This is a genomic window from Thalassolituus maritimus (genome assembly GCF_900156675.1).
Taxonomy (GTDB): domain Bacteria; phylum Pseudomonadota; class Gammaproteobacteria; order Pseudomonadales; family Oceanobacteraceae; genus Thalassolituus; species Thalassolituus maritimus.
On record NZ_FTOH01000003.1, the window covers coordinates 173,015 to 403,700 of the forward strand.

198 protein-coding genes, 2 tRNA genes and 1 other RNA gene (2 of these 201 cut by a window edge) are annotated in these 230,686 nt (G+C 51.2%); 149 read left to right on the forward strand and 52 right to left on the reverse strand.

Features of this window, described 5'->3' with window-relative positions:
* From BW941_RS05730 to BW941_RS05740, 3 genes are all read right to left on the reverse strand, one after another.
* On the reverse strand, positions 1-218 hold the 5' portion of the coding sequence (locus BW941_RS05730; protein WP_076514685.1) for an ABC transporter ATP-binding protein. It extends 652 nt beyond the left edge of the window; 218 of the gene's 870 nt are visible here — the first part of the coding sequence; its start codon is at positions 216-218; its stop codon lies off the left edge, out of view.
* 27 nt (positions 219-245) lie between these two features.
* Positions 246-1,250, reverse strand: coding sequence for an ABC transporter permease (locus BW941_RS05735; RefSeq protein WP_084188676.1), 1,005 nt, complete (start codon positions 1,248-1,250; stop codon positions 246-248).
* A 100-nt stretch (positions 1,251-1,350) separates the two neighbouring features.
* Complete coding sequence (locus BW941_RS05740; RefSeq protein ID WP_245820062.1) at positions 1,351-2,670, reverse strand: CmpA/NrtA family ABC transporter substrate-binding protein; 1,320 nt, start codon at positions 2,668-2,670, stop codon at positions 1,351-1,353.
* A 439-nt stretch (positions 2,671-3,109) separates the two neighbouring features.
* On the opposite strand from BW941_RS05740, the gene BW941_RS05750 reads away from it, so the two are divergent.
* The 4 genes from BW941_RS05750 to BW941_RS05765 all read left to right on the forward strand — a co-directional run bounded on the left by BW941_RS05750 (position 3,110) and on the right by BW941_RS05765 (position 8,664).
* Positions 3,110-3,646 carry a hydrolase gene (locus tag BW941_RS05750; protein ID WP_076514688.1) on the forward strand — a complete coding sequence of 179 codons (537 nt, stop codon included), beginning with the start codon at positions 3,110-3,112 and terminating at the stop codon, positions 3,644-3,646.
* A gap of 178 nt (positions 3,647-3,824) precedes the next feature.
* Complete coding sequence (locus BW941_RS05755; protein WP_076514689.1) at positions 3,825-6,038, forward strand: YgiQ family radical SAM protein; 2,214 nt, start codon at positions 3,825-3,827, stop codon at positions 6,036-6,038.
* 41 nt (positions 6,039-6,079) lie between these two features.
* Positions 6,080-8,011 (forward strand): acetyl-CoA hydrolase/transferase C-terminal domain-containing protein, encoded by a 1,932-nt coding sequence (locus BW941_RS05760; protein WP_076514876.1) that lies wholly within the window; start codon positions 6,080-6,082, stop codon positions 8,009-8,011.
* A gap of 68 nt (positions 8,012-8,079) precedes the next feature.
* Positions 8,080-8,664 (forward strand): exopolysaccharide biosynthesis protein, encoded by a 585-nt coding sequence (locus BW941_RS05765; RefSeq protein ID WP_076514690.1) that lies wholly within the window; start codon positions 8,080-8,082, stop codon positions 8,662-8,664.
* Positions 8,665-8,672: 8 nt separating this feature from the next.
* Here the strand turns inward: BW941_RS05765 and BW941_RS05770 are convergent, their stop codons facing one another.
* The 3 genes from BW941_RS05770 to BW941_RS05780 are packed head-to-tail and all read right to left on the reverse strand — an operon-like array spanning position 8,673 to position 10,991.
* Positions 8,673-8,975 (reverse strand): DUF3325 family protein, encoded by a 303-nt coding sequence (locus BW941_RS05770; protein WP_068437715.1) that lies wholly within the window; start codon positions 8,973-8,975, stop codon positions 8,673-8,675.
* A complete protein-coding gene (locus BW941_RS05775) occupies positions 8,968-10,680 on the reverse strand; it encodes a PepSY-associated TM helix domain-containing protein (RefSeq protein WP_076514691.1) in 1,713 nt (570 codons plus the stop codon). The genes BW941_RS05770 and BW941_RS05775 overlap by 8 nt, the downstream gene beginning before the upstream one ends.
* 2 nt (positions 10,681-10,682) lie before the next feature.
* Complete coding sequence (locus BW941_RS05780; protein WP_076514692.1) at positions 10,683-10,991, reverse strand: hypothetical protein; 309 nt, start codon at positions 10,989-10,991, stop codon at positions 10,683-10,685.
* A 215-nt stretch (positions 10,992-11,206) separates the two neighbouring features.
* Here BW941_RS05780 and ald point away from each other — a divergent pair, with 215 nt between their 5' ends.
* The 8 genes from ald to BW941_RS05820 all read left to right on the forward strand — a co-directional run bounded on the left by ald (position 11,207) and on the right by BW941_RS05820 (position 26,641).
* Positions 11,207-12,328: an alanine dehydrogenase gene (ald, locus tag BW941_RS05785; protein ID WP_076514693.1), complete on the forward strand. Its 1,122-nt coding sequence runs from the start codon at positions 11,207-11,209 to the stop codon at positions 12,326-12,328.
* 107 nt (positions 12,329-12,435) lie between these two features.
* Positions 12,436-12,771 (forward strand): hypothetical protein, encoded by a 336-nt coding sequence (locus BW941_RS05790; protein WP_084188678.1) that lies wholly within the window; start codon positions 12,436-12,438, stop codon positions 12,769-12,771.
* A gap of 206 nt (positions 12,772-12,977) precedes the next feature.
* Positions 12,978-14,864 (forward strand): hypothetical protein, encoded by a 1,887-nt coding sequence (locus BW941_RS05795; protein ID WP_076514694.1) that lies wholly within the window; start codon positions 12,978-12,980, stop codon positions 14,862-14,864.
* A 115-nt stretch (positions 14,865-14,979) separates the two neighbouring features.
* Positions 14,980-18,354 carry an exodeoxyribonuclease V subunit gamma gene (gene recC, locus BW941_RS05800; protein ID WP_076514695.1) on the forward strand — a complete coding sequence of 1,125 codons (3,375 nt, stop codon included), beginning with the start codon at positions 14,980-14,982 and terminating at the stop codon, positions 18,352-18,354.
* On the forward strand, positions 18,351-21,971 hold the full coding sequence (gene recB / locus BW941_RS05805) for an exodeoxyribonuclease V subunit beta (RefSeq protein WP_076514696.1): 3,621 nt from the start codon (positions 18,351-18,353) through the stop codon (positions 21,969-21,971). Before recC ends, recB begins: the two co-directional genes overlap by 4 nt.
* Entirely contained in the window at positions 21,968-23,803 is a 1,836-nt protein-coding gene (gene recD, locus BW941_RS05810) for an exodeoxyribonuclease V subunit alpha (protein ID WP_076514697.1), read from the forward strand. Before recB ends, recD begins: the two co-directional genes overlap by 4 nt.
* Complete coding sequence (locus BW941_RS05815) at positions 23,800-26,460, forward strand: DUF748 domain-containing protein (RefSeq protein ID WP_076514698.1); 2,661 nt, start codon at positions 23,800-23,802, stop codon at positions 26,458-26,460. Before recD ends, BW941_RS05815 begins: the two co-directional genes overlap by 4 nt.
* A 104-nt stretch (positions 26,461-26,564) precedes the next feature.
* Positions 26,565-26,641: transfer RNA gene (locus tag BW941_RS05820), tRNA-Val, on the forward strand.
* A gap of 103 nt (positions 26,642-26,744) precedes the next feature.
* On the opposite strand, the gene BW941_RS05825 is transcribed toward BW941_RS05820, so the two are convergent.
* On the reverse strand, positions 26,745-27,311 hold the full coding sequence (locus BW941_RS05825) for a hypothetical protein (RefSeq protein ID WP_068437741.1): 567 nt from the start codon (positions 27,309-27,311) through the stop codon (positions 26,745-26,747).
* Between the two features lie 162 nt (positions 27,312-27,473).
* Complete coding sequence (locus tag BW941_RS05830; protein WP_076514700.1) at positions 27,474-27,899, reverse strand: Hsp20/alpha crystallin family protein; 426 nt, start codon at positions 27,897-27,899, stop codon at positions 27,474-27,476.
* A gap of 299 nt (positions 27,900-28,198) precedes the next feature.
* On the opposite strand from BW941_RS05830, the gene BW941_RS05835 reads away from it, so the two are divergent.
* The 18 genes from BW941_RS05835 (at position 28,199) to BW941_RS05920 (ending at position 49,688) form a co-directional block, all read left to right on the forward strand.
* A complete protein-coding gene (locus BW941_RS05835; protein WP_076514701.1) occupies positions 28,199-30,172 on the forward strand; it encodes a bifunctional metallophosphatase/5'-nucleotidase in 1,974 nt (657 codons plus the stop codon).
* A gap of 860 nt (positions 30,173-31,032) precedes the next feature.
* The gene (locus BW941_RS05840; protein WP_076514702.1) at positions 31,033-32,583 is read left to right on the forward strand and encodes a type I restriction-modification system subunit M; all 1,551 of its coding nucleotides are present in this window, start codon (positions 31,033-31,035) and stop codon (positions 32,581-32,583) included.
* Positions 32,573-33,847, forward strand: a complete 1,275-nt coding sequence (locus tag BW941_RS05845; protein WP_076514703.1) for a restriction endonuclease subunit S — start codon at positions 32,573-32,575, stop codon at positions 33,845-33,847. The genes BW941_RS05840 and BW941_RS05845 overlap by 11 nt, the downstream gene beginning before the upstream one ends.
* 17 nt (positions 33,848-33,864) lie before the next feature.
* Positions 33,865-35,157 (forward strand): nucleotide-binding domain-containing protein, encoded by a 1,293-nt coding sequence (locus tag BW941_RS05850; RefSeq protein ID WP_076514704.1) that lies wholly within the window; start codon positions 33,865-33,867, stop codon positions 35,155-35,157.
* Positions 35,158-35,164: 7 nt separating this feature from the next.
* Complete coding sequence (locus tag BW941_RS05855; protein ID WP_076514705.1) at positions 35,165-35,791, forward strand: SLATT domain-containing protein; 627 nt, start codon at positions 35,165-35,167, stop codon at positions 35,789-35,791.
* 451 nt (positions 35,792-36,242) lie between these two features.
* Positions 36,243-36,389, forward strand: a complete 147-nt coding sequence (locus BW941_RS17730; protein ID WP_175607870.1) for a hypothetical protein — start codon at positions 36,243-36,245, stop codon at positions 36,387-36,389.
* Positions 36,390-36,401: 12 nt separating this feature from the next.
* Positions 36,402-37,433, forward strand: a complete 1,032-nt coding sequence (locus tag BW941_RS05865; RefSeq protein ID WP_076514706.1) for a virulence RhuM family protein — start codon at positions 36,402-36,404, stop codon at positions 37,431-37,433.
* Between the two features lie 9 nt (positions 37,434-37,442).
* Positions 37,443-40,781 carry a type I restriction endonuclease subunit R gene (locus BW941_RS05870; RefSeq protein WP_076514707.1) on the forward strand — a complete coding sequence of 1,113 codons (3,339 nt, stop codon included), beginning with the start codon at positions 37,443-37,445 and terminating at the stop codon, positions 40,779-40,781.
* Between the two features lie 36 nt (positions 40,782-40,817).
* The gene (locus tag BW941_RS05875; protein WP_217693571.1) at positions 40,818-41,534 is read left to right on the forward strand and encodes a M48 family metallopeptidase; all 717 of its coding nucleotides are present in this window, start codon (positions 40,818-40,820) and stop codon (positions 41,532-41,534) included.
* A gap of 103 nt (positions 41,535-41,637) precedes the next feature.
* On the forward strand, positions 41,638-42,198 hold the full coding sequence (locus BW941_RS05880) for an imm11 family protein (protein WP_068437766.1): 561 nt from the start codon (positions 41,638-41,640) through the stop codon (positions 42,196-42,198).
* 1 nt (position 42,199) lies between these two features.
* Entirely contained in the window at positions 42,200-42,592 is a 393-nt protein-coding gene (locus BW941_RS05885) for a hypothetical protein (protein WP_139325760.1), read from the forward strand.
* A 474-nt stretch (positions 42,593-43,066) separates the two neighbouring features.
* Positions 43,067-44,116, forward strand: a complete 1,050-nt coding sequence (gene selD, locus BW941_RS05890; RefSeq protein WP_366370540.1) for a selenide, water dikinase SelD — start codon at positions 43,067-43,069, stop codon at positions 44,114-44,116.
* A 2-nt stretch (positions 44,117-44,118) separates the two neighbouring features.
* Complete coding sequence (mnmH, locus tag BW941_RS05895) at positions 44,119-45,231, forward strand: tRNA 2-selenouridine(34) synthase MnmH (RefSeq protein WP_076514710.1); 1,113 nt, start codon at positions 44,119-44,121, stop codon at positions 45,229-45,231.
* A 3-nt stretch (positions 45,232-45,234) separates the two neighbouring features.
* Complete coding sequence (locus BW941_RS05900; RefSeq protein ID WP_076514711.1) at positions 45,235-46,092, forward strand: putative selenate ABC transporter substrate-binding protein; 858 nt, start codon at positions 45,235-45,237, stop codon at positions 46,090-46,092.
* Positions 46,093-46,094: 2 nt separating this feature from the next.
* On the forward strand, positions 46,095-46,763 hold the full coding sequence (locus tag BW941_RS05905) for an ATP-binding cassette domain-containing protein (RefSeq protein ID WP_076514712.1): 669 nt from the start codon (positions 46,095-46,097) through the stop codon (positions 46,761-46,763).
* A 1-nt stretch (position 46,764) separates the two neighbouring features.
* Positions 46,765-48,294, forward strand: coding sequence for a PhnE/PtxC family ABC transporter permease (locus BW941_RS05910; protein ID WP_245820053.1), 1,530 nt, complete (start codon positions 46,765-46,767; stop codon positions 48,292-48,294).
* A 1-nt stretch (position 48,295) separates the two neighbouring features.
* Positions 48,296-49,129: an EamA family transporter gene (locus BW941_RS05915; RefSeq protein ID WP_076514713.1), complete on the forward strand. Its 834-nt coding sequence runs from the start codon at positions 48,296-48,298 to the stop codon at positions 49,127-49,129.
* 1 nt (position 49,130) lies between these two features.
* Entirely contained in the window at positions 49,131-49,688 is a 558-nt protein-coding gene (locus BW941_RS05920) for a DJ-1 family glyoxalase III (protein ID WP_076514714.1), read from the forward strand.
* Between the two features lie 62 nt (positions 49,689-49,750).
* On the opposite strand, the gene BW941_RS05925 is transcribed toward BW941_RS05920, so the two are convergent.
* Positions 49,751-51,016, reverse strand: coding sequence for a glycerophosphodiester phosphodiesterase family protein (locus tag BW941_RS05925; protein ID WP_076514715.1), 1,266 nt, complete (start codon positions 51,014-51,016; stop codon positions 49,751-49,753).
* A gap of 155 nt (positions 51,017-51,171) precedes the next feature.
* Positions 51,172-52,044, reverse strand: a complete 873-nt coding sequence (locus BW941_RS05930) for a sterol desaturase family protein (protein ID WP_076514716.1) — start codon at positions 52,042-52,044, stop codon at positions 51,172-51,174.
* 163 nt (positions 52,045-52,207) lie between these two features.
* Between BW941_RS05930 and BW941_RS05935 the strand changes: the two genes are divergently transcribed.
* From BW941_RS05935 to BW941_RS06015, 17 genes are all read left to right on the forward strand, one after another.
* Complete coding sequence (locus BW941_RS05935; protein WP_084188684.1) at positions 52,208-53,215, forward strand: AraC family transcriptional regulator; 1,008 nt, start codon at positions 52,208-52,210, stop codon at positions 53,213-53,215.
* A gap of 169 nt (positions 53,216-53,384) precedes the next feature.
* Entirely contained in the window at positions 53,385-54,551 is a 1,167-nt protein-coding gene (locus BW941_RS05940) for a hypothetical protein (RefSeq protein WP_139325761.1), read from the forward strand.
* Between the two features lie 5 nt (positions 54,552-54,556).
* Entirely contained in the window at positions 54,557-55,636 is a 1,080-nt protein-coding gene (locus BW941_RS05945; protein ID WP_076514719.1) for a hypothetical protein, read from the forward strand.
* Between the two features lie 367 nt (positions 55,637-56,003).
* Positions 56,004-56,780: a hypothetical protein gene (locus tag BW941_RS05950; protein WP_139325762.1), complete on the forward strand. Its 777-nt coding sequence runs from the start codon at positions 56,004-56,006 to the stop codon at positions 56,778-56,780.
* Positions 56,781-56,888: 108 nt separating this feature from the next.
* On the forward strand, positions 56,889-58,820 hold the full coding sequence (thrS, locus tag BW941_RS05955; protein ID WP_076514721.1) for a threonine--tRNA ligase: 1,932 nt from the start codon (positions 56,889-56,891) through the stop codon (positions 58,818-58,820).
* A gap of 47 nt (positions 58,821-58,867) precedes the next feature.
* Positions 58,868-59,362, forward strand: coding sequence for a translation initiation factor IF-3 (gene infC / locus BW941_RS05960; protein ID WP_436286952.1), 495 nt, complete (start codon positions 58,868-58,870; stop codon positions 59,360-59,362).
* Positions 59,363-59,517: 155 nt separating this feature from the next.
* Positions 59,518-59,712: a 50S ribosomal protein L35 gene (gene rpmI, locus BW941_RS05965; RefSeq protein ID WP_068441519.1), complete on the forward strand. Its 195-nt coding sequence runs from the start codon at positions 59,518-59,520 to the stop codon at positions 59,710-59,712.
* A gap of 21 nt (positions 59,713-59,733) precedes the next feature.
* Positions 59,734-60,087 (forward strand): 50S ribosomal protein L20, encoded by a 354-nt coding sequence (rplT, locus tag BW941_RS05970; RefSeq protein WP_068435564.1) that lies wholly within the window; start codon positions 59,734-59,736, stop codon positions 60,085-60,087.
* 208 nt (positions 60,088-60,295) lie between these two features.
* Positions 60,296-61,300, forward strand: a complete 1,005-nt coding sequence (gene pheS / locus BW941_RS05975; protein WP_068441522.1) for a phenylalanine--tRNA ligase subunit alpha — start codon at positions 60,296-60,298, stop codon at positions 61,298-61,300.
* Between the two features lie 18 nt (positions 61,301-61,318).
* Positions 61,319-63,706, forward strand: coding sequence for a phenylalanine--tRNA ligase subunit beta (gene pheT / locus BW941_RS05980; protein WP_076514723.1), 2,388 nt, complete (start codon positions 61,319-61,321; stop codon positions 63,704-63,706).
* Between the two features lies 1 nt (position 63,707).
* On the forward strand, positions 63,708-64,013 hold the full coding sequence (ihfA, locus tag BW941_RS05985; protein WP_068440580.1) for an integration host factor subunit alpha: 306 nt from the start codon (positions 63,708-63,710) through the stop codon (positions 64,011-64,013).
* Positions 63,991-64,359: a MerR family transcriptional regulator gene (locus BW941_RS05990; RefSeq protein WP_076514724.1), complete on the forward strand. Its 369-nt coding sequence runs from the start codon at positions 63,991-63,993 to the stop codon at positions 64,357-64,359. The genes ihfA and BW941_RS05990 overlap by 23 nt, the downstream gene beginning before the upstream one ends.
* Before the next feature lie 82 nt (positions 64,360-64,441).
* A tRNA-Pro gene (locus BW941_RS05995) sits at positions 64,442-64,518 on the forward strand.
* 257 nt (positions 64,519-64,775) lie between these two features.
* The gene (locus tag BW941_RS06000) at positions 64,776-65,834 is read left to right on the forward strand and encodes a YheT family hydrolase (protein WP_217693572.1); all 1,059 of its coding nucleotides are present in this window, start codon (positions 64,776-64,778) and stop codon (positions 65,832-65,834) included.
* A 133-nt stretch (positions 65,835-65,967) separates the two neighbouring features.
* On the forward strand, positions 65,968-66,342 hold the full coding sequence (locus BW941_RS06005; RefSeq protein ID WP_076514725.1) for a hypothetical protein: 375 nt from the start codon (positions 65,968-65,970) through the stop codon (positions 66,340-66,342).
* Positions 66,343-66,782: 440 nt separating this feature from the next.
* Positions 66,783-68,102, forward strand: coding sequence for an outer membrane protein transport protein (locus tag BW941_RS06010; protein WP_076514726.1), 1,320 nt, complete (start codon positions 66,783-66,785; stop codon positions 68,100-68,102).
* 10 nt (positions 68,103-68,112) lie between these two features.
* Positions 68,113-71,475, forward strand: a complete 3,363-nt coding sequence (locus BW941_RS06015) for an Ig-like domain-containing domain (RefSeq protein WP_076514727.1) — start codon at positions 68,113-68,115, stop codon at positions 71,473-71,475.
* A 17-nt stretch (positions 71,476-71,492) separates the two neighbouring features.
* Here BW941_RS06015 and BW941_RS06020 read toward each other — a convergent pair whose 3' ends face one another.
* Positions 71,493-71,930: a CBS domain-containing protein gene (locus tag BW941_RS06020; RefSeq protein ID WP_076514728.1), complete on the reverse strand. Its 438-nt coding sequence runs from the start codon at positions 71,928-71,930 to the stop codon at positions 71,493-71,495.
* Between the two features lie 197 nt (positions 71,931-72,127).
* Between BW941_RS06020 and BW941_RS06025 the strand changes: the two genes are divergently transcribed.
* Positions 72,128-73,156, forward strand: coding sequence for a metallophosphoesterase (locus tag BW941_RS06025; protein WP_076514729.1), 1,029 nt, complete (start codon positions 72,128-72,130; stop codon positions 73,154-73,156).
* 335 nt (positions 73,157-73,491) lie between these two features.
* Here BW941_RS06025 and BW941_RS06030 read toward each other — a convergent pair whose 3' ends face one another.
* From BW941_RS06030 to BW941_RS06045, 4 genes are read right to left on the reverse strand one after another with little or no spacing between them, the layout of a single operon-like run.
* Positions 73,492-74,691, reverse strand: a complete 1,200-nt coding sequence (locus BW941_RS06030) for an ABC transporter permease (RefSeq protein WP_139325764.1) — start codon at positions 74,689-74,691, stop codon at positions 73,492-73,494.
* A 32-nt stretch (positions 74,692-74,723) separates the two neighbouring features.
* On the reverse strand, positions 74,724-75,941 hold the full coding sequence (locus tag BW941_RS06035) for an ABC transporter permease (RefSeq protein ID WP_076514730.1): 1,218 nt from the start codon (positions 75,939-75,941) through the stop codon (positions 74,724-74,726).
* A complete protein-coding gene (locus BW941_RS06040; RefSeq protein WP_245820054.1) occupies positions 75,938-76,666 on the reverse strand; it encodes an ABC transporter ATP-binding protein in 729 nt (242 codons plus the stop codon). The genes BW941_RS06035 and BW941_RS06040 overlap by 4 nt, the downstream gene beginning before the upstream one ends.
* Positions 76,659-77,810 (reverse strand): efflux RND transporter periplasmic adaptor subunit, encoded by a 1,152-nt coding sequence (locus BW941_RS06045; protein WP_076514731.1) that lies wholly within the window; start codon positions 77,808-77,810, stop codon positions 76,659-76,661. Before BW941_RS06045 ends, BW941_RS06040 begins: the two co-directional genes overlap by 8 nt.
* 671 nt (positions 77,811-78,481) lie before the next feature.
* Between BW941_RS06045 and BW941_RS06055 the strand changes: the two genes are divergently transcribed.
* The 8 genes from BW941_RS06055 to BW941_RS06095 all read left to right on the forward strand — a co-directional run bounded on the left by BW941_RS06055 (position 78,482) and on the right by BW941_RS06095 (position 84,395).
* A complete protein-coding gene (locus BW941_RS06055) occupies positions 78,482-79,213 on the forward strand; it encodes a DUF2806 domain-containing protein (RefSeq protein ID WP_084188688.1) in 732 nt (243 codons plus the stop codon).
* Between the two features lie 49 nt (positions 79,214-79,262).
* Positions 79,263-80,060, forward strand: a complete 798-nt coding sequence (locus BW941_RS06060) for a hypothetical protein (protein ID WP_076514734.1) — start codon at positions 79,263-79,265, stop codon at positions 80,058-80,060.
* A 1,076-nt stretch (positions 80,061-81,136) separates the two neighbouring features.
* Positions 81,137-82,057: a GDSL-type esterase/lipase family protein gene (locus tag BW941_RS06070; RefSeq protein WP_076514736.1), complete on the forward strand. Its 921-nt coding sequence runs from the start codon at positions 81,137-81,139 to the stop codon at positions 82,055-82,057.
* 49 nt (positions 82,058-82,106) lie between these two features.
* Positions 82,107-82,613, forward strand: coding sequence for a GNAT family N-acetyltransferase (locus BW941_RS06075; RefSeq protein WP_076514737.1), 507 nt, complete (start codon positions 82,107-82,109; stop codon positions 82,611-82,613).
* Positions 82,614-82,630: 17 nt separating this feature from the next.
* Entirely contained in the window at positions 82,631-82,894 is a 264-nt protein-coding gene (locus tag BW941_RS06080; RefSeq protein WP_076514738.1) for a VF530 family protein, read from the forward strand.
* A 100-nt stretch (positions 82,895-82,994) separates the two neighbouring features.
* Positions 82,995-83,207: a hypothetical protein gene (locus tag BW941_RS06085; RefSeq protein ID WP_139325765.1), complete on the forward strand. Its 213-nt coding sequence runs from the start codon at positions 82,995-82,997 to the stop codon at positions 83,205-83,207.
* A gap of 327 nt (positions 83,208-83,534) precedes the next feature.
* The gene (locus tag BW941_RS06090) at positions 83,535-83,930 is read left to right on the forward strand and encodes a hypothetical protein (RefSeq protein ID WP_076514740.1); all 396 of its coding nucleotides are present in this window, start codon (positions 83,535-83,537) and stop codon (positions 83,928-83,930) included.
* Positions 83,931-83,963: 33 nt separating this feature from the next.
* On the forward strand, positions 83,964-84,395 hold the full coding sequence (locus tag BW941_RS06095) for a hypothetical protein (protein WP_076514741.1): 432 nt from the start codon (positions 83,964-83,966) through the stop codon (positions 84,393-84,395).
* Between the two features lie 145 nt (positions 84,396-84,540).
* On the opposite strand, the gene BW941_RS06100 is transcribed toward BW941_RS06095, so the two are convergent.
* From BW941_RS06100 to BW941_RS06125, 6 genes are all read right to left on the reverse strand, one after another.
* A complete protein-coding gene (locus BW941_RS06100; protein WP_076514742.1) occupies positions 84,541-85,083 on the reverse strand; it encodes a DUF2058 domain-containing protein in 543 nt (180 codons plus the stop codon).
* 22 nt (positions 85,084-85,105) lie between these two features.
* Positions 85,106-86,182 carry a 5-(carboxyamino)imidazole ribonucleotide synthase gene (locus BW941_RS06105; protein ID WP_076514743.1) on the reverse strand — a complete coding sequence of 359 codons (1,077 nt, stop codon included), beginning with the start codon at positions 86,180-86,182 and terminating at the stop codon, positions 85,106-85,108.
* Positions 86,183-86,201: 19 nt separating this feature from the next.
* A complete protein-coding gene (gene purE / locus BW941_RS06110; RefSeq protein WP_068437450.1) occupies positions 86,202-86,696 on the reverse strand; it encodes a 5-(carboxyamino)imidazole ribonucleotide mutase in 495 nt (164 codons plus the stop codon).
* A 160-nt stretch (positions 86,697-86,856) separates the two neighbouring features.
* On the reverse strand, positions 86,857-88,686 hold the full coding sequence (locus BW941_RS06115; protein WP_076514744.1) for a long-chain-acyl-CoA synthetase: 1,830 nt from the start codon (positions 88,684-88,686) through the stop codon (positions 86,857-86,859).
* Positions 88,687-88,793: 107 nt separating this feature from the next.
* Positions 88,794-90,005, reverse strand: a complete 1,212-nt coding sequence (locus BW941_RS06120) for an acyl-CoA dehydrogenase family protein (RefSeq protein ID WP_217693573.1) — start codon at positions 90,003-90,005, stop codon at positions 88,794-88,796.
* Between the two features lie 12 nt (positions 90,006-90,017).
* Entirely contained in the window at positions 90,018-91,319 is a 1,302-nt protein-coding gene (locus tag BW941_RS06125; RefSeq protein WP_076514745.1) for an acyl-CoA dehydrogenase family protein, read from the reverse strand.
* A 205-nt stretch (positions 91,320-91,524) separates the two neighbouring features.
* Here BW941_RS06125 and yaaA point away from each other — a divergent pair, with 205 nt between their 5' ends.
* Positions 91,525-92,313 carry a peroxide stress protein YaaA gene (gene yaaA, locus BW941_RS06130; protein WP_076514746.1) on the forward strand — a complete coding sequence of 263 codons (789 nt, stop codon included), beginning with the start codon at positions 91,525-91,527 and terminating at the stop codon, positions 92,311-92,313.
* Entirely contained in the window at positions 92,306-92,902 is a 597-nt protein-coding gene (locus tag BW941_RS06135; protein ID WP_076514747.1) for a YajG family lipoprotein, read from the forward strand. The genes yaaA and BW941_RS06135 overlap by 8 nt, the downstream gene beginning before the upstream one ends.
* A gap of 88 nt (positions 92,903-92,990) precedes the next feature.
* Here the strand turns inward: BW941_RS06135 and BW941_RS06140 are convergent, their stop codons facing one another.
* Positions 92,991-94,172, reverse strand: coding sequence for a pyridoxal phosphate-dependent aminotransferase (locus BW941_RS06140; protein ID WP_068437466.1), 1,182 nt, complete (start codon positions 94,170-94,172; stop codon positions 92,991-92,993).
* A 111-nt stretch (positions 94,173-94,283) separates the two neighbouring features.
* Here BW941_RS06140 and uvrB point away from each other — a divergent pair, with 111 nt between their 5' ends.
* On the forward strand, positions 94,284-96,317 hold the full coding sequence (gene uvrB, locus BW941_RS06145; protein ID WP_076514748.1) for an excinuclease ABC subunit UvrB: 2,034 nt from the start codon (positions 94,284-94,286) through the stop codon (positions 96,315-96,317).
* An 83-nt stretch (positions 96,318-96,400) separates the two neighbouring features.
* Here the strand turns inward: uvrB and BW941_RS06150 are convergent, their stop codons facing one another.
* Entirely contained in the window at positions 96,401-96,796 is a 396-nt protein-coding gene (locus tag BW941_RS06150; RefSeq protein WP_076514749.1) for an MAPEG family protein, read from the reverse strand.
* 166 nt (positions 96,797-96,962) lie between these two features.
* Between BW941_RS06150 and BW941_RS06155 the strand changes: the two genes are divergently transcribed.
* Positions 96,963-97,514, forward strand: coding sequence for an RNA polymerase sigma factor (locus BW941_RS06155; protein ID WP_076514750.1), 552 nt, complete (start codon positions 96,963-96,965; stop codon positions 97,512-97,514).
* Between the two features lie 74 nt (positions 97,515-97,588).
* Here BW941_RS06155 and BW941_RS06160 read toward each other — a convergent pair whose 3' ends face one another.
* From BW941_RS06160 to BW941_RS06185, 6 genes are all read right to left on the reverse strand, one after another.
* Positions 97,589-102,481: an ATP-binding protein gene (locus BW941_RS06160; RefSeq protein ID WP_076514751.1), complete on the reverse strand. Its 4,893-nt coding sequence runs from the start codon at positions 102,479-102,481 to the stop codon at positions 97,589-97,591.
* A 140-nt stretch (positions 102,482-102,621) separates the two neighbouring features.
* The gene (gene fabB / locus BW941_RS06165; protein ID WP_076514752.1) at positions 102,622-103,833 is read right to left on the reverse strand and encodes a beta-ketoacyl-ACP synthase I; all 1,212 of its coding nucleotides are present in this window, start codon (positions 103,831-103,833) and stop codon (positions 102,622-102,624) included.
* A gap of 151 nt (positions 103,834-103,984) precedes the next feature.
* Positions 103,985-104,743, reverse strand: coding sequence for a phosphatase PAP2 family protein (locus BW941_RS06170; RefSeq protein WP_068441671.1), 759 nt, complete (start codon positions 104,741-104,743; stop codon positions 103,985-103,987).
* Positions 104,740-106,302, reverse strand: a complete 1,563-nt coding sequence (locus BW941_RS06175; protein WP_068441674.1) for an ArnT family glycosyltransferase — start codon at positions 106,300-106,302, stop codon at positions 104,740-104,742. Before BW941_RS06175 ends, BW941_RS06170 begins: the two co-directional genes overlap by 4 nt.
* 7 nt (positions 106,303-106,309) lie before the next feature.
* Positions 106,310-107,380 carry a glycosyltransferase family 2 protein gene (locus tag BW941_RS06180; RefSeq protein ID WP_245820056.1) on the reverse strand — a complete coding sequence of 357 codons (1,071 nt, stop codon included), beginning with the start codon at positions 107,378-107,380 and terminating at the stop codon, positions 106,310-106,312.
* Between the two features lie 95 nt (positions 107,381-107,475).
* A complete protein-coding gene (locus BW941_RS06185) occupies positions 107,476-108,390 on the reverse strand; it encodes a lysylphosphatidylglycerol synthase transmembrane domain-containing protein (protein WP_217693574.1) in 915 nt (304 codons plus the stop codon).
* 181 nt (positions 108,391-108,571) lie between these two features.
* Between BW941_RS06185 and waaC the strand changes: the two genes are divergently transcribed.
* The gene (waaC, locus tag BW941_RS06190; RefSeq protein WP_076514753.1) at positions 108,572-109,594 is read left to right on the forward strand and encodes a lipopolysaccharide heptosyltransferase I; all 1,023 of its coding nucleotides are present in this window, start codon (positions 108,572-108,574) and stop codon (positions 109,592-109,594) included.
* 41 nt (positions 109,595-109,635) lie between these two features.
* Here the strand turns inward: waaC and BW941_RS06195 are convergent, their stop codons facing one another.
* The gene (locus BW941_RS06195; RefSeq protein ID WP_175607871.1) at positions 109,636-110,712 is read right to left on the reverse strand and encodes an AraC family transcriptional regulator; all 1,077 of its coding nucleotides are present in this window, start codon (positions 110,710-110,712) and stop codon (positions 109,636-109,638) included.
* A 207-nt stretch (positions 110,713-110,919) separates the two neighbouring features.
* On the opposite strand from BW941_RS06195, the gene BW941_RS06200 reads away from it, so the two are divergent.
* Positions 110,920-112,557: a glycerol-3-phosphate dehydrogenase/oxidase gene (locus BW941_RS06200; protein ID WP_076514755.1), complete on the forward strand. Its 1,638-nt coding sequence runs from the start codon at positions 110,920-110,922 to the stop codon at positions 112,555-112,557.
* Here BW941_RS06200 and BW941_RS06205 read toward each other — a convergent pair.
* Complete coding sequence (locus tag BW941_RS06205; RefSeq protein WP_076514756.1) at positions 112,537-113,754, reverse strand: EAL and HDOD domain-containing protein; 1,218 nt, start codon at positions 113,752-113,754, stop codon at positions 112,537-112,539. The two genes, BW941_RS06200 and BW941_RS06205, sit on opposite strands and share 21 nt — an antisense overlap.
* Positions 113,755-113,908: 154 nt before the next feature.
* On the opposite strand from BW941_RS06205, the gene BW941_RS06210 reads away from it, so the two are divergent.
* Positions 113,909-114,856 (forward strand): chemotaxis protein CheV, encoded by a 948-nt coding sequence (locus BW941_RS06210; RefSeq protein WP_076514757.1) that lies wholly within the window; start codon positions 113,909-113,911, stop codon positions 114,854-114,856.
* Between the two features lie 55 nt (positions 114,857-114,911).
* On the forward strand, positions 114,912-115,706 hold the full coding sequence (locus BW941_RS06215; protein ID WP_076514758.1) for an MOSC domain-containing protein: 795 nt from the start codon (positions 114,912-114,914) through the stop codon (positions 115,704-115,706).
* Here the strand turns inward: BW941_RS06215 and BW941_RS06220 are convergent.
* From BW941_RS06220 to gltA, 3 genes are all read right to left on the reverse strand, one after another.
* Positions 115,698-116,273 (reverse strand): hypothetical protein, encoded by a 576-nt coding sequence (locus BW941_RS06220; RefSeq protein ID WP_076514759.1) that lies wholly within the window; start codon positions 116,271-116,273, stop codon positions 115,698-115,700. The genes BW941_RS06215 and BW941_RS06220 overlap by 9 nt on opposite strands.
* A gap of 115 nt (positions 116,274-116,388) precedes the next feature.
* Positions 116,389-117,255, reverse strand: a complete 867-nt coding sequence (locus BW941_RS06225; protein ID WP_076514760.1) for an NAD(P)-dependent oxidoreductase — start codon at positions 117,253-117,255, stop codon at positions 116,389-116,391.
* 72 nt (positions 117,256-117,327) lie between these two features.
* Entirely contained in the window at positions 117,328-118,605 is a 1,278-nt protein-coding gene (gltA, locus tag BW941_RS06230) for a citrate synthase (RefSeq protein WP_068441699.1), read from the reverse strand.
* Between the two features lie 565 nt (positions 118,606-119,170).
* Here gltA and sdhC point away from each other — a divergent pair.
* The 10 genes from sdhC (at position 119,171) to BW941_RS06280 (ending at position 132,565) form a co-directional block, all read left to right on the forward strand.
* Positions 119,171-119,545 carry a succinate dehydrogenase, cytochrome b556 subunit gene (sdhC, locus tag BW941_RS06235; RefSeq protein WP_076514761.1) on the forward strand — a complete coding sequence of 125 codons (375 nt, stop codon included), beginning with the start codon at positions 119,171-119,173 and terminating at the stop codon, positions 119,543-119,545.
* Positions 119,539-119,889, forward strand: coding sequence for a succinate dehydrogenase, hydrophobic membrane anchor protein (gene sdhD, locus BW941_RS06240; RefSeq protein ID WP_068441705.1), 351 nt, complete (start codon positions 119,539-119,541; stop codon positions 119,887-119,889). The genes sdhC and sdhD overlap by 7 nt, the downstream gene beginning before the upstream one ends.
* A 3-nt stretch (positions 119,890-119,892) precedes the next feature.
* Positions 119,893-121,668, forward strand: coding sequence for a succinate dehydrogenase flavoprotein subunit (sdhA, locus tag BW941_RS06245; protein WP_076514762.1), 1,776 nt, complete (start codon positions 119,893-119,895; stop codon positions 121,666-121,668).
* Positions 121,669-121,683: 15 nt separating this feature from the next.
* Complete coding sequence (locus tag BW941_RS06250) at positions 121,684-122,394, forward strand: succinate dehydrogenase iron-sulfur subunit (RefSeq protein WP_068441712.1); 711 nt, start codon at positions 121,684-121,686, stop codon at positions 122,392-122,394.
* 267 nt (positions 122,395-122,661) lie between these two features.
* Entirely contained in the window at positions 122,662-125,499 is a 2,838-nt protein-coding gene (locus BW941_RS06255) for a 2-oxoglutarate dehydrogenase E1 component (protein WP_076514763.1), read from the forward strand.
* A gap of 29 nt (positions 125,500-125,528) precedes the next feature.
* A complete protein-coding gene (gene odhB, locus BW941_RS06260) occupies positions 125,529-126,776 on the forward strand; it encodes a 2-oxoglutarate dehydrogenase complex dihydrolipoyllysine-residue succinyltransferase (protein WP_076514764.1) in 1,248 nt (415 codons plus the stop codon).
* A 28-nt stretch (positions 126,777-126,804) separates the two neighbouring features.
* Positions 126,805-128,247 (forward strand): dihydrolipoyl dehydrogenase, encoded by a 1,443-nt coding sequence (lpdA, locus tag BW941_RS06265; RefSeq protein WP_076514765.1) that lies wholly within the window; start codon positions 126,805-126,807, stop codon positions 128,245-128,247.
* Between the two features lie 241 nt (positions 128,248-128,488).
* Entirely contained in the window at positions 128,489-129,655 is a 1,167-nt protein-coding gene (gene sucC, locus BW941_RS06270; RefSeq protein WP_068441725.1) for an ADP-forming succinate--CoA ligase subunit beta, read from the forward strand.
* Entirely contained in the window at positions 129,655-130,527 is an 873-nt protein-coding gene (sucD, locus tag BW941_RS06275) for a succinate--CoA ligase subunit alpha (protein WP_068436618.1), read from the forward strand. Before sucC ends, sucD begins: the two co-directional genes overlap by 1 nt.
* A 148-nt stretch (positions 130,528-130,675) precedes the next feature.
* Positions 130,676-132,565, forward strand: a complete 1,890-nt coding sequence (locus tag BW941_RS06280; protein ID WP_076514766.1) for a propionyl-CoA synthetase — start codon at positions 130,676-130,678, stop codon at positions 132,563-132,565.
* A 114-nt stretch (positions 132,566-132,679) separates the two neighbouring features.
* Here the strand turns inward: BW941_RS06280 and BW941_RS06285 are convergent, their stop codons facing one another.
* The 3 genes from BW941_RS06285 to BW941_RS06295 all read right to left on the reverse strand — a co-directional run bounded on the left by BW941_RS06285 (position 132,680) and on the right by BW941_RS06295 (position 135,153).
* Positions 132,680-133,159 carry a flavodoxin family protein gene (locus tag BW941_RS06285; protein WP_076514767.1) on the reverse strand — a complete coding sequence of 160 codons (480 nt, stop codon included), beginning with the start codon at positions 133,157-133,159 and terminating at the stop codon, positions 132,680-132,682.
* Between the two features lie 35 nt (positions 133,160-133,194).
* Positions 133,195-134,121 carry a universal stress protein UspE gene (gene uspE / locus BW941_RS06290; protein WP_076514768.1) on the reverse strand — a complete coding sequence of 309 codons (927 nt, stop codon included), beginning with the start codon at positions 134,119-134,121 and terminating at the stop codon, positions 133,195-133,197.
* A 153-nt stretch (positions 134,122-134,274) separates the two neighbouring features.
* Positions 134,275-135,153 carry a LysR family transcriptional regulator gene (locus BW941_RS06295; protein WP_076514769.1) on the reverse strand — a complete coding sequence of 293 codons (879 nt, stop codon included), beginning with the start codon at positions 135,151-135,153 and terminating at the stop codon, positions 134,275-134,277.
* 156 nt (positions 135,154-135,309) lie between these two features.
* On the opposite strand from BW941_RS06295, the gene leuC reads away from it, so the two are divergent.
* The 15 genes from leuC (at position 135,310) to BW941_RS06370 (ending at position 153,015) form a co-directional block, all read left to right on the forward strand.
* A complete protein-coding gene (leuC, locus tag BW941_RS06300) occupies positions 135,310-136,728 on the forward strand; it encodes a 3-isopropylmalate dehydratase large subunit (RefSeq protein ID WP_076514883.1) in 1,419 nt (472 codons plus the stop codon).
* Between the two features lie 14 nt (positions 136,729-136,742).
* On the forward strand, positions 136,743-137,384 hold the full coding sequence (gene leuD, locus BW941_RS06305; RefSeq protein WP_076514770.1) for a 3-isopropylmalate dehydratase small subunit: 642 nt from the start codon (positions 136,743-136,745) through the stop codon (positions 137,382-137,384).
* Positions 137,385-137,708: 324 nt separating this feature from the next.
* A complete protein-coding gene (leuB, locus tag BW941_RS06310) occupies positions 137,709-138,794 on the forward strand; it encodes a 3-isopropylmalate dehydrogenase (protein ID WP_076514771.1) in 1,086 nt (361 codons plus the stop codon).
* A gap of 4 nt (positions 138,795-138,798) precedes the next feature.
* Positions 138,799-139,920 carry an aspartate-semialdehyde dehydrogenase gene (gene asd / locus BW941_RS06315; protein ID WP_068441747.1) on the forward strand — a complete coding sequence of 374 codons (1,122 nt, stop codon included), beginning with the start codon at positions 138,799-138,801 and terminating at the stop codon, positions 139,918-139,920.
* Between the two features lie 248 nt (positions 139,921-140,168).
* Positions 140,169-143,471, forward strand: a complete 3,303-nt coding sequence (locus tag BW941_RS06320) for a FimV/HubP family polar landmark protein (RefSeq protein WP_076514772.1) — start codon at positions 140,169-140,171, stop codon at positions 143,469-143,471.
* Positions 143,472-143,475: 4 nt separating this feature from the next.
* Positions 143,476-144,303: a tRNA pseudouridine(38-40) synthase TruA gene (gene truA, locus BW941_RS06325; RefSeq protein ID WP_076514773.1), complete on the forward strand. Its 828-nt coding sequence runs from the start codon at positions 143,476-143,478 to the stop codon at positions 144,301-144,303.
* Between the two features lie 50 nt (positions 144,304-144,353).
* Complete coding sequence (locus BW941_RS06330) at positions 144,354-144,839, forward strand: protease complex subunit PrcB family protein (RefSeq protein ID WP_245820063.1); 486 nt, start codon at positions 144,354-144,356, stop codon at positions 144,837-144,839.
* Positions 144,840-144,909: 70 nt separating this feature from the next.
* A complete protein-coding gene (locus BW941_RS06335; RefSeq protein ID WP_076514775.1) occupies positions 144,910-145,557 on the forward strand; it encodes a phosphoribosylanthranilate isomerase in 648 nt (215 codons plus the stop codon).
* Positions 145,558-145,570: 13 nt separating this feature from the next.
* Positions 145,571-146,755 carry a tryptophan synthase subunit beta gene (trpB, locus tag BW941_RS06340; RefSeq protein ID WP_076514884.1) on the forward strand — a complete coding sequence of 395 codons (1,185 nt, stop codon included), beginning with the start codon at positions 145,571-145,573 and terminating at the stop codon, positions 146,753-146,755.
* A 291-nt stretch (positions 146,756-147,046) separates the two neighbouring features.
* On the forward strand, positions 147,047-147,868 hold the full coding sequence (trpA, locus tag BW941_RS06345) for a tryptophan synthase subunit alpha (RefSeq protein ID WP_076514776.1): 822 nt from the start codon (positions 147,047-147,049) through the stop codon (positions 147,866-147,868).
* Between the two features lie 18 nt (positions 147,869-147,886).
* Positions 147,887-149,137 (forward strand): bifunctional tetrahydrofolate synthase/dihydrofolate synthase, encoded by a 1,251-nt coding sequence (folC, locus tag BW941_RS06350; protein ID WP_076514777.1) that lies wholly within the window; start codon positions 147,887-147,889, stop codon positions 149,135-149,137.
* On the forward strand, positions 149,122-149,676 hold the full coding sequence (locus BW941_RS06355) for an SPOR domain-containing protein (RefSeq protein ID WP_068435914.1): 555 nt from the start codon (positions 149,122-149,124) through the stop codon (positions 149,674-149,676). Before folC ends, BW941_RS06355 begins: the two co-directional genes overlap by 16 nt.
* Before the next feature lie 79 nt (positions 149,677-149,755).
* Positions 149,756-150,247, forward strand: coding sequence for a CvpA family protein (locus tag BW941_RS06360; protein WP_076514778.1), 492 nt, complete (start codon positions 149,756-149,758; stop codon positions 150,245-150,247).
* Positions 150,248-150,277: 30 nt separating this feature from the next.
* A complete protein-coding gene (gene purF / locus BW941_RS06365; RefSeq protein ID WP_068435910.1) occupies positions 150,278-151,795 on the forward strand; it encodes an amidophosphoribosyltransferase in 1,518 nt (505 codons plus the stop codon).
* A 5-nt stretch (positions 151,796-151,800) separates the two neighbouring features.
* Positions 151,801-153,015: an O-succinylhomoserine sulfhydrylase gene (locus BW941_RS06370; protein WP_076514779.1), complete on the forward strand. Its 1,215-nt coding sequence runs from the start codon at positions 151,801-151,803 to the stop codon at positions 153,013-153,015.
* A 72-nt stretch (positions 153,016-153,087) separates the two neighbouring features.
* On the opposite strand, the gene BW941_RS06375 is transcribed toward BW941_RS06370, so the two are convergent.
* Entirely contained in the window at positions 153,088-154,215 is a 1,128-nt protein-coding gene (locus tag BW941_RS06375; protein ID WP_076514780.1) for a putative solute-binding protein, read from the reverse strand.
* A 288-nt stretch (positions 154,216-154,503) separates the two neighbouring features.
* Here BW941_RS06375 and BW941_RS06380 point away from each other — a divergent pair, with 288 nt between their 5' ends.
* The 3 genes from BW941_RS06380 to BW941_RS06390 all read left to right on the forward strand — a co-directional run bounded on the left by BW941_RS06380 (position 154,504) and on the right by BW941_RS06390 (position 158,418).
* Positions 154,504-155,403 (forward strand): AAA family ATPase, encoded by a 900-nt coding sequence (locus BW941_RS06380; RefSeq protein WP_076514781.1) that lies wholly within the window; start codon positions 154,504-154,506, stop codon positions 155,401-155,403.
* An 82-nt stretch (positions 155,404-155,485) separates the two neighbouring features.
* On the forward strand, positions 155,486-156,382 hold the full coding sequence (locus BW941_RS06385) for a DUF58 domain-containing protein (protein ID WP_175607873.1): 897 nt from the start codon (positions 155,486-155,488) through the stop codon (positions 156,380-156,382).
* A complete protein-coding gene (locus tag BW941_RS06390) occupies positions 156,379-158,418 on the forward strand; it encodes a transglutaminase TgpA family protein (RefSeq protein ID WP_076514783.1) in 2,040 nt (679 codons plus the stop codon). Before BW941_RS06385 ends, BW941_RS06390 begins: the two co-directional genes overlap by 4 nt.
* Here BW941_RS06390 and BW941_RS06395 read toward each other — a convergent pair.
* Complete coding sequence (locus BW941_RS06395) at positions 158,338-159,015, reverse strand: DUF6436 domain-containing protein (protein ID WP_076514784.1); 678 nt, start codon at positions 159,013-159,015, stop codon at positions 158,338-158,340. The two genes, BW941_RS06390 and BW941_RS06395, sit on opposite strands and share 81 nt — an antisense overlap.
* A 108-nt stretch (positions 159,016-159,123) precedes the next feature.
* On the opposite strand from BW941_RS06395, the gene BW941_RS06400 reads away from it, so the two are divergent.
* Positions 159,124-159,783, forward strand: coding sequence for a thioredoxin family protein (locus BW941_RS06400; protein ID WP_076514785.1), 660 nt, complete (start codon positions 159,124-159,126; stop codon positions 159,781-159,783).
* 153 nt (positions 159,784-159,936) lie between these two features.
* On the forward strand, positions 159,937-161,547 hold the full coding sequence (locus BW941_RS06405) for a methyl-accepting chemotaxis protein (RefSeq protein WP_076514786.1): 1,611 nt from the start codon (positions 159,937-159,939) through the stop codon (positions 161,545-161,547).
* 64 nt (positions 161,548-161,611) lie between these two features.
* On the opposite strand, the gene BW941_RS06410 is transcribed toward BW941_RS06405, so the two are convergent.
* Both BW941_RS06410 and BW941_RS06415 read right to left on the reverse strand, forming a co-directional pair.
* Positions 161,612-163,213 carry an aldehyde dehydrogenase family protein gene (locus tag BW941_RS06410; protein ID WP_076514787.1) on the reverse strand — a complete coding sequence of 534 codons (1,602 nt, stop codon included), beginning with the start codon at positions 163,211-163,213 and terminating at the stop codon, positions 161,612-161,614.
* A 123-nt stretch (positions 163,214-163,336) separates the two neighbouring features.
* Positions 163,337-164,737: an MATE family efflux transporter gene (locus tag BW941_RS06415; RefSeq protein WP_076514788.1), complete on the reverse strand. Its 1,401-nt coding sequence runs from the start codon at positions 164,735-164,737 to the stop codon at positions 163,337-163,339.
* 78 nt (positions 164,738-164,815) lie between these two features.
* Here BW941_RS06415 and BW941_RS06420 point away from each other — a divergent pair, with 78 nt between their 5' ends.
* Genes BW941_RS06420 through BW941_RS06430 form a run of 3 tightly spaced genes read left to right on the forward strand, consistent with a single transcriptional unit; the run spans position 164,816 to position 167,275 of the window.
* The gene (locus tag BW941_RS06420) at positions 164,816-165,391 is read left to right on the forward strand and encodes an elongation factor P hydroxylase (protein ID WP_076514789.1); all 576 of its coding nucleotides are present in this window, start codon (positions 164,816-164,818) and stop codon (positions 165,389-165,391) included.
* 12 nt (positions 165,392-165,403) lie between these two features.
* Positions 165,404-166,774, forward strand: a complete 1,371-nt coding sequence (gene rhlB / locus BW941_RS06425) for an ATP-dependent RNA helicase RhlB (protein ID WP_436286950.1) — start codon at positions 165,404-165,406, stop codon at positions 166,772-166,774.
* A gap of 15 nt (positions 166,775-166,789) precedes the next feature.
* A complete protein-coding gene (locus tag BW941_RS06430; protein WP_076514791.1) occupies positions 166,790-167,275 on the forward strand; it encodes a hypothetical protein in 486 nt (161 codons plus the stop codon).
* Here BW941_RS06430 and BW941_RS06435 read toward each other — a convergent pair.
* Genes BW941_RS06435 through BW941_RS06445 form a run of 3 tightly spaced genes read right to left on the reverse strand, consistent with a single transcriptional unit; the run spans position 167,240 to position 169,851 of the window.
* A complete protein-coding gene (locus BW941_RS06435) occupies positions 167,240-167,992 on the reverse strand; it encodes an alpha/beta fold hydrolase (RefSeq protein WP_076514792.1) in 753 nt (250 codons plus the stop codon). The two genes, BW941_RS06430 and BW941_RS06435, sit on opposite strands and share 36 nt — an antisense overlap.
* Positions 167,993-168,004: 12 nt before the next feature.
* Positions 168,005-168,721 carry a TorF family putative porin gene (locus tag BW941_RS06440; RefSeq protein WP_076514793.1) on the reverse strand — a complete coding sequence of 239 codons (717 nt, stop codon included), beginning with the start codon at positions 168,719-168,721 and terminating at the stop codon, positions 168,005-168,007.
* A 59-nt stretch (positions 168,722-168,780) separates the two neighbouring features.
* On the reverse strand, positions 168,781-169,851 hold the full coding sequence (locus BW941_RS06445) for a DUF2817 domain-containing protein (protein ID WP_076514794.1): 1,071 nt from the start codon (positions 169,849-169,851) through the stop codon (positions 168,781-168,783).
* A gap of 89 nt (positions 169,852-169,940) precedes the next feature.
* On the opposite strand from BW941_RS06445, the gene BW941_RS06450 reads away from it, so the two are divergent.
* The 4 genes from BW941_RS06450 to BW941_RS06465 are packed head-to-tail and all read left to right on the forward strand — an operon-like array spanning position 169,941 to position 173,551.
* Positions 169,941-171,713 carry an ABCB family ABC transporter ATP-binding protein/permease gene (locus tag BW941_RS06450; RefSeq protein ID WP_245820058.1) on the forward strand — a complete coding sequence of 591 codons (1,773 nt, stop codon included), beginning with the start codon at positions 169,941-169,943 and terminating at the stop codon, positions 171,711-171,713.
* A complete protein-coding gene (locus BW941_RS06455) occupies positions 171,713-172,474 on the forward strand; it encodes a 5'-3' exonuclease H3TH domain-containing protein (protein ID WP_084188701.1) in 762 nt (253 codons plus the stop codon). The genes BW941_RS06450 and BW941_RS06455 overlap by 1 nt, the downstream gene beginning before the upstream one ends.
* A gap of 46 nt (positions 172,475-172,520) precedes the next feature.
* Entirely contained in the window at positions 172,521-172,937 is a 417-nt protein-coding gene (locus BW941_RS06460) for an acyl-CoA thioesterase (RefSeq protein WP_076514797.1), read from the forward strand.
* A complete protein-coding gene (locus tag BW941_RS06465) occupies positions 172,934-173,551 on the forward strand; it encodes a MiaE family protein (protein ID WP_076514798.1) in 618 nt (205 codons plus the stop codon). The genes BW941_RS06460 and BW941_RS06465 overlap by 4 nt, the downstream gene beginning before the upstream one ends.
* On the opposite strand, the gene BW941_RS06470 is transcribed toward BW941_RS06465, so the two are convergent.
* A complete protein-coding gene (locus BW941_RS06470; RefSeq protein WP_068438634.1) occupies positions 173,548-173,727 on the reverse strand; it encodes a hypothetical protein in 180 nt (59 codons plus the stop codon). The two genes, BW941_RS06465 and BW941_RS06470, sit on opposite strands and share 4 nt — an antisense overlap.
* Before the next feature lie 123 nt (positions 173,728-173,850).
* Here BW941_RS06470 and BW941_RS06475 point away from each other — a divergent pair, with 123 nt between their 5' ends.
* The 4 genes from BW941_RS06475 to BW941_RS06490 all read left to right on the forward strand — a co-directional run bounded on the left by BW941_RS06475 (position 173,851) and on the right by BW941_RS06490 (position 177,681).
* Entirely contained in the window at positions 173,851-174,762 is a 912-nt protein-coding gene (locus BW941_RS06475; RefSeq protein ID WP_076514799.1) for an alpha/beta fold hydrolase, read from the forward strand.
* 77 nt (positions 174,763-174,839) lie between these two features.
* Positions 174,840-175,304, forward strand: coding sequence for a DMP19 family protein (locus BW941_RS06480; protein ID WP_084188703.1), 465 nt, complete (start codon positions 174,840-174,842; stop codon positions 175,302-175,304).
* A 125-nt stretch (positions 175,305-175,429) separates the two neighbouring features.
* On the forward strand, positions 175,430-176,005 hold the full coding sequence (locus BW941_RS06485; RefSeq protein WP_084188705.1) for a chalcone isomerase family protein: 576 nt from the start codon (positions 175,430-175,432) through the stop codon (positions 176,003-176,005).
* Between the two features lie 47 nt (positions 176,006-176,052).
* On the forward strand, positions 176,053-177,681 hold the full coding sequence (locus BW941_RS06490; protein WP_076514800.1) for an ATP-binding response regulator: 1,629 nt from the start codon (positions 176,053-176,055) through the stop codon (positions 177,679-177,681).
* 96 nt (positions 177,682-177,777) lie between these two features.
* Here the strand turns inward: BW941_RS06490 and BW941_RS06495 are convergent, their stop codons facing one another.
* Complete coding sequence (locus BW941_RS06495) at positions 177,778-180,201, reverse strand: Lon protease family protein (protein WP_076514801.1); 2,424 nt, start codon at positions 180,199-180,201, stop codon at positions 177,778-177,780.
* Between the two features lie 207 nt (positions 180,202-180,408).
* On the opposite strand from BW941_RS06495, the gene ybfE reads away from it, so the two are divergent.
* The 31 genes from ybfE to BW941_RS06650 all read left to right on the forward strand — a co-directional run bounded on the left by ybfE (position 180,409) and on the right by BW941_RS06650 (position 211,256).
* The gene (gene ybfE, locus BW941_RS06500) at positions 180,409-180,678 is read left to right on the forward strand and encodes a LexA regulated protein (RefSeq protein ID WP_076514802.1); all 270 of its coding nucleotides are present in this window, start codon (positions 180,409-180,411) and stop codon (positions 180,676-180,678) included.
* A gap of 90 nt (positions 180,679-180,768) precedes the next feature.
* An RNA gene (gene ffs, locus BW941_RS06505) (signal recognition particle sRNA small type) lies at positions 180,769-180,865 on the forward strand.
* A gap of 111 nt (positions 180,866-180,976) precedes the next feature.
* Entirely contained in the window at positions 180,977-183,040 is a 2,064-nt protein-coding gene (gene dnaX / locus BW941_RS06510; protein WP_076514803.1) for a DNA polymerase III subunit gamma/tau, read from the forward strand.
* A 43-nt stretch (positions 183,041-183,083) separates the two neighbouring features.
* Complete coding sequence (locus tag BW941_RS06515) at positions 183,084-183,410, forward strand: YbaB/EbfC family nucleoid-associated protein (RefSeq protein WP_068442809.1); 327 nt, start codon at positions 183,084-183,086, stop codon at positions 183,408-183,410.
* A 3-nt stretch (positions 183,411-183,413) separates the two neighbouring features.
* Complete coding sequence (locus BW941_RS06520; protein WP_076514804.1) at positions 183,414-183,941, forward strand: toprim domain-containing protein; 528 nt, start codon at positions 183,414-183,416, stop codon at positions 183,939-183,941.
* Entirely contained in the window at positions 183,938-185,080 is a 1,143-nt protein-coding gene (gene rnd / locus BW941_RS06525; RefSeq protein WP_084188707.1) for a ribonuclease D, read from the forward strand. Before BW941_RS06520 ends, rnd begins: the two co-directional genes overlap by 4 nt.
* A gap of 3 nt (positions 185,081-185,083) precedes the next feature.
* Positions 185,084-185,377 (forward strand): YcgL domain-containing protein, encoded by a 294-nt coding sequence (locus BW941_RS06530; RefSeq protein ID WP_068443098.1) that lies wholly within the window; start codon positions 185,084-185,086, stop codon positions 185,375-185,377.
* Complete coding sequence (locus tag BW941_RS06535; RefSeq protein ID WP_076514805.1) at positions 185,374-185,817, forward strand: YcgN family cysteine cluster protein; 444 nt, start codon at positions 185,374-185,376, stop codon at positions 185,815-185,817. The genes BW941_RS06530 and BW941_RS06535 overlap by 4 nt, the downstream gene beginning before the upstream one ends.
* Positions 185,805-186,224, forward strand: coding sequence for a hypothetical protein (locus BW941_RS06540; RefSeq protein WP_076514806.1), 420 nt, complete (start codon positions 185,805-185,807; stop codon positions 186,222-186,224). The genes BW941_RS06535 and BW941_RS06540 overlap by 13 nt, the downstream gene beginning before the upstream one ends.
* A 265-nt stretch (positions 186,225-186,489) precedes the next feature.
* Positions 186,490-187,158, forward strand: a complete 669-nt coding sequence (locus tag BW941_RS06545; protein WP_068443108.1) for a YEATS-associated helix-containing protein — start codon at positions 186,490-186,492, stop codon at positions 187,156-187,158.
* A gap of 60 nt (positions 187,159-187,218) precedes the next feature.
* Positions 187,219-189,414 carry a VWA domain-containing protein gene (locus BW941_RS06550; protein ID WP_076514807.1) on the forward strand — a complete coding sequence of 732 codons (2,196 nt, stop codon included), beginning with the start codon at positions 187,219-187,221 and terminating at the stop codon, positions 189,412-189,414.
* Between the two features lie 160 nt (positions 189,415-189,574).
* Positions 189,575-190,417, forward strand: a complete 843-nt coding sequence (locus tag BW941_RS06555; RefSeq protein WP_076514808.1) for an AAA family ATPase — start codon at positions 189,575-189,577, stop codon at positions 190,415-190,417.
* Between the two features lie 2 nt (positions 190,418-190,419).
* Complete coding sequence (locus BW941_RS06560) at positions 190,420-191,601, forward strand: vWA domain-containing protein (protein WP_068443118.1); 1,182 nt, start codon at positions 190,420-190,422, stop codon at positions 191,599-191,601.
* A gap of 78 nt (positions 191,602-191,679) precedes the next feature.
* Positions 191,680-192,390, forward strand: coding sequence for an SH3 domain-containing protein (locus BW941_RS06565; protein ID WP_076514809.1), 711 nt, complete (start codon positions 191,680-191,682; stop codon positions 192,388-192,390).
* Positions 192,387-192,995, forward strand: coding sequence for a hypothetical protein (locus BW941_RS06570; protein WP_076514810.1), 609 nt, complete (start codon positions 192,387-192,389; stop codon positions 192,993-192,995). The genes BW941_RS06565 and BW941_RS06570 overlap by 4 nt, the downstream gene beginning before the upstream one ends.
* Positions 192,965-193,459, forward strand: coding sequence for a hypothetical protein (locus BW941_RS06575; RefSeq protein ID WP_076514811.1), 495 nt, complete (start codon positions 192,965-192,967; stop codon positions 193,457-193,459). Before BW941_RS06570 ends, BW941_RS06575 begins: the two co-directional genes overlap by 31 nt.
* Before the next feature lie 3 nt (positions 193,460-193,462).
* Positions 193,463-193,960: a hypothetical protein gene (locus BW941_RS06580; protein WP_084188709.1), complete on the forward strand. Its 498-nt coding sequence runs from the start codon at positions 193,463-193,465 to the stop codon at positions 193,958-193,960.
* 4 nt (positions 193,961-193,964) lie between these two features.
* On the forward strand, positions 193,965-195,932 hold the full coding sequence (locus BW941_RS06585; RefSeq protein WP_076514812.1) for a hypothetical protein: 1,968 nt from the start codon (positions 193,965-193,967) through the stop codon (positions 195,930-195,932).
* A complete protein-coding gene (locus BW941_RS06590) occupies positions 195,932-198,739 on the forward strand; it encodes a tetratricopeptide repeat protein (RefSeq protein WP_076514813.1) in 2,808 nt (935 codons plus the stop codon). The genes BW941_RS06585 and BW941_RS06590 overlap by 1 nt, the downstream gene beginning before the upstream one ends.
* Positions 198,720-199,562, forward strand: a complete 843-nt coding sequence (locus BW941_RS06595) for a tetratricopeptide repeat protein (protein ID WP_076514814.1) — start codon at positions 198,720-198,722, stop codon at positions 199,560-199,562. The genes BW941_RS06590 and BW941_RS06595 overlap by 20 nt, the downstream gene beginning before the upstream one ends.
* 8 nt (positions 199,563-199,570) lie before the next feature.
* Complete coding sequence (locus BW941_RS06600; protein WP_139325766.1) at positions 199,571-199,885, forward strand: hypothetical protein; 315 nt, start codon at positions 199,571-199,573, stop codon at positions 199,883-199,885.
* 102 nt (positions 199,886-199,987) lie between these two features.
* Positions 199,988-200,644, forward strand: a complete 657-nt coding sequence (locus tag BW941_RS06605; RefSeq protein WP_076514816.1) for a MotA/TolQ/ExbB proton channel family protein — start codon at positions 199,988-199,990, stop codon at positions 200,642-200,644.
* A 14-nt stretch (positions 200,645-200,658) separates the two neighbouring features.
* Positions 200,659-201,168: an ExbD/TolR family protein gene (locus BW941_RS06610; protein WP_076514817.1), complete on the forward strand. Its 510-nt coding sequence runs from the start codon at positions 200,659-200,661 to the stop codon at positions 201,166-201,168.
* Positions 201,165-201,659: an ExbD/TolR family protein gene (locus tag BW941_RS06615; RefSeq protein ID WP_076514818.1), complete on the forward strand. Its 495-nt coding sequence runs from the start codon at positions 201,165-201,167 to the stop codon at positions 201,657-201,659. Before BW941_RS06610 ends, BW941_RS06615 begins: the two co-directional genes overlap by 4 nt.
* Positions 201,659-202,624, forward strand: a complete 966-nt coding sequence (locus BW941_RS17820; RefSeq protein ID WP_175607874.1) for an AgmX/PglI C-terminal domain-containing protein — start codon at positions 201,659-201,661, stop codon at positions 202,622-202,624. Before BW941_RS06615 ends, BW941_RS17820 begins: the two co-directional genes overlap by 1 nt.
* Before the next feature lie 133 nt (positions 202,625-202,757).
* A complete protein-coding gene (locus BW941_RS06625) occupies positions 202,758-204,437 on the forward strand; it encodes an AMP-binding protein (RefSeq protein WP_076514820.1) in 1,680 nt (559 codons plus the stop codon).
* A gap of 68 nt (positions 204,438-204,505) precedes the next feature.
* The gene (hrpA, locus tag BW941_RS06630) at positions 204,506-208,405 is read left to right on the forward strand and encodes an ATP-dependent RNA helicase HrpA (RefSeq protein ID WP_076514821.1); all 3,900 of its coding nucleotides are present in this window, start codon (positions 204,506-204,508) and stop codon (positions 208,403-208,405) included.
* 137 nt (positions 208,406-208,542) lie between these two features.
* A complete protein-coding gene (locus tag BW941_RS06635) occupies positions 208,543-208,878 on the forward strand; it encodes an HvfA family oxazolone/thioamide-modified RiPP metallophore (protein WP_076514822.1) in 336 nt (111 codons plus the stop codon).
* 8 nt (positions 208,879-208,886) lie between these two features.
* Entirely contained in the window at positions 208,887-209,753 is an 867-nt protein-coding gene (locus BW941_RS06640; RefSeq protein ID WP_076514823.1) for an HvfB family MNIO-type RiPP peptide maturase, read from the forward strand.
* Entirely contained in the window at positions 209,746-210,468 is a 723-nt protein-coding gene (locus BW941_RS06645) for an HvfC family RiPP maturation protein (RefSeq protein ID WP_076514824.1), read from the forward strand. Before BW941_RS06640 ends, BW941_RS06645 begins: the two co-directional genes overlap by 8 nt.
* A 68-nt stretch (positions 210,469-210,536) precedes the next feature.
* Positions 210,537-211,256, forward strand: coding sequence for an MlaA family lipoprotein (locus BW941_RS06650; RefSeq protein ID WP_139325768.1), 720 nt, complete (start codon positions 210,537-210,539; stop codon positions 211,254-211,256).
* A 53-nt stretch (positions 211,257-211,309) separates the two neighbouring features.
* Here BW941_RS06650 and BW941_RS06655 read toward each other — a convergent pair whose 3' ends face one another.
* The 3 genes from BW941_RS06655 to BW941_RS06665 form a co-directional block, all read right to left on the reverse strand.
* Positions 211,310-212,617 carry a 3-deoxy-7-phosphoheptulonate synthase gene (locus BW941_RS06655; protein ID WP_076514825.1) on the reverse strand — a complete coding sequence of 436 codons (1,308 nt, stop codon included), beginning with the start codon at positions 212,615-212,617 and terminating at the stop codon, positions 211,310-211,312.
* A 70-nt stretch (positions 212,618-212,687) separates the two neighbouring features.
* Complete coding sequence (locus tag BW941_RS06660; protein WP_076514826.1) at positions 212,688-212,867, reverse strand: helix-turn-helix domain-containing protein; 180 nt, start codon at positions 212,865-212,867, stop codon at positions 212,688-212,690.
* A gap of 135 nt (positions 212,868-213,002) precedes the next feature.
* Entirely contained in the window at positions 213,003-213,776 is a 774-nt protein-coding gene (locus BW941_RS06665; RefSeq protein WP_076514827.1) for a sulfite exporter TauE/SafE family protein, read from the reverse strand.
* Positions 213,777-213,904: 128 nt separating this feature from the next.
* Between BW941_RS06665 and cysB the strand changes: the two genes are divergently transcribed.
* Positions 213,905-214,879 carry an HTH-type transcriptional regulator CysB gene (cysB, locus tag BW941_RS06670; RefSeq protein WP_076514828.1) on the forward strand — a complete coding sequence of 325 codons (975 nt, stop codon included), beginning with the start codon at positions 213,905-213,907 and terminating at the stop codon, positions 214,877-214,879.
* Positions 214,880-214,913: 34 nt separating this feature from the next.
* Here cysB and BW941_RS06675 read toward each other — a convergent pair whose 3' ends face one another.
* A complete protein-coding gene (locus BW941_RS06675; RefSeq protein ID WP_068439645.1) occupies positions 214,914-215,642 on the reverse strand; it encodes a phosphoadenylyl-sulfate reductase in 729 nt (242 codons plus the stop codon).
* Between the two features lie 168 nt (positions 215,643-215,810).
* Here BW941_RS06675 and thrH point away from each other — a divergent pair, with 168 nt between their 5' ends.
* The gene (thrH, locus tag BW941_RS06680; RefSeq protein ID WP_068435655.1) at positions 215,811-216,428 is read left to right on the forward strand and encodes a bifunctional phosphoserine phosphatase/homoserine phosphotransferase ThrH; all 618 of its coding nucleotides are present in this window, start codon (positions 215,811-215,813) and stop codon (positions 216,426-216,428) included.
* A 7-nt stretch (positions 216,429-216,435) separates the two neighbouring features.
* Here the strand turns inward: thrH and BW941_RS06685 are convergent, their stop codons facing one another.
* Positions 216,436-217,707: an anthranilate synthase component I family protein gene (locus tag BW941_RS06685; protein WP_175607875.1), complete on the reverse strand. Its 1,272-nt coding sequence runs from the start codon at positions 217,705-217,707 to the stop codon at positions 216,436-216,438.
* Between the two features lie 344 nt (positions 217,708-218,051).
* On the opposite strand from BW941_RS06685, the gene BW941_RS06690 reads away from it, so the two are divergent.
* The 6 genes from BW941_RS06690 (at position 218,052) to BW941_RS06715 (ending at position 224,351) form a co-directional block, all read left to right on the forward strand.
* Positions 218,052-218,846, forward strand: coding sequence for a DUF6160 family protein (locus BW941_RS06690; RefSeq protein WP_076514830.1), 795 nt, complete (start codon positions 218,052-218,054; stop codon positions 218,844-218,846).
* A 225-nt stretch (positions 218,847-219,071) separates the two neighbouring features.
* The gene (locus BW941_RS06695; protein WP_076514889.1) at positions 219,072-219,974 is read left to right on the forward strand and encodes a C39 family peptidase; all 903 of its coding nucleotides are present in this window, start codon (positions 219,072-219,074) and stop codon (positions 219,972-219,974) included.
* Between the two features lie 18 nt (positions 219,975-219,992).
* Positions 219,993-221,024: a flagellar protein FilC gene (locus tag BW941_RS06700; RefSeq protein WP_076514831.1), complete on the forward strand. Its 1,032-nt coding sequence runs from the start codon at positions 219,993-219,995 to the stop codon at positions 221,022-221,024.
* 51 nt (positions 221,025-221,075) lie between these two features.
* On the forward strand, positions 221,076-222,722 hold the full coding sequence (locus BW941_RS06705; protein ID WP_084188715.1) for an OmpP1/FadL family transporter: 1,647 nt from the start codon (positions 221,076-221,078) through the stop codon (positions 222,720-222,722).
* A 35-nt stretch (positions 222,723-222,757) separates the two neighbouring features.
* Complete coding sequence (locus BW941_RS06710; RefSeq protein ID WP_076514832.1) at positions 222,758-223,528, forward strand: hypothetical protein; 771 nt, start codon at positions 222,758-222,760, stop codon at positions 223,526-223,528.
* Complete coding sequence (locus tag BW941_RS06715) at positions 223,506-224,351, forward strand: alpha/beta fold hydrolase (protein ID WP_076514833.1); 846 nt, start codon at positions 223,506-223,508, stop codon at positions 224,349-224,351. The genes BW941_RS06710 and BW941_RS06715 overlap by 23 nt, the downstream gene beginning before the upstream one ends.
* A 3-nt stretch (positions 224,352-224,354) precedes the next feature.
* Here the strand turns inward: BW941_RS06715 and ppsR are convergent, their stop codons facing one another.
* Positions 224,355-225,173 carry a posphoenolpyruvate synthetase regulatory kinase/phosphorylase PpsR gene (gene ppsR / locus BW941_RS06720; RefSeq protein WP_068439635.1) on the reverse strand — a complete coding sequence of 273 codons (819 nt, stop codon included), beginning with the start codon at positions 225,171-225,173 and terminating at the stop codon, positions 224,355-224,357.
* A gap of 129 nt (positions 225,174-225,302) precedes the next feature.
* On the opposite strand from ppsR, the gene ppsA reads away from it, so the two are divergent.
* The 5 genes from ppsA to BW941_RS06745 all read left to right on the forward strand — a co-directional run.
* Complete coding sequence (ppsA, locus tag BW941_RS06725; protein WP_076514834.1) at positions 225,303-227,672, forward strand: phosphoenolpyruvate synthase; 2,370 nt, start codon at positions 225,303-225,305, stop codon at positions 227,670-227,672.
* Between the two features lie 27 nt (positions 227,673-227,699).
* Positions 227,700-228,653, forward strand: coding sequence for an alpha/beta fold hydrolase (locus BW941_RS06730; RefSeq protein ID WP_076514835.1), 954 nt, complete (start codon positions 227,700-227,702; stop codon positions 228,651-228,653).
* Positions 228,643-229,359 carry an NAD-dependent epimerase/dehydratase family protein gene (locus tag BW941_RS06735; RefSeq protein ID WP_076514836.1) on the forward strand — a complete coding sequence of 239 codons (717 nt, stop codon included), beginning with the start codon at positions 228,643-228,645 and terminating at the stop codon, positions 229,357-229,359. The genes BW941_RS06730 and BW941_RS06735 overlap by 11 nt, the downstream gene beginning before the upstream one ends.
* Complete coding sequence (gene rraA / locus BW941_RS06740) at positions 229,356-229,850, forward strand: ribonuclease E activity regulator RraA (RefSeq protein WP_076514837.1); 495 nt, start codon at positions 229,356-229,358, stop codon at positions 229,848-229,850. The genes BW941_RS06735 and rraA overlap by 4 nt, the downstream gene beginning before the upstream one ends.
* 198 nt (positions 229,851-230,048) lie before the next feature.
* A protein-coding gene (locus tag BW941_RS06745) for a GntR family transcriptional regulator (protein WP_076514838.1) crosses the window boundary here: on the forward strand, positions 230,049-230,686 show its 5' portion. Its footprint extends 28 nt past the window's final position; 638 of the gene's 666 nt are visible here — the first part of the coding sequence; its start codon is at positions 230,049-230,051; its stop codon lies beyond the right edge, outside the window.

Below are 230,686 nucleotides of genomic sequence, written 5' to 3' on the forward strand. Positions count from 1 at the left end.
TTCACTTCTTTTCCGCTCAGGACGACGCCGCCCTGAGTCGCCTGATACAGACCAGCCACGATATTCAGTACCGTAGACTTACCGCAGCCTGAGTGACCAATCAGCGAAATGAATTCGCCTTTCTTAATTTTCAGGTTCACATTCTGAAGGGCACAGAAAGGACCTTTCGGTGTTGGAAATTCGATACCAACATCTGATAGTTCGAGTAATGGGTTCATAATGAAACTCCTCTGTCCTTTGTGTACTTATCGTGTAGCTGCTGACTTATCCCACGACACTTTGCGCTGAATCATCAGCATGACGCGGTCAAGTAAGAAGCCAATCAAACCAATGGTGATAACGGCGACCATAATCCGGCCTAAGGAGTCAGAAGAGCCGTTCTGGAATTCGTCCCAGACGAATTTTCCAAGGCCTGGATTCTGCGCGAGCATTTCCGCCGCGATCAGTACCATCCAGGCAATACCCAGAGAGAGACGTAGACCGGTAAATACCATAGGGATGGATGAAGGAAGTACGATCTTACGAACGTGTTCCATATAGCTCAGGCGCAAGACCTGTGACACATTCACGAGATCTTTAGGAATAGATGCGACACCCACCGCGGTATTAATTACCGTTGGCCAAAGGCAGCACAGCATGACTGTGATCATGGAAGTCACGAATGATTTCGGCACCATCGGATCGTCTGATACATAGAGAGCAGATACCACCATAGTGACGATAGGGAGCCAGGCTAAAGGTGATACTGGCTTGAAAATCTGGATAACAGGATTGAATGCGCTGTAAAGGTTGGCACTCAGTCCAATAACGATACCGAATGGGATAGCAATCAGTGAGGCCAGGACAAAACCACTTAATACGGTTACCAGGCTGGTCCCAATCTGATCAATGTAGGTTGGTTTACCTGTGTAGTCCCGGGTTTTCGGAACGTAAGTTGGGTCTTGTTTAACGCGGGCAGCGTTACGCTTTTCCTGTCGCTCGTAAAACGCTTCGGCTTTTTCACGTTCAGTGAAGTGTTCAGATAGCAGACCTTTGGTCTGGGTAACAACGTCACCTGGTCCGGGGAACTGCCCCAGAGAGGTATTGATATTACTGGCGGCGGCTTGCCAGATCATCAGAAAAACCAATAAGCCGGCCAGTGGCAGACCAATAGTTTTAATAATCGTCTGGATATTTCCAGAAACATCTTCACCTTTCGCAATACTCACAAAGGGTGAAATCCAGGCAATATTCGACAGCGCAGTAGTCATAAAAACTCCTTCGGTCCGGACCATTGAGTCCGTTGACCCTTTTTAATGGGTGGGTGAGGAAAGCCTCACCCACTTTGTTGCATCCGATCGGATATTCAGATCAGATTTTCTCGGCGCCTTTCAGGCCGATTTCGAACTTCTTGAGGTACTCATTAGGCTTGCTACCGTCGTATACGATATTGTCGATGAAGCCTTTCTGAGCGGGTTTGAAGCCGGTTTCTGTTGCGAAATCCGGAAAGTCTTTCGCATCAAGCTTGCCTTCTTTGATCAGCTCTTTGGCTGCAGAAGCGTAGATATCTGGGCGATAAACTTTCTTCGCTGTTTCCATGAACCAGTCATCTGATTTTTCTTCAGAAATCTGACCCCAGCGACGCATTTGAGTGAGGTACCAGATGGCATCCGAGTAGTATGGGTAGGTTGCGTTGTAACGGAAGAACACGTTGAAGTCCGGTACTTCGCGCTTATCGCCTTTCTCGTATTCGAAGGTGCCTGTCATTGAGTTAGCAATAACGTCATAGTCAGCGCCTACGTACTGGGATTTAGACAGAATTTTTACTGCTTCAGGGCGGTTCGCGTTGTTATCAGCATCCAGCCAGGCTGCTGCACGAATCATCGCCTTAACAACTTTCTTATGAGTGATTGGGTATTTGTCTGCCCACTCTTTGCTTACACCAAACACTTTTTCTGGGTTGTTTTTCCAGATTTCGTAGTCGGTAATAACGGGTACACCAATGCCTTTAAATACGGCTTGCTGGTTCCATGGTTCACCTACGCAGTAACCGTAAATGGTGCCGGCTTCCATCGTTGCAGGCATTTGCGGTGGTGGAGTTACAGAAAGCAGCGCATCGGCATCAATCTGACCCGAGGTATCACCCTTATGCGGTGCGTAGTAGCCAGGGTGAATACCGCCCGCAGCCAACCAGTAACGCAGTTCATAGTTGTGTGTTGAAACCGGGAATACCATGCCCATGTTGAATGGCTTACCGTCGGCTTTATATTTCTCAACGACTGGTTTAAGTGCATCTGCTTTAATCGGGTGAACTGGCTTGCCATTTTCGTGCGGGATATGTTCTTTCATCTGGCTCCAGATATCGTTTGATACCGTGATGCCATTACCGTTGAGGTCCATGCTGAAAGCAGTGATGATGTGTGCCTGTGTACCGAAGCCAATGGTTGCGCCTAGCGGCTGACCTGCCAGCATGTGGGCACCGTCGAGCTGACCATCGATAACTCGGTCAAGCAGGACTTTCCAGTTGGCCTGTGCTTCGAGGGTGACGTACAGACCTTCTTCTTCGAAGTAGCCCTTTTCATAGGCAACTGCCAGAGGAGCCATGTCGGTCAGCTTGATAAAGCCAAATTTCAGCTCTTCTTTTTCTGCCCATTCTTCGGCAGATGCCAGAGGCGCTGACATGGTTGCCATACCTGCGGCCAATACCAGTGCGCTTTTCACAAACGTGCGGCGCAGAGTTTTGATTCCTCGCATTTCCTTCCCCTTTTTAAAGCAACAAAAAAAGGCGCTACGACAGCACTGCTATGAGCAGGAGTCGAAAGCGCCTTTGCTTTGTAAATCTTGATTTGAAAATTGCGAACTTCGCCATTGAAGTTCTGGAATGCTTAATACAAACACTGTGCCAATTTTTAATTTACACACCCAAATATATTTACGAGCCCACGATTTATGCGGCTTTCCGGGATTTTAAAAATAAAGTACAGCTAATGTTTAAATCGGAATTGAGAATTGTTATTGAAATGTCGCTTCTACCTCCGGCTTGTTTTGGTGCGGAGCGCTGATGTTTGGTGATACTCTGGTGCAGCTCGTATCGTAATCACTATAACCATTTGTGAAATAAGGAATTTTTATGCTCAACCGCAAGCGCACCGGCCTGATCATTGTGGATGTTCAGGGTAAGTTAGCCCGATTGATGCACGATTCCGAGGCAATGCACGCCTCTCTGAGAACACTGATTTCCGGCATAAAGGCGATTGATCTGCCGATTATCTGGCTTGAGCAGAACCCGGAAAAGCTGGGCGAGACATCACCTGAGTTAACGGAGCTTCTTTCTGGAGAACCCATCTCTAAGTACACCTTCAGTGCGTGTGGTGAACCGCGTTTCGTCGACGCTATTGAAGCGAGTGATGTACATACCTGGCTGGTCGCGGGCATCGAATCGCATATCTGTGTGTATCAGACCGTACGGGATCTGATTGAGCTTGGGCGCAAGGTTGAGGTCGTGACTGACTGCGTTTCATCGCGGACACCGGCAAACCGTCAGCTAGGAATTGATCGCATGCTGGATGCCGGAGCTCGCCCAACCAGCGTCGAAATGTGCCTGTTCGAGCTGGTGGGCAGTTGCAAGGTACCGGAGTTTAAAGCCGTATTGGATCAGATTAAGTAATCTCTACCGTAATATGGGCGAGGCCAGACACCTCGCTCAGCCAGCGCTTCACAGTTTATTACATGTCAGGTGTGAGAAAGCACCAACCATAGAAGCCATAAAGCCGGTGTGCACATTGGCTCTGGGCTCTGATTTTGAGACAATAGCTGACCATACTCCTCGGTCTTTGCGGTTATCCATGAATCAGCCTTCCAGCCAGACGAACAAGCACTTGTTCTCCAACTATCCATACTGGGCAGAGTGCTTTGGCACCGCGCCGTTTCTGCCTATGTCCAGGGAAGAGATGGATCAGCTTGGCTGGGATTCATGTGACGTTATCCTGGTAACCGGGGACGCGTACGTTGATCACCCCAGTTTTGGTATGGCGGTCATGGGGCGGATGCTGGAATCTCAGGGGTTTCGTGTCGGCATCATTGCTCAGCCTGACTGGAACAACCCCGAAGACTTTACCAGGTTAGGTAAGCCGAATTTCTATTTCGGCATCACCGCGGGCAACATGGACTCCATGATTAACCGCTACACGGCCGACCTGAAAGTCCGCTCAGATGATGCCTACACACCGCATGGCGAGCCGGGTAAGCGACCAGATCGCGCGGTGATCGTCTATTCGCAGAAATGCCGGGAAGCGTACAAAGATGTCCCTATCGTGATTGGTGGCATTGAGGCATCCCTTCGCCGAATCGCTCAGTACGACTACTGGACTGATCAGGTACGTCGCTCGGTGTTGATTGATTCTGGTGCAGACATCCTTTTATACGGCAACGCAGAACGCGCGATTGTCGACCTGACGCATGCGTTAGCTCAGGGGCGGGAAGTCAAAGATCTGACCGATCTCCGGGGTACGACCATCGTCCGTGAAGCAACTCCGGAAGGCTGGGCAGAAGTCGACTCCACACGAATCGACTGGCCAGGGCGTATCGACGAGATACCGAATCCCTATGAGATGAAAGATACAGAGACCATGTCCTGTAGTACCAACGGAGACGGGGAAGAACAGGAAGGCAGCGCAGAAGACAATGATGTGATGCCGGTTAAGATTGTGCCTATGCCACTGCATCGAAAGGCGGATCTTGATCCTGAGACAACGGTCATTCGTCTACCGTCCTTCGAGAAAGTCCGTAACGACAGCGCGCTGTATGCGCATGCATCACGGGTGCTTCATCAGGAGTCGAACCCCTATAACGCGCGACCACTGGTGCAGAAACATGGCACACGCGAAATCTGGGTCAATCCGCCACCGATCCCCCTCGAAACCGACGAGATGGACAGCGTGTTCGGCTTCCAGTACCAGCGTGTTCCTCACCCTTCGTATGGTGATGCCAAAATTCCTGCGTACGAAATGATCCGCTTTTCAGTCAATATCATGCGTGGTTGCTTTGGTGGTTGTACCTTCTGCTCAATTACCGAGCACGAGGGGCGGATTATTCAGAGCCGTTCTCAGGAATCTGTGATTAATGAGATTGAAGAAATCCGCGATAAAGTTCCGGGCTTTACCGGTACTATTTCGGATCTCGGCGGCCCGACCGCAAATATGTATCACCTGAACTGTAAGAGCCCAGAAATTCTGAAAAACTGTCGCCGCCTGAGCTGTGTTTTCCCGGGTATCTGCAAAAACCTGAAAACCGACCACAGTGCAACGACTCAGCTTTACCGTGCCGCCCGTGCACTGCCGGGAATCAAGCGTATTGCGATTGCCTCTGGCCTTCGTTACGACCTCGCAGTCAAAGATCCCGAGTACGTTCGTGAACTGGTGACGCACCACGTTGGTGGCTATCTGAAGATCGCGCCTGAGCACACAGAGATGAACGTGCTTAACAAAATGATGAAGCCGGGCATGGGAACATACGATGCCTTTAAGCGCATGTTCGATAAATTCTCGAAAGAGGCGGGTAAAGAGCAGTACCTGATTCCTTACTTTATTGCGGCGCATCCGGGTACTGAAACCAAAGACATGATGAATCTGGCGCTGTGGCTGAAACGCAACAAGTTCCGGGTCGATCAGGTACAGACTTTCTATCCGTCACCAATGGCACTGGCAACCGCCATGTATCATTCCGAGCGTGATCCGTTGCACCGGATGAGCTACAAATCGAAGAAGATGCATATACCTCGCAAGCTTGAGGAGCGTCGTCTGCAAAAGGCTTTCCTTCGTTATCACGATTCAAGAGGCTGGCCTGCCTTGCGTGAGGAGCTGAAACGCATCGGGCGTACCGATCTTATTGGTAGTGGCCCGAATGCATTGATTCCCGCAGAGGATGAAGTACCTTCCAAGCGTCATCAACGCCCGGGTTTCAAACCAAAGGCGGCTGCCGCGAAACGGAAAGGTGGAGCGCCGGCGAGTTCAGCTAAACCCGGTACTGCAAAGAAGGCTGGCCCACGTAAGCGCCGCTGAACTCTGGTGGCTTGCTGACGTCCAACCTGGATATGGACAATATGACACAGCAGTTTACTTCTTACGACGATATGGTCGCGCAGGTTATTGAGACCTGCGGGCCGGACATTCGTCTGGCTACTATTCTGGGGCTAGGCAAACCCAACCGTTTAATCAACGCGCTGTACGATACGGTGAAAGATCGCAGTGATTTATCACTGACTATTTTCACCGCACTTTCTCTTAACCCTCCTGAGCCTGCCTCCGATCTTGAATCCCGATTTCTGACTCCCTTTGTCGAAAGGTTGTATGGCAAGGATTTCCCGCGGCTGAAGTACGCTGACGATATGAAGGCCGGTAAGTTGCCTGGGAACATTCACGTTGAGGAGTTTTACACTCAGCCCGGCAGCTATGTGAAATCCGCGCAAGGGCAACAGAATTACAACAGCCTTAATTACACAGAAGTGGCGGATGCTTTATCGACCAAAGGGATAAACGTTGTTTTTCAGCGAGTATCAGCTAACGACAGTGGAGAATATTCGCTCTCGTCGAATACAGATTTGACACAGGACGTGCTTGATAGAATACAGCAGGCAGGGCAACCCCGACCTTTCTGTGTCGGTGAAGTTGATCACAACCTTCCGTGGGTCGGTGGCAAGGCCGTCATGCCTTCTCAGTTTTTCGACGCTATCGTCAATGTTACAAGTACCAATGACCAGTTGTTTGCTTTGCCTCGTCAGCCGGTCAGTGACAGTGATTTTGCCATAGGCTTTTATGCGTCATTACTGGTAAAAGACGGAGGTACCCTACAGGTGGGGATTGGGGCATTAGCCGATGCCCTTTGCTACGCACTGGTCCTCCGACATACGGACAATGCACTTTATCGTAAGATTATTAACGCGCTGAACCCGGATGTTCTGGCGTCTGATCTGGTGCGGGAGTACGGGGGATACGAGCCTTTCGAAACCGGAGTATACGGTTGTAGCGAAATGGTGAACGAAGGGTTCAGGGTGCTCGTCGAGCAAGGCATTATGAAGCGGCGCGTGGTTGATGACCTGGCTCTGATGCGCAAACTTAATGCTGGGCAACTGTCCGCAGCGGAGCAGGAAACTGTTGAGTCTGAAGGTAAATACCTTCGTGGTGGATTTTATCTTGGCTCGCCGGAGTTTTATCAATGGATTGAAGAACAGGGCGCGCAACCGAATACATTAGAGATGGATCGCATTGGCCGCATTAACTCTGTCACCGGGCCGGACTATGAGCTTGAGGTTGAACAGAGGCGTCATGCGCGATTTATGAATATTTGTATGATGGCAACGCCGCTCGGTGGAGCTGCTTCTGAGACATTGCCTGATGGTCGCGTCGTCTCAGGCGTTGGCGGACAATATAACTTCGTATCCATGGCAGCGGATTTACCCGAAGCGCGTTCAGTGCTGATGTTACATGCTGCTCGCGGCGATAAGCAGGAAAGTAATGTCCGCTGGAACTTATCCAACCTGACGATACCTCGCCATCTTCGCGATATTTATGTGACCGAATACGGCATTGCCGATCTGCGTTTTGCGTCCGACGAAGAATGTATTCAGCGAATGCTCAGCGTATCGGCGTCGGGCTCAGTCACGAGTCTGAAAGAGCAGGCTGTTGCCGCCGGTAAATTGAAGGCTTCTTTTGATATCAGTACGATTAAACAGAAAAATTCACCGGAAATTCTGGGAAAAAGACTCGCAGAGTTTCGTCGCAATGGTAGCCTGATCGACTACCCACTTGGCAGTGACTTTACCCCGGTCGAGCAGAAACTGGTCACAGCCTTGCAGATATTGAGGCGAAGCACGTCGACCACAGCCGGTAAGTTACAGCTGATATATCGAGCCCTGACAACTCAGCTCCCGGATTACGAAGAAGAAGTATCGCGAATGTCGCTCAGTGAGGCTACGTCGCTCAAGGAAAAACTAACCGCCAGGTTGTTACGTTATGCATTATTCTCAATCGAGTAACAACAATATAAATGTCATCTGTGCAATGCATCATTGCATGAAGATAGGGCAGCCTCAGGAGACGGCGAGTGGCGGATAATCTCGATATAACCTCAGTACTGACGACACTGCGTGAGGATACCGACGATGAGCGTATTTCGCTGGGGGATATTGTCAGTTCGCTGGAAGGGCGGGGCTTTGGTCCGCTACTGATGGCTCCGGCACTGATCGCATTTTTACCCAGTGGTGCCATACCCGGTATACCGAGTTTATGTGGGATTCTTATTGCCCTTATTGCAGTACAGAAAGTATTTGGGAAAAGTCATCCCTGGATTCCATCCCGTTTACGCAAAGCAGACTTCGACCGGGAACGCTTCAGTGAGGGCGTTGATCAGATCATCCCAGTGACTAAGCGAATTGACCGCTTGTTCAAGCCACGGCTGACGTTTTTATTCGGCCCTGTCATCAGTCGCTTAATTGCAGCTTTGTGCGTTATTTTTGGCTTGTTAATGATTCCGCTGGAGCTCATCCCGATGGCTGCAGCAATCCCGGCACTTGCGATTATTTTCGCTGCCATTGGCTTGAGTACCCGCGATGGGGTTATGCTGGTTCTTGCCCTGATTCTTTTCTCTGTTGCCGGTTATTGGGCCGGTACTGAATTTGGCTTTCTTTGAGTCTGGCTCTAAGCTCGGAACAGCGCGAGAGGTCTGAGTAGAGTCGGGCGATAACTTAATACCTGGCCAACGATAAAAGCAGCAGTTGCGCTTAGCATGGCCCAGACAAGCACTGCCATTGAGGCGTGGTCAGCCTGAAGGCACGCCAGACCAGACAGCATGACGCAAAACCAGCCCAGGCTTCTGAGAATACGCGAGGCGGGCTTTCCGTCCGTCACCTGCTTCCAGTGTGACTTGAGAGACAGCGCGAACCAGCTCATTGCCAGCAGCATCAGTACAAAGGCGATTGTTAACCATGCTGCCTCATTCATAAGCGGTTTCTCCTGTAGCTATCTCTTCTTGTCCGGCTTCCTGTTTGCTTTGTGTTTCATTCATTGCGGACATCTTTTTTACTGTCAGTAGAGCGATGAGGCTTCCCGCTAGCAGGCTGAGGTCGACACCCGCGACTGCCCAGTAGGGATCTGTAAAGATTGTTTTAATTAAATGGTCTCCGGTACTGATCCAGTTCGCGATGACCGCGACAACCCCCAGGAGGGCAATTAGCATCGTCTGCTCTTTCCAGGCGGGATTACTTTTCGCCAGAGCAACAGGAGCACTACGCCATGCTGCGTGCAGGAACGACAGCGCCCACACAGACCAGAAGACAATTTTCTCTATCTCACCTTTGCCTTCCGTTGCTGCAGGAATAAAGCGGTTGGCGATCAGCATTGCGATGGCGGCGATGACCATGCCGGTCACTGTGGTCACTGCAAATGCGTCGACAACTCTGCTTCCCTGAGAACCTGCTTTGGCATGCTGCTGCTTGCGCTTTTCGACAAAGAACATAAACCCAGTAGCAATACATGCACAGCCGAGCAGGCCTCCAATAACGTAGAGCCAGCGTAGGAACCAGTGCTCAAAATGCTGGAGGTGCAGGCCGGCGAGAAAATCGCCAATTGATTCGGCAAGACTGTGAGGGGGATCTTCGCGGAGCACTTCCCCCGTAACCCCATTAAAGTGGATACCTTCACCTACGAGTGCAACGCGATCGCTACCCGCGCGATAAATGCTTACATAGGCATTCCGGTCGCCGACATGGTGCATCTGCAAGAAGCCGACTTCGCCAGCCATGTCTCTTGCTGCCCAGCGACGTTTCGCTTCAGCGACCATCGCATCGACAGAGGCCATGGGTGCAGCAATGCCAGCGCGTTCATGAGGTAACCCCATTTCTTGCGCTTCAATTTCCTGCTGAGCGCTGTGCAAGGGTTCCAGCATGGTGTTGGTGACGGGCATATAGTAAAAGGCGACGAAGATAATCAGGCCGGTAAACGCAAAAAAGAAGTGGAACGGCAGTGCGACCACACCTGTCATATTGTGCATATCGAGAATGCTGCGCTGCTTACTTTTATGGCGGCGGAAGGTAAACAGTTCACGGAAAATCTTACGGTGTATCCATACGCCGGAAATAAGAGCAACCAGCATAAAGAAACCGGCAATGCCCACAATGAAAAAGCCGAGGAAGTTCCAGTTAATATTCAGGCTGTAATGCAGCGGATAGAACCATTCACTCCCGATTTTAAGGTGATGATCCGGGACACTGGCACCAGTACGAGGATCGATCGTGGTATTGCCGTGAATATGGTTGTGACCTTCAGTGTCGGCAGGAAAGGGAACCCGGAAACCCGCGCCCATACGTAAGACAGGGTCGCGATGGGTGGTGTAAGCCCAATACTCATCCGCCGGTAGTTCCAGTCGGGGCGTCATCTCGCCAGCGCTGGCATCATGGTATTTCGGCATCATGCGATTGTATTCTGCTTCATCCGGTTCGATGCGCTCGAACACACCCATCAGCAGGTTGTCGAAAGACGGCATTGGTTGCGGATCAAAGCGGGTCTCAGGGATCGCCCAGCGATCAATCTCCCGATCGAACACAGACAGTGCTCCGAAGAAGAAACAGACCATCAGGACGAAGCCCAGAATCAGGCCGAGCCAGGTATGCAGCCAGGCCATGCCCTGGCGAGTGCTATTGAATTGCATGCTCAACCTCCCTGAGTCAGTAGAACGGATTGCAACCAGATTGATATGCCTGTCATAGCAACGCCTCCGCCATAGGCAATGGCATGCGTCAGCAAGGTTTTCCGGCTCAGAAACAGCCAGAAGAACACGAGCAGGAAGACAGGGAAGGCCAGAAGAAATGCAGTGTGCTCTGCGGTATGAAAGCCCCAGCCAAGGGCGACCGTTGCGGTGACCGTCAGGGCAACGAAGCCCCAGGTGAACAGGTAGCCACCAATGAAGGCAATAAGAACCGGGCCAAGCGACCTGCGGGTGAAACTTAAAAGAGTCGACATAAATCCTACACGATTGTGGGTATGGTATTTCGCTTGTGATAGTACAAGAGATAATGGTTCGCATTCAATTGTTATCGTGAAACTCATCGGCCAGTAGTAAGGTCATTGTCAGGTGTTGTGTTTTTGCAACGGGGAGTGTGGTATTTGTGGCCTGAAAGAACATATCGGGCAGGGGTGCTGCTATTCTGAGGAATAAGTCGACAGGAGACGTATTTATGCGAGTTGGCGTACCAAAAGAAATAAAGAATCACGAGTATCGGGCAGGGTTGACGCCCGACAGCGTCAGAGAGCTGGTACATCGGGGACATGATGTCTTTGTTGAAACGGGCACCGGAGAGGCGATAGGTTTCACCGACGATCTCTACCTGAACAGTGGCGCTGAAGTAGTCAGCAGTGCTGCCGAATTATTCGATGTTGCTGAACTCATCATTAAGGTGAAAGAGCCGCAGGCGTCTGAAGTAGAATTACTTACGTCCAAGCACACTTTATTCACATATCTCCATCTGGCACCTGACCATGACTTAACTGACTCGCTTATTGCGTCTGGCGCTACCTGTATCGCATACGAGACAGTCACAGACGAGCAAGGGCGATTACCTCTGTTAGCACCTATGTCCGAGATAGCCGGGCGTATGGCTGTTCAGGCAGGGGCTCATAGCCTTGAGATGGCCGCTGGTGGGCGGGGAGTGCTGCTGTCAGGTGCTGCTGGGGTGCCAGCGGCTGAAGTGATTATTCTGGGTGGCGGCGTGGTCGGGAGCAATGCGCTTGCCGTCGCTGTGGGTATGGGGGCTCGTGTCACAGTGCTTGATACATCGATGAATCGGTTGCGTGAACTCGACTCTCACTATGGCAACAGAATAAATACCGTGTACTCAACGAGAACAGCGCTGGACGAACACCTGGCCCGAGCAGATCTTGTGGTCGGTGCGGTTCTTCTTCCCGGGGCTTCAGCCCCCAAGTTGATTAAGCACAGTCATTTGCATTCCATGAAGCGAGGCTCCGTCATCGTAGACGTGGCGATTGATCAGGGGGGGTGCGCTGAAACATCGCACCCTACAACTCATGAGTCACCAGTATTTACCGAAGAGAATATCGTCCATTACTGTGTGGCAAATATGCCTGGTGCCGTTGCGCGCACGTCTACGCTGGCGCTGAATAACGCAACGCTGCCGTTTATTCTTGCATTGGCCAATCATGGTGTGAAAGAGGCGCTGGTTGCAGATACTAACCTTTTAAATGGCTTGAATGTTTATCGAGGAGAGCTTGTCAGCCCTGAGGTTGCGGCGAGTCAGAATCGATCTTTCACAGATCGCCTGAGACTACTGTCGAGAAGTTGAGAGTAATTGATCTAATGATTTTTGAAAAATTACAGATGTCGGAACTTTGCAGCCTCGCCTTGGTCATTTAATGTAAGCTCAATAAATAAAAGCTTATGGAGATGATTATGAAACGTATTACATTCGCAATGCTCACTCTGATGTTTGGTCTGGTACTGGCAGGGTGTGAACAGGCCAAAGAAACGGCGGATACAGCCAAAGCCGAAGCCGAAGAAATGGCCGAAGCGGCAGGTGACAAAGCGGAAGACGCGATGCGCGCGGCGGAGGATGCTGCAGAAGAAGCCGCTGCTGCAGTCGAAAATACCTTTACCGATAAATCAGCTGCCGAAAAAGCAGCGGATAAAGTCTCTTCTGCCGCAGAGGATGCTGGTGAAGCAACGGAAGATGCTGCTGAAGATGTAGCAGATGAGATTGACGATGCTGCGACCGCAGCTGCTGAGTAACAGTTTCGATGCGGTGAAGTGAAGCGATTACGATAAAATAGCAGTTAGTTTTGCTTCACAGAAAAGGCCACTCTTCGGAGTGGCTTTTTTCGGCTAGGACGTTTTATACCTTTTCTTTTGTTTCCTTCTTTTTGGCCATATTTAACCAGCCCTTTCAGATCTGATCTCCTATACCTGACTGACCATTTTCAGCCCAGGATAAAAACATGACAACAGGACTTCGATCATACCGGCCACGCTACCTCACACTTGCCACAGCAATCGTATCTGCGGCACTCAGTGCGAATACTTATGCCTGGTATTCCCCCAAAGGAGCCGTGCCCGAAGAAAAACTCGAGCGAGTGGCTCGCGACTGGACTCGAGAGCAGGTTGATACTGCGGTTGTATCGAGTTTTATGAAAATTCCATCAACAAATCCAGCTGTGAATGCGACCGTTAGTGAAGGGTGTGCGTCTATACAGTTCGTGCGTCATAAATTACGCAGTGGCCCTGACAACGCTGCTGAGGCGGATGCAGCCTTGTTGATGATGCCCGGTGTAATCGAAGGTGCAAACGGATTCCACTACATTGCGCGCAATATGATTTATAAGGCGGCTATGCAACATGGCATTAGCCTTGAGGTGTGGGCAGTCGATCGTCGCTCAAATTGTCTGGAAGACCTGACGGGCGTTAATGCGGCTGAAGGTCTGACTGACGTCAGTGAAGCGGAAGACGTCATGATTGGTTATTACTACGAGGGCAAAGAAGTCGACGGCAAGATATTTGAAGGATTCAAGACGTCCCGCGATCTTGAGGAAGTCGTCGATTACGGCCTCGCCATGGCCACTGACGATATGTTCGCTGTGATGGAATATATGATTCCGGATCAGGCTACGCGTAAAGAAAAAGTCTTTGTCGGTGGTCACTCATTGGGTGGCCTGCACACCTCGACCTTCCTTGCCTGGGATCGGGACGGCGACAGAAGCACTCTCGATGATGCAGGTTATATGAATACGGCAGGGGCATTTGGTTTCGATACCTCGTTGCGTCCAGTGTATGCCAGCACTGAAGAGGATATGGTCGAATCAACCACCATGATCAGTTTGTCGGACTGGCTGGGAATTCAGCAGGAGGACGACGAAGCGGATCAGGCTGAGAGTTACGCAAACACGGTCAACCTTCTGCGTGACAACTATCTGCCACGTACATTAGCTGTCGAGGGTGCCTTTAACGCAGAGATTCTTGCCCTGCCAGAAGCCATGGCCCTACTTGCTGGTATAGCCCCAGAAGAAGAGAGCATGGCTCTTCAGCGGTTGCCACGTTCGCTGACGTTGAGAACACTTTTGGCTCTGGTACACAGTCGGGATATCAACGATTTCTTTTATAAGCCAAGCATTGATGACTTTCGCTACACCAACGAGGCCCTGGTCGGTCTGATCTTTGATGATAACTCAACCGTTCTGCCATTTATCAGCACCTCCCTTGGGTTCTTCGAAGGCGGTGGTATGGAAGAGCGCAAGGGCATTGCTGATCTGGTGGGGTCGATCGTACCAATTCTGGGTACCGGCGGCGGTGACGTTATTCCAACGCCTTATATCGCGACAGATGCTGGACCTTATCGCTGGCGTACGGGGGAAGGGCCGCTGTACGGCTGGGCCGACTTCGATGAGGTCGCGAGTAATTCAGACACCGAACATCAGGACGAGAACGGCGAGATTACCTTCACGAGCCGTCGTTCAGAAACCTCAGATATGGATGACTTCGTAGAGGCGCTCTACGCCGGTGAAACCAACCTGACTGAATGGTATTTCCCGACGCGTTTGTTGCTGGACCTGACTATGGCGGCACCTTATGACTTTGCCGAGAATTATGGCATGTATCTCTATCACCGTGATGGGGCAGCTAACGTTCCAAAAATTGAGTTTATCGCTGAAGAGGGCATCGGTGCCGACCCAGTTGGTGGTCAAGGTACGGACGACCCGATCGTTCTTGAGGGAATGAACCATCTGGACCCGATGTTCGCAGTGGCAAATGCGAGCGCGACGCACCCCAATCCGGTCATCGACAGCCTGCTGGATTTTGTCGAAAGCAACCTGAACTCATCTCGTCGATAATCGACCAAAGCGACACGTCCCGTAGGTGAAAACGGGGCGTGTCGCCACACAAAACCCTGTTACAATGAACGTCCTCAGTTCAGTCACGCCCAACGACCAGACAGACAAGGACGCCATGTTTCGCTTATACCATTCCAACGATCTTGAAGTCCTGAAAGAGCTCCTGCTCAACGAGATCCGTCAAAACCCACCCGGTGTTTTTGATTCAGAGCAGATACTCGTTCAGTCACAGGGCATGGCACACTGGCTCAAGCTTCAATTGGCCGACGGCCTCGGAGTAGCGGCTCAGGTCGATTTTCCTCTGCCATCGGCCTACGTCTGGAAGGTATTCAATACGCTCAAACCTGAGCTGCCCGAGCGTTCGCACTTTGAGAAACAGGCCATGGCATGGAAGTTAATGCGCCTTCTACCGGGGCTGAAAGATGAACCTGAGTGTGAAGGTATTGCCCGTTACCTCAAGAACGACCCTGATGGCCTGCGCTGCTATGAACTTGCTCATAAAATAGCCGACGTTTTTGACCAGTATCTGGTGTATCGCCCCGACTGGCTGCTTAACTGGGAAAAGGGCATAGACGGGATCGATGACAGTGATGTATCGGTTCATCCCTGGCAGCCGCGGGTCTGGCGAGCGCTGGTGGCTGACAGTCGGGCGTTGGGGAATAGCCTCGAGCACCGCGCCCGGCTGACGACCTCATTAGCGTCCATCGTTGCTGAAAATGGGCATCGCTTAAACGCTATGCCACAACGCTTATTTGTATTTGGTATCGCAGCTTTACCCGGTGGTTACTGGGATGTTCTTAATGCGATTTCTGGTCATATCGATGTGCATTTCTTCCTGTTGAATCCTTGTCGTAATTTCTGGGGAGATATTGTCAGTGACCGACAGAAAGCCTGGATTCTGAAGACCAACCCAGATGCGGAGAATTACCTAGAGCGTGGTAACCCGTTACTGGCCAGCTGGGGGCGTCTTGGTAAAGATTTTCTGACGCTTGTGCACGAAACCTCAGATGAAGGTCAGTTACAGGACGTTGAAGCGTTTACAGAGATTGAGCGAACAAGCCTACTGAAGCATATTCAGGCAGATCTGTTAGACCTCCGGGATGGTCAATCAGCGGCCTATCAACCAGCAGCTTTAAAAAGTAGCCGCTTCAAATCATCAATATCTAAGAACGATGAGAGTCTGAGGGTAGTCTCGGGGCACAGCCCGTTGCGGGAAGTTCAACGCCTGCATGACCAGCTCCTGTTCTGGTTCAACGACAACCCATCGCTTAAACCTCGCGACGTTGTGGTGATGGTGCCCGATATCGACCAGTACGCCCCCTATATCGATGCTGTATTCGCCAGCGCGCCCGAAGGTCATCGTGTTCCGTGGGCGATTGCAGATCAGTCGCAGGTTCAGGAGAACCCGCTACTCGATAGCGTCGTGTCTCTGATGAGTTTATTTGATAGCCGGTTGCAACTGACCGATGTGCTTGATTGGTTGGACGTGCCCGCCATACGTCGTCGGTTCAGCATTGAAGAGGGCGATCTCGAGGGCGTGCGTGCATGGCTTGATAACGCAGGTGTTCGCTGGGGGTTAGACAGTGATCACCGCAGTGACCTTGGTTTTCCTGCCTTTGGTCAGAACAGCTGGCGCAAAGGTTTGCGTCAGTTATTGTTAGGGTTAATGCTGCCCACCGCTGCTACAGCGCATCAGGGCGAAGATTGGCCAGTGTTTGGCGTAGAAGGTGGAGCAGCTGAGCTTCTTGGCCAGCTGATCCAGTTAATCGAAACTCTTGATCATTGGCGCGGCTATCAGTCTGAAACGCATACGGTAGAAGAATGGATGACCGCCATTCCTGAATTACTGGATGATTTTTATGAACCCGACCTTGATGAAGGTGTTCAGCTTCAGCGGGTCCGCGATGCTATTCAGCGCTGGGCAGAAGAACTCAGTGATGCAGCGTACGACCAAGCCTTATCACCTCAGGTGGTGCGCAGCTGGTTTCAGGAACATCTCGGTCAACAAGGTGGCTGGCAGCGTTTTCTGGCGGGTCCGGTAAACTTCTGTACCTTAATGCCGATGCGATCGATTCCGTTCAAAGCAGTCTGCCTGTTGGGAATGAATGATCAGGATTATCCGCGTCAGGTGACTCCGGTCGGTTTTGATTTAATGGTGCAGGGGCGAGCGCGTCGGGGAGATCGTTCCCGACGTGAAGACGACCGTTACCTCGTTCTTGAGGCACTGTGTTCTGCGCAGGAGAATTTCTACATCAGTTACCGCGGACGCGATGCCCGGGAAAACCACGAGTTGCAACCCTCGGTTCTGATCAGCGAACTTCTTGATTACATCGGTGATGCATATTGCCTTGAAGGTGATGAAAAACTACCTGCACGAGAGAGCCGGGAGCGACTGCGCAGCTGGTTAACCGAAGAACTTCCATTGCAGCCGTTTAATCGGCGCACCTATGAGCCTGAGCACATAAATGCCGTAGCTGGCTATCACAAATTATGGGCAGACGTGGCCAACACAGACCACAGTGATTCTGAATTCAGGCCATTCTATTCAGCCCCCGTGGCGATACCAGAAGGCTTCAGTCGTAAACAAGTACTGTGGAGTGATGTAAAAGAATCTCTGTTGAAACCCGCGAGCTTTTTTGTAAAACGCCGACTCCGATTGCAACCCGATCTCCATATGACGCAATCGCGCAATGAAGAGATATTCCAACCGGACGCACTGGAAAACAGTCTTCTGAAACAACGCTGGATACAGGATCAATTAGCCACTTCCGAACCCTCAGATATTCCTGACTTCACATACAGAGAACAGGCACTGGGCAGCCTACCGGTCAATGCGCTGGGAGACATCTACGTAAGCCGGATTGAAAATGAATTAGCGCCGTTACTTGATGGCGTTAAACATTTTATCTCCGGCGAACCAGACAGCGGCGCTCTGACCTTGCTGGTGAATGACCCTGGTATAACCGATGAGAATACGTCGACGGTTGAAATCAGTGGAGAGTATGCACAGTGCTGGAATCGCCAGCTGGTGTACTGGAGAGCCGGAGATTTACGTGGTGAGCATTTGCTGAACTTATGGCTCGACCTGGTGTTCGCGGCGGCCGCACAGCCGGGGCTGGTGGATATGGCGGTGATTGTCGGCGGTAAAAAGAAAACTGAAGAATTTATATTTGACGCACCCTCACAGGATGAAGCCATTCAGTACGTACGTCACTGCCTCGATCACTACTTTGCCAGCTGGACTGCGCCGCAGGACGCTGTCCCCGGGGTACAGTGGACGCTATTACACACCGATGATGCAAAGAAAATGGATACGCTGAAAAAACAGGCGGATAACGAATTTTCGGCATTTAACCGAACAGCAATGCAGCGCTGTTATCCAAACCTGGCAGAGACTCTCCTATCTGGTGGCCTGGAAGACTGGCTGGAAACACACCGTTGGATCTGGGCGCTTCCCGAACAATGTTTGCAGCAGGAGGCCGAAGCGTGAATAAACTCGACCTTCATACGTTTCCTCTTTTGGGGCGGTCGCTGATTGAAGCGAGCGCGGGCACAGGTAAAACCTACACGATTAATCAGTTATATCGTCGTGCCGTACTGGGGCATGGAATTAACCAGAAGCTTGATTGCACTCAGATTCTGGTGGTGACCTTTACTAATGCCGCTGCGGAAGAATTACGCGGCCGGATTCGTGCTGGCTTACGTGATGCCTTTGAGAATTTATTGGCTGCAGAGCAGGGGGTAATGCCTGACCCTGACATTCAGCGTTGGGTTAACGAACTACAAACCGATAAGGTCTCTTCTGAAGCACTTATAAAAGAGCTTCAGACCTGGTTGCAGCTAAACCTCGCCCAGATGGACGAGTCCTCTATCTGTACCATCCATAAATTCTGCGCGCAGATGTTGAAACGCTACGCGTTCGACAGTGGTGTGGCGTTTAACCAGGCATTAGAAGTAGAAGGTGAAGAATATCTTCGCCGCGCCTGTGAAGATATATGGCGTCAGCTGTGCTATCCGCAGAATCGGGACGTGCTTGAGTTTCTGACATCAGATTTCTCTGATCCGGATTCCCTGTTCAGGTATTTCCGCAGCTGGATGAATAAACCAGGTGTGCGTACTAAGCCGGATATCAAAGAAGACTTTGACGCGCTCTGGGGGCGTTTAAAGCAAACGTTCGAAGATGCTAAAAACCTATGGTTTCTTCTTGGACACGACAACATCGTCAAAGAGATCACTTCGGCCGATATCGATAAACGCAGTTACAGCAGTAAGAATTTTCCTAATTGGTTGCAGCAGGCCGGAGATTACTTCGCAGCAGGGCAGGCTTTGCCTATTCCGGCCAACCTGAACCGTTTCGGTTCAGTTATGCTCAGTGAAAAAACGAAAACGGGTGAGCCGCCACGTCATAAGCTATTTGAAAAAATTGATGAGCTGATCGAACTTGAAAGAACACTCAGGCAGTCTCAGGAGCTGACCTGGTTTCGTTCTATTTACGACCGTTACATTGACCTTCTAGAGCAAGCGGCGGTCGTCACCAGTAATGATCTTCAACGCCTTCTTGATAGTGCTCTGCAGTCTGAGCAGGGCGAAGAACTGGCAGCCCAGATCCGAAGATTGCACCCGATTGCAATGATCGATGAATTTCAGGACACCGATCCGGTTCAGTATCGAATCTTCAGTCGTATATATCAGTCTTCTGAGGTCAATGAGTCGGCTGCCGTAAATAACACGGATGATCAGCATGGCCTGATTATGATCGGTGATCCTAAGCAGGCGATTTATGGGTTTCGTGGTGGTGACATCTTTACCTATATGGCCGCCAGTAAACGAGTCGATGAGAATCGGCGATTTACACTGGATACGAACTATCGCAGTGATAGTCACCTGATTCATGCGGTAAATGCACTCTGGCAGAATCACGACAAGCCTTTCGTCTTTGATGACGCAATTCAGTTTTACCCGGTACAGGCCGGCGGTCATCACGATAAAAAGGCTCCCCTCTGGCAGCAGAATATTCCGACGGAAGCGTTACAGCTGTGGGTGGGTGATGATCCGGAAGAATCGAAACCAGAAGCCCAGCAACGAATAGCCTATGAGTGTGCTTCTCAGATTGGCGCTCTAATGTCGGGTGCCGCCAGTTTCCCGGTTAATGGTAAAAAGAATGCGAAAGGAAAGCCGGTTGAGGCCGGTGATATTGCCGTATTGGTTTTCTCCCGGTCACAGGCAAAGATTATTCGGGATGCGTTGACCCGAGTAGGTATTGGCAGTGTTTATCTGACGCGCGACAGCGTACTTGATTCTGTAGAAGCCTGGGACCTGTTAGCAATGCTTGAAGCCATTGCTCATCCCGGCAATGAAACCAGTGTGCGTCGGGCAATAGCTACCTCAATCTGGGGAGCAACAGCCGATGATCTGGTGCAGATGCAGGATGATGAAAATATCTGGGAATCTCAGCTTGCCAGCATGCACGAGTATCACCAGATATGGCAACGCCGGGGTGTCATGGCCATGCTGATGCAATGGCTCGAAGATGATGAGCGTGCCGTGCGTCTGCGCAAAATGGAAAACGGTGAGCGTGCTCTCACCAATATTCTCCACCTCGGGGAAATGCTCCAGGCACAAAGTCGTAAACTTCGTGGCCATCAGGCTTTGATTCGCTGGTTCAGTGAGCGTATAGACCCGGATTCTGATCGTGGTGAAGAAGCTCAGCTACGCCTTGAAACCGACTCACGCCTGGTCAATATTGTCACCATTCATAAATCGAAGGGGCTTGAATATCCTTTTGTATTTCTTCCGTACCTCTGGGCCGACAGTGCCAGGCCCAGACGCCAGAATACAGAAACGATTTACTTTAATGGTCGTGAGCTGGTACGCGATCTTGCACCGGATGATAAAGCAAAAGAATTGCAGGCTCGCGATACGTTAGCCGAGCAGATGCGGCTCTTATACGTTGCTTTAACACGGGCGAAATTCGGCTGTTATATGTGGCTGGCGAATGTGCAGACAGGCGCCAAAAATAAACGTGCGCCGATCTGGCTCGATTCTGCATTGGGTGAGTTATTAAGCAATGGTGGACGTATTGCTGGTATCGCTGACGTAGATATTGACGGCATGTTTATCGGTGAGCTGCCAGAGTGGCGGGTAGCCGGTCAGGCCGAACTTAATGTCCCACCTCCGCCGGTTGTTCCGGCAATCAATAAAGCGCGTTGGCGCGACCACTGGCGGGTGGGAAGTTACAGCCAGCTGGCTGCCCACTCTGCAAATTCTGCCGCCCACAGTGTTGAAGCGGCAGCGGCAGATTTAGGGCATTACTTTGACTGGGAGGCAGGTGTCACAGATGTCTCTTCAGTATCCGATGGCGAATTGCCGCTGGCTTTGCGTTTCCCGAAAGGTGCCAATCCGGGGACCTGTTTGCACGCAATTTTTGAACACTGGGATTTCCACGATAAAGAGGCTCTGCTTGATGTGTGCAAAGAGCAGCTGAATCTCTATGGCCTGCAGGAGCAGCCCGTCGACGAGGTGTCAGACTGGATTGAAAGTATCGTGAGTCAACCATTGGCACTTTACGATACGACTCTCACACTGAAAGACATTGAGCCATCGTCACGGTTGGATGAAATGGAATTTTATCTACCCGTGGGCCAGCTATCGGCGTCGGATATTGATGCTTTGTTAGGAGGTGATCAACGCTTCAGCTTTGAACCTTTAACCGGCTATCTGAAAGGTTTTATCGATCTTATTTTTGAGTGGCAGGGCCGTTATTACGTCGCCGACTATAAATCGAACCATCTGGGTGATCATTGGCGTAACTATGTGCCCTCGGCATTGCGCGATTCAATGCGTGACCACAGATACGATCTGCAGTCCTGGATTTATATGTTGGCACTTGATCAATTGCTCAGCCGTCGATTGCCTGATTATCAGCCGCAAAAGCACTTAGGTGGCAGTGTGTATTTCTACCTCCGTGGTATGGGAAGTCATTTCCGTAAAAGCGATCACAATACAGACCCTGATGCCGGCGTCTGCTTCACGCCCGTGAGTGTTGAATCTCTGCGCCAGTGGCGAAAAGCGATATTGCCAGAGCAAGCGCAGGAGGTTGCCCCATGAGTTGCCCAGTGAGCACCGATTACTTAAAGCTCTGGTCAGAAAGCGATCTTATCCGTGCGATTGATTATCAGCTGGCTCGTCAGGCAGTGGAGTGGGAGTCCAGATACGGTACAACCTCTCCACAAGACCAGCAGGCCTTAATATTGACGGCCTGTGCCGTAAGTTATGTCCTCGGCCGCGGACAGGTGTGTCTCGAATTATCAGCTTGGCCAAAAGCATTGGCTGTATCGCCTGAGCATCTACCGACGACTGACCAGCTGACGCGCTGTCAGACTGTTTCTATCGCAACGTCAGAAGCAGATACATCAGCACTGTTTGTCGTTCAGGGTGAGCGGGTCTACCTGAACCGGTATTTCCGATATGAGCAGTCGGTGCTGGAGCAGATACGTCAGCGCGTCAGCCCGGAAGGCATGCCGGCCAGTAAGGCGCTGGCGACGACGTTGCGAAAACTGTTTCCAGCCCCGGAAGCGGATATCGACTGGCAGGCTATTGCAGCCGCAACGGCCTGTGTTCAGCCGCTGTGTGTGATTACTGGAGGCCCCGGCACAGGAAAAACGACCACGGTGACTCGTTTGCTGAGTGCCTTGTTGAGTGAAAACCCGGATCTACGGGTTGCCCTGGCCGCGCCGACCGGTAAAGCTGCGGCACGCATGACAGAATCCATCCGCCAGGCCCGTGAGCGCGGTGGACTGCCGCATGCCGATGGTATTCCCTCGGTTAGTTTTACTCTGCATCGTCTGCTTGGCTGGAGCCCGCGAGGCTTTCGCTACCACCATGAACGTTACCTTCCGTATGACTGCATCGTGGTCGATGAAGCGTCCATGATTGATTTGCCAATGATGGCTCATCTGCTGAGTGCACTGGCTCCAAAGACACGTCTTATTTTTCTGGGGGACCGTGACCAGCTCGCATCGGTTGAGGCTGGGAGTGTGCTTGCCGATTTGTGCGACGCCGGTACAGAACACGGTATTACCGACGCTTTTGCCGCGCGACTGGGGGCGTTAACGGGTTACGACATGAGCGCCGTTATCGAAGCAGAATGTTCAATTATGCAGAATGCGATGGTCCAGTTGCGTAAATCCCATCGATTTGGTGAACACAGCGGTATTGGCGCTCTGGCGCGTGCGGTGAATCAGGGGGCCGTTCAACAGGCTGATCAGGTGTTAGAGGACCCGGCTTTTGCTGATGCAGTGCGCTTAGCGGTAGATTCTGAAGAGTGGCAGGCGCACGTTGTTGAGGGTTATCGTCAGTATTGTCGCCTGATAGAAGACGGCGCCTCGCCAGAGTGGATTCTTGATGCCTTCGACCAGTTTCAGGTTTTGGTGGCATTGCGCAGTGGACCAGTCGGGGTTGAAGAAACTAATCGACGAATTGAACGTCTGCTTAACAGAGCTGGTTTATTGTCAGACACCAGCCAGCTTTGGTATCCGGGGCGCGCAATCATGATTACCCGCAATGATTATGATGTCGGCCTGTACAATGGGGACATCGGTATTATGCTCAGGCACGAAGGGCAGGAGCGTGTTGTCTTCCGCGACGCGGAGGGTGGTTTGCGTTTCCTGTCGCCGGGCCGCCTGCCTAATCACGAGACGGCATTTGCCATGACGGTACACAAAAGCCAGGGGTCTGAGTTTTCTGCTGTGATGCTTCTTTTACCCGAAAAATGGCAGCAGGTGATTACGCGGGAGTTGGTCTATACGGCCATTACCCGAGCAAAAAAACAATTCTGGTGTCAGGTAGGGAACGCCTGCTGGCAACAGGCTTTGAATTCCAGAACAGAAAGAGCAAGCGGCCTTAGAGACGCGCTCTGGAGCAATAACGACGCACTATGAATGACAGTCGAAAAACAGAAGATAATGCGCAACAGAACGCATTAACAGGATCGCAGAAAAAAGCGCAGAAAAAGGCGCAGAAAAAGTATCCCAAGTATGTTCGTCATCGGGCTAAAACTCCCTTGTGGCTGAAGCTGCCGCTGATACTCGTTGCGGTTCTGGTCAGTATTTACCTGCTGGTGTTTGTTGCCGCTCCTTTCTTTGCGCTGCGCTACGTCGAGCAATGGTATGCCGAGCAGGGAGAAGGGCAGTCGCTTCTTATTGGTGGTTGGACGCTGTCACCCTTCACCGGCGAAGTCGAGCTGCGGGACGTCAGTGCGGTCTATCCCGTTAAGGATTCAGAGGCAGAGGTCGGCGCTGATTTTATCGGTATTAACGTCAACCTCTCTGCGTTGCTCGATCAGACAATCCATATTCAATCCGTGGGTGTGAGCGGATTAAAGTTTCGCGGAAAGCAATCCGAGGAGGGGCTCTCCCTGGCGGGTATCACTCTGCCGGGCTCTGACCAGGCTGAAGAAGCAACGCCTGACAACGGTGAAGTAGCCAATGAGTCGGGCGATCAGGAGAGTGAGCAGGCGAGCGATCAGACAGGCAGCTCCGGGCCTCTTCCTGAAGGCTGGTCACTCCGGGTCGACGATATATCGCTCACAGATGACTTGATTCAGTGGCAGCAAGCCGGGCTGGCAGTCACCGTTGAATTAAGTGAGTTATCGACGGGCTTGTTCAATTCGGCAACCGACGATGCAACGCCTCTCACTTTAGATGTCACTCTGCGCGAGCTGAGTGTTGCCATCGGCGAGGAATCTCTGGTATTGCGTTCCCCAGTCACGCTCCGCCTTCAGGCAGAGGCTCAGAAGGTGTTAACCCAACCAAATATTTCGGGTGATATATCGCTGACTGCACTGGCACTCGATGCACCGGGTATTGAAGGCGTGGAATTCAATGCGCTGGATATCAAAGGTGCATCTTTCAATCTGGGCGAAAGTGGTATGACCGCAGGTCTCAGATCTTTACTACTGAAAAATGTGCAGGCTCAGTTACCGGATGATGAGAAAGCGCAACTGGACCAGTTAATGCTGAGCCAGGTGAGCTGGCGCGCCAGTGAAGATGACGTCTTGATTAAAGAACTTTCACTCGAAGGCTTCAGTGGCAACCTGGCCGGGTTCCCGGAGTTATCGCTTGCGGCCTTTACTACTTCAGAAGTCAGAGTCGAAGGACTCTCTACTCAGCCTGTTGCTGATATTGGCCGTGCCGCACTCGACACCTTAAGGGCACGTCACCCTGAAGCTGGTGTTCTGCAACTGGGTAACCTGACGGTTATCGGCGTTCAGGCAAATGCAGATGAGCAGAAAGTATCCTCTCTGGAACTGAATGCACTGAGCGTGACACCGCCGGGTGAAGAAGTGCCGCTGGCGTCATTGGCGCATTATCAGATCACCGATATTACGGCGACCCCGTCGGGTTTTGCATCAGGCGTACATCAGTTTTACGGGCTGGTGTCTAACGTGACCCGTCTTGCAGACGGCAGCATTAAAGGTGTTCCTCAAGCTGAGGCAGAGGCAACTCCTGAGTCTGGCTCTGGTACAGATTCGTCCGCCACTGAAGATACGACGGATGAGACAGCTACCGAAGCGGTGCCTTTCAGAGTTCAGATTGCCGGTATTCAGTTGCTGACAGAGGGCGATGATATACCCGCTACAACCTTCAACTGGACCGATGAAGCGGTAACACCGACGGTAAATACCAGCGGTAAAGTACTGGAGCTTTCGACGGGAGCAATTGATACCGAGCAGCTCGAAAGTGGCGTTGACCTGACATTGTTGCTTGCTCTGGATACCTACAACCGTATCCGTGCCAGCGGAAAAATGGGCGTGAAAGGGGATTATCCAGAGGGCAAGCTTGAGGTCGATATCGACCAGCTCAACCTGGTCGATTTCAACCCTTACCTCGTCGACGCCATGGGTTATCGACTTAAAAAAGGCATGTTAGGCGTTGACTCAATCATCAGTATTACCGACGGTCAGCTCGGAGGTAATGTGCTGATTAAGCTGCAGAACAGCAAGTTTGAGCCCGCAGATGAAGAAACTATCGACCGCCTGAGCAAACAGATATCCATGCCGGTTGAAACGGCACTGTCAGTGCTGAAAGACGACAACAACAATATCCGCATCGACGTACCGCTATCGGGCGACATCACTCAGCCGGATGTGGGCATTAACGATGTCATTAATCAGGTGAGTCGCAAGGCACTGCGTACCGCGACCCTCTACTATCTGAAGCAGTCTCTCGTGCCATACGGTCAGTTGATCAGTATTGCATCCCTCGCGGGCGATCAGTTGTTTGCGATCCGTCTCAATAACCTTAACTATGAACCTCAACAACTGGAATTGAATGAGGAGCATACCGCTTATCTGGATACCGTGGCTGATATGATGTCGAAGAAACCTGAGCTTGAGCTTCAGGCGTGCCCGGTCGCAGGCCCGCAGGAAGTCGAGGCATGGGGAGATGCCTGGTACAGCGAGGCAGTGAAGCGCGGTGCGGCCGTGAAAGCCTATCTGGCTGAGAAGCAGGACAAAAACGATAAGTCTTTATCGGGCCGGGTCACGGTCTGTGCGCCTCAGAAAGGAGACAAGCCAGAGGTTATTCTCGGCGTCTAGTGCGGGTTGCAGAATGCTTATGGCGCTATCTTGCTGATTCGTATGCAATTTCTTCAGAAAGGGTTGCGTAATGTGAAGCGCCTGAGTAATATACGCACCACTTCAGGACTATAGCTCAGTTGGTTAGAGCGCTACCTTGACATGGTAGAGGTCCCCAGTTCGAATCTGGGTAGTCCTACCAGAATTTAAAAAGCCGCTGCAGCAATGCAGCGGCTTTTTTGTTTCTCTTCCTAACTACTTTGCTATCCGCGATACAGGCCTCGCCAGCAAAACCAAGAGGGCCTCTACACTCCGAGCAAATGAGCGGCTAATACCAGCTCCTCGACCCGTTCCTCCAGCGCGTTGGCGATATCAATACGCTCGAACCGCGAAAGAGTGTCTGCATTACCCAAAGCTAACGCATTGAGATGCAGACAAGGCGTGAGTTGATCAAAGTCTCTGAGGTCGCCACGTTTTACCACGGGAAGAAACGGGCCGCGGAGTTGTTTGCGAACGAGCTGAAAGGCAGTTTCTAAGGGCAGTGTTCTGGATTTCTGATTTTTCAATCTGAGATTAACACCAACACCATCAGGCGTCGGATGCAGTAACAGGCCCGTCGCTTTTACCGATTTTTCTGGGATGTGAGAGTAGGTGGCCGTAAAGTCGGCAGGGTCAGGAAGAATGACCACTGAGGTTTTTGTGAAGTAAGTATCGTAGTCAGAGTAGACCTGACGAAGGGCTGGGCTGTATACGGGAAGAAACTCACTGAGGTTCAGAAGAAACTGCTTGCCGAGTTCCTTCGCCCTCATTTCTTCCAGCGACCAATGAAGGTCTGCTGTAATCGCCAGTTTCCTTTCTCGTAACCCTGCCACCGGGAGACCTTGTGTCAAAATAATGGCTAATTCTTACCCATTACTCAGTCAATTGGAAGGGGCTTTGTCCTGATGGGAGAGACTTAATACTGGATTGGTACCAGGACTAAGACTAGGGCCAGGCCACTACTTCTGTAGTGGCCTGAATGGATTCCCAGGGGGTTAGTTGATAGTCAGTCGCCGCTGAGATTCCTGCTGCACTTTTTTCGGTAAAGTCAGTTGCAGGACGCCATCTTTATACTCCGCTGCGGACCTTTCAATATCGACGTCCTGTGGCAGCTCAAAGCTACGGGATACCGAACCGTAATAGCGTTCGCTGTGCAGCACGCGTTGATCATCGGACGTACTGTCTTTCTGTTTTATTTCTGCCTTAATTGATACTTGTGCGCCATCGATATCAACATGAATATCCTCTTTTGATACGCCGGGAATATCGGCATGTATCAGGTAATTTTCACCAGCATCAGTGACATCAACCTTCACGCTCTTAGGTAACGCATCACCATGAAGCGGTTTTACGTAAAAGCCAGATGCAACATCGCGGAACAGATCATCAAACAGAGATGAACGATTAATTAAATGAGTCATAGAAGTTTCTCCACACCAAATAAAACACTCGTGCGCATTGCGCATTTAAAGGTTTCGCCTGGCGGATGAAGCACTCCCGGGATCGTGCTTTTCCGTTCGGTTACTTCTTATATAAGGCAGGATTTTTAAGTTCCAAGAGGGGCAATGCAAAAAAGTTGATACAGATCAGTGGTGCACTGCTTGTCACTAATCTGAAATCCTTCTGTCACGGATTTGCCAGATGACTGTCACCGGATGGTAAGCGTTCGTTCTTAATGTGTTGGTGAATTTTATCAACTAAACGCATTAAAGGTTTAATCATGAAAGTGTGGAAACTTACAGCACTGGCAGCCATGGTCGCAGGTCTCTCTGCATGTGGCGGTGAAGACGGAAATGATGGCGCTCAAGGGCCAGCAGGCCCTCAGGGCCCCCAAGGTGAGCAAGGCGAGCAGGGCGAGCAAGCACCATCGAACGAAGATAACTCCATGTCGATCAGCATTCTGCACATGAATGATCATCACTCACACCTTGAAGCTGAGTCATTTGGGTTTGATGTGTCCGAGCTGGGGCTTGAAACAGGTGCCGAAGGTGGAGCCATTGCAGAAGTGGATGTCACTTACGGCGGCTTTCCTATGATGGTTAGCCTGTTCAACAGCCTTGAGATGCAGTCAGACAATGTTCTGAAGCTGCATTCAGGTGATGCCATTACCGGTACGCTGTATTACTCGTTGTTCAAAGGTCGCGCCGACGCCGACATGATGAACCAGATCTGCTTTGATGCGTTTGCCCTTGGTAACCACGAGTTTGATGATGGCGATACCGGGCTGGCGAACTTCCTTGATTCACTGAACTCGTCTGCGTGTGTGACGCCAACACTGGCAGCGAACGTTAACCCGGCTGAAGGTTCAGCCATCGCTGAAGGCTACATTGAGCCTTACACCATCGTTGAGCGCGAAGGTCAGAAAATTGGCATCATCGGCATCGACATTGCCGGTAAAACGAAGAACTCATCAAGCCCGGATGACGGTACGACTTTCTCTGACGAAACTACAACGGCTCAGCAGTACATTGATGAACTGACTGGCATGGGGGTGAATAAAATCATCCTGATGACCCACTATCAGTACGCCAATGACCTCGAGCTGGCCGCGGCGCTGAATGGCGTCGACGTCATTGTTGGCGGTGACTCTCACACCCTGCTGGGCGATGAGACCTTCTCACAGCTGGGCTTTAATACACAGGGCGAATACCCAACGGTTGTCACCGACGCGGGTGGTAATACCGTTTGTGTGGTTCAGGCGTGGGAATACGCTCACCTGATGGGCAAGCTGGATGTCGACTTCGATACCGACGGCAATGTCACAGCATGTGCTGGCCAGCCCTATATGCCGATCAGTACCACCTTCGAGTATGAGTACAACGAAGAAGAAACCCGCACTCTTACTGGTGCAGATGTCACTCGTGTGACCACTGCTCTCACAAAAGAAGACGAGATCGTTGCCATCCGCCCGGATGCGACTACTCAGGCTATTCTGGATGTATACGATGAAGACGTCGATGTGCTGAAACAGACAGTGATTGGTACTAACGCAGAAGATCTCTGCCTTGAACGTATACCGGGACAAGGGCGCTCTACGATTTGTGATAGCTCAGCGACCTACGAAAACGGTTCTGATATTTCAAACGTGGTTGCTAAAGCCTTCCTGACAGTAACGCCAACTGCGGATATTGCCATTCAGAATGGCGGTGGTGTTCGTGTCGATCTGGCCGCCGGTGACGTCACCATTGCTGACGCTTTCACATTGCTGCCTTTCTCTAACACCCTGGTGATTCTTGATATGACAGGCCAGCAGATTATCGACGTCCTCGAAGATGCGCTGGCTAACTTCCTCGATAACGACGGTTCAAGTGGTTCGTATCCATACGCGTCCGGCTTGCGCTATGACATTGATGCTTCACAGCCAGAAGGCAGTCGCGTCAGCAATGTCGAGGTGAACTCTCAGGTTGCAGGCACCTGGGCTGCCATTAACCCAACAGGGATCTATCGCGTTGTCACCAACGACTTTATCGCGTCAGGCCGGGACGGCTACACCACCTTCAGCGTACCGTTTGATGCAGGTAACTATGAAGATACCTACACCGAATACGCGCAGGGCTTTATCAACTATGTTGAGGCACTGACAGAAGACGGTCAGCAGGTTCAGAAGCTACCGATCGAAGAGTATTCTACCCAGCTCTTTATTGATGCCGATGGCTGTAACCACAGCACCGGCGCTGGCTGTGTACCGCGTTAAGCGCTGATTCACATCAGTAGCAACAGACGGGAGCCTCGGCTCCCGTTTGTGGGAGTGAATTACCTCTTCTCTTTGTGGGAGCGAATCAGCCGAAGGCTATTCGCGATTACGAAACCCCCAGTATTACACAACCGACGCTACTTACCCCCTGTAGGAGGGGAGCTTCTCCCCGACACGCACGCTCTTCCCGTTACGACTCCTCCCTCCATGTAGGAGCGCTTCAGCCAGCTTGTCTGGCTATGCGCGAAATCTTCAGAGCCGCGCCTTCTGATATCTGGACTGGAATCACCTTGAGTGAGCAAATTACCTCTTCTCTCTGTGGGAGCGAATCAGCCGAAGGCTATTCGCGATTAGGGCATATCCGGCTCTGTACTATTCTCGCTAATCATCATCTGTAGGAGGGAAGCTTCTTCCCGACATCTTCACCACAAAAATCAATAACAGATGCTAACTCTAAACCCCCGGTGGGTCACATTCCCTGTATGAGCAAATCAGTTGTTTTCTATGTGGGAGAGAATCAGCCGAAGGCTATTCGCGAAACCTTCCGAGATTTACCTTCTGATGGTTGGACTTGAAACACCTATTGTCTTGCGTGATCAGGTTGTTGCCTTCTCTGTGAGAGCGAACCAGTTGTTTTCTATGTGGGAGTGAATCAGCCGAAGGCTATTCGCGATTACGAAATCCCCGGTATTGCACGACCGACGCTAATTACCCCCTGTAGGAGGGGAGCTTCTCCCCGACCCAATCCCACACATGCACCTCACCTCCACACCCGGTATACTCGGTCTATCAAGGCAGAGGAAGCCATCTACACCGCAACAAGCCCTCAGCCATCCCTAACAAAAAACGAAGCAGTACACATGAGCCTAACCCAGCAAGAACTCATCAATCAGGATCAGATCAACAAAGCCCTCTGGAACGCCTGCGATACCTTCCGCGGCACCATCAGCGCCGACACCTACAAAGACTTCATCCTGACCATGCTGTTCCTCAAGTACATCTCAGACGTATGGCAGGATCACTACGACGGCTACAAGGCAGAATACGGCGACGAGCCAGAACTCATTGAAGAAATGATGAAAAACGAACGTTTCGTACTGCCCAAGTCAGCCAGCTTCTATGTTCTCTACGACCGCCGCCACGAGCCCGGCAACGGCGAGCGTATTGATCAGGCACTGCACGCCATCGAAGAAGCCAACGGCACTAAGCTCAAAGACGCCGGTAAAAGCGTGTTCCAGGACATCTCCTTCAACACCGACCGCCTCGGTGAAGAAAAACAGAAGAACACCATCCTGCGTCACCTGATGGAAGACTTCGCCAAAGACGACCTCAACCTCAAGCCTAGCCGCGTCGGCACGCTTGATGTTATCGGTAACGCCTACGAATACCTGATCAAAAACTTCGCCGCCAGCGGTGGCCAGAAAGCCGGTGAATTCTATACACCACCCGAAGTCTCAGACCTCATGGCCGAACTGCTCGACCCGCAACCCGGCGACAGCATCTGTGACCCAGCCTGTGGCTCTGGCTCACTGTTAATGAAATGTGGCCGCAAAGTCGTCGCCAACCACGGCAGTAAGGAATACGCCCTCTACGGGCAAGAAGCCATCGGCTCGACCTGGTCGCTGGCAAAAATGAACATGTTCCTGCACGGCGAAGACAACCACAAAATCGAGTGGGGCGACACTATCCGTAATCCCAAACTACTCGATAAAAACGGCGACCTGATACTGTTTGATATCGTAACCGCTAACCCGCCGTTCAGCCTCGATAAATGGGGCCACGACGAAGCCGAGAACGACAAGTTCAGCCGCTTCCGCCGGGGCGTACCGCCAAAAACCAAAGGCGACTACGCCTTTATCCTGCACATGATTGAAACGCTGAAACCCGCATCGAAAGGGAAGAAGGGCGGACGCATGGGCGTTGTCGTACCACACGGCGTGCTGTTTCGTGGCTCCAGCGAAGGCAAAATCCGCAAACAACTCATCGACGAAAATCTGCTTGATGCCGTGATCGGCCTGCCAGAAAAGCTGTTTTACGGCACCGGCATCCCAGCGGCTATTCTGATCTTTAAAACGAACAAGACCGAAGAAGCCGTCACCTTTATCGACGCGAGCCGTGAGTTCAAACCCGGTAAAAATCAGAACTTACTCACCCAAGAGAACATCGCCAAAATCGTCGAGACTTATCATGCAGGCACCGACGTTGATAAATACGCCTACGTCGCCAGCCTCGAAGAGATCAAAGAAAACGACTACAACCTCAATATTCCGCGCTATGTCGATACCTTTGAAGAAGAGGAAGAAATCGACCTGATGGCCGTGCGTGCAGAGCGTGAGCAGCTGAAAGCGCAACTGACCGAGCTGGAAACTGAGATGGCCAAGTATCTGGAGGAGCTGGGTTATGCGGAATGAATGGTCGACTATTGATAGTATTAAGGGGGTTTCACCAGATTGGGAGATTTTGCCGCTACAAGAATTCAGCTCTCCAGAAAAAAATAGCTTTGTAAATGGCCCTTTTGGTAGTGACTTACTCTCATCGGAGCTTGTTCTTGCAGGTCAGCCCGTTATATATATTAGGGATATCAGGAACGGGCGCTATCTGAGAAAGTCAGAGGTTTTCGTTACTAATGAAAAATACCAAACGTTGACGGCGTGTCAGGTAAATTATGGAGACGTTATAATTGCAAAGGTGGGAGACCCTCCTTGTGAATCAGCAGTTTACGATGCACATGAATCCGGAATCGTAACGCAGGACGTGATTCGAATTAGGACGGAAGAGCTCAGATGTTCACAATTTATCGCGTTTATTTTGAATAGTGATATTGGGAAACGGCAAGTAAAACGAATAAAAATTTCTGGCACCAGAGATCGAGTTTCTTTAACTGATTTTAAGAAAATAAAATTTCCGCATCCTCCTGTTAGCGAACAAAGGAAAATTGCCAAAATCCTCTCCACTTGGGACAAGGCCATCACCACCATCGAACAACTGCTCGCCATTAGCCAGCTGCAAAAAAAAGCCCTGATGCAACAACTGCTCACCGGCAAGAAGCGCCTGCTGGATAAGAATGGGGTTAGGTATAGTGGGGAGTGGGAAAGTAAGCAGCTTTCCAAGTTGGGAGAGGTTATTGGTGGCTTAACGTACTCGCCATCCGATGTTACAGATGGGAGCGGTACGTTAGTGTTGCGTTCTTCTAATGTTCAAAACGGACGGCTCTCCTTCGATGACAACGTTTATGTGACATGCACGGCTCCAGAAAAATCAGTCACCCGAGAGAACGATATATTGCTGTGTGTTCGGAATGGTAGCCGTGCGCTAATCGGAAAAAGTGCCTTGCTCAAAGATCAGGCTGTCGGATGTTTTCATGGCGCTTTCATGAGTATTTTCCGGGCAAAAGAGCCACTGTTTATTTTTCAGCTCCTTCAATCGAGCCTGTTCTACAGAGAGGTAAGGAAAAACCTTGGAGCCACAATTAATTCCATCAATGGTTCAGACTTGAAGAAGTTCACTTTCAATGTGCCTACAGATAAGGCCGAGCGAGAAAAAATCGCTGCCGTTCTCTCCACCGCCGATCAGGAAATCTCTGCTCTTCAACAAAAGCTGGATCATCTTAAGAAAGAGAAAAAAGCCCTGATGCAGAAGCTTCTCACCGGTAAACGTCGGGTTCAAATTAACTAAATAGACAAGGAGCGTTTATGTCCGTCTCGGATATGTTTAAAGAGTTTCTCGAAAACATCAAAGTTCAGAAATCTGATCAGTTCAAGCAACGTTATGAACAGATTACCAAGGCTCTAAATCTGAAATTTAGAGGGACGGACTCAACCACTGCAAACTCATTGCAGGTTGGTTCTTACGGCCGATATACCGGAATTAAAGGTATATCGGATCTCGATATGGTCTACATTATGCCTTCATCAAAATGGGATGATTACAAAGATCACAAGCAATCCAAGCTTCTAACCGACGTAAAGGAAGCTATTAAGTCTCGATACCCATCTACTGATGTAAAAGTAGATGGGCTGGTTGTTTCTGTGAAATATCAGAGCTTTCATGTAGAAGTTCAGCCGGTATTCGATCGTTATAACTCCGATGGATCTGGTTACTTTGAATTTCCTCATACCGCAAATAGTGGTAGTTGGAAGAAGACTAAGCCTCGTCAGGAAATGAAAGCAATCAAAGATTTAAACGACGAGAAAAATAAAAATCTTCGTCTGCTGTGCAAGATGGCTAGATCCTGGAAGAACAAGAGTGGAGTAGCCATGGGAGGTTTGCTCATCGATACCTTAGCCTACAACTTTATGAAGTCTACAACCGAATACGACTCTGCCGGGTATTCATCTTTTGGCTACCTTAGCAGAGATTTTTTTGAATACCTTGCAGGCCAAGATAAGCAAGATCACTACCAGGCTCCTGGCAGTAATCAGGACGTAAATGTCAAAAAAGACTTCCGAAAAAAGGCTGAAGAGGCCTACAACCTTTGTGTTGATGCAATAGAAGCTGAAGGTAAGGCCAAGTCAAATAAAAAATGGCGTGAAGTTTACGGAAGCAATTTCCCTAAAGCAGAAGAAAAGTCTGTGGAGAAAGCCGCTGCAACCTGGAGAGACACTGAGCAGTTCATCGAAGATCTGTACCCCATTGATGTTCGCTACAACATGCGTCTAGATTGCGATGTTTCTCAAGCGGGCTATCGCACAGACTCTCTTTTTCAAATGTTATTAAAAAAGACACCTTTGCGACCCGACAAACAGCTCCAATTTCAAGTCGGAGAAACAGAGGTTCCCGGAAATTACACCCTACTGTGGAAGGTTCTTAATCAAGGTCCTGAAGCTCAGCGCAGAAATGAAATTCGAGGTCAAATTGTGACGGACGAGGGATATCGTAAGAGGAATGAACGAACCTCTTTTCGAGGGGAACACTTCGTTGAATGTTATGCAGTTCAAAATGGCGTCGTAGTGGCCCGTGCTTCTATTGACGTACCTATCCAGTGAGGCCCGTATGACGAAGAATGACTTGCTTCGAAGTATTGCCCAGAAAGGCTATGACGTAGGGTTTGGTGCCAAGAAGCACTTTGCTTCGTATGACATCATTGAAAAAGCGCCAGGGTTGATCAGTTTTCTATCCATGGCCTTTGGCATCATCTCTTTAGCGGTAGAAAATTCACCGACCAAATTGATCTCTTCCGGTTTTGTTGTGCTAGGGATAATTGGACTTTATGTCAGCATGTGCGATCACGAGAAATTAAAGTATGAGCAGTGCGGCGTTGCTTTAACGAAGCTTTTTAACGAATTGAAAGCTTTGTATTTAAATGTGCAGACTACGGATGAACAGGCAGATTTCTCTGATTTAGCAGCAAAGTTATCGGAGCTGGAAAGCAAATATTATGACTCTTGCATGAGCAAACAGATCCTCTTTAGCAACTGGTACGCACACTACAAGTTCTTTTGGGAACATCAGATAGACTGGATAGATGAGCAACTGAAGTTCAGATTTTTTAGAGACAAGGTCCCTCTATCGTTGTGGTTTTTTTTGCTTTGTACCCTGAGTACTCTCGGATACTTTTGGTTCCAGAATGATGTCATTGACTTATTTTGCTCTGCAATGAATAAAGCAGCAGAGGAGTAACCAATGAACAATGATCTGCTCCTTACATCACTGATGATGGCGAAACCCAGATCATACTGCGAGAACTGGGTGGTCAGGTATAGCCCACTCAGTTGGAAATGGCTGAGCTGTACCAGACCAGCAAGCAAAACATTGGTAAGCATGTGAAGGCCGTATTGTCAGACGGGGAGCTGGCTGAAGGGGCAATTATAAACTTAAAGTTTACAACTGCCGTGGGCTTTGCGTGAGGTAGCAGAGATCCGGCATAACGACACCGCTGTTTGACTGGGCCGATAGGTTGTCTGACAATAGCTCGACGACTCACCCCTTGCAGCGTCATTCAGTTGGCCTCTGCTTGGGGCGGAGAAACCGCCTTCCGGCGGTTTTTTCATTTCTGGCATAAGGAAAGCCACCGGATCAATGATAAAGTGGCGTAAAGGAAGAAACCCATCACCAAACCGGAGTACTGGTAATGGCTGTTCAGCAGGCCCCCAAATTTCAGGAAGAATACAGTGCCAAGCTACCCGCACTGACGCTATTGACCAGCCTTGGGTGGTCGTTCCTCTCACCTGCTGAGGCGCTGGCCAGCAGCGGTAACATAATCGTTACCAACATATAAGGGAGCCTTCAAATGACCAATCAACCATCGACACCACCGGCCGGTGAGTTCGTGGTGTTCACGACAGATGACGGCCAGGCTCGGGTCGAATGTCGGTTTGAGTCCGATACTTTATGGTTGTCACAGGCCGCCATGGCTGAGCTGTATCAAGTGACTCCGCAAGCGATTACGCAGCACATACGTGCTGTATATGAAGAGGGTGAGCTTGATCAAAACTCAACCTGTAAGGATTACTTACAAGTTCAGATGGAGGGGGCGCGTAGAGTCAGTCGTAAGCGGTTGCACTATAGCCTGTCGGTTATTCTTGCCGTCGGCTACCGCGTCCGGTCCACTCGCGGTACTCAATTCCGTCAGTGGGCGACGCGGACGCTTCAGGAGTATCTGGTTAAGGGCTTTGTTATTGATGATGAGCGCCTGAAGAACCCTCCGGTAGGTGCCTCGGTAGCGCCAGACTACTTTGATGAGCTGCTCGAACGTATCCGCGACATTCGCGCCAGCGAACGCCGGATGTACCTGCGCGTACGCGAGATATTTGCCCTCGCTGCCGACTATGAGCCGTCTCTGAAAGAAACCACGCAGTTCTTTAAAACAATTCAGAACAAGTTGCATTATGCCTGTTCCGGCCAGACGGCTGCTGAGCTGATTCATAGCCGAGCTGATGCCTCACAGCCAAACATGGGCCTGAACACATTCAAAGGCACAGAGGTGCGCAAGGGCGATATCGTCACGGCAAAGAATTACCTGACCGAACCAGAAATCAAAGAGTTGAACCGCATCGTTACCATGTGGTTAGACTTTGCCGAAGATCAGGCCGAGCGGCGACAGCAGGTGTTTTTGCAGGACTGGCAGAACAAGCTTGATCAGTTTTTGCAGTTTAATGACAGAGACGTTCTGGTTGGTGCTGGCTCCGTCAGTAAAAAAGACGCTGATGCCAAAGCAACTGCCGAATATGAACGCTTTGCAGAACATCGTCGGCGGCTGAAAGAGCAGGCCGGAGAGAACGATATAGAAGAGCTGTTACACTGGACGCCGCCAAAGCAGTAAGGATGACGAATGGAACACTACGCCCCCAAGTTTCAGGAAGAATACAGTGCCAAGCTACCCGCACTGACGCTATTGACCAGCCTTGGGTGGTCGTTCCTCTCACCTGCTGAGGCGCTGGCCAAGCGCGGTGGTAAGTACGATCAGGTGGTGCTGCGGGATATTCTGCGGGCCGAACTTGAAAGGCGCACCTTCACCTTTGCCGGGCAAACACACTCGTTGTCGGCAAAAGCCATTGATAATCTGATCGCTGAAATTTGTAGCCCGGCACTGAACGAAGGCCTGCTGAATGCCAATGAGCGCCTATACAACCATATGCTGTATGGCATTTCGGTCACTGAGTTTGTAGACGGTAAAAAAGCCAACCCGACCATTGCCATCATCGACTGGCAGAACCCTGCGAATAACAGTTTTACCTTTACGGAAGAATTTATTGTCACCCGCTCGGGCGGTGCTGGCTCGTCGGCGCAGGATACCCGCCGCCCGGACATCGTCTGTTTTGTGAATGGCATCCCCTGGGTGGTGATCGAGGCCAAACGCCCGGATGGCAGCAGCCGCAAAGGGCCGACCATTGATGAAGGCATCTCGCAGTCGTTGCGTAATCAACGCCATGATGAAATCCCGCAGTTATTCGCTTACAGCCAGTTGCTGTTGTCGGTGAATGGCATTGATGCCCGTTACGGCACCTGCGAAACCAAGAAGAAGTTCTGGGCGGCCTGGCGTGAAGAAGACATCACCGATGCTGGGATGTTTGCTATTAAGAACCGGGCACTCAGTGATGAGCAGAAGAAGGGTTTATTCAGCCACCGTAACCCGGATGATCTGGCGTGGTACGAGAGTCTGATTGCAGGCGGTGAGCTGGCAGTCTCCGAGCAGGACAAAATGCTGATCAGTCTGGTCAGCCCAGAGCGCCTGCTGGAAATGACGCGCTATTTCACGCTGTTTGATAAAAAAGTCGGCAAGATCGTCGCGCGTTATCAGCAGGTGTTTGGCATTAAGCGTTTAATCGATCGAATCAATACCCGTAACTCTACAAACGGCCGCGAGGGCGGTGTTATCTGGCATACCACGGGGTCGGGTAAGTCATTCACTATGGTATTCTTGAGTAAGGCGCTGATTCTTCACGACAGCCTGAAACAGTGCCGGATACTGGTCGTTACTGACCGTGTCGATCTTGAAACTCAGTTGAGCAAAACATTCGCCAGCGGTGGTGAACTGGCGACGTCAAAAGATAAAGACGCGGCAATGGCGACCTCGGGCGCTCGCCTTGCTGAGCAGATCGGCAAGGGCACTGAGCGGATTATGTTCTCACTGATTCAGAAGTTTAACTCGGCCACCAAGCTGCCCGAGTGTCATAACGACAGTGCTGATCTGATCGTACTGATTGATGAAGGCCATCGCAGCCAGGGCGGCGAAAACCATATTCGTATGAAGCTGGCGTTGCCCAATGCATCGTTCGTGGCCTTTACCGGCACGCCACTGCTGAAAGACGATAAAACCACCAATAAATTCGGCCCCATCGTGCATGCTTACACTATGCAGCGCGCGGTAGAAGATAAAACTGTAACGCCGCTACTGTACGAAGAGCGCATTCCCGATATTGATGTAAACGACCGGGCAATTGACCGTTGGTTTGAGCGTATCACCGAAGGCCTTACGGATCAGCAGAAGGCAGACCTTAAACGTAAATTTTCCAAAAAAGGGCAGGTATACGGTGCAGAGGAACGTATTCATCTGATCGCGCTGGATATCGCTAATCATTTTGTGAAGAACGTTCCCGATGGGCTGAAAGCTCAGCTTGCCTGCGACAGCAAGGCATCGGCGATTCGTTATAAGAAATATCTGGATGAGGCCCAAGCCCTTTGGCCAGAAGGCAATAGGTTTGAATCGGCGGTCGTGATGAGTTCACCGGATACCCGCGAGGGTAATACGGCGGTGGATGAATCCGGTACGCCCGAAGTGACGCAGTGGTGGAAAGAGCACGTCGGCACACAAGACGAGCAGACGTACACCAAGCACCTGATTGAACGCTTTGATAAAGATGATTCGCTTAAGCTTCTGATCGTGGTGGATAAACTGCTGACCGGCTTTGATGAGCCAAAGAACGCTGTCTTGTACATCGACAAGCCGTTAAAAGAGCACAACTTGATTCAGGCTATTGCGCGGGTAAACCGCCTGCATCCGAAGAAAGAGTTTGGCTATTTGATTGATTATCGCGGGATTCTTTCTGAGTTAGATACCACGATACAAAAGTATCAGGATCTCGCCTCGCGTACTCAAGGCGGCTACGACATCGACGATATTGCTGGTCTCTACAACCAGATGAGCACGGAATACAAACGCTTACCGCAGTTGTATAAGCAGCTTTGGGCGATTTTCGATGGGGTGAAGAACAAAGCTGATACTGAATCTATGCGCCAGGCATTGGTGCCCAAGATAGAAGAAAGAGAATCGTCAGTGCCCGGCGAACAAAGCGAACTGGTCGATGTGAACCTGAAGAAACGTGAAGACTTCTATCAGGCGCTAACGGCCTTCGCCAGTTGTCTTAAGGTCGCGTTGCAGTCGGTGACCTTCTTTGAAGATAAAAGCTTTACCGATGACGATCGCCATCATTACAAAGAAACCCTGAAAGCCATGACGTCTCTGCGTCAGACTATTCAGCGCGATACGGGCGAGCGGATTGATTACGATGAGTATGCAGAAAAAGTAAAACAACTCATCGACAAGCATGTGGTGGGTGTTGAAGTACGCGAGCCCGGTGGCCAGTATGACGTCGGTAATATGGGTAAAAGCCAGGAACCAGAAAACTGGACTGACAATAAGACCCGCAACGAAACCGACATCATCAAAACCCGTGTTACGAAGATGATTGAGCAGGATCTTCAGGATGACCCTTACGCGCAGGAGGAGTTCTCCAAGCTTTTGCGTCAGGCGATTGAAGAGGCCGAGGCGCTGTTTGATCATCCGTTGAAGCAATACATGTTGTTCCGTGACTTTGAAGAGCAGGTGCAGGAACGGCGTCTGGATGATCTGCCGGATGCTTTCTCGGGCAACCGTCACGCGCAGGCGTACTTTGGTATCTTCAAGAAGGTACTGCCAGAGGCACTGGCAGTGATGGATGAGCAGGTTCAGAAGCGCTGGGTAGAGCTGGCGTTTGAGGTAGACCGGCAGGTAGAAACCGCCGTCGCCGAGAACTCAATTAATCCTCAGAATATTGAGGCTGACATCCGTAATAAGTTGCTGCCGATGTTGTTTAAGTACTGCAAAGACGTTGGCGCCGGGCTGGATAAAGTGAAAAAGATGGTTGAGCTGATCGTGCAGATTACTCGTGTTGGCCTGAGCAATAAGTAACCTATGAACGTGCCTGTTCGCCCCAAGGGCGAGTTAATGAGCTTTTATTACGGGGATGAAAAGATCTCGTTCACCCGCTTGGCCAGAAAGTCCGAAAGCTCAAAAGTATTGATCAAAGTACACCCGGATTGCCAGGTAGTTGCGTTGGCACCAGAAGCCGCGAGCCGTGACTCGGTGTTATCTGCTGTTAAAAAGCGTGGCCGGTGGATTTATCAGCAGCTTTCAGAATTTAAAACACAGTTGGCAGACTATCAGCCACGTCAGTTTGTGAGCGGCGAGAGCCACTACTATCTGGGTAAGCAATACCTGCTCAAAGTGATTGAAGATTCTGAGGCGAAGCAGTCAGTAAAACTGCTGCGCGGTTCGATAGAAGTGACGGTCAGAAGTAAGTCACAGGACAAAGTCTCTGGACTTTTAAAAGACTGGTATCGGCTGCGGGCAAAAGAAACCTTCTCCAAGCGTCTGGATGCCGTATTGGAGCAAGCGCTTTGGGTTGAAGAACGACCACCGATGAGAGTGCTCACTATGCAGACTCAATGGGGGAGCTGTTCGCCTAATGGCAGGATTACATTGAATCCGTATCTGGTAAAAGCCCCACGGGAATGCATCGACTATGTGATTCTCCACGAGTTGTGCCATATCGCTGAACACAATCACAGTGAGCGGTTTTATCGTCTGATGGGGCAGGTCATGCCGAACTGGGAAAGCACGAAAGAGCGATTAGATCAAATGGCAGGGAAGTTGTTTTTATAGCGCTACCTAAGGAACATATGATGGAAACGGAATTGGTCATTACGGAAATAATTGAGAAACGCTTTGCTCATGACAGAGCAAGCACGTATCTGAAATATTGAAAATGATCTATCAATTGGAAGCTGACTTTGAAACATTCTACTCTTTTGACTTTGATGTAGAAGATTTACTCGAGAAAATGCCTGGTTACAGCCAGAGGTTTCGGGCAAAAGCTCGATTGCCCGGCTGGGTCGAGCCCCAAGGGGGATTCTATAAAGGTAGTGGCTTCATTGGTGACGTAGAGTGCATACCAGATATTTCAATATGGGCTCTCGGAAATCTGTTACTAAACGAGAGAGCTTATGAGGTTCTATCTGATCACATTGACGGTGCCGGTGAGTTTTTGCCAGTACAGGTCGACGATAAACAATACTATATGTTCAATACGTTGCATGTTCTAAGCAGTCAAGTGGTTGATCTTACAGATGCTGTCGAAGTAATAGACTCTGGTGTTCATCTAGGGGTGTCAGGATTGAAGGTCATTGAAGACGATCTGAACGATGTTGATGTTTTTAAAATGAAAGAAGAGAAGTTGATTCATAGTTTTGTTACCGATGGATTTAAACGCTTGTGCAATGATACAGGGCTTACTGGCCTTAGTTTTCGATCTATAAATGGAGTTTGAAGTGAAAGTATCTGATGTATCTATCTCAATGTTCGAGAAGCTTCTTCGGGAATCGGTGTTTCCTGAATACAGTGCAGTGGCCAATGCTGAGGAAGGGGAGCAGGTTCATATCTATTCATCAGAATATTTACCCGTCGCCACATCGAGATACCCTCTAAGTTTTAAGGTGACGGCAAGATCCGTTAGTCATGGAGAGTTGCTTAAAAAGGTGACACCAGAGTCAATAACTTCTGTTTTGGGTACGTTCCGGGAGAGTCTTACAGATGCTGAAGAGTGTGTTTTTCAGATCACTAAGTATTCAACCCATATAGAACAAGAAACGGGAGCTTTCAGGCTTTGGTGTGAGGTCAACCTTAGCAATCTCAATTCGGAGATTGTGAAAAACAGCTGGTGATATGGATGCTGCGTAATCGCGAATAGCCTTCGGCTGATTCGCTCCCACAATGAATGTGAAGTGTCGAGAGTACAGTGGGTATCGCACAACGTTTGCTTGGGTGGTGAGGTTGTCGGGAAGAAGCTTCCCTCCTACAGGGTTCATGGCGTTGTCAGTTTTTCGCGCATAGCCAGGCAAGCTGGCTGAAGCGCTCTTACAAGGTGTGGTCACGGCGCAATCGCGAATAGCCTCCGGCTGATTCGCTCCCACAGGGAATGCGAATTGTCGAGAGTTCAGTGGGTATCGCACAACGTTGGTTTGGGTGGTGAGGTTGTCGGGAAGAAGGTTCCCTCTTACAAGGGGTTAGCCCTTCAAGGTTTTTGCGCATAGCCAGGCAAGCTGGCGGAAGCCCTCCTACAACCTTTCACGACCCTCAGGTATCATGCGGCCTTCGTCTGTATGAACTGGGGTTCTGTCTTGTCTGATTCATCTGTTATCCGTCTTACTGAGTACAGCCACGGCGCGGGTTGTGGCTGCAAGATCTCGCCTAAGGTGCTGGATACGATTCTGGCGTCTCAGCTGACGCTGCCTGATAGCCCGAACCTGCTGGTAGGTAACAGCTCGAAGGATGATGCCGCTGCATACGATATCGGCAATGGCCAGGCGGTGCTGAGTACCACGGATTTCTTTATGCCGATTGCGGATGATCCGTTCGATTTCGGTCGTATTGCCGCGACCAACGCGATTTCGGATATCTATGCCATGGGCGGTAAGCCGTTGATGGCGATTGCGATTCTTGGCTGGCCGGTGAATGTGCTGGCGCCAGAAGTAGCACAGCGTGTTGTCGATGGTGGCCGTCAGGCCTGTGCCGATGCCGGTATCCCGCTTGCTGGTGGTCACAGCATTGATGCGCCAGAGCCGATCTTTGGTCTGGCGGTTACCGGCATCGTTGATATCGATAAGCTGAAGCAGAACGATCAGGCGACGGCTGGCTGTAAGCTGTATCTGTCGAAGCCTTTGGGAGTCGGTGTGCTGACCACTGCGCAGAAGAAGAAAATTTTAAAGCCAGAGCATGAGTTTCTGGCGCGTGACACCATGTGCATCCTTAATAAGGTCGGTGAGAAAATTTCTGCCGTTGATGGCGTTGAAGCACTGACGGATGTCACCGGCTTTGGCCTCGGCGGGCATCTGCTGGAGATCTGTGAGGGCAGTGGCGTAGACGCTGAGATTAACTATGATGCGCTGCCTGTGATGGCGCCGGTGAAAGACTACATCGCACAGGGCTCCATGCCCGGCGGTACTGAGCGTAACTTCGAGAGTTACGGCGAGAAGCTATCCGTGATGACAGACGAGCAGCGCGCCATCATCTGCGACCCTCAAACCAGTGGCGGTTTATTGATTGCCGTGCGCCCTGAGCAGGCAGCAGAAGTCGAGGCGATTCTAGCCGCAGAGGGCTTGCAGAGTGACTGCATTGGTGAGCTTGTCAGTGGCTCTGCGCCTGGTTCTGGCTCAGCCGTGCGTGTGACAATTCAAACAGGAAGTTAATAATGAGCCGCCCGGATACTGCTGACTTCAGAACGCTGTTTTTGTCGGATACCCCGATGATGGATACCCGTGCACCGCTTGAGTTTAAAAAGGGTGCTTTTCCTCATACGGTGAGCTTACCGTTAATGACGGATCAGGAGCGTGCGAAAGTCGGTACCTGCTATAAAAAGAAAGGCCAGGATGAAGCCATTAAACTTGGCCATCAGTTGGTATCGGGTGACATCAAAGAGGAGCGCGTTCAGCGTTGGCTTGAATTTGCTCAGGCTAATCCGGAAGGCTATCTGTATTGTTTTCGCGGAGGTCTGCGCAGTCAGATTACGCAGCAATGGCTGAAAGAGGCGGGTTGCGAATACCCTCGCATTACCGGTGGCTACAAAGCCATGCGACGTTTCCTGATCGATACTCTCGAACGCGTTGTGGTTGAGAAACCCCTTGTTGTGGTTGCAGGGCAGACGGGATGTGCAAAAACTGAATTACTGAAGCAGGTTCCGGCCAGTGTTGATCTTGAAGGTCTGGCGCACCACCGAGGCAGTACGTTTGGTAAACGCCCGGGTGGCCAGCCTGCACAGATCGGGTTTGAAAATGCACTCGCGGTTGATTTGCTTCGTCACGAAGAATTTAAAGCGGATATGCCGGTTATTCTCGAAGATGAGAGCTTGTTAATCGGGCGTTGTGCATTGCCTGAAACCTTACGCAACCAAATGGCGAAGGCATCGCTTGTGATCGTTGAAGCGAGCTTCGAGTCCCGCGTTGAGCACAGTTATAACAATTACATTCTGAATAAATTAACCGAGTGGCAGCAGGCGCTTGGCACCGACGAGGGGTTTGCGGCGTTCGCTGATGATCTGCGTCAGAGCATGAGTAAAGTGGAGCGGCGCCTTGGCGGGGTTCGCCACCGCGCGATCACCGAGCTGCTCGAACACGCTATTCATCAACACGAGCAGGGCAATCCTGAATTACATCGTGAATGGATTGGTCATCTGCTTGAGCAATATTACGACCCTATGTATCAATACCAGCTGTCCCGTAAAAAGGGGCGCCTGGCCATGCGGGGCTCTTTCGATGAAGTGCGCGATTATCTGAACTCTCTTTCTGTATCTGATCTAAAAGGATAAATAATGATGTTACGTTCTGTTTTTGCAGCCGCAGCAGGCTTACTGATGAGTGCGGCAGCCGTCGCCGAAACCTTTACCTTTACGGCCATTCCTGACGCCGATGAAAGCCGTCTGAATGCACGCTTCGGAAAAGTGGCAGATTACCTGTCAGAGCAGCTGGGCGTGGATGTAAAGTACATCCCAGTAAAATCTTACCCTGCGGCGATTACGGCATTTCGCAATGATCAGGTACAGCTGGCCTGGTTCGGTGGTTTGTCTGGTGTACAGGCGCGTGCACTGGTTGAGGGATCTGAAGCCATTGCTCAAGGCTATGAAGATCAGTTCTTTAAAACTTATATCATTGCTAACACCAGCACTGAGATCGAAGCATCTGATGAACTGCCAGAGGATATTAAAGGCAAGACGTTTACCTTTGGTTCAAAGGGGTCTACCTCTGGCCGCCTCATGCCTGAATTCTTTATCCGTGAAGCCTTCAATGCATCCCCTGATGAGCTGTTCAGCCGCGTGGGTTTCTCGGGTGATCACAGCCGTACTATTTCGCAGGTACAGAGTGGCGTGTATCAGGTCGGTGCTGTGAACTACAGCGTTTGGGATACCGAAGTGGAAGAAGGCAAGATCGACACGGATAAAGTCAAAGTGATCTGGACGACGCCTACCTATCCGGATTATCAGTGGACGATTCGTGGTGATGTCGACGCCCGCTATGGCGAGGGCTTTAAAGAAAAAGTCAGAACCGCGCTGCTGGATATGAAAGACGAAGATCTGCTCGCGAGCTTCCCGCGTAAGTCGTTTGTTCCTGCGAGCAACGATGACTATGCCCCGATTGAACGCACAGGCAAAGCCATCGGCCTGCTGGATTAATCATGCCGGGTCAGGCCATGTTCCAGCTTACCGGAGCGTCTTTCGGGCACGATGATCAGCTTGTGTTGCACGACATTAGTCTGGAAATTCGTGACGGTGAAAAAGTCGCTCTCGTGGGCCCATCGGGTGCGGGTAAGTCAACGCTGCTTTCGCTTTTATGGAAGCAGCAGCCTGACGCCGTTGCTTTGTGCCCGCAGGAAAGTGGTCTGGTGGATCTGTTATCCACCTATCAGAATATTTATATGGGCGGGTTATCCCGCTTTTCGACGCTGTATAATCTTATCAACCTTATTCGTCCCTGGGCTGCTCGTCGTGAAGAAGTCGCTCGCGTTGCGCGTACCTTAGGTATCGAAGAGAAACTCTGGAATTCGCCGGATCAGTTATCCGGCGGGCAACGTCAGCGTGTTGCGCTCGGGCGTGCTCTGTATCGCAATAAGTCTGTATTTATGGGCGATGAGCCCGTGTCTTCGCTTGACCCCGAGCAGGGCGAACAATTATTGATTCACGTACTGCAGCAACATACGACGGCGATCGTTGCCATTCACAGCCCGGAATTAGCGGCTAAGCATTTTGATCGAATTATTGCCTTAAAAGACGGTCGCATTTTCGGCGACTGGCAAGCGGCAGAGTTGGATCTCAGTACCCTCGAAACCGTTTATCAGGATGCCTGAAATGGGCGGTAAGAGTGTTTCCCTAGCTAAAGGTGAAAAGTCTAAAGGTGAAAAGCCTAAAGGCAAAAAGTCTACCGGCGCACGCTTTCGGGACCTGAGTCTGTGGTTTGTGCTTGTTGCCATTGTTTCTTTGTTCTTCGCCGATATTTTTCTGTATCAGCCTGACCCCTGGGAAGAGTTTACCCGCATAGGCTGGGGCATGGTGACGCCGTTCTGGCCGGACGCGAATGAGCTTCTGATGTCTGCACTGTATACCGTCAGTTTTGCCTTGCTCGGTGTGGCAGTGTCGGCAGCCTTAGGCGTGTTACTGGCCATCTGGTTTCACTGGCGTGTGGTCAGAGTATTTTCTGCCGTTATCCGCTCGGTGCATGAAATTTTCTGGGGCCTGCTGTTTATGCAGGTATTTGGTCTCAGTGCATTAACGGGCTTGTTGGCGATTATTATTCCGTTCGCAGGCATTTTTGCGAAAGTCTTTTCAGATGTCTTTCATCAGCAGTCTTCTGCGACGGTCGATACGCTCGCAGGCTCCAGTCGTTTAAGCCGTTTCTTTTATGGATGGATACCACAGGCCTGGCCAGCCATGCGCTCATATATCCGTTACCGCTTTGAGTGCGCACTGCGCTCGAGTGCGATTCTGGGCTTTATTGGTCTGCCAACGCTAGGGTTTCATTTGGAGACCGCTTTCCGTCAGGGAGACTACAGCGAAGCAGCGGCGGTATTCTGGGTGTTTCTGTTATTGATAGGCACCGTCAGGTTCTGGTTTTACAAAAAGCTCTTGCCAGCCTATCTGCTGGGGGCAGTTTTTATGCTGCCGGAAATGCCGCCTGTGAATGCGAGTTTCGTGTGGCAGTTTTTTACTCAGGATTTATGGCCCAGCCCATTACTGAACGGCGACCTTCCGGGCGCGATGAGTTGGTACGGCAATGTATTGGCTGATGAAGTTGGCCCTGCACTGATTCAGACGATTGCTATTACACAAGCGGCGCTGGTGCTCAGTGGGGTAATGGCATTGGCCTGGTATCCATTCGCCAGTCGTTGGCTTGTCGGGCGGTATTACTGGGTAGGGCGGTTTAAACTTCTGGTATTGAGGTCTGTCCCTGAGCTGATGCTGGCGTATCTGTTTATGTTGCTGTTTGGCCCTTCGGCCTTGCCAGCGATTTTCGCATTGGCGTTGCATAATGGCGGCTTAATAGCGTTTCTTCTTGCTAATCACAGTCAGGATGCGTCTTCTCAACAGAGGCTGGATTCCCCCTCTGGGTTAGCGCGCTATTTTTATCAGGACTTGCCTCAGCGTTACCCGGCGTTTCTGGCCCTGCTGTTTTATCGTTGGGAAGTGATCATGCGTGAGAGTGCCATGATGGGCGTGTTGGGTATTGCGACGCTGGGCTTTTATGTTGACTCTGCGTTTGAGGAGATCCGCTTCGATAAAGCGTTTTTCCTGATTCTTGTCGCAGCAGCGTTGAATGTTATCGTGGACAGCCTGTCCCGCCGTTTGCGTAGAGCGGCCGGTTTAAAAACACCGCGGATGTAGTATGTCGATTGCCTTTCTTTTTATTTCAGCCATCTGCTGGACGTTGTTTGATCTCTCACGTAAGAAACTGGTGGCCAACGAAACGCCTCTGGCGCTGACTCTGGCATTCAATGTCGGGGCGATCCCTCTATATCTTGCGGCGTATTTTATAGCCTCAGATTCCACCGTGTCGGCTGGATACTGGCTTCCGTCTTTGGTAGCTGCAGTACTTGCGGCGATGGCCGCGGTTGGTTTTATTACGGCGCTCAAACTGGGGGATGTGGCTAAGGTTATTCCGGTGCTGGCCCTGACGCCTGTGATTTCGACCCTGGCTGCAGGGTGGCTGTTGGATGAGTCATTGAGCGTCTACCAGTGGCTCGCCATGTTGGTTACCGTGGTGGCGATCGGTGGTGCGCAGGGCGGTTTGCACCATGTTAAGGGAAAGCCTTTTCTTCTGATGTTGCTGGTCTGCTTTGGCTGGGGCGTTGGTATTGTCTTTGATAAGCAGGCGCTGGAGCACAGTGGGCCTTTCTTTCACGGTGTCGTGCAAACAACGTTAGGGTCGCTATTGATTGCGAGTTACGCCTTTGCGACGAAAACCCCGGCAAGATTACAGGGCCAGGCGTTAAGGCTGATACCAGCACTGTTGGTGTTTGTCGGTGCTGTTGTCTTTCAGTGGCTTGCGCTCGATGGTCTGGATGCGGGGATTGTTGAGACCGTCAAACGCAGTGTCGGCATTGTTGGAGCTTTATTAGGTGGTTTGTTATTGTTCAGAGAGGCCATAACAAAAGCGCAGGTATTCTGGTGCATTGTGATTCTGGCCTGCATTCCGGTAATTCTTCAGCCCGAGGTGTGAAATGAACAAGAAGGTTCTGATCGGTATCGCAGACGGTACCGAAGAGTTGGAAGCCGTCACTATCATCGACGTGCTGCGCCGAGCGGAGGTCGACGTCACGGTGGCTTCGGTGGCGCCAGGCCATGAAGTGGAGTGCTCGAGAGGTGTCCGTCTGGTTGCAGACAAGCTCATTGGTGAGTGTGTCGCAGAAGACTGGGATGCGATTATGGTGCCGGGCGGTATGCCGGGCGCGCAGAATCTCTCGGATAACGAAGCCTTCGTCTCCCTCCTCAAACAACAACACAGTAGCGGTAAACTGATTGCAGCCATCTGTGCTGCGCCATACGTTGTTCTGGCGTGTCATGGTTTACTCGAAGGCAAATCAGCGACGGCTTATCCCGGGTTCAGAGAAGATCTGACAACGGTCGGAGTCATGCCGAGTGATGAGGTGGTTGTTATCGATGGCAATATAATGACCAGCCAGGGGCCCGGTAGTGCAATGCAGTTTGCTTTAGCTCTGGTGACAAAGCTGTGCGGGGAAGAGGTGTCTCACCAGGTCGCGGACGGTTTATTAGTTTAATGCGCCCCTGAACAATTCTCTCAGGAGCGCATTAGTGTTTACGCGTGGTATACGCGTGAGCCTCAGAGGTTCATGCAGTTTGCATAGTAAGTGGTGGTCGCTGGCCAGTCAGAGAAAACGCCGATAACGCCAACATCCTGAGCCAGAACATCCAGCACTGTCATAACGTCACCGTCGTTATCGATCACATCCATACCGCCATCATCGCCATTCACCGACTGGAAGTACCAGCCACCGTTGTCCGTCAGGCGACCAGAGCGTTCAAGTGTCCAGGCGATCAGTTTCAGGCCCGCTGCTTTGGCATTGATCGCGTACTGTGAAGGTACGATCTCGCCGTCGCTGTTCACGTTCAGCAGCATCCACATAGGTGGCGCCAGAACGCGTAGGCCTTCATCAACCCATTCTTCCATCTGTGCCTGTGTCACGCTGGTATCGTAAACGCCATCGAGATAAACCGCCTGGCGACCATACCAGGTGTTATCAATCCAGTATTTTACGTCTTCGTAATTAAACGATTGCGGCCAGACTTTGCGTGGGTGGATACCCGCATCACGGTATTCGTCGATCATTTGCTGAGCGTACATTTCCTGGGTGTAGTCGCCTTCAAACGGCATCTCTACCGAAGGGGATTTCAGTTCAGGTGTGTAGTGGGCGCCCAGTTCTTTGAACAGTTGGATGCTTTCTGCGTGGGTCAGCAGGGTACCTTTCGATGCGTAGAGGTCTGTGCGGTAGTCTGCTGTGGCATTCATGTAGCCTTCAATGGTGGTTGCCGTGCGGTCTGCCGCGTCCATTTTTCCCTGCAGACTTTTGAATTCAGCGAGGGTAATGTCGCTGGTACAGCAGGTGATATCCGCTGCATTGGTAAGCATGCCATTGCTGTCGAATTCAGGTGGTACTGAACACTTTTCAGCCAGTGGCGTTGCCAGAATATTCGTTGTGGTGTGAAGGTCGCATTGTGAATGGCGGCACACCAGCTCGCGATCTTTCGTGAAGGTTACGTCGCATTCAAGAATGCCTGCGCCCATTTTTGCCGCCGCTTCGTAGGATTCTTTCGTGTGCTCTGGAAATTGCAGAGGTGCACCACGGTGGCCGATTGAGAAGCGGCTCTGGAAGAAAGGACCAGTGTCACAGCTTTTCAGCTTATCTTTGAGTTCGCCTTCGTCCATATCTTCAACAAGGTAAAAAGGGCGAGGGCCGATCTGGGTTTCAGAGAATTTACCGAAGAACCATTTACCAAAATGGCTGTTGCGGTGGTCAGGGCCAGCATGGGTGGCGCAGCCGGCAACCAGCATCAGAGATGCCAGAGCGTAGGTCAGAAGGGATTTCATTATTAACCTCCATATCAGTTGGAAAACAGGGAGGTTCAGGCTAGACGCCAAGGATGTCAGTTTTAAAACTGCTGGGTGACGGTCTTATTTCATTTGGTCTTCCTGATGACGTGGCGTACCTTGTCGACATCCTATCATCAGGAAGAGAGGGTTCGTTATTGGTCGGCAGACTGATGCTCACCGTATTTTTCCGTTACCCAGTCCGGGTGCTTCCACATAATTCTCGGGTCTTTGTATTTTTTCAGATCCCGGAACATATTCTGCCAATCATACACTTGCGCATGCCAAGGATTATTCGGCTTGGTCGGCATACGCTTGACGCCATAGACAATTTCGCCGGCTGTTTCTTCTGCCTGAAACGTACCGAAGAGTTTGTCCCAGATAATGAGTACACCGCCGAAATTCTTATCAATCTGCTCAGGGTTGCTGCCGTGGTGCACTCTGTGATGTGACGGAGTATTGAAGATTTTTTCTGCCCAACCCAGCGTCCGGACTTGCTCGGTATGCAGGAAAAACTGATAAACCAGATTGGCCTCGATCGCGATTAAGGTCCAGGTTTTATCGAAACCGACAAACGCGGCAGGAATCCACCAGAGAATCCAGGTCCCTGAAAATGCATAGGTGAAGTTCTGCCGCAGTGCCGTCGAGAAATTCATGTGCTCAGAACTGTGATGCGTTACGTGCGCATTCCAGAACCAGCGAATTTTATGCATCAGGTAGTGCGCGGCATACATACACAGGTCGATAAACAGAATCAGAGCGATGATGCTGACAACGCCGACCTCTGGGTTCCATTGAAAGCCAAATTGATACACCCAGTCGTAAAACAGCTGAATAAACAGTGCGATGGCGATGCCGTCGACGATTTTATACGACGCACCTGTCATCAGATTGGTGAAGGTTTCAGGGAAGTGATAGAGCTTAGTAACCCCACGACGTTTGGCCCAGAGGTTTTCAATGACCATGGTTCCGATGAACACACCGGCAAACAGCCCAATAAATAGCAGTGCGCGCAGTAAGTCTTCCATCAGTGTCTCCAGCTTTCTTATTTGATGCTGATAGATTAGCGCAGTCGTTGTGGGCTATATTGATATTTTCAGACTCTTAATTGATATTTTCAGACATTCTTACTCAGCGAGGATCAACAACTTATGACAATTGTGCACGAGTGCTTCTAAAAGAGCGCGGCGTATGAAAGAGCGGGATTCTCGTTTAGCCGGGCTGTCTGTCACCGGGGACTTAATGTCTCTGGTGTCGTCGTACGTCTCCGAGCAGCGCCGCTCTGTGCCGGCGGTACTGAGCCGTGAGGGTGGCGCTCGACGCCTGACCTTCGATGAATGGTGGGCGTTGCTGGACAGCGTCCGCGACGGTTTAGGCTCATCCTCGATTGGGATTGATCTGGCTCGCCGAGTCGGCCCTGAGCATGTTGGCGTCATTGGTTACCTGACCTTGTCATGTCAGACGGTTCTGGAGGCTTTTCAGTACTTTGAGCGCTTTCAGACCTTGCTCTATGAAGGTCCGAAGGCCCGGCTCGAATTGAGAGACGGCCTTGCTGGCTTGGTGTGGGATACGAGCTTTGGCGGCTCGACGCGTGTATCGGATCAGGTGATCCTCGGCGGCTTTGTGACTTTCTTGCGAAGAATGACGGGGCAGAGCGAACTCACAATAGAACGTGCGGAAACTTGGTGGAACGACGTGCCCGCCAGCGATCTGTTCGAGCGCCACCTAGGTGGGAGCCTCGTGTGCGGCGCCAGTGCGAATGCACTCTGGTTCGATGCCAATGTGCTGACACTGCCACTGGTCAGCCACGACGATGTCACGTTCAGGGCATTAAATGAAAAGGCAACCGCAGCACTGGCAAACATGCCCGACCTTGGGCGGTTTGCGGATACCGTACGGCAACTCATCATTGAGCGTTTACCATTGGGTGACGCCGACCAGAGCGCAATTGCTTCTCGACTGGCGATGTCAGAGCGCACATTGCTGCGCAGGTTGCGTCAGTCGGGTATTGGCTTCAGGGATCTGCTGGGGCAGGTGCGGGTAGAGTTGGCGCAGGTATATCTGCGGGATAAGCACCTGACCCTCAGTGAAATCGCTCTGCTGCTTGGCTACTCAGAGCAGGCGCCTTTCAACCGGGCTTTTCGTAAAGCAACGGGCAAAACACCGGGCAAGTGGCGGGCTGAGTTCAAAACAGTTTAGCCCAGCAAAACTATAGGCAAGAAATAGTTGGCCTGATAGTATCAATGCCCTAACTTAGAGCATAAGGATGTGTAACGTGAGTTCACCGGTCATTTCCAATCTTTCCCAGTTCCAGCTATCTCCATTCGGGCCTCAAGCCTCTGGTCGTCAGATCCTCGCTGACGAGCAAATGCAAAAGTTGCTTCAGAACTTTCAGGCGAGCTCGCAAGAGCAAAGCAGTACTGGGTATCATGCTCTGGCAGTAATAAGTGCAGTTAACAGCCTTCGTAGTAGTGCCGTTCCAGTGAATTCTTATGTTCGTAACGGCTCCCCATCGACCCGTTGCATTTCGGGCCCAGGTTTCGAAATTGAATATGAGCTGAATATGGGGCTCTCGCAGACCGATATTACGATCACAGATATTCGGGTTGTGAGGCAAAGCGCTCGTAAGGTAACTGAGCCCGGTCTATGGAATGTTGAGGCGGACGCTGAGAATGGGTCATGGAAGGTTGCCTCTACTCCTTCATATAACCTCCAGGCTGCAAGCCAGAGAGGCGGAACTATAGAGAAGCCCTTACAAATAGGTATTAACGGCTATTGTGGCGGCATTAGAGAAGCTGCTGAAATACTTCCTGATCACATATCAAAAGGTGACCCTGCTGTAATAGATAAGCTTAAAGCGTCTGGTTTCGAGTTATTTTATACACCGCAACACAAAGCGGGTAAGGCTGGCTGGGAATTTGTAAGGCGTCTCGGGAAGAGGACTCCCTCAGAAGATGTTGTTAAGGCGGGGCGGGTGTTAGCTAGTTATATGAAAGATGCACACCAGCGAGGGTTGCGCGTCGAGTGGACGAGTCATCGTGGTGGTTCGGCTGTTTTGACCGAGGCAATGAGATGTTTGAAGCAAGCCAATGTTGACTTGAAAGGAACGCAGCGCATTTTTCTTAGCGATCACACTAGCAGCCACTATGAAGCAGATATCGCTCGGCGGGCTATTGGTATGGATGTGCGTGATTCTAAGTGGTTCAATTCTTCTCCGGGACTAGCCCAGGTTATTGGTGGCCAGAGGTTCGGTGGTGCGACGGTAGCGTGCTCTCTTAATAAGCTTGTCAATCATACTCCGAGGGACCAAATAGCAAGTGAATTCGTTGGTACGGCCTATGATGTCGTCGCACAAAGCAAGAATACTATGGCAGTCGGGGGATTAGTGGGGGCCTTAGGCACGACACCAGGATTTGCCCTTGTAGTGTTGGGCGCTATTCTGGCCAGTGCACCTACGTTGACCGAGGGCTACCATAGAAGCCCTGTTGAGCCACTCAAAACATTAGCGAAGAAAGTTCAGAATAAGGTCTTCTGAGGATTATGCGATTATTTGGTACTGAGAAACTCCCCAAGGGGCCTAGTTTTCGCTCCGCAAGGCTTATCTGTAAAGACTTGGGATGTAGCTCACTGGAATTCAAGGCACCAGCCCCTCGGCCGGCTTTTGGAGGGCGCTGGGAGGAGGAGCCAGGCTCAGTTGATCTAAATTCTCCAGCGCGCTTTGAGTTGGCAGAAACTTGGGATAAGAAAGTTATCGAAGGTATGCGCTGGCAGCGGCTTTACTCGAATAACTGGCGTTTTAATGGCTTTCCAATTATCCAGCCTCGCGTCGGATATCTCAGTTGTTTTGTTGATGTCCATGCGGTAGATGGCCTCCCGATTAATGAGAGTTTGTTTGATTTTAGCGTATTGGCAAATCAGGTGTTAACTAATAGGGAGTTGTGTATTTATGCAAGAACTGAAGAGGGCTATACAGAGGCCGCTCTCGACGTAAACCCTGATCTATGGCCGGATGTTTTAGGGCCTGTTAATAGTCAGTGGTTGAATAAGCATGGTAATGACTGGCTGTACATTGAAGAACAGCAGCTGACTGATACCGCTTATGCTATCAATTGGATCTCGCCAATTACTCATCAGCATTATGTGTGTTTTCGGTTTGTAATCAGACGTTATTCTATTGAAGGCCCTAACGCTTATCGAATCGAAGAGCGGGTTCGCCCCGACACCTTCCTTGATCTGATGCACCAGATCATGGACTCCGTAAAGCTTGAACTTTGTGAAGAGATGAAAGTTGAACGGGACCGCATTCGAACAATAGAACCGTCGGAGAGGCGTCCGGTAATTGAGTTTACTCCGGAGCAGTTGAAGGTTGCTAAACATGTACTCTACATGAGTAGTTTCAGGAAATCAGAGGATGGTGATGACAGGTGGAGTTCTGGAATGGAGCGTCTCGCCCCCCGCGAAGAGGTCGAGGCCTTTCTGGATGAGCGTGTGAAGTTTAAGCCATTACCGGGAAGCTATCCGCGCGGTGAGATTATTTATAACCGTGTGCCTGTGTTACCGATTACCAGGCTTTTAGATTCGCAGCCGCAGTCGTCCCTTGAAGAGAAGGTGAATTTCTGAACCGGATACTGTCTCCTCGAGCAACTGGTGACTAAATTGCAGAACAAGGTTTCTTGATTCGATGAGACTATTTGGTACGGAGAAATACCCTAAAGGTCCTTCTTTTAGAACGGCAAAACATGTTAGCAAAGACCTTGGCCTTGCTAGCCTTTCCTTTATGGCTCCAAACCCTAAACCAGCGCACGGGGGCTCATGGAATAAAGAACCAAATCACTTCAATGCTGCTAGTGATGCAGGGTTCGAACGGGAATTGACTTGGAATCAGTGTGAGATAGAGTCTTTGAGTCGCCTGAGGGTATATTCAAGCAGCTGGGAGTTTCGAGGTATCCCAGTGATAGAGGGGTATTGCGGGTTCCTCAATTGCATTGTGGATATTAGACGGGTAGGTGACCTGCCAGCGAACGAAAGTCTCTTCGATAACTGGGTTCTTGCCAGAGAGCTACTAAGAAACGAAGAGCTCTGTACTTACGCCGCAACGTCAGAGGGGTATACCGCCGCACCGTTGGATTCGAATCCTGATCGCTGGCCGGAAGTTTTAGGTCCTATCAATAGTCAGTGGGTGAATAGAAATGGTACTGACTGGCTGTACACAGAGGAACAGCAGCTTTCAGATACAGCTAATGCTGTTACATGGGCTACCCCTATTTCTCATGATCGGTATCTAAGTTGTTTATTTCTAATTGAACGCTCTTCTTGGCATGGCCCTAACGCCTATCGAATCGAAGAGCGGGTTCGCCCCGACACCTTCCTTGATCTGATGCACCAGATCATGGACTCCGTAAAGCTTGAACTTTGTGAAGAGATGAAAGCTGAACGGGACCGCATTCGAACAATAGAACCGTCGGAGAGGCGTCCGGTAATTGAGTTTACTCCGGAGCAGCTGAAGGTTGCTAAACATGTACTCTACATGAGTAGTTTCAGGAAACCAGAGGATGGCGATGACAGGTGGAGTTCTGGAATGGAGCGTCTCGCCCCCAGCGAAGAGGTCGAGGCCTTTCTGGATGAGCGAGTGAAGTTTAAGCCATTGCCGGGAAGCTATCCGCGTGGGGGTATTATCTATAACCGCGTACCGGTTCAGCCAATAACAAAGCTGGTTGATTCACTTCCTCAGGGGGCTATTGCACGAAAGGCTATTCCAGAGTGAGTAAACCGCAGGCATCAACTGTTTACAGGGATTTTTCCGACCTGTAGAGTACTCGGTCTTTACATTCATGTGGCCTGTCGTGGGGGCCACCACTGACAAGGATTTACTATGCCTGTTATTACCCTTCCAGACGGCTCCAAACGCGAGTTCGATCAACCCGTTACCCTGATGCAAGTTGCCGAAGATATTGGCCCTGGTCTCGCCAAAGCGACCGTATGTGGTCGTATTAACGGTGAACTGGTCGATGCCTGTGAGCTGATCACCGATGACGCCGATGTCACTCTGATCACCGGTCGCGACGAAGAAGGTCTGGAAGTTATCCGTCACTCATTCGCTCACCTCGTTGGTCATGCCGTTAAGCAGCTGTACCCAACGGCTAAGATGGCCATTGGCCCGGTGATCGAAAACGGCTTCTATTACGATATTGATTACGAGCGTCCATTTACACCCGAAGACCTCGAAGCCATCGAGAAGCGTGTTAAAGAGCTGATCAAGAAGGATTACGAAGTCATCAAGAAGATGACGCCGATCAAAGACGCACGCCGCGTGTTTGTTGATCGTGGTGAAGACTACAAAGTTGAGTTGATCGACGATCTGATCGAAAAAGGTGAAGAGGCGGTTGGCCTGTATCACCATGAAGAATACACAGATATGTGTCGTGGTCCGCACGTACCGAATACTCGTGTTATGCGTATCTTCAAGCTGCAACGTGTGTCTGGCGCCTACTGGCGTGGAGATTCTCAGAACGCTCAGCTGCAACGTATCTACGGTACTGCGTGGAACGACAAAAAAGAAATGAAAGCGTATCTCCAGCGTCTTGAAGAGGCTGAGAAGCGCGACCACCGTAAACTGGCGAAGCAGCTGGATCTGTTCCACCTGCAGGAAGAAGCGCCGGGTATGGTGTTCTGGCATCCGAACGGCTGGACCATTTATCAGGTACTCGAGCAGTACATGCGTAGAGTTCAGAACGATGCTGGTTATCAGGAGATCAAGACCCCGCAGGTTGTTGATCGCACCTTGTGGGAGAAGTCTGGCCACTGGGAACACTACTCAGATGCCATGTTCACTACGGAATCTGAGAAGCGCAGCTACGCGGTGAAGCCGATGAACTGCCCATGCCATATTCAGGTGTTCAATCAGGGTCTGAAGTCTTATCGTGAACTGCCGCTGCGTCTGGCTGAGTTTGGTTGCTGCCACCGTAATGAGCCATCCGGTGCGCTGCACGGCATTATGCGTGTGCGTGGCTTCACTCAGGATGATGCACACATCTTCTGCTCGAACAGCCAGATCCGTCAGGAAGCTTCTGATTTCATCAAGCTGACTCTGGACGTCTACAAAGACTTCGGATTCGACGCGGTTGAAATGAAACTTTCAACGCGCCCGGAAGGTCGTATTGGTGAAGAGTCGCTTTGGGATGAAGCTGAAGCGGCACTGGAAGATGCTCTTAACGACGCCGGCCTCGACTGGGAACTCCAACCGGGTGAAGGTGCGTTCTACGGTCCTAAGATTGAATTCTCTCTGCGCGACTGCATCGGCCGTGTATGGCAGTGCGGTACGATTCAGCTTGATTTCATGCTGCCAGAGCGTCTCGGTGCTCAGTTCGTCGACGAAGATGGCGAGCGTAAGACGCCGGTTATGCTGCACCGTGCTATTCTTGGCTCGTTCGAGCGTTTTGTCGGCATTCTGATTGAACACTACGCGGGCGCAATGCCGCCATGGTTGTCTCCGAAGCAGGTCTCAATCCTGAATATCACAGACAGTCAGGCCGAATATTGCACGGAAATCGCCGAAAAACTCAAAGCTGCGGGCTTCAGGGCCGATGCGGACTTGAGAAATGAGAAGATCGGCTTTAAAATCCGCGAGCATACTTTACACAAGGTCCCTTTCCAGCTCGTGGTGGGGGACAAAGAAAAAGAAACAAACACTGTCGCAGTGCGCACCCGTAAGGGTGAAGACCTCGGTACAATGAGTGTCGACGAGTTTATTGCCATCCTCGAGAAGGCGATTGCAGAACGCGGCCGGTTTGGAATGGAGAACTGATCATCAGACGCGATAATAGAAGAGGAGCACGTGATAATCGTGCCCCCATTAACGACCAGATTCGTGCAAACGAAGTCCGGTTAATCGGAGCAGACGGCGAGCAAGTAGGCGTCGTTTCTTTACGCGAAGCCCTTGAGGCCGCCCAAGAAGCCGAACTGGATCTGGTTCAGATTTCAGATGGCGATCCGATCGTCTGTAAGATCATGGACTTCGGCAAGAAGCTCTACGAAGAGAAGAAGCAGAAAGCCGAAGCCAAAAAGAAACAGCACCAGGTGCAGATTAAGGAAGTCAAATTCCGTCCGGGTACGGAAGAAGGCGACTATCAGATCAAACTGCGTAACCTGAAGCGCTTCCTCGAAGCGGGCAACAAAGCGAAAGTATCGCTGCGTTTCCGCGGTCGTGAGATGGCGCACCAGAACCTGGGTATGGAACTGATGATGCGTGTCGAGAAAGATCTCGAAGAACTCGGCAGCGTAGAACAGCGTCCTAAGATGGAAGGTCGCCAGATGATCATGGTCATCGGCCCATCCAAAAAGAAGTAGTCTGGTTTTCAAATGAATACGCAGACCCCGGCGCTTGCCGGGGTTTGTGCGTTCTGCCAGACGCTGCGTCGGCCTGAGTTGGGCAGGCGTTATTACGGCAGAGATTGTACAGGGTCTTAGTTTCTGTACGTCTCATAACTTTCAGGAGTATGAAAATGCCTAAGATCAAAACTAAGAGCGGCGCTGCGAAGCGCTTCAAAAAGACTGCGAACGGTTTCAAGCACCGTAATGCTTTCCGCAGCCACATCCTGACTAAGAAGAGCACGAAGCGTAAGCGCCACCTGCGTGGTATGTCTCAGCTGCACGCTGCAGACAAGAAGCTTGTTATTCGTATGCTTCCTAATCTTTAATCGACTGTCAGGAGATAAATTATGGCTCGTGTAAAACGTGGTGTTGTCGCTCGTCGTCGTCACAAGAAAATTCTGAAGCAGGCTAAAGGTTACTACGGTGCCCGCAGTCGCGTGTTCCGCGTTGCTAAGCAAGCGGTAATCAAAGCAGGTCAGTACGCTTACCGTGACCGTCGTCAGCGTAAGCGTCAGTTCCGTCAGCTGTGGATTGCGCGTATCAACGCTGGTGCACGTCAGAACGGTCTGTCTTACAGCAAGTTCATCAATGGCCTGAAAAAAGCCACTGTTGAAATTGACCGTAAGGTTCTGGCTGATCTGGCTGTGAATGAAAAAGCAGCGTTTGCGGCTCTGGTTGAAAAAGCCAAGTCCAGCCTGTAATTTCACCGCGCTCTTCTGAGCACGCGGAACCGGGCCAGCCATTAGCTTGACTGGCCAAAGGATAGGGGAGTGGCTTTCTTTGAAAGACCTCCCCTATTTTTTTGCGTTATTAAACACATTCAGTGCTTACCAGAGCTTCTTCTATAGGATGCCCTGAGGGAATTCCGGTAAGCACTTAATCAAAAAATGACCTTTCAGGATCATCACGATGGAAAACTTAGAGGCTCTGACGCAACAGGCGTTGGATGCAGTCGCTGCCTCGAGCGACATGGCAGCACTCGATCAGGTACGCGTTCAGTATCTGGGTAAGAAGGGCGAAATCTCTGCCCTGATGAAAAACCTGGGCAATGTTGCTCCGGAAGATCGCCCGAAAGTCGGCGCGGTGATTAACGAGGCGCGTGGCAAAGTTCAGGACGCCTTGAATGCGCGTAAAGAATCACTCGAGAGTGAAGCACTCAACGCCAAACTGGCGTCTGAAACCGTCGACGTGACGCTACCCGGCCGTGCCGTTCAGGAAGGTAGCCTGCACCCGGTTACTCGCACACTGGAGCGTATTGAAGGCTTCTTCGCTAATGCCGGTTATCAGGTCGCTGAAGGCCCTGAGATCGAAGATGATTTTCACAACTTCGAAGCGCTGAATATTCCTTCGCATCACCCGGCGCGTGCCATGCACGACACTTTCTATTTTGATGCAGGCACTCTGCTGCGTACCCACACCTCGCCGGTTCAGGTACGTACAATGGAGTCTCAGGAGCCACCGATCCGCATTATCTGCCCGGGTCGTGTATACCGTTGCGACTACGATCAGACTCACTCGCCCATGTTCCATCAGGTCGAAGGTCTGCTGGTGGATAAGGGCATCAGCTTTGCGGATCTGAAGGGCACGATTCAGGAGTTTCTGAGCGTCTTCTTTGAACGTGATCTGGTGATCCGTCTGCGTCCGTCTTACTTCCCGTTTACTGAGCCTTCCGCTGAGATCGACATTGAATGGGTGATTGAAACGCCGGAAGGCACTAAGCGTCGCTGGCTCGAAGTCGGCGGTTGCGGCATGGTCCACCCGGAAGTCTTCAAACATGTGAATATTGACCCTGAAGAATACACAGGTTTTGCCTTTGGTATGGGCGTTGAGCGTCTGGCGATGCTCCGCTACGGCGTGAATGACCTGCGTCTGTTCTTCGAAAACGACCTGCGCTTCCTGCAGCAGTTCAAGTAATTCAGGGGATATTAAGAAATGAAATTCAGCGAACAGTGGTTACGCGAATGGGTTAACCCTGAGATTACGACTCAGGAACTGGTCGATCACCTGACTCTTGCGGGTCTTGAGGTCGATGGAGAAGAGCCGGTTGCCGGTGAATTTTCTGGTGTGGTTGTTGGTCAGGTTGTCAGCCGTGAGCAGCACCCGGATGCCGATAAACTGAGTCTGTGTCAGGTGACTGATGGCACTGATAATTTCCAGATCGTCTGTGGTGCGGCGAACGTGCGCGAAGGCCTGAAAATTCCTTTCGCCAAAATCGGTGCGGTTCTGCCAACCGAAGATGGCAAAGGCTTCAAAATTAAAAAAGCCAAACTGCGTGGCGTTGAGTCATTCGGCATGCTGTGTGCCGAAGCAGAGCTTGGCATGGCAGAAAGCTCTGAAGGCCTGATGGAATTGCCGGAAACAGCACCTGTCGGCGCAGATTTCCGCGAATACCTGAACCTCGATGACACCGTCATTGAAGTCGACCTGACACCAAACCGTGCAGACTGCCTGAGCATTGCAGGTCTGGCACGCGAAACTGGCGTACTGACACGCACAGAAGTGAAACCGCCGCTCGTGGCTGATGTTGCAGCATCAATTGATGATAAAGCGTCTGTCGAAGTGACTGCGTCAGATGCCTGCCCACGCTATCTCGGTCGTATCGTGAAAGGCGTGAACGTAAAAGCAGAAACGCCACTGTGGATGGTTGAGAAACTGCGCCGTGGCGGTATCCGCTCGATTGATCCTGTCGTGGATATTACCAACTACGTATTGCTGGAACTGGGTCAGCCGATGCACGCTTTTGACCTTGCTCAGGTAGAAGGTGGCATCCGTGTACGTATGGCAGAAGAGGGCGAAAAGCTGACTCTGCTGGACGGACAGGAAGTCGAACTGAACGCAGACACTCTGGTGATTGCTGACCACAGCAAACCTCTGGCTATGGCCGGTGTAATGGGCGGCGAGCACTCAGGTGTGAACGGTGACACGCAAGACCTGCTGTTAGAAGCGGCCTTCTTCAACCCGATTGCGATCGCCGGTCGTGCACGTAACTACGGTCTGCACACCGATTCTTCGCACCGTTTTGAGCGTGGCGTTGACTACAACCTGGCCAATACTGCGATGGAACGTGCGACTCAGCTCGTTATTGATATCTGCGGTGGTCAGGCGGGTCCGGTGACAGAAGTAACTGCCGAAGACAAACTGCCAGAAGCAGCCACCATTACTCTGCGTCGCAAGCGCATCGAGCAAGTCCTGAGCCTGACCATGGCTGACGACGAAGTGACCGATATTCTGGTGCGTCTTGGCATGGATACTGAAACCACCGCTGAAGGCTGGACAGTAAAAGCACCGTCGTATCGTTTTGATATGGCGATCGAAGCTGACCTGATTGAAGAGCTGGCGCGCATCTACGGCTATAACCGTCTGCCTACCCGTGTTCCTGCGGCGGCGACGCCTCTGGCAAAAGCCCCTGAATCCCGTATGCCGATCCGCGACCTGCGTCGCCAGATCATTGCTCGCGGTTATCAGGAAGCGATTACCTACAGCTTTGTTGAGCCAGAGCTGCAGAAAGCCCTCGATCCTGAGCGTGAAGCTCTGCCTCTGCTGAACCCGATTTCAGCGGACATGGGCGTGATGCGTACGACTCTGCTGACAGGTCTGGTGTCTGCCGCCAGCTACAACCTCAAGCGTCAGCAGCCACGCGTTCGCCTGTTCGAGACTGGCCTGCGTTTTGTGCCTGAAGCTGATGGCCTCAAACAGACTCCTACGCTGGCGATGCTGGTGTGCGGTAATCGTCTGGCTCAGGGCTGGAGTGAGCAGGAAACACCGGTAGATTTCTTTGATCTGAAAGGTGACGTTGAGTCTCTGTTAGCTCGTGGCGGCGATGCCTCCGCGTATCGGTTCGAGTCTGCTCAGCATCCAGCACTGCATCCTGGCCAGACAGCGCGCGTTCTGAAGAACGGCGAGCCGATCGGTTGGATAGGCGCACTGCACCCGGCGACTCAGAAAAAAGTTGGTGTGAAGCAGACACTGTTTGTTGCCGAACTCGACCTTGAAGCCGTTCGTGATATTGCCGTGCCTTCGTATGGTGACATCTCGAAATTCCCTGAAATGCGTCGTGACCTGGCGTTGGTTGTAGACCAGTCAGTTCAGGTGGATCAGGTATTCGACGGAATCCGAAGCGTAGCGGGGGATTACCTCACTAAGCTCAACCTGTTTGATGTATATGTCGGCAAAGGTATTGATCCTGATAGAAAAAGTCTCGCTTTGGGCTTGACGTGGCAGCATCCTTCACGCACTCTGACTGATGAAGAAGTGAACAACTCTGTGGAAGCAGTCTTGGCTCACCTCTCTGAAAGCATAGGAGCAACGTTAAGGGGTTAACATGACCGCCCTGACCAAAGCAGAACTGGCAGAAAAACTGTTTGAAGATCTTGGTCTTAATAAGCGTGAAGCGAAGGATATGGTGGACATCTTTTTTGATGAAATCCGCGATAGCCTGAGCCGTAATGAGCAGGTGAAGTTATCAGGATTTGGTAACTTCGACCTGCGTGATAAGCGTCAGCGTCCGGGAAGGAATCCGAAGACAGGCGAGGAGATCCCTATTTCTGCTCGCCGGGTCGTGACGTTCAAACCGGGGCAGAAGCTCAAAATCCGGGTAGAAGCCTATGCTGGAAGCCAGCCACAATAACGAACTACCACCTATTCCATCGAAGCGTTACTTCACTATCGGTGAGGTCAGTGAGCTTTGCGATGTGAAGCCTCATGTTCTCAGGTATTGGGAACAGGAATTTCCAACTCTCAAGCCGGTCAAGCGTGCCGGTAATCGTCGTTATTATCAGCGTCAGGACGTCATTCTCGTCCGTGAAATCCGTGCTTTGCTGTATCAGGATGGCTACACCATTGGTGGTGCCCGACAAAAGCTGGAAGACAACGGAGAGTCCCAGGCGGTGGCTATGGATAAAGCCCTGATCAAAAACATGATACGCGAGTTAAAAGAGCTGGAAGATATGCTTAATCCAGACGCTAACTTCTGACGAGCATCCCAAAAAAAGTTTACCTTTTCAGGCACTTAAGTATACTTAAACGCTCTGTTCACAGGCTTGTGGCAGCATAAGTCGGGATGTGGCGCAGTCTGGTAGCGCACTCGCCTGGGGGGCGAGTGGTCGCAGGTTCAAATCCTGTCATCCCGACCAATTTTAAATCCTGTCACTCTGATGAAACTCCATCTCTTCGATAGTCTGATGATTCTTAATAGCGCACTTTAAAACCGGGCTTTTGCCCAGTTTTTTGTTTCATGGCTGATCAGTCGACAGTAACAGACCCCTTGCGCTAGTAAATTGTCCCAATTTAACACCAGAGTGGTGTGGGGATGAGATGCTATCGTTGCTGTCAGTAAGCGGTGGCTGCGCTCACCGCTGGATAAAGTTGTATCAGAGAAGCAATGAGAATTATGCAGACGACGAAGCCAGTTTCTGAAAATCATCCATCAGTATCGTACGATAATAATGCTTCAAACCAGCGTCTGGTCGAATCACTCAGAATACTGAGTAAGCCATACCGGGCTACTCCCTGGTTGTTTAATGCACATACCCAGTTAATCTTTTATAGCCTGCGCAAGTATGGCTTTCAGCAGCGCAACGAAAGCGCATCGCTCTACGATTACCATGAACAGCTGACAATGCAGGACGGTGGTCTGACAGCTTTATATTGGAGTGGCTACGATTTACCTGAAACAACACCAACGATCGTATTAATTCACACCATCAGTGGTAGTCCGGATAGCATGGCAGAGCTCGTGCGCGATCTCGGGTTAAAAACGGGGTGGCGAATCGTGCTGTGTTTGCGGCGTGGGCATGGTCAGCTGCCATTGTTAACGCCACGGTTTAACATGGTGGGCTGTACTGAAGATTTTCGTGGGCAGCTTGCTCATATAAGAGAGCGCTTTCCTGATTCTCCACTTTACGCTGTGGGCACATCAGCTGGTTCCGGTTTGTTAGTGCGATACCTGGGAGAAGAGGGGGGCGATGCTCCCTTCAAAGCGGCCTTTGCTTATTGCCCCGGATACGACACAGGCACCTGCTTCGACAATGTGCATCCGCGATATAGCCGTATCATGGCAAAGAAGATGGTTCGCCAGTTTGTCTGCCCTAATGAGAGTGTGCTGTCTTCTCTGCGGACAGCAGACAGCCTGCTGACGGCTACTGATCTCGGCGATCTCTATCAAAAACTGTACGAGTTAGCGGGGTACGATGACTATCCGTCGTATGACCAGAATACGAATCCCATGAACGTCTTCGAGGATATTCGGATCCCCTTGATGGTGCTCAACGCAGAGGACGATCCAATCTGCCACATCAACAACCTGGAGCCCTGGCGAGACAGGATGAAAACGATGGACAACGTTATTCTGGTGACAACGAGAAAGGGGAGTCATTGTGCGCATTATGAAGGTTGGTCCGCGCGTTCATGGTCGGCTCGCCTGATGAGTGACTATTTCAAGTCTGTGTAGAGACCATTGCAGCTCTTAGTGATTAATATCGATTGCTATTTGCATTTTTTCTTCGGGTTATTATTTCTTGAGGTTACAACTTTTTACAGAAAGGGTGTGGCCTGAAGAGATACATATTGGCTTAATATGGCGCATGAAAAATCACTATAAAAAAATCATGCATCGCTCGATCTTATCCAGTCTCTTCGTGGGCCTGTTGTCATTATCCGCCAATGCTGTCGCCGATGAGCAGCCGACAGACAAAGAAATTCTCAAGATTCAGACCATCGCCAGTTGCATCGATGATGTCTACTACCAGGGTGGTTACGAAGAAGGCGATACTGCTCGTATCGACTTAATCGATACCATGCTGGTGCTGTTTGAGTTACCCGCCTATGACGAAGAGTATCTGTATATGGATGTTCCATACGACGGCAAACTCTCATCTGAACTCTATTATCAATGTATTAGCGGTCAACGTGACATGCTGGATGAAGCTGCGGACAGCCTGGGCTTCGCAGCTCACTAGTCAACCCTAATGTGAACGGGATACAAACGCGTGTCCCCATATCCTTCTGATTTCCCCCATTTCTATTTTCTGTATTTCATCTTTTTTCTATTTTTCTATAAAAATATCATACCGTTTATCCTCTGATATTTAACGCTTATCTGAAGCTGAAATTGCACCTTGAAAATCGATAATTTAAAAGCGTCACACTGGTCTTTGTGACTATTGTGCTTTTTATTAATTACTCATCAAAACTGGAAATTTACGATTTTAAAAAATTCGTTTAGTTTGGGTTACTAATAATTACATATCCATCCTAAGTCATTGATTTTTATAGTTAAAAAAATCGTGTAAATAAGGAAACCAAGAGTAACAATTGTTTAGTAGCTGTAATTTTAAGTGCTCTGATAGAGTTTGTTGTAACTCCTTGATCTAAAAATATTAATAGTGGAGACAACATAATGCCTTTCTCTATTCGCCCGTTAGCGGGTGTAACTGCTTTTTCTGCTCTGATGATGACAACAGGCGTACACGCCAATATGGGCACCATCGGCAATACCTATGGTCTGTTTCCGCAGGACGTAGCAACGACGCAGGCGCTTTCTATGTTCAACCAGGAAGTGTCGGCGACATATTACAACCCATCAAGACTGGTAAAAGATCAGCGTGGTGAGCTTTCTACCGGGCTTCTGCAGGCTGAAGCCAAGCTAGAGGCTGCGGGACCAGATCGTTCAGGTGATCTGCTGTCGCGAACGCCAACGGCATCGGTATTGCTGGGATTGAAAACTGACCTGTCGAAGCTAACGACCTTTGACCACCCGATGTTTTTAGGTGCTGTTATCGGCGTAGAGAATTACGGCTTCTCTCTACTTGAATTTCAGTCTGAGACCAGCGAAGGCGGGCAGTTTCTGGAATACGACCGCCAGCCTCTGTTTGTCAGTGTTGGTGGTGCTACCGAACTGTTCCGTGGCTTTAGCGGCGGCCTGTCTGCGCGGGCGACGTTAAATAACAATGCGACGCTGACAACCACGACTGACCTCGCAGGTAACACACAATACGAATCTTTGAATGTGCAGGCTGAGCCAGCCTTATCATTTACGCTCTCGAATACGCTTGATCTGGGTGAAATGTTCTGTCCGTATTACGACTGTGCCGTCACCGGGCTTGAGTTTGCTGTGGCATACCAACAGCGTTCTTACTCTCGCACCAAAGTAGAAGCAACGACGGTCATTCCGGGTCTTATTCCGGCCTCTGATCCCCTTAATTTCACCATTCAGACGTACGACTCTTTTCAGCCAACCACCATTACAGCAGGCACGCAGTTCGATCGGGGATCAATCCGCATTGGCGCGGCGCTCGAATATCAGGAGTGGTCGACTCTCGAAGACCAGTTTTCAAGCGACACCATCAAAGATCAGGCCGGTGCCGAATTTGAAGACATCATGATTCCGCGGCTTGGCGCAGAGTATCGTTTGGGTGAGTCGTTCTCACTGTTGGGCGGCTTTTCTTATCGACCAACTGCGCTGAAAAGTACTCAGACCGTAGACGTAAACCTGTTTGATACAGATCGCTATATCGTTGGTGTAGGGCTGTCGGCCAAGGTGGGTAAGCAGATGTTCCTTGCTCATCCACTGCAGATTGACCTCGGCTATCAGCGTCAGGAGCTGGTCGACCGCGATTTTACCATTGCGAATTCCCGTCCTGGCACAGCCAATAATATTGAAGTGACTACCGGCGGTAGCGTGGATGTATTCAGCGGCTCTATCAGCCTGAAGTTCTGAGGAGGTCGACATGAAAAAGTCATTAATTATTGCATGTACATCACTCGCGTTAGCGGCGTGTGGTGATAAAGACACACAGACGCTGCTCGGCGGAACCATGGTCGAAGGGCCTGACGGTACTTTTCTTGCGCCGTTTTTAAGTGCGAGTGTCGAGTATTCGTATCCGGCTGACGGTCAGATTAATGTGCCACCTGTCACCGACCTTGTGCTCCGTTTTACCACCCCTGTAGATGATCCATTATTAGTTGAAAAACTGGTTCTGGTGGACGGCGATGGTAATAATGTCGCCATCAGGTCTGTGCGCAGTGTAGATGGCGGGCGCGGTATTGTCGCGACTCCTACACAAGAGCTTTCTCCGGGCGCTGATTACAGCCTGACGTTTGATGGTGTACTTGGCTCGGGCACCAATGCGATTGCAACGCCGAACGCAACTGGCCCTGAGGGAATCCAGTTTTCTACACGCCCGGAAGCAACCGGTCCTTTGTCGCTGACATCGGTGGATGATGATTTCGGTATTCTGGAATTATTGCCTGATGGCAGTAATTTTGAAGTGATGGATTTCTCCACATTCCGTTTTCTGTTTACGCAGCCTGTTGACCCTGAATCCGTCGAATACGGCGTGAATGTACGACTCCTTGATGCCAATAATAATCTTGTGCCAGCTGACGTTATTCTTAAACACCAGTCATTAACGATTGATCCATGTACTGTCGCACTGGTGGCAGAATGCGGCAGCGAATCAGATCGACTGATCGCAGGTGAGGCTTATCGCCTTGAGCTTACAGGGGTACGGCCTCTGAATGATGATGGTACGACGGGCATCAATTACTCCCTTGATTTTGTGCCACGGGATACCACGCCAACATCCATTCTGATTCAGGATATTGTCGATTCAGAAAACTCAGAAATATCGCCGTTAAACGAAGGTCTGGTCAATGGGGTAGTGCTTAATTCGGTATTGCAGGGCGTCACTGATTTATCGCAGCAGACCGGCACTCTGAATGCAGAGCTGGCCTATGCGGTTAACTTCCCTGGCAATCAGCCCGTACCACTGCGCATTGCTCGCGGCAGTACGCTCATGAGTTCATCACTTGATGTAAAAATTAATGGCAATGTTCCTCTTCTGGATGCTGAAACAGGCCTTCCGCAGGAAACCGGGTCAGTTATTGTGACCTTTATTTCTGACGCTAACGGGTACCTGTACCCGAACCCTTACACCGATGACCCGGAAGCTCAGCGTCATATACGCTTATTTATGGATGTCAGTATGAATACCGCTGCAGCACAGCCAAATGCGTCGCTCTCGCAGGATTTAATGCGCGTCGAACTGGTTGGGTTGGCTCAGGTACGCAATGGTTTACTGGAAATCAATTCCATCGGTATTGTCGAACCTAATATTCTCGGTCAGGACGTTGGTAACGCCACCATCGCGTTTAAATTGCTTGCCGAAACGAACGACCAGATCGAACGCTTATTTGATCAGGAGCAGAATCAGGCGCCGAATACTCCGCCACGCCTCGTAAGCTGGGTGCCTGGCTTTGAGACCGCCATTCCGGCGACACGCCAGTCGATGCAGCGCCCGGGTGATCCTATTATTCTGAATTTCGATCAGCCGCTGCGCCGACAGGCCGGAGAACTCGTCGTTATTGAAGAGAATGGCGTGCGGCTATCTGCTGAAAACGTGACCAGTGACATTGACGGAACCGTACTGACGGTACAGGTTCGTGGCGGTCTTAAACCTGCAGCGGAATACGTAGTCACTACGACCAGCCGCTTACAGAACCTTGAAGGGTCGCCAGCACTGGCTGACACACTGACGTTCAGTATGCCTGCAACACAGCAGACAGATCAGGAAATTAAAGTTTCGCCTCTGGCGCTGACGACGTATCCCGGCTTCCCGTGTGTATCAACAGCCACTCTGAGTGATATTTTTCCGCTGCCACCCGAGCAGCCAAATCACGGCCAGTGCGTCGTCTCTGAGAATACGCCTGCTGAAGTAGAAAATCAGACATTGCCATTAACTACGATGCCAGCTGATCGGCCGATCGCGGTTATTTTCTCGCAGGTGATGGATATTGATTCAATCAATCTGAATACCTCGTTTAAAGTTGAGCGAGTTAACGAAGACGGAGAAATTACCCCGGTGTCGGGTCGTCTTGAAAAGGCTCGTCAACGTATTCGTTTCTTCCCGGAAAATGCTTGGGAAGAAGGGCAGGTCTATCGTTACACAATGGCGTCAGCACATGCTGATTCGGTAAACGATACCGTATGTGATGAGCTGGATATCATCTGCTCAGATGCCGGTCTTCCACTGCAGACGGATCTTCTTGTCGACTCTGAAGATTTCGGCGGCCCGGATATGGTGATTTACTTCCGTGGCAGCGCTCCTCAAGAATCTATTTTTACGCCGCTGCGTAATTACCCTGTGCGAGATGCTAACGCCAATTACGTTGTCGATTGCGGGGAGCCATGCCTGGAACCATCAACCAGTCCGATAACGGCGTCAGGGGATGTCTTGCCGTCAGAGAATGCCGCAATCCTTACGGTAGTTAACGGAGAAGCAACGCTTCTCAACGAGACACTCTCACTGCCAGCACGTAATGGGTGTGATCCGCTCGGTGACGATTGCCCCGACAATAAGGCCGTATTCCAGACATTAGCCCTGAATACAGAGGTGATAGGGCCAACGGTCGATCCAGAAACCGGTCAGCAAGCCGTAAAAGTACACCTGTATCCCATGCTTCTGGCGACCACACCTACCAGTGTTTTTCTCCCAGTGCTGGGCGAGCAGACCACCGGCACACAAATCCTCCGTATGCGCTACACCACACCGACCGAAGACAACCCAATGGGGTTGGTGCCCGGTATGATTGTTACTGGCGATAACGGTCAGCCAATCTTCAAAACAGAGGTTACTCTGGCGCTGGATTCTCCTAACCTGGCGTTACCTGACGGTGGTAAAATACTCAGCCACAATCTTTACAACTATCCGCTGCCTTTGACGCTGGTGGGAGACATCACATTCTTTGATGATGGCCGCATGCAGATTGAACAGCGCAATCAGAACGTTCCGCCAATTAATGTACTCGTGAACATTGATCTGGAGTCGGCACTTGGAGAAGTCGGTTCAACCGTGGACGACCTGGTAAACGCGATCACTATCTTTACCGGAGATCTCACTGAGTCACTTGACCCTGTCACCTGTGGCGCAACCGATGTTCCTCTGCTGGGCATCCTTGCAGACGTTCTCTGCACAGAGAATGAGTCAGACGAAGTTGCTTCTCTCCTTATCCCTCTGGAAATACAGGAAGAAGATCTTTATCTGAACTTTATCTCACTGCCAATTAAAGAAGCGCCGGAGGTCAGACGGTAACGTCTGCGCCGGTTAATCTAATCCCTTTGTTCGGGGGCTGCGGGTTTGTTATACCGAGCCTCAAGCCCCCGAAATACATCCCGCCAGGTCAGAATACCTGCAATCTTATCTTCATCGTTGAGTATCGGCAGACAGGTGACGCCGTGTTGGTATATCAGCGATACAGCCTCACGGATATTACTGCCTGCTTTGATGGTAACCGGGTTCCGACTCATAATCTGATGAGCCTTCTTGTTAATCGTTGCAGTATCGTGCGTGGTTTCTGCCGGTGTGCCAATGTATGGGCTCACCGCTTTAAAAAAGTCGCGATCGGTAATAACCCCACGTAACCGGCCATTCTCAGCCACCAGAACGTGATGGAAGCGCGTATTAATGAATATTTCCTGGAGCTTTGTCAGTTTGTCATCAAGATGCACGGTAACGACTTTGGTGGTCATCAAAGAATCGACAATCATAGGGACCTCCTGCCTATCAAACCTCTGTCAGATGAGTTTAGCACTCACCAGCGAAAGTGACTGATGACCCGACGTATCTACTTGGCTCGCTGGGTGGCGGCACGTTTCTAGCAGCTTGTGTAGGATGTTTCACAAATCTGAAGCACTGGGGCGTTACACTCAGTGGTTTTATTGCAATGTTGGTCTGGAGACAGAAGATGAAAAAGCTCGCATTGATGGCGCTGGCCGTACATTTACCCGCCTATGGCATGTCCTGGTTTCCAGAGGAACCTGAAGAGCCGGTCGTTGAGGTGCCAGAAGGCGCAGTTTCTTTTATCGCCATCGGTGACACCGGTACGGGCGAAGACAAGCAGTATAAGGTTGCCGCAGCCATGAAGGCAGTCTGTGATGAACTCGGCTGTGATTTTGCACTGGGGCTGGGTGACAACATTTATGAAACTGGTGTTGATTCAGTCGATGATGTTCAGTTTATTGATAAATTCGAAAAGCCGTATGCAGACGTTGATTTCCCGTTTTACATGACGCTCGGCAACCACGATAACGGCTGGTTCAGTGGTGACGGCCTGGATAACGACAAGGGCGAGTTTCAGGTTGATTACCACTACGCCGAAGACCGTATGAGTGATAAATGGAACATGCCAGCACGCTATTACTCGTTTACCGCGCCTCTTGAGTCAGAAGCACCACTGGTGACTTTTTTCTCTCTGGATTCTAACCCGCTGGCAGCCGTCTCTGATCCTGATCCTAAATACCGTCAGTTTAAATACTATCGGGTTCAGGAAGAGTGGATCGAAGCTGAAAAAGAATCTGCGACGACACCATGGAAAATTGCGTTTTCCCATCACCCGTATATTTCAAATGGCCGTCACGGTAACGCAGGCTGGTACGATGGTGTTCCTGCTTTCGGATACGCTTTTTATGATTTCGTAGGCGACAATTTGTGCGGCGATTTTGATCTGATGATTTCAGGCCATGATCATGATCTTCAGATTCTGCCCCCCGTAGAACGTTGCGATGGTATGACCCAGATAGTGTCAGGTGCAGGCGCAAAACAACGTCCACTGGACGATGTAAATCGTAATCCGGCAGAATTTCAGCAGGGCGATGTACTGGGTTTTATGCATTTATATATTGAGGGAAATCAGCTGACAGTCCGTGTCTATACCGTCGACGAAGTGACTGGAGAGCACACGCTGGCGCACAGCTATCAACTGACGCGAGATTGATTTACTCACTTGCTGATGCATGTAAAAAGCCACTGGCAGCCTGTCAGTGGCTTTTAATTTTTAATCATGCTGCAAACGTTACCGGCCCAGAAGTTGAGTCAGACTAAAGTTTCTCCTGCTTGATTGGCAAGTGTTGTGCCATCTATTTATATCTTTGTAACTAACGGCAAGTTATGTATCGCAGCTCAGCAGCGATGGGCTTTTAGCGACAGGATGGAAATTATATGGAAAGGGGATTTAAACCGCTTTTACGATATTGGTGCGTGAGTGGTTGGTATTGGTGCGCCAAACTGGTCGAAAACAGTGCAAAAAAACGACATCGTGGGGCACGATTATTATTCACCTCGTAACGCTTCAATCGGGCTCAGGCGTGATGATTTATACGCAGGCCAGATACCTGAAATTAGCCCGGTAATAACGGCGACAGCGATGGCCAGTCCGAGTGTCGAAAACTGAATCTGAACCGGAAAGGCCGGTGCCAATAGACTTAATAGGGCAACAACAACGGCTGTGATAACGATGCCGATAAAAGCTCCGAATAAAGAGAGCATGACGGCCTCGCCCAGAAAGAGACTGAGCAACTGCCGTCGCGGACAACCAATGGCTCGCAGTAACCCGATCTCTGCGGTGCGCTCGGTCAGGTTGGTCGTCATGATGGTGAAGATACCCACGCCGCCGACTAATAAAGAAATCCCACCCAAAGCCGCGACGCCTATGGTCAGGATGCCGAGAATGCGGTTCATGCTACTGAGCATTTCATCCTGGCTGGTCAGGGTGAAGTCTTCCTGGCCGTGGCGTTTTATCATCACCGCTTTTATGCGCTCAAGCATTTGGGTGGATGTTGTGCCCTCAGAGAACACGACATCCACTTCCATTAAGCCTTCGCGATTAAAAAGCGTAAGAGCACGATCCGCAGGAATGTACGCCATATCATCAAGATCAAACCCCAGTGTTGAGCCTTTGGGTTGCATCACACCAATGACCCGATAACGCTGGCCACCAATGCGGATAAACTTCCCGAGCGGGTTTTCGCTACGAAACAGCTCTCGGTATAAGGTGTCGCCTATCACTGCAACGGCAGGGCTATTGCCGCCGGTGTCGGGCAGAAACTTTCCCATCGCCAGAGGGAAATCCCAGGCCTGATTAAAATCAGAGGTCGTACCGAGAATCTCTGTACTGCGAACGCGCTCGCCATAACGTACAGGCCCCGAGCCCTGAACATTTGATACCACCCATTCGCTGCCGGTAATTCTCGCTAAGGCTTCGGCGTCATCGAGGGTCAGTAATCGCACCGAGCTGATTAACCCTCCGGCCATACCGGCGGTTTCGCTGTGGCCCGGCGTGATCGCAATAATACGTGTGCCAAACTGTGAGAAGCTATCCAGAACATACTGGCGAACGCCGTGACCGAGTGTGGTTAACAGCGTGACTGCGGCAATACCAATGGCGATGCCGAGCGCAGTTAATACGCTTTTGCCCGGCTGGCTGGTGACAGGTGAGGTAGCAAGGCGAAGCCAGTCGTCAGGTCTGATCATTTATATTTCCCTCGCAGCAAGGTCTACCACAGTTATTTCCCTGCCTGAGCTTGCAGTGCCAACACGGGTGGTAGCTTTGCGGCTTTCTGCGCCGGTATCCAGGAGAAGAGAATACCCGCAATGGCAGACACACCAATCGCCGATACGCTGGCCCACAAAGGGGTTGCGAAGGGCACTTCGGGAAATTTAAATCTGAGGCCCCAAAGAATAAACTCTGCGATCAACATGCCGAGTACAGCGCCACTGGTGGCGAGTAACGTAGCTTCGGTAATAAACAATAAGCGGACTTCTTTTGATGAAGCCCCGAGTGCTTTTAGTAACCCAATTTCAGCCCGGCGCTGAGCAACGCCGATGAGTGTCATATTCATAATTAAAACCCCGGCGACTAACAGGCTGATGGCCGCAATACCGGCGACTGCAAAGGTCATGATTAACAGTACATTATTAAAGGCGCTGAGCAGGCTGTCGGGTGTAACAATCGTAATATCCAGTTGGCCGTCGTGGCGTAGCTTCATTTGCTGCTCAACGGCTGTGGTCATGGCTGGCACAGCATCAATGTTCTCAATCTGAATCATTACCCTGAACAGACCTTCGGTATTAAAAATCTGCATGGCGTTATCTACGGGCAAGATCAGAGCGTTGCTCATATCGAATCCGAAACCCGTTCCCGAGTCAGTGAGTACGCCCGTCACGCGGCAGCGATAATCCGCGACATTTATCCATTGCCCCAGTGCGCGTTTCGGCCCGAATAATTCATCCCTCAGGGTTGCCCCTAAAATACATTCCGAGCGGCTACGGCTACCTTCGCGAGTGGTAAACGCCTGCCCCTGGCTGAACGCGAGATCACGGATGCTGAAGAAGTCCTGAGTTGTCCCGAGAACTAAACTATCGCGGCTCAACCCTGAAATGCTCAAACGGCTGGTGCCCACAACGATAGGTGCAATACGCTCGACATCGGAAATTCGCATGAGGCTTTGGGCATCTTCAAGCGTGATATCACGGGTGCCTTCGCCGGTTAATGGCGGTAGGCCGCCGGTGGTTTCTTTTCGGCCGGGCAGCATGACTAACACATCGTTGCCGAGGCTTGCGAACTCGGCCATCACGAACCGTCGTCCGCCTTCGCCAATGCCGGTCAGCAACACCACTGCCAATACACCAATGGCCATAGCCACTAACTGCATGGTGGTACGAAAACGCGTTCGTGTCAGTGAGCGCAGGGTAAAGGTGAAGTGATCCTGCAGGCGGATCATAGGGCGGGCTCTTCTGATGAGCTAATGGCGAACGTATCGTCGCTGACGATGGCGCCGTCCACCATACGTAAACGTCGCTTTGCGCGCTGGCCGAGTGCCATGTCGTGCGTAACCACCATTAAGGTAACGCCCTGAGCATTTAATTCTTCCAGCAGCTCAACTACGTCGGCGCCCGAATGAGTATCAAGATTACCGGTAGGTTCGTCGGCGAGCAGCAGCGGTGCCTGCATAATAATGGCGCGGCCTATCGCCACGCGCTGGCGCTGTCCGCCAGACAACTGCTCTGGTTTATGATCGGCGCGCTCCGTTAACCCTAAGCGTTGAATAACAGGTGCTAAGCGTTTACGGCGTTCTGCTGGAGGAATACCTGCCAGCACCATAGGCAGCTCCATATTTTCACGGGCACTCAGGCGCGGTACTAAGTGGTAAGACTGAAACACAAAACCAATGTGGTCACGGCGATAACCCGCGCGCGCTTCCTCGCTCATGGGTACGGTGTCTTCGCCCGCGAGCCAGTACTCGCCCTCATCGGGCACATCCAACAGGCCCAGCATATTCAACAGTGTCGACTTGCCTGAACCAGACGGCCCCATCACTGAAATATATTCGCCTTGCGTAATATCCAGATTGATATCATTGAGCGCATGCACTGTCTGATCACCGAGCTGAAAGCGACGATGCACTCCGCGAACTTTAATGGCCCCAGTCTTCATCGCTTCAGTCATGGACAATAGTATCCAGAACGCGCACGGTGCGGCCGTCTGTCAGGTCGCTCTGGCCGGGTTCGTTAATGATCAGATCATCTTCACTCACACCGCTTATGACTTCACTCCAGGTCCAGTTAGTCAGGCCCAGTTCTACCTGCTGCTTAACGGCGTGACCGTCTTTGGCGAGCATCACATGATCCGTATCGATTAATAGCTCGGTAGGAAGCCGCAGGGTGTTATCAGAGGTTGCCGTAATAACCTCGATATCGGCGCTGTAACCAATCAACAGATGGGTGCCGTCAGGGAGTTCGTTGAGGCGTACATCAACATCCACCGTACGGGCCTGTTTCTCTTCATCCTGAATATAAGGCGATATACGCGAGACATGGCCATCAAAGGTGCGGTCGCCGAAGGCATCCAACGTAACGCGCACAGGCATATCCAGTGCGACCTGAGCCGCATCTACTTCATCAATTGGCGCCTGCACGTAAAAACAATCGGGGTTGATCAGATCAATGGCGGGTGGTGTGGCCACGCCCGGAGGCGATGGTGTGGCGTATTCACCGATCTCGGCGTTCACCTCAGCAATAATGCCAGCGAAGGGAGCGCGTAACTGGGTTTGCGCAAAACGCGCTTTCTGCAGATCCAGACTGGCAGACGCCTGAGTAATCAGGGTTTCTTGCTGTTTGCACGAAAGCTCACTGATGGTTGCGGCGGTTTCGGCGCGGTCTAACTGCTCAGAAGATGCCATCTGGCGTTTATGAAGATCATGAATACGGCGCTCTTCACGCTTATCCGATTGTGCCTGCGTACAGGTAGCCTCGTGCGAAAGCCTGGCAGTATCCAGCTGGGCCTCTGCAGTCGCCAGAGTGGCACGAATGTCTTCGTTCCAGAGCTCCATCAAAGGCGCGCCAGCTTCAACTTTATCGCCCTGAGCAACATAAAGAACACTGACCTGGCCACCAAGAGGTAACGACAAGCGCGAACGCTGGCAAGCCTTAACCGTGCCTGAGCGGGTATTGGCGACACTGGCTTCAACTAAGCCGACAGAGGCCTGCGAGACCGTGACATCAAGCGGGCTCTCAGGCCAGTAGCGCACAGCGGCGACACCAGCGCCAATCAATACGATAGGAATCAAAATTTTAGGAGAGGGGAGACTCATAATGGCCTTCAGGGTCAGTGACCGTGGATTTCCGTATACGCCATAACATATAGAGTGGGCGGAGGAAGGGCAATGATGTAGGTCAGGGTATATGAAATGAATCGGGAGCTGATATGGCGTCGCCTCAGGCACTTTGCATATAGCGCTAAGGTCGGTATGCTCGGTATATTGAGAGGAAGCTTGGCACCCAAGCACAGGCGTAATCGCGAGCTAAATAGCCAAGTGTGCTCGTATGTCGGAAGGGAGATCTAAGTTATGGAAGATACTTCAATGCAGTCACTTAATTACTTCCGGAAATCTCGAGAGAATGTTCTAGGGAAATGCGCAGGCGGACTAATAAGTTGGTAAGTAAACAGGGGGAGGGGGATGGATTTTCCAGGTGAAACGCTTCTCATAAAAATGTGGGAGACGCTCGCTGAAAAGGGTATTGGTTCTTTGTTGGCGCCGTGGCACGAAAAGCGCATGGGTGAAGCGAGGTCTCAAGTTCGGAAACAAGAGATGCTGGTTATTGCTGAAGCGGAGAGAGAGGCTGAGGCGATAAGGTCTGGTGAAAGAGGTGTTCTAGCCAATAGTGACGTTCAGCTTCTTGAGGGGCCAAGAAGATGCCACTCTGTAGCAGGTAGAAAGGAACCTACTATCGATCTATCGATCTATCGAAGCTAGCGGTTGCCATGAGGAATGATGAGTTTTCAGAATCTCTAAGAAAGGAAAGGAATGTCGCGATGTCGATTCATGTGGCGGAGGACGTTCTTTCGCAAGATGTTCAAGAGCCATCGGATAGAGATGTGGATGATGATTGGCTTTATTTCTGGCGAGATTATGAAGGCAAAGTTTCAGCTGAGGAATTACAAGAGCTTTGGGGAAGAGTGCTAGCAGGTGAAGTGAAAAACCCAGGAACATACTCCGTAAGGACATTGGATTTTTTAAAAGTCCTGTCAAGGGAGGAAGCAGAGCTAATAAGTAAAGCGGCGCAATTTGTTATAGATGGCCGAATATTTAGAGGTAAAGACGAGTTTTTAGAAGAAAGTGGACTGATTCTTCCTCAGATGCTACATCTCCAAGATATAGGTGTGCTTTCTGGGTTGGAATCCCTTGGCTTTAAAGCTACCTATACGTCTATTAAACCTGATTGCTTTTACTTGGGCTTGGTTGCTAGTAACAGGATATTGCTGATCGAAGGCGAAGATACAAATAAAGAAGCGGAAGCAGAAGTCTATTTGGTGACTAGCATAGGCCGTGAGGTCTTAAAATTAGCAAGCTTTAAGGTCAATGAGGGCTACTTAAAGTCAGTTGCCAAGGACTATGTCAAAAAGGGGTTCAAGGTTAGTGTTGCGGATTGGACTTGGGTTTCGGATCGAGAAGGGCGTTACTCTAATAGAATCGAAATAACAGATAATGCTTAACATGGAGAAGTAGTGGGTAGGTTCATTTTCTTGCAGAAGGACTAGATTGATGGGATATGCAGCGTTAACAACACCGTCCAGAGCAAAGAGGGCATCACTTTTCTTTGATGAAGTTCATATTGTTGTTGCCGATCCTTGGTGTTCGAAAGCTGATGAGGAAATTCTCAACTCATTCTATTTTGAGCCAAATGTTTCTGACTCTGACATGCCTATTACGGTGCTTAAACGTTATCAACAAGGCCTTCATGAAGGAAAATATCGAGAAATGGTTCTGTCTGACATAGCAATATCTAATAATAGAGTTGTCCCTATTATTGATGTTTTAGCTCTCACTTACCCCAAAGATGATATTAGAAACCTTGGCGTTGGATTCTGTGCAACGCTTGATAACCTTCCGACAATTGATGAACGATTATTAGAGTGGGAGCAAGCCTTGGAAATACGATCTGACACGGACAGTTTAAAAAGAATTCGTAGGCTCAGAGGGTGGTTTCTCACCGGGTTAGCAAATATGGGGGTGGATGAGGCCTCAGATGTTCTTTCTTTGGCTATTGAAGATTATGAAAACTCATTGAAAAAGCATGGTGTTGCTACCGTTATTGGGTGTATGTCAATTTTAGTAAAAAAAGAACAGTTGATTGGCACAGCAAGCGCGACTTTAAGTGCAGGTTATTTCGGTGGAGAAGTAATGGCCGCACTCACCGCTAGTGGAATGCTCTTGGCAAATGTTGCTCTATCAATAGCAGAAAAAAAATCTGAACTAATTGAAATAAAAAATATTGATCCTAATGGTGTAGGTCTTCTTTTGGATATAGAGGAGAAATTATCAATCACAGTGAAAAACTAACAATTAAAATAACACAGACGATGATCTTCCCCCGATAAAACGGACATCAAAGTCAAACTGACGAGGTGTCCAATGCCAAAAATATACTCAGCCAAGAAAGATCTAGCAGTGTTCGAACGAGTTTAAAGTTAAAGCGGCTCAGCTAAGTCTGATAGAAGGAATTCAGGGGCAGAAACTAGCGAATACTCTCGACATTCATTTATGCTGTCACGATGGCGAAAAGAATACCCTGAAGGCAGGTCGTGGTAGATATGCCTAAAGATTTATCAAAGGGACTCCTAAGAAAGAAAATGAAATCTCGAACATTAAGAATCTTGATGCAGAGAACTAGAAGCTCAAACATGAGTTTGATCTACAACGCATTACTTCTGAATGAGAATACCTTCTAGTCATATTCCGAATGGGCAGTACTAAGAAAGTGAGTGACAATAAGGGCCAGATTGGATCGCTAAGCAGGGTCTGCTTGATCCTGATTCGGGTCCTGATCGAAGGTTGTTGAACTCACGGTACTCTCAAGGAGGAATGTATATGCCAACACGTGCAGAGCTGTTAGATGCAATCATTAATGCAAGAGGGTGTCAGTGCCAAAGCCCTAATACCGCCGTTAATATTAGAAATTGTGGCCGCTTCAGCTGGGTCAGTCGCAGCTGTCTGGATGCAATGGGGCTAGCTCCCGAGCCAAGTCACTGCCCGGTTTGCAATGGCACCGGCCCGTGGCAGCTGGACCATATGAACCCATGGCGGCAATATATTGTTACTGTGGGGGCTCCACACGTAGCAGTTGATCCTACACACACTAACTATATGATGCTCAAAAAACTGGGAAGAGCACTCTATAATGACCCTCAGAATCTGTGGTGGCTTTGTGCATCCTGCAATCGCAAGAAAACGGACTACGTATACGACACGGCGGCTCAGCTAACAGATCTGACTAACTCGCAAGTGCCTTCTGGCGTGAAAATGCGCGGCCCCGCAAATTTATGGAAGATTGTCTCGCCTGCGAAATAATAGAGTCTTATTGAATAACACTAACTTAGTAGTGGAATTATAAAAACATCAGAAAAGGACAGTAGAAAATGGGAATGATAAAAATTCTCGCGCTGGTATCATTTTTTATGATTCCGTCTATGAGTGCACAATCACAAAGTGCGTCTGGTCTTCAGATCATAAGGCCTCTGGGTGACTCAATCACGTTTGGCTATAGTAGTGATTTCTCCGCTACGGGACAGAACTGTTATAACGCACAGGTATGGTGCCTTTATCCGAATGTAAAGTACGGCGGTAATTTTGGTGGAGGTTATCGAGGTATTCTGACCTGGCTTGCTATTAGCGAGAAGAACAGAGTTCTTAAACCCTTCACAACAGTGGGTTTTCAGAGTGGCGGTTCATCAATCCAACAATGGGTGACGAACAGTCAACTACATGATGGCTACCCTGGTGCGCGAACTGATCAGCTGGTTCCGTACTCTATGATGTTTATGCCACCGTTCCCTGAAACACCCGTAACTTTCATCCACCTTGGAACGAATGACATTACTCAAGGGCACCTTGACGACAAGCTGGATCAAAACACGATAGTCGATGCTGCTATAGCTAATCTCTCTACGATCGTGAAAAACGTGGTTAACAACACCAAATCAAAAGTTTATTTGGCAAAGATAATCAAGTTTTCTATATCTAAGTATTGCCCAGGCCAAACCACTAGCAAGTGCGCAGATTTCTCTCTGGCAAACCCGATTGTTGAAGCCTATAACGAAAAAATTGTGAAGGAATTTTCGAGCAACAAGAACGTTACCATAGTAGAAATGGATAATATTCTTGAAGCCAGCGACTATAGCCCGGATGGGGTTCATCCTGCATTGTCTGGTTACTTTAAAATGGCTTGTAAGTGGGCTGAATCGGCAAATATGTTCTTAGACAATAAGTCATGTGATGATGTGTCGGTTGCAGATCTTACGTCACTGCCTCCAGTCGCTACCGTGCTACCATATGATTAATTGAACATAAAACAGAGTGCAGAGTCTCTGCACTCATTGGGGAGTCATATTGAGTATAACCATCCGCAAAGAGCAATCAGGTGACGTAGAAAGTATCCATCGTGTGACGGTTTCTGCATTTCTTGATGCGCCACATACTGATCATACGGAGCAGTTTATTGTTAAAGCGCTTCGTGATTCGGGCGTGTTATCGATCTCTTTGGTTGCTGAGATCGAAGACAGCGTTGTAGGGCATGTGGCTCTGTCTCCTGTCACCATTAGCGATGGTTCTGATCACTGGTATGGCCTGGGCCCAATTTCAGTTCACCCCAGCAATCAGGGGCAGGGCGTTGGCGCGATGCTTATGAATGCAGCAATTGAAGAGCTGAAACGTATCGACGCCAAAGGCTGTGTGTTACTCGGTGATCCCGGTTACTACCATCGTTTTAGTTTCAAACCTGAAGAGGGTCTGGTACTTCCTGATGTACCTGCGGAGTACTTTCAAGCTCTTTTATTGCAGGGAAGCATCCCTCAAGGCATTGTCGCTTATCATGATTCCTTCTCTGCAACGAGTTAACAGGCCTGGCCATCTTTATGAAAGAACATAACAAGAATGATCCTCTTCACGGAGTGACTCTCGAAGCCATCCTCAACCAGTTGGTTGATCATTATGGCTGGGAAGGGCTGGCTAGCCGGATCAACATCAACTGCTTCAAATCAGACCCTTCAGTTAAATCGTCGCTGAAGTTTCTACGGCGTACGCCCTGGGCGCGAACCAAGGTAGAGGATCTGTTTGTTGGCACTTTCCATTTGGACAGTAAGCATTCAGCCAGTAAGCCAAACCCCTGGGGTAAGTAAGTTCGCTGATTAAAAAAGGAATTTGCCGATGGACCTGTTCAGGATACTTCTCTCAATATGTGTTTTTTGTATAAGCGCGTATCTCGCGGTTGATTTGTTCGTGTATGGCTTCAGTCTGCCGGTACTGCTTTTCTGTATCGGTGGTTTTGTCCTGGTGCACTTTCTACTTCCTAAGAAGTCATCGGTTGATGAGGGCTTTTACGAAATTGTCGACCTCGTACTCGATTTACCTTATCGGACAATAGCGACCATCATTCGTAGTATAGGAAGGTTGTTCCGCGATGGAGATGGTGGGGTCGATCTGGATATCTGATGGTATTTTCTGAATTTTGTATGGCAGAGACAAAAAAGCCCGCTTATTAAGCGGGCTTTTCGTTTTAGTCACCACGTCAAATCATCAGAATCTGATACGCTGCATGCTGATAAGTTTACGAAATTGACTGTCAGTTGGTGGTCAATTAGTATTGAAAAAATTTAATACCGAGAGAGATTTCTATCTCTTTGAGGCCTGAATGTTAATGGAAGTTATCGGGTTTGATGCCTAGATTGCGACTTGAAATGCTTTAATATTGGGCTGGCTTTTTAAGATTTTAGTCGATTTTTGTTGAATGGGTTTTAAGGAATAAAACTAAGGATTTTTATGAATGCGGCAATTAAAAGCCTGACTCCGAAGGTTTTGCGGGATTTTGTACTTACTGCGATTCTCAGCCGTTGGGAGGGTGATAGGGACTGGGGGAGTGTTGATGTTGAAATTCGCCAGTTTAAGTATCTAGGTATAGGTGAGTCAAATGAGCCGATTGAGTTTTATTGTCGTATCTATTCCCGAGAGTGGTTTTCATGGCTGTGTGGTTTTTCCATCAAAGATGTTTGTGATGTTATAGCTAGTTACTTGGAGGATTCGTTAGATTGCCTCAACTTTCGTTGCGAGGCTGTGCGATACGAGATGAGGAAAGTTCCCGGTACTAATGAATACTCGATTGACCTGGAAATTAAAATAGTAGATTCAGATAACTATACAGGAAATTTAGGGTGGTGAGTTTGGTTACCTCCATTTTACAAGGAGTTGAAAATGTCGACTGAATATTTTGGTGCGATTAGCGTGGCGTCTATCGAAAATTCTCTTAATAGAATGTTGTCGGAATTTTTGAATGTTGATGTCGATTCGGCAGATTTTTCAGGATTTTTTGTTTCTCGATTTGGCTTCTCCAGTAGAGATACGGAGCAGTACCCTGTCACTTTTCAGGTGAAACTAAAAAGCTCTGGAGACTTTAAGGAGTTTTCATTACCACCTAGTGAGATAGTGGCTTGTATGAACGCATTTTTCTCGTCACTTGATGGAGCAGAAGATACAAGGTTCCGGATGGCGAGAATCAATTATGAGTATCCTCAATATGAGGGTGATGCGGAAATTTCTATGTATTGCTTACTTGAAAACACTTCAGACGTTGCGGTTAAAAGGAATAGTACTACCCTGACTGATAGCAGTGTTATGGCATGGTAAGCGTTAAAGTAGTTTGTTATCAGCTATTTTGATTAAAGATGGTTTTTCCATCTTATTCAGCAGGCACCTCTAATGCAGAATATTTTATCTGGTGCAGACATGAAGCAGAAAAAAGCCCGCTTATTAAGCGGGCTTTTCGTATCCATCACCACATCAGATCATCAGGAATCTGATACGCTGCATACGGATCATCTTCATCCATCTGGCCGTCGGTCTGTTCGGCGATCACGATAAAGTGGCCATCGTCGCGCTCACGGATCTTCTCAGCTACTTGTAGTGGAATCACGGCGTAGCTGTTGCGATGCGCGATGATCGCCAGCTGGCCTTTTGACAGACGGTCCCATACAGCCTGATCAACGTAGAGGCTTTTTACTTTCTTGCCATCAACAAACTGATACTTGATGTCGCCTTGTGCAGCGCTGATCAGGTTGTTGTCGACGAGTTGCTGCACCTGAGCTTTGATGGCTTTTTTCTGGGCTTCTTCGTCGCGTTGTTTGTTCAGTTCTTTGTCGCGGGCGGCTTTTTCTTTACGCGCTTGCTCCGCTTTTTCGCGGGACTCGTCGGCGTTGTTTTCCTGCCCGGTGCGCTTCAGGTGTTCCTGGCGCTTCTTTTCTTTGTCGTTTTTCTTCTGCTTCTTGGCGTCGGTTAATCCGAGGCCAAGCAGCTGATCCTGAAGTGACTTTGCCATTAGTTCGCCTTCCTTCTGCTTTTTATTGCTTAGGCGGCCAGATGCCTTCGGGCATCAGGGCGTTCAGTTCTGTGATGGTGGCGTCGCGTTCTGCATCGGTGCTGCCTGTCACGGTTACGTGGCCGAGCTTACGGGCAGGGCGAGCTTCTTTACCGTAGGAATGACGGTAGGCGTTGTCGATGCCTTCGGCTTTTTCTGCCGGAGTTTCTTCGCCGATCACGTTGAGCATAGCGACGGAGGCAAACTTAGGCTCGGTCGCGCCGAGGCTTTTGCCTGTGATGGCCAGCATGTGGTTACGGAACTGAGAGGCTTCGGTGCCTTCAATCGACCAGTGGCCAGAGTTGTGTACGCGTGGTGCTACTTCGTTGCCAACAAGGCCGTCTTCGGTGTCGAACAGCTCAAGGGTAATGGTGCCGACGTAGTCGAGGCTTTCTGCCAGCTGACGGATATAGCGCTCAGCCTGTTCAGCTTTCTCTTGTGAGAGTGCCGGTGCAGGGTAGAGGCTGTAACGCAGGATGCCTTCGTGGTGTACGTTTTCGGTCATTGGGAATACAACGATGTTGCCGTCGCGGTCGCGGCTGGCAATAACTGAGGTTTCGCGCTCGAAAGGTACAAAGGCTTCAGCGATGAGTTCGCGGTTGCCGATGGAGTTCCAGGCCGGTGCTGCATCGTCTGGTGTACGCAGTACGAACTGGCCTTTGCCATCGTAACCTTCGGTCGTGGTTTTCATCACGATCGGCAGACCGAGTTCTTGTACCGCTGTATGAACGTCTTCGAGTGAGTTCACGGCACGGAATTCTGCGGTTGCGATGCCTGCGTTACGCAGTGCATTTTTCTCCAGCAGACGATTCTGGAAGGTTTTCAGGGCGTTCAGGCCTGGGTAGAGCTTGTCGGCGTGTGGCTCAAGTAAGGTCACGATGTGCGCCGGGATGTTTTCTGTCTCGTACGAGAGGATGTCGACCGAGGCAATAAATGCTTCCAGCGCTTCGTCGGTGTGAGCGCGCAGGTCGTACAGTGAAACCTCAATATCCTTAAGATCAGTGATACTGGTTTCTAACATCTGGCCAAGCTGGCCGTTACCTAAAATACCTACTTTCATCGGGATGTCCGTGCTGCGGTTATTCAATAATTCGTGGGTCTGGCTGTGATAATACGGTGTTCTTCTGAGTTTCGCGGAACTCATCAACACGCTTCATCAGGTCAGCGTCTGAGGTGGCCAGAATCTGTGCGGCCAGCAGACCTGCGTTTTTCGCGCCTGCATCACCGATGGCCAGTGTACCAACGGCTACGCCGCCTGGCATCTGAGCGATGGAGAGCAGTGAGTCAATGCCGTTCAGGGCGCGGGATTTTACCGGTACACCCAATACTGGCAGTGAGGTCTGGGATGCTGCCATGCCCGGCAGGTGCGCTGCGCCGCCTGCGCCCGCGATGATGACCTTGAGGCCACGCTCGTGTGCGGTTTTTGCGTAGTCAAACAGCAGGTCGGGGGTGCGGTGCGCCGAAACGACTTTGACTTCGTAGTCTACGCCCAGCAGGTCCAACATATCGGCTGCGTGCTTCATGGTGGGCCAGTCGCTCTTGGAGCCCATGATAATTCCGACAGGTACTGTCATGTCTTGTGTCCTCATGTTTGCGGCGTAACTTCGCGCAAGCGTGCAAAGAAAGCGGCGAATTCTACCACAAGGGGGCGGGGATGGGGGAAAGGTTCAGGCGTTAAGAAGGGGATGCCAGTGCAGAATGACTGCACTGGCAATGACGATAACCGTCAGATGATCAGAGGCTGAGTTCACCTGCGTCGATTTTCGCTTCGGTATCGCTGGTCAGCTCGGTGTAATCGCTGTCTTTGCCAACGATCACATACACTGGCTCATCGCCCACTTTATCGAGGTGGTAGGCTTCTTTCTTGAGCTCCACTTTACGATATTTGAAGGTGCCGGTGACTTCCTGCTGCTCGCGCACGCGGATGAATACCGGAATCTCGTAAGCAGGCATCTTCTCACGAACGTGCTTAGACAACGCCGCCCAGTCGAACTCTTCCAGAGGGACAGATGGCGTAATGGTTGCCATGCCCGCACGACCATCGGTGTGAGGGATCTGAACACCGTATACAACGGCGTGCTCGATGCTGTCGAGTTCCATCAGGATGGATTCAACTTCTGTGGTGGCGACGTTTTCGCCTTTCCAGCGGAAGGTATCACCCAGGCGGTCTGCGAAGGATACGTGCTTGTAACCCTGGTTATTCACCAGGTCACCGGTGTTAAACCAGCAGTCGTCCTTCTTGAAGACGTTGCGCAGCAGTTTGCTGTTGGTGGCGTCTTCGTCGGTGTAGCCTTCAAACGGTTGCTTGTCGTTCACCTCGGTGATCAGCAGGCCGCTATCGCCTGGTTGCACCGGAATCATAAAGCCTTTGTCATCACGCAGTGGTGCGTCTTCTTCGATGTCGTACTTAACGATGTTGTACGAAAGAGGGCAGAAACCCGCGGTTTTATCGAGGTTAAAGGCGTTGGTGAATACCAGATTACACTCGGATGCACCGTAGAACTCATTGATGTGATCAATGTTGAAACGGTTTTTAAACTGCATCCAGATGTCCGGGCGCAGACCGTTACCTACACAAACACGGATCTTGTGCTGGGAGTCAGACGGCTTGGCCGGCGCATTCAGCAGGTAGCGGCACAGCTCGCCGATGTAGCAGAAGCCCGTGGCGTTGTGGTGACGGATGTCGTCCCAGAAACGTGACACTGAGAACTTACGCGCAATCGCCATACAGGCGCCTGACCCCAGAACTGCAGCCATGGATACAGTCAGTGCGTTGTTGTGGTACAGCGGCAGAGACACATAAAGAATGTCTTTGCTGCTCATGTTCATGGACGCCAGACCCATGCCCGCCAGTGACTTGAACCAGCGATAGTGGCTCATCACGGAGGCTTTTGGCAGGCCGGTGGTACCGGAGGTGAAAATGTAATAGCACGGCTGGTGCATTTTCACTTTTTTGGTGGAATCTGGGTTTTTGTCCGACTGGCCTTCGATGGCCGTCAGGATGTTGGTGTAATGCTCAGGGCATGCAGTTTCGCCGGTGTCACGCAGATAGTGCAGTGACTTCAGCGAAGCGTCATCGAGATCACCTTCGACCGTCTTAACGTTCTCCAGCATCTCTTCCCCAACGATGATCATCTTTGGCTTTACCAACGTCAGGCTGTGCAGCAGTACGTCGCCACGCTGACTGGTGTTGATCATGGAGGCAATGGCACCGAGCTTGACGATGGCCAGTACAGAAATCAGGGTTTCCGGGCGGTTCTCAAGAACCACGGCTACCACATCACCGCTGCCGATGCCCTGAGAGGTCAGATAATGCGCGATCTGGTTCGCTTTACGGTTGACCTGATCATAGGTGTAAGTCACATCTTCGTAGCGGATAGCGATGTGTTCTGGGCGCTGGCGTGCGTGTTTCTCCAGCAGAAGTCCGATTGATTTCTCTTTCTCAGGTTTGCTGGTTGCCAGCTCATACACACCTTTCAGCTTGATCGGAATGCTTGTGGCCTGGCTTGCCAATTGCGTCAGAATATTCGGCAGTGAAACCAGTTTTTCATTGTATTGAGTCATACGGGTAAGAGTCTCGCTCGAAAGTCCGGAGTGCGACGTTACCGGAAAATTATCATTATTAATACAGCAACGGGGCGCCAGGCCCCGTGCTTAGTTTGTCGTACAGATTACTTCAGTTCGGCGGATGACTTGCCGAGCAGGCGACGAGCAACAATCAGTTGCTGGATCTGCTGTGTGCCTTCGAAGATGTCGAGAATCTTCGAGTCACGTGACCACTTCTCAAGCAGTTCGTCTTCGCCATAACCCAGCATGCCAAGCATCTCGACACAGCCAAGGGTAATTTCGTTCGCAGTACGACCAGCCTTAGCTTTCGACATGGATGCTTCTTTAGAGTTCGGCATACCGTTGTCGGCCATCCATGCAGCTTTGAGAGTCAGCAGGCGCGCTGCTTCCCATTCTGCTTCATAGCGATACAGTTTGGCTTCGAGTTGTGAGGCCAGTTTGTAAGGCGTGCGGTAATCGGCTTTTACTTTGAGCTGCTTGAGCAGTTCGCGGGTGCGGTCGATAGAGGCCTTAGCCACACCAATCGCCATGGCCGCAACGACCGGGCGGGTATTGTCGAAGGTCTGCATGACACCGGCAAAGCCTTTCTCAACGTTAACCTCTGGATCACCCAGCAGGTTGCTCACTGGAATGCGGCAATCGGTGAAAGTGATCGCAGCGGTGTCAGACGCTTTAATACCCAGCTTCTTCTCAAGACGGACAACTTCCATGCCCGGCGTACCTTTCTCGACGATGAATGACTTAATCGCCGCACGGCCAAGAGAGCGGTCAACGCTCGCCCAGACCACAACGCAGTCAGCGCGCTCACCTGAGGTGACATAGATTTTTTCACCGTTGATGATGTACTCGTCGCCATCACGAATCGCAGTGGTACGAACGGCTGCAGAGTCAGAACCGAAACCTGGTTCAGTAATGGCCATCGCTGCCCACTTACCACCGAAACGTGCAAACTGCTCGTCGTCGGCAACTGCTGCAATCGCGGCGTTACCCAGGCCCTGACGTGGCAATGTCAGAGACAGGCCAACGTCACCCCAGCACAGCTCCGCCAGAGACAGTACTGTCGACATGTTGGTGCCGTTCTGGATGCCTTCTTTCTTCGGGCCGTTATCCTGCTTCAGTTTGCCAGCACCGGCGCCTTCGCCTGTGGTGCCGTCGTTCATGCCGTCCATGATGGAGGCCAGCATGTCCAGTTCGACTGGGTAAGCGTGCTCAGAACGGTCGTACTTACGCGATACCGGACGGAAAACACTCGCCGCTACCTGGTGTGCCTGGTTAACAAGGGCACGGAATTTTTTCGGATTTTCTAAATTAATCATCTGTGCTTCTCCTTACAGGTGCATGCCGCCGTTGATGCAGGCCAGAACCCGCAGATCACGATACCAGCGCTCAGCTGGGTGTTCTTTGGTGAAACCATGGCCACCCAGCAGCTGAACTGCGTTGGTGCCGATTTCCATGGCTTTTTCAGAACACAGGATGTGTGCAAGGTAGGCTTCGCGGTGGAATGGCTTGCCAGCTTCAGCAAGTGCCGCTGCGCGCCAGACCATCAGGCGCATAGATTCGAGTTCGATACCGATATTCGCAACCATAAAGGCTACGGCCTGACGGTGAGAAATCGGCTCGCCGAAGGCCTCACGCTCATTCACGTATGGAATCAGGTAATCGAGCGCTGCCTGACAGGCACCGATGGCCAGTGCACACCAGTGCAGTTGGCCGAGATCCATAAAGGCTTCAAAGTTAAAGCTGTCATCGCCGAGCAGGGCATCCGGGCCGAGCAGTACTTTGTCGAGAGTCAGTGTGCCCGTTGCGGTAGCGCGCAGGCCCATGGCCGGTGCTGCCTGCCACTGAACGCCTGGTGCATCACCCGGAACAATAAACAGACGGTTACGGCGCTTGTAGCGCGCTGCCACCAGATACATTGACGCTTCGCCGCCAAATGGTACCAGGCTTTTAACCCCTGAGATGGTGTATCCGGCTTTGGTTTTCTTCGCTTTTGCAGACAGTTTTGCCGGATCAAACAGTGGGGCAGGTTCCTGTACCGCAATCGCTGCTTTAACAGGCGTTTCTGCCAGGTATTCAGGCAGGTACTTTTCTTTCTGCTTCTGGTTGCCCCATTTAACGATGGCATTTGCGACTGCAACGGGGGCCAGTGTGGCGTAGGCCAGTGAGAAGTCGCCCCAGGCGAGTTCTTCAGCAATGATGGCGTTGGTGGTCGGGCTGTAGCTCTGAGCCGCGCCGCCCATGCTTTCTGGCACTGAGAAGTAGTTCAGGCCGAGGTCCATGATGTCCTGCAGGTAGGTTTCCGGCAGTTTCATGTCTTCGTTGGCATCGTGCGCCAGACCGCGGACAACTTCTTCTGCGTATGAACGCACGGTGTCTTTAATCATCTGCTGTTCTTCTGACAGGGTCAGGTCGAACAGGCCAGCCGTGCTCGGCTCTGGCAGCATTTTAGGATCTTCGGATTTCTTAGCTTTCTTCTTTGCCACCATCTGACCGATGACTTCGAAGCCTTTCTTGGTGCCTGCGTAGGCCAGCTTTTCTGCCGGACGGCGGAGCTTGTACTTCTTGGCGAACTCACTGCCAGAAAAGCGTACCGCCAGACCTAAGCCCAGCCCCTGAATATCTTTTGCCATTTTTAACACCTCTTGATGACTCGTTTGAGGAAACACGACAGAGTGAATTTATCCTGTGTCAGCCATTCTCACATCTTTATTACAGTGGCTGCATTGGCAGCCCTGACCGGACATAACGGGCCGGAATGCCAAAACACAGGGCACGTTTGGGAGTTACGCGGGCACAAGGTATCATGACCGCAACCAATATCTGCTGAGGATCGACATGCTTACATTGCTTTCACCCGCCAAGACTCTGGATTTTGAGACACCGCCGGTTACGGATCAGCACAGTCTGCCAGATTATCTGGATGATTCGGCTGAGTTGATCGATGTATTGCGTAAGTATTCTCCGGACGAAATCGGCGCTTTAATGAAGCTGAGCCCTAAATTGTCTGAGCTGAACGTGCAGCGTTACAGTGACTGGAAGATTCCTTTTCCTGAAGGGGAATCAAAAGCCGCTGTGCTGGCGTTTAAAGGGGACGTTTATACCGGCCTCGATGCCGACAACATGAGCAAAGACGACCTGGATTACGCACAGGGTCACCTACGTATTCTTTCAGGTTTGTATGGTTTGCTGCGTCCGCTGGATCTGATTCTGCCGTATCGCCTTGAGATGGGTACGAAACTTGGCAATGATCGCGGCAAAGATCTTTATGCTTTCTGGGGCGACAAGATCACCGACGCTCTGAATGAACTCACAGAGCAATCTGGTATCAATACCATCGTGAACCTGGCGTCGAACGAGTACTTTAAGTCGGTGAAGCCGAAGGCGTTAAAAGCAGACCTGATCACGCCAGTGTTTCGTGATGAGAAAAACGGTAAGTACAAAATTATCAGCTTTTATGCGAAAAAAGCGCGTGGCCTGATGGCGGCGTACCAGATCACTCAGCGTATTGATAACCCTGAAGATCTGAAGAAATTTGATGTGGCGGGCTATCGCTTTTCTGAAGAAGAATCGACCGCCACAGAGTGGGTATTTAAACGTGCAGAGAAGGATGTACCGAATGCGTAAGAGCGTTCTGACTTTGCTGGCCAGCACTGTGCTGGCCACCGGCCTGACGGGGTGTGTTCTGGCTCCGCAGACCATTGAACTGAGCGAGAATTATGAGATCGAGCAGCCCGCTGCATCGGTGTCCCGTGGTGCCTTGATCCGTGTGGTCGACAACCGCGAAGAAATCAGCCCTGACGAGCGTCAGTCGCTTGGTAGTCGTGGTGGACGTCTGGCCGAAAACTCTCCTTTGTATGTTCAGGATGAACTGTCGGCAGTGCTGACGCGTCGTCTGCAGGACAGCATGACGCAGCTCGGGTTCGGCGGTGAAAGCCCGCTTGATCCGGTGAAGCTTGAGCTGGCGGTGAATCGTTTCCGTTACAGCTGTAATGAAGGTTTTCTGGTCACAGCCTGCAGTGTCAGTATCCGATTCAATATGACGGTACTGGATGGTAATACGACGTTCACTAAGCCGTATGGTCTGAGCGAATCGCGTCGTGTTGCTGCGGCACCGGTGAAAGAATACAACGAAAAATGGGTAAACGATGTACTCGACCGTCTATGGGAATACATCTTCAGCGACCCAGAGCTACGCGAATATCTGGGCGTTTAAGCTCATTGCTGAACTGGCAGTTCTACCAATAAAAAAGCCCGCATAAGCGGGCTTTTCTATGAGCGTTGCTAACTGATTGGTTGAGCAATTAGCTCAACGCTTTACTCAGTCGGGCTACGGCATCACGCAGAGTATTCATGCTGGTCGCGAACGACAGGCGCATATAACCCGGTGTACCGAAGGCTGAGCCAGGAACCAGAGCAACGCCTGCATCGCTGAGAAGCTTTTCTGCAAACTCAACGTCGTCCGTAATGCCCAGTTTTTCCATAGCGCCTTTCACGCAAGGGTAGGCATAGAAAGCACCATCGCCTGGGATACAGGTGATGCCCGGAATACCGTTCAGTGCATCAACGATGTAATCGTGACGCTCTTTAAATGCGGTGACCATAGGCGTCACGCAATCACGGCCGCCACGCAGTGCTGCTTCTGCAGCAACCTGAGAGATAGACGCAGGGTTAGACGTACTCTGTGACTGAATTTTCTTCATCGCGCCGATCAGTTTAGCCGGACCTGCCGCGTAGCCGATGCGCCAGCCAGTCATGCTGTAGGCTTTGGAGACACCGTTCAGAACGATAGTGCGCTCGTACAGGTCTGGGTTGGCAGTAACGATATTTTCGAAACCAAAGTCAGCCCACCAGATGTACTCGTACATGTCGTCAGTTGCGATCAGTACGTCTGGGTATTTACGCAGAACGTCGCCAAGAGCAATAAATTCATCTTTGGTATATGCCACACCAGATGGGTTTGATGGGCTGTTCAGTACCACCAGACGGGTTTTGTCTGTGATGGCCGCGTCCAGCTGCTCTGGGGTAATTTTGAAACGAGTCGATTCATCGGTCTCGATGATGACGGGCTCGCCTTCCGCTATTTTGACCATGTCTGGGTAAGATACCCAGTAAGGCGCTGGAATCACGACTTCGTCACCTGGGTTGATCAGCGCGAGAGCCATGTTGAAGAAACTCTGCTTACCACCACAGGAAACCAGAATTTGGTTCGGTTCGTAACTGAGGCCATTGTCTGCTTTCAGCTTGTCGATAATGGCAGACTTGAGACCGGGGGTACCGTCAACGGCTGTGTACTTGGTGAAGCCCTTATCGATAGCTTCTGCAGCCGCTGCTTTGATGTGGTCCGGAGTATCAAAATCCGGTTCGCCAGCACCGAGCCCGATAATGTCTTTGCCTTCCGCTCGTAACTCTGCTGCACGGTTGGTCACCGCCAGGGTCGGGGATGGCTTGATCAGTTGAACGCGATCAGACAATTTAAGATCCAATGTACTTTCCTCTAGCACGGCCACGATGTGTGCCTAAAAAATAGCGGGCCTCAAAATAGGCCCTAAAACAACGTATAATCTTACTGGATTTAGACGTTAACTGGAATCCTCATGAGTAAGCCATTCGAGCTGTCATCCAAATATTCGCCCGCCGGCGACCAGCCAAAAGCTATTGATGGCCTTGTGAAAGGCGTCGATGCCGGCCTGCTCAAACAAACTTTGCTGGGTGTAACGGGCTCTGGTAAGACCTACACCATGGCCAACGTGATTGCCCGGTGTGGGCGTCCGGCCATCATAATGGCTCACAATAAAACATTAGCAGCGCAGTTGTACGGGGAATTTAAAGAGTTCTTCCCGAATAACTCCGTTGAGTACTTCGTGTCGTACTACGACTACTACCAGCCAGAAGCCTATGTCCCGTCGTCTGATACTTTCATTGATAAAGACGCTTCGGTGAACGAGCACATTGAGCAGATGCGTCTGTCTGCGACTAAGGCACTCATGGAGCGCCGCGACGCCATTATCGTCTGCACCGTGTCGGCTATTTATGGTCTGGGTGATCCTGATTCTTACCTTAAGATGATGTTGCACCTTGTGCGCGGTGATCAGGTCAATCAACGTGACATTCTGCGCAGACTGGCGGAGTTGCAGTACACCCGTAATGACGCAGACTTCCATCGCGGTACGTATCGTGTGCGCGGTGAGGTGATCGATATCTTCCCAGCGGAAAGCGATGATGAAGCCATTCGTGTGGAGTTATTTGATGATGAGGTCGAGCAGTTAAGCACCTTCGATCCACTGACTGGCCAGATCTACAGCCGCCTGGCGCGTGTCACTGTGTACCCGAAAACGCACTATGTGACGCCGCGTGAGAAGATCCTGGATGCCATTGAAGGTATTAAGGAAGAGCTGAAAGAGCGCCTTGAGTACTACCGCAAAGAGAATCTTCTGGTAGAAGCGCAACGACTTGAGCAGCGCACTAAGTACGATCTTGAGATGATGCAGGAACTTGGGTACTGCTCAGGCATCGAGAACTACTCCCGATATCTGTCGGGGCGCGCAGCAGGCGATGCGCCGCCGACCTTGTTTGATTATATTCCCAACGATGCCTTGGTATTCGTGGATGAGTCCCACGTGACGATTCCACAGATTGGCGGTATGTACCGGGGTGACCGCTCTCGTAAAGAAACTCTGGTTCAGTTCGGTTTCCGTTTGCCATCGGCACTGGACAACCGACCTATGCGTTTTGAAGAGTGGGAATCGATTGTGCCGCAGTGCATATTTGTTTCTGCGACGCCGGGGCCGTATGAAAAAGATCATCAGGACAACGTGGTCGAGCAGGTAGTTCGTCCGACCGGGCTGGTGGACCCTGAAATTGAAATTCGCCCGGCCACCGGTCAGGTGGATGACTCACTCCATGAAATCCATCAGCGGGTTGAGAAGGGCGAGCGGATTCTGATTACCGTACTGACGAAGCGGATGGCCGAAGACCTGACCGAGTTCCTGCATGAACAGCAGGTTCGCGTGCGGTATCTGCACAGTGATATTGATACGGTTGAGCGGGTTGAGATCATTCGCGATCTGCGCTTAGGTGAGTTCGATGTGCTGGTGGGGATTAACCTGCTGCGGGAAGGTCTGGATATTCCGGAAGTTTCTCTGGTTGCTATTTTTGATGCCGATAAAGAAGGCTTCCTGCGTTCTGAGCGTTCTCTGATTCAGACCATTGGTCGGGCGGCGCGTAACCTGAACGGTAAAGCGATTCTGTACGCCGACCGTGTGACCGACTCAATGCAGCGGGCAATGGACGAAACTGAACGCCGTCGTGAGAAGCAGCTCGCCTTTAATGAAGAGCATGGTATTACACCGAAAGGTGTTATGAAATCAGTCGAAGATATTCTTGAGGCTGCTCCGCCTCCGGGTAAAAAAGGCAAGCAGCGAGGACGTGCTCGTCAGCAGGTGGCAGAGAAAGAAGCAGGCTATTCGGCGGACGACTGGCAGCACCTGAATGCAGCGGAACTTGGTAAACGTATATCCAAAATTGAGGACGATATGTTTAAAGCTGCGAAGGATCTGAACTTTGAAGAGGCGGCCAAACTGCGTGACCTGCTGCACTCAATGAAAGAGAAAATGATCCAGAATAGCTGAGTGGGTTCTTCTCACTGCTTGAATCAAAAAGCCCTCTGTCTGTACAGAGGGCTTTTTAGTGCTTAGGCAAAGGTTGTGCGCTATCAGGCAGTCACGATGCCTGTGAAGATAACAAACAGGGCAACGATACCAGTGTCCCAGACCAGAGTACGGACTACAGGAATGCCCGCCGCATAGATCACAGGGTAAACAATACGTGCTGCGGCAAACACAATTGAGCCCCAAATGGTCAGGCCGTTTGAAACCTCGGTTTGCGCTGCGACCAGAACCAGAGCGACAAAGATGAAACCTGTTTCAATATTGTTGCTGACAATCCGGTTGAAGCGTTGTGCCAGAGGGCTTTCCTCAGCGGGTGCTTCATCACGGTTGCTCATAAAGTACGATATCCCATACGCTTTCATTGCAATGGTGGCCTGAATTAACAGAACAATCAGGCAAGTCATCGCAAACGTCAGCAGTGACATCATTTCGGTCGTCATTCGGGTTTCTCCTGTAGAAAAATAGTCAAACTTCTATAAAACTAGGCCGCTGTGCTCGTAATGAGGTGACAGTCTGGCGGTAGGTCTCTATAAGAGGCGGCTGGATTCAAAAAGGATTCACCAGCGAGTAAAAATATTTCACTGAAAGGGATAAGGAGTTGATTCGGTGACTATTAAGGGAATTCAGGATGCGGTTATTGAACGTGCTCAGGCGGGTGATGATAAGGCCTTATCTGAGCTGCTGCAGGCAGTTCGTCCGAATGTACATAACTACGCAATGAAGCACTGTGTGATTAATGACGTCGATGATGCCGTGCAGGAAGTATTGATCACTGTATCGCGCCGCTTGGACAGTCTTAAAATTGTGGCTGCATTGTCATCATGGCTGTTTACGACAACCCGCCGCGAGTGTCGCAGGTTAGGGCGTGTTGCCTTTGATTTCGACCCGCATGGTGATGGTACCGCCCTGGAGTGGTTGAACACGACGTCAGAGCAGGATCAATTGATCGACCTGACGCGGGCTATCCGTGATCTCCCCGATATATATCGCGAAGTGCTGCTGATGAAGGATTATGAACAGCTGACTAATCGTGAAATCGCGGATAAAACAGGGCAGTCAGTCGCGGCAGTTAAGAGCCGTCTGCACCGGGCGAGAACCATGGTCAGAGATCAGCTCTTGCAGGAGACCAGTAACCTGAGCAACGAAGCCTATCAATAAAAAGAACACATAAAAAAGCCCGCAATTGCGGGCTTTTTTATTAACTGAGCTGATCACAAGTGTGAGACGAGCGATCAGGCCTCAGCGACAGGTTTCACAACGAAGAGCAGGTCGCCCTGATTCACTTGCTGACCATCCGTGTTCATAACACGAGTTACCTTAAATTTCTGTTTAGCCGGATAGAGCTGACTGCCAGCACGGTTAAACTGTTTAAGGCTCAGCGGTGTGAACATTTTCATGGCTTCCATCAGACATAGGGTCTGAGAAACATCAATTACGTCGCCTTCTTTCACAAAGGCAGGCTCGCTCGGAGATGATGAACCATAGAAAATACTGGTCGACGGTGACAGTACTTTCAGTTCGTCTGAGCCTTCAATTTTGAGCTGTGAGGCGTCGACGGCATCTGCGTTCATGTCTGCCGCGTCTTCGATATCTTTAATCAGTGCATCGAGATCGATCCGGTCCAGGAATTTCGGCAGGTAGGTTGTATCGTAAACGCCATCAACAAATACGTTGTCGTCCAGCACGCGCTTGAGAAGCGGGATGTTGGTGCATACGCCGGTGATTTTTACTTCATCCAGGTACTTACGCAATTTTGCGATGGTGTCGTTACGGTCTTCGCCATAACAGATGATCTGCGCGACCATGCTGTCGTAGAACGGCGATACCTGTTTGCCTGCTGCAGCCATCGAAATCAATTCGATGTGGTCGTATTTCGGTAATACACATTCGCGGATCGTTCCTGGTGTTGGAACAAACTCCACGTCATCGCCTTTGAATACGGCTTTTTCGGCGTTGATACGAACTTCAATGGCGTAGCCTTTGTGATCTGGTTTCAGATCAGCGATATCACCACCTTCCGCAATACGGAACTGAGTCGAGACAATGTCGATACCAGAAACCAGTTCGGTCACAGGGTGTTCTACCTGAAGACGGGTGTTCATCTCCATGAAGTAGATCGCCATATTGTCGAGGTCGAAAATAAACTCAACGGTACCGGCGCCAACATAGTCGACAGCGTCTGCCAGTTTTTCTGCGTAATCGTAAGCACCTTGCTCCAGCTCGCGCGGCAGCATGGTAGAGCCTGACTCTTCGAAAATTTTCTGGTTATTACGCTGAACGGAGCAGTCACGCAGGCCAAGGATTTTGGTGTTGCCCTGAGAGTCACGCAGAACCTGAACCTCAATGTGGCGCAGAGACGTCACATATTTCTCGAGGTAAACATCACCATTACCAAAGGCGGCTTTTGCTTCGGTAGAAATCTGGTGGAACAGGGCGTGAATGCGGTCTGCTGATTCAACAACCTGAATACCTTTACCACCACCACCGTGTACGGCTTTAAGCAGTACCGGGTAGCCAATTTCATCTGCAACGCTCGCGGCATTCGCGGAGCTGGTCAGAATACCGTGAGAGCCGGGGACAACAGGCACGTTAACGCGCATCGCGGTGTTAATGGCGTTCGATTTGTTACCCATGGTTTCCATTGAGGAGACCGGTGGGCCAACAAAATTAATGTCGTGGTTGCCACAGAGAGCAGCGAACTGGCTGCTTTCTGACAGGAAACCAATCCCCGGGTGCAGTGCATCAACACCTTCGTGATGCGCAATGCGCAAGACAGACTTCGCGTTGAGATAACTTTCATCCGGTGTGTTACCACCAATACAGACAACGCGATCCTGTGGCCCAAGCATATCAACAGGTACGGATTCCATATCCGGATCAGACTGGATCAGTACGACTTTAATGTCGTTTTCCTGTGCCTTACGGATCAGCTTGACAGCGGTACAGCCACGAGCGTGGACCATGACCTTGTCGATCTTACCGTATTTTTTCTGGCTGACTTCGTCTTCGGCGGTCAGTGGTGCCATGCGGGCCGCAGAGACATAACCTTCAAGGACGCGTTCGAGTACGTCGTTAACGCTGTAGCGTGCCACCGGCATATCCGGGTCAATTTCGCGCAGGCGTTCATCGAGATCGTCGAAGAATGGGTTCGAAACCAGTCCGTCCATTGAATCTGAAGACACGGATAAATAGTTCGACAGAGTGCAGGTACTTGGCAGGTAACTAGGGACAACGATCTGCCCAGCGAACGGCATATTTGTACCTGAGAAATAATAGGTCTGCGCCAGCGGGTGCGTTACGAAACTCGCCTGAGCACCACCAGTACAATCGCCAAAACCAAAGACCACCAGAGGCAGGTCATTGTCGCGAACAAAGCGGGTAATACGGTCGTTAACAACAGCCATTGAGAAGAGCGCCGCTGCACCTTCTTTAGTTTGCATGCCGCCGGAGGATACGAAGCAAACGACAGGCAATTGCTGACGTGCACACTCGACCATCAACTTGCAGAATTTCTCGGCACTGGCCATATCAAACGCGCCAGCCTGGAAATCCAGGTTCGATACCAGCGCACCGACGCGCTGTGTCTTGCCACCGATATTAATATCCGCCAGGCCTGTGATAACACCACATGGCTGAATATTATTTTTCAGTGCTTTTTCGATAGAAGAACGGAAACCCGGAAAAGCCACTGGGTCTGCCGACATCAGGTTGGCATTGATCTCTTCGAAGTTATCAAAGAAACGCTCAATAATGGCCTTCGGTGATGTGCGCTTCTGACGTTTGGTGTCGTCGAGTACGTCCTGAATCAGCAGGTCGTGATAGGCCATGGTCAGACGGTTCCAGAAATCTTTACGACGACCGATGCTGACTGGGTTGATGCGGCCGTTATAGCTCTTTCCTGATTGCTCTGCGTTGTAGTACTCAGGCAGAAGCTTCTCGAAAATAAACGTGATCACCACGAAGAGAGTTTCTGACAAACGCGGGAACGCGAGCTTTTTCCATTCTTCGACAGACTTCAGGAATTCACCGCTCTGCGAACTCTTGATGAAATAGCTGAGCCAGTAATTGAAGGACTCGAGCTCCTTCATGGTGTAGCTTTCGCCTTTGGTCGCTTCCGACAGAGATTTATCCAACAGTGCTTTCACAGAATCACGAGAAAGCGCACGGTTGTTGTTCGCTTCTTTCGCGACGCTGACCAGGTTATGGATAAAGTTGTCGTAGAGGCTGCCAAACACCAGCATGTTCTGGCAAACGTGACGGAATTCTTCGCGCAGTTCGTCATGCAGAATGGCATCCAGAATCGTGATGTCTGGGTTGGCCGGGTTCTGAATATTTTCCTGACGGAACTGAATATAAGGCGCTAGCGCTTCTTCAATAATTCTGCGGTTGGCTTCCGTCGCTTGTGTTTCTTCGTTGTTGCACAGAGCTTCTGAACGTGTCGAGAGCTTCAGTTCGGCACGGATACTTTCTGGCAGTAGTTCGTCTGAAAGAATGGTGTTTAACGCAGTGGCCAGAGACTGACGCAGTGTCCCTTTTCCTTTTTCGGCGTTGCGTTCGGAGGTCAGCTCCTGACGGGTTTCGTGTGGTAACTGCTCACGAATATAAGCCGCCAGTGGGTGCGGATTGTCTTCAATAAAATCGGCAACGGCGCTGGCATCGAGAATATCGGACGAGCGCAGCAAAAAGCGGCTCTGGCGATAATCTTCAAGGTAATTAAGCAGGCCCTGGAAATTAACCGCGGCATCAGATTTCCAGCGGTTAAACAGGTACAGACCGAAATTAAAGCAGAGGTCCTGCTTTGCTTTCAGGTAGTTATTCTTTGGCTCACCCAGAAAGAGACGGACGATGGTATTACGGCTTTCGTCACGTTCTTCGTACTTCGCCCAGAAGTTTTTCCAGCTTTTTTGCAGGCCATCGTCGTAAACGATTTTCTCAGGCGCCTGTAGCCATTTCTGGAACTTACGGTTCTGCTCATTCTGGATGCGTTGCTCCAGCTGACCCGCTGGAATTTCTTTATCCGCAAGGCGGCCGTAGTTCTCAACCGTGGTGGAGTGAATACGACGACGCAGAGTCAGGTAGCGCGTATAGCGATAGCACAGACCGAAGATGTTGATGTGTTCGGTCGGGCTCTGAGCAAGGAAGAAATTCGCGTTATTCTCAAGCGTTGACAGTTTTTCTGATGGGTTCAGGAAACGATCAATACTGCGCTTGTAGTGATCCATCAGGTAAGGGTTGTTGCGCGTAAATTCCTTCGCACCTTCTTCGATGGATTGAATACCACTGGTAATTGCACGCAGCAGATTTGCACGCTTTTCATCGGCATCGGTCGGTGCGTAATCGATGATGCCATCAATCACGCCGGATTCACGCAGCTGGTAGCCCGACACGCCGACGTATTTTGCACACTCCTGCCATGACAGGTTGTACTTACGTGCGATGCTGGCAAGACCCTGCGGCTGAATCGTATTGAAAATACCATCGCGTACTGACAGCAGAATATTGGTTGCGGCCAGAGGAATAGCGCCGCCTGAGTAACCCGCGCCCCAGATAATACCGATGGTCGGTACATCGTTGTTCACCATTTCGGTGATCAGGTGGCTGATTGAGTGCGCCTGGTTATTGGCATTGGCCAACTCACCAGCGTCGGCTCCAGGTGTGTCGATAAAGGTGATGATCGGCATCGCACGACTGGCGTAATTCTTTGCCTGTTGTGCCGCACGGTTGTGATGAATCGGCCCCCACGCGCCATTGGAGTGGGAGCGGTTCTGGCAGATAAAGCCAACACGGCGAATCTGACCACCGAAATCGAGATCAGCTTCAGCGCAGTACAGTGGCCCGTCTTCGACTTCTGAGACTACACGAACAACGAGATGCTGAACGATACTCTTTGCGTCAGTGCGCTGAGGATTTTCGCTGGGTGCAACGACGCTCTGAATGTAGTCGTCGATGTTGAGCTTTCTCAGTCGATCCAGCTCAATAGCGCATTGCTGAGGAGCAATCAGGCCTTTAACTTTGTGATCAACCGCGTTGTCTTCATACTCGGGAAAAAGCGAGAAGTCCGCCGATAATTTTTCGGCGATCTGAAATAACGGGTCCGTATGATTCGGTAATTCTTGTTGTGTCATGCGTTGTATTCCGTTGGTCATTTTCAGGCGTTTCACTGAACCCGATGTCACTGGGTTACATGCCTGACTTTTTTAGTTTTTATGCCCCATTAAGTAAGCTCCGGTATCCCGGATAGAGGTATGCCACGGTGATCCGCTTGTTACACCTTTTTAAATACCAGGGTGGCGTTTGTACCACCAAAGCCAAAGCTGTTTGACATGATCGTCGTCAAACTGGCATCGCGGTTTTCGGTAACAAGCGGCACGTCCGCCGCGCCCGGATCGCGTTCAGTCACGTTCGCGCTTCCGGTGATAAAGCCGTCTTTCTGCATTAACAGGCAGTAGATAGCTTCCTGAACACCCGCCGCTCCAAGAGAGTGGCCAGTCAGAGATTTGGTTGAGCTGAAAGGGGGCACGTTGCCACTAAAGGCACGCTTAACAGCGTCAAGCTCGCAAATATCACCCGCTGGCGTACTGGTGCCATGGGTGTTCAGATAATCGATGTTCGGGTTGCCGGCCATTTCCAGAGCATCGCGCATGCAACGCTCGGCGCCTTCGCCTGAAGGAGCAACCATGTCAGCGCCGTCAGAGGTCGCGCCATAGCCTATGATTTCGGCATAAATCGTCGCGCCACGTTTGACCGCGTGTTCGTATTCTTCAAGAACGACCATGCCCGCACCGCCGGCAATAACAAAGCCATCGCGAGTCGCATCGTAAGGGCGGGAGGCCTTGTCCGGGGTGTCGTTGTACTTGGTCGAAAGGGCGCCCATCGCATCAAACTGCATGGTCAGCGTCCAGTGTTCTTCTTCACCGCCGCCAGCGAACATAATGTCCTGCTTACCCCACTGGATAAGCTCCATTGCATTACCGATACAATGGGCGCTGGTCGCACACGCGGAGGTAATGGAGTAGTTCACACCACGAATAGAAAATGGAGTGGCCAGGTTGGCCGATACGGTGCTGCCCATAGAGCGGGTCACACGGTATGGGCCTACACGACGGATGCCTTTTTCGCGCAGGGTGTCGACGGCTTCAACGATGTCGCTGGATGATGCACCGCCAGAACCTGCAATCAGGCCAGTACGCGGGCTGCTGACCATATCTTCGCTGAGGCCTGCATCTGCGATGGCTTCTTTCAGAGCAATGTAGGAGTAGGCAGCAGAGTCGCCCATGAAGCGGCGCTGCTTGCGATCGATATGATCATCTGGGTTTATTTGTGGTCTGCCAGCGATGTGGCTTCTGAAGCCCGCATCTTCGTATTCGGGGATGTAACGGATACCCGATGTCTGGCCTTTAAGGGAGGTCAGTACCTCTTCCTTATTGTTGCCGATGCAACTAACAATTCCTAACCCAGTGATAACGACGCGGCGCATTACGACTAAACCTTGCCTTCTGTTCTGATACCTTAAACACACGTGGAAGGCTCACGGACGCCTCCTCCCACAGAAGCCCATCACTATAAAGCACTGGGCGCCGGGAACAAATCAAAATGTGTGATTTCGGTGGAGAGGGGCCGGATTTGGCTCACTTGCGCAAAGCAGCGACTGTCTGACGCCAATATGTGGCAAGCGACAGTAGAGCAATGACAGCAGCAGCAACAGTAAGAATGCGGGTGTCGGGGTAGCGGCTGTCGTGAAATAACATAGTAACGCAGGTGATCGTCATCAGGCCCGCGGCGAAGCGTTCGAGCCCTTTCCCTTGCAGCCACCAGATCTCGTCAACCAGCTTTTGAGCGATCAGCGCAAAGATGAGGCCTGCGGCAGAACCGACCAGAATATCCAGCGGCCAGTGCGCGCCAACTGCCGCACGGCTGATTGCGGCAACCAGAGCGATCACGAGAAGCGCAATCGTCCCACTGATGCTTCGCATGTTGAGGGCGAGTAAACCAGCGGTCGCTAATGCAGTGAAGGAATGCCCGGACGGGAACGCGTGGTTCTTAACGACGGGGCCGATGACCTTGAAAACGTCGGCATCTAACACGGCAGGTGGACGCGGTATCTCGAGCAGGTTCTTCAGGCCATGAACGAACAGGGCGCCGATAATCAGCAGTACAAACCCGGAATTGAAAATATGCGGGTAACGGCTGGCCACAATCGCGATCACAGCAACGGCAAACAGGGTGTCTGCAACAAAGGTCATGTTGGCCCAGAAGGCATCTGGCAGAACGCCCGCGTTAGCGTTGAACCAGAGGAATATTTCCTGATTAGAGCCTTGCGAAGTTACGCCTGCTGCCAGAACAAGCAGCAGCATGGCGAGACTGATGAGCAGCGTATCTGTCTTCATTCGGTCGCTTCACTTTCCGGTTGGCCGCCGCTGTGGCGAATAATCATGATCGGGCCTGACTGATATAAAACATCAAAGGGATGTTCAATGCGTTTCACTCTGTCTTCACGGGCGAAGCCGACTTCGCCTGGTTCCAGACGACGACGCTCAGTCCAGGTGTCGAGATAAACGTTAAAGCTTGGCATGTCGATTGATTGCGTGACTACCGGCTCGCCCAGCTCTTTGGCAAACATTGCGGCGTCCCAAACCGGACGCTGCTGGGTTTCACTGAAGGTCGGGATAAACAGGAACCAAAGCAGAACAGACTGCACGACGCCCGCCATAACCAGGCCAAACCATGGGCTGAAACGCTTCCAGAAAATCAGAGCCAGCGCCGCGATCGTTCCCAGAGCCGCCAGAATCACAAAATCATTATTAAAGTACTCCGCTGCTCGCTGCGCAGTGGCGATCTCAATGGGGTTGGTCAGGCGTGCCTCTACAATCGGGATCAGCAGAGGGAAGGCGACCATAAGGCCAAACAGGATCAGTGGGAAAAGGGCGGCCAGAAGGCGACTCTGTAGCCAGTTACGATAACGTGCCATCAGAATAACCAGAGGTGTTACCCCATAGAGTATGTAGTGCGGCAACTTAGTACTGGCGAGGCTGAATAAGACAAGTACAACAAGGAACCAGATCCACAGGAAGCGGTTCAGATGGTCGCCGCCTGTCAGTGTGGTTTTGATGGACGGCAGTATGCGCAGCAGAAGGCCACCAAAAGGGGCGAGCACGAAAGGCAGTACCATAGGGTAAAACAGAAGCCCGCCATCGTGTCCTTCCATGGCGTTATTGAAACGGTTGACGTTGTGCTTCATAAAGAAGCCGTCGATAAACTCCTGACCATGAATCTGATACGCCGCGATATACCATGGGGCTGCGATCAGCAGGAATATGATCCAGCCGGGAATGTAAAAAATCGCGCGCAGGAATTCCTGTCGGTAGCCACTGCTCAGGTAGAACAGACCTCCCGCCATAAACGGAATAGCAACCGCCACTGGGCCTTTGGTGAGTGTGCCGAGTGCCATGAGTACATAGATCCCAATCAGCAGGCCGCGAGATGGCGCCTGAGAATAGAGATACATGGCCAGCATGGTGGTGGCCAGGATCATGTTGAGCAGGCCGTCAGCCGTAGCAACGTGGGTAATGGCATTGATGCCTGCAGCGGTCGCTGCCATAAGCGCGGCGGCAATGGCGGTCTGCTGGTCTGTTACTTTGCGGGTAAAGGCAAAAATCGCAAGCACCCACAGAATGCCTGCCAGAGCTGATGGCAGTCGGAATACCCAGACATCGGTGCCGAAGGCTGCGACAGAGGCGGCCTGGAGCCAGTAAATCAGAATGGGTTTATCGAAACGGATGCGATCATTGAGGTAAGTGGTGATGAAATCACCACGCTCGAACATTCCCCGTGTCGCTTCGCTGAATGCGCCTTCGTCATGGTCAAACAGCAGGAAGCCGTTGAGGTTCATAGTCATCAGGACGATGACAAACCCCAGCAGCCAGAGAGGCAGTGCAGTGCGGCTCATAAAGAAATCAACTGGTGGATGAATTCGTTGTCTCGGAAGCGCCCGTGTCGGATGCCTGCGCTGTTGTGTTGGCTTCAGCCCAGTCGTCTTCACCTGCTGGTACTTCATCGTCTCTGTGGTAGATGACGTACTGTTCGCGTTTCGAAGATTCGAAGTAAGTACGCGAGATCAGCTCTGAGAGTACACCGGTTGTCAGGAACTGCAGCGAAGCAATCAGGAAGACCACAGCAATCAGGAAGAGTGGTCGGCCCCCTATATCTTCGCCCATCGCGAATTTAACAATCGCGAGGTACACCAGCAGCAAAGAGCTCACAGAGCCGAGCGCCAGGCCGATAGAGCCGAAGAAGTGACCCGGGCGGGCTCGGTAGCGCATAAAGAAGTAGACAGACAGCAGATCCAGGATCACCCGGAAAGTACGTGAGATACCGTACTTCGACTCGCCTGCGGTCCGCGCGTTGTGATTAACAACAATTTCACCGATGCGGCTTGGTGGCACAACCGCAGCTACCCAGGCTGGGATAAAGCGGTGCATTTCACCGTAGAGGCGCACCTGCTTGATAACAGACGACTTGTAGATTTTCAGAGAGCAGCCGTAGTCATTGATACGCACGCCGGTGATCTTGCCGATCAGGCGATTTGCAATGCGAGATGGAATCTTACGCAGGAACAGGTCGTCCTTACGGTTTTTACGCCAGCCAGTAAGCAGATCGAGGTCGCGCTCAATCAGGTGGTCGACCATGCGTGGAATATCATTCGGGTCATTCTGCAGGTCACCGTCCAGGGTAGCGATCAGGTCGCCGCGGGCTTCATCGATGCCCGCCTGCATGGCTGCGGTCTGGCCGAAGTTACGGCGCAGTTCGATCACACGGACATGGCGGCCGTAGTCGTCGGCTTCGCGTTGCAGGGCCTGAGGCGTGCCGTCAGTCGAGCCGTCGTCGACGACCAGTAGCTCCCACTTACCTTCGTAAGTAGACAGAGCATTATGAACCGCTTCCACCATTGGTTTTGCATTTTCTATTTCGTTATACATAGGAATAACGATGGAGAGAGATGGCTTGGCGTTTTTTGCCTCAGTCAAGGGAGATACCACGCTTAGTCTTTAGAAAGTCGTGCGCGATGATACCGGAAACTCGTACCCGGTAAAATAACCGCGTCCCTCAGAATTCCGGGACTTCAGTGCTTAATAACCGAACGCTGAGTTGCAAGCGTCAGTAAGCCAGTAAGGATAAATGTACTGCCGAGCACGAACAGGTGCAGGTTTACGGCTGCTGCGAGAGCTGGACCGCTCTCAATCCCCCAGGGCAGGAGGCCAGCCAGTACGCCTGCTTCATAGGTGCCTGCGCCTGCTAATCCGTGGATGGGCAATACCGAGCTGAGCTCGCCTGTCGTCGCACCACTCCAGCTGGCGCTGAGCGTGAGGCCAGTGAAGGCACTGAGTAGCCAGCTGAACACGGCGAGTTTTACCACCCAGTTGATGATGGTCCAGAGTAGGGCACGGATAAAGGTAAAGGGGTTGTCGGGCAGCGCCGTCATCAGTTCAAGTGCTTTGGCTTTCCAGCCCTCGCCTGATTGCAGATGCTTGCGGACGGTCTCCTGTAAAATCAGCGCGAGCAGAGGGGCCGCGAGTACCGCGCCTGCCAGTGCGTAGCGGACTTCTGATCCCCAGGGCATCAGGCTTTGCAGGCTGATAAACGCCAGAGCCAGCAAAACATAAAGGTCGAGCAGTCTTAGCCAGAGCAAAGCAGGACCGGAATGACGGTAAGGAACCTGATACTGCTGTTTCATTAATAGCGGGAAGGTTGCTTCACCGCTGCGCATCGGCAGGAGATTGTTAAAAAAGTTATGCAGGACGGTGATTCGTAAGAGTGGGGCAAACTGCCCTTTGGTGTAGCTGCCGAAGAAATCGTAGAAGCGCAGCGCACGCAGCAGGTAGCTCACCAGCATCAATGACAGTGCAATGCCCAGTTGGCGTGGTTCAATTGCTTGCCAGCTCTCAGCTATCCTAGCCCATCCATAGTGTGCCTCTACCAGCCAGATAAGACCAAAGAGTAGGGCCGTACCCAGCCAGAATTTCCACGAAGTCAGCACGAGAAGAAGTGTCCTGTAATGAAGCTGGCGCGTATTCTCTATGTTGAGCACCATCGTGGCAATACCGCTTAAAAACCACGTCTGCTATTCGCACCTGTTGTGCATTGCGCCATTCCGCTACAATCTGGCGATCATAGCGCCTGAAGGGTCAGGCTGACTGCTCGTTGTTGGAGAAATTCAGTTGAAAGTTCTGTTGGTAAAAACATCGTCTCTTGGAGATGTCTTTCATACGCTTCCTGCGGTGCAGGATGCGTTCCGGCAGGTGCCTGATATTGAATTTCACTGGGTGGTTGAAGAAGGTTTCAGCGAAGTGCCTGAGTGGCATCCAGCAGTCACGCGCGTTATTCCTGTAGCGTGGCGGCGTTGGCGTAAGTCGTTAAAAGATCCGGCCGTGCGCGCAGAAATGAAAGCCTTCTATCGCTCTATCCGCGAGGAAAAATACGATCTGGTGCTGGATGCCCAGGGCTTGATTAAAAGTGCTGTGTTTACTCGTCTGGCGCGCGGCACTAAAGCTGGTCTTGACCGCGCGAGCTTGAGAGAACCTTTGGCAGCGCTAGCTTATAAACGTCGCATTCGTGTGCCTAAGGGCCAGCACGCTATTTTACGGACGCGTCAGTTATTTGCCCGCGCACTGAATTATCGCCTGCCTGAGCAGCTGGCTTACGGTATTGATAAGTCACGGTGGGAACGCCCGGATATCGAAGGTGAGTATTGGGTATTTCTTCATGGAACAACTTGGGTAACCAAGCTCTGGCCCGAGACCTATTGGCGTTCGCTGGCTGAACTTGGCGTAGCTCAGGGGAAGAAAGTGGTCTTGCTCTGGGGCAATGATGAAGAGCGCGAACGGGCAGAGCGTATTGTTGATGGCATTGATGGTGCTCAGGTTCTTCCCCGTATGCCGTTGAACGAGGTCAGTGCCTGGCTTGCCTATGCCGAAGGCGTCGTCGGTGTGGATTCTGGTTTGTCTCATCTTGCTGCGGCAATGGAGACAGGCATGATCGCTATTTTCGGATCAACCGATGCGACACTGACAGGCGTGCTTGGGCCGCATTGTGAAATCATTAAGAGTGAGCTGGAATGTGCTCCGTGTCGTTCTAAACAATGCTTGTTGAACGAGCCCGGCGACATCCAGCCGCCATGCTATCGGGAAATTACCCCTCAGCGCGTGAAAGATCAGTTACTGATACAAATCAGCGAGGCCTGAAAAAGGCCCCGCTAATTTTTGTTTTGCTGTCAGCTACTGATTCAGGCGCTACGGGCCTGGCGGCTAGACGGCTCCATTGAGGAGTTCACCTCACGGCGACGGAATTCACCCGGCGAGATGCCTGTCCAGGTTTTGAAGCGACGTTGGAAGGAGCGTGGCTCTGTAAAGCCCAGTCGCAGGGCTATGTCGGACACTGACCATTCCTTTGTTGTCAGCCAGTCCTGAGAGAGTTCGAGTCGGAGTTCGTCGAGGATCTGCTGATAAGAAGATTCAGCCTCCAGAAGACGTCGCTGCAGAGTTCGTTCAGACATGCCCAGCTGGCTGGCGACGCGCTCACGTCGAGGGATCGTCCTCTCCATCATGCTCTGAAGGGTAGAGCGCACCTGAATTACAACAGGATCACACTGCTGCAGCTCCTGGTGTTGCTTTTCTGCCTGCTCCTGCAGGGTTTTGAGCAGTGTTGGATCGGGATGGCGAATCGGCAGGTCCATCAGTGATGCGTCAAACTCCATTACGTTTACTCCTGAATCAAAGATCAGTTCACAGCGGAAGTACTCTTGATATCGTTCAAGTGTCTCCGCCGGTGGGGCTTTGTGTTCGAAATAGATTCTTATCGGTGCGATATCGTCCCGGCCGGTCACCCAGCGGGCGTATTCCACTGTGGTAGCCAGATATTCATCAATCAGGTGAGGGCGGACCAGTGGGTCGCGGCAATAACAGTTCCAGCGCACTGAAACTATGTGCTCACCCTCAGCGAGATCTGTTGTGCCCAGGTTGCCGATCAGAGCCTCGTAACGCGGAACCAGCCGAAAGGCTTCGCCGCCACTCTGACAGTTCATGATCAGATAACCGACCAGACCGAATGCGCCGGGCGCGACATATCTGGCACTTTTGAAACCAAACTCTGGATCGGCTGCCTTAGTGATCATCCAGCGCATCATGGCTTCGAAATCACAGGCCTCTACTCTGGCCAGGCGATTGTCCAGCACTCCGTGATTAACAGAGCATGCGTTGAGTACATCGGTAGGCGCTATACCGTAGTCCTGCGCAGTGCGCAGAAACAAACGAACGAACGCCGACGACACTGTGCCGGGGACATAATTATTATTCTTATTCATAAGCTCTTCCATGTATCTGGAACATTCTGTGTCAGAACCGCACCTAAGGGTCGATCAGCAGAAACATAGGATGATCGTTATACTGATTTAACGCTTCGTGTGCGGCAAGCACATGTGTGTTACAGAATGTTAGTGCTCGGTTACATAGTTTCTGGCTCTTTCATTTGAGGCGAGAGATGGCGCAGAATGCTTAAAAGGGGGAGGTCTATGTCCATAACTGATTGGAAGTCTGGTGGAAGAGAGCAGAGCTGGCGAGCTCTGACAGAGAATACACACTGGGATATTGTCATTGCTGGCGGTGGTGTCACAGGCGCAGGCGTGGCCAGAGAGGCCGCCCGGCGGGGGCTGCGTGTGTTACTCGTTGATCGTCAGGACTTTTCCTGGGGGACCTCCAGCCGCTCTTCCAAGATGGTTCACGGTGGGCTTCGTTACATTGCTCAGGGCGATGTCCGGACGACGCTGCATTCGGTTAAAGAACGCGAGAGACTGATGAAGGAGGCTCCGGGGCTGGTGGACCTGATGCCGTATATGATGCCGCACTATGACGGACGCTTTCCTGGACGTTTTGCTTTCGGCATGCTGCTCAAGGTTTACGACCTCCTGGCGCGTCGTAAGTATCACACTTTTCATGGGGCCGATTCCGTCCGTGAACGCTACCCCTTCCTTAACCCTGATGGGCTGACCGGTGCATCGGAATTTGCAGATGCAGTCACGGACGATAGCCGCCTGGTAATGCGTATTCTCCACGAGGCCCGGCGTGACGGTGCGGAAGTGCTGAATTATGTCGCCGTTGATCGTACTGAGCAGAATGCAGATGGTGTGACCATTTCGCTGCGAGATACGGTGGGCGGCGCCAGCTGTAAAGTCACCGCCTCAGTGCTTGTGAATGCGACGGGGGTCTGGGTTAACGAACTACGGGAACAGCTGGGCCAGAGTGCTGATGTGCGACCGGCGAGGGGGAGCCACATTGTGATTCCGGCAGAGCGCCTGCCGGTAGATGTCTCCTTTACTATCCTCCATCCTCAGGATCAGCGTCCCATCTTTGTGTATCCATGGGAGGGCCGCACGGTGATCGGCACTACCGATCTCGATCACCCAAAACCCGATAATGGCGAAGTGGGCATTACCCGTCGCGAGATGGACTATCTGCTTGCCTTGGCAGCGTTCCAGTTTCCTGAGGCAGGCATTCAGGAGAAGGACGTCATCTCAAGCTGGGCAGGGGTTCGCCCTCTGGTGGCCAGCGGCGCCAAGAACAGTTCAAAAGAGAGTCGTGACCACACCGTCTGGAAAGATGGGCGTGTGGTGTCCGTCAGTGGCGGTAAGCTGACGACTTTTCGCCTGATTGCGCTTGATGTTCTCAAAGAAGCACGGGATGAGCTGCCAGAGTGTGAGGTCGATAAAAAGGCCCCGGTATTCACGATAACCGATCCGGCCATTGCCTCATTAGCAAGCGAACAGATGGCGCATCGGCTGGCTGGGTTCTATGGCCGCGATGCGGCTGAGATCATTGGCACTGCGAAAGCACACGGTGGTGCGGAGGATCTGGAGCCTATACCGGGAACTCATACATGCTGGGCCGAGCTTCGCTGGCAGGCCGCAAGTGAGGCTGTTGTGCATCTGGATGATCTGATGCTCAGGCGCAGCCGTCTTGGCCTTTTGCTTAAAAATGGAGGGCTTGATCTGTTGCCTGATCTGAAAGAAAGGCTGCAGCCAATGCTTGGCTGGTCTGATGAGCATTGGGCTGCCGAAGTTGAGCGCTATCGTCGGCTGTGGTCGCAATTCTATTCGCTGCCATCCGTACAGTCTGAGCAGGCTGCAAAGACTTCAGAAGGCGAGATCGCCTGATTGCTGTGACACCGTATGGATCGCTTGCTCAATGCTTGCTTCCAGCTCGCCGGGCGTGACTTCAAGTGACGCCCAGTCGATCGTGTCGGCGGCTCCTTTTTCCCACTGCATCAATGCTTTCAGATGTTGACCGTATACCCCCGAGTTTTCGGTAATTGCCTGGGTGAGCTCTTTTGGCAGATTTACGCGGGCGCAGACTTCATCGATGGGCATATCCAACATGGCATCAAGAAGAGAGAAGAGCCCCAGTGTGAACGCGGTATCCGGCTCCATTGTGTCTGTTCCGGCTGACAGGCTCTGCATCAGGTAACCACGAAACAGGGCCTGTTGTTGAAGCACTGCCGGTTTGTCGGAGAGCTTGCCCAGGGCGAGTAGATTCGCCCAGTTGCGGATACGGCTTAGCCCAAGTGCGGTTGCTGCTCTCTGAAGGGTTGTGATAGGGGCTCCGTGATTCACTTGCGGTGAGTTCGCCATCTGTAACAAGCGATAGCTTAACTGAGGGTCGCGGCGGACGGTGTCGACGATATCGTCGAAATCGGCTTCTTCCTGATTTAATGCGCCTAGCAACTGCATGACCGCAAGGTGAGAGTCAGGTGTTCGTCGCCCGAACAGAATCACAGGCTTTGAGAAAAAATAGCCTTGAAATAAGTCGTAACCTGCAGCCTTGCAGTGCTCGAATTCTTCGTGAGTTTCTACCTTTTCCGCCAGCCAGAGTAAGCCTTCACGGTGAAACTTTTTGCGAACCGCGCCAGCATAATCCGGAGAGCCAAGCGCGGGTAGGTCAACCTTGACGATATCTGCGTACTTGAGCCAAGCAGCCTGTGCCTCATCACCTGTAAAATCGTCGACAGCGATACGGAAGCCCTGCTGCTTCAGGCGAACAACAGCATTTATGTTCTTTTCGGTTGCCGGGATGTGCTCAAGCAATTCAATCACCATCTCATCCGGTGATAGTGGTAAATCAACGCTCAGGAAATCCGCTGTAAAGTTAACAAACGCAGGTCGCCCGCCAGTCACGAGGGCCATGCCGATTTCATGCATGGCGCCTATAACTACCTCTGTCGTGGCACTGTTGCCATGTGCGTCCTGCCAGGCCTCTGTCGCGTCAGGAATGGGGCGGCATAGCAACTCGTAGGCATATATCGCTTTGTTGCTATCCAGAATGGGCTGTCGTGCCAGTAATGGGCGGTCTTGCATGCGTGATCCTGACTGTCTGGTTGAGCCTTTTCGACATGTGTCGCACCGGAGCGCACGTTTGTCCGGCAATTAAAGTGAGTGTAGCTGGTATTTTGTTCTGCGTTTTGGTGATGCTTGACTACACTTTTCTGAGTAACGATGTCCGGAGTAGATTATGAGCAACGTACTCAGCAGTGTTGACGCCCGAACCCAGTTAGTTGGGCAGAACAGGCTGGAACTACTGCTGTTCCATTTGGGTGGCCAGCAATACTTTGCAATCAATGTGTTCAAGGTGCAGGAGGTTATGCGCCTGCCTGAACTGACCAAAATTCCGGACAGTCACCCCTGTATTCGCGGCGTCTGTCATGTCAGGGGCCAAACAGTGCCTGTTGTTGACCTCAGGGCGGCCGTGAAAATGGGTCCGATGACAGGGGATACCAGCAACTGCAATATCATCGTCACTGAGTACAACATGACGATTCAGGCGTTTCTCGTTGGTGGTGTGGATCGTATTGTGAATATGAACTGGAATGAGATTCTGCCGCCTCCGGGTGGCGCGGGTCGGCAACACTACCTGACGGCGATTACCCGGATTGACGAGCGCATCGTTGAGATTATCGACGTAGAAAAGGTCCTGGCTGAGATCAGCCCTTACGAGCTCGAACTTACAGAGGATGCCTATGACCGTGAGCTGCTTGAGAAAGTGCACGGCAAAGACATCCTGATTGTTGATGACTCGAATGTCGCTCTTGAGCAGATGAAAAATGTGATTGCGCCTATGGGCCTGAATATTGTTCAGGCGCGTAACGGCCTGGAAGCGTATCAGACTCTGATGCACTGGAAGCAGGAGGGGCGTGATATCCGCGACCGCCTATTGATGATTATCACAGATGCTGAGATGCCCGAAATGGACGGCTACATGCTGACCACGGAGATTCGTCAGGACCCGGATCTGAAAGATACCTTTGTGATACTGCATACGTCACTGTCGGGCAACTTCAACAAAGCCATGGTTGAGAAGGTTGGTTGCGATGGATTCCTGTCGAAGTTCAAACCCCACAGTCTTGCCGATGAAGTACAGAAACTGATTCGTATGAAAGTCGAGCAAGCCGAAGGACGGTAGCAGCGTATACCTGCCCGGATTCGCCGTATACACTAAGGGGCTCTGAGGAGCCCTTATGAAAATATCCCGCCTGTTTATCTATCCGGTTAAATCCTGTTCCGGCATCGAAGTTAATTCTCTCAGTTTTGACCGCGATGGTCCGGTAGGGGATCGGCGTTTTGTCATTGCCTCGCCCGCGGGTGACTTTATAACCCAGCGGGAAGTACCTGCGATGGCACATATTCAGCCTGAATTTAATGCTGGAGATCTTGTGCTCACTTATCCGGGGCGAAGTGAAATTCGTGTATCAACAAGGTCGTCAGCGAAGCCACAGCGCGTCCGTATCTGGAGTGATGAAATAACGGGCGTTGATTGTGGAAACGAGGTCGCTACTTGGCTTTCAGGAATTCTTGCTCGGTCGGCCCGGTTATTTATGCTTCCGGAGCAGAATCCCCGTCGTGCGGATACTGAATACGCCCCAGAAGATACTGCTGTCGGATACGCTGATGGATTCCCGCTCCTTGTTGTAACGCAGGAAAGCCTCGATGCATTGAGTGAGGCGGCTGAGTTGCCTGTTGATGTCAGGCGTTTTCGGCCAAATGTGGTTGTGGAGGGGGCCGCTTCTGCATTTGTAGAGCGTGGGTGGACTGCGTTGAACACCGATAATGGAGAGCAGCTGACACTGGTTAAGCCCTGTGAACGTTGTGTTATTCCCACTCGTGATCCGGACACTCTGGAGCGAAGCCCCGAGGTGATGAGTGCGCTGAAGGCTTTGTGTCGGCTTGATGGGCGGATAATATTCGGTCAGAACGCTTTGTTCACCGGGAAGCGTCTCGGAGTGGGCGAGACGCTTTTCGCGCAATCAGAATAGTTCGATATCGTCATCTGTACCGAAGGAATCATCCATCGGTTTATTAAAGTGGTGGTGGTAGATTTCGAGCGCTTCGGCGATTGAACGTCCTGCAAGGATGTGCTCGAACATAATGCGTTCGGCTTCCATGGTGTAGTTCGCTTTAATTTCGCTCTGTAGCTGAACCCATTCTTTTTCGATATACCGGCCCTTGGGATCACTGATCAGATGGCCCATCTTCTCAAGACTCTCACCTACGTGCTCCATGCGTTGGGACAGGCGATCGTAAAACTGAAAAGCGACAACGGCTTTGCCTACTTCTGCGTGGATGATTTCAGCGGCGTCTTTGATTTCCTGCGGTGCGTCCGGGTCTACCTTTGCAAAGTGGTCGAGTAGCAGGCGCGACCTGCTGGCGATTGAGGTGAAGCTATGCGTCAGAGTATCCACAGAGTCGTTACCTTCCTTCATCGAGGTATCGATCTGTGCGACGGCCAGCGCCAGTAAAGTCAGTGTTTCGCCTATCTGGCTCCAGTTCAGCTGATCGTCCGGGACGGAGCGGCTGAGAGAATGTCGTTCAAGTTGCGCCATGGAGTTCGCATCCGGAAAAGGTTTGAACTTAGCTTAGTACAAGTACGCGCCGGAGCCAGTCATGACAGTGTAAGTCATGCAATAGTCAGGTTCTGTGTCGTTCTGCTTCTTGCTTTTATTCGCGCTGCTGTAGTCGTAAAAGCAGGGATGACGTGTCTTTATTGCCGTTTCCACCCGATTCGAGCTGTTGGTAATAGCTATCCACAATCTCGGTGATGGGCAGAGAAACGCCTTCTGCTTTGGCTTCGTGCAGGCAGATTTGCAGATCCTTGTGCATTAGCGAGACAGCGAACCCATGGTCGTAGTCGCCGTCTATCATGGTTTGGTGGCGGTTGATCAGTTGCCAGCTACTGGCGGCACCTTGCCCGACAAGCTCCATGACCTTCTTTGGATCAAGGCCGCTTTCCTGAGCGAAGTGGATCCCTTCGGCCAGAGACTGAATCAGTCCGGCGACACAGATCTGATTGACCATCTTGGTCTTCTGGCCACAGCCCGGATCGCCCATGTGCGCAATGGCTTTTGTGTATGGTGCTGTGAGATCTACCAGTCGCTCGTAGGCGTTGGAATCACATCCCGCCATAAGTGATAGCTGACCATTCTGAGCACCTTGCTGACCGCCTGATACGGGAACATCACAGAAATATACGCCATTCTCTGAGGCTTTGGCGGCCATCCGTTCGGCCAGGCCTGCACTCGTGGTGCTGTGATCGACGATCAGCGCACCTGGCTTGAGTTGATTTATTATACCGTTATCTATCAGCCACTCTTCGACGTCTTCATCCCGGCTCACGCAGAGTATGACAGCCTCCGTCTGCACGGGGAGGGTAGAGGGCGTTGCCAATGCCTGCCCCTGGTTGCTGGCGAGCCACTGGGCAGCCTTGGCAGGGCTGCGGTTTGCTACGGTCAGGGAGTGGCCTGCGCTAGCGAGGTGCGCAGCCATAGGGGCGCCCATATTGCCAAGGCCGATAAAGAGAATATTCACTGGGTATCCTTATGTGCAGTTCTTCGAGGCGAAAAAAAAGCCGCTGGTCAGCGGCTTTTCTTATCCCTGGCGTTAGCCTGGGTAGTCACGCTTAGCGTAACCAGTGTACAGCTGACGCGGACGACCGATACGGTAGTTGCCGCTGATCATTTCGTTCCAGTGTGCAATCCAGCCCGGAGTACGGCCAGTTGCAAAGATCACAGTGAACATCTCCGTCGGGATGCCGATGGCTTTCAGGATGATACCCGAGTAGAAGTCAACGTTAGGATACAGACCACGTTTAATGAAGTACTCGTCTTCAGTCGCAATTTTCTCCAGCTTCATCGCGATCTTCAGCAGTGGATCATCTTCCATGCCGAGTTCAGCCAGAACTTCGTCACAGGTCTGCTTCATGACTTTAGCGCGTGGGTCGAAGTTCTTGTAAACGCGGTGACCGAAGCCCATCAGACGGAATGGATCTTCTTTGTCTTTCGCTTTTGCAACGAACTTGTCGATGTTCGACTCGTCGCCGATCTCGTTCAGCATGTTCAGAACGGCTTCGTTTGCACCACCGTGGGCAGGGCCCCAGAGTGCAGCGATACCAGAAGCAATACATGCGAACGGGTTGGCGCCAGTTGAACCAGCCAGACGTACGGTTGACGTCGATGCATTCTGTTCGTGGTCAGCGTGCAACAGGAAGATACGGTCCATTGCTTTTGCCAGAACCGGGCTTACTTTCTTCTCTTCACATGGCGTGTTGAACATCATGTGCAGGAAGTTTTCTGCGTAGCTCAGGTCGTTGCGCGGGTACATGAACGGCTGGCCGATACTGTACTTGTAAACCATTGCAGCGAGGGTCGGCATTTTCGCGATCAGACGGTGTGCAGATACCATGCGGGAATGCTCGTCATGGATATCCAGTGAATCGTGATAGAACGCAGAGAGCGCACCAACGACACCACACATAACAGCCATCGGGTGAGCATCACGTCGGAAGCCGTTGAAGAAATGGCTCAGCTGCTCATGAACCATAGTGTGGTTCTTAATGGTGCTGACGAATGTTTCTTTTTGCTCTGCATCAGGCAGCTCGCCGTGCAGCAGCAGGTAGCAGGTTTCCAGGTAGTCTGACTTCTCAGCCAGTTGATCAATCGGGTAACCGCGGTGAAGCAGTACGCCAGCTGCGCCGTCGATGTATGTAATCGCAGATTCGGTTGCTGCGGTTGATACAAAGCCAGGGTCGTATGTAAACAGGCCTTTGCCAGTCAGACTGCGAACGTCGACGACATCAGGTCCTACGGTGCCTTCGTATACCGGCAGTTCTAATGTTTCTTCTACGCCATCGACTTTCAGTGTTGCTTTCTTGTCAGCCATGAAATGAGGCCTCCTGCTATCTGATTAATACCCCAGAGAACATTGTAAGTTCTCCAACTCTCCCGGTCGCTGTGCTTTTTACAGCTGCGAAATTCAGCCTGGTCAGCCAGAATTTCAGCACAGGAGAGAACACTTTTTAAGGTGTTACCCCCAAACAAAGGGGCACAACTATAGATTGTGGAGCTGGTTTGTCAATTGTCGCCAGGGCAATGATAAGTTTCTGGTTCGAGTCAAGTATAGATGGTTCAGATTGTTAACCCGGAGCCTGCGACCAATGTCTGACGTTGGAGCCGGGATTTGCTGGTGGTGCGGTTACTGCTAGCATCATCAGGGATACCTCAACCAGTCAACAGTGTAGATATACGGGGTGAAATTGCCGAATGCTCTGTCATAAGGCTGTCATGCCATTTGTAAAACACGGTTACGCTGCTTATAATTTGTCGCGGCGACAAACTTGTGCAAGACTTGTACAGGGAGATCGTCAACCTTCGTGAGCCTGTGCCCGGGGCCAGTCTGAGTGATTTCGGACAGGAGTTTCGGGCCCATATAAGAGTGTAATAGAGCCGTGAATAGCAATAGACCTAAAAATCTGGATCTGACTACTATTGAGCTCCCACTTCCTGCCAAGGCGTCCATCCTGCACCGTATTTCTGGCTTTGCTCTGTTTTTTGCAGTGGCCTTCATGCTCTGTGCACTTGGAGCTTCGCTGGAGTCTGAGCAATCTTTCAATGAGCTGAAAGAAGTAATGAATGGTGGCCTGGCCAAGTTCATCACCTGGGGCATTCTGTCTGCTTTGGGTTATCACTTTGTGGCGGGTGTAAAACACCTGTTGATGGATATGGGAATTGGTGAAACCAAAGAAAGCGGTCGTACCGGCGCAATCATCACCTTGATTGCCGGTGTCGTAGTGATCGTTCTGGCGGGAGTCTGGGTATGGTAAACAGTGTTACAAACTTCGGCCGTAGTGGCCTTTACGATTGGGTGATTCAGCGTCTGTCAGCTGTCATCCTTGCTATTTACACTCTGTTCCTGTTTGGATTCGTAGTCGCTACTCCGGACCTGACTTTTGCTGAGTGGCACGGTCTTTTTTCTCAGGTGTGGATGAAAGTATTCAGCCTGGCGGCACTGATCTCTATCTGTGCTCACGCCTGGGTTGGTATGTGGACAATTTCCACTGACTACATCACCGGGTCGACGTCTCTTCGTTTTATTTTCCAGCTGGTAATGGCAGGTTTCCTGTTCACGTACCTGGTCTGGGGCATCGATATTCTCTGGAGCGTGTAAGTCATGAGCAGCAAAATCAGAACTATGTCGTTTGATGCCATCGTAATTGGTGGTGGTGGTGCAGGCATGCGTGCTGCACTGCAGCTGACTGAGTCAGGTATCAAAACCGCGTGTGTTACTAAAGTATTCCCAACTCGCTCGCACACTGTATCTGCCCAAGGCGGTATCACTTGTGCGATCGCGTCTGCCGATCCGAACGATGATTGGCGCTGGCACATGTACGATACCGTTAAGGGTTCCGATTACATCGGCGACCAGGACGCTATCGAATACATGTGTTCCGTAGGCCCTCAGGCGGTATTCGAGCTTGAGCACATGGGTCTGCCTTTCTCCCGTACTGAAGAAGGCCGTATTTATCAGCGTCCATTCGGTGGCCAGTCGAAAGGTCCTAACGATCCTACTCAGGCAGCCCGTACCTGTGCAGCTGCTGACCGAACTGGTCACGCGCTTCTGCACGCCCTGTACCAAGGCAACCTGAAAGGCGGTACTACCTTCCTGAATGAATGGTATGCCGTTGATCTGGTTAAAAATGCTAACGGTCAGGTAGCGGGCGTTATCGCTATCGATATCGAATCTGGCGAAACTGTTTACATCAAAGCTAAGGCTACTGTACTGGCGACAGGTGGTGCGGGTCGTATCTATCAGTCCACGACCAACGCCCTGATCAACACTGGTGACGGTGTTGGTATGGCGGTTCGTGCTGGCGTTCCTATGCAAGACATGGAAATGTGGCAGTTCCACCCGACAGGTATTGCGGGTGCTGGTACTCTGGTGACTGAAGGTTGTCGTGGTGAGGGTGGTTACCTCATCAATAAAGACGGCGAACGTTTCATGGAACGTTATGCACCTAACGCAAAAGACCTTGCTGGTCGTGACGTTGTTGCACGCTCTATGGTTATGGAAATCCTTGAAGGCCGCGGTTGTGGTGAAGAAGGCGATCACGTATTCCTGAAGCTGGACCACCTGGGCGAAGAAACCCTGAACGCTAAGCTTCCGGGTATTCTTGAGCTGTCTCGCACATTTGCGCACGCTGACCCTGTTAAAGAACCAATCCCTGTTGTCCCTACCTGTCACTATATGATGGGTGGTGTTCCAACAAACATCGGTGGTCAGGCGCTGACCGTTGATGCGGACGGCAACGACGTTGTTGTTGAAGGTCTCTACGCTGCTGGCGAGATCGCTTGTGTATCTGTACACGGTGCGAACCGCCTTGGTGGTAACTCTCTGCTTGACCTGGTTGTATTTGGTCGTGCGGTGGGTCTGCAGGTTGAGCAGAACTTTAAAGATGGTTTCGACTTTGTTGATCCAACAGAAGAAGACATTGAGCGTGCAATGGCTCGCCTGAATCGTCTGAATACTCAGACTTCTGGTGACAGCGTTGCTGCTGTTCGTGCGGATCTTCAGAAAACCATGCAGCTGTACTTCGGTGTATTCCGCGAAGGTCCGAGCATGGAGAAGGGTCTGGAAATGCTCAAAGAAATCGGAGAGCGTGTTAAGAACACGGTTCTCGACGACAAGAGTAATGCGTTCAATACTGCGCGTATTGAAGCTCTGGAACTGGATAACCTTTACGAAACTGCGTATGCAACTGCGGTTGCTGCCATTGAACGTAAAGAGTCACGTGGTGCCCACGCCCGTAACGACTTCACCGAGCGTGATGACGAAAACTGGCTGTGTCACTCACTGTACTTCCCGGAAACCAAGACGATCGGCAAGCGTGCGGTGAACTTCGCGCCTAAGACCGTTGAGGCGTTCCCACCTAAAGTCCGTACCTATTAAGAGGGGAGTGTTGATATGTTAGTTAGTGTTTATCGTTACAACCCTGAGAAGGATGAAGCCCCATACATGCAGGATTACGAAATTACCATCCCAGGTGGTAAAGACGTAATGGTGCTGGATGTGCTGCACCTGGTTAAGGAACAGGACGTTTCTGTTGCTTACCGCCGCTCATGCCGTGAAGGTGTGTGTGGTTCTGATGGTATGAACATCAATGGTAAGAATGGTCTGGCGTGTATTACTCCGATTTCTGAAGCGACCAAAGGCAAAATGGACAAGCTGGTTCTGCGCCCGCTGCCAGGCATGCCTGTAATCCGCGACCTGGTTATCGACATGTCGCTGTTCTATCAGCAGTATGAGAAGATCAAGCCGTACCTGCATAACGATACTCCGGCGCCAGCTATTGAGCGTCTGCAGTCGCCAGAAGAGCGTGCGAAGCTCGATGGTCTGTATGAGTGTATCCTGTGTGCATGTTGTTCAACGTCTTGTCCTTCATTCTGGTGGAACCCAGACAAGTTCGTTGGTCCAGCAGGTCTTCTTCAGGCTTATCGTTTCCTGGCAGACAGCCGAGATACGTCAACTGAAGAGCGATTGGCAGGTTTGAGCGATCCGTTCTCAGTATTCCGTTGCCGCGGAATCATGAACTGTGTCAATGTCTGCCCGAAGGGTCTGAACCCAACACGCGCCATTGGACACATCCGTAACATGCTGCTGTCACAGCAGGTGTAACGGTACCACTTCCGACCGGTGGTATGAGACGTAAGTCGGGTTGGACATACAACCCGCTTACGTCGACAATTTTATTCGCAATGGAACCCAAAAAGTCCCATTGTTGACTAAGCTAGTTTACAGTTGAGGGAACCGGGCATCCCGGTGCTACCTCAGAGGCCTTGCGATCTATCCGATCGACCCTCTACTTCGCCTTGTGCTAGAGTCGGTGCATGCATCTCTGTGGTGGCATTCCCTTGTTCAGAAATTGACACAGGGTGGTCATACATGCACGAACTGACAATGGAGCAACTATGGAGCACTTCGCAGCTAGCGGGTGGTAATGTTGCTTACATCGAGGAGTTGTTCGAAACCTATCTCCGCGATCCAAACGAAGTGCCCGAAGAGTGGCGCAACTATTTCGACAAACTCCCTCGCGTTGACGAAAACAGCACCGTCGACACCCCGCATAAGCCCATCCGGGATCAATTTCTACTCATTTCAAAGAATCAGCGTCGCGCTAAGCCTATGATGTCCGCGCCAGTGAGCAGCGAACACGAGCGCAAGCAGATGAAAGTGCTGCAGCTGATCAACGCGTATCGTGGCCGTGGTCACCAGCACGCTAAGCTTGACCCTCTGGCGTTGATGACTCGCGAGACTGTACCTGACCTTGATCTGCATTTTCATGGTCTGACTCGCTCTGATCTAGACACAGTGTTTCAGACAGGGAATCTGTTTGTCGGTCAGGATCAGGCAACACTGAAAGAAATCATTGATGCGTTAGAAACCACTTATTGCGGAACGGTGGGTGCTGAATACATGCACATCGTTAACACCGCAGAGCAGCGCTGGTTCCAGCAGCGTCTCGAAAGCGTCCGCTCTCACCCGAAATACGGTGAAGAAATCAAAATGCACCTGCTGGAGCGTCTGACGGCTGCAGAAGGCCTGGAAAAATACCTGGGCTCTCGTTATCCAGGTGTTAAGCGTTTCGGCCTGGAAGGTGGTGAGTCTCTTATCCCGTTAATGGATGAGCTGATTCAGCGCAGCGGTACTTACGGTGCAAAAGAGATCGTGATCGGTATGGCCCACCGAGGCCGACTGAATACCCTGATTAACACACTGGGTAAGAAAACCTCAGATCTTTTCGATGAGTTTGATGGTAAAGCAGAATACGAATCTCACGGCGACGTGAAATATCACCAGGGCTTCTCCTCGAACGTGATGACACCGGGCGGTGAAGTTCACTTGGCTCTGGCATTCAACCCATCTCACCTTGAGATTGTTTCTCCAGTAGTTGAGGGTTCGGTGCGTGCACGTCAGGACCGTCGTAGTGACCCTGTAGGTGAAAAGGTGGTTCCTGTCAGTATCCATGGTGACTCAGCATTCGCGGGTCAGGGTGTTGTTATGGAGACATTCCAGATGTCTCAGACACGCGCTTACAAAACCGGCGGTACTGTTCACATCGTCATTAACAACCAGGTCGGTTTTACGACTTCTAAGCGTGAAGATACCCGCTCAACGGAATACTGCACTGACGTGGCAAAAATGGTCGAAGCGCCAATTCTGCACGTGAATGGTGATGACCCTGAAGCCGTTCTTTTCGTTACTCAGCTGGCCGTTGATTACCGTAACGAGTTCCGTAAAGACGTAGTGATTGACCTTGTCTGCTATCGCCGTCGCGGACACAACGAAGCTGACGAGCCATCAGGTACTCAGCCGCTGATGTACTCGAAAATTAAGAGCCACCCGACAACCCGTACACTTTACGCGAAGCGTCTGGTTGAAGAGGGCGTCCTGACTGAAGACACCAGTAAGCAGCTCGAAGAAGAGTACCGACTGGCTCTGGATAATGGTCTTCACGTGGTTAAGTCCTTGGTTAAGGAGCCGAACAAAGAATTGTTCGTCGACTGGAGTCCGTACCTCGGCCATGAGTGGACGACCAAAGGCGATACTAAGTTTGATATGAAGCAGCTGCAGGAACTCGCGCATCAGCTTCAGGAACCGCCAGAAGGCTTTGCAGTACAGCGTCAGGTCGGCAAGATTCTTGAGGACCGTCGTAAGATGGCTGCTGGCGCTCTGCCGATCAACTGGGGTTTCGCAGAAACCATGGCGTACGCCACTCTGATTAAACAGGGCTACGGAATCCGCCTGACAGGGCAGGACGTTGGTCGCGGTACTTTCTCTCACCGTCATGCCGTGCTGCATAACCAGAAAGACGCGAGCACTCATGTGCCGCTTCAGCATATTGAAGAAGGTCAGCCGAAGTTCGATATCTACGACTCGCTTCTCTCTGAAGAAGCCGTACTGGCATTTGAATACGGCTATGCAACCACGACACCAGGGACTCTGGTTATCTGGGAAGCGCAGTTTGGTGACTTTGCCAACGGTGCGCAGGTGGTATTCGACCAGTTTATTTCGTCGGGTGAACACAAGTGGGGCCGTCTGTGTGGTCTGACTATGCTGCTGCCACACGGCTACGAAGGCCAGGGCCCAGAGCACTCGTCTGCGCGTCTTGAACGTTATTTGCAGCTTTGTGCAGAACACAATGTTCAGATCTGTGTGCCTTCAACACCGGCGCAGGTTTACCATATGCTACGTCGTCAGATGATTCGCCCGCTGCGTAAGCCAATGGTTGTGATGTCGCCTAAGTCGTTACTGCGCCATAAGTTGGCAACCAGTACGCTTGAAGAGCTGGCTGAAGGCCGCTTCCGTACTTGTCTCGACGAAATTGATGATATTAATCCGAAAAAAGTCCGCAGAATTTTGCTCTGTTCCGGTAAGGTCTACTACGATTTACTTGAACGCCGCCGCGCGGAAGAGATCGACGATATTGCGATCATTCGGATTGAGCAGATTTATCCGTTTCCTCATAACTTCCTCGGTAAGATTCTGGAGCCATACAAAGGCGCCAAGGACATTTACTGGGTACAGGAGGAACCGATGAACATGGGCGCCTGGTACAGCAGCCAGCACCATATGCGCAAAGTCGCGCATGACCTGAATCCAAAATGGCATCTTGAGTACGCAGGGCGTGATCACTCTGCGTCTCCAGCTGCTGGTTATATGGCGCTCCATCTGGAGCAACAGGAAAAATTAATCCGTGACGCTCTGGATCTCCAGGGCTGACGTATCGCAGGAACTCTAAGGAAAATCGAATGAGCATCGAAATTAAGGCACCCACCTTTCCTGAATCTGTCGCTGATGGCACTGTGGCAACCTGGCACAAAAAACCGGGTGAACCCATCCAGCGCGACGAGCTTCTGGTGGATATTGAAACGGATAAAGTCGTACTCGAAGTTGTCGCTCCTGCGGACGGTTCATTAAAAACCGTTCATAAAGAAGAGGGCGATGTGGTTCTGAGTGACGAAGTGCTGGCAATCTTTGAAGAGGGCGCGGTGGATGCTGCGTCTTCTTCAGCGCCTGCTGAAACCGAGTCGGCGCCTGCTGAAACTGCAGAAGCATCTGATGATGGTGACATCATCATGAGCCCGGCTGCGCGTAAGCTGGTTGAAGAAAATGACATTGCTCCGTCAACCATTAAGGCGACTGGCAAAGACGGTCGTGTTACTAAAGAAGATGTCGTTAATCATCTGAAGGGTGGTTCTGCACCGTCGCCTGCCGCTGCTCCAGAACCAAAAGCAGAAGCGCCTAAGTCGGCACCTGCTGCACTTGCCGCCGCTGCACCTATGGCTGATGAAGGTGACCGCATTGAGAAACGTGTTCCTATGACTCGTCTCCGTGCAACCATCGCTCGTCGCTTGGTCGAGGCGCAACAGAACGCAGCCATGCTCACGACCTACAACGAAGTGAACATGGGCCCGGTTATGGAACTGCGTAAAAAGTACAAAGATACTTTTGAAAAAGCGCACGGTGTGAAACTCGGTTTCATGTCTTTCTTCGTGAAGGCAGCTACTGAAGCCCTGAAGCGTTTCCCTGCGGTTAACGCATCTATCGATGGTAACGACATGGTTTACCACGGATATCAGGATATCGGTGTCGCCGTTTCTACTGAACGCGGTCTGGTTGTTCCAGTTCTGCGTGATACTGACAGCATGGGTCTGGCGGAAATTGAAAGCACTATTGGTGATTTCGGTAAGCGTGGCCGCGAAGGTAAGTTGGGCATCAATGATATGCAGGGTGGCACCTTTACCATCACAAATGGTGGTATTTTCGGGTCACTGATGTCGACGCCTATTCTGAATCCTCCTCAAACTGCTATTCTGGGAATGCACAAAATTCAGGAACGTCCGATGGCAGTGAATGGTGAAGTTGTTATTCAGCCAATGATGTATCTTGCTCTGTCATACGATCACAGAATGATCGATGGCAAAGAAGCAGTACAGTTCCTGGTAACCATTAAAGAGTTGCTCGAAGATCCAGCGCGTCTGTTGCTGGATATCTGATAGGGTCTCGGAAATTTAAGGATTTATTATGAGCAAACAATTTGATGTTGTAGTCATCGGTGGTGGTCCTGGTGGTTATGTAGCAGCAATTCGCTGTGCGCAGCTTGGTCTGAAGACTGCGTGTGTTGAAAAATGGGTCAGCAAAGAAGATAAGCCTGTGCTGGGTGGCACCTGCCTGAACGTAGGTTGTATCCCTTCAAAGGCACTTCTCGACAGCTCTCACAAATATGAAGAAGCGCACGAGAAATTTGAACTGCACGGTATTTCTACCGGTAAGGTCTCCATCGATATCGAAAAGATGATGGCCCGCAAAGAACAGATCGTGAAAAACCTGACCATGGGTGTTGCGACGCTGTTTAAAGCAAACGGTGTAACGTCGTTTGAAGGGACAGGTAAACTGCTTGCTAACAAGCAGGTAGAGTTCACTGACCACAGCGGTAACGTTGAAGTGCTTGAAGCAGAAAACGTAATTATTGCGACGGGTTCTGTGCCGGTTGAAATTCCACCAGCGCCATTGGCCGACGACGTTATTGTTGATTCTACCGGCGCGCTGGAATTTACTAAGGTGCCTAAGCGCCTTGGTGTTATTGGTGCCGGTGTTATCGGTCTTGAGCTTGGTTCTGTCTGGGGTCGTCTCGGTTCAGAAGTTACGGTTCTCGAAGCGCAGGATAATTTCCTTCATCTTGTCGACCAGACGGTAGCTAAAGAAGCTAAAAAACTGTTTGGCAAGCAAGGCATGGATATTCGTGTCGGTGCACGAGTCACTGGTACGGATGTTAAGCGTAAGAAAGTGACCGTGACTTATCAGGATTCTGAAGGTGAAAAGTCAGAAGAGTTCGACAAGCTGATTGTAGCGGTTGGTCGTCGTCCTTACACTGAAGGTCTGCTGTCAGGTGACTGCGGCGTTAACCTTGATGAGCGTGGTTTTATTCACGTCGACGAAACCTGTAAAACAGACGCTCCTGGAGTCTGGGCTGTAGGTGACGTAGTACGTGGTCCTATGTTGGCACATAAAGCGTCTGAAGAAGGCGTCATGGTTGCAGAGCGCATAGCCGGTCATAAAGCGCAGATTAATTACGACTGCATTCCTTCCGTTATTTACACGCACCCTGAAATTGCCTGGGTCGGTAAAACCGAAGATGAACTGAAAGCAAATGGCGAAAAATATAATGTTGGTATGTTCCCGTTTGCTGCTAATGGCCGGGCTATGGCTGCTGCAGATACGGATGGCTTCGTGAAGATTATCGCCGATGCTGAAACAGACCGTATTCTTGGTGCCAGTGTGATCGGTCCGAATGCCGGTGATCTTTGTCAGCAGATCGTTGTTGCTATGGAATTCGGTTCCAGCGCTGAAGACGTGGGCATGATGGTGTTCGCACACCCAACCATTTCTGAAGCCGTGCATGAAGCTGCGCTTGCGGTGAACAATCAGGCCATTCATAAGGCCAATCGTCGCCCTAAAGCCAAGTAAGCTGGTCTATGCACCACAGTGTGCAGGACATAATACTAAAGCCCGGTTTACCGGGCTTTTTTTTTGTGGCTTTATTACAACCTGTCTAAACTGTAACAGCGACGGTGGATTGGCCCCTTATTTCTCTAATCAGAAAATCAGGACTATCTTTTCCACACAAGTTTCTGAAATGGCGGAACCCATACAATGTGTCTCCGTCAGACAAGACCTGAACGTTAAATTGTAAGAACAGGACAAAGCGATGAACCTACACGAATATCAGGGTAAGCAGCTGTTCGCTCAGTACGGCCTGCCAGTCTCAAAAGGAGTGGCGGCAAAAACAGCGGAAGAGGCAGCTGCAGCAGCCGACACAATCGGTGGCGACCGTTGGGTCGTAAAAGCACAGGTACATGCGGGTGGTCGCGGTAAGGCCGGTGGTGTGAAACTGGTCAGCTCAAAAGAAGAGATCAGCGATTTTGCTAATCAGTGGCTGGGTAAAAACCTGGTGACCTATCAGACAGATGAAAACGGCCAGCCGGTTTCTCGCATTCTGGTTGAATCCTGCACAGATATTGATCAGGAACTCTACCTCGGTGCCGTTGTTGATCGTTCTTCCCGTCGTGTTGTGTTCATGGCATCGACCGAAGGTGGTGTGGAGATTGAGAAAGTCGCACACGAAACACCTGAAAAAATCCTGAAAGCCGAGATTGATCCCTTAGTAGGCGCGCAGCCGTACCAAGGTCGGGACCTGGCCTTTAAATTGGGCCTTGAAGGTAAGCAGGTCAGTCAGTTTGTTAAAATCTTCCTTGGTCTGTCTAAGTTATTCCACGAAAAAGATCTCGCTCTGCTGGAAATTAACCCTCTGGTAGTTACCAATGAGGGCGACCTTCACTGCCTCGATGCGAAAATTAACATCGACAGCAATGCTGTGTATCGGCACAAAGATCTGCAGGAAATGCACGATCCTTCTCAGGAAGATGAACGTGAAGCACACGCAGCGAAATTCGAACTTAACTATGTCGCCCTTGATGGCAACATTGGTTGTATGGTGAACGGTGCTGGTCTGGCGATGGGTACCATGGACATCGTTAAGTTGCACGGTGGCCAGCCTGCGAACTTCCTGGATGTGGGCGGCGGCGCGACGAAAGAACGTGTTGTTGAAGCATTCAAAATTATTCTCTCCGACGAAAATGTCAGCGCCGTACTGATCAATATTTTCGGCGGTATTGTACGCTGCGACATGATCGCTGAAGGCGTAATCGGGGCGGTAAAAGAAGTCGGTGTAAAAGTGCCGGTGGTTGTACGTCTCGAAGGTAACAATGCAGAACTGGGTTCTAAAGTTCTGGCTGAAAGTGGTTTAAATATTATTGCAGCAACCAGCCTTGCGGATGCTGCAGAGCAAGCGGTTAAAGCTGCGGGGGGCAAATAATGAGTATTTTAATTAATAAAGATACCAAGGTTATTTGTCAGGGCTTCACTGGCTCTCAAGGTACCTTCCATTCTGAGCAGGCCATTGAATACGGCACAAAGATGGTTGGTGGTGTTACACCGGGTAAAGGTGGCACTGAGCACCTTGGTCTTCCGGTGTTTAATACTGTCGCTGAGGCGGTTGACGCTACAGGGGCTGAAGCGTCTGTGATTTATGTACCTGCGCCGTTCTGTAAGGACTCAATCCTTGAGGCGGCAAATGCCGGTATCAAACTGATCGTTTGTATTACTGAAGGCATTCCTACTCTGGATATGCTGGATGCAAAAGTTAAGTGCGATGAGCTTGGTGTGCAGCTGATCGGTCCGAACTGCCCAGGGGTTATTACTCCGGGAGAATGTAAGATCGGTATTATGCCTGGTCATATTCACCTGCCAGGCAAAGTGGGTATTGTATCCCGCTCAGGTACTCTGACTTACGAAGCGGTTAAGCAAACCACTGACGAAGGTTTCGGCCAGTCGACCTGTGTTGGTATCGGTGGTGACCCGATCCCTGGCTCAAACTTCATTGATATCCTGAAAATGTTCCAGGAAGACCCTGCCACTGAAGCCATCGTAATGATCGGTGAAATTGGTGGTACCGCCGAAGAAGAGGCGGCAGCTTTCATCAAAGAGAACGTGACCAAGCCTGTGGTTTCTTACATCGCAGGGGTGACTGCACCTCCTGGTAAACGCATGGGCCATGCCGGCGCGATTATCTCGGGCGGTAAAGGCACTGCCGACGAGAAATTCGCAGCGCTCAATGATGCTGGTGTAGCAACCTGTAAGAGCCTTGCTGATATCGGTAAGACACTGAAGGAACTGACTGGCTGGTAAGTCTTAGCTGAAGTCAGACGATATAAAAGCCCGCCACTGTTTCAGTCGCGGGCTTTTTTATTTTAAGAGCAACCGCGATTCTATCCCTAAGTCGAATAGGCGCTGTTAGTCGACTTTCGTATTCTGAACGAATACTTGGAGGTGGCTAATGATGTATGAAACCGATTACCGCGAAGCTCGCGACAATCCAAAGGCGTTCTGGTCTGCACAGGCAGAAAAAGTGCACTGGTTTAAAAAACCAACCAAGGTACTCAGCCAGGATAAGAATGGAATAGACCGTTGGTTTGCCGATGGTGAATTGAACACCTCTTTTCTGGCACTCGATTATCACGTTCTGAATGGCCGTGGCGATCAGGCTGCACTTATTTACGACTCGCCTGTTACTGGAAGCAAACGCTCTTATACCTATCGTGAATTAACTGAAGAAGTGGCGCTTTTCGCAGGCGTGCTGGCTGCCCGGGGCGTAGAAAAGGGAGATCGGGTTGTTATCTATATGCCGATGGTGCCTGAAGCCGCGATTGCTATGCTGGCTTGCGCTCGTCTCGGGGCGGTTCATTCGGTGGTGTTTGGTGGATTTGCGCCCAACGAATTAGCCGTCCGTATTGATGATGCAACGCCTAAAGTGCTTGTCACGGCCTCCTGCGGAATAGAAGTCGACCGGATTATCCCTTATAAACCGATTGTGAATGATGCCTTGGCGATGGCAAGTCACCGACCTGATTCCTGTGTGGTACTGCAACGAGAGCAGCATCCTTGTGACCTGATTGCTGGTTTTGATCTGGACTGGAAAGAGGCGCTGGCGTCGGCATCTCCGGCGGACTGTGTGCCTGTGTTGTCGACGGACCCCCTGTATGTTCTTTACACCTCAGGAACTACTGGTAAGCCCAAAGGGGTTGTCCGCGATAATGGCGGTCATGCCGTGGCGATGCGTTATTCCATGGATTCCGTCTATAACATAGGTCCGGGGGATGTCTTCTGGGCGGCATCGGATGTGGGCTGGGTCGTTGGGCATTCGTATATTGTTTATGCGCCTTTGATTACTGGCTGTACTACGGTCTTTTATGAAGGCAAGCCGGTTAAAACACCAGACGCTGGAGCCTTCTGGCGGGTGTGTGCTGAATATAAGGTGAAGGCCTTATTTGCTGCACCAACGGCGTTTCGTGCTGTACGTAAGGAAGACCCGGAGTGTGCTCTTGCCGGACAGTACGACCTCAGCGCATTAACAACCATTTTCATGGCCGGTGAGCGCCTTGATCCACCCACTTACGACTGGGTGGTCGGGCACCTGAAACGGCCCGTCGTTGATCATTGGTGGCAGACAGAAACTGGCTGGGCTATTGCGGGAAATCACGTGGGCTATGGTCTTGCGGAAACGAAACCGGGCTCGGTAACGCGTCCGTCTCCTGGTTTTAATGTTCACATTCTAGATGGTCACGGCAAGCCTGTGCCTGCCGGTGAGCAGGGCAGTATTGCCATCAGATTACCTATGCCCCCGGGCTGCTTGCCAACGATCTGGAACAACCACGACCGCTTTGTGGATGGTTATCTGAGTACCTTCGATGGCTACTACGTTTCGGGTGATGGCGGTTACATCGATAAGGATGGCTACCTGTTTGTTCAGGGACGCACCGATGACATCATCAATGTCGCAGGCCACCGCTTGTCGACCGGTGAAATGGAGGAGGTCGTGGCAGGTCATGATGCAATTGCGGAATGCGCTGTGATTGGCCAGGCCAGTGACCTCAAAGGCGAAGAGCCCCTGGGGCTTCTTCTGTTAAAAGATGGTGTGACGATCGATGAAGCGACTCTGGAGTCCGAAGTCATTCAGCGAGTGCGTGACAACATCGGTGCCGTTGCCAGTTTCCGTCATGCTGTGGTTGTCCAGCGTCTACCGAAAACCCGCTCAGGGAAGATTCTGCGTAAGGTGTTGCGCAACATCGCTAACAGTGAGGAGTACCAAACTCCGTCAACTATCGATGATCCGGCGTGTCTTGTCGAAATAGAAGAAGTTTTATCGAAAAAAGGCTTAAGAAAATAAAACTTTGAGGAACTGATACGTGAATGTCGTATCTGAGCTTACGGTTGTTGCAAAACAACCGTTATGATTGCTCCCCCTCTACGCCGGCCTTCGGGTCGGCGTTTTTTTATCCTGCTAAATAATACCTTCTGACAGAGCGGTTGCGATGGCCTCACCAATCTCACCGACTTCGTCCAGCCATGCTTCCTGCCACGCACCTCTGAGCACCACTGGTTCCTGAACCCAGCGCCAGCGTAATCCGGTTGTGATGGTTTGCAGGGCGCGGACAGTGCCTGTGCCGTCGTGGCCTGCACGTACGATGGCTATACAGGGGAGTCCCTGTTTGTTATCCAGCACCGGGTAATAAACGCGGTCAAACCAGTCCTTCATTGCACCTGACATATAGCTCAGGTTTTCAGGGGTTAATAAGATAACTCCTTCGGCTTGCATGAGTTCATCGACGCCTGCATCTAACGGTGCTTTGGCGGTGAATGTGAGATTAGCGCCAGCTTTTTCTATGCCAGAAATAAGCCCGTCACGGAGACGGGCCAGATTTTCAGAGGGGCAGTGCGCAATAATCAGGAGGTTCTTTGTCTGCTTATCAGCGGATTTCATATTCTCTCGACTTACGGGGTTACGCGATATGTGGGCTATTCAATATCAGGATTAACGCCGTCTTTGGGTTTAATGATTAATACATCGCAACTGAGTTTATCGACGAGCGCTTCTGCTGTGTTGCCAATCAGGACACCGCTCAGACCTTCGCGACCGACAGTGCCAACGACGACGAGATCGGCTTCAATCTCTGCGGCCACATCCGGCACGACTTGTTCAGCATCACCTTCAAGTATGTGGACATGATCTTCAGCGACGTTGAACTTTTCGGCCCAGCGAGCTGTTGCCTCTTTATGCTGGTCAGTAATGTAATTCTGAATGTCTTCTGGTGGAGAAACCTCAGGCACCATGGCGAGGGCGACAGCGACCATAGGGTAAGCGTTTGCAATATGCAGGTCCGTATCAAAGTGATCAGCCAGATGCTCTGCATAAGACAAAATGTTGTCATTGATAAGAGTGTGCCCTTTGTCTGAGCTGGTGGCATCAATACTGGCGAGTATACGGTTGCGCTTCCAGGCATCGGATGATTTAACCATCATGACAGGCGCCGGGCAGTGGCGCATCAGGTTCCAGTCAGTGTGCGAGAACAGCCGATCGATCAGGCCGTGTTTCTGAGTCGACTTAATAACCAGGTCAAACTCCGTATCGCGAGCCGATTCAATGGCGGCATCGTGCAGGTGCTTCTGCCAATGAACTTCTGTATTAACGCGCAGGCGTTTGCAGCTATCCAGCTCAGTAAGCGAATCCAGCCAGAATTGCGCCTGGCGCAGGAGGGCTTGCTTAACACTACTTGCGGTCGTGTCTGCCAACTGTGAGGCCTGGTCGCCAAAGCTGTCCCACGCCGAGGTGATTAATGTCAGGTCGGCATCCAGCGCGTTCGCCAGCCAGCAAGCGCGGTGCAGGCCAGGCTGCTCTTCGTCGTGTTTATCCAGCACTACCAGAATGTGATTGATATCGAGCATGATATTCTCCTCAGCGCCGCAATGGCGTAGTCCGTTCTTCTCTTAGTGAGCATATCGCTTCAGGATGTCAGCGTCTTGCTCTGCCTCAAGGTAAGTAGTCTCAAGGTAAATCGCCTCACGGTACGACCCCTATTCGCCGGTCAGGTTCTTACTTTAGTCGTCGGCACTGGCGTGCAGGAGGTCCATCAGTGCGGTAGCTGCATTGCTTTGCGTTCGATGTTTCAGGAATACAGCGCCAAGCTGTCTGCGAAGACTCGTCCCCGGCCAGTTGATCACGGTTAAAGCGTCATCATTCACCATCGATGAGGGCAGCACCGACCAGCCCATCCCGACTGAGACAAGCATCTTAATGGTTTCGAGATAGTTGGTAGGCATGGGTGCCTTTAAACTCAGTCCTTCGGCAGCAAAAACATGGTTAATGAGCTGATAGGTAATAGTATCTGGCTCGGGCAGTATGGCGGGTTCGGACGACAGATCCTGAAGTGAGATCTGAGGGATACCAGCCAGCCGATGATTGGCTGCACAGACGCACACCATATCGTCCTGCCAGAGTGGGATGGCAGCAATGTCACTTTTAGGTGTTTGCTCCAGTGTTGTCAGGGCCAGGTCGACCTGACGTAGTCTCACCGCCTGGTATGCACGCTCAGAGCCCATAAACTGCAGGTCGAGATCGACATTTGGGTGAGCATGTACAAATTTTCTGAGAACAGGCGGCAGCCGGTGCAGGCCGATATGGTGGCTGGTCGCTAAGGTCAGGCTGCCGCTGATGTCGCCGGAAATATTCTCCAGTTCAAGTTCTGTGTCTGAGACAAGATCCAGAATATGTTGCGCTCGGGGGAGGAGTGCTTCGCCAGCCTCGGTCAGGCTGATGGTTCTGTTGTGACGATCAAAAAGAGTGGTGCTTAGCTGCTCTTCCAGTTGCTTGATACGTTTACTGACCGCTGATTGCGTCAGATACAAAGACTCTGCTGCCGCTGAAAATGACTTTTGCTCAGCGACTGCAATAAACGCCTTTAACGATTGTGTATCCATGTCACACCCCGAAAGAGCTGATACTAAATATTAGCTGGTATTCCCGGTAGGAATTCAAACTAGAAAAAATATGAATTTCTGTTGTTTATCAGCTCAGGTATCATTCAGCAAGTGATTAATGATGAGAACCTAACTAAAGAGATGGGAGTACCGAGCATGGCCGGCAAGACTCTTTACGACAAACTCTGGGATCAGCACGTGGTGAAAACCCGTGAAGATGGCACAGCGTTGATATACATCGACCGTCAGCTTCTGCACGAAGTGACGTCTCCACAGGCGTTTGAAGGTCTGCGTATCGCGGGTCGCAAGCCATGGCGCTTAGACGCTAACCTGGCAACGCCAGACCACAACGTACCAACGACCTCTACCGAGCGCGAATCAGGTATCGAAGGTATTCAGGACCCGGTATCGCGCATTCAGGTGAAAACCTTAGATGACAACTGCGATCATTTTGGCATTAACGAATTCAAAATGGCCGACAAGCGTCAGGGCATCGTGCACGTCGTAGGTCCTGAGCAGGGCGCGACGCTGCCGGGCATGACGGTTGTGTGCGGTGACTCCCATACGGCAACCCACGGCGCGTTCGCTGCACTGGCTCACGGTATCGGTACGTCTGAGGTTGAGCACGTGCTGGCGACTCAGTGCCTGATTCAGCGCAAAATGAAGAACCTGCTGATTAAGGTCGACGGTGAGCTGGGTAAAGGCATCACGGGTAAAGACGTGGTTCTGCACGTGATTGGTGTCATCGGTACCGCCGGTGGTAACGGTTGCGCCATGGAGTTCGGTGGTTCTGCTATTCGCTCTATGAGCATGGAAGGCCGTATGACCATGTGCAACATGGCCATTGAAGCCGGTGCCCGTGTGGGTATGGTAGCGTTTGATGAGATTACTGCTGAATACGTGAAAGGTCGCCCGTTCGCGCCTAAAGCCGATCAGTGGGAACAGGCCGTTGCCGCATGGTCTGACCTCAAGTCTGATGACGATGCTGAATTCGACAAAGTCGTTGAGATTCGCGCCGAAGACATCAAGCCTCAGGTCACCTGGGGTACTTCTCCTGAAATGGTTACCACGGTTGATGGCACTGTACCGACGCTGGAAGACGCGGCTGACGACGTTGAGCGTTCTGGTTTTAAGCGTGCTTATGAGTACATGGGCCTGACTGCCGGTCAGAAGATCACAGATATTAAGCTGGATCGTGTATTTATTGGTTCGTGCACCAACTCCCGTATCGAAGACCTGCGCGCCGCCGCTGAAGTAGCGAAAGGCCGTAAAGTTGCTGAGAGCCTGATTCAGGCTTTAGTCGTACCGGGCTCTGGTCTGGTGAAAGAGCAGGCAGAGAAAGAAGGTCTGGATAAGATCTTTATCGAAGCCGGTTTTGAATGGCGTGAGCCAGGTTGTTCTATGTGTCTGGCGATGAACGCTGACAAACTGGGCAGCGGTGAGCACTGTGCGTCTACCTCTAACCGTAACTTCGAAGGTCGTCAGGGCTACGGTGGTCGTACGCATCTGGTGAGCCCGGCGATGGCGGCTGCGGCTGCGATTGCTGGTCACTTCGTTGACGTGCGTGAACTTTAATAGGAGAACATAAGATGAAAGCATTTACTGTACATCAGGGTGTTGTCGCTCCTATGGATCGCGCCAACATCGACACCGATATGATCATCCCTAAGCAGTTCCTGAAGTCGATTAAGCGTTCTGGCTTTGGCCCGAACCTGTTTGACGAACTGCGTTATCTGGACGAAGGTCAGCCGGATGCGGACAACAGTGGTCGTCCGCTGAATCCTGATTTCGTACTGAACCAGCCACGTTACAGTGGTGCCTCTGTACTGCTCGCTCGTGAAAACTTTGGTTGTGGCTCCAGCCGTGAGCACGCGCCATGGGCACTGGAAGACTTTGGTTTCCGTGCGATCATTGCGCCGAGCTATGCAGACATTTTTTACAACAACAGCTTTAAGAATGGCCTGCTGCCGATTGTTCTGGATGAAGAGACGGTTGATCGTCTGTTTAAAGAGACTGAAGCAAGCGAAGGTTATCAGCTGACGGTCGATCTGGAGAACAAGAAGGTAGTTACACCTTCTGGTGAAGAGATCGCCTTTGAGGTGGACGACTTCCGTCGTCACTGTCTGCTGAATGGTCTGGACGATATTGGTCTGACGTTGCAGGACGCTGACGAAATTCGCGCCTATGAAGAGAAGCGTCGTGCATCGGCACCGTGGTTGTTTGGTGCTTAACCGCTGCGGATTAGTTAATTAGTTGTTCTGTGGCACGCCGTGAATACGTCCCTGTAGGCTCGGGTGCCGCGTCCATGCGGCACACGGCCCCCGAACCAACCAATTAACTATCCGATATCTACATGTTTAGCCTCCAGTGAGGCTTGAGGAATGTTGGCAGGTGCTATTACAGCCCTTTGTGCCATGGATGGCACAAGGGAGCCCCCAGGGATGGGTTTACGGCGAGCTGTATTAGCACCTGGCAATGTTCCGGATGGGTATTGTGCTGCTGCATCCCTGTGGTGGTATTAAAGAATTGCGAAGAGAGATTTTGAGGTTTTAGAAATGAGCAAAAACGTACTGATTCTGCCGGGCGATGGTATTGGCCCGGAAATCGTTGCAGAAGCCGTTAAGGTTCTGAACGTAGCGAATGAAAAATTCAATCTGGGTCTGGAGCTGGTGGACGGTCTGGTAGGTGGTTCTGCTTACGACGTACACGGCACACCACTGCCAGAAGAGACTATGGAAAAAGCCCGCGCAGCAGACGCAATTCTGCTGGGTGCGGTAGGTGGTCCTAAGTGGGATAACCTCGAAGATCGCGAACTGCGCCCTGAAAAAGGTCTGTTGGGTCTGCGTTCTGGTCTTGAGCTGTTCGGTAACCTGCGTCCGGCAATCCTGTACCCGCAACTGGCGGACGCGTCTTCACTGAAACCTGAAGTGGTTTCTGGTCTGGATATTCTGATCGTGCGTGAACTGACCGGTGGTATTTACTTCGGTAAGCCACGTGGCATCCGTACTCTGGAAAACGGTGAGCGCGAAGGCTACAACACCTACGTTTACAGCGAGTCTGAAATTAAGCGTATCGCTCACGTAGCTTTCCAGTCGGCAATGAAGCGTAACAAGAAACTGTGCTCAGTCGACAAAGCGAACGTTCTGGAAGTGACCGTGCTATGGCGCGAAATTCTGGAAGAAGTCGGCAAAGAATACCCAGAAGTTGAACTGTCGCACATGTACGTGGACAACGCAGCTATGCAGCTGGTACGCGCACCTAAGCAGTTCGACGTGATGGTTACCGGGAACATGTTCGGTGACATCCTGTCAGACGCTGCTGCAATGCTGACTGGTTCTATCGGCATGCTGCCTTCCGCCTCTCTGGATAAAGACAACAAAGGTATGTACGAGCCATGTCATGGTTCAGCACCTGATATTGCCGGCCAGGGCATTGCTAACCCATTGGCAACCATCCTGTCAGCTGCGATGATGTTGCGTTACTCACTGGGTGAAGGCGCGGCTGCAGACGCAATTGAAAAAGCGGTCAGCGATGTACTCGATAAAGGTCTGCGTACTGGCGACATCTTCTCTGAAGGTATGCAGAAAGTTTCAACCGCCGAAATGGGCGAAGCAGTGGTAGCTGCTCTGCAGGAGGTTTAATTACATGTCACAGATGAATGTTGGCCTGGTAGGCTGGCGCGGAATGGTCGGCTCAGTCCTGATGCAGCGTATGCAGGACGAGAAAGATTTTGACCTGATTAATCCGGTATTTTTCACCACGTCTCAGAAAGGTCTGCCAGCACCGGATTTTGCCGGTAAGGACTGCGGAACTCTGGAAGATGCATTTGATATCGATGCACTGAAAGCACAGGATGTCATCATTACCTGTCAGGGCGGCGATTACACCAAAGAAGTGTACGGCAAACTGCGCGAAGCTGGCTGGAACGGTTACTGGATCGATGCAGCATCTTCACTGCGTATGGCCGACGATGCCATCATCGTCCTTGATCCTGTTAACAAAGACGTGATCGAAAAGGGCATTGAGTCAGGCGTAAAAACCTACGTTGGCGGTAACTGTACCGTTAGCCTGATGCTGCTCGCACTGGGCGGTCTGTTCGAGAAAGATCTAGTGGAGTGGGTTGCTCCTCAGACTTATCAGGCAGCGTCTGGTTCAGGTGCGCGTCACATGCGCGAACTGATCTCTCAGATGGGTGCTATCCGCGACGAAGTGAAAGACAAGCTTGATGACCCTGCCAGTGCGATTCTTGAAATCGACCGTCAGGTCGCTGACTTCATCCGTAGCGATGCGCTGCCGACTGACCAGTTTGGTGTGCCTCTGGCGGGCAGCCTGATTCCATACATCGACTCTCAGCTCGAATCTGGCCAGAGCCGTGAAGAATGGAAAGCGCAGGTTGAAGCGAACAAAATTATGGGTCGCAGCGACAATCAGGTACCAGTCGATGGTCTGTGTGTTCGTGTAGGTGCGATGCGTTGTCACAGCCAGGCGATGACGCTGAAGTTGAAGAAAGACATTCCGGTCAGTGAAATCGAAGAGATCCTTGCCGGTCATAACGATTGGGTGAAAGTAATTCCGAATGATCGTGATGCGAGCATGACGGAACTTACTCCAGCAAAAGTGACGGGCACATTAAGTATCCCGGTAGGCCGTATTCGTAAGCTGAATATGGGTCCGGAATATATTTCTGCCTTTACTGTCGGCGATCAGCTCCTTTGGGGCGCAGCTGAGCCACTTCGCAGAATGTTGCGCATTTTGTTGAATAAGTGATGAGAAAGCGGGGCATTTGCCCCGCTTTTTTCATGGTGGCTGATAGAAAAATGCTCTAAGTGTTTCATACGTCACGCTTTTATCCCCCGCAAACCGGGCAAAATATTGCGTTAGCTGACTTTATATTTGATACTACGAATCGCTTATGAACGGAATCTATAAGTAAGCTGGGTCAGGATCATCTAAAAAGAAAGCGGTTTTTCGAAAACCTGCGATACATCGTCGCGAACGACAACAAGGAAGCAATAATGAAGCGCCTACTTGCTAAAAGCATTCTGTTGGCTGGGGGAATGTCCTTATCATCTCATATTCTGGCGTTGGGCCTGGGCGAGATGGAACTGGACTCTGCACTGAATCAACCCCTGAGCGCAGAGATCAAGCTTATTGACACGCAAGGTCTGACCAGCTCGGAAATTAAACCAAAGCTTGCCAGTGCTGCTGACTTCGAACGCGCAGGTATTGATCGCTACCAGTTCCTTACGCAGATGAAATTTTCGGTCAATGGCGACCGTATTCTGATCACGACCCGTGATCCTGTTAATGAACCTTTTCTGAATTTCCTCGTAGAGCTCAACTGGCCGGCAGGTCGTGTGCTCCGCGAATACACCGTTCTTCTTGATCCACCGGTATTCGAAGAAGGACGGGTTCAACCATTAGTTGCAGTGCCTGCGGGCTCTGTTCAGTCACAGACGACGGTAACAGCACCTCAGTCGCGTCCAGAACCGAAGCCTACACCTAAGCGCTCAAATAGCTGGCAGACTCCAGCTGCGCCGGGCACCTACAAGGTTCAGCCGAACGACACCCTCTGGGAAATCGCTCTGGCAACCCGGCCAGATGCGTCTGTGACTCCACAACAAATGATGATCGCTCTGCAGGACGTTAACCCTGGAGCTTTCATCAATGGCAATATCAATCGCCTCAAAACCCACACTGTTCTTGATATCCCTGATGCTTCCATCATTGAAACGGTAAATAACCGCGAAGCTGTTGCTGAAGTAGTACGTCAGAACCGTGAACTGAAAGCCGGTGTTGCTCAGATTGATGCAACTGGCCGTAATACTGATACTTCTGGCCCACGCAAATCAACCGGAAATGGCGAAGTTCGCCTTCTCGCATCTGAAGCAAGCGGCGACTCGAACCAGTCGGGTGGGGCTGTTTCGGGTAAAGCCGGCACCGCTGGTGCGGCTGAAACAGATCTGGCGATTGCGCTTGAGAATCTCGATAAGAGCCAGCGTGAGAATCAGGAGCTGGTAGAGCGCCTTAATGCGCTTGAAGAGCAGCTCGCTAAAATGGAGCGTTTGATTTCGCTTCAGAATGACCAGCTAGCCAATATGCAGGCTGGGACCGAGCCAGCTGCAAAAGCGGACGCGACGGTTCAAGAGCCAGCGGCGGAAACGGCGGGCGTAGCTACCACTGAAGCCGCAACCGAACAGACAAGTGAATCAGTAACTGAATCTGCCACAACGCCTGCTGAAGACGCTGCTCCAGTAGAGCAGCAAACAGAGACTGAGGCAGTAGCCGAAGCGGCACCTCAAGAAGCTCCGGCAACTGAAGACGCTGAATCTGAGTCTGAGGCAGGTACTGATTACAACTACAGCGAAGGTGCTGCAGCCGAGACTGAGCAGGCTGCTCCAGTTCAGACTGCTGAACAGAAAGCTATGGCTGAGCGAGCGGCAGCGGAAGCTCGTCGCTCTGCGGCAGAATCGGATAAAGGTATCGTCGCTAAAGTTATGGCTGACCCTTACCCGTACTTCGCCGTTGCGGCGGGTCTGTTGCTAATGCTTGTTTACGCGATCATGAAGCTGAAAGCGCGTAAAGAAGAAGACGCCGTTGCAGAAGCCGAGGCGGAGCTGAATGCAGCCGAGGCAGCAGCGATGGCACCAGGTAATTCTGAGCTTGATCTGCCTGATAACAATGATCTTCCGGGATTCGATGACAACCTGTCATCTGATCATGGCGATGACAGCTTCGGTAATTTCGATCTGGGCGACGAAGAGCTCGGTAGCAATATCGAATCTGATCTCTCTGATATCGATCTGGATGCATACGAAGATGCCGATGGGGAATACGAAACTGTCGGACAGACTGAGGATGCCATCAGTGAGTCGGACATTTACATTGCCTACGGGAAATTTGATCAGGCGATCGAGCTTCTCAAGGGCGCAATTGCATCTGAGCCAGAACGCACGGACCTGCGTCTGAAGCAGCTTGAAGTACTCTCTTCGCTTGATGATGCAGAGGCCTTTGCCGAGGCTGAGGCGAACCTGATTGCGATTGGTGATTCGGCCGCGAATGCAGAAGCAGCAGAATTCAGACAGCAACTGTCTAATCCAATTGAGCCGGAAATCCGTGCTGACGAACCAGGTGCATTGAGCCTTGATGGCGAGCTGCCTTCAATTGATGAATCAGCAGAAGATGAGTTTGAAGGTGGGATGGACTTTGGTGCCGCGTTGGACTTCGGTGATGATGCAGCACCGGAAGACGATGGTATTGGCGCTCAGCTGGAAGAGGTGCCTGACCTTAAGTTGGATGAGTCTTCAGATTTTGACGCAGAAAAAGAGGGCGTCGACATGTCCCTCGAAGATGATGCGCCGGAGCTGGATGATGACCTTCTTAACTTTGATTTGGGTGACGATGATGAACTCTCTGCAGAGACAGTTGCGGCTGATTCGTCCGATGATGTGTTAACTGAAGAGAGTGACAGTCTCGCGTCGCTTGATGATTCCGACGATGAGCTTCCTTCCCTCGATCTTGATGCAGACGACTTAACGACTGATTTTGAAGATATTACAGCGGAGCTTCCTGCTGAATCTGAGAATGACACTGAGTCTGCAATCGATTTCAGTGTCGATGATTTCGATCTGGATTCAGAATCTGACGATCTTGTTGATCCTACAGAAACACTGGAAGGGCCAGCAGAGTCTCCGGTTGCTGGCGAACTGGCAGATGTCGAAGATGATCTGTCCCTCGATTTCGAAGTCGACGAAGCTACGACATCTTCTAATGAAGAATTGGACGACCTTCTTGATGCGGACGGTGATCTGAACTCTGTCGGTTCGTCTGAAGAAGAGCTTCCAGAGCTGACGTTCGATGTGGAAGATAGCTCTGATTCTGAACTTGCTGAGTCTGCAGATGATGTTTCTGTTGAAGAGGCCGGTGAGGAAGCTGGAGAAGAGGTCGCGCACGAAGCGCCTGAATCCGACACCTCTGTTGACGAAAGCTCTGCAGACGAAGATGAGTTGGTTGCAGCGCCAGACTCCGAGGGCGAAAACGTATCGGACGATCTCGAAGCCCTGATGTCTGGTGATGATGACCTGGCGGGTGGCAGTGACCTGATCGGAGGTATCGACCTTGATGAGCTGGCAGCCGCTGATGACGAGTTCGACTTCCTGGCGGGCACTGATGAGTGTGCTACGAAACTTGATCTGGCGCGCGCATACGTCGATATGGAAGATATTGATGGTGCGAAAGAGCTTCTTCAGGAAGTCGTCCAGGAAGGGAATGATGCTCAGAAGCAGGAAGCGAAAGACCTGATGGATAAGCTCGCCTGATTGCATGACTGATTTAGAGGATGGCTACCGTCGCTACGCGGCGGTTGTCGAATACAACGGTGCTTGCTTTCATGGCTGGCAACGTCAGAAACATCACGACGAACCTACCGTACAGGCCGCTCTCGAAGCGGCCATTTCTGTTGTAGCTAACCACCCTGTAAGCGTTGCCTGTGCCGGTCGCACCGATGCCGGCGTCCATGCCACGAGGCAGGTTATTCACTTCGATACGAAAGCTCAGCGCAAGGACTATGGCTGGATGATGGGGGTGAATACTCATCTTCCGGACGGCGTTGCTTTGCAGTGGGTTGGTGAGGTCGGAGGTGACTTTCATGCTCGCTACAAGGCCCAGGCCCGTCGCTATCGGTATGTGATTTATGACAGCCCGTCTCGTATGGCGCTGATGCATGACCAGCTGACCTGGTGGAAATACCCACTGGATGCCGAGCGTATGCATGAGGCGGCTCAGCACCTTATTGGCACTCATGACTTTACATCGTTCCGGGCGAAGGACTGTCAGGCTAAATCTCCAGTGAAAGAGATGCATGCCATATCAGTGCAACGTTTTGATCGTATTCTGGTCGTAGAACTGGAATGTAGCGCGTTCCTGTATCACATGGTTCGTAACATCGTAGGCGTGCTCTTGCCAATCGGAGAAGGGCACAAATCTCCGGACTGGATGAAAGACGTTCTTGAATTCCGGGATCGCTCAAAAGCAGGCATCACGGCACCGGGTGGTGGGTTGTATTTTGTTGGAGTGAAATACCCTGACCAGTTCACCCTTCCATGCGAGCCTTGGGGGCCAGCATTGCTGCAGCCTCTTTTTGAAAAATAGAATTCTGGAGTGAATCACCCATGCGAGCGGCGTTAAGACAATTTTTGACAGTGGCGTTGTTTTCGGTAGGCCTTGCATCTTGTGGCGGAGATTGGGGGCCTGAGAATGACGGTGACGGCTTTGGTGATCGTGATGACCCGGTGCGCTCTGACGTGGCGCGATTGGCCCTCCATCAGGGAACCAATAACGGAACCGGTGCTACCCACGAGCGTCAGGTGCGCTTTCTGCGTGACCAGGTGAGTTATGAGGACGCACTGCTTAACTACTCGTCCGACGATAGTTCAGCGCAGGACGTCGACTTTGAAGAGTTTCAGCTTTTGCTCATCGATATGGGCACCCGGAGTACAGGCGGTTATGCCATTGCCGTGAGTGATGTTTATGAAGAAGAGGGTGTTGTCACTGTAGAGTTGCGATACACCTATCCCGAGGCGGATTGCACAGTGACAGATGCTGACACGACCCCGTACCTTTTTCTGCGGCTCGAAACTCAGCTGCCGGTCGTACTGTCTGAGGAAGTGGCTTACACGGAATGTTAAGCGTTTTCTGCTGAGAGCAACATCGCTGTTCTGGTATTATCAGGTGTTTTAACAGACTGAACGAATTGTTATGCGCCGAACCCGAATCAAGATTTGTGGAATTACACGCGCCGAAGATGCAGATGCCGCTGTTGAAGCCGGCGCTGACGCATTGGGCCTGGTTTTCTATCCACCGAGCCCCCGAGCAGTGAATGTCGGCCAAGCAGTGGACGCAGTCAGCAATGTCCCTGCTTTTGTCAGTGTAACTGCTCTCTTTGTAAATCCTACCGTTGAGGAGGTGCAAAGAGTACTTGATAGCGTTAGAATTGATCTTATCCAATTCCATGGTGATGAAGATGACGACTTTTGTCGACAGTTCAAACGCCCCTACATCAAAGCCCTCCGTGTCCGGCAAGCGTCGGATGTGGTGGCGTCGTGCCTGCGCTTCCCTGGCGCACTGGCAATTCTCCTAGACAGCTATAAGCCCGGAGTTCCGGGTGGTACAGGAGAGACCTTCGACTGGTCACTGATACCCGAAACTCCACCAAAGCCCATTATTCTTGCCGGTGGCCTTGAGCCTGAGAATGTCGCATCTGCGATTACTCAGATTCGTCCTTTCGCTGTCGATATCAGCGGAGGCGTTGAAGCCTCGAAAGGCATCAAGGACCACTGCAAAATCGAAGAATTTGTGAACGAGGTGTATCGTGTCGATCAACACTACCGAGAAGCAAGCGACTGACTTTAATGTTGAAATGCCAGATGCCGATGGCCATTTCGGTATCTTTGGGGGACGTTTTGTCTCCGAAACCCTGACAGCAGCATTGGACGAGCTTCAGGAAACCTACGAAAAACTGCGTAACGATCCAGACTTTCAGGCTGAATTTGATAAAGAGCTGGCGCACTACGTTGGCCGCCCATCGCCACTCTATTTTGCAGAGCGCCTGACGGATGAATGCGGTGGCGCGAAAATCTATCTGAAGCGTGAAGACCTGAATCACACAGGCGCTCACAAGGTTAATAACACCATCGGTCAGGCCTTGCTCGCCAAGTTTATGGGCAAGAAAAAAGTGATTGCTGAAACTGGCGCTGGTCAGCACGGCGTCGCGTCTGCAACCGTTGCTGCGCGTTTTGGTCTTGAGTGTAAGGTATTCATGGGCTCCACTGACGTTGAACGTCAGAAGCTGAATGTGTACCGCATGAAGCTGCTTGGCGCTGAAGTTGAATCAGTGACCTGTGGCACCAAAACACTGAAGGACGCCATGAATGAGGCTATGCGCCATTGGGTTACCAATGTCGATGACACCTTCTACATCATCGGTACGGCAGCTGGGCCGCACCCATATCCAATGCTGGTACGTGATTTTCAGAGCATTATTGGTCGTGAAACACAGCGTCAGTGTGATGAGCAGATTGGTCGTCAGCCTGATGCTGTTGTTGCCTGTGTCGGCGGCGGTTCAAATGCCATTGGTATGTTCCATCCGTACATTAAATACCCTGAGGTTGAGATGTACGGAGTCGAAGCCGGTGGTCTGGGCCTTGAGGGTGATGACCACGCTGCGCCTCTGAGTAAAGGTAAACCGGGTGTTCTGCACGGTAACCGCACCTACCTGATGGAAGATGAGAATGGCCAGATTATGGGCACGCATTCCGTTTCTGCGGGTCTCGATTATCCGGGAGTGGGGCCAGAACATAGCTGGTTGAAAGATGTTGGGCGTGCAAAGTACGTAGCTGCGACTGATGACGAAGCGATCGAGGCCTTCCACAAGCTAACGCGACTTGAAGGCATTATGCCAGCACTTGAGAGTTCGCACGCGATCGCATATGCCATGAAATTGGCGGCAACGATGGATAAAGACAAAGTTATTGTCGTAAACCTGTCAGGCCGCGGCGATAAAGACATACACACCATCGCAGAATTGGACGGTGTTACTGCATAAGCTGGAGTTTGGCGAGTGGTGACTGTTTGTTTGTAGGCTTTGGCCGTTTTAGATCCATTTGCCAGTTCCATGTCATCCATTTGTGCCTGCTTTTTGCTATCTACCTATTGCGCGGCAATTTCTTGTTGAAGTTGTAAGGCCAGCAGTGGCCCGCAAGGAGCGTAGAACTGCAGGAGCAGACATGGCCGAAGTGATGTTGTATTCGTCGCAACGGCCTAAATGGATGTTTCAGCTTATCCACGGATTGACGGTATCTGGAGACGGGTGCCGGCTAAAAGTAGAGTGAAAGACATGAGCCGAATTACAAAAACGTTTGAGCGTCTGGCCGAAGAGGGCAAGAAGGCGCTGATCCCTTATATAACTGCGGGTGACCCGGATAAAGCCACCACAGTACCAATGATGCACGCTTTGGTTGAAGCAGGTGCGGATGTTATTGAACTGGGTGTTCCTTTTTCTGACCCGATGGCGGATGGCCCAACCATCCAGCTGGCCTGTGAACGATCTCTTAAACACGGTACGTCCCTGCGCGATGTATTGGGTATGGTTGCTGAATTCCGCAAGACCGATAAAGATACGGCGGTCGTGCTGATGGGGTACCTGAACCCGGTGGAAGCAATGGGATATCCGGAGTTTGTTGAGCAAGCATCAGCGGCCGGTGTTGATGGTGTACTGGTGGTAGATATGCCGCCAGAGGAAGCGCGCAGCGTCGATTCCATGTTTGAAGAAGCAGGTCTCGATTTTATATATCTGCTTGCTCCGACGAGTACAGAGCGACGCATTAAAACTATTGGTGAAGTTGGTCGCGGTTACGTCTACTACGTGTCATTGCGGGGTGTAACCGGATCAGCAGCCATTGATGTTGAAGATGTTGAGCGTAATCTGGATCGTATTCGTCAACATGTGAAAGCGCCTCTTTGCGTTGGTTTCGGTATTCAGAATGCTGAGGCTGCTGCACGCGTATCTGAGGTCTGTGACGGTGTTATTGTTGGCAGTGCGTTGGTGAGTCGTATCGCTGATCAGGCAGATAACCCGGTCCAGGCGATCAAAGACGTTACTGGCCTTGCTGGCAGTATGCGCGAAGCGATGGATGCAAATGCTGCGGCGGAAGTCTGATCCCTCTGGAACTGTTTGATGCTCTATAGCTCCCCTGATGAATGGCTTCGCTATCTTGAAGCCATTCACCCCTCTGGTATAGATCTTGGTCTTGAACGTGTTGCTCGTGTTGCAGGAACGCTCGACTGTGTGAAACCCGCGCCGCTGGTTATTCTGGTCGGCGGTACCAACGGAAAAGGTACGACCTCGGCATTAATTGCTGCGCTGCTCCGAAAGCAGGGTATGAAGGTCGGGATGTATAATTCTCCTCATATCCACCGTTACAACGAACGAGTGTCAGTGGATGGTACTGATATTTCAGATTCCGATTTATGCCTCTCTTTCGACGCGGTTGAACAGGCGCGCGGTGATATCACACTGACGTATTTCGAATTTGGTACGCTGGCAGCGCTCTGGCACTTCAAGCAACAGATGCTTGATGCCGTTGTTCTGGAGATCGGCCTGGGTGGGCGGCTTGATGCCGTAAATGTTGTTGATCCTGATATTTCAGTAGTGACGAGTATTGGTCTCGATCACCAGGACTGGCTTGGTGATACGCTCGACGATATCGCCTATGAGAAGTGCAGCATAGCGCGCAAAGGGAAATGGCTTGTCTGTGGTCAACCCGATGCCCCTGCACAAGCTTCGGAAACCGTTGAAAATATTGGCGGACTTTTCGCGGCGCGAGGTGAGATGTTTGATGTCATTGAGTCTGAGCAGCAGCTTATTGTGAGCTATAAGACGAACAGTGAGCCTCGCACAGTCACTCTGACCGGTTACCATATTCCTCATCACAACGTCGCGACGGCGATACAGTCGCTCGCGCTTATTGATCTATTGCCCTCTCCCGAGATGGTTTCAGAGGTTGTGGCTGGCCTTCGGGTTCCGGGAAGGTGGCAGAGTTGGAAAAACGGTTCAGCGACCGTGGTACTTGATGTTGCACACAATCCTCAGGCGGCTGCCTATCTGCGTCATCATATAGAAGAGCTGGACTGTCTTGTTCTGGGGATGCTGAGTGATAAAGATGTTGCAGGTGTCCTTGAGGCGTTGCCTCCGTTTAAGCGCTTTTGCGTAGTGACTCTCACAGGTTGGCGTGGCCTGACGTGTGACGAGCTGGCGGCAAAAAGTAGCGCAGCAGGATTTACAGTGGATCAAAGCTTTGAAACTATGAGCGCTGCTCTGGAGTCTATTCCAGCAACGGGGACCACGCTGGTCGCTGGATCATTTCACACAGTAGAGGCTGCAGCTGAATGGCTTCACGCCGGAGAGGGTAAATGGAACTCCATTTAAAGAAGCGAATTTTAGGTGCCTGGCTTACAGTGACCGCGATTCTGGTTGTCGCGCCTATTGTGCTGGACGGTTCGCGCACCCATATTCTTCTTGAGTCAGATGCCCCGGCAATGCCCGATACTGAACGCTGGGCAACAGAGGAATACGAACGCCAGGTACGCAGAGATGTTGAGGCGCTGGCATCAGGTGAGGCTACCGCCGATGTATCCATGCCTTCTGTTGACGTTGTCGACCGTGATGAGCCTCCTGCGCCCGGTGTTCCGGCGGATCAGACCAGACTGGATCAGGACAAAATCCCCTACGCCTGGACCCTGCAGGTTGGGGCGTTTGGCCAGCGGGACAACGCGTATCGTTTTCGTGACCTGTTGCGCCATGATGGCTACAAAGCTTACGTCCAGGAATTTCAGCAGGAAAAAATCACCCGGGTCTATGTTGGGCCTGAGCTGCGTAGAGCCGATGCTGAAAAAATACAGCGTCAGTTAAAGCAGCGGGATGATATCTCTGAAGCATACCTTCGCCGTTACAAGGCAGAGAGCTGACGCAGCGCTATTGTCAATTCTTTTATAGCGCGCAGGCTCTGGTATACTGCGCGCTTTCTTTTTTCTGCCGGGGCAGCGAATGACCATTATCGACTGGGTGATCCTGGGTATCATCGGCGTCTCTGGCCTGATCAGCCTGGTGCGTGGCTTTGTGAAAGAAGCCCTGTCTCTCGTATCCTGGTTGGTTGCCTTTCTTGTCGCCCGTTATTTCAGCGGTAACCTCGCCACTCTCCTTGAAGACAGTATTTCGACAAACAGTGTTCGTTGGATGGTCGCTTTTGGTATCTTGTTTGTTGCGACTCTGGTTGTTTTAGCTATGGTGAATTTTCTGGTAACTCAACTGGTTAAAGCCACTGGTTTGAGCGGTACTGACCGGGTATTCGGCATGGTTTTTGGCATCCTACGGGGTGTTATCATCGTGGTTGCTCTGGTGTACGGAGCTCAGTTGACCGGGATTCCTCAGCAGGATCTCTGGTGGCAGGAATCGACAATTATTCCATACCTGGAAACGCTGGCGGACTGGGCGCGTAAAACGCTTCCCTCCGCCGTGAGCCAGGTATTGGCAGCTTAATAAACTTCGCTTGTTTGAGGTAATACGCGCATGTGCGGAATAGTGGGTGTAGTTGGTAAGTCCCATGTTAACCAGGCAATCTATGACGCTCTGACGGTGCTGCAGCATCGTGGTCAGGATGCCGCAGGAATTGTGACCAGCTACGGTAACAAGCTTTGTCTGCGAAAGGATAATGGCCTTGTTCGTGATGTATTCAGAACCCGCCACATGCAGAGGCTGCTTGGCAATATTGGCATCGGTCATGTGCGCTACCCAACGGCTGGCAGCTCAAGCTCTGCTGAAGCTCAACCGTTTTATGTGAACTCGCCGTATGGTATTACCCTGGCGCATAACGGCAATCTGACGAATACAGAGCAGCTCGCAGAGGACATCTACCGTGAAGACCTGCGCCACATCAACACCACTTCTGACTCCGAGGTGCTGCTGAATATTTTCGCGCACGAGCTTCAGGAACAGCGTCAGCTCAAGCCATCACCAGAGGTCATCTTCAAGGCCGTGCGGAGAGTGCACGAGCGTATCCGTGGTGGGTATGCTGTGGTCGCTATGATCACTGGCTACGGTATCGTTGCTTTCCGCGATCCCCACGGCATCCGTCCGGCTGTGTTTGGTCACCGTGATACTGCGAACGGCCCTGAGTACATGGTTGCCTCTGAGTCAGTTGCCCTGGATGCACAGGATTTCAAACTCGACCGTGACATCGCGCCGGGTGAGTGCGTTATCTTTACCGAAGATGGTCAGCTCTTCACAGAGCAGTGTGCTGAGCAGACAGAACTGACGCCGTGCATTTTTGAGCATGTTTATTTTGCCCGTCCTGATTCCATCATTGATGGCATCGCTGTGTATAAAGCCCGCCTGCGCATGGGTGAAAAACTCGCCGATAAGATCATGCGTGAGCACCCTGACCACGATATTGATGTCGTTATTCCGATTCCGGACACCAGCCGATCTTCAGCACTGGAATTGGCGAATCATCTGGGTGTGAAATACCGCGAAGGCTTTATGAAGAACCGCTATATCGGCCGGACCTTCATCATGCCGGGGCAGCAACTGCGCAAGAAGTCCGTAAAACAGAAGCTGAATGCACTCGACCTGGAATTCCGCGGTAAGAATGTCCTCCTTGTTGATGACTCTATCGTGCGCGGAACGACGTGTGAGCAGATCATTGAAATGGCCCGCGAGGCTGGCGCCAAAAACGTGTATTTTGCCTCTGCGGCACCGGCCGTTCGATTCCCGAATGTGTACGGAATCGATATGCCAGCGAAAGAAGAATTTATCGCGCACGATCGCTCGACCGAAGAAATTGCAAAAGCCATCGGTGCTGACTGGCTTGTTTATCAGGATATTGAAGATCTGGTAGACGCTTGCCTTGAAGGTGCGACAACAGATGCTAAAGCATTCGATTGTTCTGTATTTAATGGCGAATATGTCACTAAAGATATTAACGACGAATATTTCCGACGTTTGTATGAACTTCGAAATGACGCTAACAAAACCCTGCAGGTGATCGATAATGAAGCGATTGACCTACACAACCAGAAAGAGGCCTGAAGACAATGGCAGACTTACCTGATTGGCCGGAGCGCTATCAATCTGATCTGACGGATGCGGAGTTTGATACTCTCGCGGTTCGTGCCGGTCAGATGCGTACGCCGGAAGGTGAGCACGGGGAAGCTATTTTCCCGACCAGCAGTTATGTTTTCTCTTCAGCCGCTGAAGCAGCAGCGACCTTTGGTGGCGACCGGGATGGCAATGTCTATTCCCGATATACCAACCCAACGGTCAGAACTTTTGAAGAGCGCCTTGCCGCTCTTGAGGGTGGCGAAGCCTGCGCAGCGACAGCCTCCGGCATGTCCGCTATTTATGCCTTGTGCATTGCACATCTGCAGGCGGGCGATCACATGATCTGCTCCCGTGCTGTGTTTGGCTCGACGACTGTACTTCTCGAAAAATTTCTGCGTAAGTTTGATGTAGATATTACTTATGTAGACCTGTTGGATCTGTCAGCCTGGAAAGAAGCGGTTCAGGAGAATACAAAGTTATTGTTTCTTGAGTCTCCATCGAACCCGCTGACTGAAGTCGCTGATCTGCGCGCCATCTCTGAGATTGCGCGATCTGCAGGCGCTTTGTTTGCCGTCGATAACTGCTTCTGTACGCCCGCTGCTCAGCTGCCGCTTGCGTTAGGCGCAGATCTTGTCGTGCATTCTGCGACCAAGTACATCGATGGGCAGGGGCGCTGCCTTGGCGGTGCGGTGATCGGTTCGCATGAGTTGATTGAGCCCGTTATTGGGGTTCTGCGTTCTGCTGGCCCGACAATGAGTCCGTTTAATGCATGGGTATTCCTGAAAGGGCTGGAAACACTGTCATTGCGCATGAGGGCGCACAGTGACAATGCGCTGGTGCTCGCCGAATGGCTCAAAGAACACCCGAAAGTAGCAAAAGTGAATTACTGCGGTTTGCCTGATCATCCTCAGTACGAGTTGGCAAAAAGCCAGCAGCGTCTGTTCGGTGGCGTATTGTCATTTGAAGTAGCAGGCGGGCGTGAAGAAGCCTGGAGAGTTGTCGACGCTACACGCATGATCTCTATTACTGCTAATTTGGGTGATACGAAGACGACCATTACTCATCCGGGAACGACGACGCATGGCCGTTTGACGGACGAGCAGAGAGAAGAAGCAGGAATATCTCAGGCGCTGTTACGTATTTCAGTTGGGCTCGAGAGTGTTGAAGATATTAAGCGTGACCTCGCGCGCGGACTTGATGCTCTGTAACTGCCAGTATCGCTTACCACCTGATATCAAAGGCTGCTTTATGCAGCCTTTTTTATTCGATAGGTGCCCCGATTATTCGACGGGATTTTTACACTCACTCTCGTCCGGAGAGAATCGGCAGCGGATTTTGCGTGCGAGCCTCAACATGACCGGGTCGTAATAGCCCTCGTTGCGCAGAGTCAGTCGGATTTGCTGGGCGTTTTCGTTCAGAGTCGCCATGTCAGCAGAAGACGGGTTTATCCAGAAGCTGGTTGGTATGTTACCCAGCTCTTTGTCCAGCATTCGTGCGTAGCTGTTAAATTTAAACAGAAAGTCTTCCCGTAAAATCTGAGCCAGACCCGGCGGAAAACGATCTGAGTGACCAATCAGTTGGAGTGTTGACTGCCCTAGCGGCATGGCCAGTCCGCGGGTTTCTTTTCCAGTCCTCCCATTAGCCATGGCCAGATAGCTGATGTCTGGAGCGATCATGAATTCGGTTAATTCATTGGTGAATGTCTTTACTGTGGCAGGCATGTCAGCAGTACGGGTACGACCTCGCAGGGTATCTACCAGGCGCACAAAACCGGTATCGGTATCTGCCACGGATACTGATTTTCCGTCCAGAGAATTCAGGGACGCTTTCGCTGCTGAGTCAGCGTACAAACGACTGTAGCCAATTGTGACCAGCCCCAGGGCTGTGTACTGAGCGTTGGTCATATGCTCGGCGATCTCTGGTTTAGCGAGTACCTGAGCCAATAATTGCAGGTGTTGGCGATCTGGGAGGGCGCCTGGTGCTTCTGTTGTTGCCAGAAAACGATTAAATCGTTGTGCGGTCGCGCCGCGGACAAGAATGGCGTCGCAGGCCTTTTTGCTGGCAAAAGTCTCGACCATTTCCTGTTCATTCTGGAAAACGTCAATGGTCAGCTGCATACCATAATGCAGAGAGCGCAGTACCTGGTCTTTCGCCGCTGTTGCGATAGGGCCTGCTTTACCGATTGGATCCCAGATGCAGAAGGTCCTGGGCAGTTTTCCACCCGTCATTTCACCACTGAGCAGAGTTTTAAGAGCCTTTATTCGCTTCTCAAGCGGCAGATTCTGATTGAGAACCGCGGCTTCAAGCGTTTGATGGCTGCGGATTTTTTCGGTTGTTTCTGCGGTTCCTGGCAGTGCTATTAATAAAAACAGAAGGCAGAATGCTGGGAGGAATAGCGGGCTTTTCATTAAACGTCCTTTTTGTGTAACCCAGTTTGCTCAAAGGGAGCGCAAGTATACCGAGTCAGACACCTGTCTGTATTCGTCCTCTATGTGTCTGGCTCGAGATGGCCCATAGCGTGCCTGAACGAAGGTGTAGCTGGCAAGAGAGATCCTTTAGCGAATGATTCCTGAGCGAAATTTTATGTGCGGGATGTCCGTTTTTCGGATTTTTTCCGTACATTGTCGTGAGCTGAGCACTTAAAAACCGTCAGCGGGTCAGATACTCTTATGTGTCAACTTTTCTGAGGTTTATGCATGTCTGCCATTGAAAGGGCGTTATCCAGTCTTTCGACCGTCATACTCGGTAAGAATCAACAGTTAAAACTCTCTATGTGCTGCCTGCTGGCAGACGGACACCTGTTGATCGAAGACTTGCCGGGAATGGGTAAAACGACACTGTCGCATGCCCTGGCACAGGTTTTTGGTTTGAAATACAGCCGGATCCAATTTACCAGCGACCTTTTGCCTGCTGACATTATTGGTGTCAGTATTTTTGAGAAAGATCCGGATTCTGGCGAAGGAGCCTTCCGTTTTCATCAAGGCCCTGTCTTTGCGCAGGTCGTTCTGGCCGACGAAATTAATCGAGCCACGGCGAAGTCGCAGAGTGCGCTTCTTGAAGCCATGGAGGAGCGGCAGGTCACCGTCGAGGGTTACACCCGACAACTGCCTCAGCCGTTTTTTGTGATTGCGACTCAGAATCCGTCTTCCCAGGGCGGTACATTTCCGCTGCCTGAATCTCAGCTTGACCGGTTTCTGATGTGCCTCAGCCTCGGATATCCAGATGAACGTGCCGAGCGGGAACTGCTTGAAGGAGTAAGTCGCCGCCATCTGGTCGAGGACTTGCAGACGGTGATCAGTCCGGAAACACTCGTGCGGCTACGTCAGGCCGTTGAGGGTGTTAAAGCGTCTTCTGCGGTCCTCGATTACCTGCAGCGTATACTGGCGTTCAGTCGCAGTGATGCGCGCTTTACTCATGGCCTCTCACCGCGAGCGGGGCTTGCTTTACTGCGAGCAGCTAAAGCCTGGGCCGTTATCGAGGGGCGGACATTTCTGATTCCCGAGGATGTTCAGGCGGTATTAGAGCCAGTCGTCGATCACCGCCTCAAGTCCGGTGCTGCACGGCACATACTTGAAAACGTCGCTGCTTTAGCCTGATATGGTCAAGCGATCCCAATCAGATAAAAAAGGATGGGGCAGGCGACTGTTTCAGTCGTGGTTGAATCGCAGAATTCCGCCTGTGTCGCGTTTGGCTCTGTCTCACCGGAATGTTTTCATTCTCCCGTCGCGAACGGGATGGGCCTTTGCGGGTCTGCTTGTGGCCATGTTGCTGACCGCTATTAATTATCAGAATTCACTCATCTATGGCTTAACCTTCTGGTTGGTCAGTCTGGGGCATGGCACCATCTGGTTAACTTTCCGTAATCTCTCAGGGCTTGAGATGTCCGCAGGTAAGGTCGAGTCCTGTTGTGCCGGCGAAAGTCTTCAGTTGCCGGTCAGAATTTCTTCTGCCCGGAATTGGGCCGTCGCAGTTGCTGTGGGGTACCCAGGGGAAACCGAACAGGACTTTACTCTGGCTCCGGGCGAGTCGCTCGAGGCAGCCCTTACGCGGCGTACTCTTAAACGGGGGCGTCTGCCATTGAAGCGGATCCGGGTAGAAACTGAGTACCCATTTGGTTTGTTCCGTGCCTGGAGCTGGGTCGCGCTCGACTTTGATGTGGTTGTTTATCCTAAGCCAGAGTTCACACCCGTGCATCTGTCAGCCGGTGACGGTGATGAGATTGAAGGCACAGCTATGGCGTTGATTGGGCGTGATGACGTGTCGGGTATCCGTGAGTATGGACGTGGTGACAGCATGAATCAGATCTCCTGGAAGCATACCGCCAGAACCGGCTCTCCTAAGTCGTTTGAGCGTGAGCAGGAGCAGGGCGTTATGTGTTTGCTGGACTGGGAGAGCCTCAAAGGCCTGGAGCCAGAAGTTCGTTTATCGAGGTTGGCCTCGTGGGTTGATCAGGCTGAGGCATTGGGGTGGCAGTATGGTCTGTCGATACCTGGCGTAGAGATATCCGCTGCTACCGGTAGCGAGCATCGCCATCGTTGCCTCAAGGCTTTGGCGCTATGGGGAGAAGGCGAATGACCAGTGTCGCTCTCCCAAGAAAGGCCTTGTTACTTCAGGTGCTGGCGGTGCTGAGTTCACTCGTGCCGCATCTGGGGTACCTGCCGGTATGGCTTTATCTCATGGTGGCATTCGTTCTAGGCTGGCGATGGCTTGTATATACCGGCCATCTTTCATTTCCGGGACGATTCGCAAAGCTGGTTGCGGTTGTTCTGGCATGTGTGGGGGTATATACGCTCAGTGGGGGCAGGATTTCGCTTGAGGGTAGCAGCGCTTTCCTTATCTCGGCGGGAGTTCTGAAGCTTCTGGAGCTGGCCACCAGAAGAGATGGCATAGTCGTTGTCTTTATTGCTTTATTTATTCAGGCCTCAGGTTTTCTTTTTAATCAAAGCATTCTGTATAGCCTTCAGGGGATTGGGACACTGGTTTTGGCCTGTGCGGCAATGGTTGCAACGCAGGCTGCCACCCGAACGGGATTATCTTCGCAGGTTCCTGTATTTGGCGTCACTGCAAAGCTATTACTGACGGCTTTGCCGTTTATGCTCATCGTCTATTTCTTATTTCCTCGTCTTGGTCCGCTCTGGAGCGTAGCGCTGCAATCGGACTCAGCCTTGACCGGTTTGTCTGAGCGGCTGCAGCCGGGGGATATTTCGGAGCTTAGTCAGTCATCTGAAGTTGCATTCAGGGTGACCTTTGATGGTGCCAGGCCTGCCCGCAACGAGCTCTACTGGAGAGCCATGACGCTGGATAAACATGACGGGGACGGTTGGGATAAGTCAGTATTGGATGCGGCTCAGCTACCCATGCCTGCAATTATTGAAGAGGCCACTTACGACTACGAAGTAATACAGGAAGCAACGGGGCAGGCGTATCTTTTTGCGTTGGCGGGCTCGGTAAGCCGAGACAGGGATATCGAACTGACAGCAACCCGTTTATTGAGATACGACCGTCCTGTTTACCAGCGCATCAGATATGACGTCAGTGCGCCAATAGAGCCGGTTATTGGTCCTGCCTTTGACTCTGAATTGAGAACCGCTCCTGATTTGTATCTCGCGCTTCCTTCTGGCGCTAACCCCATGATCCGGGAATGGGCGAGGGAGCTGCCCTCTGAGGCCGGGCAATTTGCTAAAGCGTTCGTACGATTCGTACGAGAGCAGCCATTTTATTACACGCTTAAACCACCTCGTTACGGCGAAGATGATATTGATCAGTTTCTGTTCTCTGGTCGCAGAGGTTTTTGCGAACATTATGCCTCGGCAATGGCCTTCGCTGCCCGGGCGGCTGGCATTCCATCCAGAGTGGTTGCTGGATACCAAGGGGGGGAGTGGCATCCGGATGGCTATCTGACCGTAAGACAATATGATGCACATGCATGGGTTGAACTCTGGGATGGCCAGCAATGGTTCCGGGTTGATCCGACCTCAGCAGTGGCGCCAGATCGGATTGAATATGGCCTGCAAAGAGCCCTGCTAGAGGAGGACACTTTTCTTGAGGAGAGCCCTCTGTCCCCGCATCGTTATACCGATATTGGATGGGTAAACAGTTTGCGCTTGCAGCTGGATACTATTAATTACCAGTGGAGCCGGTGGGTGCTGGCATACGACGGTGAAACGCAGAAAGGTCTGTTGTCCCGCTGGTTTGGCATCGATGCTTTGGTTGACGGTTTGTATATTATCGCCGGCTCAATCGCGGGTCTGTTCGTTATTGGTGCTCTGTGGCAATGGTGGCAGCAGCGCCCGGAGAAAAGAAAGCGGCTGATTCTTATCTGGTCAGAGTTGCGTCGCACTGCGCTAAAAAAAGAAATTACGGTCGGGGAGGGGACGGCACCCTTATCGTTGCTGGCGGAAATCGAACTTACATATCCGTCTCTTGCAGCCCAGTGTCACACTGCACGTTGTGCTCTTATCCAGGTATACAAATCAGAGACAGAGGATATGTTGGAGCGCGCTGAGAAAAATCTTGCTCGACAACTGCAGCTACTCAACCGGCAGCTGCGTCGGGTCCGGCCAGGCGCAGAAGCAACCACTTCCGGCAATATTCAGAAAAGGCCCGTATGATTCGCCCGCGAGCAGACGCTCAATCATGTTGGTGAATAACGCTTCGTCCGAGAGACTGCAGAGGGCACCAAAGCCATACGCGCCAAAATATGCCAGGCTGGCATTCTGGCTGAGTACCGCCAGCCCGGGGCTGGCGGTCAGAGGTAGCTTGTCATTGGCAGACGCCCTCATGACCAGAGCATTAGGGTTGAGTTTACGTGCTTCCGCCAGTCGATTTTCTGGAAGTGTTTCTGGCGCTAAGATAACAAATCTCACTTCATCGCCTTCTGGCCATTGCTCTATAATGGCCCGGGTGTGACGAGCACTGACGTTGTTGCACAGACAGTCTGGGTTCCACAGATGTACCACAGTCACCAGTGCATCGGAACTTTCAGGATATTCAGCCGACACTCTCTTCAGTAGCGCTGCCAAGCCTTGCTCAACAATGTCGGGGCTGCGCGATTCCGCAGGGGCGTCTGCTTCGACAAACGGTCGCAGTGACTGCTGCTGAAACCACCACAAACCAAACAGTGATCCTGCCAGCCATACGAAGATCAATACTGAAACCAGAAGTGTTTTCTTTCGACCTGGGATATCTGTGCCGGGTGATACTGACATCGTAATAGTGGCTCTGAATATGGGGTGTTGTTTAGTGGCTACCCAATTGCGGGTGGCCGGCGTTATCATACATCGCCTTTGAATTGTAACCGATTATTGGGAGTAGCCGTGTCTTTGAAGGTGTTGACTGCGGAGCAACTGACTACTGAGTCGCAGTTGTGTGATCGATGGTTTCTCGTCGAGGTGACAGCTGAACATTGTGCTCCTTGTCGCGCATTAGAACAGCTTCTGACATTGCTTGAGCCTTCTTTGGATTCCCGCTGCTCCATTGTACAGGTTCGCTCTGAAGCGTCGCCAGAGTGGGTAACAGCGCATCAGATCCGGACAGTTCCGATGTTGCTTGTCTATCATCGTGGTCACGAGATCGCACGCGAACACAATAACCTGTCAATGTCAGGGATCAGGCATTTTTTAAGGGATCATTTGCCGTTCCCGTCAGAGCCTCAGATCAATACGTTTCTCAGAGAGGGAAAGTTCGATCAATTGCGCTCCGTACTCGAATTAATGACAGATGAAGAGTCACGAACGCCGGAAGTACAGCGAGCCCGTTCATGGCTTTCTCTGCGAGATCTTGAACTAGATGGGGCTGAATCAAACTTGCGTGATGCTTTTTTTGACTGGGCCAGCGCAGGTGAGTGGGTTGCGGCACTGGCTGCGCTTGAAGCTGCCGTCGACCATTCTGATGGTCTACGTGGTTTGAGCATCGCCTTGGCAGATCTGATCCCTGATCGCAAATTAGTGGCACAGTGGCGCCGTAAATCCCTTTAGTTATACCGTTATCTAAATGGCCTCAGGATTTCATCCAATCCTTGTTTTCAGAGTAGTGGGATAATTAGGCCTGGCCGGATAATTAATCTGGAACCTCGCGGTTACCCTCCTATAGTCAATGCTGATGACATAACGATCAATAGTGGAGTGACTATGCAAGGTGAGCGCCTGAGTATTCGTCAGCGTTTATGGATAATGCTGTCGGCTGTATTTCTCATGGGTGTTATTTATATAGCTGTCGATTTTCATCAGTATCAGAATCAGCTGGTGGAAGAGAAGAAACAGCAGCTATCGGCGTTAGTCGAGTCACAGGCAAGTCTGCTCAGTCAATTGCTGAGCAACGGTGGTGACCTACAGGAGGGCCTCTCCGCGATTAACGGTTCTCGCTACCACGGTGAGGAGTACTTCTTTGTAATTAACGAGCAGCTAATTATGAAAATGCACCCCTTCAAGCCCGTACTGAATGAGACGTCGGTGTCCAAGGTTCGCGATCCTGATGGCGTTTATCTGTTTCGTGAGATGAAGAAAGCGGTCGAGAAGGGAGGTACAGGATTCGTTTACTATAAATGGCCTCGCCCGGGTGCTGGTGAACCGGTCAGTAAACTCAGTGCTATCACACCAGTTGCCGGATCGGATTTATATATTGGTACCGGTGAATATATCGATGATATTCAGGCGGCTATCCTGAGTCGGGGAGGTTGGACTTTGTTTAGTCTTCTTATCTGGGGTGCCTTTATACTGGTGTGCTCACGATATATTGCTGCCGCTATTTCAAAACCCATCCGCAGAATTGAAGAGACAATGGCTACCCTGGCAGAAGGCGATCTGTCATTTGAATGTGAGCTATCGGGTGTTCCTGAGTTTGATCGTATTTCTGTTGCGATCAATAAAATGCGATCGCGCCTGTCCGAGTTGTTAAGCCGTATTCGGGACGACAGCGACCGACTAAACCGTGAGGCTGACATCGTGTCACGCTCCACTTCTGAGGTCAGTGCTGGCTCAGATAGCCAGTATCGGGAGCTGGATCAACTATCAGTCGCGATGACTGAAATGGTTCAGACAACTCAGGTGCTCGCCGGTAATGCGCGTGATGCTGCGCAGCGGATGACAGAAGTTACAGATGCGGCTTCCAATGGAGCTAACTCAGTATCAGCAGTACGGAAACGCGTTTATACGGTACTTAGTCAGCTGGAAGGCGCATCGGTCGCAATTACTCAGATGAATGCATCGGCTGAGCAAATTTCAAATGTCGCCGAGGTTATTGCGAGTATTTCTGAGCAGACAAATCTTCTTGCCTTGAATGCAGCAATTGAAGCAGCACGAGCGGGGGAGTCGGGGCGTGGTTTTGCTGTTGTTGCAGATGAAGTTCGTACGCTCGCTCAACGCACCGGCGTGGCAACCAGTGAAATTAAAGATGTCATTGAAACCATTACTCAGGTTGCCAATGACTCTGTTCGCGCAATGCAGTTGAGTGCTGAAGAGACAAAAGCCTGCGCTGATGAGGTAAATACAACGGAAGAACAGCTGGCCGGAATCTCAACCAATATGACGCTGGTAAAAGATATAAATCATCAGGTAGCAGCGAGCGTTACGCAGCAGGAGCAAGTGGCAGCTGAGATGGATAGCAATCTGTCCAGAGTTGCTGAGTCTGCAGATGGTCATAAAAATATTTCAGACCTGCTCCGTCGTACTTCAAAAAATGTAGAGCGACTCGCTGAGGATCTTGTCGAGCAGCTTAAATATTTTCGTACGGACTTGAACTGATCCGAGCATGAAAAAGCCCCGCAGTGCGGGGCTTTTCTTTTTTCAGGGCGAGTCGTTATTTTGATTAACGGTCGTTGTCCACTTTCCAGCTACTCATCATTTTCTTCATGACTTTAGGAATAACAGTCAGATTAAGACCAATCCATTCAAACGCAGAGCGAGGTTTCGCGTAGGCAGTCAATTTCAGCATGGTCTCGTAGGTCGCTTCGTCGAAAGGGAACCACCAGGCGTTGTTTTTACTCAGTGTCGGTAAAATATCCCAGTTCACGATTTTTGATTCAGCCACTTCAAGCAAACCAAGGGCGCCATGTGTACGACCAATACCTGACTCTTTCGGGCCACCCCATTCGGTGTTACTTAATCCATGGGTATACAGGTGGTCGTTGACGGTAACCGCACCAGCGTGAAGCTGTTTGGCAACTTTTTTGCCGTGCGCGTTATTACGAGTCCAGACCGATGCTGTCAGGCCGTATTGTGATTTATTCGCCAGTTCGATCGCCTCTGCTTCAGAGCTGACTTTCACAACAGGCATAAATGGACCGAAGATTTCGTCCTGCATGAACTCCATATCAGAGGTCACGTCAGTCAGTAGGGTCGCAGGGAAGAAATAACCATTCTGGTTGCCGACTGCCTGAGACTGAGCAGCGATCTGAGCACCATTATCGAGAGCCATCTGAAGTTCTTTTTCGAGCTGCTGGAATTGTTTCTCAGTGGTTACTGAACCCATATCGGCATCATGACCGTTATCACCGTGGCGTAATGCTTTGGTTTTAGCGACGGCCATTTTGATGAAGTCGTCATACACTTTTTCGTGTACGTAAACCCGCTTCACGCCACCACATGACTGTCCCGCGTTCTGATAGGCCGCCCACATGCCACCGTTTACGGCACGTTCGATAGGTGCATCTTCAAGAACGATCATGGCATCGTTACCGCCAAGCTCAAGGCTGCACGGTACAAGATACTCTGCGCATGACTTCATAACCTGCTTACCTGCGAAGGTGGAACCGGTAAAGAATATTTTATCCGCGCCGTTCTCAAGCATGGATGAAAGAACTTTTGAGCCGGAACCAACAACATGAGTAAACAGGCCATCAGGTAAGCCTGATGCTTTAACAACGCGCTCAATGGCTTCGCCGACCATCGGCGTCTGGGCAGCCACTTTAAGCACAACTGCGTTACCTGCCATAAGGCCCATTACCAGCTCACCGAATGGAATGCTGAATGGGTAATTCCATGGGCTGATGATGCCGAGAACGCCAATTGGCTGAAAAACACGCTTTGACCATTTGTTGAAGAACATCATGGACGCAGGAGGAAGCAGTTCATCTTTGAGCACTTTAGGCGCGTTTTTTGCGTACCAAGTACAGCTCATGATGGATGGAATAACTTCAGTATTTAGGGCATCAATTTTCAGTTTGCCATTGTCCTGGCTGATGATGCCTGCAAGCTCATCTGCGTTATCACGAATGTAATCTGCCATTTTCAGAACGTAAGATGCACGCTCTTTATAAGAAGTCTGTGCCCAGATTTTCTGAGCATCGCGCGCGCGATCAAATACCGTGGTGAACTCTTCCTGAGTTGTCAGTGGCAGGCGACCGATTTCTTCTAATGTCGCTGGGTTGATACTGACTTCATACGCCACGTCTGGATTGGCTACATTCATGGTGAAATACCTGTGCGGGTTTCTGTAACTTTTGACGGCCAGATGTTAGCACAGTAAACCCGGCGCTGAACAAGTCGGTTCCGGCCTTGCAGAGCAGGCTAAATGAGCCAGTCTGTCGCTATGTCACTCGGGAGAGACGCCTTGGGAGCGGCGACTTACGATGCGCAACCTCAGCAGCAGACAAACTGCTGCAGAGCTTAAGCCGGCAATGAGTCCGATCCAGAACCCGGCGGCCCCCATCGGTTCTGAGAGCCCGTAAGCAAGGTACCAACCGGTACCAAAGCCAATGACCCAATAAGACAGGAAGGTAATGAGCATGACCACGAAGGTATCTTCGTAGGCCCTGAGCGCACCAGCGGCAGCGATCTGAATAGCGTCGGGGATCTGGAATATCGCGGCGTAGATCAATAGGGCGGCACCGATTGAGACCACGGCTGGGTCTGGAGAATAGAGATTCGCGATAAGACCAGCGCCAGACAGAATGACTGCGGCATTAAAGAGAGCCAGCAACAGGTTGAGCTTCACTCCCAGCCAGGCACACTGTCGAGCAGGGCTGAGCGCTCCTACGGGGGCATTGTTCTGCTGGCCGAGATGATGACCCACTCTGACCGTTAACGCCATGCCAAGGCTGAGAGGCAGCATAAAGGTCACTGAAGAGACGTTCAGTGCTACCTGATGACCTGCGACGACGACGGGACCTAGGTCGGTCAGGAAAAGGGCAATAACGGTAAACAGGCTGACCTCAAAAAATATGGCCACACCGATGGGAAGTCCAACACGGCTCAGGCTTTTTACATGGTCGGTGACGGTTGAGCGATAGAATGACAACAGGCGTATGCTTTGCTCGGCCCGATAGCGTCGGCAGTCCCATTGCAACGCCCAGGTCATAAAGCAGACGACGATCGCGCTTCCGATGCCGCAACCGATACCACCCAGTTCCGGAAGGGGCCCCCAGCCATAGATCAGCGCCGCATTTACCGGAATATTAAGTATTAAACCAATCAGCATGATGCGGGTAACGTGATGGGCCTGGTCAACAGCTTCGGCATGGAATCTGAGTGCGAGGAATATTCCGGATATGGGCATCGCGGTTGCGATGGCCAGTAGGTAGTATTTCGCGGTTGTTGCCGTATGCGTGTCGTCAATCCAATAGGGCAGAGCTACCGCGATAGCGGCAGTAATACCTCCGAGAATGACGCCCGTCAGAAGCCCGAGCGAAATGCCCGAAGCCAGCAGGGATTGTATGGCGGATGACGCCGATGGACCTGAACGTGCTTTGGCTACGGCAGGTGAGAGAGCAACGAGAACGCCTGCGAGAAATAGCCATATAGGCGTCCAGACGGCACTGCCAATCGCGACGGCGGCGAGATCACGGGTGCTCACGTATCCCGACATGACGGTATCAATGGTGCCCATACCGACCTGCGCGAGCTGTGTAAGAAGAATCGGGCCCGTAAGTTTAAGAATCGCTTTGAGGTCTGATGCTGGTTCTTGGTGGTAAGAGGTAGGGTGTGCGGTAGACATAGCGAAACAGAGGTTGAACCGTATAATTGACAGGCGCGGCTATTGTGCCTGTGCTTGATATTGAATAACAGAAAGAAAATGAACTTGCTAAAACAACCCGACGTCATCGAACTTTTGCCGGCTGATCTCGTAACTATTTTTGACCGGCTTTTCAGCGTCTCTGAAAACACTCGCCTGGTCTCGGGTGGTGGTGAGCCTGAATATCTCCCGGCGGATACTGAAGTGCCTTACCACAGGGTTATTTTCGCCCACGGCTTCTACGAATCTGCGCTGCATGAAATTGCACACTGGTGCATTGCGGGCGCTGAAAGGCGTAAGCTTGTTGACTATGGTTACTGGTATGAGCCCGACGGCCGTTCTGCCGAACGACAGCGAGAGTTTGAGCAGGTCGAAGTAAAACCGCAGGCATTGGAGTGGATACTGTCAGAGGCGAGCGGGCGCAAGTTCCATATCAGTACTGATAATCTGGATGGCGACCCCGAGGCGGTGGAACTGGGGCGACAAAAATTCCGTGGTGCCGTGGTCAAACAGGCGACATGGTATCTCAAAAACGGGCTGCCAGAGCGTGCTGAGATACTAAAAGAGGCGCTATTGGATTATTATCACCGCCATACACTATTTGGTACGCATCTGTTTGTGCCAGAAAATATCTGAACGGAGATAGGTTTGTTAAAGAAACTGTTCAAATCCAACGCCTCAAAGCCGGCGCCGGAATCGAAGAAGCCCGCAGCTGCTAAAAAGGCCCCGGCTCAGAAAAATAAGCCAACGCAAAATGCCAAAAGTCATGGCTCTAAGCGCAACGCTGGGGCTGATAAGGCCACTGCACAGAACAAGAAGCTGAAGAAAGACGTTATAGAAACTCCGTGGAATCTCTCGGATTTCAAAGTAGAGCCTCAGGAAGGAAAAACCCGTTTCCACGATCTTCAGCTGCCTGATTCTGTGATGCGCGGTATCCATGAGTCCGGGTTTCAGTATTGCTCACCGATTCAGGCGGAGAGCCTGCCTGCAGCGCTGACAGGTCGTGACATGATTGGTCAGGCGCAGACTGGCACGGGTAAGACAGCGGCCTTTCTGCTGACGATTTTCAACCGTCTCCTGACTGTCCAGCCGGAAGAGCGCTTCGCCAGTGAACCTCGTGCGCTGATTATCGCGCCGACTCGTGAGCTGGCACTGCAGATTGGTAAAGATGCGGAAGCACTGGGTAAATACACCGGTCTGAATACTGTCACCGTTGTCGGTGGTATGAACTACGACTCGCAACGCAAAATGCTGCGGGATCATGTGGTCGACGTACTGGTAGCGACACCGGGCCGTCTGATCGACTTTATGCGGAGTCAGGATGTGTTCCTGGATCAGGTTGAGGTGCTCGTTCTTGATGAAGCTGACCGAATGCTCGATATGGGATTCATTCCTGACGTGAAGCGGATTGTCCGTGGGACGCCGCCAAAAGAATACCGTCAGACTCTGCTGTACTCCGCAACCTTCAATTTTGATGTGCGTATCCTGATTGATCAGTGGACCACGAACCCGATGAAGGTTGAAATTGAGCCGGAGCAGGTAACGACTGATCGTGTTGATCAGAAGCTTTATCTCTGTGCCGACTCAGACAAATATAGCTTGCTGGAGCGGGTACTGAACGAAGAGAAGCCAGAGCGACTGATTATTTTCGCCAACCGTCGCGACCTGACCCGTAATCTGTGCGATAAGTTGAACAAGAACGGCCACGTTGCTGTTCTTCTGTCTGGCGAAGTCAGCCAGGATAAACGGGTCCGTACACTGGAGCGTTTCCGTGACGGGCGGGTAAATATCATGGTTGCCACAGACGTCGCTGGTCGCGGTATTCACGTTGATGGCGTCAGTCATGTTATCAACTACACCTTGCCGGAAGATCCGGAAGATTACGTTCACCGTATCGGCCGGACTGGCCGGGCAGGTGCCAAAGGTGTATCGGTGAGCTTTGTGTCAGAGGATGATGCGTTCGTACTGCCGGACCTCGAAAAATACCTCGGCACCAAGCTGGAACTGACGCAACCCTGAGGATTAAGGTTGGGTATGTGCTGGCGGGTATTTCTGTCTTTAGTACTATTGGTTCCCGTGACCTACGCGCTGGAACCGCAGGACGCTGCAAGTTACTTTGCTACCGAGGCGGTAACGCCTCAGCAGGCTGAACTGTGCCTGGAGTCTATGAGGTCCCCGCTGATTCATAACAGCGAAGGCGACCACGTGAATTCGTACTATTACTTTGGCGTTCACCATGATCGGACACTGATTGGTCTTGAGCGGGTAAAGGGTGCGGATTATTCCCAATATTTCAGCTTACTGGTGTTTGATCAGACCACGCTGCTTGGTTACTACCGCAATATTGCCAGCCTACCGCTTTTTATTGAGCCAGATGGGCAGCTGTCGTTTCCGCGGGGTGTTGAACTGGCGGACACCATCTACATTGATCAGGATGAATTCCCGGCTCTTTGCCTCGCCGGGCAACCGTGCGTCGAGTGGGTATCAGTCGGTGCGCGGTGTGAGCTGAGCGCGGATTGATTGCTCCAGCCAGTCCGGGTCGTCGGCAGGTAAGTCGTGCCCTGCAGAAGGGTGTGTGAGCAAAGGCTTCTTCCAGCGATGCGCAATGCGCGCGGTGCAGCCTGGTTTTACTAGCCTGTCGCCTGCTGCGTTGTAGAAGAACACGTCATGGACTGGTGCGCTGGTCGGGCCTTTGTAGCGACTTGCGGCGATCAGTTGCACGAATACGTTACGCCAGCGCAGCGGGTGTTCATCTGCAAAACGGATCCATGGAGCAGATTCACCAGCGGTAAGTGCGCGGTTTATGGTCAGATCAAAAATGGTCCGCTCGAGTCGCAGGCGGTCGCCAAAGCAGAACAGCAACCTGAAAAATGACACGGCCGTCATACGCTCCCACGGATATGACATATTGGCGAGGCTGGTATTGATCAGATGGAGTGATTCAATCTCGTCTGGGTACTGGCGGGCCCATTCTGCAGCAATCATAGCCCCCATAGAGACAGCAATTACTGTTATCGGCCCCTGGTACTCAGCGCGAACCTGTGCACGAATGTTTTCCATCATAGACGGAATGTCAGAAGGGGTTGTCTGGGAGTACTGATAGCCATTGCCGGGTAACTCAGGTTGAATAACCTGAAAGTCCTCTGCAAACCTCTCCGGGAATTCCAGCCAGTGATAACGGCTGCGGATCAGGCCCCGAAGAAAAACGAGTACAGGTTTATCAGAGGACGGCTTCAAGCGTTTACCCTGTTACCAGATACGGAAGAAGCGGTGGACGCTGAACTGAATCAGAGTGCCTGCATCGAAGTCGCCACCCAGATTAGTGCGTTCCAGGGTCAGGCGGTAATCCCAGTGATTCCAGGTTCTGGCGGCTCCTACGCGGAAGTGCCAATAATCGTCAGCCGTCGAGCTACCGAAGTTCGTCGTTTCGTCGGTGCCGTCTAAGCGGTGATTGGCGCCGTAGAGTTCGATTGAAAAAGACCCGGTCTGAAAGGTGTAGGCTGTTTCGAGGGTATGCAGGTTGTACTCGCTGCCGTAATAGCCGTCTGCCGCCCGGTATCCCAGAGTCAGGTTGTTATCCCACAACAGACGAAGTGCTGTTTCGTTATATGCATCGCCTTTTTCTTCAGCGTCACCATGGAAAGTGAAGCGCGTCAGGCTGGCATCAACAGACCATGCTCGCCAGAGCGGCAGGTTAGCACCGCCATACACATCCCATTCGGAGTGCAGGCTATCTGCGCTGCCGTGGTCTACGTTACTGCCCCAGGCGCCAGCATAAAACCCTGAGTTATGGGTGGCCGTCATGCCTGCCTGCCAGGCGGCTTTGCCACTGGTCTGGCTTATGCCGTCACGCACAAATTCAGAGGTGACTCCAAGGTCGGCGGTAACATCAGCCAATGCGGCATGGTGACAGGTCAGTAAAGCGGCTGACGTGAGTGATACAAGCAGGTGTTGCAGACGTGGCATAAGGTTAGGAAATCCGTCAGATACATCAGGCGCCTAGTGTAGCGGAAGCGGCGCTCGCTTCACACTGCCGGTGTGATATTTCCGCTCATTCCCGGATACCAGCGTTCAAGCGCAGACTGAAGGGCTCGCGTCTGATCTGCCGCTGATTCAGGCGCCCACTGCGGCATGGTCCGCGTAGCAGACATCAAAAAGTCGAACAGAACCAGATGCCGGCGCAGAATGCGCTGTTGGCGATGGGGTAGTACCGGGTTAAATAAACCGTGGTAACGCAGGAGGTGTCGTGGGTTTTTCTTAACCCAAAGCCAGGAACCCATTTCCAGAGTGATAGGAATAAAACAACCTTCTGGTTGCATGGCCCGGTAATCATCGTAGAGGTAATCCCACATATCACCGTTGGTGGTATAGCTATGCGCCTGCGGCTCAAACAGATACTGCTCGTGACTTGGGAAACTGTGTTCAAACAGCTCAGTCAGCGTATGAGCAGCGCCTATTCCGGGCCACGGGGCAGTGCTTTTAGCGTATGGGAACCAGAGTCGGTCGCGGGTGCCGAAGCCCGAGTGGCAATCAAGGCTAATGCAGTATTTCTGATCGCGCAGAGCATGATGAATGGCGTCGCTTAGCGCTTGATTCTCGGGTTCCATGGGGCGGCCAGGCTTGCCGCGGTACCAGGGCAGTGCGGAACTGATGCGTTGTCCGCCCACCAGCCATGGCGTTTTGCCCTCGGCTTCAACCGGCGCATTGCGCATCAGGTCCACACCGTTAGGGTTGCAGCGGGTATTCTCAGCCATGCCACCCGGATTGACGATGGGGATGATTAATAGCCTGAGGTGTTCAAGTTGATCGCGAACAACGGGGTCCCAGTGCAGACGACGCACCAGGCTCTTCATAAATGACAGAATGACCTGGGTGCCGATGCGTTCGACACCGTGCACACCACCGACCAATGCCAACACCGGAGCATCTTTGGCAGCACTGCCCATTTCAAGAACATAGAAAGGAAGATGTTCACCTTTGTGTTGTATGTGAGCAGGCACACGAATCCGCATGTACTGTTTGCCCTCTTCGATGAGGGACTCAAGTTCTGCCAGTTCTGGCAAAGCCGCGTTAAGGCGGGAAATGCGTTGAATCACGTTGAGGTGAACCTTATGCTCTTTGGCCTTTTGACTATATCTAACAGGTTACACCGCCAATGAGAAGCTTCCAGTCAACACCGGTGGACATGCCTGACAAACTGCGCGTTCGTCGTTGGCTGACCACCATCTGGCCCTTCCTGCTGGAGTATCGCGGTCGGGTCATCGGGGCGATGATTTGCTTGTTGCTGGCCAAACTGGCCAGCGTCGTTATGCCATTTCTGCTCAAGTATCAGGTCGATCATCTGGATGCAGCTGGCACCATTGGGGAGAACTGGTGGGCGGCGTTTCCGCTATTGTTGTTGCTGGCTTATGGCACTGTGCGATTTATGACCGTGTTTGCCGGGGAGCTCCGCGATCTTCTGTTTGGCCGGGTTGCAGAGCGGGTGATGCGCAGAATGTCACTGGCGTTGTTCCGGCACCTTCACAGCCTGAGTCTTTCTTTTCACCTGGACCGTCAGACGGGGGCATTGCAACGTGATATCGAGAGAGGGACTAACGGCATTTCGTTCCTGATGCGTTTTCTGATTTTTAATATCCTCCCGACATTTCTAGAGCTAGGGCTGGTGATCGTTCTTCTCTTAATTAACTACCCACCTGTGTTTGCCGGGATCACCCTGGTAGCCGTTGTTCTGTACGTCGGCTATTCAGTGAAGGTCACGGAGTGGCGTACGCGCCATGTGCGGGAAGCCAATCAGATGGACTCATCAACGCATGCCCGGGCGCTTGATAGCCTTCTCAACTATGAGACGGTTAAGTACTTCACCGCAGAAGAGCGGGAGTCGGCTGACTACGATGGTTCACTTGCCCGCTGGGAAAAAGCCCGACGCATGAACCGCTTGTCGCTGTTTACCCTGAACAGTGGTCAGGCGCTTATTATTTCAGTCGCCATGGCCTGCATGTTGATGTCAGCAGCACACTATGTGCTCATCGGGGAGATGACGTTGGGTGATTTCACGCTGGTGAATGCTTTTATGTTTCAGCTCTTTTTGCCTCTGAACTTCCTTGGCTTTGTTTATCGCGAGATTAAGGCGTCGGTCGCTAATATTGAGAGGATGTTTGTTCTGCTCGATATTGAAACCGACGTGCCCGATAACGCCACCAAAGGCCTGAATGTGACTCGCGGTGAGGTGGTGTTTGATCGGGTCGGTTTTGATTATGGCAACGGTCGACAGGTACTTAATGAATTGAGCTTTTCTGTGCCTGCAGGAAAGACGCTCGCGCTTGTTGGCGGCAGCGGCGCGGGTAAGTCAACGATAACCCGGTTGCTGTTCCGTTTTTACGATGTGGCATCCGGTCAGATACGTATCGATGGTCAGCTTATAACCGATGTTTCTCAAGCGTCGTTGCGGCAGGCCCTGGGCATCGTTCCGCAGGATACCGTCCTGTTCAATGACACACTCAGAAATAACCTGCTTTATGCCTGCCCGGATGCCAGCGAGGCAGACCTGCAGGACGTTGTACAGATGGCAAGTCTGGACAGGCTGGTTGCAGAAAATCCAGCCGGTCTGGAAACCGTCGTGGGGGAGCGAGGGTTAAAACTGTCTGGTGGTGAAAAACAGCGCATTGCCATCGCCCGAATGCTACTTAAAAGACCCGCCATTATGGTCTTTGACGAGGCGACCTCATCGTTAGACTCTGAAACTGAGCGCAGCATTATGAAAGAGATTCGCAGAGTGTCCGAAGGGCATACTGCGTTAATCATTGCGCACCGCCTATCGACGGTTGTCGATGCCGATGAAATTGCGGTTCTGGAAAACGGACAGATCGCAGAACGTGGCAACCACAGAGAACTTCTGGCAAAGAACGGTCGTTACGCGGCGCTATGGCAGGCTCAACAAGCCTCCGGGGAGGTTGACTGATGCATCTGCTGTTAATCGATGCGATGAATCTGATACGCCGGGTCTATGCTGCGGTGGAAGACTCTGAGTTTGCAGCTGAAGCAACCCGCAATAAAGTGATCGATATCATTGGTGCCAACGTCCGGGGACGCAAAGCCACACATCTGTTAATGGTCTATGAGGATCAGGAGCCGACCTGGCGCCACCGCATCTGGCCAGAGTACAAGGCCGGGCGTTCGCCCATGCCTGAAGCGCTGGCTAACGATCTTTCTGACATGCGGGCGGATCTTGAGCGCAGCGGTATCCACAGTTACCGCATGTCGGGTTGGGAAGCGGATGATGTCGTCGCAACGGTGGCGGACCGGGCTGCCCGTAGCGGCCTTCAGGTAACCATTCTGTCGACCGATAAAGGCTTCTGCCAGCTGGTGTCAGAACGTATATCTGTACTTAATCACTTTGATCGATTTCTCTGGAATGAAGAAGCTGTGCACCAGCGCTGGGGACTGGCACCTGCTCAGTTGACCGACTATTGGGCTCTGTGCGGTGATCAGACAAATCATTTGCCGGGCGTGCCGGGCATCGGTAAGAAGGGTGCCGCTCAGGTTCTCGATCTCTGTGGTAGCCTGGATCATGCGATCGGCTGGCCAGAGGTATTGCCCGAACGTCTTTCAAATGCGCTGGAACAGGGGATTCCTTCGGCGATCCGGACTCGTGTTCTGGCGACCCTCAGAACCGATCTCGAGTTAGGGATCAGTCTCTCTTCATTGAGGGCAAAGTCATGATCGGCTAAACTTGCCCGCCATTTTGACAGGCCTCAGCGGAGCAGATATGTCTTCTCAGATTAAAGTTCGTGGATTCCATATTGATGTGTACCAGCACGTTAATAACGGACGCTACATGGAGTTTCTGGAAGAAGCTCGTTGGGAGTTTATGGATCACACTGGCTTTGCCGAAAAAATCGCTGCGCTTGGGCTTTCGATGGTGGTGGTGAATACCAATATCAACTACCGACGCCCTGCGGTTATCCATGATGTTCTGGATCTCGGGATTCGTGTGGCAAAAATTGGCAGTAAAAGCGCCGTTTTTGAACAGACCGTGACTCGTCAGAAAGATGGGGCGACTGAGATGGTGGTCGATGCCACAGTGACCTTCTGTGTGATGGATCCGGTGGCCGAAAAGGCTGTCCCGCTCGAAGGCGAGATCCGGACCATTCTTGAACAGGTTGCAGAGGAAGCCGGGGCATGAATCTTGATGACGTGATGGCAGAGATTAATCAGTTCCTGCTATGCCCAACACCTGGCGCATGGATTGATGTTGCTCTCGAGAATCAGGAATTACTGCTGATCGACCATGCTAACTGTGAGAAAAAAGCCGCTTCGACAGCAATGAACCTTCTGTACCGCTACATTGATCGCGATGACCTTCTCAAAAAAATGAGTCAGCTTGCGCGCGAAGAGCTGCTGCATTTCGAACAAGTGGTTGGCATCATGAAGGACCGTGGTGTCAGCTATCGTCACGTGTCGTCGTCACGCTACGCTTCTGGGTTGCGCGAACTGGTTCGTAAGGGCGGAGAGGATGAGCTGGTCGATGTGCTTATCTGTGGCGCTTTAATCGAAGCGCGTTCCTGCGAACGGTTCGCGGCGTTGGTTCCGCACCTCGATGACACCTTGGCCAAATTCTATCGATCTCTGCTTCGCTCAGAAGGGCGCCACTACCAGGATTATCTGGAGCTTGCCAGACAATATGCGGGCACAGATATCCAATGGCGGATTGACGAGTTCCGTGAAATTGAGCGGGAGTTGATTCTTAGCCCGGACCCGGAATTCCGTTTCCACAGTGGCGTTCCTGCCGCCGCTTAATCCTGACAGGCGCGAATGATCTTGATGCAGATGTCAGTTTCGCGCTGATACGTCGCTTCATCAATAGCGCCAGCCTTAAGGTCCCGGCTGGCTTGCTCAAGCCGCGCCTCTGCGTCTTTTAAGTCGGTAAACATGCGGTTGGCTTCAAGTGCTTTTAAGGTTACTGCTGCAGTCATGGGTGGGCTCCTCAGGACGTTCTGATGTCACAATCAAACTAGACTCCCTCTCAGAACTGCACCAGTAGCTATCGTTCCCAAGACCTGCAATGATTACAATTTCTTTAACAGGGTGGTCGCAAAGTGAACAAACTCCCGTTAGATGGCGCAATCTGCGCTGGGCATTCATTGGACACCCGGCAGGTAGCTGGACTGGCTACCTACGATTGCATTGAGGGTGAAGGAGAACCGCTTCATTTTCTTCACGGCAACGGTTTTTGCGGACTCACGTTAGCTCCCCTGGCAGAAGAAATTACAGATGGAAGTCAGCCCCTGCTGTTCACTGATTTACCAGGACATGGCGCCTCAGAGGGACCGGATGTCAACGCACAGCCAGACTGGAATGATATGGCTGACCGCGTTGCAAACAGTATCGCCGCTCGCATTGACAGGCCAGTAACGGGGATAGGTCACAGTATGGGCGGTGTGGTGACGCTGCTTGCCGCAGCGCGTTATCCTGACTTGTTTTCCCGAGTTGTGCTTCTTGATCCGGTGCTGTTCAGCCGGGAAGTTATTTTCTACCAAAGACTGATGAGAAAAACAGGGCTATGGCAGCGGACGTCTCTGGTGCGTTCGGTTGCCAGGCGTCGCTCGGAATGGCCGTCGGTGGATGCATTGAAAACAGACCTGTCAACGAAGTCGTTATACCGCAACTGGACCCCCGGAGCGCTGGACGCATTTGCTCATTATGCAGTCCGTACAACTGACTCTGGTGAGATCGAGCTAGCCTGTGATCCCCGTTGGGAGGCCTCCATTTTCGGTTCTTATCCTCGAGGCCTCTGGCAGGCAGTGAGAACGGTCAGTGTGCCGGTCGATATTGTTGTCGCCACACGTTCATATCCGTTTATCCGTCCAGCAGTAAAGCGTGCAGTGGGCCGGAACAAGCGTATTTCGCAACATGTTTTTGATGGTGGTCATTGCTTTCCTATGGAAGCGCCAGAGGCCGCAGCGGTGCAAATTAATGACATATTGGTCGATTCCGGCCGGGGGCTATGAAAACCTTTGTCAATTTGCGCGCTCTGGGCTAAGGTGGTTTTTACTTGGGCAATTAAGTGAGTTTCGAGTAGGACCCTATGAACATGGAGATTCAGGCAGCCTTAGATGTTGCCGATGAGACTGATTCCTTCCTGCAGATCACCGATGTGATCTACGACAAAGAAGCCGAGAATGGCTATGACTCCCTGAATGAAGCAGAGAAAACTGTCTTCTGTCTCGATCAGTTGCTGAGAGAGATGGAGAACGGTGGTTTCGTGCAGTTCGTTCACCACGAAGCAGGCGCTAAAGCGGAAGACACGCTCGAAGCACTTGAGCGTATTAAAGCGCCAGTGTCGGCTGGTCTGCTTGATCAGATAGTCGATCTGTTTCCTGATCGTAATATTCCTTCAGATGAAGATGATCGCATTGATGCTTTCGATAATATCGAAAGCGAACATGCTGATAAAATCGCAGCTCTGGATGATCGTTTCTACGACAGCGGTGAAAATCTGGTCGGGTTGACACTGCGATTTGTTCAGAAAAACCTGCGTGAGTTTCACTGATCAAACAGGTGGCAAGGCTGTTTATCAGGAGGGGCGCTTGGGCCAGTATCGGCGCGAGTTGAGGCGTATCTTGTAATATCCAGGGCAAACGCTGAAACTATGTAGCAGCAATAAAGGGATTGCCTATGATTATAAAAATGGTCTCATCGTGTTTTCTGTGTACAGCGCTGGCTCTCTCTGCCTCCGCTGCATTTGCAGATGTAAAGCTCAAAGGTGTATCTGTACCAGAAGAGGTTACTTTTTCTGGTCACACTATGGTTTTAAATGGTGCCGGTGTTCGGTCTCGTTTTTTCATCGATGCGTATGTCGCCGCATTGTACCTCCCGGAAGTTTCGACTGACGCAGACGGAATTCTTGCCTCCGGAAGCCCGCTGGATATCCGTGTCGTTATTATTTCGGATCTGGTGACCGCTGATCGTTTTGCAGAGTCTGCAATGGACGGCTTCGTCAGATCTACCCATGGAGACCTGGGTCCGATACGTCCTCAGGTTGAAACTATGATCAAAACCTTCCGGAACTCTTTGTCGGTCGGCGATGTCTTTGATCTGGTTTATAACCCAGACGCCGGAACCGAGATTTATCGTAACGGTGAGCTTCTTGAAGTTGTTGAGGGGCTGGATTTCCGTTCTGCAATGGCTGGTATCTGGCTCTCCGATGACCCGGTGCAGACCAGTCTTCGGGAAAAAATGCTGGGTCTTTGAGCCGGAACAGGGCTTTGAGTGCAGAAAATAGTGCAAAGGATTGCTAAATGACAGAAACAGAACTCACGCGCTCGGGAAGCGATCTGTTACCTGACGAAATACCCGTTCTGGTTGTTGATGACGACCAGTCGGTACTCGATGTTACGAGTCTTGTTCTGTCGCGGTACCGTTTTGAGCAGCGCCCGGTTACTGTTATCCAGGCCCGTTCGGCTGCGGCTGCCCGCGAAATACTGTCTGCACGCAGTGATATCGCGGTGGTGTTTCTGGATGTTGTCATGGAAGAAGATGACGCAGGCCTTAAACTGGTTGAATGCATTCGCGAAGAACTCAATAACCAGAAGATCCGGGTTATTCTCCGTACCGGTCAGGCTGGTTTCGCGCCAGAATATCGGGTTGTTCAGAATTACGATATCAATGACTACCTCGCCAAAAGTGAGTCCACGCAAGAGCGTCTCTACGTTTCCCTGACGACAGCGCTTCGAGGATACCGGGATATTCTGTTGTCCGAACATTTTGCCACGCTGGCGATGAATGCTGAACGTGAGCGTGAACTTGCCAGCGAAGCTCTGGAAGAAAAATCGCGATTCCTTGCACACCTCAGCCATGAGGTACGTAATCCTCTGACTGGTATGGTTGGCATTATTGAGTTGCTCGGCGATGCGGATGAAGCCGAACGGACTGAACTTCTGCAGGGTCTCGAATTCACCACCCAAACATTATTGGCCGTAGTCGATGATGTACTCGATGTTGCTAAAATTGAAGCGGGTAAGTTCCGTCTTCAGGAAGCTGCGTTTAATGTTCGTTATTGGCTGGAGAAAACAGCCTCAACTTACGAAGCAATACTCCGGCAAAAGGATATCAGGCTTACGTGCGAAGTCTCAGCGGATATTCCTGTTAATCTGATTGGCGATCAGGCCAGGTTGCGTCAGGTGTTATCTAATTTTCTCAGCAATGCTGCAAGGTTTACTCCAGCGGGCGGCCAGGTCGCTGTGCGTCTGAACGGTACTCAAAGTGGAGATAAGTGGGCGCTGTTTGTATCGGTCAGTGATACTGGGATAGGCATAGCGCCAGATCGCCTCACGTCTGTTTTTAAACCTTACGTACAAGAGACAGAGGCTACCGCAGAAGTATACGGTGGCACCGGGCTGGGTCTTAGTCTGTGCCATGACCTTGCGTCCTTAATGGGGGGGAGCGTCGGCGTGACAAGTCGTCAGGGAAAGGGGTCGACGTTCTGGCTGGAGGTGCCGCTTGGCATTGATAGCTCGCTGGTTATGGGGAGCCAGGACGGGCCGGCTTATAAAGTTCTCGTGTGTGAAGATGATGCCACCAATCAGAGAACCTTGCAGGTAATTCTGGAAAAGAAAGGTCTTGATGTCGCAGTCTTTGATAATGGCCAGGAGCTTATCGACAGTGAGGCGTGGCGAGTGGCTGATGCGATTATCATGGATTGTCATATGCCAGAACTTGGCGGTATGGACACGACGCGAATCATTCGAGCTGAGGGTGGTGGGTTGCCGGTGTTAGCTTTGACGGCTGGCGTGTCAGACGCTGAGCGTCAGGACTGTCTGGAGGCTGGTATGGATTGTGTTATCAGTAAGCCTGTGGATTATTCAATGCTTTATGATCAACTGGTTTCGCTAATTATTAAGGGGCGTCACCCGGTGCGCATTGCCTGACGCTGGCGTGTTGCTGTGACGTCCGATATTTATAAAAAAGGGCTGAAAACTCAGCCCTTTTTTCTATCTGTCTAAATTCAGCGGTCACCTGTCGGTCTATTTTCCCGAAGCGTCATCTTCCGAAGACTCCCCATCTTTGCGAGAAGGGTCAGTCATGCGGGCGATGGCTTCAAGGCGTTTGATGATTTCTCCGTTTACGCTACCTTCTGGGTAATTGCCCTCTGCATCTGCGATACCAGGCTCCCGGTCCAGCAACAGATGGATTGCTTCGTCGACGTGGCGGACGCAGTAAATATGGAATTCACCGGCCTCGACGGCCTTAAGCACATCATCATGTAAAACAAGATTACGCTGATTGGCTGCTGGGATAATTACCCCTTGCTTGCTGGTCAGTCCCCGAGCGTTGCAAAGACGGAAGAAGCCTTCGATCTTCTCATTCACGCCGCCGATGGCCTGGGCTTCACCGTATTGGTTGACCGAACCTGTAATAGCAAAACTCTGATCAATCGGCGAGTGAATCAGAGCCGAAATAAGACAAATCAGTTCAGCCATAGAGGCGCTGTCGCCATCGACGTAACCGTAAGACTGTTCCATTGCGATATGAGCAGAAATAGCGAGAGGGAATTTCTGTGCATAGCGGTTCCCCAGGAAGCCTGAAAGAATCATCACACCTTTAGAGTGAATCGCCTGGCCCAGAGCGACTTCACGTTCGATATCGACAATACCTTTTGAACCCGGATATACCGACGCTGTAATTCTGGCAGGTGAGCCAAAGCTGGTGTCGCCGAGTGACATCACGGTCAGTCCGTTAATTTTACCGATGGCGGTGCCGGTGGTCTCGAGAAGCACGGTGCCGTCCAGCATCTGCTCAAAAAGCTTGTCGTAGACCCTTCCAGTACGTTCCTGTTTGGCCTTAAGCGCACGATCGATATGAGTTGTGGTGATTAATTCGTCCTGCGCCAGCTTGCGAATGAAGTCGGCTTCGGCCAGAAGATCAAACTGATCACCAATTAACGCACTCAGGGTATCCTGCTGTTCCGCAAGACGGGCGCTGTGTCTGACCATGCGCTCAACGGCAGCTTTATCGAGGTCGGCGTATTGCTGCTCTTCGATCCGGCTCTTCAACAGTTGAGCGTAGGCCTGAACGTGGGGTTCAGTCAGTTCGATATCACTGTCGAAATCCACCAGTGTACGGAACAGACGTTTAAAGTCTTCGTCGTATTCCTGAAGCAGATAATAAATCTGACGAGAGCCAATAAGCACCAGCTTAAAATCGAGGGGAATAACATCTGGGACGAGTGATGTTGTGTTCAGCAGGCCGACCTCGGAATAGGGAGATTCCATCTTGAGCTCGTTGGATTGCAGTGCACGTTTCAACGCGTCCCACACGAAGGGTTCGGACAGCACTTTCTCGGCATCCAGAATCAGGTAGCCGCCGTTGGCTTTGTGCAGCGCACCGGGGGCGATTTTCTGATAATTGGTGACCAATGCGCCTTGTTCACTGACGTATTCAATACGGCCAACGAGGTTGGCGTAAGACGGATGGGGCTCATAGATCACTGGCGCGCCACTGTCAGGCGCATGATGCGTGGCAATATTTGGCAGCAGTGAATCTTCGAGACTGCTGCGCTTCGCGTACTCTTCACGCAGGTCCATCAGGCGCTCTTCGACCAGCTCTTCCAGAACAACGGACGGAAGGTGCTCTTCCATCACCGTGATGTAGTCCATCACTGGCTCATGATGAGAAAAGGCTTCGCGAATCGGAGCGAGCAAGGGAGTGATCGCCTCGCGAATCGTTTCCTGATTCAGGCGGCGCAGTTCATTGCTGCTTTCGCGTTTCCATTGTGGCAGTTCTGCAAGTTGCTCACTGAGCATATGTTCAAGCTCAGCGATGTCATTGTGGAAGGTTTCCCGCTCTTCTTCGGAGAGCTGAGCAAATTCGGTCTCATCCAGTGCTTTGCCTTCGCGCATCGGGGTGAAGCTGATAGCGTTGGAGTCCCGATAAACCGCTACGCCACGCTTGTGCGCTTCCCGCTCTACCGTCTCAATCGCCCGGTCATAACGACGGTTGAATGTGTAATCAATGGCCGACTTTTTCTGTTGATAGGTCGGGTGCTCCAGTACCGCTGGGAAACTGGCAATCAGCTGATCAATTAACTCAGTCATAAGCCCGCGGAAGTCGCTGGCCTCCTGAGGGAGCAGTGCGAGCACCTTAGGTTCGCGCGGATTATTGAAGTTATTTACATAGCACCAGATGTCTGGGGTCTTCTGACGTTTGGCCTCGCTTTTCAGATAGTCGCGCACGTAGGAAGAGCGCCCTGTTCCGGTGTCTCCCATTACAAAAATATTGTAGCCGGGGCGCTCCATTGCAACGCCGAACTGGATCGCGTTGACGGCTCGCTCCTGACCCAGAACCCCGTGAAAGGGCTCAATATCCGCAGTTGTTTTGAAGTCGAGAGAATCGGGGTGGATCGTCTGTGTGGCAAGAGAGTGGGGTAACGCTTGGGGCTTCTGTGTCATTGTCGCTCTGATGTCGCTTCTTTAATGAGGTACCCAGTTACAGTATTGCGCTCGCCGCAGTATGACAAGTCTGATTAGAGAAAAGCGCACACTGGTAAGCTCTGTCAGTTGCTTTTGTGCGGTTCTCGGGGATAATTCACGCTTTGTTGGCATCTGTTGCCGGCAAGTGTCATCGCAGTATTCAGAATGTGCAGTTAAGGTAGCTCCATGTCGGTCCAGCCGGAAGACAGAACAACGATAGATATGTTCAGCTCGTCAGGGCCGGGCCGCCCTCGCAGTAACCCCTATGACAGAACTCAGCAGTCTCGCCTTAATAAACGCAGTCAGCGTCTGCGCGACAAACATGCTGGTTTGCATCGTCTGGAAGTGAAATTGCCTGCGCACGTCGTAGCCGCTCTGGATGACGCTGCTGACGAGTTAGGTTTGTCCCGTGCGGAAGTAATCACCAAAGCACTGGAGCAGTGGCTCCACATCTGACGCAATGAATTGTTCATAAGACCTTGATTCTGAAGCGGGTTTTGGCTAATGTACGCCTCCCCGCTGATCGCGGGGCGTTATGGTGGCCTTTGTCGGTCCCCTCGCAACGATACACCGCGAACCCCGCCAGGTCCGGAAGGAAGCAACGGTAGTGGTCGACTCGTGTGCCGGGGTGTGGCTGGCAGAGGTCATCTCCAGTTTCTCTTCCGTATTTTCCTTTCCAGATTGTCACTGACTTTACCCGCTTATCCAGTTATTATGCGAGCTGAATACAGGTATTCAGGCCGAATAGATTTTCATGAGTTATCAGGTACTTGCGAGAAAATGGCGTCCGCGTTTCTTTGATGAAATGGTCGGGCAGGAGCACGTTCTGCGCGCGCTCATCAATGCGCTGAATGAAGGGCGTCTCCATCATGCGTACCTGTTTACCGGCACTCGCGGTGTTGGTAAAACGACGATTGCCAGGATTCTGGCCAAGTGCCTCAACTGTGAACAGGGCGTCAGCGCAAGACCCTGCGGCGAGTGCTCTTCTTGCCGTGAAATTGCAGAAGGCCGCTTCGTTGACCTGATTGAAGTCGATGCAGCATCCCGTACCCGTGTTGAAGATACCAGAGAGCTCCTTGATAACGTTCAGTACGCGCCTACAAGAGGCCGCTTCAAGGTCTACCTGATTGACGAAGTTCATATGCTCTCAACCCACAGTTTTAACGCCTTGCTGAAAACGCTCGAAGAGCCGCCGGAACACGTTAAATTTCTGTTGGCGACGACCGACCCACAAAAGCTCCCGGTAACTATTCTTTCGCGTTGCCTTCAGTTCAGCCTGAAGAATATGACTCCTGAACGTATTGTCGGTTACCTGGGCAAAGTACTGCAGGCCGAGTCTGTGCCATACGACGAACCGGCGCTCTGGTCTCTGGGCCGCGCAGCTCAGGGCAGTATGCGGGATGCGTTAAGCCTGACAGATCAGGCCATCGCCTTTGGTGAAGGTGAAGTGCACGAGTCTCAGGTCAATTCCATGCTCGGAAGTATGGATCGCGGCAGGCTGTTCAGACTCGCTGAAGTGATGGCGAAGGCAGATGCCAGTGAGATCCTGGCTGAAACGGCTTCCATGGCTGAACATTCTCCGGATTACGATGAGATCCTTCAGGGGCTTCTGCATATCTGGCACCGTGCATCGCTAGCTCAGGTTGTTCCTGATGCCATCGATAATGCCGAAGGGGATCGTGAAGCGATACTGCAGTTGTCGATGGCAATGCCCGCCGAAGATCTGCAGTTGTGTTATCAGATCGCACTTCAGGGACGGCAGGATCTGGCGATGGCACCAGAGCCCCGGCAGGGCTTTGAGATGATATTGCTGCGTATGCTGGCATTCCGTCCGGCGCCTGATGTCGTACCTGAACTCGACCTGGCGTCGGCGCTCGAAAAAAAAAAGCCACTGACAGCTCCGGCGAGTAAGGGGGCTCCTGAGTCTGATTCAGAGGCGACTACAGCGCCGATCAAGCCTTCACCGATGACTTCTGTACCGCCTTCACCTGAAACGTCTGTTGCTGAATCAGCGCCGACAGAGCCTCAGGTTGCTGCGCCTGCTCTCTCAGAACCCGAAAATGCTGAATGTGACGCGTCAGAGTCACCAGGTTTTGAGGCTCTAGATTCTGAGTCTCTAGATTCAAAGCAAAACCCGGATTCGACGGAAAAAAAGCCCCCTCAACCGGAATCGCATGCGATTGAAGCTAAGCCGGCCACTGATATCGCCATCGAACATGAAACAAAAAGGGAATCAGAGCCAGAGCCGGTTCAGACCACGCAAAGTGATGATCAGAAAGAACGTCGCGATGGCTCTCTGGCCGATCTTATGGAGAATCCGGTTTCGCCAGCCTCGGGGGATTCTGTGGAGGAGCAGGATAGGCCAGTCTTAGCTGAGCCGGTCGAAAGTGAGGCTCCAGTGGCGAGTGTCGACGAGCTACCTGAGTTGGCTCCACATACCTGGCACATGTGGGTTGATCATCTGGCGCTCGCAGGATTACCCATGGCAATTGCCCGAAATAGTGCACTTATTCAGCGTGAAGATGCGCCGGAAGGCACGGTACTTGAGTTTGATGTCGATCCCGCACAAGGCGCGTTGTACAACGATACTCAGCGAGAGAGAATCGCAACGGCTCTGAGGGAATTTCTGCCCGGTGTGACTCTTAGAATGACTCTCACTGCGACACGTGGAGAGACACCGGAGCAACGGCGGCAGAGGCTGCTGGCCGATGCGCTGTATTCAGCGCGTCAGGCAATCGACAGCGACCCTCTGGTGGATCAGATAGTTAATGAATTAGGCGGGCAGGTCATCGAAGACACTGTCCGGCCGAATACCTGATGTTTTATAAAGAATTGACCTGAAGAATTGAAGAGAGGTACGCATGATTAAAGGTGGAATGGGCAACCTGATGAAGCAGGCTCAGAAGATGCAAGAGCAGATGGCAAAGGCTCAGGAAGAACTGGCTTCAGCAGAAGTAACTGGTGAAGCCGGCGCGGGTCTGGTGAAAGTCGTTATGACTGGCCGTCACGATGTTAAGCGCGTCGACCTTGATGATTCCATCATGGAAGAAGAAAAAGAACTGCTCGAAGACCTTCTGGCGGCTGCTGTGAATGATGCCGTTCGTAAAATCGAACAGAATAATCAGGAGCACATGTCGAAACTGACATCAGGCATGGGGCTTCCTGCAGGCATGAAGCTGCCGTTCTGATTTATGGCCAGCCGACCGCGTGACTATCAGCTACTTTGTGAAGCATTCGATGGCTTGCCCGGTATCGGTGCGCAGGCAGCAGAGCGGCTGGCGGAATGGTTGGTCTACCACGGCGATAGCAGGCAGATGGCAGAGGTCTTGACGCGTATTGGCGAAGCTGGGCTTTGTCGGCTCTGTAATCGTATTCAGTGTCAGTCGGAGTGTCAGGTCAATGTCGATGGCGCCGATTACTTTCTGGTGGCATCGACAGAAGCGGCACTCAATCGGTTGTTTGAGATTGTTGATTATCAGGGGCCGCTGTTTGTTTTACACGGCGAGTTGTCGCCAGCAAGCGGTGTCGGCCCCTCTCAAATAGGTATGGATGATCTTCTTGCGTCCGTTGAGCGCTTCCCGGAGGCGTCGCTGTTGATACTCGCCAGCGACTCCGTTGAAGGGCGGACAACCGCAGAATATATTTTCCGGCGCTCCGGCCGGGCTGGTGAGCGTGTCAGTGTCGAACGTGCGTGTGAGATATTAAGGGGTCTTGATTGACAGAACCTAGAGTACAGACTGAAGTGCCGGTGCCGGAATGGATCGCGACGGATCAGCAACTTAACGATGCCTGCATCAGGTGGTCTTCGGCGGATTTTCTCGCGGTTGATACTGAGTTTGTCAGAACCAGTACGTTTTATCCCAAGCCTGGATTGATTCAGGTTGCGGATAAACATGCGTGCGCATTGATTGACCCTCTGGCAATCAACGACTGGAGCAAGTTCAAAGCTCTTATGCAGAGCCCGGATGTTGTGAAAGTATTCCATTCATGCGCGGAAGATCTTGAAGTCTGTAAGCGTATTTTTGATGCCGTGCCGAGCCCCTTGTTTGATACACAGATAGCGATGGCGCTGTCGGGGTATGGTGGTTCTGTAGGGTTTCAACGAGCCGTCAGTGAATTGCTTGATCTGGATATCCCGAAAGAAGCAACCAGAACGGACTGGCTTCAGAGGCCACTGACTCCGGTGCAGATGGAATACGCAACCGCAGATGTGTTTTATCTTTTTCAGATTTATCCACGGTTGAAACAAAAGCTCGAAAGTCTCGGAAGAGAGGCGTGGGTTGAAGAAGAGTGTGAACGTCTTGTAGTCGCCGCGAGTCAACCTGATACAGACTTCTCAGGTGCGTTCCAGCGAGTGAAATCAGGTTGGAAGCTAAGGCCGCAGGAACAGAGCATTCTGCAACAGCTGGCTGTCTGGCGTGAGGAAGAGGCGCGCGCGCGCGATGTCCCGCGAAATAAAGTGGCGGATGATCCGGCGCTTTGGAATTTGTCCAGATTTAAAGCACGTAACCGCGATCAGCTTTTCAAAGCAGGGTTGCGGGCAAATATCATCAAAGAGTGTGGCAAACAGGTTCTGCAGATTATTCAGCAGGCACAGGCTAACGATTCCGATGAATGGCCAGAGTTGTTGCAGCGGCCGCTCTCTGTTGATGACGGTAATCTGATGAAGCTTCTGAAAAAAGGCGTAATTAAAAAAGCGGAATCGCTGAATATTCCGCCGGAAGTGCTGGCCAACAAAAAAGCGCTGGAGGCGTTAATGCGCGCTCCAGACAATGAATTGCCACCCATACTCCTTGGGTGGAGAAAATCAGAAATAGGTGATGCCCTGTTGGCGCACCTGAAAGAGATCAGGCAATAAATTATGACGGCGACTAAGCGCGTTTTGTGTGACGTTTATAAAACACGTCGCAAGGATGAGATGTACCTCTACGTTGAAAAGAAAGAGGGCATGGCTCGTGTACCGGATGAGTTGAAAGAAATGTTTGGTAAACCTGAGCTGGCATTAACCCTGTTGCTGACGCCAGAGAAAAATCTTGGTCGGGCAGATGCTGAAAAGGTTCTCGCTGATATCGAAGAGAAGGGCTTTTACCTGCAGATGCCTCCGGCAAAAGAACCTTATATGCTGGATCTCTTCTGCCGAAAGGACGACGAATGAGTGCGGACCGGCGCTTCTGGGAAACGACACCTTTAAAAGAGATGAGTCGGCAGCAGTGGGAATCCCTCTGCGATGGTTGTGCCTTATGCTGTCTGCATAAACTGGAAGACGAAGACAGTGGTGATGTTTATTACACCGACATTCATTGCCGCTATATGGATCAAAGCAACTGCCAGTGTACGGTTTATCAGGACCGGCAGACCTACGTGCCTCACTGTGTCTGGTTAACACCAGAGCAGGCTTCTGAGTTTCACTGGTTGCCAGAGACCTGTGCTTACCGCCTTGTTGCTGAAGGTAAACAACTGAAAGAGTGGCACCCCCTGATTAGTGGAGATCCGGAGTCTGTCCACTACTCCGATGTTTCGCTGCGCGGCAAAGGTGTTGCGGACAATCTTGTGAATGAAGAGGATTGGGAAGATCACATCATATGGAAAGCCTGACTGATTATTACGCCTTCTGGGCCATTTATATCCTGGCTGGCCTGCTGGGTTTCTGGTGCTGGGGGAAGATGGCGTTCTGGGTAAAAGAACGCGGCGCTGCTTACCATATTTACAGTGCGGTAGGGGCCGTCATTATTTTTACGCCAGTGCCGGTTCCTGATGCCAGCATTGAAGTACTTTCTCCGGGGTTTATCGCGGTACCATTCGCTTTAATATCGGATGGTCTGGCCGGGTTGGAGCAGTTTGTTCCTTGGTTTTCTGTCGCTGCGGGGATCGCACTGATCGTGACACTGGTCGGTCTTATTGCAGGCCTTGCACCTAAACCTGACGAGCAACAAAAAGATCGGACGACTGCAACCAGACCTGCTAAGAAAACGGCGTCCGTTAAAGGAAATCCGTTCCGCTGAAGCACAGGCAAGACAGGCTGTCTTGCCTGTCTGTCAATCTCTATTTACTGTTTTGTCAGTTTTCTTCTGGCATAACAGAACATACTTCCATGTCCCTCCTGTATCTTAGTTCTGCTGTGACTTACAAGCTGATACGTACTTTTCTGGCTAACTCTCAAAACTTTGCTAGTTTTAATTCATACCGTGCCCAGATTGGGCACAGAATTAAAAACGCATGTCTGATTAGTGACACAGGCACCTGGCGGTGCTACTGAGGGTTTAGAAAATGGCTAACCATATATTCATTCTTGCTACCGTAATGCTTCTTGCAGGGATCTTCGGCGGTCTGGTGAACTTTTACCTTTACGGCGATAAAGACCCGGATTCGGCAAGTCTTCCACGATTTCTGGTTGTAGGTGTCGGCGCATCGTTTCTGGTACCGGTTGTTCTGGATATGGTGAACAGCGAGCTGGTTCTTGAAAGTCAGGGCGACCCCTCACAGCTACTCATTTTTACCGGTTTCTGTCTGGTTTCAGCGCTGCTGAGTCGCTTTGTTATCGACAACATGTCGGACCGGATTCTCAACGAGGCGAATGTTGCTCGTCAGCGTTCTGAAGAGGTCGAGCAGGATCTCCGTATTATTCAGAATGAGCTGCTGCCTCTGATTGATACTGAAACCGAAAAAGACATGAGCGGGTACGATCCGCAGATGGCGAATGTCTCAGAAGAGCTGGACACAACCTCTACCCAGATTCTCAAGATTCTGTCCAATGGTCGGTATATCTTCCGCTCGCTGGCAGGGGTGTGCCGAGAATGCAATCAGGAAGAGTCGACAGTCCTGAAAACACTGCATGTGCTGACTACACGCAGCCTTGCAGGCAAGGTGAGTGGTAAAAATGGTGTGCGCTGGCACATCACAGAGAAAGGTCGTCGTGTTCTCGAAAATAGCCTCTGATTCTGATTGAGCTTGAACTTGAAATTGAAGGTGACTGAGTTAAAGGGAGTCGGAGCTTTTATGCTGCTTTTCCGAGCGATTTTTCTTGCGGTGTTCTTCACCGCTTTAACCCTCAGCGTCCGGGCTGAAGAAGCTCCGGCTCCAGACGTAAGAATCGTGATCGATATCTCCGGCAGCATGAAGGAGACAGATCCTGAAAACCTCCGACGCCCCGCACTTAACCTGCTGACGGAATTATTACCTGAGGGAGCTCGTGCTGGTGTCTGGACCTTTGGGCGCTACGTGAATATGTTGGTGCCTCTGGGTGCTGTAGATGAAGCTTGGCGCCAGAAGGCACGTGCAGCCAGCGGTGATATCAGCTCTGTCGGTCTCAATACCAACCTCGTTGAAGCCCTCGATAAAGCCCTTTATGAGGCGACCCAGAACAGTCAGTTTGATCAGACAGTCATTCTCCTGACCGATGGTCGGATTGATATGGATACCTCCGGTGGTGCCCCTGACACGCCGGCGAATACCGCCGCTCGCGAAAGGCTTATCAGCGCTGTTCTTCCTGAGTACATGTCGAAGAATGTCCGTATTCACACTCTTGCCCTGTCCGATGCCGCAGACATTAATATGCTTGGGCAGCTTGCTATGGAAACAGACGGCCTCGCGCTAAAAGCGCATACCAATGACGAACTGATGCCAGCATTCCTGAAAGCATTTGATCGTGCCGTACCCAGTGAGCAGGTACCGCTTGTTGGAAATACCTTCAATATCGACCCAAGTGTTAACGAATTTACCGCGCTGATATTCAGGGCGGCTTCAAGCAAACCTACTGAGCTGGTATCGCCTTCGGGCGTCCGTATCTCTCAGGACTCTGCTGCTACGTCGCCCGATGTTCGATGGCACCATGATCTGAATTTCGATCTGATTACCGTCAAGTCTCCAGAAAGCGGAGAGTGGACCGCCGACGCCGATGTTGCGCCTGACAGTCGCGTACAGATTTTGTCTGATCTCAAGCTCAAAGTGTCTGGTCTGCCGGGAAGCCTTTTTTCTGGTGTGCCGGTGCAGCTTGAAATGTCCTTGGAAAATGAGGGTGAGACAGTTGATGAAGAGACGATTCTGCAGCTGACGGATGTGAGCCTGCAGGTTACGGCACCAGATGGCCGCACAGGTAGTAAACTATTGTCTGACCCGGAAAGCCTGCCGGTCGATGGTATTTTCAGAGAAACTCTGAGCCGCCTTAATCAACCGGGTGAGTACCGACTCGAGATACGGGCACAAGGGCGTACGTTTGAACGTAAACAGGTGCTTACGGCGACATTGGCAGAGCCGATGCGGGTCGATGTTACTCCTGATGTCGGGCAGCAGATACTTAATGTACGTGTGTACCCTCAGAGTGACCTCGTAGATACTGCTCTGTCGCGTGTGATTTCCAGAATATCCAGCCCGGATGGAAGCTCTGTGATTAACGCGATGGAGTATTCAGAAGGCAGCGGCGCCTGGGAGCTCGCGCTTGTCGCCGACAAGGGCCCAGGCAGTTACGAGGTTATGCTTAACATCCGTGGAGTGTCGGCCAGCGGTAAGACATTTAAGAGTAAACCTGAAAGCATTCCTGTGATCTTTCCTTTGGTCTCTGAGGTAAGTACCCCAGTTACCGAATCGCCAGATCCGGAGCCGGTTAATGAAGAGGTCAGCGAACCTGATGTCAGGGTTGGGCAACCGGCTGTGGAGGACGCACCAGAGCCTACTGTGAGTGAAACTGCTGCAGCACAACCTGATTCGTCTGAAGAGGCACCTGCGGAACCTGAGGTCGTTCCTGTATCTGATGAAATTGTTCCTGATCTGGCGGCGAGATACAGTGAACAGTCTGTTGTCGAAGAAGTTGGGCCAGAAGAGGAGCTGGGTGTTGCCTGGTGGGTATACGTCCTACTTGGGGTGGCAAATCTGGCACTTCTTGGTGGGCTGGCGTGGTGGTGGCTGGCGCGGCGCAAAGGAAAATCTGAGAGCGCGGAAGACGTAGCGGCACGTGAAGCGTTGGATCTGGAGACAGGGCAGCTTGATGACGCCGACCTGGATTCCGCTGACTTTGATAATTTTGACGGTGCGGAGGAGGAAGAAATTCCTGCAGCGGAGGAAGAAAGCAAGGTCACTGCCTCTATGGGAGGAGACACCGATATGGGGAGTCCTGAACCCGCAGCGGATGCAGCAGATTCAGCCGATGAAGACGATGACTGGGGGGAATTCGACCTCCCGGACGACAAAAAAGAATAGCGCTTATATTATGACCGCCTCCGGTACCGGAGGCGGCTTCTGTACAATTATCCCTTTCTGTCTGATTTTAAAGCCTTTTTCTGGTCCTGCCTTGCTGTACTAAAGCGGCCTCCTTATACTCTGGCCAGTCAAGAATCAGAGATCGAGAGGTTAAGTCCTGATGAAATTCCAGGGTACCGGTGAATACGTAGCGACACCTGAGCTGCAAATGGCAGTCAACGCAGCAATTACATTGCAGCGACCACTCCTGCTGAAAGGTGAGCCAGGAACCGGTAAAACAATGCTGGCAGAGCAACTGGCCACTTCATTAGGCACTGACCTTATCCAATGGCACATCAAGAGTACGACCAAGGCTCATCAGGGACTCTATGAGTACGATGCAGTCAGTCGTCTACGCGACTCGCAACTTGGTGTTGATGGTGTCAATGATATTTCGAACTACATCGTTAAAGGTAAGCTCTGGGAAGCTTTTGAAGCGGATAAGCCTGTTGTTCTGCTGATCGACGAGATTGATAAAGCGGATATCGAGTTCCCGAACGACCTTCTTCTCGAAATCGATAAGATGGAGTTCTTCGTGTATGAAACTCAGGAGCGCATCGTTGCTAAGCACCGCCCAATTATTCTGATTACCAGTAATAACGAGAAAGAATTGCCTGACGCATTCCTGCGCCGCTGCTTCTTCCACTATATCGACTTCCCAGATCGCGAAACCATGAAGGCGATCGTTGATGTGCATTTCCCGAATATTCAGGCGGAACTGGTCAATGACGCGCTTGAAGTCTTCTTTGACGTGCGCAAAGTACCGGGGCTGAAGAAAAAACCGTCAACTTCTGAACTGGTTGACTGGTTGAAGCTGCTGATGGCCGATGAACTCGGCGTCGAGTTATTACGGAATCACGATACTACTAAGGCGATTCCGCCAATGGCGGGTGCTCTGGTGAAGAATGAGCAGGATGTGCACTTGCTGGAGCGTCTTGCGTTTATGAGTCGCCGTCGGGGCTGATCATGCTGATCGACTTTTTCGATACGGTTCGTCGCGCAAAAGTACCATGCTCGATTCGCGAGTACCTTGACCTCGTTGAAGCGGTTCAGGCGCGGGTAGCCTTTGCAGATCTTGAAGAGTTCTACGCGCTTGCGCGTTTGATCCTCGTAAAGGACGAAAAGCACTACGATAAGTTCGATAAGGCCTTTGCCGCCTACTTTGAGGGTATTGAAGCACTGCCTTCATTGTTCGATGACGCCAGTATCCCTGCTGAATGGATGCGCAAAGAGATGGAGAAGCTGCTCTCCGAAGAGGAAATGGCCAAGATTGAATCGCTGGGCGGTTTCGATGAGTTAATGAAAACGTTGCAGGAGCGTCTCGAAGAGCAGAAAAAACGTCATCAGGGTGGAAATAAAATGATCGGTACGGGCGGAACATCACCGTTTGGTGCTGAAGGTTACAACCCGGAAGGGGTTCGTATTGATCAGAATCGTTCCCGTCATAAAAAAGCGGCGAAAGTATGGGAACAGAGAAACTACAAAAATCTTGATGACAACGTGCAGCTCGGTATACGGAACATCAAAGTAGCGTTGCGTCGTCTTCGTCGGTTTGCGCGCCAGGGCGCAGCCGATGAGCTTGATATGAATGACACCATCAGTTCTACCGCGCGCAACGCAGGTATGCTCGATATTAAAATGGTTCCAGAACGGCACAACGCTGTGAAGGTACTGCTCTTTTTTGATGTCGGTGGGTCTATGGACCCTCACGTTCGTGTTTGTGAAGAGCTGTTCTCGGCCGCTCGTACCGAGTTCAAACATATGGAAACCTTTTACTTCCATAACTGCCTGTATGAGTCTGTCTGGAAAAATAATATCCGCCGTATGAACGAGCGCACAGAAACATGGGACATTTTGCGCAAGTATGGACAGGATTACCGCGTTATCTTTGTGGGCGATGCCATGATGGCGCCGTATGAAGTCACTCATGCGGGGGGAAGCGTCGAACACTGGAATGAAGAACCGGGTGCGGTCTGGATGGAACGCATGGCGAATCATTTCGATAAACTGGTCTGGTTGAACCCAGCGCCGGAAGACCATTGGGGGAATGGCGGTTCGCTAGGTGCGATCCGTACATTGGTCAAAGACAAAATGTATCCCATGACCCTGTCAGGTCTTGAGGACGCCATGAGATTTCTCAGCAAATAGCTGAAAATAGAAGTTGGAGGAGCTTGTCAGAGAGGGCAGGTTTCCCCGGAAAATAATAAAGAATGCAGGATGTTTTACATGCAGGCGATACGCTTGTTTTCACCACTGCTGACATTGCTGATTGCTACAGGAATCACTCTTGGGGGCGTTAAGCCGGTTGCTGCTGAGCAGGTCTACATAGGCCTGCGCAATGGGCCGTCTGAGGCATTTCCTGTCATCTACGAAGTCACTCCATACCGTCGCCTTGAAGTGGTCGCTCGTCGTGGTAGCTGGGTTAAGGCGTCTGATGGGCGAAACAGTGGCTGGCTGCATGTCGATGACCTTCATCTACTCGAAACCTTTCCCCGCGATGAACTCTGGAAGCTAGTCAATGACGCGCGCCCCGGGAAAAATCGACTCGAAGTGACCCTTTCAACCGCCAGCGCCTATTCCCTCGGATGGTTGTTTCCTGTCCTCGGAGAGTATGGCTCTGTGCGCTACACTCGCGCCCCAGAGGGAGATTCAGCGTGGTCAATGCTGGATGCTGGCGTCGTTACACAGTTCGCTGAGCCCGCAGACTACATAACTTTTAGTTGGAACGCGTTTGCCGGTTATGCTCAGAGTGAACTAGGCAATACTCATTGGTCCGATACTGCTGAGTCTGTCTGGGTCGGTGGCGTAGGTGTTGAATCAATGTGGCGGGTTGCCCGGTATTTTGATTTTGGTGCTCGCGGCGAAATAGGCGCCACATTAGACAGTGAAATGACAACCCACAGGTCAGTATCAATAGTTTGGAGATTACGTTTATGACTTCTTTTTGGCGGACGGTGGGGTTCGCTGGTATGGCGTTTTGTTCGCTCAGTGCTGCGGCGGAGGTGTTCAGTCCGGGCAGTCAGAGGAACGGTCTTGATGATTTGAGTGAGACTGAAGTTGAACACGGTGTCTTCAGTGTGGGTTACACCAATACTCTGGCGTATAACAATGATTCGCAGCCGGGGATTCTTTTTACCGCGCGCTATTTTGCCGGTGAGAAATGGTATTTGTTGGGTGAAGCTCAGATTGGCCAGTTCAGCACACGCGCTGTGATTAATGACGGCCAGGAAGTGCGAAGTGAAGACGAAGAGCTGCTTCGTTACTCAGCAGGTGCGGGGTATGCGCTCCTTCAGGGGACTGCCAGTACCAGCGGAGTCCGTGCGGTGCCGTGGGTGCTCGCAGCGGAACTTAATGCAGGCGAACAACATTCCGGTGATACCAGTGGTCGTTATGCATCGCTTGGCCTGAACGTTCAGTTTCATGGCGAGCGGATCTGGACGGGAATAGGTGTTCGTGAGTTTCTGGTCGACGATGAGCGCCTTCAGTCTCTCGAATCTGATGGGGGCACGCAGTGGGATATCTCACTCGGTTTGTATTACTGATCGGTCTGGCTCTCCAGCTGCAGGCGTCTGAAAGTCTGAAACCGGGGGATATGGTTCCGGACTTTACTTTGCCGGCGACGAACGGCTTTGGTCAGCGACTTGAGGAAGCCCGCGGTTCTTATCTGATGTTGATATGGCTTGGGGACTGCGATGAATGTTCCGAGCGTCTCGTCAGATATCAGCTTCTCGCTGAGAGTCTGGAAATTGAAGGGCTAAAAGGTTGGTTTGTCTGGACCCCTAAGGGAAAGCGCCAGCCGCCAAATATGCGTATTCCAGTTCTGAAGTACGAGCCGAAATGGCGTCAGGGCTGGGTGTTTGATGAGCGGCCAGCGATAATGTTGATTAATGCCGACGGGCGCCTTGATCACCTGATTACGGGTGATCTTAATGATAATTATCAGGAAACTGAGCGGGTGGTTATGCGCTGGATGAGCCAGGGTCGTGACTATCAGCAACCGGAGTAGACAATGAAATTTCTGTTAGTTCTGAGCATGCTGTTTGCCTCTGCCGTCATGGCGGAGGACGCAGCGGTACGCGAACAGGTGATGACAGCAAAAGAGGCCGTACTTGAGCTTAATCGTGACCTCTACGAGCTGGAGCGGGAGCTTCTGAGCCCAGCCACGACTCGGGCGGCATTTCATGTGACTCTTAATCACGGTGAATATTTTGAACCTCTGTCAGTTGAACTCTCGGTAGATGGCAAGCTTGAACTCCAGCATCTGTATACTGAGCGTCAGGTAAAAGCCTTGCGTATGGGCGCGGTGCAGCCTCTGGGTGATCTCAACCTTGCACCGGGCAAGCATCAAGTGTCTGTGACAATTCGCGGTGTCGACCATCAAGGTCAGGGGCGTGAACTTGCGATCACTGAAATGATCAGCAAAACCGGTAAACCGCTTATTACAGAACTCCTGATCGTCGACCGTGATGACCTGCAGAGCGCACGGTTGCAGCTGAAGTACTGGTAATTTGATGCAGAAACTATTTCTTCTACTTCTGTTGGCACCGCTGGCGCTGTTCAGTGTGAGCGTATACGCAGAGAGCGCAGCAGAAGATGATATCGATATTGACCTCGACGATATCGAAGGTATAGGCGTCAACGAAGACGCTGAAAAACGACTTCTGCGCGGTAATTTTTATTATTCGTACCTCGTCGGAGAGTATTACCAGACGCTTTACTATTTACGCGAATGGAAAGAGCTTATTGGTAGCAACACCACGCCAGAGGCAGAAGCTGAAGTCATGAGGGCTGCGGTCTATCTGTCGCTGGGGCTCGAGGATCAGGCGGAGGATCTCTTTTACGCTGTATTTGAACAGGGCGGAAGCGCATCTGGAGACGCCTGGTATTTCTTGACGCAACGCCTTTTCAGTGCAGGTTTCTACGGCCGCGCAGAGCAGGCTGCACGGAATGCACTGGCAGCATCGCCTGCTCTCAGTCGGCGTTATGACCAGGAGCTTTCTTATCTCTTGGCCAGTAGTATCAGTGAGCAGGATCGGGTCGAAGAAGCCCTGATTGTAGTCAAGGGTATGGAAGACGCGAGCATCTGGACGGGGTATGCGCGCTACAACCTCATTCTGGCGATGGTTCGTCAGAATTTCAGAAGTCGCGATATCGAAGCGACGATTGATGAAGCGATTTTCTACTTGCCAGACAACGAAGAAGGCACGGCTCTGCGTGATCGCATTCTGCTGATTTCTGGTATTGCTGCGATGGAGCGGGATAAGCATGCAATGGCTAACCGCTATTTTTCAGACGTGACCCTGGAATCTGTATTTACTCCGCCCGCCTTATTGCATTACGGATGGAATCTTTTGGCTCAGTGGCGCTACGAAGATGCTATTCAGCCTTGGCGTATCCTGCAGCAGCTCTACGATGAATACCATCCTGCGGTTGTTGAATCCTACCTTGCAGTACCTCACACGCTTGAGTTGGTCGATGCTGTTAACCAGTCTGTGCTGGCGTATAAACGTGTTGAGGAGCGCCTGACTGATATGGTCGGGGAACTGAAACAACTCAACCAGGAAGAGTCACTGGGTAATTGGCTTGATGAGTGGCGCCAGTCGAATGAAACTGAGAATTGGGGCTGGCAGAGACAGGCGCTTGGTGATCTGCCACAAAGCCAGGTAACGCGTTTTGCTCAGGGATTACTGAAAGAAGAAGCGTTTACGCAAGAGTTGGCGCGGCTTCATGACCTTGATCGGATCCGTGCTGATCTCGCAGAAGCGATGCGTGAGTTGACCTTGTGGGAAGATATCCTCGTCCAGCGCCGGGAGAATCTCGAAGCGATGGGTGGTGAGGCCCTGCTGGAACAACTCGAAGAGCGTCAGATGGATGTTCTTCGAAGCATTCTTGCTGTTCAGGACAGACTCCTGGACGAAGATGAAACGGTTTTCTCTTACGCATCCAGAAGTGATGAAGCCCGCATCGAGCGTTTAAGAAGCGTCGTTCCTGCGGTTACTTTGCTCCAGAAAATAGGCACGCCGACCCGTGATCTTGCGCCATATAAAGAACGCTGGCGGCGGATGAGGGGGCTGCAGCTCTGGTCAATATATGAAGCGCAGCCTCAACGTAAGTGGGATACCGAGCGCGACCATATGATATTGCGCTCTGAAACTGACAAATTATTCCGTCAATTAGAGAATACACGTACATCCCTGATTTGGGCTGATAGTTCATGGCGTGGATTTCCTGAACGCGTCGGTCTATTGCAGCAGAGAGTTGCCGCGCTGGATTCAAATGTCGCAGAGATTCAGCGTGATCAGGAAGCACTTCTCACAGAAATGACAAAACAGCACCTCACAGAGCTCGATGAACGCCTGACGCTTTATCTCGCACAGGCGCGCCTGGCGCTGGCTCGCCTCTACGACGATTCACTACAGAATGAATTTGGCTCGCTCGACTATGAGCCTGAAAATGAAAAACAGGAGGCGGTTAAGTAATGTTGTTCCGTTTTCTGGTATTAGTAATGCTCGTAGTAGTCAGCTCTGGCTGTAGTTGGTTGGGTAAAAAAGACGAGCGTAAGTATATCTCAGACATTGGCACGCTTACCGTTCGCACAGCGTCCGATGAACCTCTGGGTGTAGATCATCGTGATGTGATTCGCAGCTATAAATCCTATCTGGAAGTATCCACTGATCCTGAATTGCGCGTTCGTGTGGCGCACCGTATCGCCGGCCTGAAGCTCCAATGGGACGAGACCCGAATGGATCAGCTTGGTGATGATATCGATGCCATGGTAGAAGAAGATCGGGAGATGGCCGAAGCCTCTATTGGCGATTATGAAGCCCTCCTTGAACTCTATCCTGATCGAATAGATAACGACACCATCTATTATCAATTGGCGAAGGCGTATTCGTTGGCTGGTCGACAGAATCAGGCCATCGCTGTGCTGGAAGAATTAACCGAGCGTTACCCCGAGTCTATTTACTATCTCGAAGCTCAGTTCCGGCTAGGGAGAATGCTATACAACGTCAACGACTTCGAAGCGTCGGAAAGTCGCTTTACTCAGGTTGTAGAGTTTGGCTTTAAAGGCAACCCGTACTACCTTGATGCGCAGTATTTCCGCGGCTGGGCATTGTTTAAGCAAAACCGGTTGGAAGATAGCTTGCTCTCCTTTACGGAGATGATTGATGAGCATTTCCCAGACGATGAAACGCTGATGGCTGCGGACGGTGCCGAACTGGAAGTATTGAACGATACGCTGCGTATTATGGCATTAATGTTCGATTATCTCGGCGACTGGAACGAAATTGCTCGCTTCTATGATGAGCACGGTACCAGGTACTTCGAATATCGGATTTACGCCGAACTGTCTAATCAGTATTACGAAAAGAAATACTACAAAAGCTCGGCATCAACCCTGCGGGCATTTGTTGATCGCTTCCCGGATGACGATCGGGCTCCGCTCTATTATCGTCGTTTGATTTCAGGATATGAAAAAGCCGGATACCCGATGCTGCGCAGGAAGCACAAAGAGATCTTTATCGAACGTTTCGGTGTCGGATCCCCTTATTGGGAGACCCATGGTGAAGAAGTGCGCACTCTGATTACCGTTGCTTTGGGTGACTATATCTGGGATCTCGCCACATTTGCGCACGGCTGGGGTCAGCAAACAAAATCAGCGCGTGATAAGCGTGAACGACTGGAGCAGGCCGCCGGCTGGTATCGAGAGTATATCCGCTCATTCCCTAAAGCACCTGATGCGGTAAAAGCACACTTTTTACTGGCTGAAATTTCTTACGAGATTGGAAATTACGACGATGCACGCAACAACTATGAAATTGTTGCTTATCAATATCCATTCTACGAGAACGCTGCTGAAGCGGGTTATGCGGCGTTGCTCGCATACAATAAATATAAGCCAACGCCCGAAGAAGAAGCGCGCTGGCGTCAGCTGACCGTTGCAAGTGCTAAGCGATTTGTTCTCGAATTTCCGCAGGATGAACGACGTGGAACCGTTTTAGTGAATACTGCTGAGATGCTTCTCGCGGATGAATATTATGGCCAGGCGTTGACTACGGCCCGGCTTGCACAGGAAAGCGGTGTTGAACTACCTCCGCGGTATTCTTACGGTGCGTCATTGGTGCAGGGGCATTCAGCCTTTGAGCTAGGGAAGTTTGAAGAGGCTGAAACAGCGCTTCTTGCTGCCTCTGAGTATTCAGAGTTGAATCGTAAGCAGCGCGCTGATCTTCGCCAGAAGTCAGCGGCTGCAATTTATAAACAGGGCGAAGCTGCGCAGGAAGAAAATCCAGAAGAAGCGGTAGCGCAATGGTTGCGACTGGCTGAGGTTGTGCCTGAAAGTGATCTGCGTGAAAACGCAGAATACGATGCCGCGACCTTGCTGATGCAGACAGAAGATTTCGCTCGAGCTGAAGAAGTGCTTCTTGGATTCCGTGAAAATCATCCGAACAGTAAGTTCTCAAATGATATTCGCAGTAAATTAATTATTGCTTATGAGGGGCAGGGTGAGTGGCGCCAGGCAGCCTTTGAATTGAAAACCATCTCGGATTCTGGGACGGACGATGAAGAGAAACGAATCGCCGCTTTCCAGTCGGCGGAGTATTTCGAGAAGGCCGAGGATTACGATAACGCTATCGTAATGTATCGACGCTATGCACATACGTACAAACGTCCTTTTGATCCCGCTATTGAAGCGCACTATAAGCTTGATCAGATATACGCAAAACTAGGTGAAGAAGAAAAACGCCGTTTCTGGTTAGACAAAATTATCAGTCTCCATTCTCGTGCTGGCGATGATAGAACAGATCGATCTCGTTATCTGGCCTCTAAGGCGGCCTTTGAGTTGGGTGAGTTTGATCGGCGCCGCTTCGATGATATAGAAATAACTCTGCCTCTGGCGAAAAGTATTGTGCGTAAGAACAACGCTATGCAAGGGGCGCTTAAACGTTATACCCAGGCCGTTGAGATGGAAGTTCTGGAGTTTACCACGCCTGCGACTTTCCATATTGGTGATATGTATGCCAAGTTCAGTCGCGGTTTGATGGAATCTGAACGCCCGGCTGGCATGGATGAACTCGAAGAAGAAGAATACACATTCCTGCTCGAGGATCAGGCATTTCCTCTGGAAGAAGCTGCGATTGATATTCATCAGACAAACATCAGCAGGACCTATGATGGTCTCTATGATGAATGGGTTAAAAAAAGTTTCCGGTCTATGGCTAGATTGATGCCGGGCCAATACGACAAACAAGAAAAAGCGGTGACCTATGTTGATCAGATTCGCTAGTGCGTTACTGATTCTATTATTGAGTGCCTGTGCGTCGAATAAGCCTGCAATTCAGGATTCGGCCCAGCTTGGCCCTGATGGTCAGCCTGTTGCGGAACCTCTTCCGGAGGGATTTGAAAATGAATACCGTGATGGTTTGTCGCTTATGGAGGACGAACGTTTTGACGAGGCACTAGAACACTGGGCAGATATGTCCGTTGTTTTTGGCCAGTATCCGGGAGTGTGGAGCAACCTGGGACTCGCGCATTATCACCTAGGCAATTATGAAGAGGCCGCCACCGCTTACGAACAGGTTGAAACTATAGATCCGACTTTTTGCCCGGTTCATTCGTTGAGTGGTGTAGCTTATCGTGAGCTGGGGCGTTTTGATGATGCTCAAGCGAGTTATTACGCTGCTATTGATTGTGATCCCGATGACGGGCGCCACTATTACAACCTTGGGATCCTTCTGGATCTGTATCGTAATGACCTTGAGAGCGCGCTTGAATTTTACCGTAAGGCGCGTCGATTGATGCCTGATAACGAGCAGTTAAATATCTGGGTGGTCGATCTCGCACGGAGAGCAGGTGTCGACGAGGCTGATCCAGCAAGTATTGATGAATGGTATAGCTCGTTAAAAACGCCAGCCGACGAAACTACGGATGGCGTAATACAAAGCCAGGTAACCGACATTAGTGCCCAGGAGGGTGTTGTCGATGAAGAAAACTCTCAGGAAGTAGTACCCGCTGATGAGGCGGTTATGCCTGAGCAGGTAGATGAGAACTCTGCGCCCGTTGATTCAACAACTACTGAACAGGGCGCGGCCGAAGGGGAGGCAATATGAGATACCTGATGACTTTGCTTATACCTCTGCTTTTACCTTTGATGCTCATCAGTACAGAAGCATTGTCTGCTGATGATGATGTCGTTCGCCTGCAGGGAATGACGATTCGTGGGAATAGCGAAAATCCCAATGTCCTCTATATTAATGCCTGGCAGCCGCCTCCGGGAACGGGGCGACTGTATGAGCCTGTTACCAGCTTCAATCGTCACTGGTTCCGACCATTGACCCGTGACAGCCTGAAGCGAGAGATACGTTATGGGAAGCGTTATAACGAAAAAGAGGATCACGTCACAAGGCTAAACGAAGTCCTGGAAATAGAATGAACTGCGGTTTTTTCTGCAGAGAAATAATGGTTAAATCAGCCCGTATGTAGCTTAATGAGCTGCCTATCAGAACAACAATAGTATCAGAACCGGAGATATCCAATGGATTCCATCATTCGCTTCCTTCAGGAAGGTGGTGTATTTATGTACCCGATTGCAATCATCATGGTAATCGGTCTCGCTGTCGCAATTGAACGTTTGCTCGTCCTGGCGAAGGAAAAGTCGGGTAACCGCCGTGCCTTCGATGAAATGTACCCCATGCTGCAGAAGCGTGATCTGCGTTCAGCGCTCAACTACGCTAACAGCTCTGATACTCATATCGCTAATATTTTTGCGTCCGGCATCCAGCGTATCCCGACTGCCCAACGTCGTGAAGAGGTTGAGTACGCGCTGGAAGAAGGCCTGATGGAAGCGATCCCTCAGCTGGAAAAACGCACGCCTTATATTGCGACCCTGGCTAATATCGCAACCCTTATGGGTCTGCTGGGTACTATTATGGGTCTTATCGCGGCATTCACCGCAGTCGCCAGTGCGCCGGCTGCTGAGAAAGCCGAACTTCTTTCGCAAAGTATTTCTGTCGCGATGAACACAACCGCATTTGGTCTGATTGCAGCCATCCCTCTGATTCTGCTGCATAGCTACCTGCAGACCAAAACATCTGAAATCGTCGACAGCATCGAGATGGCAGGCGTTAAGTTCCTAAATACCATCACGGATAAAAAGGCAGGACAAAACGGCACTCCTTCAAATAACGGTTAATCAGGAGTCGTTCGATGAGACGCCATAAGAAAATCAGAGAAGAGGCGGAACTCAACGTAACATCCTTCATGAACCTGATGATCGTGCTGGTGCCAGTGCTGTTGATGAACATGGTTTTCTCGCAGCTGGCCGTACTGGATCTCAGGTTACCTTCTGGCGATGAGCCAGGCGCCGTTAACCCGGAGGATGTCACGCTTGAAGTGACGATCAGGAAGACAGGATTCACTCTCTCCCGGACTTATCAGGAAGAGACAGTTGAACTGGCTTCTATTCCTGCTCAGTCTGGAGAACTTGACTACGAAGGCCTTTCAGAAGCCCTTCAGAAAGCCAAGAAAAATCCTGAATTTGCAGAAAAAAGAGACATTACTCTGCTTGCAGAGCCCAATACGGATTACCAGACGTTGGTAACCGTTATGGATACCGTGCGCATTTACCCTGCGGTGGTTGCTGCGTCCCTGGTAGATGCTGTGCTGTTCCCGGATATTTCTCTGGGTGAAGCAGAAGCGCAGGAGGTGGCACCATGAAAATGTCACGTCGCGCTAAGCGCATGCAGCGCAATCACAAACGTAATGCCAACAAAAATGGTCTGAACCTGACAGCCCTGATGGATATTTTCACCATTCTGGTGTTCTTCCTCATGGTGAATCAGTCAGAGGTGGAAGTGCAGAATACGGACAGCGTTGAGCTCCCCGTATCTGTATCGGAGAACAAGCCTGAAGAGCAACTGACGGTTCTGGTGACAGATACCGATCTTCTTGTTCAGGGGCGTTCTGTGGCACAACTGTCTGCGGTTAAGCAGGGTGATGAGGAGGTTATTCCTTCATTGCTCTCCGAGCTTGAATATCAGGCCAGTCGTACACCAATTGCCGAGGGTGAAGATAGTCGTCCAGTGACGATTGTGGGTGACAAGGCAACGGAATACTCAGTCCTGAAAAGAATCATGAGTACTTGTGCCGAGTCTGGCTTTGCCAATATCTCGCTGGCGGTCAATCAGAAGCAGCCGGGAGGTGCGTGATGAGCAGTATTTATCGCACCCCTGAGTTGCCTTGGACAGACGGAGAGGACGGTCGCCGCCTCTGGACGATCCTGGGCGTACTGCTGGCGCTGATGTTATTGGTTGGTGTTGTGGTTCCTTTTATCGACCTGCCTGAAAAGGACAGATCCGAGCTGGAAGAGCTGCCGCCGCAGCTGGCAAAGGTTATTGAGCGTAAAAAGCAGGAGCTTCCGAAACCGAAGCCTGAGCCGAAGCCGCAACCAAAACCTGAGCCTAAGCCGGAACCTGAACCCGAGCCAGAGCCCAAGCCTGAACCTAAGCCAGAACCGAAACCTCAGCCAAAGCCGGAGCCTAAACCCGAGCCTAAGCCCAAGGTTGAAGCAACTGAGCAGCAGCGCCAGGCCGCCAAGCAGAAAGCACGCGATGCAGTAGGTACCGAGGCACTTCAGGCTTTGAGCGACTTGCGTTCGGCGATTCCTACTACTGCGCTAAGCACTTCAAGTTCATCGCTCAGTACTAAGGGTACTCAGGCGACTAACGTCGGCTCAGTAGTGGATCGCACAGCGGCGAGCCGGGGCTCTGGAGGTGTGGATGTAGCATCGCTGACCAATGTCACGTCAGGAGAGAACCTTGGTGATCGCGCGACAACGACGGTTGAGGTGGCTGCAGAGGCGGTTGCCGCAGCAGAAGAGTCGAAGAAGCGTAGCCAGGAAGAGCTCAGACTTGTGTTCGAAGCATACAACGTACACTACGACAGGTTGTATCGTCGGGCTTTACGTAAGAATCCGACGCTTGAGGGCTCTGTGACTCTTGCACTGACGATTCAGCCGGATGGCTCAGTGACCTCCTGTAAAGCTGCGAAGAGCGAAATTAAAGATGCTCGATTGATCCGCAGTGTTGAACTCAAGTGCCAGCAAATGGCGTTTGAAAGTCGACCAAACGTCGAGGTTACTAAGGTGGAATATCCAATCCGCTTTAACCCTTGATACCCAGAAGCCCGGCAGATGCCGGGCTTTTTTTATCCGTATCGGATACTGGCCCACTTGACGCAATGTCGCTAAACTCGAGAGCGATGACGTCGGTTTGCGCCGCAGATAATTTCAGTGATTGGAGGTAGAGATGAACGAACAGTTTTTCCAGGAGCGTTACCCCGAGGGGTATCCAAAGACAGTCAACGTTAATGAGTTTTCGTGCATTACCGAAATCTTTGATGGTTTCGTTAAAAAGTACGCTGAACTTCCAGCGTTTACATGTCTCGGGCAGACCATGACGTATGCCCAGCTGGATGAAAAAAGTGCTGCGTTCGCCTCTTTTCTTCAGAACGAAACGTCCCTTCAGGCAGGTGATCGTATTGCGGTTCAGCTGCCGAATGTACTGCAATACCCGGTCGTCGTATTTGGCGCGATGCGAGCTGGGATCATCGTTGTAAATACCAATCCTCTGTACACCGAGCGCGAGATGGAGCACCAGTTTAACGACTCAGGTGCTAAAGCTCTGGTTGTGCTGGCTAACTTCGGTGACAAGGTGGAGCGTGTCGTTCCTAAAACAGGCATTAAGCATGTCATTGTAACAAACGTAGGTGACATGCATTGTCCGCTGAAAAGAACCCTGATCAATACAGTGCTTAAGTACGTGAAGAAGGAGGTGCCTGCAGCAAATATTCCTGGCGCGATTCCACTGCGCAAAGCACTCAGCAAAGGTAAGGGCAAGCCTTACACCAGCGCCCCCGCAACTTCTGATGATATCGCAGTACTGCAATATACGGGGGGCACTACAGGCGTCGCAAAAGGCGCAATGCTTACCCATGGCAACCTGATGGCCAACATGGCGCAAGCATACGGTGTATTCAAACAGGTTATGAATGAGGGGGAAGAGACGGTTATCTGTCCTCTGCCTCTGTATCATATTTATGCGTTCACCATGCATTGCATGGTGCTTCTGCAGACTGGTAATCACAGTATCCTGATCCCGAACCCCCGTGATATTCCTGGCTTTATTAAGACCCTGCAGAAAACAGACTTCACTGGATTTGTGGGGCTTAACACTCTTTTTGTGGCGCTCTGCGCTCAGGAAGATTTCCGTGCTCTGGACTTCAGCAAGCTCAAGCTGACTGTGTCAGGTGGTATGGCGCTGACCAAAGCTGCCTTTGATGAGTGGAAAGCGGTGACAGGGTGTGAAGTAGCCGAAGGTTACGGCATGACCGAAACCTCACCTGTTGTATCCTTTAACCCGACCACGCGCATCAAGCAGGGCACCATTGGAATGCCTGTTGCGAATACAGCCTGCATGGTGATCGACGAAGAAGGTAATGAGTTGCCCCTCGGAGAAGCTGGTGAACTGTGCGTGAAAGGACCTCAGGTCATGAAGGGCTACTGGCAGCGTCCTGAAGCGACTGAAGAAACAATGACCAAAGACGGGTGGTTGAAGACGGGTGACATGGCCGTTATCAACGACGATGGCTACCTAAAAATCGTCGACCGTAAGAAAGATATGATCATCGTCTCTGGCTTTAATGTCTATCCGAACGAAGTGGAGGACGTCATTGTTTCCCATAAAGACATTGTTGAAGCAGCTGCTATTGGTATACCAGACCCTAAAAGCTCTGAGGCCGTGAAAGTGTTTGTTGTCCGAAGCAACCCATCGCTCACGGATAAAGATGTTATTGCCTTCTGTCGAGAGAATCTCACCGCGTACAAAGTGCCTAAGATCGTTGAGTTCCGTGACGAACTGCCGAAGACGAATGTTGGTAAGATCCTGCGTCGTGAGCTTCGTGACGAGGAGCTGGCCAAGCACAAATAAGGCTTTGCGACGTGTTACACTGAGCGCCCCGGTTTCCGGGGCGTTTTTGTTTCTGACTGGCGGGATACATGTCTAACGAAGTAACCAAGATGTTCTCTGAACTCGAAAAATCCCTGACGCATTGTCTTATCCGCGATCGGCACCCGGTCCGTAACGCACTTCGTCGCATTGAAAAAGAACCCCTTGATAAACAGCAAAAGCAGTTGGCTAAGCTGGTCTCCAGAATAGAAAAAAGTCAGCAAGCGGTTGCAGCCCGAAGTACTAATCCTGCACTTAATTACCCTGAAAACCTGCCTGTTTGTGAGAAGAGGTCAGAAATTCTGTCTCTGATTTCTGAAAATCAGGTGGTTGTCATTGCCGGTGAAACAGGTTCGGGTAAGACGACTCAGTTACCGAAAATGTGTATTGAAGCGGGGTTGGGTGTGTATGGACGGATTGGCCACACACAGCCGCGACGCCTTGCTGCGCGCTCAGTATCACAGCGAATAGCTGAGGAATTAAACAGCCCACTAGGTGAGACGGTGGGCTATCAGGTGAGGTTTACAGACCAGTCGAGCGATGACACCCGTATTAAGGTCATGACGGACGGTATTCTACTGGCTCAGACGCAGCACGACCGTTTCCTGAATGAGTACGACTGCATCATTATCGATGAAGCACACGAGCGTAGCCTGAATATTGATTTTCTGATGGGTTACCTCAAGCAGTTACTGCCCAAGCGTCCTGACCTTAAGGTGATTATTACTTCTGCAACCATTGACGTTGAACGCTTCTCTCAGCACTTTGATGATGCACCGGTTATTCAGGTGTCGGGCCGGACGCATCCTGTTGATGTTCTTTATCGTCCGCTGGTTCGTAATGATGACGACGAGGAAGATCGCTCTTTATTTGAAGGGATAGCTGAGGCGCTCGAAGAATTGCGCTCAATCGACAAGGCTAAGGGTAGTCCGGGTGACACCCTGGTGTTTCTGCCCGGAGAGCGGGAAATCAGGGAATGTGCTGAATTCCTCAGACGTCAGCAATTGCCCGCGACTGATATTCTACCGCTGTATGCGCGGTTGAGTTCTGCTGATCAACAGAAAATATTTCGCCCTCATGGCGGGCGTCGCGTCGTGCTCAGTACCAATGTGGCTGAAACTTCGCTGACGGTTCCCGGTATTCGCTATGTTATCGACTCCGGTGTGGCGAGAATCAGTCGTTACAGCTACCGCACAAAAGTGCAGCGTCTGCCGGTTGAAGCGATTTCTCAGGCTAGTGCAAATCAAAGGGCAGGGCGTTGCGGCCGTATAGAGCCCGGAACCTGCATCCGACTTTATGAAGAGCAGGATTTTTTGTCGCGCTCAGAATTTACCGATCCGGAAATTCGTCGAACTAATCTTGCAGCCGTGATACTGCAGATGTTGAATCTTCGCTTGGGTGACATCCGGAAATTCCCATTTGTTGATGCACCTGACGATCGTTTTGTAAAAGACGGATATACACTGTTGTCCGAACTCGGTGCCGTCGATAACGCAAAAAAAATTACCAGCACGGGCAGGACCATGGCCCGGTTACCGGTCGATCCACGTATCGGGCGCATGTTGATTGCCGCAGGACAGAGAAATTGTGCGACTGAAATGATGGTTGTTGCCGCAGCCCTGACCGTTGCTGATCCAAGAGAAAGACCGCAGGAAAAACAACAGGCGGCTGCTGAAAAACACAGGCAATGGGCTGATGATGATTCCGACTTTGCAACGCTGATTAATCTCTGGAATGGCTTCGAAACACAGCGCCAGGAACTGAGTCAGAGCCAACTACGTAAGTGGTGTAAGAAAAATTATCTGTCTTATATGCGGATGCGCGAATGGCGGGATATTCATCGTCAGCTGCATCTGATGCTGCGTGATATGGATGTATCGACAAATTCCGAGCCTGCTTCTTATGAGGCGTTGCACAAAGCCATTCTCTCAGGGATGTTGAGTCATATCGGTTTCAGGGCAGAGCAGAAGGAATACATAGGTGCTCGTAACCGACGTTTCGTGATGGCGCCGGGGAGTGCCGGTTATAAGAAACCACCTAAGTGGTTGGTAGCAGCAGAATTAGTCGAGACCAGCAAGCTGTTTGCGCGCATGGTTGCCAGGGTGGAGCCCGAGTGGATTGAAGAATGTGGTCGGGAGTTACTTAAATATCAGTACTTCGAACCACATTGGCAACAGCAGCGAGGCCAGGTTGTGGCGACTGAGCAGTCTTCGCTGTACGGCCTGGTTGTAAACCCGAAAAAACGTGTCGATTATTCGAAAACTCACCCTGAAGAAAGTCGTCAGATTCTTATTACGGAAGCGCTGGTCGCGCAGCAGCTTAAATCTGATGTTGAATTTTATCGCAAAAACATTGAACTGATTGCAGAGGTCACTGAGTACGAAGAAAAGTCGCGCCGGCGTGATCTTGTCATTGATGATCATGCGCTGATCGATTTTTACGAAAGATATTTTCCTGAAGGTGTTTTTTCCCGCAGAGCACTGGAAAGTTGGTTTAAACGTGCGTCAGACGCCGATAAAAGGCAATTGTATCTTACTCGTGAATTTCTTCTGTCGGATGCCGCTCGCGGAATATCCAGTGAAGATTACCCCGCCGAGCTGGAAATTAATGGTATTAATTTTCCGTTGTCATACACCTTTGCGCCCGGAAGCCCCGACGATGGGGTGACCTTAACCGTTCCTGCTCAGATGCTGCCTCAGGTTAATGAAAGGCTGACAGAATGGCTGGTTCCGGGGTTTATTCACCAAAAAGTTGTAGCCATTATTAAAGCGTTGCCAAAGCCAGTGCGGAAGCAGTTTGTGCCTGTGCCAGATACGGCAACCCGCTTTCTGAATCAGGCTGCAGCTTCCAAAGGTGGACTCTATATCCAGCTGGCGGAATTTCTGAATCAGACATTAAGGCCCGAGCGCGTAACGCCAGAAGAGCTGATGAATGATGCGATCGAGTCTCACTTGAAAATGAATTTCAGGGTTCTCAACGGCGATGATGTTATTGCCGAAAGCAGAGACCTGGCGGCACTAATTGAGATTGTTGGTGTAAGTGGTGAAACGTCTGAATACGTTCTTCTTGATGACCGGTTTGCCGGGCATACGGTGAATGACTGGGATTTTGGCGCATTGCCGGAGTCAACAGAGGCCGAAGTGGCCGGCTTGCCAGTGAGATCTTACCCATGCCTTAAGAGTGACGGCGATCAGGTAGTGCTGACAACCGAGAATAGTGAATCGCAGGCTGAGCTTTCGCACCGTGAAGGGGTATTAGCCTTGATTCGCCAGCGCCTTGCAGGAATGGATCGCGATCTGCGCCAAGCTATTCAGACCCAAATGAAGTCTCACTGGCTTCTTGCTAAAGGGATGGGCTCTGAGAGTGAGATTACACGCGAGCTTGTTGATGCGGTGTATACCCATGTCATGCTGCCTCTTGATGAGGCTCTGCCGCGGACGCCTGAGGAATTTGATGTAAGAATTCAGCGGCGAAGCCGACTACATCAACATCTGGGGGAGTTGCTTACCCAGTTTGTTGAGTGGTTGAAGATTCGACACGGTGTGCTGAAGAGTCTCAGGGGCGCCGTTACAATGGATAAAGCCATGGCATTCAGTGATACCAAAGCCCATCTGGAGCGCCTGTTGGCTCCGGGGTTTCTTGTCGAAGTTCCATGGTCAAGGTTGAAGTGTTTCACCCGCTATCTACGGGCTATGGAGTACCGGATTGATAAGTTGCAAGGGAACCTTGCCCGCGATCGTCAGTCCATGGTTGAGTTTGAGTCAGTCTATGTACCATGGAAAGAAGCGGTAGATCGCGGCAGCGCTAATAGAGAAGCACTTGAGGAGTTCCGGTGGCTGCTCGAGGAATGGCGTGTGTCCTTGTTTGCGCAACCGCTGGGTACACAAGAGCCAGTATCGCTCAAGCGGCTTAATAAGCGTTGGCAGGAAATCGTCCAGGCGGGGCTGTGATCGTTTTACCGTGTGATTGGCTCAAAAAATGCGGTGTGGCAGAGAAAACGTCTGACATACTGAATCCAACCTGTGCTTTGGAACGTACAGGGAATAGATGGGCACGTTTTGCCCCTAACACTGAAAAGGAAACTGCTATGAAAAACTCGACTAAAGATACTAACAAGCTCATGTCTGCTGTTCTGGGGACGGCGTTCGTAACTGCTGTGTCAGCAGTTGGTGTAAACGCAGCTGAGAACCCGTTTGCTTCTGCAGAACTGAATCAGGGTTACAAAGTGGCAGCCCACCATGAAGGTAAATGTGGCGAAGGTAAGTGCGGTGCTAAGGCCGACGAAGAAGGTAAGTGCGGCGAAGGCAAGTGCGGTGCTAAGTCTGAAAAAGAAGGCAAATGCGGCGAAGGTAAGTGCGGTGCTAAGTCTGAAAAAGAAGGCAAATGCGGCGAAGGTAAGTGCGGCGGTAAAAAAGAGAGCTGAGCGCTGATATGAATCGCCACCAGATCACGGGCGCAGGATTAGGGCTGCGCCGAGGGTTTATCTCTGAATTGCAGTCCCGTATAGAAAACGGCGTTGAAATTCCCGTCGATTTTTTTGAAGTCGCGCCCGAGAACTGGTTGCGGGTTGGCGGTCGTCTGGGCCGCCAGTTCCGCTATTTTACTGAGCGCTATCCGTTCGCTTGCCATGGGTTGTCGTTGTCTATTGGTAGTCCTGCTCCATTAGATGAAGCGTTCGTCCGTGATGTGAAAGGCTTTCTGGAAGAGCATAAGGTGGCGGTCTATAGCGAGCACCTGAGTTACTGCTCAGACGATGGCCATCTGTACGACCTTATGCCGCTTCCGTTTACCGAAGAAGCTGTCAAGTATGTCAGTGAGCGAATCATGAGAGTACAGGACATTCTTGGTGAGCGCCTCGTGATAGAAAATGTTTCGGCGTATGTTGAGCCTGGGCGCGAAATGGCAGAACCAGAATTCGTCAGGGCGGTGCTTGAAGCTGCCGACTGCGAGTTGCTCCTTGATGTGAATAACGTCTACGTTAATTCAACAAATCACGGGTACGACGCTGAAGAGTACATTCGCAGTATGCCGAGTGAAAAAATCCGGTATTACCATGTCGCAGGCCACTATCAGGATACATCCGACGCCAGTGATGATGATCCTTCCTCGAATTTGTTGGTAGACACCCACGGTGCAGATGTTATTGAGCCTGTCTGGGCACTACTATCAGCGGCTTATGATGCGCACGGGATGAGGCCAACGCTTCTGGAGCGGGATTTTAACTTTCCTGATCTCGACGATATGTTTGCAGAGGTCTCACAGATTAAGGCCCTTCAGGAGGCACTGGTGCATGTCTGATCTGGCGAAGATGCAGCGTGCGTTCGCGAAAGATATTCGCACTGATGGTGATGAAAGCTTCGGTGAACAGCCGGGCCTCAAAATTTATCGGGAGCTCTTTTTTAACAGTGTCTGTGGCTTTCTCGATGGTACTTTTCCTGTCTGTAAAGAGGCTGTCGGCGATGAGCGATGGAAGGAATATTCGCGGGCATTTTTTCGTGATCACCAGTCAAACTCTCCGCTTTTTCTCGAAATAAGTGAGGAATTTCTGGCATGGTTGGTGACACAGCAAAGTATTCTTGGTGAGTTTCCATATCTGGCAGAGCTAGCTCACTATGAGTGGCTGGAGCTGGCCGTTGATGTGATGGATGTTGAAGGGTTCAGGGGGGAGCCTGATGGTCTCTTTGACCCAGACTCGCCAATTTTAATTAATCCTGCGTCGATTGCTGCGTGTTATCAGTACCCGGTTCATCAGGTGTCAGGGTTCGAACCTGAGGTCTCGGAGCAGATGTCGGGGTTTGTCGTTTATCGTGACCAGGCTGATAAAGTACGGTTTATCAGCTGCACCCCTTTGTCACTTATGATTCTCGAGACTGCACGCGCTGAACCGGCGCTAACTGCCCAGCAGGCCGTTGAGTCCGTTATGTCTCAGGCCGGCCTGGACGGAGAGGGTGCTCTTCAGGGGGCGCTGCAGGTTCTGGGTGACTGGCACCGGCAAGGTGTTATCCGTACGTGAAACAGTAAAAGCTGACGTTTTGGCTGGTTTCTGACATTATGAGCGCAACAAAAACAGGACGTCATCTTATGTATTTTCATTCCCTTGTTGCGCTGATTGGAACGGTTGCCATTGGCCTCGCGGCGTTGCCTGCTCAGGCTGAAGAGGAGTACGATCCTTTTGAAAAAACCAATCGCAAAATTTTCGCCTTCAATGATTACCTGGATCGAAACTTCTTTGTGCCTGTAGCAAGGGGGTACAACGCGGTGACCCCTGTGGTGGTAGATACCGGCATTACGAATATGTATCAGAACGCCCTTGACCCTCTGACCAGTGCCAATGATGTCGCGCAGCTTAAATTCTCTAGGGCAGCTACGGCCGTGGGTCGATTTCTGGTGAACAGTACGGTTGGATTTTTCGGCTTTTTCGATGTGGCGACGCACATCGGTCTGCCAAAGCATCGTGAAGACTTCGGGCAGACTCTCGGTTACTGGGGGGTCGGCAATGGGCCTTATCTGGTATTGCCGTTCTTTGGGCCACGTACCTTGCGTCATTCTGTAGGGCATGTCGGCGACTATTACACAGGCCTGTCGTATACCTATTTTGGCGACAATCTTGGTGAAGATGCTGCGATGTTGGGCTTAAAAGCGCTCGACCTTCGTTCGGATCTGATTGAATCTGAGCAGTTTATTACCGGCGACCGTTATCTCTTTATCCGTAGTGCGTATCTTCAGAGCCGCGAGTATCTGGTTAATGACGGTCAGGTGCAGGATGAGTTTGAAGATGAGTTTGGCATCTTCGATGAATGACTATGGATTACGACAGATAATAAAAAAGGCCTCGTGAGAGGCCTTTTTTGTTTTTAGCCAGCCGTGCGCCCAGGGAGAACATCTTTCAGCTTCTCGCGCATTTTGCGGATTGCATCTTCAGTTTCTTCCCAGCTGATGCAGCCGTCTGTTACCGACAGGCCGTACTCCAGATCATCCAGGTTGGCTGGAATATTCTGACGCCCGTGCTTGATGTTTGATTCAACCATAAGACCGATAATGGACTTGTTGCCTTCAAGGATTTGGTTGCTGACATTGTCCATGACCAATGGCTGCAGTGCCGGATTCTTGCTGCTGTTTTCATGGCTGCAGTCGATCATGATGTTCTGCGCAAGATCTGCTTTAGACAGTGCGTCTTCTGCAATCTGTACGTTCACTGAATCATAGTTCGGTTTACCGCCGCCGCCGCGCAGAACAACGTGAGCGTATGGGTTGCCCTTGGTGGAAACGATAGAAACCTGGCCGCTCTGGTTAATACCAAGGAAACGGTGCGGGTTGGCTACCGACATCAGTGCGTTCGTCGCGACCGTAAGGCTGCCATCGGTCCCGTTCTTGAAGCCGACGGCTGATGAGAGGCCAGAAGCCATCTCTCGGTGTGTCTGGGATTCTGTAGTGCGTGCGCCAATAGCTGACCATGCGATCAGATCCTGAAGGTACTGTGGTGAGATCGGGTCCAGCGCTTCAGTGGATAGTGGCAAGCCGAGCTCTGCAAGATCGATCAGAAGCCGGCGTGCGGTATGTAGGCCATCCTGAATCTTAAAGGTATCGTTCATGTACGGGTCGTTAATCAGCCCTTTCCAGCCAACGGTGGTGCGAGGTTTTTCGAAGTAAACGCGCATGACAAGGTAGAGGGTGTCGCTGACTTCTTCCGCCAGATCCCGTAAACGCTGAGCGTAGTCTTTAGCTGCATCCACGTCGTGGATAGAACAGGGGCCGACCACAACAAAAATGCGGTGATCTTTACGATCCAGAATGTCGCGAATGGCCTGGCGGCCTTTGCAGACGCTTTCGACGGCTTGCTCAGAGATAGGCATCTCTTCTTTGAGCTGAGTTGGAGTTACCAGAGTCGCGATGGACTCAATATTGAGATCTTCGATGCGATTGTCAGTCATTTCCTGTTGGCCTTCAGACGGTTGGGCTGGTGTTGTCTCAGGTTGGGAGGGGGCTGAGCCTGCGGTCAGTTGCCCTTTGGTCAGGGCAGCAATTTGCTTCTGACGACCTGCTGGCGGCTCATCTCCCCATTGGGAGACCGCCGCAGCGGTCAGCTTCCAGCCGTCTTCAGAACAGGCTTCTGCAATGGCTTTTTTGGTTCCAAACCAGGCGACAACGTCAGTTGTTTTCATAATTAGATATTAAGTTAGCTTATTCGTGCTTAAGCTTAATAGCCTGGTTGGGGTTAAGTAAAGTTAATTTTTAGCGAAGACGGCTTTGAATGTCCTTGAATCGCTCTACTTTATTTTTTTCAAAAAGCATTGGTTCGCTGCCACCCGATGAATCGAGGAGTCCCTCGCGAGCATAGCGCTTAACTGTCACGGTTTTGATTTCGAGGTACTTTGCGACTTCTTCGATGGTCATAAGTTGTTGGTCAGACATGCTCGCACTCCTTTATGTATATGCACTGGAGTAAGAGTTTAGTCAGGATTTGATGGGCCGTTGGCGGGCGGTGGTTCGTTGCGCCTGACTCAGCTGACAGAGCAGGCGCTTTGTTTGGCTAGGTCGTACGTATTGTTACTGGAACATGTACCGTGCACCCATGAAAAGCAGGATGCTTGCAAGTGCAGGGCGCAGTATCGCGTCGGGAACCTTGCGGCTGATCATGCTTCCGAAGTGGATGGCTGGAATGGAGCCCAGAAGTAGTGCGCCTAGTAGTTGGAAGTCGACATTGCCAAGGCCGAGGTGGATAAGGCCGGCAGCGAGTGTCAGTGGAACTGCATGAGCGATATCGGTGCCGACGATGTGAGTGCCCCGGAGTGCAGGGTAGAGAATCATCAGGATGGCTGTACCAATAGCGCCAGCGCCGACAGACGAGAGTGTAACGAATATGCCGAGCAGGATACCCATGACGATAGTTGCGGCTGGTCTGAATCGACTCAGGTTGCGGGCGTTGCGGGCCGCCGCAAAGGCTTGAATGCGTGTTCTCATGAAAATAACGACGGCGGTCATGACCAGCATGATGCCGAGGGCGTTTTTCAGCAGGTGGCCGTAGTCTTCAGCGTCATTGAAGAACATGTGAAGAAGGGCGCCGGTAATCAGTGCGGCGGGTATTGAGCCTACGGCAAGAAGTTTGACCAGCCCCCAGTTGACGTGCTTTTGTCTGTGATGGCTATACGCTCCGCCGGCCTTCGTTAATGCCGCGTAGAGCAGATCGGTTCCGACAGCGGTATGCGCCGGGAAGCCAAAGCTGAGCAGTAGTGGCGTCATTAAGGCGCCGCCACCAATGCCCGTCATGCCTACGATAAAGCCGACGGCAGCGCCGGCACCGATATATAGCAGAAAATCCATCTGAGTCGTCTAATCTGGGTGCATATAGTACAGAATGCGACAATGTAGAGGTTGTCATCTATTCTGGAAAGGAATATTTGTTTATATTTTTATAACTTGAATCGCGTTTTCCGTAAGGGGTGGGATATATGAAGTTGCAGCAACTCAGATATATATGGGAGGTCGCGCACCATGACCTGAATGTGTCTGCCACTGCGCAAGCGCTGTACACCTCTCAGCCGGGAATCAGTAAGCAGATTCGACTGTTAGAGGATGAACTTGGTGTAGAGATCTTTGCGCGCAGCGGTAAGCACCTGACGCGCATTACGCCGGCGGGTGAGGCTATTCTGAAGATCGCCGGAGATATTCTGCGTAAAACTGAGAGTATTAAGCAGGTCGCTCAGGAGTTCAGTGATGAAAAGCGCGGCAGTCTGTCTGTGGCAACAACGCATACTCAGGCCCGGTATGCACTCCCGGGGGTGATTGAGTCGTTCATGAGGCGCTATCCGGATGTGTCTCTTCATATGCATCAGGGCACACCGATGCAGATAGCCGAAATGGCTGCGGATGGCACGACCGATTTTGCTATTGCTACTGAGGCGATGGAGCACTTTGGTGACCTGATTATGATGCCGTGCTATCGGTGGAATCGCAGCATTCTGGTCCCCAAAGGGCATCCGCTTGCGGCCACTCCACGACCGACACTGGAGCAAGTGGCTGCGTATCCGTTGGTTACTTATGTGTTTGGCTTTACTGGCCGATCTAAGCTTGATGAAGCATTTCAGGGGCAGGGGCTGACGCCCAAGGTGGCCTTTACAGCGGCCGATTCTGACGTCATCAAAACCTATGTAAGGCTGGGAGTGGGGATTGGGATTGTCGCGAGTATGGCGATCGATCCATCTACTGACTCCGATCTTGTAGCAATTGATGCGTCTCACTTGTTTGCGTCAAGTGTTACCAGTATCGGTTTTCGGAAGGGTACGTTTCTGCGTGGCTATATGTTTGATTTTATTGCTACCTTTGCGCCTCATCTCACTCGAGATCTGGTTGAGGCTGCTGCTCAGAGCCCAGGAAGGCAGGATGTTTCGGATTTATTTGATGGGATCGAGCTCCCTGTGCACTGATCGCAGCAGGGAGGCTTGATAGAAAGCGCTTGTTTCAGCCCTTTGAAATGATGTTGCCTGCGTGGAGTCCGCACTCTTTATGGGTTGCTTCTTCCCACCACCAGCGACCTTCACGTTCGTGTTGGTTTGGCAGTGTGGCTCTGGTGCAGGGTTCGCAGCCGATGCTTACGAAGCCTTTCTGGTGAAGTTCGTTGTAGGGAACGTCGAACATTTTGATGTATTCCCAGACCTGAGCTGAAGTCCAGTGAGCGAGTGGGTTGTATTTGGTGAGCGTTTCGCCCCGGCCTTTGAAGGCACTATCCAGTTCTATAATCGATACGTCTGATCGTGTGCCTGGGCTCTGGTCGCGACGTTGGCCGGTTATCCATGCGTCCAGTTCAGTCAGCTTGTTGCGGAGTGGGGCGATTTTACGAACGCCGCAGCACTCCTGGTGACCATCTTCATAAAAACTGAACAGGCCTTTCTCTTTAACGAATGCCTGCAGTGCAGCTTGCTCTGGAGTGCGGACATCAATGTTGATGCCGTAGTGTTTACGTACCTTCTCTATAAATTGGTACGTCTCTGGGTGTAGTCGCCCAGTGTCCAGTGTGAAAATGTCTACCTCTGGGTTAATTTTTACTGCCATGTCGACCAGGATGACATCTTCCGCGCCGCTGAATGAAACGGCGATGGCGTCGTGGTTTTCAATGGCGTGACGAATGATGTCCTTTGGGCGTTTGTCTTCAAACTGAGTGTTCAGTTCTGCAATCTGGTCGTCTCTCATCGGTGTATCCGGTCGTTGTATTTTCGGTAAATATTATCATGGGGGTTCTTAGGTCAAATAATACTAAAAAAGAATACTGTTATTCATCTGCTTGCTAATTCGTTGTGTTTGCCCGGATGAGTGGTAGAGTAGCGACCTTTATTACCTGAATGAATTGATGGGGACTCCATGGAAATCGCATGTCTTGACCTTGAAGGTGTACTGGTACCTGAGATCTGGATTGAATTTGCAAACAAAACAGGCATTGAAGAGTTGAAAGCAACGACTCGTGATATTCCTGATTACGACGTTCTGATGAAGCAGCGTCTGGCGCTGCTCGATCAGCACGGTTTTAAACTGCAGGATATTCAGGAGGTGATCGCAACTCTTAAGCCGCTTGATGGAGCGCGTGAGTTTGTTGATTGGCTGCGTGAGCGTTTTCAGGTCATCATTCTGTCTGACACTTTCTATGAGTTCTCTCAGCCGCTGATGCGTCAGTTGGGCTTTCCGACTTTGTTCTGTCATCGCCTTGTGGCGGATGAGGAGGGCCGCGTGGTTGATTACAAACTCCGTCAGGCTGATCCTAAGCGCCAGTCTATCCGTGCCCTGCAGACAATCTATTATCGTACGATTGCCGCAGGCGACTCTTATAACGACACCACTATGCTGGCAGAGGCCGATGCGGGTATTCTCTTTCACGCTCCGCAGAACGTAATCGAGGAATTTCCACAATTTCCGGCCGTTCATACCTATGAAGACCTGAAAAAGGAATTCATTAAGGCGAGCAATCGCGAATTGACCCTCTGATCAGGCGCTAAAGCGGGGTGTCGAGTATCTTCGTCACCTTGTTCAGAATCTCCTGATATTCGTCGTCGGCATCGCTGTCGATGACGAGTCCTCCTCCACCCCAGCATGTTGCTCCATCTTTCCTGGCTTCGATCGTGCGTATCAGTATGTTGAAGTCGCACTGTCCGCTGTCGTCGATGTAGCCCATAGAACCACAGTAGGCTCCGCGTTCTGCGGGTTCCAGCTCATTGATGATTTCCATGGCGCGTTTCTTCGGTGCCCCTGTTATCGATCCCCCCGGGAAGGTCGCTTTGATCGCTTCTGTGGCGGGGGTGTTCGCTCTCAGTGTGGCTGTGATGGTGGAAACAAGATGGTGCACATTGGAGTGCGACTCGAGCGTGAATAGCTCCGGGACCGATACGCTTCCGGGTTCTGCGTGGATGCTCAGGTCGTTTCGCAGCAAATCTACGATCATCAGGTTCTCGGCCTGATTTTTTGGACTCTCTCTTAGTGAAGAGGCGAGGCGATTGTCTTCTGTAGGGTCTGAGTGCCTGGGAGCGGTGCCCTTGATTGGGCGTGTCTCAAGTAGCAATTCATGAGTGTTGGTGTTGTCGTTGGGTGAGGGGGTGACCTTCAGGAGTCTCTCTGGAGATACGCTGATTATCGTGCGGTCGCTGTCTTTGAATATGCAGCCGTGAGGTGCATCAAAAGATTCCAGTAGCTCGGAGGGGTCGCCGTCTCTCAGGTCGTCTTTGCAGTAGAAAGGCGTGGCAAGGTTGATCTGGTAGCAGTCACCGCTCAATAGGTAATCACGGACTTTTGCAAAGTTCTCCACATACTTCGATTTTGTCTCGCAAGGCGCCCATTTTCTTTGTTTGCGGGCAGGTACAGCTGCTGTTGAGTGGAAGTTCAAGGCCTTTAGGTAGTTTGACGCTGTATTGGCTGAGATTGGCTCGTAGGCCTGGATGACGCAGTAATCACTGTCAGGATCGATCAGAAGTGAAGAGTTGTAGCGTCGGAATATGATTTCGCCCTGGCTGTTCGGATAGTTCAGTAAGCCGATCCAGCCTGCGACAAAGCCGCTGGTGCTGCAGTCTTTATTTGCTTCTGCTTGTGGAAACCCACTGATGGTATCTGCAATATCGATTGCGAGGACATACTTCGCTTTAAAGTGATCTGCTTCTGTCAAATTTAAGTAATGGCGTTGCCTGTGTGGAATGGTTAACAAACTGAAGCTGTCCAGTTGCGACAGGTTTTTCAGTATGTTAATGCCGGGTAGCTCTATTTTGTGGGTGAACATTACAGGCCATTTAGTTGGGTTTGTGGGTGTGTAACTAGTTGAAAAGTAGAGATTTTTCTCGAGATCTTTACCTGTATTATACATCCAGGACTACTTCGTAACCATTCTCCGTAACTTTGTGTGAAAAAAAAGGGTGGACATCTGCAAATCAACATAATAGATTGGTCGCAAGTCTCGTGTAGCGGGGCTTAATTCGAAAGCTTGCTGGTAGTTTTAAAGACAGTAAGCAAATTGAAAATCGACCATTCAAGCGGGTGACACCACAAGGTGAAACAAGTAGGATGGTTAACGGGTAAACTGAAAGACCCGCTGTACTACATAAAAATAATCAGGAGTGTGCACAAATGAAATTCCTCAAGAAAGCTTCTCTGGCTGCATCTATCGCCGCTGTATCTTTCGCTGCTAACGCTGAGCTGGTAGCAATGGACGAAATGGCAATGGCTGCTGCTACTGGTCAGGCTGGTATCGATCTCGACGTTACCCTGACTGGCGCAAACGCAATCTCTATCGGTGAAATTGAGTACACTGATACCAACGAAGACGGTCAGACTTCTGACGGCGGTCGTCTTGCTATTACTGGTATCAACATTGGTACTCCAAGTGGTTCTATCACTCTGAACCATACAATCGATATCGATGCTGATGGTAACCTGAACATTGCCCAGTCTTCTTACACTGAAGATCTGCAGATTTCTGTTGCCTCTATCGATACTCGTGCCGCTGGTACTGGTACTGATTCTGCTGCTAACCTGCTGTCTAACCTGTCTCTGGTTATGGATGTTGCTCCTTCAACCACAGTTATTGGTTCTAATGCTGCTGGTGATACCACCATCGCTATGGACGGTGCGTTCAAGATCAAATCTGGTTCTGTTGAGCTGCTGAATGGTGCTATCGGTGTAACCTCTCTGAGCTTCACTGGTTCAGATACTGTAACTGTTGATGGTGTTGATTACACTGATCTGGTTACTACTGATATCGATATGACTGCTAACGCTTCTGGCCTTGCTGTTACTATCAACTCTCTTCAGGGTGACCTGAACTTGGGTGGTGTAACAATGGGTGGTTCTACCGTTGGTGATATCGCTGTTAAAAACCTGGCTCTGGCTGGTGCAAGCATTCTGATCTCTGGTCACGACTAAGATTAGAATTGCTTGATGAAAAGCCCGCTTCGGCGGGCTTTTTTGTGTCCGCTGGAAGTGAAAAAGATCTAAAAAACCTGATTTATCAGTGAATTATACTTGGTCGGGCTAAATTGTTTCTGTAACATAGGATAACGATACGAATTATAATAAAAAAACAAAGGGGGAGGCCGAGGCCTTAGAATCGTGCTGATTATTCTCTTAGGATCTGTTATCGGATTCGCCATGGCGCATGAGCTTGCCATTGTGAATGAGCGAGAGCAGGGGGACACCGTGGTCCGCGTGGCCGTCGGTGAAGACTATCAGGAAGATATGGTAGTTAATGTTGAACCTCTCGCTGCTAAAAAATTCAAAAACGTTGTGCGCCAGGCGTACGATTACTCTTGTGGTTCCGCTGCCTTGACCACGCTTCTCGACTTCTATCTTGGCCGGAATTTCCAGGAACGTCAGGTTATGGAAGGTTTGCTGCGATTCGGTGAGACTGAACGAATCGTAGAGCGTCGGGGTTTTTCAATGTTAGACATGAAGCGCTTAGTTACGGCGCTCGGTCATCCATCAGGAGGGTTCAAGGCGGAAGCATCCGACCTTGAAACTTTAGATCACCCAGCTATCGCACCGATTCAGTATGCGGGATTTAAACATTTTGTTGTTATCCGCACGGTGTACGATGGCCGGGTTTACGTTGCCGACCCTGCATTGGGCAACATCTCTTTTACTCTTCATCGTTTTCTCGAAGTCTGGGATAACAACGTTCTCTTTATAGTGTTTCCGAACGGCCACAAACCTGCGAGCGGCCTTGAGCTGCACGAAGAAGATATGCGTTTTGTTTCAGACCATATTATTGCTGAAAACGCGTTTAAAGAATTTCCAATGTTGCATGTTAAGTCTGAGCACCAGCTGCAGAACGCAATTTATGCTTCATTTAATAACGCCGAATACGAATACCGCCTGAAGGTCGATGAAAATGGCGATGCCGTCGTGGGGGATGACGGCTCATTTGTATTTGAAACTGACATTAAAACTGCTGAAGACGGCGGTGACCCGGATAAGTTTAATATCCTTGTTACCGATGGCCTTGTCGAAGAAGGGCAAGGTATTAACAAGTCTCTCCGTTACAGAAGAAAATAATAAAAGGTAAGCAGAATCATGAAACGCTCCGGAATTTTATCGCTGACTTTGTTGCTGGCTGCTGTGAATGGCGCTTACGCAGATACCGCTGAGGATATGGACAAAGCTCGTGAAGCACTGTCTAAACAGGATAGTGATGCTGATACTGAAAAGGCGCTTGAGGAAGTGTTTGAAGCGGCAGAGAAAAACTATTCTTTGCTGAAAAAGGGCGGGATGTCTCTCAATTATAACTTCGACTACAGCTACTATGGCGACCAGCGCATAGATCTTAATGTTGAGGACTCTCGCGTTCGTAGTGTGGATGTGAGTCCCGTTGCCAGTCATTCATTTACCAATAGCTTTGCCTTTGATTACGGCCTGTTTAACAACCTGACGCTGGGCGTTCGCCTGCCTTTAGTTTCCAAGTTTGAAACGCAGGACGAGCTTTCTGGTTATGGTGTTGGTGATATCAGTGGTACCGTGCGTTGGCAGCCGGCTGAATATATTCCGGGTAAAGCATCAAGAACGTATTTTGGTTCTCTCCGTGTTCCTACCGGTCAATCTCCATATGAGATTGACGAGAATGAAGCCTTATCTACCGGGTCCGGCACTTTTGGTTTAAGTGGCGGCTTGAGTACTTCTAAAGTTCTTGATCCGGTTGTTCTGTTTGGCTCTTTGTCGGCGGGGTATGACCTTCCAGCGACGGATCTTAATCAGGTTCGCGGTGATCAGCTGCTTCAGGAAGTAAATAATAAGGGTAATATCTCAGCCTCAATGGGTTTTGCCTACTCGCTTTCATACGATGTTTCTCTGAGTGCTTCATTCCAGGGTTCGTACTCTATGGGCAGTGAGTTTGTCCTGTACCGCCCTTCAACAGGACAGGAAACGCGTTCAGAAACCACTGGCCAGATGACTGGTATTATGAACTTTGCGCTAGGCGTACGGGTTTCTCCTAAAACGATCGCAAACGTAAACGTCGGCTTTGGTATGACGGAGCTTTCTCCTGATATCCTGCTGGGACTGTCATTGCCTATTGATATTGAAGGTGCGAAGCCTTCAGAGGGCAACTAATCAGTCATGACTGATAAAACGATAATAAATAACAGTTTGTGGCGGTTTAATATGCGGAAGTTAGCGCTGTTAGCGATGCTGGTTCCGGGGGTGGCGAATGCTGAGCTCCTGCAGAACCTCTTTATCGACAACAAAGCCATGTCCCTTGGGAATGCTGTAACAGCAGACCCTACGGGGATCATGGATATTCACTTTAATCCTGCTGGTTTAACAAAGCTTGATGGTCGTCAGTTCCAGCTGCAGTTTCATAATATCATCCTGAATTCAGAGGCTGAGTTTAGTCTTCCGGATGATTTTGATTCTAGTGAAGCAGGTCTGTTGGACCCTTCGAAAGACCCTGTGCTTAACGAAGGTAAGAGTAAGGCGCACGTCGCTGCCTATTTCCCAGGAATAGGTAGGCAGGGCATTCCTTTGCCGATAATTGCGCTTCCGACAGCTGGTATTTCGATTAAGCCGCCGGGTTCTAAGTTTACTTTTGCGAATGCGGTGTATGCCCCTATGGCGGCGGGCTTCTCTAAGGGAGATGATGATCCCGGTCGCTATCAGGCCAAAGAAGTAGCTATTCAGCGCTTAACTTATTTGTCACCTTCTTTTGGCTATCAGGTGAATGACCAATTTTCTGTTGGTGCTGGTTTGCTGTTCTCTCATCAGGCAGTATCGCTTGAGCAGGAGTTGAGAGCGCCAAACGTTCTCGTAGGTGTGCTGGAAGAGCTTCAGAATGCCTTCGGCTGCCTTGATCCAGATCCTGAGACGGGCGAAATTGAAAGGAATGACCCTCTCGCGCCTTTCATTACCCTGTGTGGTGGTGACGTTGGGCCATATGATGATATCGGTACACTAGATATCACTATGACTGAATCTCTTTCTCCGTCCTTTAATCTTGGTATGTTGTGGGAACCAAACGGCTGGTTTAAGTTTGGCATGTCCTATCAAAGTGAGGCAAATACCAAGCTGACGGGCGACTACGAGCTTGAGTACACGGATGACTTCGCTGACTTCTTCCGTACATTTAACTCGTCGATTATTGGTGCGGTTACAGGTGCGATCTTCTCCTTTCCTCAGGGGCAGACATACGAATCAGGTCATGTTACTTCTGAGTTGACCTATCCTCAGCATTTTCAGGCAGGTGTGAAATTTAAGTATTTTGATATTTTTCACTTCAACCTGGATGCGGGCTGGACTGATTTTGATGAGTGGGACAGCCTGGATATTCAGTTTGACCGTCAGGTAAGCTTCCTTTCTACTGCTAAAATTCTGTCTCCAGATCTGGTGACTGATACCACATTAGAAATGCCTCTGAATTTCCGCAGTGTCTGGACGTATAATATTGGTATGGCAATGGATCTTAACTCACGTATTCAGTTGCGTGCTGGTTTTGAACCTCGCCATAGCTCAATTCCGAAGGACTCCCGTAGCTTGCAGGCGCCTATTGGTTTCATGCGTATGTATGCGGTGGGTTTGGGTTATCAGTGGGATCTTGATACGACCATCGACCTGTCGATGAGCTTTATGAAGTCAGTTGAGCATATCAAGGCAGACCCGCAGGACGCGAGTTCTAATAATGAGTATCCAAATTCAAGTAATTCCCTTAACCGTAACTGTCTTACATGTGTAGTTACCAACCCTTACCCGGGCCTCGATGTCGACACCAAGCTGACTATTGGCCACGCGGGTATCAGTTTCCGGACCAAGTTCTGAGACTCATATTCCTCCTGATTCTGTCGTCAGTCGCTATGGCTGACGGCAGTTATTACACCTGGGTTGATGCTCAGGGGCGTATTCATAACGTTCCCCTTAAACCTGGGGAGGAGGAGCCTCCAACGCAGCCTCCAGGCGACGAAAATGACTACCAGACGGAGGAGGAAGTTCAGGAAAAGCTTCGCCAGTACGATGAGGATAATCCTGCCTTTTACGTGATCGTAGAGCCAGATGGGCGTGTCCGCACGGAAACATACGACGCTGAAGCTGAACAAGAAGCCGCTGCTGAGACCATTGTGAGCGATGACGAGGTCATTATTGGCTGGGATCCTATGCTTGCTCCACCATTTAGGGTCGAACAGCAAATGACACAGGGAGCGTGCTGCGAAGCGTTTGCCGACCAGTTTGTTGAAGCCCCTAAGCAATTTAAGTCGGTGCAGCTGTTTGACCCTGTCAGATATCGCTCGTTCCCTACCTCGCAGGGAAATCACACAGCCTGGTACTTTCACATAGGAAAGCCTCCTAAAGCGAGCTCTGGGCGTCGATTCCTCATGCTGAGGCTTCGCGGCGCTCCTGCCGAGGCCAGCTTGATCTCGCTAAACTCAGACCTCAAGCCTCTGTACTACTCGCGACGTTTGCCGCTCAATGCTGTTCCGGAGAGCTGGCACAGTGTTGGTTATCAGGAGGCAAGGGTGCTGGTTGAAGATAAGGAAGTTGAGGGTTTCATTCTTTATCTCGATATGAAGCCCGCGGAAGATATGTCGCTGGAGATTCGTTGGGCTGATGGCTACGTACCGTTTCAGTAAAACCCTCGACAGCTCTGTCATCACATCTACGCTCGTCACCTTTGAAGAAAGTCGGATTAGTGGAGTTGGTGTCCCGCGGCGTCTTGTTTTGCTTCATGGAGCCGGCCTCGCTAGGGACCTGACCTGGCGGCTTGTGGTGAACTATCTGACAGAATGGGATGAAGTACTAATTCCCGACCTGCCGGGAATGGGGGATTCTCTTTGGGTTGATGCAGAGTCTGCGGGCTTTGATGAATACCTGGCTGCTGTCGCAGAATTCCTTCGGTGTCAGGGGTGGAATCAGTTTGACCTTGTCGGGTATTCCTTTGGTGGTCTTTTAGCAATGCACCTTGCGGAGCTGAGAGGTGTGCAATTTGAGGTGCAGCGACTTGGTTTGATTGAGCCTGCGGCCTTGTTGGCGAGTAATCCAGAGCTTTTGATGCATCGGGCTGAAGAGTATGGCGACCAGGCTGAATTGCTGATGTCAGGTAAGGCTGATGCTGTGCTCGGTTTTCTGGATACTGTGTCCCCTTTTCGCGATAAAACGGGTGACGACCTGGTTGTGCGACGCTTGTCGGAAAACCTGGCTGGGCTTGGCTATGGTGTCAGGGCGGTTAGCCAGGCGTTGAGTCAGTATTCGGGTCATTATGCTAACTGGACTTCACCAGTCCCAGGTATGAGCCTCATCGGAGGCCTGTCTCCTGAATCAATGCGTGTACGTCATAAAAGACTGATGGCTGAATCTCCGACGTGGGTGTTGCACGAAGTTCCGCGTGCAGATCATGGCGTTGTTTATTCCAGGCCGAAGCAAGTGGCTTCGGCGATCAATGCACTACGTGCTTGAATATCAGTCGAGAGAACGCTTCAGCCCAGTTGAATCGAGGATTCGAGTTGATATTTCCTCGATCGATTTGTCGGTTGTGCTGATGTAAGGAATGTTCTCCCGCTCGTACAGAAACTCCACTTCGTCTACTTCGTGGTAGCACTGCTTAAGTGATGCGTATCTACTGTTAGCTTTTCGTTCTGTGCGGATCGCTGAGAGACGCTCCGGGTCAATCGTTAACCCGAATATCTTATGTTTGTGTTTCTGCAGGCTGTCAGGCAAGCGCAGATCAAGCATATCTTCTTCTGTCAGCGGGTAGTTCGCCGCCTTAATGCCGAATTGCATAGCAAGATAGAGGCAGGTCGGAGTTTTGCCAGACCGGGAAACGCCAACGAGTATGACGTCAGCATCCTCGTAGTGGCGGGTGCGTGCGCCATCATCATTGTCGAGGGCAAAATTGACTGCGTCTATGCGGTTCAGGTAGCGCGTACTGTCCGCAGGGGAGTGTGACTTGCCGACCGAGTACGAGCTTTCAGTCGCTAACTCCTGCTCCAGTGGATGCAGAAACGCCTCAAAAATGTCGACCTTAAATGCATCCGCGGTGTCGATGATGGAACGGATGTTCTTGTCGACAATCGTATCGAAGAGAATGGCGGGTGCGCCGGAGTCCTTTGCGGCCTGATTGATTTTGGCCACTGCGTTGTTAGCCTTCTCAGTCGAATCAATGTATGGCAGTGTTACACGCGTAAACTGAAGCTTGTCGAATTGGGCTAGCAAGGCATTGCCTAATGTTTCGGCCGTGATTCCTGTACCGTCAGATATAAAATAGGCAAAGCGCTTCATATGGTAATTTTTCCTGCGTCCACTTAGTATTACGTGCCTGACGGAGTTCCGCAGACGCAGGCAACTATAGGTGATTCATGCGAATCACCCAAGCGTAAAATTGAATCATCAGCACGAAGGAGAGTTTCCTTGACCGATTATGTTCTCAGGTTTAATCAGGTAACCATCAATGACGTTGAGCGCGTTGGCGGTAAGAATGCATCACTTGGCGAAATGATCGGAAACCTCTCGGCCGCTGGCGTTTCAGTGCCAGACGGTTTCGCAACAACGGCAGATGCCTATCGGGAGTTTCTCGCCTATGAGGGCCTGGACGGACGAATTAATGATGCGCTTCAGGGACTGGATGTTGATGATATTCAGGCGCTGACTTCGACAGGCAAGCAGATCCGCGAGTGGATTCATGAAGCGCCTCTGCCGCCAAAGCTGGAAGAGCGTGTTCGTGAAGAGTTCTCATGGCTGGAGGACGGTAATGACAATATGGCCGTTGCTGTGCGCTCATCAGCCACTGCAGAAGACCTGCCTGATGCTTCTTTCGCTGGCCAGCAGGAGACACACCTCAATATTGTTGGCATCGATAACGTGCTTTTTGCGATCCGTGATGTCTTTGCTTCTCTGTTTAACGACCGTGCGATCGCTTACCGTGAGCATCAGGGCTTTGATCATCACAAGGTTGCTCTGTCTGCAGGCATTCAACGCATGGTTCGCAGTGAGACTGCATCAAGCGGTGTCATGTTTACTTTGGATACAGAATCTGGATTCGACGATGTCGTATTTATAACCTCCTCATATGGCCTTGGCGAAACCGTTGTGCAGGGTGCGGTAAACCCTGACGAGTTTTACGTTCACAAGCGCAACCTGACCGAAGGTCGACCATCGATTCTGCGTCGCAATCTTGGTGCTAAAGCCATCAAGATGATTTACAACAAAGAGGCTTCGGTCGGTAAATCGGTTGAGACCCAACGCGTTGATCGTGACCTACGCAGAATATTTTCTATTACTGATGACGAAGTGCAGTCGCTTGCTCGTCAGGCAATGATCATTGAGAAACACTACGGCCGCCCAATGGATATTGAGTGGGCGAAAGATGGTGATGATGGCAAGCTTTATATTGTCCAGGCCCGCCCGGAAACCGTAAAAAGTCGCGCCAGTAAAAACGTGATGGAGCGCTACCTGCTGAAAGAAACTGGCAATATTCTTGCTGAAGGCCGGAGTATTGGCCACCGGATTGGTAAGGGTAAAGTACGCGTTATTGAACATATCGAAGATATGGACAAGGTGCAGGAAGGCGAAGTACTCGTAGCTGATATGACGGACCCTGACTGGGAACCGGTGATGAAGCGCTCAGCCGCAATTGTTACCAATCGAGGTGGTCGTACCTGTCACGCAGCAATCATTGCCCGTGAGCTAGGCATTCCCGCTGTTGTTGGTTGCGATGATGCAACAGACAGACTCTTCGACGGCCAGGAAGTCACCGTTTCTTGTGCAGAAGGTGATACCGGCTTTGTTTACGAAGGTGCGCTTGATTTTGATGTTCGCACCAACAGCGTGGATTCGATGCCGGATCTTGATCTTAAGATTATGATGAATGTCGGCAATCCGGATCGTGCTTTTGATTTTCAGTCATTACCGAACGCCGGTGTTGGCCTTGCACGCCTGGAATTTATTATTAACCGCATGATCGGTGTTCACCCGAAAGCACTTCTGAATTTTGATCAGCTGCCTGAGGATGTGAAACCTACCGTCGAGCGTCGTATCTCTGGGTACAGCGAACCTGTTGATTTCTACGTGGATAAGTTGGTTGAAGGTATATCAACTCTGGCTGCTGCATTCTGGCCGAAGCGCGTTATCGTTCGTCTTTCTGACTTTAAATCAAACGAATACGCCAACCTGATTGGTGGGCGCTTGTTTGAGCCGGAAGAAGAAAACCCTATGCTGGGTTTCCGTGGCGCGTCGCGCTATATCTCCAAAAATTTCCGTGACTGTTTCGAACTCGAATGTCGGGCGATGAAAAAAGTCCGCAATGAAATGGGCTTCACCAATGTTGAAATTATGGTGCCATTTGTTCGCACCGTCGGTGAAGCAGAGCAGGTGGTCGAGCTGCTTGCGGAAAACGGCCTTAAGCGTGGTGAGAATGACCTGCGCCTGATCATGATGTGTGAGCTTCCTGCAAACGCGATTCTTGCAGAGCAGTTCCTTGAGCATTTTGACGGTTTCTCTGTTGGCTCGAATGACCTCACGCAACTGACGCTGGGTCTGGATCGGGATTCCGGCATTATTGCTCACCTCTTTGATGAGCGTAATGCGGCAATTCTGGCTCTGCTTGAGAACGCCATTGATGCGTGTAAGAAAGCAGGCAAGTACATCGGCATCTGCGGTCAGGGGCCGTCGGATCATCCGGACTTCGCACGCTGGTTAATGGATAAAGGTATCGACAGTATTTCTCTGAACCCAGATTCCGTATTGGATACCTGGTTCTTTCTTGCAAACAAGCAAGACTGACCAACCCAAGTAAAGGACGAACGCTATATGAAGAGCAGCAGTTCGCTGTTCCCCGTGACGTTAGCGCGGGCTGATATCCTTGGCGATCTCTCTGAGGATATCTATCTGGTGAAACACAATCGTGATCCGGATCCGAGTGTGCAGATAGCACTTTCGCGGATTGGCCTGGCTGGTAAAGAGCAAGGTGAGGACAGAGGGTTTCCGGTTGTTCTCGTTCACGGTAGTTTCACCAATAAAGGCTTTTGGTTATCGGCGAAAGGGCGCGGAATGGCCCGTTTTCTGGTCGATAAGGGCTTCGACGTCTGGTTGTATGAGCACCGTGGACATGGTCAGTCCCCCCGTAATGATGACTATCAAAAAAATACTGTTGAGCGGTACGCGCGCTTTGATGTTCCTGCGGTTCATGAGTTTATTCACGAGCAGAGTGGTCGTTATCCCGCATGGCTCGGGCATTCACTAGGCGGAACAATCATTGCAACAGCTATATCCGGTGGCTTTCTGACTTCGTTGCCAGCATTTGCCATGTTTGGTACGCAAGTGGTGCGCCCGAATATGGCGTTGCAGGTTCCGCTCGCGGGTCCAATTGCTCGTGCGCTTGTTTCTTTCAGGAAAGAGCTGGACGGTCGCCAGATGAAAATTGGGCCTGAAAACGAACCTGCAGGTGTCATTAATGAGTACCTTGCACGGCATAGTCTGCTGGGGCGTTGGAAGTTACCATCGACTGGCGAGGCCCTCCTGCCCAAGTGGAAAGAGGCGACAGTTCCTCTGCTGGGTGTTTCTGCAGCGGGTGATACCACGGACCCGGCGAAGTACTGTCAGCGTTTTTATCGTATGTACGGCGGCCCTAAAGAGGAGCTTCTCCTGGGGGTTGAAAGTGGCTTTAGCAAAGACTTTGCTCACATTGATATGCTTATTGGTGAGGATGCCGAACGCGAAGTCTGGCCGAGGGTCAGTAACTGGCTGGGGGCTTATGCAAGCTGACCAGCATATTGAAGGACAGCCAGAGGGGCTGACAGAAGGGCAAGATAAGGAGTCTGCTGGTCGTATTGCTGTCATCGTTGGTGTCACCGGGCTGATTGGCTCGCACTTGCTAGATCGCATATTGCAGTCGAACCGCTATCGTAGAGTCGTCGCCATTGCCCGTAGTTCTGCGCCGGATTCTGTTAGGAAATACATCGATAGCGGTCAGCTGATCTGGCAGTCGTTTTCTGAGTCTATGCCCGATCATGTTGATCATTTCTTCTGTGCACTTGGTACGACGCAAAAAGTGGCTGGCAAGGCAGGCCTTGCGGCGGTCGATCGGGATCTGGTTGTTGAGACCGCATCTGTCGCGATCGCAAACGGTGCCAGTCTCTGTTCGGTTGTCAGTGCGACTGGAGCGGATGCCCGTTCGATATTCTTTTACAACAGGATTAAAGGTGAAATGGAGGCGGAGGTCAGCGAGTTAGGTTCCCGTTGTGTGCAATTCTGGCAACCCTCTGTATTGCTGGGCGAACGCAGTGAGGACCGGTTTGCAGAAAAAATTGCGGGTTGTATCCTGCGTTCGCCTTTACCTAAAAACATTCAGGCTCGGGATGGCGCCGCTGTTGCCTCAGCGATGGTAGTAGCCGCTGGTCAGAATCTGACCGGAATACACCGATTTAAAGTACGTGAAATAGACATGTTTAACTCAGGAGAGACGCTATGACTCAATATGTAACCCCGGATCTTTGTGATGAATACCCGGATCTCATCACTGTTGTAGAGCCGATGTTCAATAACTACGGTGCTCGCGAATCTTTTGGTGGCGAAATCGTAACTGTTAAATGCCACGAAGATAACTCGAAAGTTAAAGAGCTGGTCGACACCGACGGCAAGGGCAAAGTCATGGTTGTTGATGGTGGCGGCTCCATGCGCCACGCGCTGCTGGGCGATATGCTGGCTGAAAAGGCAGCTAAAAACGGTTGGGAAGGTATTATTATCTACGGCTGTATCCGCGATGTTGATGTCATCATGGAAACTGAACTGGGCGTTCAGGCGCTGGCGACTAACCCGCTGAAAACTGATAAGCGCGGGCTGGGCGACGTAAACGTTAAGGTCAAGTTCGGTGGTGTTGATTTTGTGCCCGGCCAGTTCGTTTATGCCGATAACAACGGCATTATCGTTTCTCCGCAGAAGCTGGAAATGCCAGAAGCCTGAGTTAACGCTGTTAAATCAACCGCTTGGTTGTTGGGTTGATGACCTGCATGAAAAGGAGCCCGGAACGTCCGGGCTTTTTTGTGCCTTGCTCTCGATAGGGTATGTCTGGGTTGTATACAATCTTGGTCGTAGATCTATTGAAACTCGCATTTTTAGGCGTAGAATGTCGGTCGACTCATTGAGGATTGTCGACAATCTATGTCTGAAGCCCAAACGCTTGCTGAAAAAGTGTTCTCTGAATTAGCCACGGCTATTGTGCGCGGAGAGCTTGCTCCCGGCGAAAGGCTGTCGGAGCAGGCATTGGTCACCCGATATGGCGGTAGCCGCGCGCCAATAAGAGAAGCCATTCAGAAGCTCGAAGCACGCAATCTCGTGGTTCGTGTCCCGCATGCTGGGGCTCGCGTGGTGTCTTTGTCGCTCGAGGAGCTGCGTGATATCTATGAAGTCCGCCTTGAACTCGAGAGTATGGCGTGCCGCCTGGCTGCAGAGCGTATGTCTGATGATGAGATCTCCGCACTCGAAAAACTCCTTGAAGAGCATGCGCGTTCCATTGAAGCGGATCAGGGGCTCAGCTACTACCAGAAGTCGGGCAATCTGGATTTTCATTACCGCATTATCGAAGGCAGCAAAAACAGCCGTTTGCATCAAATGCTCTGTGGTGACCTCTACCACATAATCCGTATGTATCGTTATCGCACCAGTACCAGCTCAGAGCGCCCCTTGCAGGCATTGAAAGAACACCAGCGTATTGTGGAGGCGATAAAAAGTCGTGACCCACAACTCGCCGAACTACTGATGAGACGCCATATCCAGGTGTCTTTGACTAACCTTGAAAC

Excerpts from the sequence above, each read along its gene's own strand:
- BW941_RS05735 (WP_084188676.1), bottom strand. The coding sequence starts at position 1,250 with ATGACTACTGCGCTGTCGAATATTGCCTGGATTTCACCCTTTGTGAGT.
- BW941_RS05740 (WP_245820062.1), bottom strand. The coding sequence starts at position 2,670 with ATGGCAACCATGTCAGCGCCTCTGGCATCTGCCGAAGAATGGGCAGAA.
- BW941_RS05750 (WP_076514688.1), top strand. The coding sequence starts at position 3,110 with ATGCTCAACCGCAAGCGCACCGGCCTGATCATTGTGGATGTTCAGGGT.
- BW941_RS05755 (WP_076514689.1), top strand. The coding sequence starts at position 3,825 with ATGAATCAGCCTTCCAGCCAGACGAACAAGCACTTGTTCTCCAACTAT.
- BW941_RS05760 (WP_076514876.1), top strand. The coding sequence starts at position 6,080 with ATGACACAGCAGTTTACTTCTTACGACGATATGGTCGCGCAGGTTATT.
- BW941_RS05770 (WP_068437715.1), bottom strand. The coding sequence starts at position 8,975 with ATGAATGAGGCAGCATGGTTAACAATCGCCTTTGTACTGATGCTGCTG.
- BW941_RS05775 (WP_076514691.1), bottom strand. The coding sequence starts at position 10,680 with ATGCAATTCAATAGCACTCGCCAGGGCATGGCCTGGCTGCATACCTGG.
- BW941_RS05780 (WP_076514692.1), bottom strand. The coding sequence starts at position 10,991 with ATGTCGACTCTTTTAAGTTTCACCCGCAGGTCGCTTGGCCCGGTTCTT.
- ald (WP_076514693.1), top strand. The coding sequence starts at position 11,207 with ATGCGAGTTGGCGTACCAAAAGAAATAAAGAATCACGAGTATCGGGCA.
- BW941_RS05790 (WP_084188678.1), top strand. The coding sequence starts at position 12,436 with ATGAAACGTATTACATTCGCAATGCTCACTCTGATGTTTGGTCTGGTA.
- BW941_RS05795 (WP_076514694.1), top strand. The coding sequence starts at position 12,978 with ATGACAACAGGACTTCGATCATACCGGCCACGCTACCTCACACTTGCC.
- recC (WP_076514695.1), top strand. The coding sequence starts at position 14,980 with ATGTTTCGCTTATACCATTCCAACGATCTTGAAGTCCTGAAAGAGCTC.
- recD (WP_076514697.1), top strand. The coding sequence starts at position 21,968 with ATGAGTTGCCCAGTGAGCACCGATTACTTAAAGCTCTGGTCAGAAAGC.
- BW941_RS05815 (WP_076514698.1), top strand. The coding sequence starts at position 23,800 with ATGAATGACAGTCGAAAAACAGAAGATAATGCGCAACAGAACGCATTA.
- BW941_RS05830 (WP_076514700.1), bottom strand. The coding sequence starts at position 27,899 with ATGACTCATTTAATTAATCGTTCATCTCTGTTTGATGATCTGTTCCGC.
- BW941_RS05835 (WP_076514701.1), top strand. The coding sequence starts at position 28,199 with ATGAAAGTGTGGAAACTTACAGCACTGGCAGCCATGGTCGCAGGTCTC.
- BW941_RS05840 (WP_076514702.1), top strand. The coding sequence starts at position 31,033 with ATGAGCCTAACCCAGCAAGAACTCATCAATCAGGATCAGATCAACAAA.
- BW941_RS05845 (WP_076514703.1), top strand. The coding sequence starts at position 32,573 with ATGCGGAATGAATGGTCGACTATTGATAGTATTAAGGGGGTTTCACCA.
- BW941_RS05850 (WP_076514704.1), top strand. The coding sequence starts at position 33,865 with ATGTCCGTCTCGGATATGTTTAAAGAGTTTCTCGAAAACATCAAAGTT.
- BW941_RS05855 (WP_076514705.1), top strand. The coding sequence starts at position 35,165 with ATGACGAAGAATGACTTGCTTCGAAGTATTGCCCAGAAAGGCTATGAC.
- BW941_RS17730 (WP_175607870.1), top strand. The coding sequence starts at position 36,243 with ATGGCTGTTCAGCAGGCCCCCAAATTTCAGGAAGAATACAGTGCCAAG.
- BW941_RS05865 (WP_076514706.1), top strand. The coding sequence starts at position 36,402 with ATGACCAATCAACCATCGACACCACCGGCCGGTGAGTTCGTGGTGTTC.
- BW941_RS05870 (WP_076514707.1), top strand. The coding sequence starts at position 37,443 with ATGGAACACTACGCCCCCAAGTTTCAGGAAGAATACAGTGCCAAGCTA.
- BW941_RS05875 (WP_217693571.1), top strand. The coding sequence starts at position 40,818 with ATGAGCTTTTATTACGGGGATGAAAAGATCTCGTTCACCCGCTTGGCC.
- BW941_RS05880 (WP_068437766.1), top strand. The coding sequence starts at position 41,638 with ATGATCTATCAATTGGAAGCTGACTTTGAAACATTCTACTCTTTTGAC.
- mnmH (WP_076514710.1), top strand. The coding sequence starts at position 44,119 with ATGAGCCGCCCGGATACTGCTGACTTCAGAACGCTGTTTTTGTCGGAT.
- BW941_RS05900 (WP_076514711.1), top strand. The coding sequence starts at position 45,235 with ATGATGTTACGTTCTGTTTTTGCAGCCGCAGCAGGCTTACTGATGAGT.
- BW941_RS05905 (WP_076514712.1), top strand. The coding sequence starts at position 46,095 with ATGCCGGGTCAGGCCATGTTCCAGCTTACCGGAGCGTCTTTCGGGCAC.
- BW941_RS05910 (WP_245820053.1), top strand. The coding sequence starts at position 46,765 with ATGGGCGGTAAGAGTGTTTCCCTAGCTAAAGGTGAAAAGTCTAAAGGT.
- BW941_RS05915 (WP_076514713.1), top strand. The coding sequence starts at position 48,296 with ATGTCGATTGCCTTTCTTTTTATTTCAGCCATCTGCTGGACGTTGTTT.
- BW941_RS05920 (WP_076514714.1), top strand. The coding sequence starts at position 49,131 with ATGAACAAGAAGGTTCTGATCGGTATCGCAGACGGTACCGAAGAGTTG.
- BW941_RS05925 (WP_076514715.1), bottom strand. The coding sequence starts at position 51,016 with ATGAAATCCCTTCTGACCTACGCTCTGGCATCTCTGATGCTGGTTGCC.
- BW941_RS05930 (WP_076514716.1), bottom strand. The coding sequence starts at position 52,044 with ATGGAAGACTTACTGCGCGCACTGCTATTTATTGGGCTGTTTGCCGGT.
- BW941_RS05935 (WP_084188684.1), top strand. The coding sequence starts at position 52,208 with ATGAAAGAGCGGGATTCTCGTTTAGCCGGGCTGTCTGTCACCGGGGAC.
- BW941_RS05940 (WP_139325761.1), top strand. The coding sequence starts at position 53,385 with ATGCAAAAGTTGCTTCAGAACTTTCAGGCGAGCTCGCAAGAGCAAAGC.
- BW941_RS05945 (WP_076514719.1), top strand. The coding sequence starts at position 54,557 with ATGCGATTATTTGGTACTGAGAAACTCCCCAAGGGGCCTAGTTTTCGC.
- thrS (WP_076514721.1), top strand. The coding sequence starts at position 56,889 with ATGCCTGTTATTACCCTTCCAGACGGCTCCAAACGCGAGTTCGATCAA.
- rpmI (WP_068441519.1), top strand. The coding sequence starts at position 59,518 with ATGCCTAAGATCAAAACTAAGAGCGGCGCTGCGAAGCGCTTCAAAAAG.
- rplT (WP_068435564.1), top strand. The coding sequence starts at position 59,734 with ATGGCTCGTGTAAAACGTGGTGTTGTCGCTCGTCGTCGTCACAAGAAA.
- pheS (WP_068441522.1), top strand. The coding sequence starts at position 60,296 with ATGGAAAACTTAGAGGCTCTGACGCAACAGGCGTTGGATGCAGTCGCT.
- pheT (WP_076514723.1), top strand. The coding sequence starts at position 61,319 with ATGAAATTCAGCGAACAGTGGTTACGCGAATGGGTTAACCCTGAGATT.
- ihfA (WP_068440580.1), top strand. The coding sequence starts at position 63,708 with ATGACCGCCCTGACCAAAGCAGAACTGGCAGAAAAACTGTTTGAAGAT.
- BW941_RS05990 (WP_076514724.1), top strand. The coding sequence starts at position 63,991 with ATGCTGGAAGCCAGCCACAATAACGAACTACCACCTATTCCATCGAAG.
- BW941_RS06000 (WP_217693572.1), top strand. The coding sequence starts at position 64,776 with ATGCAGACGACGAAGCCAGTTTCTGAAAATCATCCATCAGTATCGTAC.
- BW941_RS06005 (WP_076514725.1), top strand. The coding sequence starts at position 65,968 with ATGAAAAATCACTATAAAAAAATCATGCATCGCTCGATCTTATCCAGT.
- BW941_RS06010 (WP_076514726.1), top strand. The coding sequence starts at position 66,783 with ATGCCTTTCTCTATTCGCCCGTTAGCGGGTGTAACTGCTTTTTCTGCT.
- BW941_RS06015 (WP_076514727.1), top strand. The coding sequence starts at position 68,113 with ATGAAAAAGTCATTAATTATTGCATGTACATCACTCGCGTTAGCGGCG.
- BW941_RS06020 (WP_076514728.1), bottom strand. The coding sequence starts at position 71,930 with ATGATTGTCGATTCTTTGATGACCACCAAAGTCGTTACCGTGCATCTT.
- BW941_RS06025 (WP_076514729.1), top strand. The coding sequence starts at position 72,128 with ATGAAAAAGCTCGCATTGATGGCGCTGGCCGTACATTTACCCGCCTAT.
- BW941_RS06030 (WP_139325764.1), bottom strand. The coding sequence starts at position 74,691 with ATGATCAGACCTGACGACTGGCTTCGCCTTGCTACCTCACCTGTCACC.
- BW941_RS06035 (WP_076514730.1), bottom strand. The coding sequence starts at position 75,941 with ATGATCCGCCTGCAGGATCACTTCACCTTTACCCTGCGCTCACTGACA.
- BW941_RS06040 (WP_245820054.1), bottom strand. The coding sequence starts at position 76,666 with ATGACTGAAGCGATGAAGACTGGGGCCATTAAAGTTCGCGGAGTGCAT.
- BW941_RS06045 (WP_076514731.1), bottom strand. The coding sequence starts at position 77,810 with ATGAGTCTCCCCTCTCCTAAAATTTTGATTCCTATCGTATTGATTGGC.
- BW941_RS06055 (WP_084188688.1), top strand. The coding sequence starts at position 78,482 with ATGAGGAATGATGAGTTTTCAGAATCTCTAAGAAAGGAAAGGAATGTC.
- BW941_RS06060 (WP_076514734.1), top strand. The coding sequence starts at position 79,263 with ATGGGATATGCAGCGTTAACAACACCGTCCAGAGCAAAGAGGGCATCA.
- BW941_RS06070 (WP_076514736.1), top strand. The coding sequence starts at position 81,137 with ATGGGAATGATAAAAATTCTCGCGCTGGTATCATTTTTTATGATTCCG.
- BW941_RS06080 (WP_076514738.1), top strand. The coding sequence starts at position 82,631 with ATGAAAGAACATAACAAGAATGATCCTCTTCACGGAGTGACTCTCGAA.
- BW941_RS06090 (WP_076514740.1), top strand. The coding sequence starts at position 83,535 with ATGAATGCGGCAATTAAAAGCCTGACTCCGAAGGTTTTGCGGGATTTT.
- BW941_RS06095 (WP_076514741.1), top strand. The coding sequence starts at position 83,964 with ATGTCGACTGAATATTTTGGTGCGATTAGCGTGGCGTCTATCGAAAAT.
- BW941_RS06100 (WP_076514742.1), bottom strand. The coding sequence starts at position 85,083 with ATGGCAAAGTCACTTCAGGATCAGCTGCTTGGCCTCGGATTAACCGAC.
- BW941_RS06105 (WP_076514743.1), bottom strand. The coding sequence starts at position 86,182 with ATGAAAGTAGGTATTTTAGGTAACGGCCAGCTTGGCCAGATGTTAGAA.
- purE (WP_068437450.1), bottom strand. The coding sequence starts at position 86,696 with ATGACAGTACCTGTCGGAATTATCATGGGCTCCAAGAGCGACTGGCCC.
- BW941_RS06115 (WP_076514744.1), bottom strand. The coding sequence starts at position 88,686 with ATGACTCAATACAATGAAAAACTGGTTTCACTGCCGAATATTCTGACG.
- BW941_RS06120 (WP_217693573.1), bottom strand. The coding sequence starts at position 90,005 with ATGATTAATTTAGAAAATCCGAAAAAATTCCGTGCCCTTGTTAACCAG.
- BW941_RS06125 (WP_076514745.1), bottom strand. The coding sequence starts at position 91,319 with ATGGCAAAAGATATTCAGGGGCTGGGCTTAGGTCTGGCGGTACGCTTT.
- yaaA (WP_076514746.1), top strand. The coding sequence starts at position 91,525 with ATGCTTACATTGCTTTCACCCGCCAAGACTCTGGATTTTGAGACACCG.
- BW941_RS06135 (WP_076514747.1), top strand. The coding sequence starts at position 92,306 with ATGCGTAAGAGCGTTCTGACTTTGCTGGCCAGCACTGTGCTGGCCACC.
- uvrB (WP_076514748.1), top strand. The coding sequence starts at position 94,284 with ATGAGTAAGCCATTCGAGCTGTCATCCAAATATTCGCCCGCCGGCGAC.
- BW941_RS06150 (WP_076514749.1), bottom strand. The coding sequence starts at position 96,796 with ATGACGACCGAAATGATGTCACTGCTGACGTTTGCGATGACTTGCCTG.
- BW941_RS06160 (WP_076514751.1), bottom strand. The coding sequence starts at position 102,481 with ATGACACAACAAGAATTACCGAATCATACGGACCCGTTATTTCAGATC.
- fabB (WP_076514752.1), bottom strand. The coding sequence starts at position 103,833 with ATGCGCCGCGTCGTTATCACTGGGTTAGGAATTGTTAGTTGCATCGGC.
- BW941_RS06170 (WP_068441671.1), bottom strand. The coding sequence starts at position 104,743 with ATGAAGACAGATACGCTGCTCATCAGTCTCGCCATGCTGCTGCTTGTT.
- BW941_RS06175 (WP_068441674.1), bottom strand. The coding sequence starts at position 106,302 with ATGAGCCGCACTGCACTGCCTCTCTGGCTGCTGGGGTTTGTCATCGTC.
- BW941_RS06195 (WP_175607871.1), bottom strand. The coding sequence starts at position 110,712 with ATGAATAAGAATAATAATTATGTCCCCGGCACAGTGTCGTCGGCGTTC.
- BW941_RS06200 (WP_076514755.1), top strand. The coding sequence starts at position 110,920 with ATGTCCATAACTGATTGGAAGTCTGGTGGAAGAGAGCAGAGCTGGCGA.
- BW941_RS06205 (WP_076514756.1), bottom strand. The coding sequence starts at position 113,754 with ATGCAAGACCGCCCATTACTGGCACGACAGCCCATTCTGGATAGCAAC.
- BW941_RS06210 (WP_076514757.1), top strand. The coding sequence starts at position 113,909 with ATGAGCAACGTACTCAGCAGTGTTGACGCCCGAACCCAGTTAGTTGGG.
- BW941_RS06215 (WP_076514758.1), top strand. The coding sequence starts at position 114,912 with ATGAAAATATCCCGCCTGTTTATCTATCCGGTTAAATCCTGTTCCGGC.
- BW941_RS06220 (WP_076514759.1), bottom strand. The coding sequence starts at position 116,273 with ATGGCGCAACTTGAACGACATTCTCTCAGCCGCTCCGTCCCGGACGAT.
- gltA (WP_068441699.1), bottom strand. The coding sequence starts at position 118,605 with ATGGCTGACAAGAAAGCAACACTGAAAGTCGATGGCGTAGAAGAAACA.
- sdhD (WP_068441705.1), top strand. The coding sequence starts at position 119,539 with ATGGTAAACAGTGTTACAAACTTCGGCCGTAGTGGCCTTTACGATTGG.
- sdhA (WP_076514762.1), top strand. The coding sequence starts at position 119,893 with ATGAGCAGCAAAATCAGAACTATGTCGTTTGATGCCATCGTAATTGGT.
- BW941_RS06250 (WP_068441712.1), top strand. The coding sequence starts at position 121,684 with ATGTTAGTTAGTGTTTATCGTTACAACCCTGAGAAGGATGAAGCCCCA.
- BW941_RS06255 (WP_076514763.1), top strand. The coding sequence starts at position 122,662 with ATGCACGAACTGACAATGGAGCAACTATGGAGCACTTCGCAGCTAGCG.
- odhB (WP_076514764.1), top strand. The coding sequence starts at position 125,529 with ATGAGCATCGAAATTAAGGCACCCACCTTTCCTGAATCTGTCGCTGAT.
- lpdA (WP_076514765.1), top strand. The coding sequence starts at position 126,805 with ATGAGCAAACAATTTGATGTTGTAGTCATCGGTGGTGGTCCTGGTGGT.
- sucC (WP_068441725.1), top strand. The coding sequence starts at position 128,489 with ATGAACCTACACGAATATCAGGGTAAGCAGCTGTTCGCTCAGTACGGC.
- sucD (WP_068436618.1), top strand. The coding sequence starts at position 129,655 with ATGAGTATTTTAATTAATAAAGATACCAAGGTTATTTGTCAGGGCTTC.
- BW941_RS06280 (WP_076514766.1), top strand. The coding sequence starts at position 130,676 with ATGATGTATGAAACCGATTACCGCGAAGCTCGCGACAATCCAAAGGCG.
- BW941_RS06285 (WP_076514767.1), bottom strand. The coding sequence starts at position 133,159 with ATGAAATCCGCTGATAAGCAGACAAAGAACCTCCTGATTATTGCGCAC.
- uspE (WP_076514768.1), bottom strand. The coding sequence starts at position 134,121 with ATGCTCGATATCAATCACATTCTGGTAGTGCTGGATAAACACGACGAA.
- BW941_RS06295 (WP_076514769.1), bottom strand. The coding sequence starts at position 135,153 with ATGGATACACAATCGTTAAAGGCGTTTATTGCAGTCGCTGAGCAAAAG.
- leuC (WP_076514883.1), top strand. The coding sequence starts at position 135,310 with ATGGCCGGCAAGACTCTTTACGACAAACTCTGGGATCAGCACGTGGTG.
- leuD (WP_076514770.1), top strand. The coding sequence starts at position 136,743 with ATGAAAGCATTTACTGTACATCAGGGTGTTGTCGCTCCTATGGATCGC.
- leuB (WP_076514771.1), top strand. The coding sequence starts at position 137,709 with ATGAGCAAAAACGTACTGATTCTGCCGGGCGATGGTATTGGCCCGGAA.
- asd (WP_068441747.1), top strand. The coding sequence starts at position 138,799 with ATGTCACAGATGAATGTTGGCCTGGTAGGCTGGCGCGGAATGGTCGGC.
- BW941_RS06320 (WP_076514772.1), top strand. The coding sequence starts at position 140,169 with ATGAAGCGCCTACTTGCTAAAAGCATTCTGTTGGCTGGGGGAATGTCC.
- truA (WP_076514773.1), top strand. The coding sequence starts at position 143,476 with ATGACTGATTTAGAGGATGGCTACCGTCGCTACGCGGCGGTTGTCGAA.
- BW941_RS06335 (WP_076514775.1), top strand. The coding sequence starts at position 144,910 with ATGCGCCGAACCCGAATCAAGATTTGTGGAATTACACGCGCCGAAGAT.
- trpB (WP_076514884.1), top strand. The coding sequence starts at position 145,571 with ATGCCAGATGCCGATGGCCATTTCGGTATCTTTGGGGGACGTTTTGTC.
- trpA (WP_076514776.1), top strand. The coding sequence starts at position 147,047 with ATGAGCCGAATTACAAAAACGTTTGAGCGTCTGGCCGAAGAGGGCAAG.
- folC (WP_076514777.1), top strand. The coding sequence starts at position 147,887 with ATGCTCTATAGCTCCCCTGATGAATGGCTTCGCTATCTTGAAGCCATT.
- BW941_RS06355 (WP_068435914.1), top strand. The coding sequence starts at position 149,122 with ATGGAACTCCATTTAAAGAAGCGAATTTTAGGTGCCTGGCTTACAGTG.
- BW941_RS06360 (WP_076514778.1), top strand. The coding sequence starts at position 149,756 with ATGACCATTATCGACTGGGTGATCCTGGGTATCATCGGCGTCTCTGGC.
- purF (WP_068435910.1), top strand. The coding sequence starts at position 150,278 with ATGTGCGGAATAGTGGGTGTAGTTGGTAAGTCCCATGTTAACCAGGCA.
- BW941_RS06370 (WP_076514779.1), top strand. The coding sequence starts at position 151,801 with ATGGCAGACTTACCTGATTGGCCGGAGCGCTATCAATCTGATCTGACG.
- BW941_RS06375 (WP_076514780.1), bottom strand. The coding sequence starts at position 154,215 with ATGAAAAGCCCGCTATTCCTCCCAGCATTCTGCCTTCTGTTTTTATTA.
- BW941_RS06380 (WP_076514781.1), top strand. The coding sequence starts at position 154,504 with ATGTCTGCCATTGAAAGGGCGTTATCCAGTCTTTCGACCGTCATACTC.
- BW941_RS06390 (WP_076514783.1), top strand. The coding sequence starts at position 156,379 with ATGACCAGTGTCGCTCTCCCAAGAAAGGCCTTGTTACTTCAGGTGCTG.
- BW941_RS06395 (WP_076514784.1), bottom strand. The coding sequence starts at position 159,015 with ATGTCAGTATCACCCGGCACAGATATCCCAGGTCGAAAGAAAACACTT.
- BW941_RS06405 (WP_076514786.1), top strand. The coding sequence starts at position 159,937 with ATGCAAGGTGAGCGCCTGAGTATTCGTCAGCGTTTATGGATAATGCTG.
- BW941_RS06410 (WP_076514787.1), bottom strand. The coding sequence starts at position 163,213 with ATGAATGTAGCCAATCCAGACGTGGCGTATGAAGTCAGTATCAACCCA.
- BW941_RS06415 (WP_076514788.1), bottom strand. The coding sequence starts at position 164,737 with ATGTCTACCGCACACCCTACCTCTTACCACCAAGAACCAGCATCAGAC.
- BW941_RS06420 (WP_076514789.1), top strand. The coding sequence starts at position 164,816 with ATGAACTTGCTAAAACAACCCGACGTCATCGAACTTTTGCCGGCTGAT.
- BW941_RS06430 (WP_076514791.1), top strand. The coding sequence starts at position 166,790 with ATGTGCTGGCGGGTATTTCTGTCTTTAGTACTATTGGTTCCCGTGACC.
- BW941_RS06440 (WP_076514793.1), bottom strand. The coding sequence starts at position 168,721 with ATGCCACGTCTGCAACACCTGCTTGTATCACTCACGTCAGCCGCTTTA.
- BW941_RS06450 (WP_245820058.1), top strand. The coding sequence starts at position 169,941 with ATGCCTGACAAACTGCGCGTTCGTCGTTGGCTGACCACCATCTGGCCC.
- BW941_RS06455 (WP_084188701.1), top strand. The coding sequence starts at position 171,713 with ATGCATCTGCTGTTAATCGATGCGATGAATCTGATACGCCGGGTCTAT.
- BW941_RS06460 (WP_076514797.1), top strand. The coding sequence starts at position 172,521 with ATGTCTTCTCAGATTAAAGTTCGTGGATTCCATATTGATGTGTACCAG.
- BW941_RS06465 (WP_076514798.1), top strand. The coding sequence starts at position 172,934 with ATGAATCTTGATGACGTGATGGCAGAGATTAATCAGTTCCTGCTATGC.
- BW941_RS06470 (WP_068438634.1), bottom strand. The coding sequence starts at position 173,727 with ATGACTGCAGCAGTAACCTTAAAAGCACTTGAAGCCAACCGCATGTTT.
- BW941_RS06480 (WP_084188703.1), top strand. The coding sequence starts at position 174,840 with ATGAACATGGAGATTCAGGCAGCCTTAGATGTTGCCGATGAGACTGAT.
- BW941_RS06485 (WP_084188705.1), top strand. The coding sequence starts at position 175,430 with ATGATTATAAAAATGGTCTCATCGTGTTTTCTGTGTACAGCGCTGGCT.
- BW941_RS06490 (WP_076514800.1), top strand. The coding sequence starts at position 176,053 with ATGACAGAAACAGAACTCACGCGCTCGGGAAGCGATCTGTTACCTGAC.
- BW941_RS06495 (WP_076514801.1), bottom strand. The coding sequence starts at position 180,201 with ATGACACAGAAGCCCCAAGCGTTACCCCACTCTCTTGCCACACAGACG.
- ybfE (WP_076514802.1), top strand. The coding sequence starts at position 180,409 with ATGTCGGTCCAGCCGGAAGACAGAACAACGATAGATATGTTCAGCTCG.
- dnaX (WP_076514803.1), top strand. The coding sequence starts at position 180,977 with ATGAGTTATCAGGTACTTGCGAGAAAATGGCGTCCGCGTTTCTTTGAT.
- BW941_RS06515 (WP_068442809.1), top strand. The coding sequence starts at position 183,084 with ATGATTAAAGGTGGAATGGGCAACCTGATGAAGCAGGCTCAGAAGATG.
- BW941_RS06520 (WP_076514804.1), top strand. The coding sequence starts at position 183,414 with ATGGCCAGCCGACCGCGTGACTATCAGCTACTTTGTGAAGCATTCGAT.
- BW941_RS06530 (WP_068443098.1), top strand. The coding sequence starts at position 185,084 with ATGACGGCGACTAAGCGCGTTTTGTGTGACGTTTATAAAACACGTCGC.
- BW941_RS06535 (WP_076514805.1), top strand. The coding sequence starts at position 185,374 with ATGAGTGCGGACCGGCGCTTCTGGGAAACGACACCTTTAAAAGAGATG.
- BW941_RS06540 (WP_076514806.1), top strand. The coding sequence starts at position 185,805 with ATGGAAAGCCTGACTGATTATTACGCCTTCTGGGCCATTTATATCCTG.
- BW941_RS06545 (WP_068443108.1), top strand. The coding sequence starts at position 186,490 with ATGGCTAACCATATATTCATTCTTGCTACCGTAATGCTTCTTGCAGGG.
- BW941_RS06550 (WP_076514807.1), top strand. The coding sequence starts at position 187,219 with ATGCTGCTTTTCCGAGCGATTTTTCTTGCGGTGTTCTTCACCGCTTTA.
- BW941_RS06555 (WP_076514808.1), top strand. The coding sequence starts at position 189,575 with ATGAAATTCCAGGGTACCGGTGAATACGTAGCGACACCTGAGCTGCAA.
- BW941_RS06560 (WP_068443118.1), top strand. The coding sequence starts at position 190,420 with ATGCTGATCGACTTTTTCGATACGGTTCGTCGCGCAAAAGTACCATGC.
- BW941_RS06565 (WP_076514809.1), top strand. The coding sequence starts at position 191,680 with ATGCAGGCGATACGCTTGTTTTCACCACTGCTGACATTGCTGATTGCT.
- BW941_RS06570 (WP_076514810.1), top strand. The coding sequence starts at position 192,387 with ATGACTTCTTTTTGGCGGACGGTGGGGTTCGCTGGTATGGCGTTTTGT.
- BW941_RS06580 (WP_084188709.1), top strand. The coding sequence starts at position 193,463 with ATGAAATTTCTGTTAGTTCTGAGCATGCTGTTTGCCTCTGCCGTCATG.
- BW941_RS06585 (WP_076514812.1), top strand. The coding sequence starts at position 193,965 with ATGCAGAAACTATTTCTTCTACTTCTGTTGGCACCGCTGGCGCTGTTC.
- BW941_RS06590 (WP_076514813.1), top strand. The coding sequence starts at position 195,932 with ATGTTGTTCCGTTTTCTGGTATTAGTAATGCTCGTAGTAGTCAGCTCT.
- BW941_RS06595 (WP_076514814.1), top strand. The coding sequence starts at position 198,720 with ATGTTGATCAGATTCGCTAGTGCGTTACTGATTCTATTATTGAGTGCC.
- BW941_RS06600 (WP_139325766.1), top strand. The coding sequence starts at position 199,571 with ATGACTTTGCTTATACCTCTGCTTTTACCTTTGATGCTCATCAGTACA.
- BW941_RS06605 (WP_076514816.1), top strand. The coding sequence starts at position 199,988 with ATGGATTCCATCATTCGCTTCCTTCAGGAAGGTGGTGTATTTATGTAC.
- BW941_RS06610 (WP_076514817.1), top strand. The coding sequence starts at position 200,659 with ATGAGACGCCATAAGAAAATCAGAGAAGAGGCGGAACTCAACGTAACA.
- BW941_RS06615 (WP_076514818.1), top strand. The coding sequence starts at position 201,165 with ATGAAAATGTCACGTCGCGCTAAGCGCATGCAGCGCAATCACAAACGT.
- BW941_RS17820 (WP_175607874.1), top strand. The coding sequence starts at position 201,659 with ATGAGCAGTATTTATCGCACCCCTGAGTTGCCTTGGACAGACGGAGAG.
- BW941_RS06625 (WP_076514820.1), top strand. The coding sequence starts at position 202,758 with ATGAACGAACAGTTTTTCCAGGAGCGTTACCCCGAGGGGTATCCAAAG.
- hrpA (WP_076514821.1), top strand. The coding sequence starts at position 204,506 with ATGTCTAACGAAGTAACCAAGATGTTCTCTGAACTCGAAAAATCCCTG.
- BW941_RS06635 (WP_076514822.1), top strand. The coding sequence starts at position 208,543 with ATGAAAAACTCGACTAAAGATACTAACAAGCTCATGTCTGCTGTTCTG.
- BW941_RS06640 (WP_076514823.1), top strand. The coding sequence starts at position 208,887 with ATGAATCGCCACCAGATCACGGGCGCAGGATTAGGGCTGCGCCGAGGG.
- BW941_RS06645 (WP_076514824.1), top strand. The coding sequence starts at position 209,746 with ATGTCTGATCTGGCGAAGATGCAGCGTGCGTTCGCGAAAGATATTCGC.
- BW941_RS06650 (WP_139325768.1), top strand. The coding sequence starts at position 210,537 with ATGTATTTTCATTCCCTTGTTGCGCTGATTGGAACGGTTGCCATTGGC.
- BW941_RS06655 (WP_076514825.1), bottom strand. The coding sequence starts at position 212,617 with ATGAAAACAACTGACGTTGTCGCCTGGTTTGGAACCAAAAAAGCCATT.
- BW941_RS06660 (WP_076514826.1), bottom strand. The coding sequence starts at position 212,867 with ATGTCTGACCAACAACTTATGACCATCGAAGAAGTCGCAAAGTACCTC.
- BW941_RS06665 (WP_076514827.1), bottom strand. The coding sequence starts at position 213,776 with ATGGATTTTCTGCTATATATCGGTGCCGGCGCTGCCGTCGGCTTTATC.
- cysB (WP_076514828.1), top strand. The coding sequence starts at position 213,905 with ATGAAGTTGCAGCAACTCAGATATATATGGGAGGTCGCGCACCATGAC.
- BW941_RS06675 (WP_068439645.1), bottom strand. The coding sequence starts at position 215,642 with ATGAGAGACGACCAGATTGCAGAACTGAACACTCAGTTTGAAGACAAA.
- thrH (WP_068435655.1), top strand. The coding sequence starts at position 215,811 with ATGGAAATCGCATGTCTTGACCTTGAAGGTGTACTGGTACCTGAGATC.
- BW941_RS06685 (WP_175607875.1), bottom strand. The coding sequence starts at position 217,707 with ATGTTCACCCACAAAATAGAGCTACCCGGCATTAACATACTGAAAAAC.
- BW941_RS06690 (WP_076514830.1), top strand. The coding sequence starts at position 218,052 with ATGAAATTCCTCAAGAAAGCTTCTCTGGCTGCATCTATCGCCGCTGTA.
- BW941_RS06695 (WP_076514889.1), top strand. The coding sequence starts at position 219,072 with ATGGCGCATGAGCTTGCCATTGTGAATGAGCGAGAGCAGGGGGACACC.
- BW941_RS06700 (WP_076514831.1), top strand. The coding sequence starts at position 219,993 with ATGAAACGCTCCGGAATTTTATCGCTGACTTTGTTGCTGGCTGCTGTG.
- BW941_RS06705 (WP_084188715.1), top strand. The coding sequence starts at position 221,076 with ATGCGGAAGTTAGCGCTGTTAGCGATGCTGGTTCCGGGGGTGGCGAAT.
- BW941_RS06710 (WP_076514832.1), top strand. The coding sequence starts at position 222,758 with ATGGCTGACGGCAGTTATTACACCTGGGTTGATGCTCAGGGGCGTATT.
- BW941_RS06715 (WP_076514833.1), top strand. The coding sequence starts at position 223,506 with ATGGCTACGTACCGTTTCAGTAAAACCCTCGACAGCTCTGTCATCACA.
- ppsR (WP_068439635.1), bottom strand. The coding sequence starts at position 225,173 with ATGAAGCGCTTTGCCTATTTTATATCTGACGGTACAGGAATCACGGCC.
- BW941_RS06730 (WP_076514835.1), top strand. The coding sequence starts at position 227,700 with ATGAAGAGCAGCAGTTCGCTGTTCCCCGTGACGTTAGCGCGGGCTGAT.
- BW941_RS06735 (WP_076514836.1), top strand. The coding sequence starts at position 228,643 with ATGCAAGCTGACCAGCATATTGAAGGACAGCCAGAGGGGCTGACAGAA.
- rraA (WP_076514837.1), top strand. The coding sequence starts at position 229,356 with ATGACTCAATATGTAACCCCGGATCTTTGTGATGAATACCCGGATCTC.